The 230,686-nt window shown below is 38.7% G+C and carries 186 protein-coding genes, 1 tRNA gene and 1 pseudogene (1 of these 188 cut by a window edge); 76 read left to right on the top strand and 112 right to left on the bottom strand.

All coding sequences use genetic code 11. The features are described 5' to 3' along the window. Positions 1-143: 143 nt before the first annotated feature. The 9 genes from ACY2A0_RS08530 (at position 144) to ACY2A0_RS08490 (ending at position 11,674) form a co-directional block, all read left to right on the top strand. On the top strand, positions 144-2,549 hold the full coding sequence (locus tag ACY2A0_RS08530; RefSeq protein ID WP_461789133.1) for a TonB-dependent siderophore receptor: 2,406 nt from the start codon (positions 144-146) through the stop codon (positions 2,547-2,549). Between the two features lie 80 nt (positions 2,550-2,629). Further along, the gene (locus ACY2A0_RS08525) at positions 2,630-3,781 is read left to right on the top strand and encodes a PepSY-associated TM helix domain-containing protein (protein WP_461789132.1); all 1,152 of its coding nucleotides are present in this window, start codon (positions 2,630-2,632) and stop codon (positions 3,779-3,781) included. 699 nt (positions 3,782-4,480) lie between these two features. Then, complete coding sequence (locus ACY2A0_RS08520; protein ID WP_461789131.1) at positions 4,481-5,632, top strand: M28 family metallopeptidase; 1,152 nt, start codon at positions 4,481-4,483, stop codon at positions 5,630-5,632. Between the two features lie 63 nt (positions 5,633-5,695). Next, positions 5,696-6,451 carry a hypothetical protein gene (locus ACY2A0_RS08515; RefSeq protein WP_461789130.1) on the top strand — a complete coding sequence of 252 codons (756 nt, stop codon included), beginning with the start codon at positions 5,696-5,698 and terminating at the stop codon, positions 6,449-6,451. A 7-nt stretch (positions 6,452-6,458) separates the two neighbouring features. Continuing rightward, positions 6,459-8,135 (top strand): IPT/TIG domain-containing protein, encoded by a 1,677-nt coding sequence (locus tag ACY2A0_RS08510; protein ID WP_461789129.1) that lies wholly within the window; start codon positions 6,459-6,461, stop codon positions 8,133-8,135. A 373-nt stretch (positions 8,136-8,508) separates the two neighbouring features. Continuing rightward, on the top strand, positions 8,509-9,540 hold the full coding sequence (locus tag ACY2A0_RS08505; RefSeq protein WP_461789128.1) for an acyltransferase family protein: 1,032 nt from the start codon (positions 8,509-8,511) through the stop codon (positions 9,538-9,540). Between the two features lie 110 nt (positions 9,541-9,650). Further along, positions 9,651-10,289: a hypothetical protein gene (locus ACY2A0_RS08500; RefSeq protein WP_461789127.1), complete on the top strand. Its 639-nt coding sequence runs from the start codon at positions 9,651-9,653 to the stop codon at positions 10,287-10,289. Between the two features lie 39 nt (positions 10,290-10,328). Continuing rightward, on the top strand, positions 10,329-10,949 hold the full coding sequence (locus ACY2A0_RS08495) for a hypothetical protein (RefSeq protein ID WP_461789126.1): 621 nt from the start codon (positions 10,329-10,331) through the stop codon (positions 10,947-10,949). Positions 10,950-11,197: 248 nt separating this feature from the next. Continuing rightward, positions 11,198-11,674 carry a hypothetical protein gene (locus ACY2A0_RS08490; protein WP_461789125.1) on the top strand — a complete coding sequence of 159 codons (477 nt, stop codon included), beginning with the start codon at positions 11,198-11,200 and terminating at the stop codon, positions 11,672-11,674. 637 nt (positions 11,675-12,311) lie between these two features. On the opposite strand, the gene ACY2A0_RS08485 is transcribed toward ACY2A0_RS08490, so the two are convergent. Both ACY2A0_RS08485 and ACY2A0_RS08480 read right to left on the bottom strand, forming a co-directional pair. Further along, complete coding sequence (locus tag ACY2A0_RS08485) at positions 12,312-14,282, bottom strand: DUF2075 domain-containing protein (protein ID WP_461791333.1); 1,971 nt, start codon at positions 14,280-14,282, stop codon at positions 12,312-12,314. Positions 14,283-14,420: 138 nt separating this feature from the next. Continuing rightward, positions 14,421-14,492, bottom strand: a tRNA-Arg gene (locus ACY2A0_RS08480). Positions 14,493-14,649: 157 nt separating this feature from the next. Here ACY2A0_RS08480 and ACY2A0_RS08475 point away from each other — a divergent pair. Beyond that, positions 14,650-14,847, top strand: coding sequence for a hypothetical protein (locus tag ACY2A0_RS08475; RefSeq protein ID WP_461789122.1), 198 nt, complete (start codon positions 14,650-14,652; stop codon positions 14,845-14,847). Here ACY2A0_RS08475 and ACY2A0_RS08470 read toward each other — a convergent pair. Both ACY2A0_RS08470 and metG read right to left on the bottom strand, forming a co-directional pair. Continuing rightward, positions 14,844-16,133: a mechanosensitive ion channel family protein gene (locus ACY2A0_RS08470; RefSeq protein ID WP_461789121.1), complete on the bottom strand. Its 1,290-nt coding sequence runs from the start codon at positions 16,131-16,133 to the stop codon at positions 14,844-14,846. The genes ACY2A0_RS08475 and ACY2A0_RS08470 overlap by 4 nt on opposite strands. A 215-nt stretch (positions 16,134-16,348) precedes the next feature. Continuing rightward, positions 16,349-18,457, bottom strand: coding sequence for a methionine--tRNA ligase (gene metG / locus ACY2A0_RS08465; protein ID WP_461789120.1), 2,109 nt, complete (start codon positions 18,455-18,457; stop codon positions 16,349-16,351). Positions 18,458-18,496: 39 nt separating this feature from the next. On the opposite strand from metG, the gene ACY2A0_RS08460 reads away from it, so the two are divergent. The 4 genes from ACY2A0_RS08460 (at position 18,497) to ACY2A0_RS08445 (ending at position 20,559) form a co-directional block, all read left to right on the top strand. Then, positions 18,497-19,396, top strand: coding sequence for a S66 peptidase family protein (locus ACY2A0_RS08460; protein ID WP_461789119.1), 900 nt, complete (start codon positions 18,497-18,499; stop codon positions 19,394-19,396). 47 nt (positions 19,397-19,443) lie between these two features. Next, positions 19,444-19,734, top strand: coding sequence for a nucleotidyltransferase family protein (locus tag ACY2A0_RS08455; RefSeq protein ID WP_461789118.1), 291 nt, complete (start codon positions 19,444-19,446; stop codon positions 19,732-19,734). Continuing rightward, complete coding sequence (locus ACY2A0_RS08450; RefSeq protein WP_461789117.1) at positions 19,727-20,068, top strand: HepT-like ribonuclease domain-containing protein; 342 nt, start codon at positions 19,727-19,729, stop codon at positions 20,066-20,068. Before ACY2A0_RS08455 ends, ACY2A0_RS08450 begins: the two co-directional genes overlap by 8 nt. An 83-nt stretch (positions 20,069-20,151) precedes the next feature. After that, entirely contained in the window at positions 20,152-20,559 is a 408-nt protein-coding gene (locus ACY2A0_RS08445) for a DoxX family protein (RefSeq protein ID WP_461789116.1), read from the top strand. Between the two features lie 303 nt (positions 20,560-20,862). Here ACY2A0_RS08445 and ACY2A0_RS08440 read toward each other — a convergent pair whose 3' ends face one another. Both ACY2A0_RS08440 and ACY2A0_RS08435 read right to left on the bottom strand, forming a co-directional pair. Further along, positions 20,863-22,299: a SusD/RagB family nutrient-binding outer membrane lipoprotein gene (locus ACY2A0_RS08440; protein WP_461789115.1), complete on the bottom strand. Its 1,437-nt coding sequence runs from the start codon at positions 22,297-22,299 to the stop codon at positions 20,863-20,865. A 25-nt stretch (positions 22,300-22,324) separates the two neighbouring features. Next, positions 22,325-25,564: a SusC/RagA family TonB-linked outer membrane protein gene (locus ACY2A0_RS08435; RefSeq protein ID WP_461791332.1), complete on the bottom strand. Its 3,240-nt coding sequence runs from the start codon at positions 25,562-25,564 to the stop codon at positions 22,325-22,327. Positions 25,565-25,665: 101 nt separating this feature from the next. Here ACY2A0_RS08435 and ACY2A0_RS08430 point away from each other — a divergent pair, with 101 nt between their 5' ends. Further along, positions 25,666-25,836 carry a hypothetical protein gene (locus ACY2A0_RS08430; protein ID WP_461789113.1) on the top strand — a complete coding sequence of 57 codons (171 nt, stop codon included), beginning with the start codon at positions 25,666-25,668 and terminating at the stop codon, positions 25,834-25,836. Between the two features lie 181 nt (positions 25,837-26,017). Here ACY2A0_RS08430 and ACY2A0_RS08425 read toward each other — a convergent pair whose 3' ends face one another. The 12 genes from ACY2A0_RS08425 to ACY2A0_RS08370 all read right to left on the bottom strand — a co-directional run bounded on the left by ACY2A0_RS08425 (position 26,018) and on the right by ACY2A0_RS08370 (position 51,514). Further along, a complete protein-coding gene (locus ACY2A0_RS08425) occupies positions 26,018-27,487 on the bottom strand; it encodes a SusD/RagB family nutrient-binding outer membrane lipoprotein (RefSeq protein ID WP_461789112.1) in 1,470 nt (489 codons plus the stop codon). Positions 27,488-27,491: 4 nt separating this feature from the next. After that, entirely contained in the window at positions 27,492-30,647 is a 3,156-nt protein-coding gene (locus ACY2A0_RS08420; protein ID WP_461791331.1) for a SusC/RagA family TonB-linked outer membrane protein, read from the bottom strand. A gap of 778 nt (positions 30,648-31,425) precedes the next feature. Further along, positions 31,426-33,735 (bottom strand): hypothetical protein, encoded by a 2,310-nt coding sequence (locus tag ACY2A0_RS08415; protein WP_461791330.1) that lies wholly within the window; start codon positions 33,733-33,735, stop codon positions 31,426-31,428. Positions 33,736-33,744: 9 nt separating this feature from the next. Beyond that, on the bottom strand, positions 33,745-34,884 hold the full coding sequence (locus ACY2A0_RS08410) for a DUF4249 domain-containing protein (RefSeq protein ID WP_461791329.1): 1,140 nt from the start codon (positions 34,882-34,884) through the stop codon (positions 33,745-33,747). Between the two features lies 1 nt (position 34,885). Beyond that, positions 34,886-37,633: a TonB-dependent receptor gene (locus ACY2A0_RS08405; RefSeq protein ID WP_461791328.1), complete on the bottom strand. Its 2,748-nt coding sequence runs from the start codon at positions 37,631-37,633 to the stop codon at positions 34,886-34,888. Then, a complete protein-coding gene (locus ACY2A0_RS08400) occupies positions 37,614-38,357 on the bottom strand; it encodes a hypothetical protein (RefSeq protein ID WP_461791327.1) in 744 nt (247 codons plus the stop codon). Before ACY2A0_RS08400 ends, ACY2A0_RS08405 begins: the two co-directional genes overlap by 20 nt. A 65-nt stretch (positions 38,358-38,422) precedes the next feature. Continuing rightward, the gene (locus ACY2A0_RS08395; RefSeq protein WP_214434406.1) at positions 38,423-39,931 is read right to left on the bottom strand and encodes a RagB/SusD family nutrient uptake outer membrane protein; all 1,509 of its coding nucleotides are present in this window, start codon (positions 39,929-39,931) and stop codon (positions 38,423-38,425) included. 18 nt (positions 39,932-39,949) lie between these two features. Further along, positions 39,950-43,108, bottom strand: a complete 3,159-nt coding sequence (locus ACY2A0_RS08390; protein ID WP_461791326.1) for a SusC/RagA family TonB-linked outer membrane protein — start codon at positions 43,106-43,108, stop codon at positions 39,950-39,952. A gap of 243 nt (positions 43,109-43,351) precedes the next feature. After that, a complete protein-coding gene (locus ACY2A0_RS08385) occupies positions 43,352-44,020 on the bottom strand; it encodes a hypothetical protein (protein WP_461789110.1) in 669 nt (222 codons plus the stop codon). 101 nt (positions 44,021-44,121) lie between these two features. Continuing rightward, positions 44,122-45,543, bottom strand: coding sequence for a RagB/SusD family nutrient uptake outer membrane protein (locus tag ACY2A0_RS08380; RefSeq protein ID WP_461789109.1), 1,422 nt, complete (start codon positions 45,541-45,543; stop codon positions 44,122-44,124). A gap of 17 nt (positions 45,544-45,560) precedes the next feature. Continuing rightward, positions 45,561-48,602, bottom strand: a complete 3,042-nt coding sequence (locus ACY2A0_RS08375) for a SusC/RagA family TonB-linked outer membrane protein (RefSeq protein WP_461789108.1) — start codon at positions 48,600-48,602, stop codon at positions 45,561-45,563. A gap of 431 nt (positions 48,603-49,033) precedes the next feature. Beyond that, positions 49,034-51,514, bottom strand: a complete 2,481-nt coding sequence (locus ACY2A0_RS08370; RefSeq protein ID WP_461789107.1) for a M14 family metallopeptidase — start codon at positions 51,512-51,514, stop codon at positions 49,034-49,036. Positions 51,515-51,605: 91 nt separating this feature from the next. On the opposite strand from ACY2A0_RS08370, the gene ACY2A0_RS08365 reads away from it, so the two are divergent. Further along, positions 51,606-52,907 carry a UDP-N-acetylmuramoyl-tripeptide--D-alanyl-D-alanine ligase gene (locus ACY2A0_RS08365; protein ID WP_461789106.1) on the top strand — a complete coding sequence of 434 codons (1,302 nt, stop codon included), beginning with the start codon at positions 51,606-51,608 and terminating at the stop codon, positions 52,905-52,907. Positions 52,908-52,992: 85 nt separating this feature from the next. Here the strand turns inward: ACY2A0_RS08365 and ACY2A0_RS08360 are convergent, their stop codons facing one another. From ACY2A0_RS08360 to ACY2A0_RS08320, 9 genes are all read right to left on the bottom strand, one after another. Next, positions 52,993-54,183, bottom strand: a complete 1,191-nt coding sequence (locus ACY2A0_RS08360; protein ID WP_461789105.1) for a thioredoxin family protein — start codon at positions 54,181-54,183, stop codon at positions 52,993-52,995. Positions 54,184-54,372: 189 nt separating this feature from the next. Next, positions 54,373-54,894, bottom strand: coding sequence for a gliding motility lipoprotein GldH (locus ACY2A0_RS08355; protein ID WP_461789104.1), 522 nt, complete (start codon positions 54,892-54,894; stop codon positions 54,373-54,375). Then, the gene (ricT, locus tag ACY2A0_RS08350; protein ID WP_461789103.1) at positions 54,887-56,380 is read right to left on the bottom strand and encodes a regulatory iron-sulfur-containing complex subunit RicT; all 1,494 of its coding nucleotides are present in this window, start codon (positions 56,378-56,380) and stop codon (positions 54,887-54,889) included. Before ricT ends, ACY2A0_RS08355 begins: the two co-directional genes overlap by 8 nt. A 2-nt stretch (positions 56,381-56,382) precedes the next feature. Continuing rightward, positions 56,383-57,528, bottom strand: coding sequence for a DNA polymerase III subunit (locus tag ACY2A0_RS08345; protein ID WP_461789102.1), 1,146 nt, complete (start codon positions 57,526-57,528; stop codon positions 56,383-56,385). A gap of 83 nt (positions 57,529-57,611) precedes the next feature. Continuing rightward, positions 57,612-58,322 carry a class I SAM-dependent methyltransferase gene (locus ACY2A0_RS08340; RefSeq protein WP_461789101.1) on the bottom strand — a complete coding sequence of 237 codons (711 nt, stop codon included), beginning with the start codon at positions 58,320-58,322 and terminating at the stop codon, positions 57,612-57,614. Between the two features lie 99 nt (positions 58,323-58,421). Further along, the gene (locus tag ACY2A0_RS08335; protein ID WP_461789100.1) at positions 58,422-59,570 is read right to left on the bottom strand and encodes a DUF4932 domain-containing protein; all 1,149 of its coding nucleotides are present in this window, start codon (positions 59,568-59,570) and stop codon (positions 58,422-58,424) included. A gap of 139 nt (positions 59,571-59,709) precedes the next feature. After that, positions 59,710-60,462: a hypothetical protein gene (locus ACY2A0_RS08330; RefSeq protein WP_461789099.1), complete on the bottom strand. Its 753-nt coding sequence runs from the start codon at positions 60,460-60,462 to the stop codon at positions 59,710-59,712. A gap of 444 nt (positions 60,463-60,906) precedes the next feature. Beyond that, entirely contained in the window at positions 60,907-61,221 is a 315-nt protein-coding gene (locus ACY2A0_RS08325; protein WP_461789098.1) for a nuclear transport factor 2 family protein, read from the bottom strand. A gap of 19 nt (positions 61,222-61,240) precedes the next feature. Continuing rightward, positions 61,241-62,035: an SDR family oxidoreductase gene (locus tag ACY2A0_RS08320; RefSeq protein ID WP_461791325.1), complete on the bottom strand. Its 795-nt coding sequence runs from the start codon at positions 62,033-62,035 to the stop codon at positions 61,241-61,243. Between the two features lie 124 nt (positions 62,036-62,159). Between ACY2A0_RS08320 and ACY2A0_RS08315 the strand changes: the two genes are divergently transcribed. Both ACY2A0_RS08315 and aspS read left to right on the top strand, forming a co-directional pair. Beyond that, the gene (locus tag ACY2A0_RS08315; RefSeq protein ID WP_461789096.1) at positions 62,160-62,552 is read left to right on the top strand and encodes a winged helix-turn-helix transcriptional regulator; all 393 of its coding nucleotides are present in this window, start codon (positions 62,160-62,162) and stop codon (positions 62,550-62,552) included. Between the two features lie 53 nt (positions 62,553-62,605). After that, positions 62,606-64,354 carry an aspartate--tRNA ligase gene (gene aspS, locus ACY2A0_RS08310; protein WP_461789095.1) on the top strand — a complete coding sequence of 583 codons (1,749 nt, stop codon included), beginning with the start codon at positions 62,606-62,608 and terminating at the stop codon, positions 64,352-64,354. Between the two features lie 115 nt (positions 64,355-64,469). On the opposite strand, the gene ACY2A0_RS08305 is transcribed toward aspS, so the two are convergent. The 3 genes from ACY2A0_RS08305 to ACY2A0_RS08295 form a co-directional block, all read right to left on the bottom strand. Further along, positions 64,470-66,932 (bottom strand): TonB-dependent receptor domain-containing protein, encoded by a 2,463-nt coding sequence (locus ACY2A0_RS08305; RefSeq protein WP_461789094.1) that lies wholly within the window; start codon positions 66,930-66,932, stop codon positions 64,470-64,472. Positions 66,933-67,673: 741 nt separating this feature from the next. Then, a complete protein-coding gene (locus tag ACY2A0_RS08300; protein WP_461789093.1) occupies positions 67,674-68,129 on the bottom strand; it encodes a GNAT family N-acetyltransferase in 456 nt (151 codons plus the stop codon). 168 nt (positions 68,130-68,297) lie between these two features. Beyond that, entirely contained in the window at positions 68,298-70,880 is a 2,583-nt protein-coding gene (locus ACY2A0_RS08295; protein WP_461789092.1) for a phosphoenolpyruvate carboxylase, read from the bottom strand. Between the two features lie 329 nt (positions 70,881-71,209). Between ACY2A0_RS08295 and ACY2A0_RS08290 the strand changes: the two genes are divergently transcribed. From ACY2A0_RS08290 to ACY2A0_RS08270, 5 genes are all read left to right on the top strand, one after another. Beyond that, complete coding sequence (locus ACY2A0_RS08290) at positions 71,210-73,717, top strand: glycoside hydrolase family 9 protein (protein WP_461791324.1); 2,508 nt, start codon at positions 71,210-71,212, stop codon at positions 73,715-73,717. Positions 73,718-73,777: 60 nt separating this feature from the next. Next, positions 73,778-74,038 (top strand): type II toxin-antitoxin system Phd/YefM family antitoxin, encoded by a 261-nt coding sequence (locus tag ACY2A0_RS08285; RefSeq protein WP_461789090.1) that lies wholly within the window; start codon positions 73,778-73,780, stop codon positions 74,036-74,038. Beyond that, the gene (locus ACY2A0_RS08280) at positions 74,038-74,304 is read left to right on the top strand and encodes a Txe/YoeB family addiction module toxin (RefSeq protein WP_461789089.1); all 267 of its coding nucleotides are present in this window, start codon (positions 74,038-74,040) and stop codon (positions 74,302-74,304) included. The genes ACY2A0_RS08285 and ACY2A0_RS08280 overlap by 1 nt, the downstream gene beginning before the upstream one ends. 100 nt (positions 74,305-74,404) lie before the next feature. Further along, positions 74,405-74,587 carry a hypothetical protein gene (locus ACY2A0_RS08275; protein ID WP_461789088.1) on the top strand — a complete coding sequence of 61 codons (183 nt, stop codon included), beginning with the start codon at positions 74,405-74,407 and terminating at the stop codon, positions 74,585-74,587. A 59-nt stretch (positions 74,588-74,646) separates the two neighbouring features. Beyond that, positions 74,647-75,222, top strand: coding sequence for a DUF2911 domain-containing protein (locus ACY2A0_RS08270; protein WP_461789087.1), 576 nt, complete (start codon positions 74,647-74,649; stop codon positions 75,220-75,222). A gap of 29 nt (positions 75,223-75,251) precedes the next feature. Here ACY2A0_RS08270 and ACY2A0_RS08265 read toward each other — a convergent pair whose 3' ends face one another. The 3 genes from ACY2A0_RS08265 to ACY2A0_RS08255 all read right to left on the bottom strand — a co-directional run bounded on the left by ACY2A0_RS08265 (position 75,252) and on the right by ACY2A0_RS08255 (position 76,834). Continuing rightward, positions 75,252-75,743: an anti-sigma factor family protein gene (locus tag ACY2A0_RS08265; protein ID WP_461791323.1), complete on the bottom strand. Its 492-nt coding sequence runs from the start codon at positions 75,741-75,743 to the stop codon at positions 75,252-75,254. Between the two features lie 2 nt (positions 75,744-75,745). After that, entirely contained in the window at positions 75,746-76,327 is a 582-nt protein-coding gene (locus tag ACY2A0_RS08260; RefSeq protein ID WP_461789085.1) for an RNA polymerase sigma factor, read from the bottom strand. 180 nt (positions 76,328-76,507) lie between these two features. Then, on the bottom strand, positions 76,508-76,834 hold the full coding sequence (locus tag ACY2A0_RS08255; protein WP_461789084.1) for a DMT family transporter: 327 nt from the start codon (positions 76,832-76,834) through the stop codon (positions 76,508-76,510). 139 nt (positions 76,835-76,973) lie between these two features. Here ACY2A0_RS08255 and ACY2A0_RS08250 point away from each other — a divergent pair, with 139 nt between their 5' ends. After that, positions 76,974-77,336: a DUF6249 domain-containing protein gene (locus tag ACY2A0_RS08250; protein ID WP_113638124.1), complete on the top strand. Its 363-nt coding sequence runs from the start codon at positions 76,974-76,976 to the stop codon at positions 77,334-77,336. A 157-nt stretch (positions 77,337-77,493) separates the two neighbouring features. Here ACY2A0_RS08250 and ACY2A0_RS08245 read toward each other — a convergent pair whose 3' ends face one another. From ACY2A0_RS08245 to ACY2A0_RS08230, 4 genes are all read right to left on the bottom strand, one after another. Continuing rightward, positions 77,494-78,543, bottom strand: coding sequence for a DNA topoisomerase IB (locus tag ACY2A0_RS08245; RefSeq protein ID WP_461789083.1), 1,050 nt, complete (start codon positions 78,541-78,543; stop codon positions 77,494-77,496). Positions 78,544-78,646: 103 nt separating this feature from the next. Continuing rightward, positions 78,647-79,075 (bottom strand): hotdog fold thioesterase, encoded by a 429-nt coding sequence (locus ACY2A0_RS08240; protein ID WP_461789082.1) that lies wholly within the window; start codon positions 79,073-79,075, stop codon positions 78,647-78,649. 63 nt (positions 79,076-79,138) lie between these two features. Next, entirely contained in the window at positions 79,139-79,642 is a 504-nt protein-coding gene (locus ACY2A0_RS08235) for a DinB family protein (protein ID WP_461789081.1), read from the bottom strand. Next, complete coding sequence (locus ACY2A0_RS08230; RefSeq protein ID WP_461789080.1) at positions 79,602-80,831, bottom strand: sensor histidine kinase; 1,230 nt, start codon at positions 80,829-80,831, stop codon at positions 79,602-79,604. The genes ACY2A0_RS08235 and ACY2A0_RS08230 overlap by 41 nt, the downstream gene beginning before the upstream one ends. 166 nt (positions 80,832-80,997) lie before the next feature. Here ACY2A0_RS08230 and ACY2A0_RS08225 point away from each other — a divergent pair, with 166 nt between their 5' ends. The 9 genes from ACY2A0_RS08225 to ACY2A0_RS08185 all read left to right on the top strand — a co-directional run bounded on the left by ACY2A0_RS08225 (position 80,998) and on the right by ACY2A0_RS08185 (position 91,304). Further along, on the top strand, positions 80,998-81,816 hold the full coding sequence (locus ACY2A0_RS08225; RefSeq protein WP_461789079.1) for a KilA-N domain-containing protein: 819 nt from the start codon (positions 80,998-81,000) through the stop codon (positions 81,814-81,816). Between the two features lie 66 nt (positions 81,817-81,882). After that, the gene (gltX, locus tag ACY2A0_RS08220) at positions 81,883-83,394 is read left to right on the top strand and encodes a glutamate--tRNA ligase (RefSeq protein ID WP_461789078.1); all 1,512 of its coding nucleotides are present in this window, start codon (positions 81,883-81,885) and stop codon (positions 83,392-83,394) included. A 30-nt stretch (positions 83,395-83,424) separates the two neighbouring features. After that, positions 83,425-84,267, top strand: coding sequence for a KPN_02809 family neutral zinc metallopeptidase (ypfJ, locus tag ACY2A0_RS08215; protein WP_461789077.1), 843 nt, complete (start codon positions 83,425-83,427; stop codon positions 84,265-84,267). A gap of 80 nt (positions 84,268-84,347) precedes the next feature. Then, the gene (locus ACY2A0_RS08210) at positions 84,348-85,478 is read left to right on the top strand and encodes an ATP-binding response regulator (RefSeq protein ID WP_461789076.1); all 1,131 of its coding nucleotides are present in this window, start codon (positions 84,348-84,350) and stop codon (positions 85,476-85,478) included. Between the two features lie 84 nt (positions 85,479-85,562). Beyond that, positions 85,563-89,159 (top strand): response regulator, encoded by a 3,597-nt coding sequence (locus ACY2A0_RS08205; protein ID WP_461789075.1) that lies wholly within the window; start codon positions 85,563-85,565, stop codon positions 89,157-89,159. A 10-nt stretch (positions 89,160-89,169) separates the two neighbouring features. Then, on the top strand, positions 89,170-89,544 hold the full coding sequence (locus ACY2A0_RS08200) for a response regulator (protein ID WP_461789074.1): 375 nt from the start codon (positions 89,170-89,172) through the stop codon (positions 89,542-89,544). After that, on the top strand, positions 89,544-90,371 hold the full coding sequence (locus ACY2A0_RS08195) for a CheR family methyltransferase (protein WP_461789073.1): 828 nt from the start codon (positions 89,544-89,546) through the stop codon (positions 90,369-90,371). The genes ACY2A0_RS08200 and ACY2A0_RS08195 overlap by 1 nt, the downstream gene beginning before the upstream one ends. Next, complete coding sequence (locus ACY2A0_RS08190; RefSeq protein WP_461789072.1) at positions 90,368-90,949, top strand: chemotaxis protein CheB; 582 nt, start codon at positions 90,368-90,370, stop codon at positions 90,947-90,949. The genes ACY2A0_RS08195 and ACY2A0_RS08190 overlap by 4 nt, the downstream gene beginning before the upstream one ends. After that, positions 90,942-91,304, top strand: a complete 363-nt coding sequence (locus ACY2A0_RS08185; protein ID WP_461789071.1) for a response regulator — start codon at positions 90,942-90,944, stop codon at positions 91,302-91,304. The genes ACY2A0_RS08190 and ACY2A0_RS08185 overlap by 8 nt, the downstream gene beginning before the upstream one ends. Before the next feature lie 115 nt (positions 91,305-91,419). On the opposite strand, the gene ACY2A0_RS08180 is transcribed toward ACY2A0_RS08185, so the two are convergent. Next, positions 91,420-93,852 (bottom strand): TonB-dependent receptor domain-containing protein, encoded by a 2,433-nt coding sequence (locus ACY2A0_RS08180; protein ID WP_461789070.1) that lies wholly within the window; start codon positions 93,850-93,852, stop codon positions 91,420-91,422. A gap of 244 nt (positions 93,853-94,096) precedes the next feature. Further along, the gene (locus ACY2A0_RS08175) at positions 94,097-95,776 is read right to left on the bottom strand and encodes a dipeptidyl-peptidase 3 family protein (RefSeq protein WP_461789069.1); all 1,680 of its coding nucleotides are present in this window, start codon (positions 95,774-95,776) and stop codon (positions 94,097-94,099) included. A 200-nt stretch (positions 95,777-95,976) separates the two neighbouring features. Between ACY2A0_RS08175 and ACY2A0_RS08170 the strand changes: the two genes are divergently transcribed. Then, a complete protein-coding gene (locus tag ACY2A0_RS08170; RefSeq protein WP_461789068.1) occupies positions 95,977-96,804 on the top strand; it encodes an N-acetylmuramoyl-L-alanine amidase in 828 nt (275 codons plus the stop codon). A 65-nt stretch (positions 96,805-96,869) separates the two neighbouring features. Here ACY2A0_RS08170 and ACY2A0_RS08165 read toward each other — a convergent pair whose 3' ends face one another. Continuing rightward, positions 96,870-97,307 (bottom strand): hypothetical protein, encoded by a 438-nt coding sequence (locus ACY2A0_RS08165; RefSeq protein ID WP_461789067.1) that lies wholly within the window; start codon positions 97,305-97,307, stop codon positions 96,870-96,872. 183 nt (positions 97,308-97,490) lie between these two features. Continuing rightward, a complete protein-coding gene (locus ACY2A0_RS08160) occupies positions 97,491-100,970 on the bottom strand; it encodes a T9SS type A sorting domain-containing protein (protein ID WP_461789066.1) in 3,480 nt (1,159 codons plus the stop codon). Positions 100,971-101,203: 233 nt separating this feature from the next. Between ACY2A0_RS08160 and ACY2A0_RS08155 the strand changes: the two genes are divergently transcribed. Continuing rightward, positions 101,204-101,977 (top strand): LuxR C-terminal-related transcriptional regulator, encoded by a 774-nt coding sequence (locus ACY2A0_RS08155; protein WP_461789065.1) that lies wholly within the window; start codon positions 101,204-101,206, stop codon positions 101,975-101,977. A 48-nt stretch (positions 101,978-102,025) separates the two neighbouring features. Here the strand turns inward: ACY2A0_RS08155 and ACY2A0_RS08150 are convergent, their stop codons facing one another. From ACY2A0_RS08150 to ACY2A0_RS08120, 7 genes are all read right to left on the bottom strand, one after another. After that, the gene (locus tag ACY2A0_RS08150) at positions 102,026-102,274 is read right to left on the bottom strand and encodes a DUF6952 family protein (protein WP_461789064.1); all 249 of its coding nucleotides are present in this window, start codon (positions 102,272-102,274) and stop codon (positions 102,026-102,028) included. Between the two features lie 2 nt (positions 102,275-102,276). After that, positions 102,277-102,585, bottom strand: coding sequence for a thioredoxin family protein (locus tag ACY2A0_RS08145; RefSeq protein WP_461789063.1), 309 nt, complete (start codon positions 102,583-102,585; stop codon positions 102,277-102,279). A gap of 128 nt (positions 102,586-102,713) precedes the next feature. Continuing rightward, complete coding sequence (locus ACY2A0_RS08140) at positions 102,714-103,346, bottom strand: redoxin domain-containing protein (RefSeq protein WP_113638430.1); 633 nt, start codon at positions 103,344-103,346, stop codon at positions 102,714-102,716. 203 nt (positions 103,347-103,549) lie between these two features. Continuing rightward, positions 103,550-105,160, bottom strand: a complete 1,611-nt coding sequence (locus tag ACY2A0_RS08135) for a T9SS type A sorting domain-containing protein (protein ID WP_461789062.1) — start codon at positions 105,158-105,160, stop codon at positions 103,550-103,552. Between the two features lie 225 nt (positions 105,161-105,385). Then, on the bottom strand, positions 105,386-106,285 hold the full coding sequence (locus ACY2A0_RS08130; protein WP_461789061.1) for a DUF4886 domain-containing protein: 900 nt from the start codon (positions 106,283-106,285) through the stop codon (positions 105,386-105,388). 108 nt (positions 106,286-106,393) lie between these two features. Beyond that, positions 106,394-108,793, bottom strand: coding sequence for a S9 family peptidase (locus ACY2A0_RS08125; protein ID WP_461789060.1), 2,400 nt, complete (start codon positions 108,791-108,793; stop codon positions 106,394-106,396). A 110-nt stretch (positions 108,794-108,903) separates the two neighbouring features. Next, positions 108,904-110,100: a hypothetical protein gene (locus ACY2A0_RS08120; RefSeq protein ID WP_461791322.1), complete on the bottom strand. Its 1,197-nt coding sequence runs from the start codon at positions 110,098-110,100 to the stop codon at positions 108,904-108,906. Between the two features lie 113 nt (positions 110,101-110,213). Here ACY2A0_RS08120 and ACY2A0_RS08115 point away from each other — a divergent pair, with 113 nt between their 5' ends. Together ACY2A0_RS08115 and ACY2A0_RS08110 are read left to right on the top strand one after the other, a co-directional pair. After that, complete coding sequence (locus tag ACY2A0_RS08115) at positions 110,214-111,611, top strand: aldehyde dehydrogenase family protein (protein WP_461789058.1); 1,398 nt, start codon at positions 110,214-110,216, stop codon at positions 111,609-111,611. Positions 111,612-111,922: 311 nt separating this feature from the next. Further along, complete coding sequence (locus ACY2A0_RS08110) at positions 111,923-112,396, top strand: DUF6265 family protein (protein ID WP_461789057.1); 474 nt, start codon at positions 111,923-111,925, stop codon at positions 112,394-112,396. Between the two features lie 11 nt (positions 112,397-112,407). Here the strand turns inward: ACY2A0_RS08110 and ygiD are convergent, their stop codons facing one another. The 3 genes from ygiD to ACY2A0_RS08095 all read right to left on the bottom strand — a co-directional run bounded on the left by ygiD (position 112,408) and on the right by ACY2A0_RS08095 (position 114,517). Further along, positions 112,408-113,232 carry a 4,5-DOPA-extradiol-dioxygenase gene (gene ygiD, locus ACY2A0_RS08105; RefSeq protein ID WP_461789056.1) on the bottom strand — a complete coding sequence of 275 codons (825 nt, stop codon included), beginning with the start codon at positions 113,230-113,232 and terminating at the stop codon, positions 112,408-112,410. 78 nt (positions 113,233-113,310) lie between these two features. Next, positions 113,311-113,883, bottom strand: coding sequence for a YceI family protein (locus ACY2A0_RS08100; RefSeq protein WP_461789055.1), 573 nt, complete (start codon positions 113,881-113,883; stop codon positions 113,311-113,313). A 76-nt stretch (positions 113,884-113,959) separates the two neighbouring features. Then, positions 113,960-114,517 (bottom strand): helix-turn-helix domain-containing protein, encoded by a 558-nt coding sequence (locus tag ACY2A0_RS08095; RefSeq protein ID WP_461789054.1) that lies wholly within the window; start codon positions 114,515-114,517, stop codon positions 113,960-113,962. A gap of 139 nt (positions 114,518-114,656) precedes the next feature. Here ACY2A0_RS08095 and ACY2A0_RS08090 point away from each other — a divergent pair, with 139 nt between their 5' ends. The 4 genes from ACY2A0_RS08090 to ACY2A0_RS08075 all read left to right on the top strand — a co-directional run bounded on the left by ACY2A0_RS08090 (position 114,657) and on the right by ACY2A0_RS08075 (position 118,521). Then, positions 114,657-115,361: a peptidylprolyl isomerase gene (locus ACY2A0_RS08090; RefSeq protein ID WP_461789053.1), complete on the top strand. Its 705-nt coding sequence runs from the start codon at positions 114,657-114,659 to the stop codon at positions 115,359-115,361. Between the two features lie 50 nt (positions 115,362-115,411). Further along, positions 115,412-116,179 (top strand): exodeoxyribonuclease III, encoded by a 768-nt coding sequence (locus tag ACY2A0_RS08085; protein WP_461789052.1) that lies wholly within the window; start codon positions 115,412-115,414, stop codon positions 116,177-116,179. Between the two features lie 79 nt (positions 116,180-116,258). Next, a complete protein-coding gene (gene hutI, locus ACY2A0_RS08080) occupies positions 116,259-117,497 on the top strand; it encodes an imidazolonepropionase (RefSeq protein WP_461789051.1) in 1,239 nt (412 codons plus the stop codon). Then, entirely contained in the window at positions 117,490-118,521 is a 1,032-nt protein-coding gene (locus tag ACY2A0_RS08075) for a formimidoylglutamase (RefSeq protein WP_461789050.1), read from the top strand. The genes hutI and ACY2A0_RS08075 overlap by 8 nt, the downstream gene beginning before the upstream one ends. Here the strand turns inward: ACY2A0_RS08075 and ACY2A0_RS08070 are convergent. The 8 genes from ACY2A0_RS08070 to ACY2A0_RS08035 all read right to left on the bottom strand — a co-directional run bounded on the left by ACY2A0_RS08070 (position 118,518) and on the right by ACY2A0_RS08035 (position 125,379). Next, positions 118,518-118,679 carry a hypothetical protein gene (locus ACY2A0_RS08070; protein ID WP_461789049.1) on the bottom strand — a complete coding sequence of 54 codons (162 nt, stop codon included), beginning with the start codon at positions 118,677-118,679 and terminating at the stop codon, positions 118,518-118,520. The genes ACY2A0_RS08075 and ACY2A0_RS08070 overlap by 4 nt on opposite strands. Positions 118,680-118,717: 38 nt before the next feature. After that, positions 118,718-119,284 (bottom strand): 5-formyltetrahydrofolate cyclo-ligase, encoded by a 567-nt coding sequence (locus ACY2A0_RS08065; protein WP_461789048.1) that lies wholly within the window; start codon positions 119,282-119,284, stop codon positions 118,718-118,720. A gap of 155 nt (positions 119,285-119,439) precedes the next feature. After that, positions 119,440-120,000, bottom strand: a complete 561-nt coding sequence (efp, locus tag ACY2A0_RS08060; protein WP_461789047.1) for an elongation factor P — start codon at positions 119,998-120,000, stop codon at positions 119,440-119,442. A 153-nt stretch (positions 120,001-120,153) separates the two neighbouring features. Continuing rightward, positions 120,154-120,771: an ABC transporter ATP-binding protein gene (locus tag ACY2A0_RS08055; RefSeq protein ID WP_461789046.1), complete on the bottom strand. Its 618-nt coding sequence runs from the start codon at positions 120,769-120,771 to the stop codon at positions 120,154-120,156. 6 nt (positions 120,772-120,777) lie between these two features. Continuing rightward, positions 120,778-121,563: an acyl-ACP--UDP-N-acetylglucosamine O-acyltransferase gene (gene lpxA / locus ACY2A0_RS08050; protein ID WP_113638158.1), complete on the bottom strand. Its 786-nt coding sequence runs from the start codon at positions 121,561-121,563 to the stop codon at positions 120,778-120,780. Then, positions 121,560-122,978 (bottom strand): bifunctional UDP-3-O-[3-hydroxymyristoyl] N-acetylglucosamine deacetylase/3-hydroxyacyl-ACP dehydratase, encoded by a 1,419-nt coding sequence (locus ACY2A0_RS08045; RefSeq protein ID WP_461789045.1) that lies wholly within the window; start codon positions 122,976-122,978, stop codon positions 121,560-121,562. Before ACY2A0_RS08045 ends, lpxA begins: the two co-directional genes overlap by 4 nt. Then, complete coding sequence (gene lpxD, locus ACY2A0_RS08040) at positions 122,978-124,051, bottom strand: UDP-3-O-(3-hydroxymyristoyl)glucosamine N-acyltransferase (RefSeq protein WP_461789044.1); 1,074 nt, start codon at positions 124,049-124,051, stop codon at positions 122,978-122,980. The genes ACY2A0_RS08045 and lpxD overlap by 1 nt, the downstream gene beginning before the upstream one ends. Before the next feature lie 104 nt (positions 124,052-124,155). Further along, a complete protein-coding gene (locus ACY2A0_RS08035; RefSeq protein WP_461789043.1) occupies positions 124,156-125,379 on the bottom strand; it encodes an HD domain-containing protein in 1,224 nt (407 codons plus the stop codon). A 165-nt stretch (positions 125,380-125,544) separates the two neighbouring features. On the opposite strand from ACY2A0_RS08035, the gene porX reads away from it, so the two are divergent. Both porX and tsaE read left to right on the top strand, forming a co-directional pair. Further along, entirely contained in the window at positions 125,545-127,095 is a 1,551-nt protein-coding gene (gene porX, locus ACY2A0_RS08030; protein ID WP_461789042.1) for a T9SS response regulator signal transducer PorX, read from the top strand. A 96-nt stretch (positions 127,096-127,191) separates the two neighbouring features. Next, positions 127,192-127,608: a tRNA (adenosine(37)-N6)-threonylcarbamoyltransferase complex ATPase subunit type 1 TsaE gene (gene tsaE / locus ACY2A0_RS08025; protein ID WP_461789041.1), complete on the top strand. Its 417-nt coding sequence runs from the start codon at positions 127,192-127,194 to the stop codon at positions 127,606-127,608. On the opposite strand, the gene ACY2A0_RS08020 is transcribed toward tsaE, so the two are convergent. Continuing rightward, positions 127,585-128,496: a peptidase associated/transthyretin-like domain-containing protein gene (locus ACY2A0_RS08020; protein ID WP_461789040.1), complete on the bottom strand. Its 912-nt coding sequence runs from the start codon at positions 128,494-128,496 to the stop codon at positions 127,585-127,587. The genes tsaE and ACY2A0_RS08020 overlap by 24 nt on opposite strands. A gap of 121 nt (positions 128,497-128,617) precedes the next feature. Here ACY2A0_RS08020 and ACY2A0_RS08015 point away from each other — a divergent pair, with 121 nt between their 5' ends. Together ACY2A0_RS08015 and ACY2A0_RS08010 are read left to right on the top strand one after the other, a co-directional pair. Then, entirely contained in the window at positions 128,618-129,844 is a 1,227-nt protein-coding gene (locus ACY2A0_RS08015) for an alanine dehydrogenase (RefSeq protein WP_461789039.1), read from the top strand. Between the two features lies 1 nt (position 129,845). Next, positions 129,846-130,532 carry a M15 family metallopeptidase gene (locus tag ACY2A0_RS08010; protein WP_461789038.1) on the top strand — a complete coding sequence of 229 codons (687 nt, stop codon included), beginning with the start codon at positions 129,846-129,848 and terminating at the stop codon, positions 130,530-130,532. Here the strand turns inward: ACY2A0_RS08010 and ACY2A0_RS08005 are convergent. The 5 genes from ACY2A0_RS08005 to ACY2A0_RS07985 form a co-directional block, all read right to left on the bottom strand. Continuing rightward, positions 130,527-131,054, bottom strand: coding sequence for a phosphoglycerate mutase family protein (locus ACY2A0_RS08005; RefSeq protein WP_461789037.1), 528 nt, complete (start codon positions 131,052-131,054; stop codon positions 130,527-130,529). The two genes, ACY2A0_RS08010 and ACY2A0_RS08005, sit on opposite strands and share 6 nt — an antisense overlap. Before the next feature lie 24 nt (positions 131,055-131,078). Then, positions 131,079-132,131: an aminotransferase class I/II-fold pyridoxal phosphate-dependent enzyme gene (locus ACY2A0_RS08000; RefSeq protein WP_461789036.1), complete on the bottom strand. Its 1,053-nt coding sequence runs from the start codon at positions 132,129-132,131 to the stop codon at positions 131,079-131,081. Further along, positions 132,131-133,195, bottom strand: a complete 1,065-nt coding sequence (locus ACY2A0_RS07995) for a glycosyl hydrolase family 18 protein (RefSeq protein WP_461789035.1) — start codon at positions 133,193-133,195, stop codon at positions 132,131-132,133. Before ACY2A0_RS07995 ends, ACY2A0_RS08000 begins: the two co-directional genes overlap by 1 nt. Before the next feature lie 21 nt (positions 133,196-133,216). Beyond that, positions 133,217-134,014 carry an alpha/beta hydrolase gene (locus tag ACY2A0_RS07990; RefSeq protein WP_461789034.1) on the bottom strand — a complete coding sequence of 266 codons (798 nt, stop codon included), beginning with the start codon at positions 134,012-134,014 and terminating at the stop codon, positions 133,217-133,219. Between the two features lie 123 nt (positions 134,015-134,137). Continuing rightward, a complete protein-coding gene (locus ACY2A0_RS07985; protein ID WP_461789033.1) occupies positions 134,138-135,463 on the bottom strand; it encodes a D-alanyl-D-alanine carboxypeptidase/D-alanyl-D-alanine-endopeptidase in 1,326 nt (441 codons plus the stop codon). 173 nt (positions 135,464-135,636) lie between these two features. On the opposite strand from ACY2A0_RS07985, the gene ACY2A0_RS07980 reads away from it, so the two are divergent. The 4 genes from ACY2A0_RS07980 to ACY2A0_RS07965 all read left to right on the top strand — a co-directional run bounded on the left by ACY2A0_RS07980 (position 135,637) and on the right by ACY2A0_RS07965 (position 138,898). Next, positions 135,637-136,791, top strand: coding sequence for an aspartyl protease family protein (locus ACY2A0_RS07980; protein WP_461789032.1), 1,155 nt, complete (start codon positions 135,637-135,639; stop codon positions 136,789-136,791). A gap of 5 nt (positions 136,792-136,796) precedes the next feature. Next, positions 136,797-137,663 carry a phosphodiester glycosidase family protein gene (locus ACY2A0_RS07975; RefSeq protein ID WP_461789031.1) on the top strand — a complete coding sequence of 289 codons (867 nt, stop codon included), beginning with the start codon at positions 136,797-136,799 and terminating at the stop codon, positions 137,661-137,663. After that, complete coding sequence (locus ACY2A0_RS07970) at positions 137,603-138,619, top strand: hypothetical protein (protein ID WP_461789030.1); 1,017 nt, start codon at positions 137,603-137,605, stop codon at positions 138,617-138,619. Before ACY2A0_RS07975 ends, ACY2A0_RS07970 begins: the two co-directional genes overlap by 61 nt. 87 nt (positions 138,620-138,706) lie before the next feature. Continuing rightward, entirely contained in the window at positions 138,707-138,898 is a 192-nt protein-coding gene (locus ACY2A0_RS07965; RefSeq protein ID WP_113638175.1) for a cold-shock protein, read from the top strand. 79 nt (positions 138,899-138,977) lie between these two features. On the opposite strand, the gene ACY2A0_RS07960 is transcribed toward ACY2A0_RS07965, so the two are convergent. The 6 genes from ACY2A0_RS07960 to ACY2A0_RS07935 all read right to left on the bottom strand — a co-directional run bounded on the left by ACY2A0_RS07960 (position 138,978) and on the right by ACY2A0_RS07935 (position 149,579). Next, on the bottom strand, positions 138,978-139,799 hold the full coding sequence (locus ACY2A0_RS07960; protein ID WP_461789029.1) for an alpha/beta fold hydrolase: 822 nt from the start codon (positions 139,797-139,799) through the stop codon (positions 138,978-138,980). 147 nt (positions 139,800-139,946) lie between these two features. Then, complete coding sequence (locus ACY2A0_RS07955; RefSeq protein ID WP_461789028.1) at positions 139,947-140,354, bottom strand: hypothetical protein; 408 nt, start codon at positions 140,352-140,354, stop codon at positions 139,947-139,949. A gap of 190 nt (positions 140,355-140,544) precedes the next feature. After that, entirely contained in the window at positions 140,545-141,021 is a 477-nt protein-coding gene (locus ACY2A0_RS07950) for a hypothetical protein (RefSeq protein WP_461789027.1), read from the bottom strand. Beyond that, the gene (locus ACY2A0_RS07945) at positions 141,018-144,455 is read right to left on the bottom strand and encodes a DUF6443 domain-containing protein (RefSeq protein ID WP_461789026.1); all 3,438 of its coding nucleotides are present in this window, start codon (positions 144,453-144,455) and stop codon (positions 141,018-141,020) included. Before ACY2A0_RS07945 ends, ACY2A0_RS07950 begins: the two co-directional genes overlap by 4 nt. A gap of 3 nt (positions 144,456-144,458) precedes the next feature. Continuing rightward, positions 144,459-148,226, bottom strand: a complete 3,768-nt coding sequence (locus ACY2A0_RS07940) for a hypothetical protein (protein WP_461789025.1) — start codon at positions 148,224-148,226, stop codon at positions 144,459-144,461. Between the two features lie 567 nt (positions 148,227-148,793). Continuing rightward, complete coding sequence (locus ACY2A0_RS07935; protein ID WP_461791321.1) at positions 148,794-149,579, bottom strand: glycerophosphodiester phosphodiesterase; 786 nt, start codon at positions 149,577-149,579, stop codon at positions 148,794-148,796. A gap of 188 nt (positions 149,580-149,767) precedes the next feature. Between ACY2A0_RS07935 and ACY2A0_RS07930 the strand changes: the two genes are divergently transcribed. The 8 genes from ACY2A0_RS07930 to ACY2A0_RS07895 all read left to right on the top strand — a co-directional run bounded on the left by ACY2A0_RS07930 (position 149,768) and on the right by ACY2A0_RS07895 (position 162,824). Beyond that, positions 149,768-153,082, top strand: coding sequence for a DUF4175 family protein (locus tag ACY2A0_RS07930; RefSeq protein ID WP_461789023.1), 3,315 nt, complete (start codon positions 149,768-149,770; stop codon positions 153,080-153,082). A gap of 81 nt (positions 153,083-153,163) precedes the next feature. Next, complete coding sequence (ybeY, locus tag ACY2A0_RS07925; RefSeq protein ID WP_461789022.1) at positions 153,164-153,586, top strand: rRNA maturation RNase YbeY; 423 nt, start codon at positions 153,164-153,166, stop codon at positions 153,584-153,586. A 190-nt stretch (positions 153,587-153,776) separates the two neighbouring features. Then, a complete protein-coding gene (locus tag ACY2A0_RS07920; protein WP_461789021.1) occupies positions 153,777-155,219 on the top strand; it encodes a serine hydrolase domain-containing protein in 1,443 nt (480 codons plus the stop codon). Positions 155,220-155,453: 234 nt separating this feature from the next. After that, complete coding sequence (locus tag ACY2A0_RS07915; RefSeq protein WP_461789020.1) at positions 155,454-156,086, top strand: GIN domain-containing protein; 633 nt, start codon at positions 155,454-155,456, stop codon at positions 156,084-156,086. Positions 156,087-156,243: 157 nt separating this feature from the next. Continuing rightward, on the top strand, positions 156,244-156,930 hold the full coding sequence (locus ACY2A0_RS07910; protein ID WP_461789019.1) for an MCP four helix bundle domain-containing protein: 687 nt from the start codon (positions 156,244-156,246) through the stop codon (positions 156,928-156,930). A 178-nt stretch (positions 156,931-157,108) separates the two neighbouring features. Then, positions 157,109-159,028 carry an ABC-F family ATP-binding cassette domain-containing protein gene (locus tag ACY2A0_RS07905; protein ID WP_461791320.1) on the top strand — a complete coding sequence of 640 codons (1,920 nt, stop codon included), beginning with the start codon at positions 157,109-157,111 and terminating at the stop codon, positions 159,026-159,028. Positions 159,029-159,109: 81 nt separating this feature from the next. Continuing rightward, positions 159,110-160,972, top strand: a complete 1,863-nt coding sequence (gene mnmG / locus ACY2A0_RS07900) for a tRNA uridine-5-carboxymethylaminomethyl(34) synthesis enzyme MnmG (protein ID WP_461789017.1) — start codon at positions 159,110-159,112, stop codon at positions 160,970-160,972. 121 nt (positions 160,973-161,093) lie between these two features. Continuing rightward, positions 161,094-162,824 carry an Ig-like domain-containing domain gene (locus tag ACY2A0_RS07895; protein ID WP_461789016.1) on the top strand — a complete coding sequence of 577 codons (1,731 nt, stop codon included), beginning with the start codon at positions 161,094-161,096 and terminating at the stop codon, positions 162,822-162,824. A 3-nt stretch (positions 162,825-162,827) separates the two neighbouring features. On the opposite strand, the gene ACY2A0_RS07890 is transcribed toward ACY2A0_RS07895, so the two are convergent. Continuing rightward, positions 162,828-163,337: a gamma carbonic anhydrase family protein gene (locus tag ACY2A0_RS07890; RefSeq protein WP_461789015.1), complete on the bottom strand. Its 510-nt coding sequence runs from the start codon at positions 163,335-163,337 to the stop codon at positions 162,828-162,830. Between the two features lie 41 nt (positions 163,338-163,378). After that, entirely contained in the window at positions 163,379-164,965 is a 1,587-nt protein-coding gene (gene nadB / locus ACY2A0_RS07885; protein WP_461789014.1) for an L-aspartate oxidase, read from the bottom strand. Positions 164,966-165,473: 508 nt separating this feature from the next. Here nadB and nadA point away from each other — a divergent pair. The 4 genes from nadA (at position 165,474) to ACY2A0_RS07865 (ending at position 170,402) form a co-directional block, all read left to right on the top strand. After that, positions 165,474-166,466, top strand: a complete 993-nt coding sequence (gene nadA / locus ACY2A0_RS07880; protein WP_461789013.1) for a quinolinate synthase NadA — start codon at positions 165,474-165,476, stop codon at positions 166,464-166,466. A gap of 1 nt (position 166,467) precedes the next feature. Next, positions 166,468-168,021, top strand: coding sequence for a S41 family peptidase (locus ACY2A0_RS07875; RefSeq protein WP_461789012.1), 1,554 nt, complete (start codon positions 166,468-166,470; stop codon positions 168,019-168,021). Beyond that, entirely contained in the window at positions 168,021-169,064 is a 1,044-nt protein-coding gene (gene thiL / locus ACY2A0_RS07870; RefSeq protein ID WP_461789011.1) for a thiamine-phosphate kinase, read from the top strand. The genes ACY2A0_RS07875 and thiL overlap by 1 nt, the downstream gene beginning before the upstream one ends. 90 nt (positions 169,065-169,154) lie before the next feature. Next, positions 169,155-170,402 (top strand): glycosyltransferase family protein, encoded by a 1,248-nt coding sequence (locus tag ACY2A0_RS07865; RefSeq protein ID WP_461789010.1) that lies wholly within the window; start codon positions 169,155-169,157, stop codon positions 170,400-170,402. Here the strand turns inward: ACY2A0_RS07865 and ACY2A0_RS07860 are convergent. Further along, complete coding sequence (locus tag ACY2A0_RS07860; RefSeq protein ID WP_461789009.1) at positions 170,397-171,680, bottom strand: DNA recombination protein RmuC; 1,284 nt, start codon at positions 171,678-171,680, stop codon at positions 170,397-170,399. The genes ACY2A0_RS07865 and ACY2A0_RS07860 overlap by 6 nt on opposite strands. A gap of 84 nt (positions 171,681-171,764) precedes the next feature. Here ACY2A0_RS07860 and purU point away from each other — a divergent pair, with 84 nt between their 5' ends. After that, the gene (gene purU, locus ACY2A0_RS07855) at positions 171,765-172,604 is read left to right on the top strand and encodes a formyltetrahydrofolate deformylase (protein WP_461789008.1); all 840 of its coding nucleotides are present in this window, start codon (positions 171,765-171,767) and stop codon (positions 172,602-172,604) included. A 2-nt stretch (positions 172,605-172,606) separates the two neighbouring features. Further along, positions 172,607-173,230: a hypothetical protein gene (locus tag ACY2A0_RS07850; RefSeq protein WP_461789007.1), complete on the top strand. Its 624-nt coding sequence runs from the start codon at positions 172,607-172,609 to the stop codon at positions 173,228-173,230. Here the strand turns inward: ACY2A0_RS07850 and ACY2A0_RS07845 are convergent. After that, complete coding sequence (locus ACY2A0_RS07845) at positions 173,227-174,369, bottom strand: NAD(P)/FAD-dependent oxidoreductase (protein WP_461789006.1); 1,143 nt, start codon at positions 174,367-174,369, stop codon at positions 173,227-173,229. The genes ACY2A0_RS07850 and ACY2A0_RS07845 overlap by 4 nt on opposite strands. Positions 174,370-174,453: 84 nt before the next feature. On the opposite strand from ACY2A0_RS07845, the gene ACY2A0_RS07840 reads away from it, so the two are divergent. After that, positions 174,454-175,149: a zinc metallopeptidase gene (locus tag ACY2A0_RS07840; protein ID WP_461789005.1), complete on the top strand. Its 696-nt coding sequence runs from the start codon at positions 174,454-174,456 to the stop codon at positions 175,147-175,149. A gap of 478 nt (positions 175,150-175,627) precedes the next feature. Here the strand turns inward: ACY2A0_RS07840 and apaG are convergent. Both apaG and dusB read right to left on the bottom strand, forming a co-directional pair. Further along, positions 175,628-176,015 (bottom strand): annotated as a pseudogene (gene apaG / locus ACY2A0_RS07835) (Co2+/Mg2+ efflux protein ApaG). A 33-nt stretch (positions 176,016-176,048) separates the two neighbouring features. Further along, on the bottom strand, positions 176,049-177,056 hold the full coding sequence (dusB, locus tag ACY2A0_RS07830; RefSeq protein WP_461789003.1) for a tRNA dihydrouridine synthase DusB: 1,008 nt from the start codon (positions 177,054-177,056) through the stop codon (positions 176,049-176,051). A gap of 54 nt (positions 177,057-177,110) precedes the next feature. Between dusB and ACY2A0_RS07825 the strand changes: the two genes are divergently transcribed. Next, positions 177,111-178,037 carry a CPBP family glutamic-type intramembrane protease gene (locus ACY2A0_RS07825; RefSeq protein WP_461791319.1) on the top strand — a complete coding sequence of 309 codons (927 nt, stop codon included), beginning with the start codon at positions 177,111-177,113 and terminating at the stop codon, positions 178,035-178,037. A gap of 46 nt (positions 178,038-178,083) precedes the next feature. Continuing rightward, a complete protein-coding gene (locus ACY2A0_RS07820) occupies positions 178,084-178,893 on the top strand; it encodes a phosphatidate cytidylyltransferase (RefSeq protein WP_461789001.1) in 810 nt (269 codons plus the stop codon). Between the two features lie 13 nt (positions 178,894-178,906). Here ACY2A0_RS07820 and ACY2A0_RS07815 read toward each other — a convergent pair whose 3' ends face one another. Both ACY2A0_RS07815 and ACY2A0_RS07810 read right to left on the bottom strand, forming a co-directional pair. Continuing rightward, the gene (locus ACY2A0_RS07815) at positions 178,907-179,155 is read right to left on the bottom strand and encodes a redox-active disulfide protein 2 (protein WP_461789000.1); all 249 of its coding nucleotides are present in this window, start codon (positions 179,153-179,155) and stop codon (positions 178,907-178,909) included. Positions 179,156-179,215: 60 nt separating this feature from the next. Next, on the bottom strand, positions 179,216-179,647 hold the full coding sequence (locus tag ACY2A0_RS07810) for a zinc ribbon domain-containing protein (protein WP_461788999.1): 432 nt from the start codon (positions 179,645-179,647) through the stop codon (positions 179,216-179,218). A gap of 219 nt (positions 179,648-179,866) precedes the next feature. Between ACY2A0_RS07810 and ACY2A0_RS07805 the strand changes: the two genes are divergently transcribed. The 4 genes from ACY2A0_RS07805 (at position 179,867) to ACY2A0_RS07790 (ending at position 184,002) form a co-directional block, all read left to right on the top strand. Beyond that, positions 179,867-182,548, top strand: a complete 2,682-nt coding sequence (locus tag ACY2A0_RS07805) for a M14 family metallopeptidase (RefSeq protein ID WP_461791318.1) — start codon at positions 179,867-179,869, stop codon at positions 182,546-182,548. Positions 182,549-182,698: 150 nt separating this feature from the next. Further along, complete coding sequence (locus ACY2A0_RS07800) at positions 182,699-183,055, top strand: hypothetical protein (protein WP_461788997.1); 357 nt, start codon at positions 182,699-182,701, stop codon at positions 183,053-183,055. A gap of 187 nt (positions 183,056-183,242) precedes the next feature. Beyond that, positions 183,243-183,443 carry a hypothetical protein gene (locus ACY2A0_RS07795; RefSeq protein WP_461788996.1) on the top strand — a complete coding sequence of 67 codons (201 nt, stop codon included), beginning with the start codon at positions 183,243-183,245 and terminating at the stop codon, positions 183,441-183,443. 4 nt (positions 183,444-183,447) lie between these two features. After that, positions 183,448-184,002, top strand: a complete 555-nt coding sequence (locus ACY2A0_RS07790; protein WP_461788995.1) for a hypothetical protein — start codon at positions 183,448-183,450, stop codon at positions 184,000-184,002. Positions 184,003-184,201: 199 nt separating this feature from the next. Here the strand turns inward: ACY2A0_RS07790 and ACY2A0_RS07785 are convergent, their stop codons facing one another. From ACY2A0_RS07785 to ACY2A0_RS07775, 3 genes are all read right to left on the bottom strand, one after another. Beyond that, positions 184,202-184,879: a hypothetical protein gene (locus ACY2A0_RS07785; protein WP_461791317.1), complete on the bottom strand. Its 678-nt coding sequence runs from the start codon at positions 184,877-184,879 to the stop codon at positions 184,202-184,204. Positions 184,880-184,973: 94 nt separating this feature from the next. Beyond that, positions 184,974-186,512: a hypothetical protein gene (locus tag ACY2A0_RS07780; protein WP_461788993.1), complete on the bottom strand. Its 1,539-nt coding sequence runs from the start codon at positions 186,510-186,512 to the stop codon at positions 184,974-184,976. A gap of 23 nt (positions 186,513-186,535) precedes the next feature. Next, positions 186,536-187,396 (bottom strand): hypothetical protein, encoded by an 861-nt coding sequence (locus ACY2A0_RS07775; RefSeq protein WP_461788992.1) that lies wholly within the window; start codon positions 187,394-187,396, stop codon positions 186,536-186,538. A 283-nt stretch (positions 187,397-187,679) separates the two neighbouring features. On the opposite strand from ACY2A0_RS07775, the gene ACY2A0_RS07770 reads away from it, so the two are divergent. Next, positions 187,680-188,396: a DsbA family oxidoreductase gene (locus tag ACY2A0_RS07770; protein WP_461788991.1), complete on the top strand. Its 717-nt coding sequence runs from the start codon at positions 187,680-187,682 to the stop codon at positions 188,394-188,396. A gap of 74 nt (positions 188,397-188,470) precedes the next feature. Here ACY2A0_RS07770 and ACY2A0_RS07765 read toward each other — a convergent pair whose 3' ends face one another. From ACY2A0_RS07765 to ACY2A0_RS07755, 3 genes are all read right to left on the bottom strand, one after another. After that, a complete protein-coding gene (locus ACY2A0_RS07765) occupies positions 188,471-190,678 on the bottom strand; it encodes a carboxy terminal-processing peptidase (protein WP_461791316.1) in 2,208 nt (735 codons plus the stop codon). Positions 190,679-190,807: 129 nt separating this feature from the next. Next, complete coding sequence (locus ACY2A0_RS07760) at positions 190,808-191,026, bottom strand: response regulator transcription factor (protein ID WP_461788989.1); 219 nt, start codon at positions 191,024-191,026, stop codon at positions 190,808-190,810. Positions 191,027-191,101: 75 nt separating this feature from the next. After that, positions 191,102-191,788, bottom strand: coding sequence for a tetratricopeptide repeat protein (locus ACY2A0_RS07755; RefSeq protein WP_461788988.1), 687 nt, complete (start codon positions 191,786-191,788; stop codon positions 191,102-191,104). Positions 191,789-191,949: 161 nt separating this feature from the next. Between ACY2A0_RS07755 and ACY2A0_RS07750 the strand changes: the two genes are divergently transcribed. Further along, positions 191,950-192,273, top strand: a complete 324-nt coding sequence (locus ACY2A0_RS07750; RefSeq protein WP_113638211.1) for a heavy metal-binding domain-containing protein — start codon at positions 191,950-191,952, stop codon at positions 192,271-192,273. Positions 192,274-192,371: 98 nt separating this feature from the next. Here the strand turns inward: ACY2A0_RS07750 and ffh are convergent, their stop codons facing one another. From ffh to ruvX, 8 genes are all read right to left on the bottom strand, one after another. Next, positions 192,372-193,706, bottom strand: a complete 1,335-nt coding sequence (ffh, locus tag ACY2A0_RS07745) for a signal recognition particle protein (RefSeq protein ID WP_461788987.1) — start codon at positions 193,704-193,706, stop codon at positions 192,372-192,374. A gap of 909 nt (positions 193,707-194,615) precedes the next feature. After that, a complete protein-coding gene (locus ACY2A0_RS07740) occupies positions 194,616-195,593 on the bottom strand; it encodes a DUF3078 domain-containing protein (protein WP_461788986.1) in 978 nt (325 codons plus the stop codon). Between the two features lie 74 nt (positions 195,594-195,667). Further along, the gene (locus ACY2A0_RS07735; protein WP_461788985.1) at positions 195,668-195,988 is read right to left on the bottom strand and encodes a hypothetical protein; all 321 of its coding nucleotides are present in this window, start codon (positions 195,986-195,988) and stop codon (positions 195,668-195,670) included. Continuing rightward, complete coding sequence (locus ACY2A0_RS07730; protein ID WP_461788984.1) at positions 195,988-196,737, bottom strand: hypothetical protein; 750 nt, start codon at positions 196,735-196,737, stop codon at positions 195,988-195,990. The genes ACY2A0_RS07735 and ACY2A0_RS07730 overlap by 1 nt, the downstream gene beginning before the upstream one ends. 48 nt (positions 196,738-196,785) lie before the next feature. After that, positions 196,786-197,631, bottom strand: a complete 846-nt coding sequence (locus ACY2A0_RS07725) for a glucosaminidase domain-containing protein (protein WP_461791315.1) — start codon at positions 197,629-197,631, stop codon at positions 196,786-196,788. Positions 197,632-197,638: 7 nt separating this feature from the next. Beyond that, the gene (locus ACY2A0_RS07720) at positions 197,639-198,307 is read right to left on the bottom strand and encodes a glucosaminidase domain and LysM peptidoglycan-binding domain-containing protein (protein ID WP_461788982.1); all 669 of its coding nucleotides are present in this window, start codon (positions 198,305-198,307) and stop codon (positions 197,639-197,641) included. 103 nt (positions 198,308-198,410) lie between these two features. Beyond that, complete coding sequence (locus tag ACY2A0_RS07715; RefSeq protein WP_461788981.1) at positions 198,411-199,040, bottom strand: O-methyltransferase; 630 nt, start codon at positions 199,038-199,040, stop codon at positions 198,411-198,413. A 5-nt stretch (positions 199,041-199,045) separates the two neighbouring features. Continuing rightward, positions 199,046-199,462 carry a Holliday junction resolvase RuvX gene (gene ruvX, locus ACY2A0_RS07710; RefSeq protein WP_461788980.1) on the bottom strand — a complete coding sequence of 139 codons (417 nt, stop codon included), beginning with the start codon at positions 199,460-199,462 and terminating at the stop codon, positions 199,046-199,048. Between the two features lie 379 nt (positions 199,463-199,841). On the opposite strand from ruvX, the gene ACY2A0_RS07705 reads away from it, so the two are divergent. The 3 genes from ACY2A0_RS07705 (at position 199,842) to ACY2A0_RS07695 (ending at position 202,358) form a co-directional block, all read left to right on the top strand. Continuing rightward, positions 199,842-200,393, top strand: a complete 552-nt coding sequence (locus tag ACY2A0_RS07705) for an RNA polymerase sigma factor (RefSeq protein WP_461788979.1) — start codon at positions 199,842-199,844, stop codon at positions 200,391-200,393. Next, on the top strand, positions 200,390-200,920 hold the full coding sequence (locus tag ACY2A0_RS07700; RefSeq protein WP_461788978.1) for a hypothetical protein: 531 nt from the start codon (positions 200,390-200,392) through the stop codon (positions 200,918-200,920). Before ACY2A0_RS07705 ends, ACY2A0_RS07700 begins: the two co-directional genes overlap by 4 nt. 70 nt (positions 200,921-200,990) lie before the next feature. Beyond that, positions 200,991-202,358: a hypothetical protein gene (locus ACY2A0_RS07695; RefSeq protein ID WP_461788977.1), complete on the top strand. Its 1,368-nt coding sequence runs from the start codon at positions 200,991-200,993 to the stop codon at positions 202,356-202,358. A 143-nt stretch (positions 202,359-202,501) separates the two neighbouring features. Here ACY2A0_RS07695 and ACY2A0_RS07690 read toward each other — a convergent pair whose 3' ends face one another. The 15 genes from ACY2A0_RS07690 to ACY2A0_RS07620 all read right to left on the bottom strand — a co-directional run bounded on the left by ACY2A0_RS07690 (position 202,502) and on the right by ACY2A0_RS07620 (position 224,211). Beyond that, a complete protein-coding gene (locus ACY2A0_RS07690; protein WP_461788976.1) occupies positions 202,502-203,677 on the bottom strand; it encodes a glycoside hydrolase family 10 protein in 1,176 nt (391 codons plus the stop codon). Positions 203,678-203,698: 21 nt separating this feature from the next. After that, positions 203,699-204,850 (bottom strand): glycoside hydrolase family 10 protein, encoded by a 1,152-nt coding sequence (locus tag ACY2A0_RS07685; protein ID WP_461788975.1) that lies wholly within the window; start codon positions 204,848-204,850, stop codon positions 203,699-203,701. Further along, entirely contained in the window at positions 204,840-205,727 is an 888-nt protein-coding gene (locus ACY2A0_RS07680) for a hypothetical protein (RefSeq protein ID WP_461788974.1), read from the bottom strand. The genes ACY2A0_RS07685 and ACY2A0_RS07680 overlap by 11 nt, the downstream gene beginning before the upstream one ends. Before the next feature lie 53 nt (positions 205,728-205,780). Next, entirely contained in the window at positions 205,781-207,583 is a 1,803-nt protein-coding gene (locus tag ACY2A0_RS07675; protein ID WP_461788973.1) for a DUF5018 domain-containing protein, read from the bottom strand. Between the two features lie 31 nt (positions 207,584-207,614). Further along, positions 207,615-209,489, bottom strand: a complete 1,875-nt coding sequence (locus ACY2A0_RS07670) for a RagB/SusD family nutrient uptake outer membrane protein (protein ID WP_461788972.1) — start codon at positions 209,487-209,489, stop codon at positions 207,615-207,617. Positions 209,490-209,507: 18 nt separating this feature from the next. Further along, positions 209,508-212,537 carry a SusC/RagA family TonB-linked outer membrane protein gene (locus ACY2A0_RS07665; RefSeq protein WP_461788971.1) on the bottom strand — a complete coding sequence of 1,010 codons (3,030 nt, stop codon included), beginning with the start codon at positions 212,535-212,537 and terminating at the stop codon, positions 209,508-209,510. A gap of 72 nt (positions 212,538-212,609) precedes the next feature. Further along, entirely contained in the window at positions 212,610-214,910 is a 2,301-nt protein-coding gene (locus ACY2A0_RS07660; RefSeq protein WP_461788970.1) for a GH92 family glycosyl hydrolase, read from the bottom strand. Positions 214,911-215,081: 171 nt separating this feature from the next. After that, entirely contained in the window at positions 215,082-216,254 is a 1,173-nt protein-coding gene (locus ACY2A0_RS07655) for a n-acyl-d-glucosamine 2-epimerase (RefSeq protein WP_461791314.1), read from the bottom strand. Position 216,255: 1 nt separating this feature from the next. Next, entirely contained in the window at positions 216,256-217,188 is a 933-nt protein-coding gene (locus ACY2A0_RS07650; RefSeq protein ID WP_461788968.1) for a DUF4434 domain-containing protein, read from the bottom strand. Positions 217,189-217,231: 43 nt separating this feature from the next. Continuing rightward, positions 217,232-217,957 (bottom strand): GDSL-type esterase/lipase family protein, encoded by a 726-nt coding sequence (locus tag ACY2A0_RS07645; RefSeq protein ID WP_461788967.1) that lies wholly within the window; start codon positions 217,955-217,957, stop codon positions 217,232-217,234. Positions 217,958-217,959: 2 nt separating this feature from the next. Next, a complete protein-coding gene (locus ACY2A0_RS07640; RefSeq protein ID WP_461788966.1) occupies positions 217,960-218,643 on the bottom strand; it encodes a GDSL-type esterase/lipase family protein in 684 nt (227 codons plus the stop codon). Further along, positions 218,630-219,934, bottom strand: a complete 1,305-nt coding sequence (locus ACY2A0_RS07635) for an MFS transporter (protein WP_461788965.1) — start codon at positions 219,932-219,934, stop codon at positions 218,630-218,632. Before ACY2A0_RS07635 ends, ACY2A0_RS07640 begins: the two co-directional genes overlap by 14 nt. A 15-nt stretch (positions 219,935-219,949) precedes the next feature. Beyond that, positions 219,950-221,335 carry a DUF5009 domain-containing protein gene (locus tag ACY2A0_RS07630; RefSeq protein WP_461788964.1) on the bottom strand — a complete coding sequence of 462 codons (1,386 nt, stop codon included), beginning with the start codon at positions 221,333-221,335 and terminating at the stop codon, positions 219,950-219,952. Next, a complete protein-coding gene (locus tag ACY2A0_RS07625) occupies positions 221,335-223,203 on the bottom strand; it encodes an FAD-dependent oxidoreductase (protein WP_461788963.1) in 1,869 nt (622 codons plus the stop codon). Before ACY2A0_RS07625 ends, ACY2A0_RS07630 begins: the two co-directional genes overlap by 1 nt. Positions 223,204-223,209: 6 nt before the next feature. Then, on the bottom strand, positions 223,210-224,211 hold the full coding sequence (locus ACY2A0_RS07620) for a phosphodiester glycosidase family protein (protein ID WP_461788962.1): 1,002 nt from the start codon (positions 224,209-224,211) through the stop codon (positions 223,210-223,212). Between the two features lie 170 nt (positions 224,212-224,381). Between ACY2A0_RS07620 and ACY2A0_RS07615 the strand changes: the two genes are divergently transcribed. Then, the gene (locus ACY2A0_RS07615) at positions 224,382-225,596 is read left to right on the top strand and encodes an ROK family transcriptional regulator (RefSeq protein WP_461788961.1); all 1,215 of its coding nucleotides are present in this window, start codon (positions 224,382-224,384) and stop codon (positions 225,594-225,596) included. A gap of 99 nt (positions 225,597-225,695) precedes the next feature. On the opposite strand, the gene ACY2A0_RS07610 is transcribed toward ACY2A0_RS07615, so the two are convergent. The 4 genes from ACY2A0_RS07610 to radA all read right to left on the bottom strand — a co-directional run. Continuing rightward, positions 225,696-226,880 (bottom strand): copper amine oxidase, encoded by a 1,185-nt coding sequence (locus tag ACY2A0_RS07610; RefSeq protein WP_461788960.1) that lies wholly within the window; start codon positions 226,878-226,880, stop codon positions 225,696-225,698. A gap of 178 nt (positions 226,881-227,058) precedes the next feature. Beyond that, positions 227,059-227,529: a DUF4920 domain-containing protein gene (locus ACY2A0_RS07605; protein ID WP_113638237.1), complete on the bottom strand. Its 471-nt coding sequence runs from the start codon at positions 227,527-227,529 to the stop codon at positions 227,059-227,061. Between the two features lie 67 nt (positions 227,530-227,596). Beyond that, positions 227,597-229,414 (bottom strand): LVIVD repeat-containing protein, encoded by a 1,818-nt coding sequence (locus ACY2A0_RS07600; protein ID WP_461791313.1) that lies wholly within the window; start codon positions 229,412-229,414, stop codon positions 227,597-227,599. Positions 229,415-229,500: 86 nt separating this feature from the next. Beyond that, positions 229,501-230,686: the 3' portion of a DNA repair protein RadA gene (radA, locus tag ACY2A0_RS07595; protein WP_461788958.1), read on the bottom strand. Its footprint extends 197 nt past the window's final position; 1,186 of the gene's 1,383 nt are visible here — the last part of the coding sequence; the start codon falls outside the window, past its right edge; its stop codon occupies positions 229,501-229,503.

Below are 230,686 nucleotides of genomic sequence, written 5' to 3'. Positions count from 1 at the left end.
AAGCTAGGTCTTATTACTATGCGTCACTCATTAAGGTAATTCTTTCTCTCAATCTTTATTTAGAATAATTAAAAATAATTTGCATTTAAAAGAAAGCTATTGTTTCTTTGCATCTGTTTAGAATTAATCCAAATAATAATTAGATGAAAATAAGATTATACTTTTTAACTGCGTTTACCCTACTGAGCTACATTGCCTATGCACAACACAGCGGATCCATTAAGGGCCGAATAACCACCTCCGATGGACTACCGGCTGCTTTTATCACCGTAGTAGTAAAAGAAAATAATCAAAATACTGTAACAGACGATAACGGAAATTACTCGCTTGGGAGATTAAAGCCCGGCAATTACACCATTAAAGCAAGCGCAATCGGTGTTGTGGCTCAAGAAAAAAGTATCATTATCAGCAACAACGAAACGATAAGCGCTAATTTCATCTTAAAAGAAAACAATCAAGCTTTACAGGAGGTTACCATTGCGGGCAAAAAGAACAAATATAAAATTAGTTTACCCTCTGCTTCGTTGCGCCTTAACGAACCCTTACTAGAAGCACCGCAAAACATCCAAACTATTAGCGATCAAATCATTAAAGATCAGCAAATCATTAGCATGAGCGATGGCTTGCTACGAAATGTGAGTGGCGCTGCCAGATCCGAACATTGGGGCGACTTGTACACCAACGTTAAAATGCGTGGATCGCAAGTGCAAGCTATGCGTAATGGCTTCAACTTCGTAAACTCTTACTGGGGACCATTAACTGAGGATATGAGTTTTGTTGATCACATCGAATTTGTAAAAGGTCCGGCTGGCTTTATGCTGAGCAACGGCGACCCTAGCGGACTTTACAACGTAGTCACCAAGAAGCCAACAGGCATCAATAAAGGTGAAGTATCATTTACTTTGGGAAGCTTTGATTTATACCGCACAGCCGTGGATTTTGACCACAAAATCACTGCTGATGGTAAGCTGCTTTTCAGGTTAAACGCCGCGGCACAAACCAAAGGCTCTTTTAGGCCTTTCGAGAAAAATGACAGATACACTTTCGCTCCATCTTTAAGTTATCAGTTAACGAGAAAAACCAAAATTACTGCGGAGTACGCCCTACAAAATGCTAAAATGACTGAAGTAGGTTCTTACTACATCTTTAGTCCGAATGGCTATGCCACTTTGCCTAGAGATTTTACATTCACGCAGCCTGGACTGCCCGATACAAAAATTAACGACCACAGTGCTTTTATAAATTTACAGCACAACTTCAGCGATACTTGGAAAGCCACTGCACAAGTAGCTTACTCCAAATATTTACAAGTTGGCTACAGCTCTTGGCCTTCAGCGGTGTATACCAACAATACCATCGTCAGGAATGTAGGTATTTGGGATGCAGAAAGCACCATGAAATTGGCTCAGTTTTTTATCAACGGAAAAGCGAATACCGGCGGCATCGTACACCGAATTTTGGCAGGTTTTGATGGCGGCAAAAAAGATTATCTAGCAGACTGGGGACAATCACATGATTTAGATTTAGTATCAGCTCCATTCAATGTCTACAACCCGAATTATGGTTTCCCGGCTAATGGATACCCGAACTTCGATAGAACCAAAAGCTTAAAAGAAAGAGCCACCGCAGCTGGAGGTTTGATAGATCAAAAGTACTTAAGCGCCTACATACAAGACGAGTTGGGTTTCTTCGATAATAGGTTAAGATTAACTTTAGCTGGTAGATACACCTACGTTAACCAATCTACCTACGGCGGTAAGCCCAACATAGGCAGAAAGGTAACACCTAGATTTGGATTGAGTTACTCAGTAGACCAATCAACCTCTATTTATGCTGTTTATGATCAATCTTTTGTACCTCAAACTGGTATTTTAAGAAGTGGCAAAGAAAACACTCCGCTTACAGGAACCAACTATGAATTTGGCTTTAAAAAGGATTGGTTTGATGGCAAATGGAACACTACGGTATCGGTTTACCGTATCTTGAAGCAAAATGAATTGGCAGCAGATCCATTCAACAAGCCTGGTGAGAATTTCAGCATAGTGATTGGCGAAAAAAGAGCCCAAGGTATTGAATTTGACTTACGAGGAGAAATTACCGCAGGCTTAAAACTAATTGCCAACTACGCCTATACAGATGGAAAAATTACCGAAGCGGTAGATGGTTTTGGCGTAGTGGGACAAGTAGTTCCAGGTTTTTCAAAACACACTTCAAACGCTTGGTTAAGCTATACGCTACAAAACGGCGCACTTAAAGGCACTGGGATTAGCGCTGGCTTTAGCCACTTGGCAGGCCGTGCTATGGGAACTTTTAGCGGCACAAACGAAGAAAGAAATCTGCCAGATTACTTCAAACTGGACGGAGGCCTTTTCTGGGAAAACAAAAGCATCCGAATTAATGCCAATGTACTTAATGTGTTAGACAAATATCTCTACACAGGAGCTTACTATACCGGCTATTGGAATGCACCTAATTATGATTTAGGTGTATACTCTTGGCAAGCCGAAGCCCCAAGAAATTACAGACTAAGCATCTCCTATAAGTTTTAAGTTAAAATACCAATACTAGGAGCTGTCCCAAGGTTGAATAGGCTTTTGAACTTTGGGACGCCCCCTTTCCATTAAAAAACATGGGTGTAAAGCAACCAACAAAAAAGAAAAAGACGTTAAAATACTGGGTGGGACGACTACATTTGTGGCTGGGTCTAGCCTCTGGCATATTTGTGGTATTTTTAGGCCTCACCGGATGTATTTTAGCCTTCCAACGCGAAATAGAAGACGCTACACAAGCTTACAGGTTTACTGAAAAACAGGATAAGCCACTTTTAGCACCAACACAACTCAAAGCTATTGCCGATAAAGCTTTACCTAATAAACATGCACATAGCGTAACCTATCAACCTGGTCGCACCACACAAGTAGTTTACTACGATTTAGTTGCTGATTACTATTACATCGTTTTTGTAAACCAGTACACAGGCGAAATTTTAAAGGTGAAAAATATGGATGAAGATTTTTTCCGAATCATCATCATGGGGCATTACTATTTATGGTTACCGCCAGCTATTGGTCAGCCTATTTTAACCACCGCCACTATGCTGTTTGTATTTCTACTCATTTCGGGTTTGATATTATGGTGGCCTAAAAGCAAAGCTGCCCGCAAACAGCGTTTCACGGTTAAACTCAAATCAAAATGGCGCAGGCTTAATTACGATTTGCATAATGTGCTGGGCTTTTACGTCACTGTTATTGCATTGTTTATTGGCCTAACGGGGATGATTATGGGATTTCAATGGTTTGCCAAAACGGTGTATTGGACTAGTTCTGGCGGCAAAACCATGAATATGTTCGAAGAAACTTACTCCAACACCAGCGGAAAGACGAAGCTTAGCACTAACGCCGCAGCGGCCGATCAGCTTTGGGCCAAATTTTTGAACGAAGATCCTCACTTTAAAGGAAGCATAGATGTACACTTTCCCGAAGACGAAAAAGGCGCTATAGAAATTGCTAAAAATCCTGACCCCAGCACTTACTGGAAGGCAGATTACCGTTACTTTGATCAACATACATTACAAGAGATTGAGGTGAAACACGTGTTTGGAAAATTTGCCAATGCCTCAGTAGCGGATAAAATCATGCGGATGAATTACGACATCCATATCGGTGCCATCGGCGGATTGCCGGGAAAAATCCTTGCTTTTATTGCGAGTTTAATTGCTGCTAGTTTGCCAATTACAGGCGTTATTATATGGGTAGGTCGAAAAAAGAAAAGTCGGCGATAAATTGGGAAAGGGTAATTGCAATGAATAGCCCTCTCTCCCGATAAATCGGGATCTCTCCCTGAGGGAGAGAGTAGCAGAGTTGTTTAACCCAACATCTCCATTTTAGAAACGCCGTTATTGAAATTGTATATCCCTTCCGCTAAAAACACTACAACCCTTTCAATAGTACTATTCTCTCCCTCAGGGAGAGATCCGATTTATCGGAGAGAGGGTAATTAGTAAATAAGCATAAATACACAAACAATGCCCTCTCTGGCTACGCCATCTCTCCCTGAGGGAGAGAATAGCAGAGTTGTTTAACCCAACATCTCCATTTTAGAAACGCCGTTATTGAAATTGTATATCCCTTCCGCTAAAAACACTACAATCCTTTCAATAGTGCTATTCTCTCCCTCAGGGAGAGATCCGATTTATCGGAGAGAGGGTAATTAGTAAATAAGCATAAATACACAAACAATGCCCTCTCTGGCTACGCCATCTCTCCCAAAGGGAGAGAGTAGCATAGTTGTTTAAACCACCAACTTCCATTCTTGTTATTAAATTTGTATATCCCATCCGCTGAAAAAACTACAATCCTTTCAATAGTGCTATTCTCTCCCTCATAGGGAGAGAGATAGCATAGTTGTTTAAACCATTTTAGAAACGTGGACATCGTTAAGTTTATTCACTAATTCATTATATTGCCGTATAAAATCAACTATGTGCCGTATCTTCTTTTACTTACTCACTTTTTTATTTGTTAGCACGGAGGTTTTCTCGCAGGACCTCAACTATGCGAAGAAAACCATTAACACATTAACTTCTTCTACTTATTGGGGTCGTGGCTATACCAATAATGGAATGGCTAAAGCGGCAGACTTTATCGAAAGCGAATTTAAAAGCTTTGGCTTAATACCTCTTGACACAAAAGGATTCAAACAGTCATTTAGCTTTCCAGTAAACACTTTCCCTAAAGACATGAAGTTGGAAATAAATGGCAAAGCACTAAAGCCCGGAAGGGATTTTATTGTTCACCAAGCTAGCAAGGGAGTGAACACCACTACTAATTTAATCCCAAAGGACAGCGCCACCTATTTAAATGCGCAGGCCGGTATTGTGCTCAGCATACAACCTAAGCTCACTTGGTCGGTAGCGCAACAGCCAATGGATTATACACTTATCGAGGTTACAAACAAATCCTTGCCGGGCATTCCAAAAACAATTAAAGCCGAAATCACCAACCAGTTCATCCCCAATTTTACCGCAGCAAATGTAATTGGCATGGTTAAGGGAACGACTAAGCCAGATTCCATATTGGTTTTTACGGCACATTACGATCATTTAGGTGGCATGGGCAATAGCACCTTCTTCCCAGGAGCAAACGATAATGCCAGCGGCATAGCTTTACTACTTGACCTAGCACGGTACTACGCCAAAAACCCTTCGAAATACAGTATTGTCTTTATCGCCTTTGCGGCAGAAGAAGCCGGTTTATTAGGCTCAAAATACTTTACTGAAAACCCATTGTTTCCACTGAGCCAAATTCGGTTTTTATGGAATTTAGATTTAATGGGCAACGGTGATGCTGGCGCTACGGTTGTAAATGCCACGCTACATACAAAAGAATTCGCCTTACTGCATAAAATTAACGATGCGAACCAGTACTTGGTAAAAATCAACCCACGAGGAAAGGCCGCCAATAGCGATCATTATTACTTCACGGAAAAAGGTGTTCCAGCGTTTTTTATGTACACCCAAGGTGGTGTAAGCGCTTACCACGATATAGACGATATTGCAGCAACACTCCCCCTTACTTCTTACCAGCAAATTTTTAAGTTGCTGGTAACCTTTAATCAACAGCTAATCAACTAAAAGTTTAATTATTTATACCTTTACATTCTTAATCAACTATATTCGCTCAAAAAAACCCATCTAATGAAGAAAATGCTTTTTCTGGCTGCTTTTGCGGCTGCATCGCTCTTTGCCAATGCGCAAGATTCAAAAACCAATGAAAACAACGATTTTAAACCAAGCAAAGGAAGTTTCGCTACAGAGTTAAACTTTAATCCTTTCAAAGGAAACCTTAGTTTTAACAATGTATTAAACCAAGTTAAGGGTCGTTACTTTGTTAGCGCTAACTTAGCGTTAAGACTTGGCTTTAATGTAAACACCCTTGATTCGAATTTAAACTACGGCAATCCCTATGGTGCGCAATCAAACTTTTCCTCTGACGAGAGAAAAAGTACGAGCTTCGGTTTAAACATTGGGATTGAGAAACATTTTAAAGGAACCAAAAGGCTATCGCCTTATATTGGCGCCGATGCTTTTTGGGGCACACGAAGTGCTAAACAAACCATCTCTAACAATGGCTCTACCACCAATGTTAAAAACGGCTGGCTAGACGTAACCTACGTACAAAGCGGCTCAGGATTGGTCTATACGTATCGCATTAGCGAAGGTGCTTACAGTCGATTTGGCATTTCAGCAGTAGCAGGTTTCGACTTCTATATGGCTAAGAATTTCTTTCTAGGCTACGAATTCAATTTAGGTTACTCCAAAACAGACTTCAAATCTCCAGATGTTACTATTACCGGACAGAGCACTAGCTTTACCAACTATTACAGTAACAATTCCACAAGTAAATTTGGCACCTCACTAGTAAACGGTATTCGTATCGGCTACATTTTCTAATATTTTCATGAAAAAACTAGCGCTTCTTAGTGCATTATACCTTTTGGTAGCACTAACATTCAACTCGTGTAAAAAAGACAACTTTACACCACCCGAAGTCCAGAGCTTATCAATTAAAGCTAACTCGCTCAGCAGCATTACTTTTACGGGCAACGTCCTTAATGTAGGCAATCAAAACACCAAGGATTACGGATTTATTTACAGCACTACCAATAGTCTGCTTAGCGAAACTAGCGGCACAAAAGTTTCATTAGGAAGTAATCCAACTAAAGGGGAGTTCAGCAAAACTATCGACATTGCACCTCCTAGTGTCTACTATTCGAATGCCGTTTATGCCCGTGCTTATATTACTGATGAAAATGGAACCGTTTTTGGAACTACCTTGATCACCCAGCTTCCTCAACCCTATACGAACAACATTAACCCAAGTGCAGGGAAAGTGGGCGACATCATTAAATTTTACGGAAAATTCCATAGCCCAACTTTAAACAATGTAAGTGTTACCTTCAATGCGATTAAAGGACGTGTTGTTTCGGTAAGTGACGCTGAAATTGCTGTAGAAGTTCCATCAGGAATAGTAGCAAGCCACGGACAATATGTAACGTTAAATTTGGTAATTAGCGGAGTAACGGCATTTAACGCTCCATCCTTTACTATGCTAGCCAATATTAAAGATTTCAGTCCTAAAACCGGTACTGTAGGCTCAAATGTTTCTTTAATTGGCGATAACCTGCCTAGTAGTTACAGCGGAAACTACCCTTTAAATATTTATTTTGGTGATGCACTGGCCAATAACGGTTATTATTATGGCAGTCAGGTGACGGTTCCTTTTACAGCCAGTGCCAAATCTCAAGTGAGTGTTGTGGTTAATGGGCAAAAAGTGACCTTGCCCGGCGACTTCACCGTAATTGCTCCACAAGTTACTGCGGTTAATCCGGCTTCTGGAATATTACCTGGCCAAACCCTTTACATTTCGGGAACCAATTTCCCTACACAATCTGACGCTAGTGCAGGAAGGCCAATGGTAAAATTGGGCAATGGCGATTATCAGAATGTTTATTTACAAAGCACCAACGTTTATTATTTGAACACTTCAAGTGCACTTGCTGATGGAGACTACACCCTATCTTTGAGAATTGGCCCTCATGAGGTGCAAGCGCCAGATAAGGTAAAAATATTGCCATATACGGCTACAAGCTTTTCGCCGGCCACCGGCGGACCAGGCAAAGAAGTTAACATTAGTGGTAATTTTATACAGGGCAGTAGCTATTATGTATATTTTGGTACAGCTACCACTTATGCCACCGCCACGTCGGCAACCAATTTACGTACTTTCGTACCTTCGGGAACAAATGCTGGAACAGTAAAAATTAGCGTTGACCTACCTAACAAAAAAATTGTTTTACCAGGAAATTTTGAAGTAGTAGGCCCTACCTTCACTTCATTTTTACCTACGTCTGGAGTGGCTGGCACTCAAATCACCATTAAGGGAACCAACTTTTCTCCAGGCACCTATAATACTTCTGTGAAATTTGGTACGGTTGCCGTAACGCCTATAAGTGTAACTGAAAACACCATTGTGGTGGCCGTTCCTTCCAACGTAAATCCGGGCGCCATGAAACTGAGTGTGGTAACTGGAGGCCAAACAGTGGTACACAACGATAACTTTACCATCACCAACTAATATCACCTACAGGTTGTTTACTTAGCTTAAACGCGGGTAAACAACCTTTGGTTAGTCAAGTTCCTCCTAGTTTTTTGTAGTTCTTCACAAAAACAATCCCCTAGTTCTAGGTGTTACGCATATATCCGCATTGATTGAAATGATATGATTACTGCAATTAACCAATATAACGCCTGCTTCAATAACACAAGCTAATCTGGTGATTGGTTCACCCATCCATCAATCCTGACTCTCAAAATTAATTCGCCCTTTTAACGCTTAAATCAACCCCCAAACATCGCTACCTGTAAAATAATGCATTTACCTTAATCATCTACCTGCTTAGATTTACGCCGTTACCTTAGGGCGCTAACGTAAAAAATTAGACGCTTTCATGGAAACAACAACACAATCATTAGCAAGAAAAGAATTTAAAGGCATTGACGTTACCAAATTTGTCTTAGCACTGCTCGTAGTAGCGGGGCACACCCATCCGTTTAAGGATATCAACAACCCCACGTTCCTCTACATCTGGAAAAACACACTATTGTTGGTAGTCCCCTATTTTTTCATGGCAGCTGGCTTTTTTCTATTCCAAAAGGTAGCACACAAACCCAATAAAGCTCAAAAGCTAGCCGTTATTTGGCCATATATTAAGCGTATTGCCAAAATGTACATTTACTGGACCATCATCTTTATTCCAATCACTTTATGGGATTATGCTACCGACGGGATCGTTTTCCATAAAGACATTATTTTATTTTTTAGGGGAACCTTGTTTTTTGGCGAAAACTATTACTCTTGGCCACTGTGGTTTTTACTATCCATGACCTATTCTTTGGCCTTCATTTACCTGCTTTTACTGCTTGACTTTAAACGCAATACTATTTTCCTGATTTCTATTCTGTTTTTTGTGGTGGCCACCATATTTAATGAACTCGTGAAACAGGAAAGCAACAACAATATCCTACTCGAAATTGGCAAAACCGTAAAATACCTGTTTTTAACTGGCCGGTTATTTACCGGCATGTTTTACTTGATGATTGGAGGCTTGATTGCCAATAACAAGTTCCGATTACCTCACTTAGCAACGATTACGCTGATAGGTATTGCCATGTATTTCCAATATCATCAGGTAAAAATTGTTTCGCCCCTATTTTTCGGTTTATTTCCTATTGCGCTGTTCTTACTGACCTTTAACCTTAGCCTAAGAGGGGTAAGCAACAATGAATTTTACAGAAAAAGCAGCACCGTATTGTACTTTACGCACATGATCGTGTTTTTCATTTATTCGCTCCTATTCCAAACCTTGGGTTATTTTGGTTGGGACGCTTTTTTAGTCTCGGTAATGATCCCTATACTGCTCACCCCACTTATCAACAAGTACGAAAACCGATTTACTTTTTTAAAGGAATTGTTTGGCTAACTATAGGCATTGGGGGAGGATAAGATGCATGTCGGTTGTTTAATTTGATTTCAAAAAATTTGATTTCATAACAATTTGTTTATTTTTAGAGCATCTAAATCAAACTTTTAATGAAAAAAATCTATTTAACTCTCGCGTTCTTGTCCGCGTTCTGTTTTTTTGCCAATGCCCAGTTTAATATCGGCGCTGGCGCAACCTACACCAACTATGCCGGTGAAATTAAACAAGGAGCTCCAGGTGTACACCTTCGTGGCAACTTTTACATTCGTGAAAAATACGGACTGGGCTTAGGCTTTTCGTATAGCATGCCGATGAAAGCTACCGAAACCGAAGAAGGCTTAACTTTAGAGCGAACCAGCCAGTTTATGGGATTTAGTTTGCTGACTAGCCTGCATCTTATTGGCGGTTACGAATCGGATTTTAGCTTGTACTTCCCTTTGGGTGCCACCTATCAAGTGGGCAAAAACAAATATAAGTTAAGCGGCAGTCCATCATCGGGCATTACCAGTATTGATGTGGAGGATGGAAACTTAAATGGCTTTGTGGTGAACCTAAACATTGGCCTACAGTACCGCATTGGTAACCCTTTTGTTTTTGCTGAAGCTGGCGTGGCTTTAAAAGCAGGCGCTAACGGTTATAACACTCGTGATGGCTATACCGCTAATAATAACCCTACGCCCGGCTCAACTATATTACAGTTAGGCATCCGTATTCCTTTTGGCTCGGGAGTAGGCGGTGGAGTTTATTAATTTTTGATAGTTACTTTCCACTGTACGAGCCCACTAGTCATGAACAATTTCAAACAGCTGCTTGCATGTATTTTATTGGCAGGTATTGCTTTATTAACCTCAAGTTTTGACCAACCTCAGGTCAAGCCTGCCATGCCTCCCGGACTTTATGCCTTTTCCTATACATCAACGGTAGGTTTGTTAGGCGAAGCAACACCTATGCACTGGGAAAAGCCTAGGGCATTTGACATCTATAAGGGTGTTAGGTTCGAGGTGGTGAACGATAGTTTGATCTATAAGCATAGCTATGACATCGATGGCAAAAAAATAGAAGGAAAATCTTCAGTAGCCCGAAGAACGAGTTCAAAAATTATGGCAATGTTCAAACCCGTACCCAAAAATTATTTGGATTATGAATTGGTTGGTGTTTATAATTTTGGCCATATGCCACCAGATATGTGGCAAGTATTTTATTATTCCAAAAAACGCAAATCGTTATTGAGTGTAAGCCATTCGTTTGAACTTAACAGGATAGATCATGTGATGCTCTTTTTAGATCAACCTAAACATCCTTTTAAAGATTTCACTAAATTTTTTAGGGTTTTAGCCGGTGACGAAGCTTCCTACAATTACCCCGTTGTTAAACAAACCGTTATCATAAATGGTGGCAATAAACAATAGAACTTGTAATTAAATTTAAAGTATTTGCCCTAGCCATCGTGCTGGGGCATCTTTTTTAAGGCGAGTGCGGTTACGCGAATGAATTGAGTAGATCTGTAGCCATTGATCAGCAACATTTTTATTCTTATTAGCTATACGAAAGCCATTTGCAGCTATTTACCTTGCCAACTAAACCATGTACATTTATAAAGCAATGAGCGGTTTCAAACCTTTTTGTTAACCACTAACCTATATAAAAACATGTACTTATGGCACTAAGCAATTTAAACAACACCCACCTCTCGGCGGCCGAGGAAACCGCCGCCAAAACTGCACTAAGCCAATTAGAAACTGTATTAACCGCAGTAAGCATTAACGTAAAAGCCTCCGATAGACAAAAATACGGTCGTATCAACGAACAAAATAAGCTCTTCGTCAACAAGGTTTTTGACTTCCACAACAGCCAGCCCGACCTGCAAACATCACAAGTGGAATGGGATGAGTTTGATAGGGACTACAACAGCCGTTTATTAATGGAAAATCTGATTTTAAGGCTTGAGGCTTTAGTTACCAAGCTAAAAGGCGCTAAAATTTTGCATGATTACGATAACTACAACGCCGCTTTAATGGACTATGGCTATACCAACTACATGGCCGGCGCCGGTGGCGAACGCTATGAAAACAAACTGAAGGAACTGAAACAATTTTTTCAGCGCAAAGCTGATTCAGCTCCTAAAGGACAATAAAATTAACTGCTACCACTTATTGCTGATGGTCTGTTGGATTAACTTAATCTGGCAGACCATTATTTTTATCCTCCGGCGGGTTAAGTTAATGCAACGACGAGTTACTTTAACGCAGCCGCGAATTAATTTAATGCTCCTTACCTTTAGTGCAATGCAACGACGGGTTAATTTAATGCTCCGTTGCGCTTCGGAAGCGGAAGCGAGCGCTTAATAAGCAGAACGGAGCGCTTCGGAAGCAGAAATTTGCAGTCCAAAAGCGGAAATTTGCGCTTCTGGATGCCAACGGCGCAGTCTGGAAGCGCAACGACGGGTTAAAAGACCGCGACGGCGGCTTAAATAAGTATTCCTGATACCTACAAGGCCGTTTTATTTCTTTGATTTCGTATCAGACTTGATGCAGTTAGGTACCGTTTTGCCGTTTTTCTTCTTCGTGCCCGCTTGCTCGTAACCGCTCCAACAAGGGTCTTTTTCTTTTTTCTTTGCCATGAGATTGTGTTTAAAGGTTAACGCATGGCAGGGCGGGTTTGTTTGTTGGGGGGGTAATAGAAAAATTCGCTGGTTCGCGAAAAGACACCCCCCGGTTGTCGCTGCTGCTACGATGCGGATCAAAACCTAGATTAAGACTCCAGCATTAATGCTATATTACCGTCAACCCACATCTTCTAAAATACTCGAAAGTGCTATCATATAAGTCCTTTGGTCGTGTCTCATCTGTTCCATCAACATCGGGTACTAACACTATCATTCCTTGCCTAGCTCTTGTCAGTAGAACGCGGTATGAATTCAATAGATAGTTCTTTGCAGTATTTTGACTAATATTTTGCCATTTTGAACCTTTAAAACTCTGGTAATTCCACTTGCCGTTACTATGATATAAATTGATATCCCACGCTACACAGGTGAAATCAATTTCTAGGCCTTGTACGTCAAATTCCGTAGCTACATTTTCTAAGTAAAATGATGAACGAACATCATACTTATCATTCAGAAACCATTTTGCAGGTTCAATTTCGTTTTTAACGTCTAATCCAAGTGCACGCAATCTTTTTCCTCCTGAACTTGCTACAATACCAGTCCTTTCTGTTCCCTTAGCTTTATGCTTTAGCCAACTTCTTGCTAAATTTAAGTCTCTGGTTAAAAAAATTGGATAGTTCTCTTTGAATGAATTGTACAAATATTTAGCGTCTTCACTTTTATTTTCTAAAACATATTGTACGAATAGAGCAACTTTTTCACTTCTAAATGAACGCACAGAAACAGCTAAATGCAAATCACTGACTTTAGTTCCATTATTTTGAAGCCAGTTCAAGAGCTCTGCGTCATTCAAATACATGGCTCTCTCATCAAGAATTTTTTCTGAATAGTAAATTTCCCAATCCGAATAACTTTGCTTTAACGATTCAATCCACTCTGATGTCCCCGCTTCTCCAGTATTGATTTCCTGTCCGCCACCAATCAAACAAACAATCGTGCACCAGTCTTCATGACGATCCATCACACTAATCAAATATTCAGGCTCGGACATTTCAAAATCTTCAATACCTTTCTTGGTTTTCATAAATTTTGAAACCTGTTCTTTTTGCCAAGCCCTTTGAGCTTCATCAAAAACTACAACTTTTTCTATAGGCGCTTTATGTGTCCTTAAGTTATCATCTCTGAAGTGATGGATATTTTGAATAAATGCTTTTGATTTCCGCTCGGCGTCTGTTCGCTTAAGTCTATCACCAGTTTGTTTTGCTGTTAAAACGGAGTCTCGTGTTAAAGCTTCCCGCATAACTTCAACCAATGGCCCATTTCCCGAAAGAAAAACAGAATGTTCTGATTCATCTGCTTTTAGTCTTTCATTTGCAATATTCAAACCCGCAAGTGTTTTTCCTGCTCCTGGCACTCCAGTCAGCAAACAAATTGACTTTTGCCTTTTCGCTTTAGTGATCTCAATAATACTATTGATTGCTTCTGTCGTTCGTGAAAGATTTATTGCGCCGGAATCACTTCTAGAAATATCTTGAACATTGTGGCCTTTGTATAGTGCTTGCGCTGCTTCAATAATTGTAGGCGTGGGTTTGTATGCACTAGTCGCCCACTCTGCGGCATTAATGTTCTGAGTAGGATTATACGTCGTTAAAATATCTCTAAGAGTACTTCCAAAAGTATTTACATTGCAAAGAATACAACTATCTAATCCTATTGCTTTTGGAATGTCGTTAATTACATCTGGTCCTTTTGTCGAGATTAAAATTGGAACGATTACCTTATTGTGGCTACCTTCATGGAAATTCAGTAAGTCCAAGCAGTAATCTATCGTTTGGTGCTGGGCTTCTTTCGTATACAGAATTTCCCCTATTTTAAACTCAACTACCAAAATAAAATTTCCGACTATTAAAATGTTGTCTACCCGCTTTCCGATTCTCGGAATAGAAAATTCAAAATAAATATTTCCTTGAATATCTGTGAGACTATATTTTAAAATTTCAATTTGTTTTAACCAAGCTTTTTTTTGCTGGTCTTCAAGTTCATGCTGATGATTCTTTGCTAGTTTTCCAAAAACGGAATTTACATCGTCTATTCTAAATGCATCTATCGCATTTTGATAATAACTTCTTTTCATCGTTTACGATGTTATTTAGTTTAGTTGTACTTAACTGACTAAGCTAAAACATTCCATCGGTATCTACAAATAACTTCACCTTCTTCTTATAAGCAAACAAAAAAGCACCAACCATTAACTGATTGATGCTTTGTAAAGTAGCCCAGAGCAGAATCGAACTGCTATCTAGTGTTTAGGAAACACCTATTCTATCCGTTGAACTACCGGGCCTGCTTGTAGGCGCAAATATAATTTATGTTTCCTTAAAAACGTAAATAATGTATATTTAAGATATGAGAAAATATTTGGTGTGCGATTGCTCATTTTATCTTTGATTTTGACGGTACCACTCGTCATATTAATAATAAGGATTGTTAGCACAGCTATCATGATTGCCAATGATACCGACAGGTTTTCCAAGAGTTTAATCATAGCCCTGCTCATCGTAGCATTTATACTAGTGATATCGGCATGCGCCTTTGGTTTTTTAGGTATTAACCTGATTAGGAAATCAAAACCTACAGTAGTTCATATTTCCGCTGATGAAGATTTCCCAAGCAGATTATCGCCCATTAAAGAGGATTAACTGTTTTCAGCACTTCGCATTTGCACACTTTTTAAATCGCCCACACCTTCGGCTTCGTAAATTTGCAAGCCAAAATAGGGTGCCGCAGCAATTAAATGGTCAAAAATATCGGCCATGATGTGCTCATACTCTGCCCAAACAATGGTATTGGCAAATACATACACCTCAATAGGCAAGCCTTGCGCCGTGGGAGCCAACTGCCTTACCATAATGTTCATGTTTTTATTGGTGCCCGAGTGGCTAGAGATATAACTGTCAATGTACTTGCGAAACAAACCAGCATTGGTAAGGTTTCGACCGTTAATGAGCAGGCTTTTATCCGCATTGGTTCGGAGGTTGTGCCTCTCAATATCTTTTTGGCGGTGTTGGATGTACGAGCTGATCAATTGGATTTGCTCAAATTGCGGCAATTCCTCGTCTTTTAAGAAACGAATGCTTGATTGCTTGATGTTGATTGCCCTTTTGATCCTTCGTCCGCCAGACTGCCGCATTCCACGCCAGTTTTGGAACGAGTCAGAAATGAGCGAATACGTAGGAATGGTTGTTATGGTTTTGTCGAAGTTTTGCACCTTCACCGTGGTAAGGTTGATCTCCAAAATATCACCATCTGCACCATATTTGGGCATGGTAATCCAATCGCCAATGCGCACAATATCGTTGGTAGTTACTTGGATACTTGCCACAAAGCCCATAATAGTATCCTTAAACATTAACAACAATACAGCTGATATAGCACCCATAGCCGTAAAAAAGGCTACTGGAGATTTTCCGGTAAGGTTGGAAAACAGCACTACCGTACCAAACAGATACAATAATATCCGGATCACCTGCAAATAACTATCGATGGGCTTACCTCTAAAGCCAGGTCGTTCCTTGAGCAAATCGCCACCAGCTTTGATAATGGCCATCACTACCCAAATGACTACCAACACCAAATAGATATCACAAAGGCCTAACAGCAGTTTATGGATTTGGGGATAATCGTGAAAAACGATCGGGATGGTGATATAAAGTACAATTAGTGGCGCTATTAGCGACAAATAGTGCGGCGCTTTATGTTCTAGTAGAAATTTGAAAAATTGGATATCCGTTTTACGGATGGTTTGCAGCATGAGCAGCCTGAGGATTCGCCTTACCACATAGTAAATGATGTAAGTAACACTAACAGCCAAAACGAGTAACACCAGCGCATTAACCACTTCAGCCGTATCGGCCGACATGCCCAAATTTTTAAAGAACTGTAAACTGGCACGACTGAAATCTCGCAAGTGATTGTTTAATTCCATATGGTGGCAATATAACACTTTTGAGAGTAATTAGTGAAAGACTTGCCAACACATGCGTGAAGAACCCTCTCTGGCTACGCCATCTCTCCCAAGGGGAGAGTAAGTAAAGTCGCTAATTCTCTCCCTTTGGGAGAGATATCCAACGGGCAGAGAGGGCTATTAAAAAAACAGCCGACTGCATAAGCAATGGGCTGTTTCTATATTGCGGTGCATATTTACCTCACTACCCCACCGTTGGTACTAGCCTGCGTAGGACTCACAAAACTTAGCTTCCCTTGCGCATCCTCTGCCATTAAAATCATTCCCTGCGAAACAATCCCTTTGATTTCCCTTGGCGCCAAGTTAGCCAACAAACTTACTTGCTGTCCAATAATATCTTCCGGTTTATAGTGTTCCGCAATTCCAGAAACTACGGTACGTTGATCCAACCCGGTATCTAAAGTAAGCTTCAATAGCTTCTTCGTTTTCTCCACTTTTTCGGCGGCAATAATCGTAGCCACGCGAATATCCATAGCGCCGAACTGCTCAAAAGTTACATTTTCTTTTGCTGGAGCGATGGTTGCGTTTGCAGCTTCGTTTAATGCCTTGCTATTGTTCAATTTATCAACTTGTGCCTGCACTTCTGCATCTTCAATTTTAGCGAACAACAACACTGGCTCGTTCAATTCGTGACCACGTTTTAAGAGGTTGGTGTTTCCCGCATCTTCCCAAGTATGCCCACCATAATTCAACATTTGTTGTAATTTATCTGCGGTAAATGGTAAAAACGGTTCAATTAATATTTTAAGATTAGCGGCAATTTGTAAAGCCAAATGCAAAATGGTACGTACCCTATCTTCATCGGTTTTAATCAGTTTCCAAGGCTCCGTGTCGGCCAAATACTTGTTACCTAGCCTTGCAACATTCATCACCTCGGTTAAAGCCTCCCTAAATCGGTAATTTTCTATAGATGCGCTGATTTTAGCTGGATAAGCCTTCAGCTCTTCCATTACCGCTTTATCTACATCAGTTAGTTCCATACAAGTGGGTACTTTACCATCGAAATATTTATGGGTAAGTACGGTAACCCTATTTACAAAGTTTCCTAATATGGCTACTAGCTCGTTGTTATTTCTAGCCTGAAAATCTTTCCAAGTAAAGTCGTTATCTTTAGTTTCGGGTGCAGTTGCGGTTAACACATAACGCAGTACATCTTGCTTGTCTTTAAAATCCTCCAAGTATTCGTTTAACCATACCGCCCAGTTTTTAGAGGTCGATATTTTTTGCCCCTCCAAATTCAAAAACTCATTTGCGGGAACATTTTCAGCTAGGATAAAATCGCCATGCGCCATTAACATTGCTGGGAAAATGATACAATGAAACACAATGTTATCCTTCCCGATGAAGTGAACCAGTTTCGCTTCTTCGTTTTTCCAGTAATCCTCGTAATCAAATTTATCTACTTTATTTTGGCTGATGTAGTACTCCTCCGCTTTGGGATTCCATACGTCTAACCTAGCATAATTAGCCAATTCTTTTGTTGCCGAGATATAACCAATGGGTGCATCGAACCAAACATAAAGCACCTTGCCATCTGCTCCTTTCACAGGGACTTTAACGCCCCAATCCAAATCTCTGGTCATTGCTCTTGGCTGCAAACCGGCATTTAGCCAGCTTTGGCATTGCCCGTACACATTAGGTCGCCATTCTTTGTGGCTTTCGATATAAGCCCTTAATTTGTCTTCATACTGATCCAGCGGCAAAAACCAGTTCTTGGTTTCACGCATTACTGGAGGCTCACCAGAAAGTGTTGATTTTGGATTGATCAAATCAGTAGCATTTAACGTACTGCCGCAGCTTTCACACTGATCGCCGTAGGCATTTTCGTTACCACACTTAGGGCAAGTACCAGTGATGTACCTATCCGCCAAAAAAGTTTGTGCTTTTTCGTCGTAATATTGCTCGGTTACCTCTTCGGTAAAAACACCGTCTTTATATAATTTCTCAAAAAAATCTTCGGCAGTTTGATGGTGCGTTAAAGATGACGTACGATGGTAAATGTCAAAAGAAATCCCAAAGTCCCTGAAAGAATCGCCAATAATTTTATGGTATTTATCTACCACTTGTTGCGGAGTAATCCCCTCTTTTTTAGCCTTTAAAGTTATCGGAACACCGTTCTCATCTGATCCGCAAATAAATTTAACTTCTCTTTTGTTAGATCGCAGATAACGTACATAAGTATCAGCAGGCAAATATACGCCAGCTAAGTGGCCAATATGCACGGGACCATTGGTGTACGGCAAAGCAGCCGTTACGGTATATCTTTTAAATTTACTATTATCCAAAACTATTTATTTATTTTGGCAAAGATAAGTGTTTTCAAAATGATTAAGCAGCCACCATATTTAAAAAAGGGAGATAAAATAGCAATTGTTTGTCCGGCGAAGAAACTTCCAAAACCCATTGACAGAGGAATTGAGATTTTAGAAAGTTGGGGACTTGAAGTAGTATCTGGAGAAACCGTGACAGCCTCTTACCACCAGTTTTCGGGATCAGATGAATTAAGGGCTAAGGACATCCAACAATTTTTGGACGATCCTTCCATCAAAGCCATTATCGCTGGTCGTGGCGGTTATGGCACCATCCGAATTATTGACGAACTGGATTTCTCTGCATTTAATGCCAATCCTAAATGGCTGGTTGGCTTTAGTGACATTACTATTTTGTTATCTCACGTTTTTGCACAGTTTGAAACACAAAGCATTCACGGGCAAATGCCATATACCTTTGAGGATAGCACGCCACAAGCTTTGGAGAGCTTGAGAAAAGCACTTTTTGGCGAGAATGACACCTACAGTTACGAAAGCGAAGTAAGCGGGAGGGATGGCGCTGTTGAAGGCGTATTGGTGGGCGGCAATTTAACCTTGTTGTTGGCTGTGGAGGGTTCGGTTTCGGAAATGGATTTTGACGGTAAGATCTTGTTCATCGAGGATGTGGGAGAGCATGAATATGCCATTGATAGAATGCTAAGAACCTTGCAGCGTAAAGGTAAATTAGCTAATTTAAAAGGCTTAATCGTTGGTGCTTTCAACGAATTAGGGGAAGAAAGCATTTATTTTGGGCAAACGCCAGAAGAGGTAATTTGGGAGCAGGTAAAGCAATACGATTATCCGGTTTGCTTTGGCTTTCCATCGGGCCATATCGACGATAACAGAGCGATGGTTTTGGGTAAATCCGTATTATTAACAGCAAAAAACAAACAGATTGAGCTAAAATATTTGTAATTTTATAATATAGCTATTTCTAATAGTAAAAATTTGCTAAAGCTAAGATGAGAACACTGCAAGAAATAAAAAGCACTTTAAACATCCATAAAAACAGGCTATTTCGCAAGTACCCTCTTAAATCAATGGCTATTTTTGGATCTTATTCCCGTGCAGAACAAAACACCTCTAGTGATTTAGATCTCCTTGTTGAATTTTCTGATAATATTGGTATAAGATTTATTGATTTAGCAGAAGAATTGGAGGATATTGTGGGGATGAAAGTCGAAATCGTTTCAAAGCAAGGTATTAAAGAAAAATATCTAGAATCTATTGCTCCAGATTTAATTTATGTCTAAAAGAGATACGTTACTACTATTGGACGATATGTTGCAATCTGCACAAAAAATTAAGCAATATACCGCTGGCCTCAATTATGATTCGTTTATCGCGGACAACAAAACTGTTGATGCTGTGGTTAGGAATTTTGAAATAATTGGCGAAGCAGCCAACCGTATAGATGACGATTTTAGAAGTAGCAATCCCGAAATCGAATGGAAAAGAATTAGAGGGTTTCGCAACAGAATTGTGCATGATTATTTTGGGATTGATTACGCTATTGTTTGGAATATCATCACGACGTACATAGACGACCTAATGGAATCGCTTGAAACAATGATTAAAGCAAAATAGCTTAGTATAACAAAGTAATGGTTTTGGGTAAATCCGTATTATTAACAGTTGAAAAAAAAGTAACATTTAAATACATTTAGCATATGGCAATCCTCGATAACTTAGGCAAATACAGGAATACCGGCTTATTAATTTTAAGAGTTGGCGTAGGTGCCATGATGATGTTCCACGGACTTCCTAAAATCATGGGCGGCCCAGATAACTGGGCTGGACTAGGCGGAAGTATGGGCGTAATTGGTATTAATTTCTTGCCAGCCTTTTGGGGCTTTATGGCTGCCATTGCCGAAGGTTTAGGCGGTTTCCTACTTTTATTGGGGCTATTTTTCCGCCCAGTTAATATGCTGCTTACGTTTACTATGATTATTGCCGCTCTTGTGCATATCAATAAGGGCGAAGGCATTATGGGCGCTTCTCACGCAATTGAATTGGGCATTGTATTTTTTAGTTTGATCTTTATTGGCCCAGGCAAGTATAGCGTGGATGGGAAGTAGGGTGACACTTTTAGCAAAGTGCTCGGCAAAGTGTATGAACCCTACTTCACGTCTAAAAAAAGGCCTTCAGTTATTTTGTAGATAAAGACGCCAAGATGGTAAGCTACACGTTTCTTAATTGTAATCGAGAGAAAGGATGAATTTCTACTAAATTGCAGGGAGCTAAAACATTCGCTTAAATGGCATCGTTACTCTCAAGAACGGATTTTTATCGAGTGAAAACCATAAATTAATTTTCGATACTAATCAACATAATACGATTGTTACGACAATAAATATCTACATGTATTGTTTAATTAAATTTTATTGATCCCACCAAACTCTAGCATCTTGTGTATCGCCACCAGCTAGGCGGGCGACTGCCGCGTTTACATTTGCTTTGTTGTTCCTATATTCTAGCAAAGTGTAGGTGTGCCTTCTAGGTATTTGCCCCGATGTATTAGCAGCCGCGGGTGCAGGTATTAAGATCGGGAAACCAGTTTTTCGCCATATGTTCCAGCCTTGCAATCCATCTGGATAGCTCGCTATGTAACGTTGTAAAGCAATATTTTTTGTATTAACGGCCGTTCCAACGGCATCAAGCATAACATCAGCCTGACTTAGATACGCCGACGACGGCATGCCTACACCCCACTGTTCATGAGAAAGTATAATGCCTTCCTGATACGTATCTGCTAAATTTTCAGACGTCCATCCTAAATTTGCAGCCTCAGCTCTAGCTAACGTAACTTGTGCAGCTGTTACTATATACACTGGAGACGATATGGTACGTAAATCACCCCTTAATACCCTAGCCCAAGTTAAATTTTCGTTGGTAAAAGTGATAGCATCAAAGCTAGATACGCCGTAAGGAACACCTAAATCTGAAGATGCAGTACTTCCGCTCTCTTCTGAGGCTCCACCAAATGCATTTTGTCTTAAATCATTACCTAAAGTATTAACTAAAAGATCTGTCATTGTTTTACTTTCTGCAAAATCTAAATGGCTATCATAAATGGCGAAGTACTTACTTTTAAAACCTGGGGCGGCTGTCAACTTAAAGTTTTGTTCGTTGGTTGAAATATAGCCATTTGGATCATTTAAAGCTAATTTAAATTGCGTTGCGGCATACTCAGAAGCTCCAGGATATCGCTTAGATAGTTGAAGCGACATCAACATTCTCATAGCGTTGGCTAATCTTTTCCAAGATGCAACATTGCCATTGTAGATGATATCACCCGTTATCGTAGAGTTATCAAAACTCGAAACAGCTTTTGTTAAAGCATTGATCATCCCTTTATAAATATCTTCTTGCTTATCGTAGGGAGGGGAAGTTACAGCAATGCCTTTAAGCGCTTGGCTATATGGGACATCTCCCCAACGGTCAGTAATTATCCAGAAAACATATTGTTGAACAATTATCGCAACGTTGTTTTGGTTATTGCTCTTGTTTTCTGTGATGATACTTTGTAGATCCCGCAACGCACCCATATAGTCTTCATAAAAATCTAGTTGTTGCAAAGCGTATATTGAAGCGCTTGGGCTTTGCGTTTCTGAAAAATACTGTGCATAACATCCCCCTTTAACGTCGAAAGCATACTCTCCTAACTGTGAAAGGCTATTAGCCAATAATGCCCCCACGTTTGCCTGGGTAGTAGCGTTAGGATTTCGATTGGTATCCCCAAAATCCTCAAGTTTACTGCACCCAAAACCGCCAGTTAACAATAAACTTATAAACGTGTATAAATATATCTTTTTCATATCACCTTGTATTAAATAATTGTTGTTAAAAACCCACTTTTAAGTTAAAACCGAAGCCACGTGTTCCAGGTAATTGCGCAATTTCTCCAATGGTATCTGAAATTTCCGACGGATCAAAATCTTTTGTTTTAGCATAGATTAATAATGGGTTTCTAGCTACCAAGGAGATTGTAGCACTTTGGATCCACTTATCTTTATTTAATTTCTTAACAGGAATTCGATATCCTAATGAGAGCTCACGCAATTTGATAAAGGTTAAATCATAGATATAATCATCGTAAATCATAGAGTTGTAAAGGCTTTGATAATAATCTTTCGCCTCTACATAATATTCAACTGGCAAACCTGTTGTTGCATCGACTCCTGTTACCTTAACCCCTCCACCATTAGCCACAGCATCTCTAACAGAGAATCCTTTATCATTAACGGCTGCTGTGCGAGCTGTTATACCACTATTAGACCCAAACATGCTGGATAATGAAAAGAATTTACCTCCAATTTGCCAATCAATGTTCGCATTTAGCTCAAAGTCTTTAAAAATCACGATTGAGTTCTGTACACCACCGGTATGCCGTGGGAGAACACTACCAAAGGAAACATTTGGATCATTAATAAAATGGCCATTAGCGTCTAATAACGGAATCCCATCTGCATTCCTTTTCTTTCCACTGCCATAAATTTGGCCCCACGGCTTACCTTCTTCATGAAACACACCTATACCAATTGAACCAGCCCCTGAAAATGTGCTGGTAACGTTATATTTTTTACTAATTTCCACTACCCTGTTATCTAACAAATTTCCATAAGTAGCAGAGATGTTCCACATAACGCTTGGTAGTTCTAGCGGTTGTGCTGCTATCTGCAACTCTAATCCTTTTTTGTTAATCTGCCCAATGTTTGTCAATATCGAGTTAAATCCAGATGCCGGGTTAACAGGAATGGTGGTGGGGAAGTTACGCTCAGTTGCATCCCAATAAGTAGCAGAAACTCCAAATTTATAGTTGAAGAATTTCAAATCTAATCCTATCTCTTTTCTTGTAGCAACGGCACCTCTAATGTCTGGATCTACCAACTCTTGAGGGCTAGTCATTAACAAGTTCCCGTTCCACTTCAATGGCAAAGCCTTATAGACCGAGCCTGGGTACTGATAAGTACCTATCGATTGTGGAACCTCTCCCCACGATACTCTCAACTTACCTAACGATAACCATGAGAAACTTTTCTTTGGTAATAAATCGCTAAACACGACTGAAGCTCCAATTGATTTCGATGTTACTCTATTATGGTCAATTGGTAAAGTTGAGAACAAGTCATTGCGCACAGAGCTTTCTATGAACAAATAGTTTTTGAATCCAAAAGCAGCTCTGGCAAAAAAAGCCCTATATTTGTTTAAAAACCTTTCGTAATCATTTATAGGTGTATCCTTAGAATTGTCAACTGTAAATAAATCAGGAACGATTAAACCATCTTTTGTCCGTACATTAAAATTTTTCGATTCTTGTTTAAATATATCAGTGCCTACGGTTGCGTCAACGTTAAAATCTTCTATTTTCTTAGCATAGTTTCCTAAAAACTCATAGTTTTCTCGGATTTCGTAAGCATTATTACTAGCGTAATATCCTTTGGTCCTTTCATTGAAATCAATTGTTTGTATTCCACTGTCGTATAATTTCGAACTATATTTATCTTCGCCATAGGAAGTATTTTGCTGTTTCCGATACGTTCCGGTAAGTTGAAAATCTTTACTTATCTTATAGGTTAATGCGATATTTCCGTACAAACGATCTTGTCGGGTAACTTTATCAACCAAATCGACATAAGTATAAGGGTTGTACCAATAGTTTGCAGCATAAAATCCTTTCGGATCTGCGGCATCAAAGGCGGTTGGGTCTTTATGATTCCAGCTTGCATAAATCATTGAATTATCAACTCCTGGTATCGTTAAGCCTCTAAGCTCTTTCATAATTCGCATATCCAAATCTCTATGAAACCATTGGTTAAATAAGCCAGTGTTTTGATTGTTATAGCTATCATTGATCTCACCTTTTAATATTGTCTTAATGTAATTGACATTAGCATTTAAGGTTAATTTTTTCGAAATATCATACGTTGCATTCAGGTTTAAAGTATTTTTCTTCAAGCTGGTACGTGGGGATACACCTTTAGTGTACTGATCGCCGTATGATAATGCGAAGTTATATCTATCGCCTCCGGTACGATAAGAAACGGTATTATTTAATACTATACTTGTTTGGTAATAGTCCTTAATATTATTTGGCTGGGGAGTTAACAGCGCTGTTTTATAAGAATACTTCGTTCCTCCATACCATGCATACCAAGGAATATATTCTTGACCAACCATGCGAGGGCCCCAACTGACATCATCACTATAATTGTGGTAATACTTTCCATCCAAAGCTTTCCACTCTACAGGATCTGTTGATTGCCAGCTATATTTTATCAAATCTGCACTGCTACCGCCGGCATATTCATTTTGATAGCTTGGAAGCAGGTAAACATTATCAATAGTAGCTCCTAAATTGAGGAAAACTCCAGCGCCATCGCTTTTTTTACCTTTTTTGGTAGTGATTAAAATTGCTCCATCTAAAGCCTGAGGCCCCAATAATGCGACAGCTGATGGAGCCTGTAATACCGAAACATCTTCAATATCATCTAAGTTGATGTCATCTGCATTTGGCAAAATAGTTCCGTCCACCACATATATTGGATTGTTTCCTGTACTGAATCCACTGGCGCCTCTAATTCTGAGATTAGTATTTCGACCCAATGCAGCGGCTGACTGGCTTCTAACTTGGATACCTGCCACTTTTCCCGCCAATGCGTTGTTTAAGTTTGTAGCCCTTATCACATTTAACTTTTCTCCAGATATCGATTGATTATTTGCTACGGTCGATCTAGTTGTTTGTTTTGTACCATAGGCCCCATAAATGGTCACCTCATCTAATATTTCCGAATCTAGAGCCAATGCAACGTTAACGGTAGTTCCATCAAGTTTTATTTCTTTTGTGCCAAAGCCGCTGTAAGAAATTACCAACGACTTCCCATTTGAAGGTACTTTAATGGAAAATTTGCCATTTACATCTGTTGTTGTAGTGGCTGACCCATCTTTTACTCTTACGACGGCACCAGCTATAGGCAAGTTATCTTCACTTGATGTTACTGTTCCTATTACTGTATGCTCTTGAGCAAAAGCAGTAGTTATTACAGCACAAAAAATGAGCAAAGTTTGTAGAATTTTTTTCATAGGTGTTTTGATAGTTGTTATTATTTTTTTGCGCAAGATATGTACAAGATTTTTGTTACACTAGTTTTTTGTGCACTTTTAAACAACTTATAGTTGTGTTAATGAGACGTTTACAACAAACAACTAAACAATCCATTTCTATGAACCTCTTCGTATCATTAAGTTATGACCACTCTCTGCAACAGCGTACTTCGCAGGCAATTGAATTGGGCATTGTGTTTTTTAGTTTGATCTTTATTGGCCTAGGTAAGTATAGCGTGGGTGGGAAGTAGGGTTATTACAGCACTAACATCAATCCTTTTCTATATCAAATTTGTCTAACTTATCGTCACCGTCATTTATGTTTATATTTTAAATAAAAGTGTTTGAAGATGGGTTTAGTGTAAGCTCAAAAAGCAAAACGGGGTGAATTGAATTAATTCACCCCGTTTTGCTTTCTTTTATGGTCTACACCTATGGCCTTGTATCCCAAAATGTTCTAACACCCAACGATGCTTTTTGCTTACCACCTGGTATGTTAGGGTTAGCATCAACTTCAGATTGAGGATAATAGATCGTCCTAGGAGTAAATGTTATAACTGCATTACTAGGAATACTAATCGCTGGATAGCCCGTTCTTCTCCAATCGCTCCAAGATTCCATTACCACACCATAGTTGGCGATATACTTTTGCTCAATGATTTGCTGTAATTGTTGTGCAGTTGTACCAGTTAAGATACCGTTCGCAGCCAAATAAGTTGCCTGATCTGTCGCAGACACGCCTGCATCCGTCAAAGCAGCAGTAATACCAGCAGTAAAGAAGGTCTGCGCTACACCGGTGACACCGAAACGTAATGCCGCTTCAGCTCTAATGAAATTATATTCTGCATAAGTCAACATTCTAACAGGAGCAGCACCAGTATAAACAGTTCCAGTAACTGCGCCTCTTAAATACGTATGTAATTTCGAGTATAAGGTAGAGTTATTGGCAGCGCCAACAACTGCCCCCCTATAAAATGGCGCTGCTGTAAATGGAGAAAAATAGCTAGCTCTTCTAGGATCGTTTTTGCTATCCATCAATGTAACTAAAAAATTTCCAGCCACCAAGTAACCTGCTCTAGCTGTTTCAAACTGATCAATTGGGTTTCTACCCCCAGCAATATCTGTAAATGTCATCTGAAAATTATCCGCATTACTTGTCATAAATTGAGCTCCTGAACCAATTAGCGTATTCATGTTAGAAGTCAAAAAAGTCGAATTTTTTTCAGAATAATGAAGATATAATCTCAGTTTTAAAGTATTGGCAAACTTAATCCAGTTAGTACGAGTGGTTGTAAAACTTCCTGGAAATATAGTTGAATTTGTGCCAGGAACTTGTTTTGACGTGGTCGCATTCACCTCGCTTATACCTTGATCAATTAAACTGATCAAAGCCGTATAAATCTGTTCATCATCATCATATTTTGGCGCTACGTTAGCTGTTAGCTTCATTGCTTCAGAATAAGGCAAATCCCCGTAGGCGTCAACTAACACTTGGTACATATAGGCCTTTAACAATTTAGCCACACCAGAATAATTGGGGCTTCCCTCCTCTGTAGCTATTTTAATTATACTTTCGATATCACTTAAGATTCCTGCATAAGCTGTACTGAAAAGGTTATTTGAATCCTGACCTGTAATTAGATATTTATCAAACTCTTGAGTCTGGTTTAAAGTACCATTACTTTGACCCGAGTACTGCTGCATGAGCAATGAACTATACCTATTAAGATCACTTCCCATAAAATAACCAATATTCGCAGTTACGGAAGTGAGGATGGTAGGCATTGGAGCCTGAATAATGGAATCAGGGTCCTTATTAATGTCGTAGAACTTCTCACATGAGCTCGTGGTTAAAACTAAAGCCGTGATGATAGTCATGTATGTATATTTGAACTTTTTCATTTTCTTATAAGGTTAGTCTAAGGTTAATACCGTAAGTTCTAGTATTTGGAAGCGAATTGAATTCTAAACCTTGTGCATTAGAAACACCTAACGCATTTTGCTCAGGATCAAAATGAGGGTAATTAGGAGCATGCAGAAATAAGTTTCTACCAAATACTCCAACTTCAACATTTCCGAATGGAGTTCTTGCCAGCGCTGACTTAGGTAATTTATATGATAGCGCCGCCTCTCTGATCCTAAACCAAGTTGTATCGTAAATGAACCCTTCTGCAGCTACATACTTCCCTGTATTTCCATAATAAAGCTGTGAAGATATCATAGTTGTGTTAGGCTGACCATTTGACGCATAAACTCCATCAAAAATGCGATTATTTTGTAGCACGCCAGCACCATCGTATCTCGGCAGATCAGCCGTTTCGGCAGCAACTCCATTTCTTTGAACATCGGCTATATTTCTAGAATATTGATCTCCGCCTTGTCTCTTATCTAATAAAACGCTTAAGCTGAAATTTTTGTAATTGATATTACTTTGCACTCCCGCTGTCCAGTCTGGATTTGGATTTCCAATCTTTTGTACTCCCGATGTGGCTTGAGGCAGACCTGCGGCAGTTAATAGTAATTGTCCTTGAGCGTTTCTTTGGTAAGCGTTACCATATAGCGATCCGTACTCTTCTCCAGCTACTAACCGCACATTAGGAGTAACAAAACCTCCCAAAGTTATCACTGATACGCCTGGTGCCAATTCGTCAACCATTGACTTATACTTTGTAAAGTTTACACTAATGTCCCAAGAAAAATCTTTTGCTTTAAGCGGGGTACCGCCAACTAACAGCTCAACACCTTTAGTAGACAGCTTACCCGCATTCATCACAACTGATGAAATACCAGATGTTACAGAAACGGGTACAGAAAGAATTACATTTCTAGTTTTCTTGTTGTAATACGAGCCGTCAATAGTTAAGCGATTATTAAAAAATGCTAGCTCACCACCGAATTCGATTTCTCTTGTAAACTCTGGTGTGATATTAGGTTGACCAGCCCCATTATTTAATGTAAATGCTGTTAAGCCATTATAAGGAAATATGATCCCAGTCGTGAAACCGTCTCCAGCTGAACTTTTGCTATAATATGTATCAGTAGAGTAAACCGGTGCTCCTTTTCCTACTTCACCAATATTTGCTCTTATTTTAATTAAATTAACGTAACTACTTTTGATTGATGGAAAAGCTTCCGTAACTTGAAAGCTAAGGGCTGCCGCTGGATAAAAAATAGACCTGTTTTCTTTAGTTAGTGTCGAAGCATAATCGTTACGTGCTTTGATGTTCAAGGTTAAATAATTTTTATAATCGACAACTAAGTCTCCGAAATATCCGACTAAACGCGACATAGAACTGCCTTTAGAGGGGAAAAAGGTTGTTGCGTTCTGAAGATTATCGTAGCCTGCAACAGCAAGTTGATAAGCGGTTACAGAAGAGCTATATGAGTAGTTTTGCACAATCTCATTACCTAATGTCGCTGAAACATTAAAATCGCCATATTTTTTAGATCCGGTAATTGTTGCGTAAGTGTTTAAGTTTCTGACACCGTTCTCAGCATCAAGAATACCGCCTACCAAACGGCCTGTAGATCCCGTAAAACCGCCACCTCGATTTCCTATTTCGTCGAAACTTTTACTTCTTCTATTGTAAAAATCTGAACCTATTTTAACATCTGCATGTAGCCAATCTAGGATATCATATCTTGCGTTGATGTTACCATAGAAACGATTTAAATCTTCTTTGTATTTATTATACTTTATAGTCCAATAAGGATGATCTTCTGCACCATACCATAATTGCTGACCGGTTGCATTTTCAAAAGGTATATTAGTTAAATCGTAACTCCTTGGCGTGAAATAAGCTCTAAAAAGCGGATTTGACAATTGATTGCCTTGACCAGTACGCTTTGAGTTGTTTGTAGTAAAAGTAAATGAAGTACCTACTGTTAATTTATCAGTTATTTTGGTTGAGCCATTAAAAGTAACGTTATTCCTGTTAAGCCTGTTATTTGCCAAAACATACGTCTCATTTAGATTACCATAAGACAAACGGAATGTAGATTTATCTCCACCACCGGAAAAACTTATATTATTTTGTGCATTATGAGCTGTTTTGAAAATATCAGCAACATTATCCGGATAAGCAGTTAAAACTTCTGGCTGTCCGAAAAAATTAGTAACAGTTTGACCTGTAATCTTAGGACCCCAAGATGTTGTGGCCCCAGTACCTCCACCCAAAGCTAAACCTCCAGCTGTAGAATTTATATTACCTGGATTATAAACTCCACTGTTGCCTTGTGCATATTCATTCTGATATTCTGGCAGTCTATTAACCTCTCCAACATTATAGCTGGAACTGATAGTTATATTATTTTTAGTTCCTTTTGTGCCTTTTTTAGTAGTAATTAAAATTACACCAGAAGCTGCTCGAGAACCATACAACACGGTAGCCGCTGCACCTTTTAAAACAGAAATAGACTCGATATCTTCCGCATTGACATCTGAAGCTCTATTAGATGATGAAGCGCCTGTTTGTAGATTCTGTCCTCCGCCACCATTGTCAATTGGCACACCATCGATAACATAAAGAGGTTGATTACTTCCCGTGAAAGTTGTAAATCCCCTTATAATAACACTAGATCCTGTAAAAGCTCCGCCGGCTCCGTTTACCCTCACACCAGCAACTTTAGCTCCTAAAGCATTAGTTATGTTTGAAGCCTTGGCGGTAGTTAGCTCGCTGGCCGTCACTGTACCGGTTCCATAACCAAGCGATTGTTTGCTCCTTTCAACGCCAAAGGAGGTCACTACAACTTCACTTAATGCATTTGCATTATCTAATAACGAAACATTTAGAACGTTGGACGAGCCGATAGTAATTGACTGTGTCGCAAATCCAATTGAACTAAATTCAAGTGTTGTAGCCGAGGCAGGTACTGATAAAGAGAACTTTCCATTTGCGCCTGTAGACACGCCAACATTAGTTCCCTTGACTTTTACGCTCACTCCTGGTATTGGAAGGCCGTCTTCTTTAGACGTAACCGTACCAGTAATTGTTCTATTCTGCGCCATTACCGATGTGGCAATAAATAGCAAAATGAACAAACTTTGTAGAAGTTTTTTCATAAGTTTTTAAAAAATTAGGTTAGTTAATAATTAATTATGAACGCAAGATAGACACAAGCTAACGGCTCAAACAAGTTTTCAAATGACTTTCAAACAACCTAAAGTTTTAAAAAACAGATAGTTACATTTCATAAAAATCGATTCAATAGTCGTTTTTACCGCATAGAAGCCGCTTTAATTGACAGACAGAAAAGCGAAAGATTATTCATTATTGGAATAAATACCTTTTCCGCAAAAATGTATTAAGTAGCCGCCTAAACATTTAAATTATACAGAACCAAAGTAGCGTCCACCAAAAACTGGCTAAATTAAACCTAGCAATACTCTAGCAACAAATTACGTGCTGTAACTAGTTGCCGCTGAACATCTCTTTTGAAGGCGCAACTGTTCCGTATCACCTGAAATAAAAAATGGGAAAGATAACTGACTTGGCAACTTGACACCTACACAAATGCAAACCATAAAATGCCATCTATCGAGTTGGAACTTCCGAGGTATTAACTCTTTTTGCGATTTTCCGATTGTTAAAGTGACTGTGGCGGTCAACTCTCCAATCCAATTGCTTCGACGTTGTAGGCGGTGTGCATCTGTTATTAAGCTTCATCTTTAAGCAGCTTCGAAAAGATGTAGGCACATCCTGCCCCGAAAGTTAAGAGTGCCGAAGTATTTAACTAATGAATTAGAAAATCGCTTATGTTTGGCCACTATTGCCACACTTAACGCTTCTCTTGCAATTGAATTGCTTGATCTTTATAGGTCTGAAAGTAGCTTCTACTTACTACTTGACCACATCTAGTTCTAAAATTTTAGAAAACGTAGCGCCGCTTTTTGAAACCGCTTGTATTACCACTTTATACTTTCCGACTAAATCTGGAGCAAAAAAACTGGTGGTAAAGATATTATCCGGTTTAACAACCAAGTCGGGGTTCCAATATAATGCGCTTCTGTAATTTGGAATTGGATTTAAACGACTGTCTTCACTCTCGTACCTAACCTCTTGAAATTTAACCTCGTCCTGCAGTCCTTCATAATCAACTACCATGGCATTCCGGCTCAAATAATAATCAGAAATATTGGCCTTTTTACTTCTAAAATGAAGTATGCCGTCATAGGTTTCTCCGTTATAGTGATACTTACTTTTAACTATATCTAATTTAAATATATCATCTGGATTGGTAAGCAACATTTTATCGAGGTCGAAATAAGGTATGCCATCATAAAGAACTAAAGGATTGTCTTTTAAGTACTCATCGCCGCCTACTATCTTTAAACTAAATCCCTTTTGTCTTTTTATTAGCGTTATTTCTGAAACATATTCCCTTAAAACATCTTCCAATGTATTAAACTTAGTATAGTCTGATAATACATAAGTTTTATCTGGACTCCCGTAGAACATATTAGTATCAATTTGATTTGGAACAAATAAGTACGGGGTTTGTCCATAAGCTTTTTCAACCTGATTTGCGAAAACGGAAGCCTGCAACTGATCGCCCGGTTTTGTAAAAGTGAGTGGAGCAGCTACACGCGATTTACTTTGACTATTTCCCTCGTAAAATGGGTTGTTTATCGAAATTTGGGTTGTGGAATCTTTACTATAGTCAGTCTGTATGATCAATTCATGTTTTCCAAATAATTTTCCGGGATTAAATATAAAATTACCCGAAGAATCTGTTTTAGTTTGGTAGAATGTTGCTGGGTTTTTCGTGGAACTTAAATAAAGTGTTCTACCTCTATCCAGACCTGAACTTATTTTCCCTTGTATCAAGTTACCATTGTGTTCTGGCAAAAATTTCATTGTCACCGAGTTTTCACTCCAAGTATAGGTTTTCCAATCTTGAGTCAATAAAAAATCATCCATAGTAGCTGCATCTGTTTCCGCTAGATCTATTGTTCCGTTTCCGAAACTCTTTAGGGCTAACCATGAAAGATTTGGATCATTTATTTCGTTATAAAATTGATCTATTTTGTACACCGAAATCGAACCATACAGGGGTTCATTTAGGTCTTTTTTCACAACATCAATAGAAGAAGTGGAAATCGTTAAATCAATTTTTTGACGTTGTTTATACACCGGTTTAGATACCGTTGCGTTTAAAGCTAAACCTTTACCAAATGGCTTAAAAAATATTCTCTTCGCTAAAGTTTTCCCACTGTTATCTAAAATTACCAAATTGTGTAAACCACTTTCTACGCTATTTTTCTCAAAATTAAAGTCGAGCTTCCCGTTCGCAGCGTGGAATTCAGATACATTTTCAATTTTATTTTCGTTGTGGATAACCACGAAAACTTTTCCGTCTGATTTATTCGCAGAAACTGAAATATCCCAATAACGTTCGCTTTCTGAAAGTTTTATAGCATAACCAGCTGTTTGAGCTGGGGGTAAATTCTTTACGATTATGTCCTTTGATATTCCTGCTACGAACTTGTAATTCTCATTACTTTTAGGCTGTAACTCAAATGTTCCTATGCCACTTTCCGAAGTCTTAACTACGGCTACAGTATCATTTTTTGAGTTAACTATAGCGCCTTTTATACGCAAGCCCATCCCATTATTCGTTACCCTAACTGCAATCTTACTTTTCAGATTTTCAATCAAGTGTCCACCTTCAGGGTAGAAATCAACCTTATTTTCGCTTAATGCCCACTTTAAGTTGTTAGGGTTAGTAATATCTAGCGACTGCTGAAAAAAACCACTTTCTCCAGCATTTTTCATCAAATTAGTATAGGCTCTGATGCTATACCTGCCAGTTTCCAAACTGCTTGGCAATACCAGCATCCCCTTGCCTAGTCCGTTTTCTAAAGAAACCATCACCTGCACTTTTGGCTGTTGGTGATCATCTAAGATTTCTACGTAAGCCACCTTACTAAGATTGCTTAATTGTTTTGTAAGGTTACTAAAGTTATAAATTTTAAACCAAACGGTTTCCCCTACCCAATAGGCAGATTTATTTACATGAGCGTAAATTTTGTCATTAATAATTACTTTTTCTTTTTCAAATTTATCAACCAATTTAGTTGGTAACTGCGCTTTGACCGATAATGTCAAAACAGATAAAAGTAAACTCAGACTAACGATTTTTTTCAACATTTCTTTTAGTTATGGCCAAAAAGATGGTTTCCTATTAGTTCCTCTCGTGGTACAATCGCCACATTTTCTAACTGTGCCTGTATAGCCCAGTAATGCTCCAGATTGGCTAAAAACTTCTTCAATTGCGATATAATTTCCATTTGCGAATATGCTCGCTGCTCTATTGACAGGAATCGTATCTGGCACATTACAGTCCTCAGACTGTTCAACTCGCCAATTAGGGAGCTCAGATTTAGAAATAAAAATGCGCTTTGTTTTTAACTCCCCAGCGCTTATGAATCCAATAACCGGTTCAGAAGGATTTTTGACATTTCTTATATTACCAGTTAATTGAGAAGGAAGTGCATCAAATATCGTCCCTAAGCTTTCTGTATTTCGTCTTAAGTTTTCCCAAAATTCAAATGCCTCCTTGGTAAGTACACTCTGCTTCACGAGTATACTATACTTGTCGGTAAATTTTTCGGAAGTTGAAGGAATAAAGACAAGAGGTTGTTTATTAATTACATCGCTCTCGAGTTTTACGGAAGAGCCTAAGAAGATTTCACTAGCAATTCCAGTGGCCCAACACCTGTATATATCCTCTGTATCTCTATTACGTAACCTTAAGCCATTTGCCCCCCATATTAAGGAAGAATTATACCTAGCATTAAAAATCCACGTTTCTTCAAAATCCCATTTGTAATACCTTGAACTATTGGTATTATCCCTAGTATTTAGATAAATTTGAACGCCGTTAGGTTTTGCTTCCCAATTTATCGACTCAATTGCGGGAGACAACTTCGCTTCAGTGAAATCACTTACATATTCATTCCCTTTAGACTTAATTCTAACTCTATACTTCTTACCTGAAATTAAATTAAGTACTGCGGATTCATACACGCCTAAACCCTTTTCTGCCAAAGAGTATATCTGATTAGCGTTATCTTCTATTGTTACTGAAGCGCCATTTTCTGGTATACTAGTAACATTTTGTGACAAAGAAACTGTTCGGCTGAGCTTAATCTGTGTTCTTTCACTACCCAATGTAATTAAACCCTCTACTACTAGCAGATTTTGATTGTTTTCCTTTAAATCGGGTGAGAATTTTTCCTTACAACCAATGAAAAAAATCAATATCAAAAACCAAGGATATTTGTTAACCACTCCCATATTAAAATCTAATATTATAATTGACAAAAGGTATTGCTGTTGCAAATATTGAAAGATTGTAGCCGTTAATTACACCAGAATCTTGCGTGAAAAAAGTTGAAAAAACATTTCTTCTTCCGGTAACATTGTAAACTCCAAAAGTCCAAGAGTTGTGCAGTAACTGTTTCACTTTGTGATTTCCCTCAATATTTAATGATACGTCCATCCTTAAATAATCCGGAACCCTATAAGAATTTCTATCTGAATAATAAACACGTTCACTGCCTGCATAGTAATACTTTGCAATTGGCAATGTGATAGGTCTACCAGTACTATAGGTAAAATTCAGCGAAAAATGATAGCGTTGTTTGATTTTATAATTACCTGTAAAGTTAAAGGAGTGTGGCTTATCATAGTTAGCTGGGTAATACTGGCCGCCATTTACTAAAGGCCCTTCAGTAATATCATCCATTTTAAGAAGAACTTTGGAATAAGCGTAGCTTACCCAGCCATTTAATTTGCCCGTGGTTTTCTTCACGAAAAACTCTACTCCGTAGGCCTTACCGTTAGTTTTGATTACGTCCTGCTCAATTGCCTGGTTCATAATCAACGTAGCACCGCTTTTATAATCTAGAAAATCTCTTAAACGTTTAAAATATGTTTCCACAGATGTCTCAATAGTTTTAGACGCAAACGTTCTGTAGATACCCAGTGAAACTTGAGATCCTTTTTGCGGGCTAATATTGGGATCGCTTAGTTTCCAAACATCTGTAGGCGCTACAGCGGTTGTATTGGAAAGTAAGTGTATATATTGGATTAGCGTATTATAGGATGCCTTTAGAGAAAGATCATCAGTAAAGCTATATCTACCTGCTAAACGAATTTCTGGACTTTGATAAGTTTTAATTATTCGATTATTCGAATAGCTCTCCGTGCTTAAAATATTTACATCGGTTTTCGGTTGCCCTTCTGCGTAGACATTTAATACACGTGGCCCAAGCATGTTGTAAATAGAGTATCTCAAACCTAGGTTAACTGTCAAACGCTCGTTTACCTTAAATTCATCTCCAAAATATAATGCAGTTTCTAATGCTTTCTCTTCTTGTAATGTTTCTTTTTGAACTAACGAAGTACCTCCTAACGGGTCGAACTTACCTGGCTGTATGTTATATCCAATACTCGATATACCGAAGTTAAGTATATGGTTATCATTAAAGATATATTTAAAATCTGCTTTAACGTTGGCTTGACCAACATTGAATTTCAGTGTATAAGCGTTAACAAGATTAGCATCGCTTTCTATTTTATAGGCGTAATTATCCAAGGCGGCTTTAAAACTAGCTCTTAACCTAGGATTAATCCTTTTTCGCCACTCGAAGGATAAGTTGCGATTGGTATAGTTGTAACTTGTATCAGAGTTTAACTTGAAGTTATCTCGGCTAGTGTAAGCGGTAAGATTTAAATCATTGCGGTCATCAAGTTTATGACTAATTCCAAAATTCAAATCATAAAATGAGGCACGGCTATTCTTATATTCTGCCGGCAATAAATCCAAGAGCCAATTAGAGTAAGTTCCCCTACCTGCCAAAATAAACGATGTTCTACCGCTATCAATTGGAGCCTCTACACTAAACCTGCTCGTAATCATTCCAATACCGGCAGATCCTTTTAACTTTGTCTTATCTCCTTCTCTATTTTGCACCTCTAAAACCGATGCCAACCTTCCACCAAATCTCTCTGGAATTGTACTTTTATAAAGCTGCACCTCTTTAACAACATCTGGGTTGAATGCTGAAAAAAAGCCAAAAAAATGAGAAGGATTATAAATAGTGGAGTTATCTAATAGGATCAAGTTATTATCTACAGATCCTCCCCTAACATTAAAACCTGTACTTGCTTCGCCTACCGACTGCACGCCAGGTAGCGTAAGTACCACCCGCAGGATATCTGGTTCACCAAATACTGCAGGCACCTGCTTGATACTGGCAATGGTGAGTTTATTTACGCCCATTTCCAAATTTTTTAATGCCGAACTTCGTTGGGATAAAATATTTATCTCTCTCAGCATCTCCACATTTTGCTTAATCTCCAGGTTTAGCTTTCCGTCACCGTAAATCATTACCTGTCGCTTAGCCATTTTATATTCTACAGCAGTAATTGTTAAATAATTTAAGCCTAATGGAAGTGTAATGATATATAGTCCAGCACTATCACTGGTAACGTTTATCTTATTGTCCGCGGAACTTATTTTAGCTCCAGGGATGGGATTTTTCGTAGCTTCATCCAACACGTAGCCTACAACTGCGGCGGTGCCTACTTTGGTGTTATTATTTCTTATTCCAACTTCGTACAACTTGTTAAAAACCTTTGCGCCATCAACGGTATTAGTGCTAGGTAGCTGACGATTTGCGATGTCATTTTCTTGTTTAAGATTTGAAATATCGAGCCTAATTCCTTTTGTTAAGAAAAAACTCTCATCGTAAACAAAAAAATTAATAGCAGTATTACTTAATACCTCTTTAACAACATTATTTAAGGTTGAATTTGAGATACTTTTCGAAACAAAAACCCCATCTAAATCGGATGGTTGGTAGTAAAACTTAACGCTGGACACTTTTTCTACTTGTTCAAATACCTTTACAAGTGGGGTATTATTAAAGTTAAAACTATAAGTTTTCTCACGCTCTTGTGAAAAAAGAAGAAAGGGAATTGCAATAAGAATGTATGTTAAAAATAACTTACAATTGACTTTAATTAGATGAGCGGTCATAAAATTTGCCTAGTTCAACGAGAGTTTCTACTGGATTTTTTTTGAATTTGAGTTGATTTTTTTTGATATATATCTTCATTTCATTCCTAAGAGAAGGAAATAAATTAATGAAAGATTTTTCACTATTAATTTTTATTAAATCATCATTAGCCAGCAAAACAAAGTACTCAGACTTAAGCGGAAAATCCTTTCGAGCTCCATAGGTGTCAACAATGTCTTTTACTTGCTTGTCATGCTTAATCAAAACTTTGATTTTGCCATTATAAGCTTGCTCAAAGAAGCCTGTATTTGAAACAGTCCCTTTGTTATCTTTTCTAGGTAAATTGATAAACTGGCGATCCAGCAATTTAAAATAAGAAACTCGATCATTAATGAACGTAAACTCACTAACGCTATCTGCAGCTAAACTAATCAACTTTTGTTTAACTAGATCGTACATTAACGGCACTTTTTTAAAAAGGTAACCGTCATAAACAACATCTCCTTCATCAAATTTAATCTCCTTACTAAAATACGGGCTGCTAAGTAGCTTACCTCCGTAACCTAAGTAAGATGGACCATTAAATAAACGTATTTGAGGAGATAATTTGTGATTAAAGTGATCAACTAAAATTTGCTCCGTAACAAGATCTGCACGTTGCGCATGAGTGGTCATGCTTAAGCCTAACATTATAAAAAAGAGGCTCAACTGGTTAACTAATTTTCTCATATCTGCAACTAGCATATGAAGACAATAAAAATCCCGGCAACAAAGTCGCCGGGATTTCTACTATTCTTTAGCCTTAAGTATTAAGGGTTTTGCGGTCCAATATTTGGATTTGCATTTATTTCGTCTCTAGGGATTAAGAATAAAAACCTACTGTCGCCTGCAGGAATCAACATTACGTTGTTTACTGAAGTTGCAGTGTAGTTAGGCACTACTGTACGGTCTAATGGAAGATTTAGCCTTTTTAAATCTAAGTATCTAAATCCTTCGCCCCATAGTTCAACCCTACGATTTACCATAATCTCATCAATTAATGCCTGCCCTGTGTTAGTAGATTTAACTGCAGTTAAATCTCTTCTTGACACTAAAGCGAATAATGCATTTTGAGCAGCTAAATCTTGTCCACCGCTTCTTGCGTAAGCTTCTGCCAAGATAAGGTGCATTTCAGCACTTCTCATCCAAGGAAAATCTCCCAATGATGGATCACCAACAGCTTTAACAGAGAATTTTCTGCTCATGTAAGGTACTCTTACGAATGCCGTTGTAGGAAGAGGGAAGTTAGCAGTAGTTGGCGCTGGCTCCCACATTTTCTTTCTCACATCATTTGCACCAATTAAGTTGTATAATGCTGAGTTGATTCTTTTAGGCGTACCACGTTGATAAGTTGTGTTAGCATTATATGCAATTTGAGCATAATAAGAACCAAAGGTATCACCTTGCTCAGTTGTTGGGTTACTACCCCACATGTACTCAGATAAAGCAAGGTTATTAAATCCTGTTTGGTAATCTGCTTGACTCATTAATGGATAAGCATTACCATCAACAACTTCTTTTGCATATTTAATTGCATTAGGATAATCCTGCATTGTTAAGGCAACTCTTGCTCTTAAGCCCTTAGAAACCCAAACATTGATGTGTGTTTTGTTAGGTACAGTGGTTACGTTCAAAGCAATTGCATCGTCAAGATCTTTTACGATTTGTGCATAAACTGTTTCAACGCTCACTCTAGGCATTCTAGAATCTGAAGGAGATAAAGGCATTGGAACTGCTAACTGGTTATTTGGTTTTGCAGCTGCGTTGTATCTAGTTCCGTAAAATTGAACTAGATAAGAATAAGAATATGCCCTTAGCGTTAATGCTTCAGCTTTAACTCTATTTCTTTCCGCTTGTGTACCCTCAGCCTTGTCAATGTTAGCAATAATATAATTTGCATTACCAATCATACGGAAGAAAGTACGATAGTAGTATAAATTACTTGCCGCATTATCTGTACGGGCAGCTACGTAGTTACCTTCACCAGTAGAAGTAAACCATGTAGCGTTCGCTTGATGGAGATCTTCGCCCATGTGATCAATACCTAATAGTATTCCTGCTACACCTGGCTTTCCTTGAGCATTACTTGATGTTGTTGTTGTTCTTTCGAACATATATCTATAAATACCGTTCAATGCTACACTAGCATTTGCGGTAGTAGTAAAAATTGAAACATTATCAACTTTATCTGTAGGCTTGGTTTCTAGGTAATCCTTTTTACAACCAGAAATAGTCATAAACGAACTAACAACCAAAGCGCCAAAAACTATCTTTTTCATATAAATTTAAATTAAAAATTAAAATGAAGCATTAACGCCTACGCTTAAAATTCTCGCTTGAGGGAATACGTTGGCATTAGTACCATCAAATGATTCTGTAGGATTTAGACCTTTTCTAGATGAAAACAAGTGTAAGTTTTCTGCTGTAACAAATATTTTAGCAGTTTTTAAGTCCACTTTGCTTAACATCGATTTTGGTAAGCTATATGAAAGATTGATATTACGTAATGCTAAATATGAAGCGTCTACCAACCAACGTGTTGAAGCCGCATTAATGTTATTAGTATTACCAACATCATATCTAGGGATGCTAGCACTAGTATTACTTGGAGTCCAAGCGTTTAATAAGTCTTTATGTAATGCACCACCATAAGATGCTCCACCCATTAAACCTGCATAAACACCATCATAAAATTTACCACCGATTTGATAATTTAATAAAATCGATAAACCGAAATTTTTATAAGTGAAGTTATTGTTCAATGATCCGATCATATCTGGAATTGCACTTCCCGATCTTGCGAACAATGCATTTGATTGTACTGTTACATACTCAATACCATTAACGGTTCTTTTTGCAGTAGCTGCAATTGTTGTGTTATAGTCAGGAACGTAAAGAGCAGCACCATCTGTAGGATCTACTCCTGCATATTGTCTCAACCAAAACTGATAGTAATCATAGCCTACTTCTCTTCTCTTAGTACCGCTAACAATAGTAGGTGTTTCTACTGGTAATTTGGTAACTCTATTTTTCAAGAATGTTGCATTTGTAACTACGTTCCATTTGAAATCTGCAGATCTAAATACATCTCCACTTAACATAATCTCAAAACCTTGATTATACATCGAACCAACATTTTGTTGGATAGTTGTAACAGGATCTGATAATGGTTGTGGTACGCTGAATAATAAGTCATTTACATTTTTTCTGAAAAACTCCACTTCACCTGAAAGTCTGTTTTTAAACAATGAAAAACTTACACCAGCATTTAAAGTGTTTTGAGACTCCCATTTTAGATTTGGATTAGCTGCACTAACTAGTAATGCTCCTGGCTCTGTACCGTTATTCCATCCTAATTCATAAAATGCTCTATCTAAATAATATCCGTCCAAAGCATTATTACCTACCTCACCATATGAAGCTTTCAGCCTCAAATCATCTAACCAATTAGCTCCTTTAAAGAAATCTTTATTAACTGCCCATGAAGCACCTAATGAATAAAACACACCCCATCTCACATCTTTTGCGAATCTTGAAGTACCATCTGTTCTTAACGATGCATCAAAGAAATATTTTTCCTTGAAGTTATAGGCAAATTTAGAGAAATAAGACTCTATTCTATCATTATCTGCTTGTCCGCCAGACGAGTTATTATTTACGAAATTTGGAAATTCAGTGTTTCCTTCTAGCGTCAACTGTGTACGGCTAGCACTGAAAGTTCTATAGTTATAATCGTAATTTTCGTGTCCAACAAGGGCAGAAATCGTATGATCTTTAATTTGTTTATCGTATGTTAAGATTTGATTAAATGTATAACTACGAGTTACAGCATTACTTTGGAACTTATAGCCTTTCTGAGTTTGTCCATCTCCAACAATTGGATTCCAGTAAGTGTTACCATTGCTGTTTCTGATATCAATACTTATCGAAGGCGTGAATTTGAAATCTTTCAAGAATTTAACCTCTACGTAAGATCTTGCTCCTAATTGATTTCTTCTTGAGATGTTTTCATTTAACAAAGTCTCATACAGAACATGTCTACCTGGAGAAGCTCCCTGTGGACGTGTAAGTGCTCCTGGATGAAGACCATAATCATACCACTGCTCGCCAGTTAACGGGTTGATGATCGGTTGTCCAGCTGCATCAAAAGCACGTACTGGATAAATTGGGCCCATACCTCTAGCAAAGCTAAATGCATTCACAAAGCTACTTCCGTTTCCAGTTGCTGCATCACTTGCGTTATTAACGGTTGTTAAAATTCCGGATAAATTCAATCCTGTTTTTAACCACGGTTTAACTTGCGAGTTTACATTCATTCGGGCATTAAACCTTTTGAAATCAGAACCAATGATGAAACCTTGATCGTTTAGATAGCCTAAAGAAACATAGTAATCAGATTTATCATTACGGCCAGACAAGCTCATGTTCGCATCAGTACGTACACCAGATCTTGTCATTGGTTTATACCAATCAAAATCATTGTATAGTAAACTAGCATTAGGATTTAACTTGCCATCAGTACCTACAACTTGACCGCCCGGTACATTAAATGGATTATAAACCAAGTTAGTGAACACGTCTGCAGATGCCTTAGTAGCAGCTGCCGCTTCAGCAAGCGCTGGAGAAGCCGTATACATTAAGTTGTTTTTAATTCCTTGCCATACTAATGGATAGTACTGATAAGCATCAACTCTGTCATACTCAGGGATACCTCTTTCTGAATAACCTTGAACTACGCTAGCTGAAAGCTGTGGCTGTGCTGACTTTCCTCTCTTAGTTGTGATGATTACAACACCATTTGCACCTCTAGATCCATACAATGCAGAAGATGATGCATCTTTTAAAACTGACACACTTTCAATGTCATTTTGATTGATATCACCAATACTTCCATCATACACTGATCCGTCTAAAACGTATAGTGGGCTGTTAGAAGCTGAAAAGGATCCGAATCCTCTAATCCTAACACCAGCAGAAGCTCCTGGCTGACCATTAGACGCTAGTACGTTAATACCTGGTGCCGCACCCTGAAGTGCCGCGGTTACGTTAGTAATAGGTCTATTTTCTAGATCAGCTGCAGATAAAGATGATACTGAACCAGTGATTGCTTGTTTTTTTGCAGTTCCATAGGCTACTACAACAACTTCACTAAGGCTTTTTGAATCAGCACTAAGAGATACATTAACTGTGCTTCCAGCTCCTATAGCTATATCCACAGTTGTAAAACCTATAGAGCTAAACTCTAAAGTTTTTGCAGTTGACGAAACAGATAAGGAAAATTTACCAGTAGCACTAGTAGACACACCTACGTTAGTTCCTTTTACTTTTACACTCACTCCCGGGAGAGGCATGCCATCTTCCTTAGAAGTAACTGTACCCGTGATTGTTCTATTTTGCGCAATTGCTGTTGATGCAATAAATAGCAAAATGAACAAACTTCGTAGAAGTTTTTTCATAAATTTTTTTAATTAGGTTAGTTAATAATTATTTAGCTACGAATATAGATATAACACATTCGTTACACAAACTTTTATTTAACATTTTTTAACATGCAAACTGATTTATCCGAATTTTAAAAAATAATACCACCTTTTGGTGTGCTTCCCGCGGGTTCGGAGAACAAAAAAGTCGCCCTTGAGGGGCGACCATATTTTCAATTGACGCATTGATAAACGCCAATAATAACTGTTAAGCTTACATTACAAAGTGTTATAGTAATCCAGGATTTTAGCTAAATCCTCATCTTTTTTAACGTTAAGCTTATTTTTGGAAATAAATTCTTTAACCTGAGCTTCTTTCTCGTTGAATTGAGATAATATGCTGTTGTCTTTTTTCACTTTCATTGGCATTTTTGAATCATTTACCAGGTAATAGCCAAAATTCTCTTTGAATACCTTTTTGTTAGGAGCATTGTATTCTGTAACCTCCATAATGGTTTTATTTACTTTTTTCAGCAATTTAACCTTGTTATCTGCACTGCCCAAAACTTCGTAGAAAGTTACTTTCGAGTTTCCGTCAACTGGTTCGAAACCCGCCTGAAAAGTTCTGCCATTAACAGTAAAGCTTCTTACGGCATCAGAAAACAGCATTTCATTTCCACTTTGAGGGCTTTTAAAATAAATTTCCCCAGATTCTAAATTAAATTTCAACGGTATTGACTTAACTACCCTGTTGGAAGCAAATATTACACTGCCATTCATCCAATCTTTAAACAAAAACGGTGTCCCTTCCACTTCAGCATATTTCGAATCTTTTCTTAGCGCCGTTCCTGAGACATCACTCATATACAACTCTTGCGCATTCAAGTTGTAAGCGTAGCTAATAAAAAACAACGCACCAACCACCAATTTTAAACCAAAAATTTTCATACTTATATCTTTTGTCCTATTCAAATATAACGTTTTGTTTCCAAAAAAAACCCCATTTCACAATGCGAAATGGGGTTTTTTTAGAAAAATCTTGTATATTCTTATTGAATATAACCTGGATTTTGAACAATAGTTTTATTCACATCTCGTTCAGCTTGTGGGATAGGACCAATCCTGAAGTTATTACTATAAGGAATACTTGTTAAATTGTAAGTTCCACCAACTCTAGTAATATCTCTTTTCAATCTGGTTAGGTCATATGATCTATCTCCTTCAAACGCCAACTCTTTTCTTCTTTCAGTGATAATATCCTCTATTAACTGAGTTCCAGTAGAAATATATACCAATGAAGGATCTCTTTGAGCGATTAGTGTATTTAATAGCGTAAGTGCTCTAGGCTCGGTTGCTACACCTAATCTAGCCGAAGCCTCAGCTGCGATCAAATAAACTTCAGATAGTCTAATCACTTTTTTATCGTCCCTATCTGCAGCTACAGATTTATATTTATTAACGATATAAGCAACAGCCTCTCCGCCTGCACGAGAACCAACTGTAACTAGCGCTTTTCTCACATCCGTAGCATTATATAAGTTATATAAAGTTGGATTAACTAACAAATCTCCGTAACCTGCTTGTAAGTACATATAAGCAAGCTCATCGGTACCAGCATTTAAAGTTGCATCTGCAGATACTTCGAATAAGGTTTCAACTTTATTTGTTGCTCCATTACCTGCCAAGTTATTCCAATATCCTGGAAAATTAGCTGCTGTAACCAAAGTAAAACCGCCGTTAGTGATAACATCGTTTGCAAAGTCGTAAGCCTGCTGGTTTAGTCCCTGATATAAAGAAACTTTAGCTGCTAACGCTCTAGCTGCAAACTTCGAAAACCTGTTAGAGCCAGTATACTGAGTCATCAGCGTGTAGGCTTGCTGTAGATCATTCTGAATGAATGTATAAACTTCAGCAACTGTATTTCTATCTGGCTTTAACGCTGGATCATATTTTGTAACGATAGGAACGCCTGGACCACCAGGGTTATCTGTAAAAGGTCTAGCGAATGTTCTAACTAAGTTGAAGTACATCAACGCCCTTAAAGCATAAGCCTCTCCTTTATATTGATTAACGGCAGCGTTAGAAGGCAAAGCTGAGTTGATGATATTGTTAGCCCTTAAAATAGCAGTATATGACTCAGTCCACATTGCTGTGTACTCTGCATTTGCAGCGGTAATCACATATTGGTCCCAAGCAAAAAAGCGTCCAGAGTTTTTAGTAGAAATGAATACATTGTCAGCAGATAAATCTCCGATTACCTGTATATTTCTTCCAAAAAGATTCGCACTTCTTAAACTTGCATATGTTCCCCTTAGTGCAGCTAACATATCTGATTCACTCGCTAACGCGGCCTCAGGAGTAATTTGAGTATAAGGTTCTTGATTTAAAAAATCTTTTGAACAAGAACCTAAAAGCCCTATTGCAACAATTCCGGACAGTAGAACTTTATTTAATTGTAATTTCATTTTCATTTTTCAAGAAGTTTTAATTAAAAACCAATGTTTACACCAACTGTAAACGTTTTAGGGATATAAACATCAAAATTCGATCCACCGCCGATGCCTCCAGCTTCAGGATCCCATGGAAGATCTTTGTCTTTAACCCAAGTTAACAAATTAACACCTCTAACATAAATTTTCGCACTTGCTACATTAAGACGTGAGATAAATTGCTTAGGAACTGAATATCCTAAAGTAACCTCTCTTAGTCTCATGTAATCGCCTTTATATAAGAAGCGATCAGACAAACTATTAGAGCTTAAAGCACCGCCATAAACGTATTTAGGAACATCTGTTTGCGTATTTTGAGGAGTCCATCTATTTAACTGATAAGCAGTTCTATTAAATGTTGCGTTATAACCATCTGATTGAGTATAATTAGCCCAACCATCACGTACAAGGTTACCAAAGTTATAGTACAACAATGCATCTAAACTAAAGCCTTTATAAGTAAATGTTGAACCAACGCTACCAAAATAAGTAGGCGATGCCGAACCAGCGATACCTCTCTTAGCTGAAGCATAAGTTGAAGTAGTTGCTGTTTTTGTATCATCAGTATACCAAAGTGGAGCTCCATTTGCTGGATTTACACCTGCCCATAATGGCACATAAAATGTTTGATAATCCAACCCTACACGTCTAATGAATGGACTAGCTAATTGCTCTTGGTTATTAACAAGTGCTAGGATTTCATTTTTATTGTGTGAGATATTGAAAGAAGCCTCCCATTTAAAGTCTCCAGCGATAACAGGTGTACCGCTTAAAGAAACCTCATATCCTTTATTTCTTAAAGCACCTACGTTATTTACGAAACTTGAGAAACCTGAAGTTCTTGATAAAGGCTCATTAAGTAAAAGACTGCTGGTTTTACGAGTATACCATTCCAAAGTAACATTTAATCTGCCTTTGAACATGCTGGCATCTAAACCGATATCTAAAGGTCTGTTTTCTTCCCAAGTTAATGGTAAATTACCTACAGTTACAGGCGCACTACCAGTTAAACCTTGATAGTTATATGCCGCACCGTAACCATAAAGTGGTCTCCAGTCGTAGTTACCAATATCGGCATTACCATTTTTACCATAAGATCCTCTAAGTTTTAATTGGCTTAACCAAGAAACACCTTTTAAGAAATCTTCTTGATCGATATTCCAAGATGCACCAACTGACCAAAAGTTACCATAGCGGTTATCAGCACCAAATCTTGAAGAACCATCTCTCCTGAATGATCCAGATAACACATATTTACCTTTATATGAAACATCTCCCAATGCTAACATAGACGCAAAGGTGTAATCACTGTTAGATCCTGTTGCAGTGTTATAAACTGAACCTGCAGAAGGCACAATGATATTTGTATTTAAAGGTAATGTGTAAGCAACTGTATTAGAGAAATAAGTTGATGATTTTTGAGCTTCGTAACCTGCTTTAACGTTGAAAGCTAAAGACTCATCAGAAAGAAGCTTGAACGAGTAATCTGCAAGGTTTGTCCAAACCCAGTTGAAATAACGCGTATAATATCTACCAGCTCTTCCCGAGTCGTTTCTACCATCTCCATGATAAGGGTTATTATAAGTATCCTCTTCATTTACGTTATAATCTATACCATATTTAGTGGTAAATTTTAAATTAGGTAAAATTTGATAAGATGCTGATACTGTACTTAAGCCTTTAAAGAAGTTAGAGTTTCTTTTATCATATTGAGCTACATATAACGGGTTAAATAATGAACCCGGTGCAAAGTATGACGATGAAATATTTGGATTAACTCCATCAGCTTCGTAAGGATTGAAACTTGGCAATAAAAAGTAAGCAGTTAACACTGGGTTGGCAAACAATCCGCCGTTACCAGGACCTTTTTGGTTAGAATTAGATCCTACCAAGTTAGCAGTAATAGTTAACTTATCAGTAGCCTTGTGAGTCAAGTTAACATTACCTGAATATCTGCTAAATTCTGATGCGATAACAGTTCCTTGTTGTTGGAAATATCCAGCCGACACGTTGAATTGAGTTTTCTCATTTCCACCATTTGCAGAGATATTATACTGCGCTTGCTTACCTTCTCTAGTAACTTGATCAATCCAGTTGGTATTAATTCCAGCTCCAGTATTAAAGTTAGCATCAACAAATGCACCAACGTTTGCTGGAGTAAGACCGTAAGCACTTACATAAGCAGGAGCATTCAACAACCCTTCAGCTGTCAAAGTTCTCCACTCATCGTTAGTCAAAGGTCTGTTTCTCTCATTAAGATATCCAACTTTTGCAGTTCCGTATTCAGCATCTGCTCTAAACTTAGTTGCGCCAGCCTTACCTTTTTTGGTAGTTACAACGATAACGCCGTTAGCTGCTCTTGCTCCATAAATTGAAGCCGCAGAAGCATCTTTTAAAACTGTAATTGTCTCAATGTCGTTCGGGTTGATACCTGCTAAAGCATTGGCGGTTGTAGTAGCTCTAGATAAGTCTCCGCTATTGATTGGAATACCATCAATAACGTACAAAGGCGCCGCACCTGCGGTGAATGAACCAATACCCCTAATCCTAACCTGCTGAATTGCACCTGGCTGTCCAGATCCTCCGATAGATTGCAAACCAGGAACCCTACCCTGCAAAGCTTTATCAAACGATGTTAACGGCTGGTTTTCAAGAGTTTCTCCGCTAACCTGCGCAACAGCACCTGTTTGATTTAGTTTTGTTGTTGTACCATAGCCAGTAACAACAACCTCTGTCAAGGCTTTAGAATCTGCCGACAATGCCACATTAACTGTGTTTGATGAACCGATACTAACAGACTGGGCTACGTACCCTAATGACGAAAATTCTAAAGTGGTAGCATTAGCAGCAACAGATAATGAAAATTTTCCATTTGCTCCTGTAGATGCACCTACATTGGATCCCTTCACTTTTACACTCACTCCTGGCAACGGCAGTCCATCTTCCTTAGAAGTAACCGTACCAGTAATTGTTCTATTTTGCGCCATTGCCGATGAGGCAACAAAAAGCAAAATGAACAAACTTTGTAGAAGTTTTTTCATAAACTTTTTAAAAATTTAGGTTAGTTAATAATTAATTTAGACCTAAATATATACACCTTTTAAGTGTAACGCAAATTTTGTTTAACATTTTTTAACAATTTAACATAATTTTCGGATATGTAACTAAAAAGTGATATCAAAAGATATTTTCAACAATCTGTTTCATCACAAATTGATCTTACAATGATAACGCACAACATCTTGCATGAGAAACTCAAACTAAAAAGGAATATTTTTAAGATGATATGGCAACCTAATTATGCTTTTCGTTAGTGAAATTGAGGGATTTTGAAACAACAACAATACGCTATAAAAAACGAAAGGGCCATTCGATTTCGAATGGCCCTTGTTGTAAGTAACGTTTAGAACATCATTTCTTACCAACGCGTAGTTAGCATGATAGCTGTGAAGTATGATTGAATAAAATCGACCTACAAAAACACCGCATTTACCATCATCTTTTTCCCCGCTTCCCAGAAATTTCTAAAAATAATACCTGTTGATATGTAGTATACTTGCCCCTTTCCGATTTCTTGTTGAGCATATAAAGTTCCTTCAGCAATTTTTCGCTTTACCTTTTCTCCCACCAAGCCCGCAACGTAGCTGTCGGGTTTTAAGTGGCCAACGTTATAACCATTTTCCAAAGGTTCATAAATGTTGCCATCGGTTTTTAGCGTATAATAAAACTTGCCAAGACCAAAAGTTAATGGATGTGATTGGTCCAAGTACACCTTGTAAATAGCACCAGGAATGGATGCACTAAAATCATCGTGGTCACGAGCTGCGTAAGGATTCGAATTTTTGTTGTCATTATTTTTTGGTTCTTCCTTACGTTTAATCGAAAATGGCTTCTTGCCAACAAACGATCCAATGGCATCTTCCATTAAGATAAGTTTACCGCCAGCACTTACCCAAGCAGCCAATTGTTCTGCCAGCTTATCTGAGTAATATCCATCTGGAACTATTAAAGTATTAATTTTATTAACGTCCAAATTTCCAGCCGAGCCAACATTAATAGTGGTAATCTGCATTGACAAATCTTGTTCAAAAAAGTGCCAAACCTCGCCAAGCGATTGTGACGATACTTCATTGCCTGCCAGAACGGCAACTTTAGGCTCAGCTAAAACACGATAGACGTTGGATCCAAAATCTTTACCCTTTTCTACAAAGCCAGTACTCAAGGTTTTAACATCTACGTTTAAATTTGCAAGCAACTTCTCCAACTGCCCTTGAAAATTTGGATTCTTTCTCTCATTTTCTGCACGATAAACCAATAAAGTTCCAGCTCTATACACTACACCGCCGATGGTGAATGCTTGTTCTGCCATCCTAACTTTAATGCCCTTCTGTTGCAAAGCTAATAAAGCCTTCGCGTCTTCCATTCCATCCCATGCTAAAACCCATGCATAAGGTTTTGTATTATTTGAAGTAGTTCTTTTTGGCGCTTCGATAAATGGATAAGCCCCCGTTAAACTCTCTTTTACGCCATAAGCTTTTAAGCCATAAGCATAGGGTAATGCCCAAGCGGTAATATCGTAAGTGTTAGAATCAGAAACAGCAGTTTGTGGCTCGAAAAGAATATTGGCAATGACACCGTGTTTTTGGGCTAAATTGATTACCATATCATTCCGTTCCAACTTAAAAGCTTCGTTTTTTAAGGTCTCGTAATTGTAACCGTTCAAAGTTCTCTCTACCTTATCTGCCCCGAAGGTATAGCTGATGTTGTTTTTAGTAAGCAAATCGGCTAAGCTTCTTAACCGCGATAAGCTTTGTGCCTTTACTACATAACTTTTATACGTGCTGGTAGGCTGCAGACTTTTTTCGAAATATTTCCTAAACTCGGTTAATAGTTGTTCGGTATTGGCGGAGGTAGCCTCTAAAGTTGACATAGAAGTAGCAAAATGATGGGCTATACGATCTTTTAAAGTAAGCGTATCGCCACTTGCAGTTACAACGGCCAAACCTGCCCTAATTCCGCCCTGCTCATAAGTCATTCCAATAGCGCCATTATACATTGGATAAGTATCTCCATAAGAAGGATATAATAAGTCAAATCTTTCTTTGGTAAAATATTGCCAGCCATTTTCATCGAAGTACTTGGCGTTATTTTTACCAACTATTACTTGGAATTCGCGTTGCCAAGGTGTTACTGCTTGGTGTACGGGCTCAGCCGCTGGAGCAAAGTAATAAGGTTCGTTATAACTTTGTTCATGAAAATCAACATGTACCTGCGGCAGCCACTGATGGTATTGTTTGATACGTTGTTCTGTTTCAATTTGGGTTTGCCAAGCCCAGTCGCGGTTAAGATCGAAATAATAATGGTTGTACCTCCCTCCAGGCCAAGGCTCATAATGCTCTCTAGCGCTAGGATCTGGATTGGGCACATTACCTACTACACTATTATAATAATTTACATATCTATCTCTTCCGTCCGGATTTAAACATGGATCAATGATAACCACCGTATTCTTCAACCAAGCCTTCACTTTTTCATCTTTTGACTCCACTAAAGTATAAAGTACTTTCATTGCCGTTTCGGTTGAATTGGCTTCATTACCGTGTACATTGTAACTTAACCATAAAATAGCTGGTTGGTTGTTCAATTTAATTGTCCTATCATTATTAGATAGCGCAATGTTATTTTGCCTGATTTTCTCTAATCGTTCTATATTAGCTGCATCAGAAATTACCGCAAGCAGGAGCTCACGACCTTCATACGTTTTGCCATAAGTTTGCAGCTTAACCTTTGAAGTGGATTTTGCCGCTACCTCTTTGAAATAATCAACCACTTTTTGATGTGGCGTAAAATGCGTACCTAATTCATAACCCAAAAAGTTATCTGGGGTTTGAACTTGGGCATGCAGGGCGGGATATATCAATACACACCAAAATGAAAGTAGTATTCTTTTCATATTTCGAATTGTTTACTCAATTATACTAAAAGAATATTTGATTTCATGGAAGCATTCGTAATTTTACATTATACTTTTTTGAATTTATAACATGGTTAATATTGAGCAACTTTATCAGCATTACACAAAACATCCGGTTATTTGTACAGATACCCGTTCAATAACCCAAGGTTGCCTTTTTTTTGCTTTAAAAGGTGACAAGTTTGATGCTAATGAGTTCGCAGCAAAAGCCATTGATGCAGGCGCCGCCTTTGCCATTATTGATAATCCAAAATTTAAACAAAGCGAGCAGTTCATTTTAGTAGATGATGTGTTGAGTACCTTGCAAGCACTAGCAAGGCATCATCGCCAACAGCTACACATTCCAGTAATTGGTTTAACGGGCAGTAACGGAAAAACCACCACAAAAGAGCTGATTAGAGCGGTGCTTGCTGAACATTTTGAAGTGTTTGCCACTAAAGGAAATCTAAACAACCATATCGGCGTTCCAATTTCTATTTTGAGTATTACATCTGATATTGAAATCGCAGTAATTGAAATGGGCGCAAACCATCAGAAAGAAATCGAGTTTTTATGCAGCATTTCCCGACCTACTCACGGCCTGATTAGTAACGTTGGCATGGCGCATTTGGAAGGATTTGGAGGTTTTGAGGGCGTTAAAAAAGGCAAGGCAGAACTTTACGGCTATTTAAGCCATAGCAATGGTTACGCTTTTGTTAACGCAGCAAATCAAGATTTGATGGAAATGCTTGCCAAAGCGGGCGTTAAAAATGTGGTGCGTTATAATATTGACGAAGCTGGAACGGTAAAAGGTTTGCTAAAGCACAGCGATCCTTTAATTGAATTTGATTGGAGTTACAACGGCCAAACCCACCAAGCAAAGGCCAACTTAACTGGCACTTACAATTTTGAAAACATATTGGCCGCTATTGCCATTGGGTGCTTTTTTAAACTCAGCCCGGCTCAAATTAATAAAGGATTGGCTGATTATTTCCCAACTAACAACCGCTCACAGCTCACAAAAACTGATAAAAACACGGTGATTTGTGATTTCTACAATGCCAACCCGAGCAGTATGGCGGCGGCTATAGTGAACCTGAACAGCCTAACATCAAACCATAAAGTGGCTATTTTAGGAGATATGTTTGAGCTTGGAGACGAATCGGTAACGCAACATCAAAACATTGTAGAATTGGCTGCACAAAACGCTATAGCAACATTGATTTTTGTTGGACGTCACTTTTACAACGTTAAAGAAAAATATAACGGCAACTTTTTCGAAACACCTGCGGAAGCTGCCGATTTTATCAAAACACAGCAATGGGAAAATTCGTTGATCTTGTTAAAAGGTAGTCGCGGTATGGCGTTAGAACAGTTGCTGCCGCTTTTATAGGCTGAAACATTGAACTTACTTAAATGGATTTGGCATCGCTAAAGACAACTGATTAATCACTTAACCAAATTGTCTATCCTTTGATCTATTTTGTCCCCATATTCTGCAAGGCCTGCCTCAAATCTTTCTTCACATCTTCTGGTGTTTCGGTGCTGGCTAACATCGAATTTGCAGTTTCCTTAAACTTATCAGTTTGTTTGGTTTTGATGTAGATAATCGCCTTCACAAAATCTTTCAAATAGCTCAAGTTTGCCTCTTTTGCTGGAACTGGTATGGCATTGAATTTCTCTAAATAGGTGTCCAATTTGCCCGCCTCAAACAGCGTTGGACCGAAACCCATCATGGCATTACAAACCTGCTGATAATCGACCTTAGTTGGGTTGTTCAAGATCTCATCAAAAGCAGCTAAAGCAGGCTCCATTTCCTTATTTTCCAAATGATATTGAATTTTGAAATAATTGAATACAAAGAAAGAGCGTTGAGGGATATACTTATCCAATACAGCTTTAATGGCATCAAAATCCATTTCTTGAGTTACCTGCACCTCTTCGGATAGCGCAAATTGAATCGCTAAGCTCACCAATCGCTCATCAAAATCATCTTCAGTATACTTGCCTTCTCGCAGTATTTTACTTTTGCTGGTGGAGAAATAACTTAAGTCTTTTTCTTTAGGCAAAACAAACGCATAGTTCATTACTAGATCGACCAAGTCAGAGTTACCCAAGATATCAGGTTTTGAAGCTAGGAAGTCCTTGCTGATGTAACCAAAATCTTCATCTTGCAGCTCAACAGCTTGTTTGGCAAACTGCAAAAACTGCGCATCAGTCAGCTTCTGAGCATTCTTTTTAAGTGTATAATACTGCGTTTCTGGATTTTTTGCTGCTTTGGCCAACTTCAGAAAATCATTAGCTGCCAAAAAACCTACGCCTTTATGCAGCATCACTCCCTCAGGATTGATAAACACCAGATTGGGATAGGCAGAAACATAGTAGCGATCGGCAAGCATAGCGCCCTCGCCTTTTTCCATGTCGTACTTTACATTAACAAAATTCGCATTAAAGTAATCAGCAACAGCTTGATTGGTATACGTTTCTGCATCCATTTGCTTACATGGACCGCACCAAGTGGCAAAAGCATCTAAAAAGATGATTTTGTTTTCCTTTTTGGCTTGTGCTAATACATCAGTCCAAACAGGATTTTCTAGGAATTTAATTTCAGCCGCTTTCGTTGTTAACGTTGCCAATAGCAAACACAGGGCAAATAATACCTTTTTCATATAAACAATGACTAAGTGAATGATTTTTGAATGATCAAATTATCGCTAGACCTTCTCACATTATAAACCTTTCACAATTTAATAATTTAACCACAAACACACGAAGTGCACAAAGATTTATTTATATAGCGTTTTCAAGAATAAACACATGTAAGCTTCAATTCAACAGTTAAACTATTAAAATAAATACTACTTTACTTCGATACCAATATCACTAACGCCCAAAAGCGGGTTATCTCTCATATTCTGCGCTATTTCAATGCTGTACTTGCCAGTATCCGCAAATGAATGATTCTTTAACAAAGGAAAAGAGTAAGTATATAAATCTCCAGAACCTTTTCCCGTCCACTGGCCATCAGCTTTTGCCAATTTAAACTGGTATCGCACTTTTTTATTGCTCTTCGGCTGTTTAAAAGTAGCTAGCACGTACATATTTGAGTACCGATAATCGTTACTTATGCGCAATTTAAAATTCACCTGATAGGGCCTAGAAACATCTTTAATCTCGAATTCAGCTTTAGAGGTGTTAGTATACAGCCACTTATTATTTTCAATGCTTTGGTTGGTATCAATTACGGCATTGAAATTACAAGCCGAAAAAACACACAGGAGGCATAGGGCTAGCAGAATGTTTTTACCAATTAAAGGAAAAGCGGTGCGGCTGCCATGTTTGAAAAGTTCTTCAGCTGTATTTCTAACTAATTTATTCATTAGGCTTTGGTCCTTGTTCTTTGTTTTTGCCCTGTTCCCTATTTCTATTCCTATTCTTATTTCTGTTCCTGTTGTTACGTTTTTGTTCCGTATTTGCGCCGTCTTGCTGCGTTTTTGGCGCATTATCATTTGGCTTCGTCTCTATTGGCCTTTGTTGAGGCTTTTGGTTTTGCTGAGGCCTATTGTCTTGCCGCGGTTGATTTCTAGGGCCCTGCTCTTGTTTTGGTCTATCTTGAGATTTTTGCTGCTGTGATTTATCTCTATTTTTAGCGGCTGACTGTCCATTTCTATTAGTCATGTTATCGCTACCGCTAGCTTGATTAGGCTGAGGCCTATTTCTATCTCTATCGTTCTTATTTCTGTTACGATTGTTTTTACCTCGATTTTTATCGTCTAAGCGTGTTAAACTATCTTGACCAACAACATTTTCGTAATCATGAACTTTCTCCACTACGGTGGTAGTTTTTAGCTCAATAGCTTCATCCTTAAGGTTAGTTGGTTTTTCACCACGCTTATTCATTGCCATGATCTCTTTAACACGGTCAACTTTTAACGGAATCCAGTCTTCCTGATTGGCATAACTGAACCACATCAATTTTTTGAAGATGTCCGTTTTTTGGTGACGAGCAATACCAACCTCCGTTTGCAGGGCATCAATACGATCCGGAATATCCTTTAAAGCATCCAAGTAAGTGTCTAGCTCGTAATTTAAACAGCATTTCAACTTACCACACTGTCCGGCAAGTTTTAGTGTATTTAAAGATAAGTTTTGGTAACGTGCTGCAGCGGTAGAAACCGTTTTAAAGTTAGTTAACCAAGTGGAGCAGCATAACTCACGACCGCAAGAACCAATACCGCCCAAACGGCCAGCTTCTTGGCGCATGCCTATCTGGCGCATTTCGATACGTATACGGAAGGCTTCTGCCATTTTTTTGATGAGCTCCCTAAAATCAACCCTACCTTCTGCGGTGTAAAAAAAAGTCGCCTTAGTTCTATCACCTTGATAATCCACATCACTAATTTTCATGGAAAGTTTCAAATCCAGCGCCAACGTTCTGGCTTTGTGCATGGTTTCCCATTCCAACCCTTTGGCTTGCTTCCATTTTTCCACATCAGCTTCTGTAGCTTTACGGTAAACTTTACGAGTTACCTGATCAATATGCGTTTTACGGCGTTTCAATTGTGTACGCACCAATTCGCCAGTTAGCGAAACGTGGCCAATATCATAGCCGCCCGTAGCGCCTTCAACGGCAACTAACTCGCCAATTTCCAGGTAAATATCATCGTGATTTACAAAAAACTCTTTACGTGAGCCTTTAAATTTAACTTCGATGATTTGAAAAGGTTTATAATTAGATGGCATATCTAAATTAGACAGCCAGTCGTGTACTTCCATTTTTTGGCAACCTCCAGTAAGGCAAGAGCCGTTACTTTTGCAGCCAGCAGGGGCGCAACCGCCTCCCGTTGAGCAACTTCCACATCCCATAGTTATGTATATATATATTGAGTCCCTTTCGGGAGCGTTTTAAACTTAATAATTTTTACCAGTTGTAAAGATACATCTAAAAACAGAATTTTTGGATTTGCATTACGTTCAATATGATAATGTGCTTTCTCCAGCTCATTAATTAAGGCCTCCACCATCGACATGTTAAGCACACCCGAAAGCTTTTTTGCCACTTCAAAATGTTGCGGGGGCAGTTTTACCAACATTTCTGCACCGCTTAAAATTAAACCGCACTCTCTCAAAAAATTAATTCCGTACTTGATAAAATTCTTCTGATTTTCGCGTCCCCAGCTTGCAGCGGTTTCTGTAAACGCCATCATATCAGGCACTCTATTGCCGTAGGCCATGCGCAACCACTCGGCAAAATAGCTGGCGTTATTGTTTACTTCATCGTTTAGTAAGGCGTTAGCTTCTATCAAATTGCCATCCGCTAAAAAACTATACTCTGCAGCCTGACTTTCCGATAAATTAGCCTTATCCATCAGGTATTTCTGTACCACATCATCTGGTAGTTTTGGAATTTTAACCAGTTGCGTACGCGATAGAATGGTGGATAAAATTTGTTCCTGATTTTGCGCCACTAAAATGAACAAGGTGTTAGCAGGCGGTTCCTCAATAATTTTAAGCAGTGCATTACCTTCTTTATCGAGGTACTCGGGCAGCCACATAATTAGCACCTTGGTTTGTGCTTCAAATGCTTTGTAGCTTAATTTCTTGATGATATCATGCGCCTCGGCAATATTGATGTTGGGTTGTTTGTTGCCCGCTTCCAAATTGGCACGCCAAATATCCAGATCAAAGTAGATGCTTTTTTGGATCATTCCACGCCACTCTTCCAAGTAATTTTTGGCCACATCATCCTTCCCGTTGGCAAAAAAAGGATACGAAAAGTGCAAATCAGGGTGGATAAGTCGCTCGTATTTGCGACAAGAACTACACTCGCCGCAGCTGTCATTTGCAGTTTGTTGTTCGCAGTTGATGTATTGGGCATAAGCGATGGCCAAAGGCAAAGCTCCACTACCTTGCGGCGAAAGGAACAATTGCGCATGACTCACCCTATTTTCGGCAACGGTTTGTAAAAGATGTTGCTTTACACTTTCCTGTCCAATAATCTCTTTAAACTGCATTGGTGCAAAATAAGAAATTTTTATTTAGCGGCTATGGCGATGTGATAATTCGCGGATTTGGATCAAGATCAATGCCCCGCCAACTACGCCCTTTTTATCGCTCTAATACACATAAAAGCGGGAAAAGCTTGAAGTTCTTTATAATGCTTGGGATCCAGTTTTTTGAATTCTTCGGTAGGCTTGGGTTCAACTAATTGGTCAATAAAAAATCCATTGGAGGTTAAAGGAGTAATGCACTCACTCAATGATCTTCTAAAGCTATTCACTTCGATGGCGCTGCCGAAACCTTTCCACGTACAGCTCACCGGTTCAACTTCGAAGTATTTTTTAGATTTAAAGAACTCGTATTCGTAAAAGGGGTGTTCAATGGATATCACTAGAACCCCATCAGCTCTTAGTACCCGATGAAACTCTTTCATGGTTGAAGTCCAATCTTCCACATAATGCAGCGCTAAAGCACAAAGCACTACATCGCAGGAAGCATCTTCCATCTCGGCAAATGGTGTAGCTAAATCATGTACAAAAAAATCACCTTTACCTTGATTCCTTTTTTTAGCCAGTTCCACCATTTTGGGGCTAATGTCAAACCCTACAACGTTGGCGCCTTTAGCCAATAATATTTCAGCATACTTTCCCGGACCACAAGCCGCATCCAAAATCATTTTTCCCTCCACATCTGGAAGTAATTGTAACGTATTTGGTCGGTCGTAGTACGCATTATGTGGCTTATGGTCAATCAGTTCGTTGTACTTTTCAGCCATTTGTTCATAGGCGGCAGTGATTTTTTCCTTCATTTTAATATCGTTAAAGTTGATAGGCTTGAAGATTATAGAAATAACGCTGTGTCACAGACTTGCGAAGTTTTCAAAAACTTCGCAAGTTTTGTAAGCTCATTACTGCTGGGCACACCAACTGATCAAGTCTGGATATATCAGATCTATTTTTTTGCCCTTATTTTTTGCGTGAAGACGTTTCAATTCCGCTGTGAACTCATTCATTTTGACAAAACCACGAGCAATCATGGTGGCGTTTACTTCTTTCTCAATCTCGTCCACCAATTTCGGATCTTTTTTCCAATTCTCTTGCGCATAAAGGATGAACACGCCGAAGGTCATGTATTCGTTAAAAACCTTTTCTCCAGTTGGATAGTATGCTGTGCCGTATACTTTTTTGTCGACCCATTTATCTCGATTTTTAAGCGCTTCTTCAACCTCTTTCTTGTTTTTCTTAGTTGGAATATCAACATAATTATGGTCGATTTCCGTAAACATCACCCTCGTATTAAATGCCTCCGATTGCTTTTGGGTTTTGCCGGGCTCATCAGAAACTGCAGGTAAAACCATCTCAATCAGTTTAAAACCATCTTGGTTATAACCTGTGGTGTAATTTAACCCATTGATGAGTTTGGAAGTATAGATGACATAGCTATCATTTTTCGTTTCGAAATTTTTTTCTAACCATTTCCATTGCTTATGTAAGTTCACCTTCTGTTCATAATCCTTGTAAAGTCGCTCGTAAAAAGGCTGGTGATCTTTGTAAAACTTCCTGAAATTGGATTTCTTGGCAAATTCTTCTATTTCTTTTTTATAGGTGGTTATCGGATTTACCTCAATTTTAGCCTTTGCCACTTCTTGTGCCGGAAAAAGATAAAATTGGTCTGGCAATAAACTATCTCCATCAAAATTATAGGTTTTAGAGTTGCCTGTAAAAAAGATATAACTTAACGGACTTGCCTTTAGCAACGAATCCATTTTGATAATGATTGGCTCCGTTTTAAACGGCTTGAAGTGCGCTAATGCTTCTTGATAGTATTGGCTACTTTGATCGAACATATCGTCGTTACCTATACCGTAATCAGTAATGGCCTGCATGATAATGAGCAATTCTTTCAGCTCGTTTACTTCGATGTGGTATTTGCCTTTGTTCGTTTTTGCAAATGCCTTGGTGAATTTTACTTTTGGTTGCTGTGCGAATGAAGACAGCGCAGCAACGGTTAAAAACAATGCTATAAAAGCAGTGCGAGCGATAGTGAATCTTCTCATTGAACTAATTGATTTCGTATGAATATTGTAAGTGATTTCGAACAGCCAGTTAAAATTTTACTAAATTAATGGCTGCTGGTGTGGTAGTCTTACGGGAGTACTTGTGGGCAAAGATAAGAAGATTAATGACTACGACGTTTTATTTCCAAAAACTGTATTGGTATTCATCTGCTATTTCAAAACCGCCTAGGTCTTCTGGCACTTTCTGTTTCCGAGATTTAAGCAAGCCTTTTTGATCAAATGTGATTAGATATGTAGGATCTTCTTCACGCTTGATATATTGTAACTTACCCTCATTATTGTAAATAAATAACTCTTTACGTTTCGAATTAATGTGACCGTAGTTATCTACGAATTTAGTGGTTATACTTTTTAACTTACCTCTTTGGTCATAATCGTAATCCGAAATCATTTTACCTGCCAAAGCTGTGTCTAAACCAAGTATTTTTTTAACACTTGTCTTTTGCCCCTTTAAATTGTAGGCAAACTTTGTAATAGAAAACAACTCTTTCGACTGTTGAGAAATCAGTACAGAGCCCTCGTAAATATTGGTAAAATGCATCGTTTGCTTCTCACCGATTTCATGATCAATATGAGTATATTCCTTTTTATTGCCGTATTGATAGTATTCAAAGAGATAGGTATTGGTATTCTTCCCTATACTGTCAGTTACTTTACAGCTTCTCAATATTCCTTTGTTATCAAACTCGAAAAACTGAATTAACGTTTTTTTGTCTTTGATGAAGAAGTTAACCGATATAGTCTTTATTTTTTTGGTACGGATATAATCTTTATCATAATCCCCCTCGAAAAATGCTTCCAAGTCCACCAATTGAGCGCAAGCTGCTAACCTAACTACCAGCAATAAACTAAAGGATAATAAGTACTTCATAAATATGGCTTAATAGAAACCTATCTTCAGGTAGTCTTCAAAAATATTCTTCCGCTTTAACAGTTTTCTTAACTTCAATTAAGCTTAAGTAAGGTTTAAAATTTATTGCTTTATTTTTAAAAACGTTAGCTTTTCCAACTGCAAAATCGAAAAATTTTTTAATATATCACCAACCATTTTTTTCTTTTAATGCTGTAATAATTTAAACAGCCAGCGTAGTTTCTAAGATTTAAGTTGCTATTTGTTGGGTTAGTCTGCATGGAAGTATTAGGAGATAAAAGCAGGAAAAGAGCTGGCCCATGCAGTATGCTGATCTGTTGACGAAGGTCAGGGATCAAAGCTCTTGCAACTATTCCAAGGAATTCGTCACGATAAAAAAAGACTTACGAACTTTCTGAAAATCCGTAAGTCGATGGTAAATTGGTATGATGTGATCGTCTCAATTTACACGATCTGCAGCGATTGGATCAAGCCTTCTTCAAACTCATAGCGGTAAGTTAATACAGCGGGACTACCAGGAAAGTTGCCCGACACTTCTGCTTTCAAAGTTCGCTCCGTTTCTGAATATTCAATAGGTTTCATTGTTGCCTGATATTCTTCGTTGGCTTTACTTATCCAATTTTCTATCTCTTTTCTTCCGTTATGCGTTTTGCCTTCGTCAAAAACGACGGCTGTTTCTGTAAAACACTGTGCGTAAGCAACACTATCGAAGTTGTTTTGTGCGCTAACTAATGCTACTACTACTGCTGGTAAGTTCATATTCTTTTTTTTTAAGTTGTTAAATTGTAGGCACCGTGCCTCCATCTATCATAAATTCTGTTCCGGTTAAATAGCTGGCTCTTGGTGAGACAAGAAAACCTACTAATTCCGCTACTTCTTCAGGTTCGGCAGGTCTTCCAAAAGGTATACCACCCAATGCATCCATTACACTTTGCTTAGCTTGGTCAACAGTACTATTTGCATTTCTTGCAATTTCACCTAACCAGGCTTTCGATGCTGTCGTATTGATCCATCCCGGTGAAACCGTGAGTACGCGTACCCCCTTTGGCGCAACTTCATTCGACAAGCTCTTACTGTAGTTTCTTAAAGCTGCTTTTGCTGCTGCGTACGGCAAAGTTGAATCATACAAAGGAAGCTTACCCTGAATTGAAGCGATGTGAATGATAATCCCACTTTTTCGCTCAATCATTTGCGGCAAGAAAGCTTTATCTAAACGAACCGGAGCAAGCAAATTAGCTTGTAAAGTTGATTCCCAATCTTGATCAGTTAATGCAGCAAAACCACCAGCTGGAGTGGATGAACCTCCTAAGTTGTTAACCAAAATATCTAGTTTTCCGTATCTCGAAATTACTTCGCTTACTACTTTTTGTGTGCCATCCGCCGTACTGAAATCAGCAGAAATGAAATGCAGGTTGGCATTCTTTTCTTCAGGTGCATTTCTTGCGGTAATGATAACCGTTGCACCGGCTTGTAGCAGGCGTTCTGCAATCGCTTTTCCCGTACCTTTAGTGCCGCCAGTTACCAAGGCAATTTTGCCAGATAACTCATTATCGAAATTAAAATTTTGTTCCATTGCTTAATTGTTTAGGACAAAGTTCTTACATATGTACGCGGCTCACAAGTACGGAGTTACGATTCGCATAGGGACAAATTTTTCCCCTATTGCACAATTTAGAACATAGCCTTATTTTTGATTGATGTACGAAAGAAAGATTTTACCGAACCTGAATTGTGGGTTGGATTTGATTGGCGAAGTGCTGTACGGCAAATGGAAAGTGCGCCTGTTGTGGTTTATTGATCAAGGGCACCAAAGGCCTAGCGAGTTGCAGCGGAAAATACCCGATGCCACTAGAAGGGTGTTAAATATTCAGTTGAATGAATTAGAAGCCCACGAGCTAATTACCAAAACTATTTATCCCGTGGTGCCACCAAAAGTAGAATATCATCTAACAGAATTTGGAAAAACGCTTATACCCGTAATTGCGGCTTTAGGCAATTGGGGCGATGAGCATGAAGAGCGTTTAAGATCGGTGATCTTAAAGCGTTTAAGTGCTAACGAACCAGTGTTACAGCAAAATCTCAAATCGTAAATCGTAAATCGTAAATCAATTCGTACTTTTGCCGCTTAAACATTTCAATAAATATGTTAAGAACAACTACTTGCGGTGCATTGACGCTACAAAATTTAGGCGAAAATGTAACCTTGTGCGGCTGGATGCAAAATTCTAGGGATTTAGGCGGAATGACATTTATCGACGTCCGCGATCGTTATGGTATTACCCAATTGGTATTTAACATGAACGATAATGCCGATTTGTGCCAGCAAGCTCGTGAACTTGGTCGTGAATTTGTGATCAAAGTGAGCGGTATAGTGGTTGAGCGTACCAATAAAAACAAAGACATCCCGACAGGAGATATCGAAATTAAAGTAACTGCCTTAGAAATTTTGAATGCAGCTAAACTCCCTCCGTTTTTAATTGCTGATGAAACCGATGGTGGTGATGACTTGCGCATGAAATACCGTTACTTGGATCTGCGCCGTAACCCTGTCCGCAATAACATGGTTTTACGTCATAAAATGGCGCAAACCGTACGTAGATATTTAGACGAATTGGATTTTATCGAAGTGGAAACTCCTGTTTTGATCAAATCTACACCAGAGGGTGCCCGCGATTTCGTGGTGCCTAGCCGCATGAACCCGGGCGAGTTTTACGCTTTGCCACAATCGCCACAAACCTTTAAGCAATTGCTGATGGTTTCTGGTTTTGATAGGTATTTCCAAATTGTGAAGTGCTTTAGAGATGAGGATTTACGTGCCGATAGACAACCAGAGTTTACACAAATCGACTGCGAAATGTCATTTGTGGAGCAAGAAGATATCTTGAATGTTTTCGAAGGTTTGATCAGACGTTTGTTTAAGGATATCAAAGGATACGATTTGCCAGAAGTGCCTCGTATGCAATACGCTGATGCCATGCGTTTGTATGGATCGGATAAACCAGATACCCGCTTCGAAATGTTGTTTGTTGAAATGAACGACATTGTGAAAGGGAAAGATTTTGCTGTTTTTGATAATGCAGAATTGGTTGTAGCTATCAATGCTAAAGGTTGTGCTCATTACACCCGTAAACAGTTGGATGAATTGACGGATTTCGTTAAGAAACCTCAAATTGGTGCTACCGGATTAATCTACATGCGTCATAACGAAGATGGTTCATTAAAATCATCAGTAGATAAATTTTACAACGAAGAAGAACTGCAAAAATGGTCGGCTGCTTTACAAACTGAGCCAGGCGATTTAGTGCTTGTTTTAGCAGGTGCAGTGAAAGAAAAAGTACAGAAGCAGATGAACGAGTTGCGCCTAGAAATGGGTTCTCGTTTAGGTTTGCGTGATAAAAATAAGTTCTCGGCACTTTGGGTGTTAGATTTTCCTTTGCTAGAGTGGGATGAAGAAAGTGAGCGCTACCATGCCATGCACCATCCGTTTACTTCGCCAAAACCAGAGGATATTCCTTTGCTAGATACCAAACCGGGTGAAGTGAGAGCAAACGCTTACGATATGGTATTGAACGGTACCGAAATTGGCGGCGGTTCTATTCGTATCCACGATAAAGAAACCCAAGCTTTAATGTTCAAGCACTTAGGCTTCAGTGACGAAGAAGCGCAAAAACAATTTGGTTTCTTGTTAGATGCTTTTGAATATGGCGCTCCTCCGCATGGTGGTTTGGCCTTTGGTTTCGACCGTCTAGTGTCGTTATTTGCTGGCCTGGATACTATTAGAGATGTGATTGCGTTTCCTAAAAATAACTCAGGCAGAGATGTGATGATTGATAGTCCTAGCACTATCGACGATAAACAGCTGAAAGAATTGAAGATTAGCACTGTTGGCTAGTTAACTGGTTGATACACCTGTGATCAGCGCACAGCGAAGAATTAAACTAAACTAAAAACCCCGAAAGTTAATGCTCTCGGGGTTTTTAGTTTCAAGTCTGAATGAGTTTTTTCTATTAAAATTTATAAGCAACCGTAGTTAAAAACTGACGTGGCGCAATAGGATTTACACTGTAATTTTCGTGTACAAAATAATTCAATTCATTGGTAAGGTTAGATATTTTAGCTAAAAGTGAAATTTTTCGCAATGTATATCCTGCAGAAAGATCGACTGTGGTGAAAGCTTTAAGCGGAATTAACCTCAAGGTAGTTGCCGCCTTGTTATCGTTCCAACCTCCATTACGACTACCGGTATAAAAAGCTGATGCTCCAAGCTTTAGGCCTTTAACTTTACCGCTTTGTACGGTATAAAAAACCGTCGCATTTGCAGTATTTTTAGTCGTGCCTACTAGCCTTACATCTTCAATCATACCTGCCAACGTAACTACTTTTGTAGCATTAGGATTGCTGCTTGTAGGTGCCGGCACAGTATAGGTAGTAACGGGTGCCGTGTTAGTATATCGCATAAAGTTATAACTATATCCTGCAATCAAATTAAGCCCTGGCAAAATATTACCTGAAAGGTCAAATTCAAATCCATCACTGGTAGTTTGGCCGTTCAATTGTTTAATATTGGTATCGCTATTGGGATTCCCGTTGACATCCAACTCAGCGGTTTGCGCAATATTATTGTTTATAATTTTGTAGTATGTTACATTGGCTGAAAGTCTGCCTTTGAAGAAATCATTTTTAATACCTGCTTCGAATTGATCTACAACAGATGGGGGTAAAGCTTGCAAGTATATATCGGTACCGGTGTTTACTATAAAATTGTTTGCATAGCTAACGTACGCAGAGGTTTGCTTAAATGGCTGATAAACCATGCCTAACTTCGGAGAAAAAGCATCATCAAACTTCGCATTGGTTTGAGTAGTTTTGCCATTTGCCAACACAGTTGTGGAAGCGCTAGCATTTTTCTGATCCGTATAACGAATACCCGCCAACACTTTAAAATTATTAGTGATCTCGAATAAGTTCTGTACAAATGCTCCATACCTGTACACCGGCGTAAGGGTGCGTGAAATGGCTATGCTTTCTGGTGTAAACCCATTTCCTTCGTAAGTGGACGGATCAAATACATTCACATCTCCATAATTAAGCGTGCTAACTAATTGTCCGGCCTGGTTACGGTAATTAAAAGCATTGCTGGTAACCCTCGACTGATCAGCATCAAGTCCCACCAATAACGTATTTTTAATGCCAAACACATCGAATTTTCCTGTTAAGTTAACTTGCTGATTGTAGGTGTACTCCTGAGTTTTAGCCCTCGATAAATTTCTTGTAGCAATCCCTTGTGTATTTGCCTGAATCCGCTCTGCGCCATAATAATCTCTACCATACGATTGATATGATCCTATTACATTCATGCTCCAATCTGTACTAAATTCGTGTTTGGCGTTTAACTGCATGGTAGCCGTATTAGTGTGGTTATAGGCCCAAGGTGTGTTTAAAAACTTCTCCCTACCAAAATCTACGATTTGACTATTTACAGAACCCACACCAAAATCTGGCGTAAAATTACTCTTCAGGTAATCTGCCTGAAACAACACTTCTGTATGTTGTCCTGCTTTGTATAAAATAGATGGATTGATGTAAAAACGATTTGAGCTTACGTTATCTCTGAAACTGCCGGCTTTTTCGGTAGTTCCAATTAACCTAAACGCAACTTTGTCATCTACTGGGCCATAAACATCCACAATGCCTTTGTACTGATCGTAACTTCCTGTACGGAAAGCGACCTCGCCACCTGTGGTAAACTTTGGTTTTTTGGTAACCATATTCACCACAGCACCGCCAGTTACACCGCCGTATAGTAACGCAGCGCTTCCTTTTAGCACCTCTACAGACTCCAAAGTACTTGCCTCTGGACTGCCGCCAATAGAAGTACGAGCACCATTTTTGAAAACGTTATTGCTACCTAAGCTATAACCACGGGCATAAAAGTTTTCGCCTACGCTTCCTCTGTTTGCACCAAGCGCAACGCCATTTACATTTTTCATAATGTCACCTAGCCTATCCGCTTGCTGGTCTTGAATTACTTGCGTAGGAATTACTTGAACCGCCTGTGGCAAATCTCTAGGCGCAATGGCAACCTTACCTAGCACTACTGGCTTTTTATTAGTGGATTTATAACCACTTACCGTTACTTCTGCTAGCTGCGAAGCGGACTCGGCGATGGTAATTGTTGCCATACGATACTCGGTTGTGGAAAGCGTTATTGGTACTTCAACCGCTTTAATTCCGATTGCGGAAACCCTTACAACGTAACTTCCAGCAGACACATTTTTTAACACAAAATTGCCTTGTTCATCAGTTTGGGTATGCTTGTTTGCCCCTTTCAAAGTAATGGTAACAAATGGCGCTGGCGTACCATCTGCCGTTTTAACAGTCCCTTGGATATTTGAGGTAGCCTGTTGCGCAATACTAGCATTGCCGAATAACAACATGGCCATAAAAAACGAAAGTATAAATCTTCTCATGTTTATTTAGATTAAATCTTAATTGCGACAAAAGTATAACAAATCATAACACTTGTCAACAACTATTTAAAATTAATCTAAATAAAATTTATAGCCGATTAGACGGTTTAGATGGTTCAAAATTTATTACCTCATAAGAACGTATATTTTTAACATCATTAACCTTTTAGATGATTTTTTGCGTTTTAAGTATCTTATTGACCATATAAGACATTTAAGAACATGTAAGTTTTAGATTGTGCCTTTGCAGCTTAGTGTGCTTAGGTGGCTTAGGTGGTTTAAGATTTGTTATCTAATAAGAACGGTGAACCCTTAACATCATTAACTTTTTAATCATTTTATGCATTTTAAATTACTTATTGACCATATAAGGCATATAAGAACATGTAAGTTTTAGATTGTGCCCTTGCAGCTTAGCGTGCTTAGGTGGCTTAGGTGGTTCAAAAATTGATTACCTCATAAGAACGTGTAAGTCTTTAACATCATTAACCTTTTAAATCATTTTAGGCGTTTAAGTATCTTATTGACCATATAAGGCATATAAGAATATGTAAGTTTTTAGATTGTGCTTTTGCAGCTTAGTGTGCTTAGGTGGCTTAGTGGTTTAAAAATTGATTACCTCATTGAACGTGTAAGTTAGTTGATGATAACGTATGCCATAAAAAAGGCCAGGTAATTCCCCAGCCAAGCCTGTATTAATTGATTTAATGTTAATTTCGGCATTTAAGCCACTACATTGCGCTAAGACAGCACCATTTCTATATGAGGAATTTCGTCCTCCAGATACACGTCGCTATCCTTTACAAAACCAAAGCTTTCATAAAACTTTTGAAGATACAACTGTGCTCCAATACGGATCGCCTGCTTTCCATGTGTTTCATGTGCTTTTTCAATGCTTTTTTCCATCAAAGTGATGCCGGCGCCAATACCCCTATACTGTGAATTAGTAAGTACACGTCCAATACTTGTTTCCTTAAAAGAAACCCCTGGTGGAACAATACGCGTATATGCCACAAGTACATCACCGTCCCAAGCCATTAAGTGATGACATTTTAAATCCTTTCCATCCACATCTTGATAATTGCAATGTTGTTCGATGATAAAGACCTCACTTCTAAGCCTCAAAATTGTGTATAACTCCAACTTTGTGAGCTCCTCGAAAGATTTATATGTCCAGTTTAATATCGGCGCTGCCATAATGTTGAATGATTGAATGAGTAAATGACTGAATTATTAAATGATTAAAGGAATAATTGCTTTAAATGAGTAGCGCAGATTTTCGCCGAATCGTCTCTGCAAAAATCTGCGCAAATCTAAATAATTATTGTACTTATTAGGCTTCCTGACTTCCAGACTTCCTAACTTCTACGCCAAATTCCTTCCTGCATTTACAATTCCATAAACGGTTCTGATGGCTAACTTCTCGTACGCTTGTTGCGTTTCTTCAGTTAAATCGCCCTGTAGTTGATCCAATGCAAAATGTTGAATTAACACCAAAGGAAGGATGATTTTTTCTCGCACCGCAATTGATTTCTTCTCTACCGGATAATTCTCCATCAAGGTTTCGTGACCAGTTAACTTTAGCAACATGCCCTTAGACAGCTCAAATTCAGCATGTAATTGTTTCCAAAATCCACCAAATTGCTTGTCGTTAGCTAAGTAAGCGGTAATTTCAAAGTCCGATTTACTCATTGACATGATACAGTTATCAACGATAGTTTTAAAATAACCTGATTGCTGATAAGTTTTTTGCACCTGCGCCCAATTTCCAGCGTTCTCTTGTGCTTTTAAAGCAGTTCCAACGCCATAAAAACCTGGAACATTTTGTTTCAACTGGCTCCAAGAGGTTACGAAACCAATGGCACGTAAATCGTCTAATTTCAGTTTAGTGCCTGCATTTCTTTTTACCGGGCGGCTGCTGATGGTGATTTTAGAAAGTAAGCTCAGCGGCGATAATTTCTCCAGATATTCTAAAAACAAAGGATCGTTACGCAAAGCGATGTAAGCATCATAGCTATCTTTCGCCATTTTGTTAAGGATGTCGAAATTTTCCTGATCCAACAGTACGTTGTGCTTTCCTTTTACCCCTGAAGAAATACCTGCATTAATTAACTGTTCAATGTTGAACGCCGCACTATCTACCGAACCATACTGTGAGCTAATAGTTTGCCCTTGTACGGTAAGCTGGATATTCTTGTTGGCAATTTCTTTACCCATTGAAGCATAAAAACGGTGTGTTTTACCACCTCCACGGGCAGGTGGACCGCCCCTACCATCAAAAAATGCCAGCTGAATATTGTGCTCTTCGGCCACTTTGGTTAACGCAACTTTTGCCGTAAAAATCGACCAGTTCGCCATTAAATAACCACCGTCTTTTGTACTATCAGAGAAGCCTAGCATGATATGCTGTTTGTTGCCCCTGCGCTCCAAATGTTTTTTGTAAAACGGATGAGTGTACAAACGTTGCATAATTTCGCCGGCACCAGTAAGATCATTTACGGTTTCAAAAAGCGGCACAAAATCAATGGTTAAATTTTCAGGCTCCCAGCCATTCCATAAAAACAGCTCCATCAGCTGCAAAATATCACTGGCTTGCTGGCAGTTGCTGATAATAAAACGGTGACAAGCTTCCTCGCCATTTTTTTGCTGAATGTCTTTAATTTCTGCGATGGTTTGTAGCGCATCTTTAATGAGTTCATCCTGCTCATCAGCGTAAATTACCTTGGCACTTCTAAAAGAAAGTGTTTTCAGCTTTTCTTCTTCTGATAAATCGGCATAACCAGCATCGTATAATGAGTTAATTGGCTTTTGATTTCGGCAATACTCATGCACTTTTCTCAATACCCTACTATCCTGTCTGATATCCAAAGACGCAAAGTAACAACGGTAAAGCTCCACCTTACGAAGTAAATCTTGCACAATATTCACAAACAGTCCATCATGATATTCGTTAAGTGTAGCAATAATGCCGTTTAACTTCTCTATGATTAGATTTGAAATATCCTTTTCTTCCAGTGATGCATTAAAAGCGTTTTCATAAAACAGCTCTTGCAAAGCGTTGATATCCTCTTCAACTCCCCTGAAAGTGATCCTGCGTTTAATGTTCCTAAAATCACGATAGTAACAACGGAAAAGGATTTGGCGCAACATTTTGGAAACTTCCAAGGTAGTTTGTGCCTTCACATTTGGATTTCCATCCCTATCGCCGCCTGGCCAAAAACCTAACTCAATTACTTTTTTAGGGTCGATATGATACTCGCTCAGTAACTGATTTAAGCCGGTTTGGATATTTGCCGCAGCAAAGTAGAACACATTTTCCAAGTACCAAGCCAAACTCAAAGCCTCATCAACTGGTGTTGGCGATTTTTTATTGAAAAATGGCGTTTTACCTAGTTGTTGTAGCAACTGGTTAATAGCGGTGATGTCGTTCGTTTTAATGGCTGCGGTTAAATCGTTGATGATTCCTAGCACCGGACCCGGATAAAACTGCGTAGGGTGAGCGGTTAACACCAAACGTAGCGAAAACTCTTCCACCAAACGATCTATTTTCTCATGTAAAGTGGCATCATCATTCGCTTTTAAGAATAACGCCCTTAGCGAGCTTTGTTCATCACTTACATTTAATTTAGTAAAAGAAGCATCCTCCACTGCATCAAACAAAACTACTTGCCGCTCAATGTATTGTATAAACCTAAAAAGTAAATCAATTACACTTTTTTCATCCTTGTCCTGAACGTACTTATCAAAAAACTTCTCAATTAATTGCTTCGGTTTTTCGTGGTTACTTATTCCATCTTCGCAGCTTTTAAAAAATAGGGGCAGTAAAGTTCCTGTATCCTTAATTTTATAAAATGGTAGCGTAAGAAATAAACTGTTGTACAATTCGAAACGAGAAACTACCTCGTTGTTAAAATAATATTCGCGTTGACTTGGTTGATTTAATTGCATGCCGAAAAATAAGTTATATTTTTTTGTTACAAAAATAAAATCGAAATTATCCACTAGTTTAGTAGATTATTTGATTTGATATTTTGATAAATAATTACTAACTTGTGCCTATGAAAGGTTAAAACAAAAATCTTTTAAAAGCATTACAAACCTTAATTTAAGTTTTGTAAAAATTGTTAATTTTTTGGGATAAACGTCCCGACTTATAGTCGGGACGTTTTATTTTTTATCCCCTATCCAGTTCTCTAAACCGTAACAATTGCGCTTTGTTTGTCTATAAAAAGCTTTGCGGTTTATTTTTCATTAACTTAGCCATAAATGCTTTTTTAATGAAGAAATCTCTTTACATCTTTATAAGTTTATCGCTTTGCGTGATAGCCCTAATGGCGTTAAAAAACAAAAATGAGCAAAGCTGGATCAGGATCAACTTGTTAGGCTACCAGCCAAACGCTATTAAAGTGGCTGTTTGGGCAAGCAAAAACAATGAGCTCCCAAGCAGTTTCGAAATTGTAGAAAAAGTTAGCGGAAAAACCGTTTACACTTCTAGCAACATCAAGAATTTTGGCGCCTATGGTCCTTTTAATACAAGCGCAAGGTTAAATTTTTCAGCATTTAAAAAGCCTGGCACTTACCTTATTAAAGCCAATGGCGTTACCTCGCCAGAAGTAATTATTGGCCAACAAGTGTATAAAGGAAGTGCGGATTTCGCTTTGCGTTATTTACAACAACAACGCTGTGGCTACAACCCTATTTTGAAAGATAGCTGCCATACCCATGATGGATTTGTGGTTTACGGAAAAGATGGAGGTATTAAAGACAGCACTCATTTTGATGCCGTTGGTGGTTGGCATGATGCCAGCGACTATTTGCAATATTCCACCACTACCGCAAATGCTGCTTATCACTTGCTAATGGCCTATCGGGATTATCCGAAAGCCTTTGCTGATGCGAAGCAAGCTAATGGTTTAAACGGTAAAAACGGTATTCCTGATGTATTGGACGAAGCTCGGTGGGGTTTGGACTGGTTATTGAAAATGCATCCGCAGCCCAATATCATGTTTAATCAGCTGGCGGATGACAGAGACCATATCAGCATGCGCTTGCCTAAAGAAGATAGTCAGTACGGCAAAGGATTTGAACGCCCTTTGTACTTTATTGACGGCAAGCCGCAGCAAAGAGGGAAGTTCATGAACGACACGAAGGGCACCAGCTCCACGGCAGCCAAATTTGCCAGTGCGTTTGCGCTATCCAGCGATATTTACAAATCCGACAAAGCGTATTCGCAAAAATTGTTAGCAAAGTCGAAATCGGCCTATCAATATGCACTTAAACTAAAAGGGGTGACGCAAACCGCCTCTGTAAAATCGCCCTATATTTATGCTGAAGATAATTGGGTGGATGATATGGAGCTGGCATTGGCCAATGCAAAGTTTGGTGACGATAAGCTCAAAGCAAAATCTGCACTTGATTCAGCTTTTTTTTATGCGCTACAGGAACCAGTAACACCTTGGCTAATTGCTGATACCGCCAAACATTACCAATGGTACCCTTTTATTAACATCGGACATTATGAACTGGCCAAAAAAAGTAGCGGCGATACAAAACGAGAACTCGTTAATTATTACAAACAAGGCATTGAGCAAGTGTGGAGCAGAGCAAAAAATAATGCTTTTTATCGTGGCGTTCCCTTTATTTGGTGCAGCAATAACTTAACGGTTGCCTTTGCCATGCAGTGCATGTGGTACAAGCAATTAAGCGGCGATGGCACTTTCTCTGAACTGGAACAGGCAAATTTCGACTGGATTTTTGGTTGCAACCCTTGGGGCACTAGCATGGTTTACGGTTTGCCTAGTTGGGGCGATACTCCTACAGATCCGCACTCCGCATTTACGCATTTGGGCAAATTTCCTATTGATGGAGGTTTGGTTGATGGCCCTGTTTATACAAGCATTTACAAAGGTTTAATAGGCATTCAGTTAACCAAACCGGATGACTACGCCGAATTCCAAAGTGATTTAGCAGTGTATCATGATGATTATGGTGACTACAGCACCAATGAACCTACCATGGACGGAACTGCCTCACTGGTGTATCTGCTAGCAGCTTATGAAAGCAGAACTAATAAAGAATTCTCGAGTTATACGAAGCAATTAGGCGCCATCACAAGGGGCGATGTGAATAGCAAGGAGATGGCCATTGTATTTACTGGAGATGAATATGCGGATGGCGGACAAAAAATACTTGCCGCTCTTGAGAAGGAAAACCTAAAAGCTTCCTTCTTTTTTACGGGCACCTTTTACCGAAATCCCGTTTTCGGTTCGTTCATTAAAGCTGCAAAAGCTAAGGGGCATTATTTGGGAGCACACTCTGATCAGCATTTGCTTTACGCCGACTGGAATAAAAGAGATTCGCTGCTGGTAAGTAAAGAGCAGTTTACAAAAGACCTAAGCGCAAATTATAAGGAGATGGAAAAATTCGGCATTGCCAAAAAAGCAGCTCCGTACTTTTTGCCACCTTATGAATGGTATAACCAAACCGTAGCCAACTGGACGGAAGATGCCGGACTAAAACTGATTAATTTTACTTCTGGAACCCGTTCCAATGCTGACTATACTTATCCTGAATTGGGCAAATCTTACCGGAGCACTACAGAAATTTACAACTCCATATTGGATTACGAAAAGCAACAATCGTTAAATGGGTTTATTTTGTTGTTGCATGTAGGCACCGATCCACGTAGGAAAGATAAATTTTACGACAAGCTCCCAGAATTGCTACAATACTTGAAACAGCAAGGCTATAAGCCAGTTAAAATAAATGAGCTTCTGAAAAATTGAGATTGACGATTTTCATATACGTACTTTATTGCGTACATTTGAACGTACATATTCAAAATTATGAAAGCAGTCACTATTACATCATTACGAAATAATATGAAGTCTTATTTCGACGAAGTAAGCTCATCTGAAGATATTTTGGTTATCCCAAGAAATAATAACGAGGATGATGCGGTTGTAGTAATTTCAATTAAAGAATACAATGCCTTAACAGAAACAGCTCATCTATTGTCTTCTGAAAACAACAGGAATAGGCTTCAAGCATCAATAGAAAGCTTGAAAAATAAAAACATGAGAGAATTCAAGCTAACCGAAAAGTAATGAATATCTTATTTACCGTTGAGGCTTGGGAAGATTTCGAGTACTGGATGGATAACGATCAAGAAGTAGAACATAAAATCAGGTCATTGATCAAAGAAATACAAAGAACACCTTTCCACGGCTCCGGAAAGCCAGAGCCATTGCGCTATAATCTGAAAGGGTTTTGGTCAAGAAGAATAACTGGAGAACACAGGATAGTCTACCAAGTTTCTGGCAAAGGAAAAGATCAACAGTGTTCAATTATTCAATGCAGATTTCACTACTAGTTGAGTTTGATTGCTTATAACAACTTCCTCTAGAAAATCTTATCAAACAAATGCCTTATTTTGTATTGAAATAACTAAATTTGCCACAAAAGTTAAAAAAATGAGCACTTCAGAAAATAAAAACAATTTTGACTGGGTTTGGTACGTAATAGGCATGGTTGCTTTTGTATTAGCATTTTCGGCTGTTACTTTGCACATCGGCTACCTATTTTTAGCGGCTATTATCGGACTAATTTTTGGCGGCGTATTTTTAAACAAAGTAGTTAAAGGCAGACAATACTAGTTGCCTAGCTTTAATTTATCCAAAATTAACTGGACAATAACCTAGCACAGTCATATTTAATGAAAAAGATATACTTATTGGTGCTGCTATTGGCTAGCATTGGAGCCGTAAAAGCCCAAAATACACCTAATGATGCTGCGATAGTTTTCCCAAAGGTAGACGCAAGTCCGCTTGATGTGGTGTACTATCCCTTAAACACTTCAAAAGCTAAGGAAGCAATTGCTCCCGTAATTCGAGTTCTATATTCTCGTCCGCAGAAAAAAGGCAGAGAAATTTTTGGTGTGTTGGAGCAATTTGATAAAGTTTGGCGCCTAGGTGCTAACGAAAATACAGAGATTGAGTTTTACAAAGCTGTTACTATTGATGGCAAAAAAGTAAAAGCCGGCAGGTACAGCATGTTCGCCATTCCAAATAAGGATAAGTGGACCATCATCATCAATAAGCAAACTGATAAATGGGGCGCTTTTACCTATGATGAAAAGAAAGATATATTGAGAGTGGATATCCCTGTGGGTAAACCAGAAAAAACCGTGGATGCTTTCTCTATGACTTTTGTAGAAACGGCTGAAGGTGCTAATTTGGTAATGGCTTGGGACAATACGCAAACCATATTACCCATCCAGTTTAAGAAATAAAGAAAATCAACAAATAAAAAAGGGAGAAATTATTCTCCCTTTTTTTGTGCCTTTTTCAATCCCTTTCGGAGATAAAAATCTAAATAAATCAATAGCAAACCTGCGTTCACAAACACGAAAACCATCATTACCGTTGGATTAATTAGTTTGTCTATGTCGGCATCTAAATCAATTTGAATTAGTTTGCCAACCGTAAACTTTGCGGTAGCGAAGGCATAAACCAAAATCCCTAGCAATGTAACGGAGAAAAATCCTCCGATGGCATAAATAATACGGGAATCAACTCGAGTTTTAAGCTGGACAGGAGCAATTTCATGCTGTACCTTGTCCATTACATTTCGTGTAAATGACATGGAAGGTTCATCAATCTCCGTTTCTGCAGCAATGATTTGATTTAGTTCCAGCAATTGCTGATAAAGATTGCTGAACGCAGCATCAGTTGATAGCTTAGCTTCGATAGCTAGTTTCTCCGCATCGGAGCAATTGCCATCAATATAGTTCCAAAGTTGTTCTTCTTGCATTGTCATATTAACTCCTTTGTTTCATCTTTTAACAAAAATTGTAATTTATCTTTCAAACGATGTCTCGCTCTATGCAGCTTCACCTTCACCGTGTTAGGATCCATGGCAAGTGCAATGCCAATCTCTTCTAAACTTTGCTCCGCTTTATAAAAAAGTGTGATAATAGCAGCGTCATCCGGCAAAAGCATCGCTATGGCTTCGTTTAAATATTTATAGTTAGATTTTCTTTCCACTAAATCAGCATCAAAAGCACTATTGGTATTCGCCAACTGCAGCACTTGTTCTTCATCATCAATAGAAGTCGAATTTAACTTCTTTTTGCGCAAATAAGTCATTGCCGTTGTATAGGTGATGGTGTACAACCATGTAGAAAACTTAGAAGTTTGCTTGAAAGTTCCCAATGCTTTGTAAGCCTTAATGAAACAATCTTGAGCAATTTCTTCGGCATCTTCCCTATTTTTTGCAAAGCGCAAGGCCAGTGTGAACACAAACCGCTGATGACGGCCCACCAACAGGGCATAATTAGCCGTATTCCCAGCTAAAATGGAGTTGATGAGTTCTAAATCTGTGGCTATTTGCTGCATTACTTACTATGACGCAAAGTATTTAATTCGGGTTACAGCAATTTACGAAATTAGTTTAAAGAGGCTTCTAAAGGTTAATTGTCTAACCGTTTAATTGTTGCAGGTTAGTCTACTAGATGAATGCTCTCCGCAATGCCTAATCATCTAAACCCGCAACCACAAATCATAAAAAACATTACGTTAATGCGAAACGGCCTTTAAGCCCACAATGGAACCTATTAAGGTAATGATGAAAAACACCCGCCAAAAGCTTACCGGATCTTTAAAAAAGAAAATGCCCATTAGTACGGTGCCCACTGCGCCAACGCCAGTCCAAACGGCGTAAGCTGTACCTATGGGCAAAGTTTGTGTTGCTTTAATAAGCAGAAGCATGCTAATAGTTAGCGATATTAAAAAGCCAGCAAACCACCAAGCGGCCTCGGCGCCAGATGTTTCTTTTACTTTTCCTAAGCAAGAAGCGAAGGCCACTTCAAATAAGCCTGCAATTATTAATATCACCCAATTCATCTTATTATTTATTTAGTATAGCAGCAAAATTAACTTTTTTAATGGCAGGGTGTAACCTATTTTTTTTTGAGGTTGTCATAGCTATCAGAACACGATTCAGAGAAATTAAAAAGAACATTTAACAAAAAATTATAAAGTTATGGGAGGCAAAGAATTAATACCAATTGTGCTATTTATAGGCTCATTCTCCTTGGTTTTTGGCATCAGATATTTGATTAATAAAGAGAAGATGGCCATGATTGAAAGAGGAATTGATCCGGGACTTAGAAAAGCAACACCAAAACCATTTATCAGTTTAAAATTTGGGCTATTACTGGTTGGACTAGGCTTAGGTTTATTGGTGGCATTATTTACAGTTAGAGGAGTTTTTGGAAGCGAAATGAAGGATGCAGAACAAGGACAAGCAGTAGCTATCTATTTCGGAAGTATTTTCATCTTCGGCGGTTTAGGCTTAATTACATCTTATGTGATAGAGAAGAAATGGCTTGACCAACAACCATAGTAATGACCTTTTATTTAGGAAACCACGACGCTAAAGCATCGTGGTTTTTTGTTTTAGTCAAAAATGCTAGGCTCACCGTTGCCAAGTATAAGCTTAATGCTTTATTTTCTGTAAGATTTGCGAAGTTTCGAAAACTTCGCAAATCTCCAAGCTATCGCTAAGCTTTACTTCCTTTCATCGCTTTGAGGAACTTGATCAGTACCGCTTCGTCATTTCTTAAGGCCTTACGTTCGTCGACTTCGCTTATGGCTATTTTATTAAGGTAACGTTTCAACTCACCTTTCTCAAACGCTTCCAACACCAATGGATAAACGTAGGAACTTTTACAAACAGCACGAGTATTTCCCAATTTGGCCGCTACGCAATCCAAGGCGGCAACCACGTGTTTCTTCGCAGAAATGTCTGGGTTTTCGTTACTACAAATGGCTAGCTGTCTTAACGCTTCCAAAGTGCCACCCCAAGTCCTAAAATCTTTTGCGGTAAAGTCATCGCCAGTAATTTCTTTAATGTATTGATTGATCATCCCAGAATCTACCGCTCTCCGTTGGTTGTTTGCGTCGTAGTATTGAAACAAATCTTGTCCGGGGATATCCCGACTTTTTTTAACTAATGCAGCCAAGCGCTTATCGGTAAGCTTCACTTCTTGGCTCACTCCTTTTTTTCCAACAAAACATAAAAATGTGCCGTTAGATTTTTGCTTCAAATGTTTGTCCTTCAACGTGCTTAATCCGTAGCTATTATAGCTTTTTTCATAAGCCGCCGTACCAATTCTGATCAAAGTTTCCTGTAAAACTTTTACGCAAAGCGCCAGCACTTTACGTTCATCGAAATTGCGTCGGCGTAAATCTTTTTCCACTTGCAGCCTGGCTTTGGGTAGTGCCTTTCCAAATTCTAGCAGTCTGAAATATTTATGGTTTGATCGTCTGTTAACCCACTCTTGATGATAACGATATTGCTTGCGACCAGCGGCATCAACCCCAATAGCTTGCAGGTAACCATTTTTCTTGGGCGATATCCAAACGTTAGTCCAAGCTGGAGGCAAAACCAGTTTCTGTATGCGCTCTAAAGCATTGGAATCGGTAACCGTATTCCCTTTATGATCTTCATATTTGAACTTGCCAGGAACTCCTTTACGGTAAATCCCGCCCTTTTCGGGACTAACAAAAACTAATTGACTATTATTAATGATATCAGCTGTGCTTACCATGATGCTATTTATGGCAAAAACAACAATTAAGCGCAAATAGTTTTGTTGCTGGCTACGCGAAATTTTAAGGAGCTAAATATTGATGTAAGGTGGTAATGCGCCGCTACCCTTGTGGTTTAGGCAAAATCGCCACCGTTAGTCGGCTCACGCAATTCATTTTACCTTTATCAGTATATAATTTGATTTCCCAAAGATGCGTTTTTGCCCCAATGTGAAGCGGCTTACATACACCTTTTACGAAACCACTGCTTACCGGCCTAATGTGATTGGCATTTACTTCTAAGCCAACGGCAATGTGCTTATCAGGATTAATACACATATAAGATGCAATGCTCCCCAATGTTTCGGCCAAAACTACCGAAGCGCCGCCATGCAAAATTCCTGCGGGCTGGTGCGTACGCTCGTCTACCGGCATGGTAGCCACCAAGTAATCTTCACCAACTTCCGTGAACTCAATACCAAGTAACGCTCCAATATGGTTTTTAGGGCGATTATTCAACTGCTCAGGCGTAAATTCTTTGAACCAAATCATATGTTAAATTTAAAGTCAAAAATAAAAAGTCAAAATGTAACCGTACAAACTTTATCAATTCGACTATAAATATCTTTCCTCAATAATTTTTTGATGATGGATGACGTGCCCCGCTAACACAAAAACAACCGCCCTTACACTAATTTCTAAATCATTTGCCACGCCTTTTCTATTCAATTCTTCTTCATTTAAAGATTTAATCAAAAATAAATTGGCTTTTCTAAGCAATCCAAATTCTTCTGCCAAGTCGGACAATTCACTTTGCGCAAAGTGTGCATGAGCTACATAGCTATCCTCATCAAAGCCTGGCAACGAAGCTTTTTCACCACGGGCAATACACATTAAGCGGTAAACCAACACCCTTTCGGTATCGATCATGTGTCCGAGTAATTCTTTAATGGTCCATTTTCCAGGTGCGTAGGCAAAATCTGCCTTTGCTTGTAAGCCTTGCATAAAGGCGGGAAATTCAGTTGCCTGTGCTGACAAAGTTGACACTACATCAGTTCCTACTAAACTGATATATTTCTCAGCCCAACGGGGATATTCTGGTGTTTGTGGTTGGTTCATAAGTGATACTGCTTTTTAAAATGATGCGGAAGGTTGTTCCCTTTCCTATTTCTGATTCTTTCACGAAAATCTGGCCTCGGTGGTAATTCTCAACGATACGCTTGGTTAGCGATAAGCCCAAGCCCCATCCTCTTTTTCTGGTAGTGTAGCCTGGTTGAAAAACCGTATCAAACTTCGATCGATGAATGCCCCTTCCAGTATCTGTTACATCAATAAATACTTCTTCTTTGGTGAGGTTTTCAATGATATTTACAGTAATGGTACCGTCGTTATCAATGGCATTTACCGCATTTTTTAATAAGTTTTCAATTACCCAATCAAATAATGGTATCGATAACATAGCCCTCACTTGGGTATCGCCTGTAATTTGGAAATTAATCTTTTCTGAAGCCCTTACTTTAAAATAATCTACAAAGTTGTTGATGACCACATAAACGACATGATCTTCCAAAAGTGGCTTAGACCCTATTTTAGAGAAACGATCGGCTATAATTTCCAGCCGTTGAATGTCGTTTTCCATTTCTGCCACTAAAGGATCTTCCTGGGCATCGAATCGGGTTTTGATGAGCTCTGTCCATGCCATTAAAGAAGATATTGGTGTGCCTAGCTGATGCGCAGTTTCCTTGGCCATTCCTACCCAAACTTGATCTTGCTCAGCCCGCCGAGCTGCACTAAATCCAACGTAAGCAGTAAGTAAAAATAAAGCAATTACACCTAACTGAATGTATGGGAAAAATCGTAGCTGTGTCAGCATGCTCGAATCTTTGTAATAAGCAATGAGTGGTTCATCATCAATCCCCTTCATTTTAGCTGGCTTGTGCTGCTCTTTCATTTTATGCAACTGCTTCACAAAGTAAAGCGAATCGTATTGCTTGGCTTTATTGTCTGGATAAAATGTTTTGGTGGTATCTAAGCCATCCCACAAATAAATGGAGCCATCGGTCTTAGTGATGATTACATCCATTTTATTGTTCTTTTTAATGGTTTCGAAAACGTCTGTCAGCTGCTCGTTATCGTACATTAACATCCGTTGCTCGGCCACTTTAACCCAAAGTAAAAACTGGGTGGCTTCCTCCCTTTCCATCTTTTTAACAAAAAAATTGGTGTACACCACCGATGCCGCCCCAATAACGATGGCAAATATCAGCAGGAAAAGTTTCCAACGTCGCTTCTTTTGATAGGGATTCATTTGAGTTGCAAAATACAATATCAGAACGGAAAAACGATAAAAGCATTGTGCTTTTTAAAAAGTGTAATCGCTTCCCCACCCATCAAAAAGACATAAAACCGAAGAAAAACATATCTTTGCGTTCTACTTAGTGCGACGAAGTTTTATATCGCACAACTGTAATTATATGTCAAAAGGAAGAATTTTAAAGGTTAAGGAATCAGCAATTGCCGTTATCACTCAAAACGAAACCGATTTTATTAGCCTTACCGATATGACTAGTAGTTTTAACGAAAGTAGTGGATTAATAGGCAAGTGGATTACCAACAAAAATACTTTGGAGTATTTGGGCGCTTGGGAAAAAATTAACAATTCAAGTTTTAATTACCCCGAATTCGGGGTAATTGGACAGGAAGCCGGAGTAAACCGTTTCATTATGTCTGTAGGACAGTGGATACAAAGAACAAAAGCAATTGGCTTAGTAGTAAAAGCAGGCCGTTATGGCGGCACATATGCACATAAAGACATTGCGTTTCACTTTGCTATGTGGCTAAGCCCCGAGTTTCAAATTTATCTTATCAACGAATTTCAACGTCTTAAAGAAGATGAAAATAATAGGTTGAAATTAGGATGGGATTTACAACGCACCTTATCGAAAGTAAATTACCATATACATACGGATGCCATAAAAGAAAACCTTATCCCTCTAGAAATTACCAGACAGCAGGCAAATATCGTATATGCTAATGAGGCCGATTTGCTAAATGTTGCCATATTTGGAATTACAGCAAAAGAATGGAAAGATACTAATCCAGATAAGAAAGGGAATATTAGAGATTATGCTACGTTAGAGCAGTTGGTGGTACTAAGTAATATGGAAAGCATAAACGCTTTACTTATTCGACAAAGTTTAACACAAAGCGAACGATTAAAACAACTCAACAAAGTTGCCATTACTCAAATGAAATCACTATTAGAGAGCAAAGCTTTAAAAAAATTGAAATAAAAAAGATTTGGCCAAGCATTATGGTATTTACCTGTCCTAAGCCAACATTACATGCTTAACATAACCATGAACAAAGAAGTTAGAGTAAGATTTGCGCCAAGCCCAACTGGAGGCTTACATTTAGGGGGTGTTAGAACCGCCCTTTTCAATTACTTATTTGCTAAAAAACATAACGGAACGTTTATTTTAAGGGTTGAAGATACCGACCAAACCCGTTTTGTGGCGGGAGCAGAAGAGTATATTGTAGATTGTTTAGCATGGTGCGGCATCGCACCTGATGAAAGCCCACAAAAACCTGGTGCTTTTGGTCCGTACAGACAAAGCGAGCGCAAACCAAGTTACCGACAGTATGCCGAGCAATTAGTTAATAGCGGCTATGCTTACTACGCCTTTGATACAGCCGAAGAGCTAACGGAAAAAAGAGCGCAAGAACCAAATTTCTTGTACGGTCAAAAAAGCCGTATGCAAATGCGCAACTCATTAACACTTACTCAAAGTGAAGTTAGTGAGTTGTTAGCACAAAATGCACCGCATGTAATTCGCATTAAAATGCCTTCAAATGAGCAAGTAACTTTTACCGATATGATTAGGGGCGAAGTGACTTTTGACACCAATTTGGTTGATGATAAAGTACTACTTAAAGCAGACGGAATGCCTACTTATCACCTAGCGGTAGTGGTTGACGATCGTGCCATGCAAATTTCGCATATTTTTAGAGGAGAAGAATGGTTACCATCAGCACCTATACATTTGTTACTTTGGGAATATTTGGGCTGGGGCGATGAGATGCCAGCTTGGGCGCACTTGCCACTAATTTTAAAGCCTGATGGCAACGGAAAGTTAAGCAAACGCGATGGCGATAGGCTGGGTTTCCCGGTTTATGCCATGAACTGGACTGATCCCAAAACTGGTGATTTGACCAAAGGATTTAAGGAACTAGGTTTCATGCCTGAAGCTTTCGTGAACCTTCTGGCTTTATTAGGTTGGAATGATGGAACCGATAAAGAAATCTTTACGCTAAACGAATTAATTGATAGCTTCAGTGTTGAACGCATCAGTAAAGCGGGAGCCAAATTCGATTTTGAAAAAGCAAAATGGTTCAACCACGAGTGGATTAAAAACTCACCTGTTGAGCAGCTACTTACAAACGTACAAACGGAACTTAGTGGAGCTGGTATAAGCATTACAGATGGTGAAAAACTGGCGACTGCTATTAGTTTGGTAAAAGATAGATGCACCTTACTGTCGGATTTTGTGAGCCAGTTGGGCTATTTCTTTGTAGCACCTCAGGATTACGATATATCAGCCATTGCCCCTAAATGGACTGCCGAAAAAACTGATTTCTTTGAAGCTTTTGCACAAACTTTAAATATTGAGACAACCGCAGCAGAACTGGAAAGTGCATTTAAAGCCCTAGCCGAAAGCAAATCCTTAAAAGCTGGTGAAGTGATGTTGCCTTTGCGTATGATGTTAGTTGGCGGCAAGTTTGGCCCAGGCGTGTTTGATATCGTTAAGTTTCTAGGAAAAGAAGAAACACAAAATAGAATTGCCTACGGTTTGTCAAAACTTAATGCCTAGTTTGGTGTTTGATTTCAAATATATCAAGCTATGCAATGGTTCGGAAAAGGTAGCGACAACGTAGAGGACGGTCGCGGAGGTGGCGGCAAACTCGCCCTTGGAGGTGGTTTGGGCGTTATTGTAGTAATATTAGGTTTGTTTTTTGGTCAAGATTTAACGGGTTTGGTAAGTCAATTGCCGGGTGCGTCAGACCAAGCTAATGTTACCACTGGAAGCTCACCAAACGATGATCCCCAGAAAAAATTTGTAAGCGGTGTGTTGGAATCAACTGAACAAGTTTGGGATGCCCAATTTGAACAGATGGGCTTACAGTACCAGCATCCACGTTTGCGCATGTTTACCGATGGTGTACAAACCGCATGTGGCGGCGCTTCATCTGCAGTTGGCCCTTTTTATTGCCCTGCCGATAGCAAAGTATACATCGACCTTTCATTTTTTGAAGAACTGAAAAACAGGTTTGGTGCTGCCGGCGATTTTGCCCAAGCCTATGTAATTGCTCACGAAGTTGGCCACCACGTACAAAACTTGTTAGGAACATCTGAAAAAGTACAGCAAGCTCGTGGCAGGTTAAGCGAAAAAGAATACAATAAGCTTTCGGTGATGTTGGAGCTGCAAGCAGATTTTTACGCTGGCTTGTGGGCGCATCATGCACAAAATCTAAAGGATTTTAGGCTTGATCCCGGAGATTTGGAAGAAGCCTTAACCGCAGCAAACGCCATTGGAGATGATAAACTGCAAAAGCAGGCTACAGGCCAGGTAGTTCCCGACTCATTCACGCATGGTACCTCTGCCCAGCGCATGCAATGGTTTAAAAAAGGATTTGACACAGGCAACATCAATCAAGGCAACACTTTCAGCTCTGAAAGCTTTTGAAAGTTTTCGAAAACCAATTGGAATACTGCGGTAAGTTTTAAATAAAATTTTTATCCAATCATTTTTATTTACATTTGAGGATGATCTTACTTGTTGACGATACTCCAGAGAACCTCATTTCTTTGAAAAACGTTCTCGAAAAACATGGTTTTGAAGTAGATACAGCTGGTTCGGGAGAAGAAGCACTCAAAAAAGTGCTTAAAAATTCGTACGTACTCATCATTTTGGATGTACAAATGCCCGAAATGGATGGTTTTGAAGTAGCGGAAGTGATTTCCGGTTACAGCAAAGCTAAAGAAACAGCAATTATTTTCTTATCGGCTGCAAATACCGAATTTAGGTTCATCGCAAAAGGATACTCTTCTGGCGGGCTCGATTATATTACCAAACCGGTAGACATTAACATTCTCCTGCTGAAAATTAAAACCTTTTACCGTATTTACGAACAAAGCCGAAAGCTAAACGAAATACAGAAAGCACTTTTAGAGGAAATTGAATTTAGAAAAGCCGCCGAAAGCAAAAAAGACGAGTTCATTAGCATTGCCAGCCACGAACTTAAAACGCCACTTACGAGTGTGAAAGGCTATATCCAATTATTGGAACGCGGCTTAGCCAAAGGCGATATCGAACTGGTAAAAAGTCACCTCTCCAAAGCGCAAATACAGCTTGAAAAATTGAACGGCCTTATTGCCGATCTTCTTGATATTTCAAAGATTGAAAGCGGCAAGCTTAAATTTAATAAACAATACTTTGACCTCGACCAGTTGTTAGATGGCATTGTGGAAGTTTTACACCAATCCAACCCAGATTTTAAAATTATAAAGGAAGGAAAAGTAAGCACTCCAATTTTCGCCGATGAAATGCGTATTGAACAAGTTGTGGTCAACTTTTTAACTAATGCAATCAAATACTCGCCAGGCACCAACGAAGCTAAGCTAACGGTAAGCTTGAAAAACAAAGAACTGTTTGTAGGGGTGAAAGATTATGGCATTGGCATGCGCCCAGAACAAGTAAAAAGAGTTTTTGAAAAATTTTATCGCGTGGAGGAAACATCTCAACGTTTTCAGGGTTTAGGAATTGGACTTTATATCTCTTCCGAAATCATCAAAAGACACGGTGGGCAAATCAATGTAAAATCGAACTATGGCGAAGGCTCTGAATTTTATTTTACCATACCTATTGAACCACTGGTTGCCGAGATAGATGCTTAATTGATGAGCGACGATATGGCAAGTCAGAAATTTATTTAATTTCATTAAAAGTCCTCCCGAAAGGGAAACGCTAAATATTAACGGATGAAACTAACTTTAAAAAGTAACCTTCGCATAGGCTTGGGTATCTCTCTACTCTTACTCATTATTAGCTCAACGGCTTCGTTCATCAGTATCAAAAACTTGATTAAAAGTGCTGATTTAGTAGTGGAAAGCAATGGCATTATTAATGACGTGGATAATATCGTATCGATGTTAAAAGATGCTGAAACAGGACAAAGAGGTTATCTTTTGACTGGTAATGAAGTATTTTTAGATCCCTACGAAAGAAGTATCAGCCGTACAGACTCCCTGTTCAACCGTGTTTTTTTAGCAACGCAGGACAATGCCTATGAGCAACAAAAACTTTCGGAGCTTAAAACGGTAATCGACAAGCGAATGCAAATTTTGGTTAGCACCATTGAGCTCAAACGAAAAAAAGGACAAGTATTGGAACAAACCTTACTGCAGGGTAAAGTTTACATGGATAGCGCACGTAAATTAATTAGGGAAATTAGGATAGAGGAGCGCCGTTCTTTAGCCGAAAAAACCAAAGAAATGACTTCGCTAGCGGGCTTTTCTCCATTCTTAATCATACTTGCTGCCCTATTATCGATTCTGAGTACTGTTTTCTTTTATAGAAAAGTGAGTGGCGAGTTCAATGAAAGGGTCTCTTTATTTAACCAGCTGCAGCAGGTGAATGAAGATACAGCAAAGCGAATAGAAACGATTAAAAGCATTGCGCATCAAATATCTACCGGCAATTACAAGGTTAGGATCCACGAAACTTCTAAAGATGGCTTGGGAATTTTGTCATCGTCATTAAACACTATGGCCGAAGCTTTACAAAGCTCTTTCAATGCCTTGGAGGATAAAGACTGGATGCAAACTGGCGTTGCAATTCTTAACGAAAAAATGGTGGGCGAGAAAGACACCGCCTCTTTAGCAAGCGATATTTTAACGGCGGTGGTTGAACACACCAAAAGTTTTGTGGGTGCATTTTACCTGCTTGAGGATGATGACCAATTACACTTAACCAGCGGATTTGCATTAAATATTAAAGAACAACAAAGAAAAATCGCTATTGGCGAAGGGCTAGTTGGACAGGCTTTCCAATCAGAAAAATTAATTCTACTTGAGAAAGTGCCAAACCACGAAGCCACCATAAGCTACGCCACCGGACAAACGAAGCCAAGCTGCGTAATGGCTTTTCCTATTGTAAGAAACGGACTGGTAATGGGAGTTATTGAACTGGCTACGGTACATTCCTATCCGCAACGTAAATTAGATTTCGTTCAAAATATCTCTACCAACATTGGTATTGCTATTAACGCAGCTCAAAACAGGAAAAAATTGCAAGATTTCTTAGAGGAAACGCAATCTCAAGCGGAAGAGTTACAAGCGCAGCACAGTGAACTAGAAGCATTAAATGCAGAATTAGAAGCTCAAACGCAAAAAATACAAGCCTCAGAAGAGGAACTAAGGGTACAACAGGAAGAGCTGCTTCAAAGCAATCAGGAACTGGAAGAAAGAAGTGCCCTTTTAGAAGAGCGCAACCAATTGATTCTCGAACGTAATTTAGAGATCAAACAAAAAGCGGAACAATTAGAGCAAAGCACCAAGTATAAGTCAGAATTTTTAGCGAACATGTCGCATGAACTGCGAACCCCTTTAAATTCTATTTTGCTGCTTTCTAAATTGATGTCGGATAGCGAAGAACTGGCTAAGGAATACACCGAGTATGCTTCTGTAATACAAAGTTCTGGACAAGGTTTATTGAGCTTAATTGATGAGATTTTAGACCTTTCAAAAATTGAAGCCGGTAAAATGGAATTGGAAATTAGCGAAGTCCGTGTAGAGGAAATCACAACAGATATCCGCTCGTTATTTATGCCAATTGCTAAAGATAAACACCTAGATTTGGTGATTGGAGTTTCAGGCGATACACCAAATGCCTTCCAAACCGATAAAATGCGTTTATCACAAATCCTGAAAAACTTGCTTTCTAATGCTTTCAAATTCACTTCTCAAGGAAAGGTAAGTTTATCTATTGGCTACCAAGAAAAAAATGGCATGTTGAGTTTTGCCGTTTCTGATACCGGCATTGGAATTCCTAAAAATAAACAATCATTGGTATTCGAAGCGTTTCAACAAGCAGATGGTTCGACTCGCCGTAAGTTTGGTGGTACTGGGCTTGGGCTTTCCATCAGTAAACAGCTCGCTAAATTGTTGGGTGGCACCATTACGCTGGAAAGCAAGGAAAACGAAGGAAGTACATTTACGTTATATATCCCACATAATTTCAATGAGCGCAGCGACGATATTTTTGCCGAACTTAAGGAGGAAGAAGAGGCTAGCGCAAGCCATGTTGCACTGAACGAAAAGGAAGAAGAACGATTTGTGGTTAATAAAATTCCTGAAGATGTAGCTGATGACAGGGATCAAATTCAGGCTGATGACAAGGTAATTCTTATAATTGAGGATGACACCTACTTTGCGAAAACGTTATTAGATTTCACCCGCAAAAGAAACTACAAAGGCTTAGTGGCTGTACGCGGAGACATCGGCATAGAAATGGCCCAAAAATATAACCCAAGGGCAATCCTATTAGATATTCAGTTGCCAATTAAAGATGGGTGGCAGGTAATGGACGAGCTGAAAGGTAATCCTGCTACCAGACATATTCCGGTGCATATCATGTCGTCTTTATCTGCCAAAAAGCAGAGCTTGCAAAAGGGAGCGGTAGATTTCATCGATAAGCCTTTTGCTTTGGAACACATGAAACAGGTGTTCGAAAAGCTGGAACATGCATTAAGCAAAAACCCTAAAAAAGTACTGATTGTTGAAGAAAACAAGCAACATGCACAGGCTTTAAGCCACTTTTTAAGTAACTCGAATTTGCAAACTACGGTAGCTTCTAATATTTCTGATAGTATTGATGCACTGCAAACCAAAGAAGTTGATTGCGTGATCTTAGATATGGGTATTCCTGATAAAAATGCTTACGAAACCTTAGAAGTGATTAAAAAGAGCGAAGGTTTGGAAAACTTGCCCATCATCATCTTTACTGGTAAGAATTTATCTAAAGGCGAAGAAAACAGAATTAAGCAATATGCAGATTCAATTGTGGTAAAAACAGCACATTCTTATCAACGTATTTTGGATGAGGCAGCGGTATTTTTACACTTGGTGGAAGAAAAGCGTGGAAACAAAAAAATTGAACCTAAAGCTGCCACACTACAAAACCTTAACGACGTACTGAAAGATAAAGTGGTGCTTATTGCAGATGACGATGTACGCAACATCTTTTCGTTAACCAAAGCCTTAGAGCCTCATAAAATGAAGGTGATTCCAGCAACAGATGGCCGCGAAGCTTTAGAAGCCATTAAAGCTAATCCTAAAATAGACGTGGTATTAATGGATATGATGATGCCTGAACTGGATGGCTACGAAACCACCAAGCAAATCAGGGCAATGGCAGCGTACAAAAACCTACCTATTTTAGCTGTTACTGCAAAAGCCATGCTTGGCGACCGTGAAAAATGTATCGCCGCAGGTGCGTCTGATTATATCTCCAAACCTGTGGATATCGATCAGCTGATTTCGTTACTTAGAGTTTGGCTTTACGACAAAATTAACTAGCTACTTTTTTATGCAAAACCAATTAAAAAAAATTTTAATCATTGATGATGACAGCAGAAACATTTTTGCGCTCAAAGCTGTTTTAACTGCTAAAAAGTATGCTTGTTTAGCTGCCAATAGTGCTGCCGAGGGTTTCAATATCATTAAAAATGAGGGAGATGTTGGCGTGGTGCTTTTAGACATGATGATGCCAGAGATGGACGGCTATCAAGCACTAGCTAAAATGAAAGAGAATGATGACTTAAAAGAGATTCCCGTAATTGCTGTAACTGCACAAGCTATGGTTGGCGATAGAGAAAGATGTCTTGATGCAGGCGCAGACGGCTATATATCAAAGCCCGTTAATGTGGAAGAACTTGTTAAACTTTTAAACCAATATTTATAGTGCCATACGCTGGAATAATAACTGACGAGCAAGTTGAAATCTTGATCAATGATGTTTTAGAACATCATGGTTATGATTTTACTGGCTACTCACGGGCTTCGTTAAAAAGACGCCTTTCCAGATTATACACCCTCGATAAGCATGTTAGTTTTGCTGAATTTAGGTACAAAACTTTAAACGATGATGTTTATTTCAAGCATTTTGTAGAAGGCGTTACGGTTAACGTAACCGAAATGTTTAGAGATCCATCTTTCTACCGGACTTTACGAAGCAAAATATTGCCTAATTTAAATACTTATCCATTCATTAGAATTTGGCTGGCAGGCTGCTCCACAGGCGAAGAAGCTTATTCCGTAGCCATTATTTTGAAAGAACTTAACTTATTACACAAATCGCTTATTTACGCTACCGATATTAACCCTACGGTATTAGAAAAAGCAAATGCGGGTATGTTCCCTTTAAGCCAAATGAAAGGCTACTCCGAAAATTATATTGCTGCAGGAGGAACAAAAGAATTTTCTTCTTATTATACTGCTAATTATAGCTTAGCTAAGTTTGACGAAGAGTTGAACCGCAAAATGATTTTTTCTACCCATAATTTAGTTTCCGACCGATCATTTAACGAGTTTCAACTAATTTTATGCCGTAATGTGCTTATTTATTTTGACCGACAGCTGCAATTTCGTGTGTTGCAATTGTTTGATCAAAGTTTAGAAAATTTAGGATATTTAGCGTTGGGCACAAAAGAAACGATTGATTTTTCACCCATTTCACCGATGTACAAACGAATGGAATCAGAGAAAATTTGGAGGAAAGTAAATACATGAAAAAGTGTGGAGCATTGGTTATTGGCGGATCTGCTGGAAGCCTAGATGTACTACTCAAAGTGCTCCCAGAAGTTGACGCCTCGATTGATTTTACAATCATTATCGTAGTACACCGTAAGCAAGGCACCGACTCGTTGCTTACAGACTTGCTAGCTTACCGAACTGACCTAAAAGTAAAAGAAGCAGACGAAAAGGAAAAAATTTTAGAGGGACATATTTACATTGCCCCATCCGATTATCATCTGCTTGTGGAAAAAGACTTTACATTTTCACTAGATTATTCGGAGAAGGTAAATTATTCCCGCCCAGCCATTGATGTCACTTTTCAAACTGCTTCCGATGCCTACGGCGATAGCCTAGTAAGCCTATTGCTTTCAGGATCAAATGCCGACGGGGCCAACGGTACGGTAACCGTGCTGAAAAATGGCGGCATTGCCTTAGTTCAAGATCCAGAAACAGCGCAGGTTAGTTACATGCCGGAGCAAGCAATTTTAAAAGCAAACGTGTCAAAAGTGTTAAAAATAGAAGAAATGGCAAATTATATCAATTCACTATCTTCAAAGACAAAAAATGGGTAAACGGATTTTCATTTTCGATGATAATAAAGATATTTTGGAGCTGTGCACCTTAATATTGGAGGGTGCTGGTTATGAAACAAAAACCTCTTCGACATCCAACGATATTATTGACCAAATTGCGGCCTTCGTTCCAGATTTAATATTGATGGACAATTGGCTGCCCGATGTTGGCGGAATTGCTGCTACGCAGGAACTTAAAAAGCACCCAGCCTATCAATCGATACCTGTGGTTTATTTTTCGGCCAATAACGATATTAAAGCCTTGGCCCAAACTGCAGGAGCCGAAAGCTATTTACCAAAGCCTTTTGATATTGATGAGCTAGAAAACAAAGTAATTGAATTGATAGGAAGATAGTTTTTATGAAGCCTTACGAAGTTTTCGAAACTTCGTAAGGCTGTTAATCTATATTATTGATGGATATCTCTTAAACTCTTTAGGACAGTTAAATGCTACGTCATAGCGGTTCAAATCAATTCTTCATACGTCCTTGTTCTGACTCCGTTCCTGTAGAACGTCTTCTGGCAGGTTTAATTTCATTTTTACCAAAGCGATAGCTGAAATTCACACGAAACAACTGTGTTTCATTTTTTTGGTACAAGCTATAACTTAAGCCCGGATAAGCACTGCTCAATCTTGTTCTGTTGGTGTCAAAAACATCAGAAACAGCCAATTTCAAACTTGCTTTTTTCTTCAGCATCGCTTTGCTAATACCAAAATCCACAAAAGTTCTTTCCTGTAAAGCTAACGTACCGTAAGTTAGTGGCGATTCGTAATTGGCATTAAGCTCGGCAGTTAGTCCATCCATAATGATGAAGTTTTGCTGTATGCGAACCTGAAATGAAGTTTGACCGGTTTTTAGCGACTGACCTTGCAAATTTGGCGTTTCAAATGCCATGTGGAACACATTAAAGTTATTGCTCATTGTCCACCACTTTTTAATTTTAACGGGCACAGTTAAATTAGCCGAAAGTACTTTTTGAGTTGCTAAGTTTTCATTGGTTTGGAATAACGCTTTACGCTCTTCGTTAGGTAAAATCACTTCCGTGATCGCATCATTGGTTACGCTGTAGCCTAAATTTAAAAAGTATTTCTGCATCAGCGTATAATTTATCTCGTAATTGTTAGTATACTGCGGTTTTAAGAAAGGATTTCCTTTGTTATAGGTATATTCATCCAAATAAAAAATAAACGGGTTTAAAGCGTCGTAACTAGGTCGATCAATCCTACGGCCGTAAGAAGCACCAACCTGATGGTTTTTAGCTAAAGCATGTTGTACGTAAACGGTTGGAAAAAAATCCCAGTAGCTGCGCTCCACCACATCGCCGGTATTAATCAAATGTCCTTTTGAGTTGGTTTGCTCCATCCTTAATCCCAGTTGTACGCTTGTTTTTTTAAACTGCTTACTCAAATTAGAATAAAGTGCATTTACGTTTTCATCATAAACAAAGTGATTGCTTCTTCTCACATCATTTTGCCAAATGTTATTTTTCCATTCCTCGGCCTGCAAATCATTATCGGTTTCTACCCAACTACTTTTTGCGCCAGCTTCAAACTTGGTAGTTTTATTAATAGGCAACACGTAATCTACTTTAACTGCTTTAATATCGATAATGCTTGGACTATTGTTGCGCAAGCGGCCAATTGGTTTTACCAGCGTTCCATTAGGAAAAGTCAACGTGTTCTCCAAATTAGATCTGTCCCTACCATTGTATCTCGAATAATCTACATCCGCGGAAATTTCCTGTCCTGTGGTATCCAAAACCGATTTATAGTTTAAGTTGTAAGCGAAATTTCTGTAGGTAGATTGGTTTAGATTGGTCGTATTTAAAGTAGAATCAATTTGTGTAAATGATTTTCCGATATTGGTTTTATTGAAAGCATTTTCTTCACCACTATTAAGATAGCCCGTAGCTAATACTCCTAAAGTGTTGTTTTTGTTAAGGAAAAAATCAACCCCCGCTTTAAAGTTGTTATTTTCGAAATCACGGTCATCCCCTCCCTTTTGTGAGAAATAAGTATTCGGACTTCCGTTAGCAATACGGTCAATATCTATTACATTGCTGCGGGCGCCTTTATTGAAATTGTAGCTTCCAAATACGTTAACCCCCTTATTGCGATAGTTTAAGTTTAAGCCTGCGTTGCCTCTTAAATTTTTACCGTAGGCTAAACCTGCGTTAAAGCTTCCATTTGTGCCGCCATTTTTTGAACGTTTAGTTTTAATATTGATAATTCCCGAATTTCCAGAAGCATCATATTTTGACGAAGGATTGGTAATCAGCTCAATGGTTTCAATTTCGGAGCTCTGCATGTTTCGCAATAGGTTAGCAACGTCCGCTTGGCTCATGTAAGTCTGTTTGCCATCTAACATGATCAAAACACCCTGTTTGCCCTGCATGGAAATTCTATCGTTTTGATCTACCGTAACCCCTGGCGCCCTTTGAAGTACTTCCAAAGCAGATGAACCCACGGCAACGCTGCTGTTCTCCACATTCATCACCATCTTATCCGCTTTGCGCTCCAACAAAGGCTTAACTGCAGTAATACTTACCGCATTTAAAGTTTTGCTATTGGCTATCAAAAGTACCTCTGGTAAGTTTACATTAAGCTCTGCTACCAAAAACGCTTTACCTTTGTGTACTTGGTAGCCCATCATGTTGATTTTGATGAAGTAGTTTCCTGCGGTAATATTTGGAAAGCTGAACTTTCCTTCGGGGGTAGTCATTGCGGTTTTCACCAAAGATGAATCAGATACTTTAAACAAGCCCACTGTTGCATAATCAACCGGCTTGCGTTGCTCATCCAGCACTACTCCGTTTATTTCAACCTGCTTCCCTTTTTTGGTGGCCGCCGTAGCCGCCGTAAGCGTAAAAAATGCGATTAAGAGTACGTATAGTTTCTTCATTTTGTGTGTGTTTTAATTTTAAAATTTAGGGCAAAAAAATCCCTGCGGCTCCAAAAGCCGATTTTGTTTAAACCGTTAAAATTTTAGCTTAGTTAATTAAGGCAGAGCCTCTGTTAATAGTTTGTATAAAGTAGACGATAAAGGGTTGCGAAAGGTTACAAGAAATTTTCATTTTTTTCCGCAAATACGAAAAAAGCGGCCTAAAAACTAATTAAGACCGCTTTTTTATATTTGGTTATGGAACTTACTTCATCCCTAATACATCAACACCTTGTTCAAAAATGATATCTACCGGAATACCTTTTTGTGCTAGCATATCTAAATCCGTTTGTAATTCAGGTTTAATAATTCCTCTTTCCTTCTGTGCTTTTTCTACCGCAGCTTTATCGCCATTTCCTTGCAAGGTTAAAATCAGTGCGCTCAGCTCATTCATCGCGGTAGCAAATTTTTCGTAGTTTACTTTGTAGGTGCCTTGTGCGGTGCGCTCAAAAGCCCCTTTTTCTTGAAAGTAATTGAAACATTGCATATTGGCTTTGCCATGTGCGCTTGCCGCACCAAAACGCACCGAACGTAAGATACCTGCCATGTAAGTGGTATAGTAGTCTTTAATATCCCCTTGCAGCTCGCCTTTTTTAAGCAAACCCGTTACCATGTACAGGCCTAAAACATCGGCTTTGCCCTCTTCTAACCACGAATATTGTTCTTGTAAAGCACTGCGAACCATTCCTTTTCCGGTAACGGTATTTTTAATGCCCAAACCGTGTGCAACCTCATGAAACATCACGTTAGCGAAAAAAGCATCAAACTTGATGTATTGTTGTTGTGATGGATCAATAAGCACATTAGCAATTGGCACCAAAATTTTGTCAAACTTAGCCTTCATAGCATTTTTTAACTGCGAACGACGTGTGCCTTTTTCCTGTTGTATCTTTTCATCGTTAGGTAGGTTTACTGCAATGGTTTTTGATCCTGCGTTGCAATCTCCAGCATAATAAACCACGTCGTAAGCGTTAAGCTCCGAATCCGTTCCAGGAACTTCTTTTTTATATTTATCGGCTACCGGCAAACCTTTCTGTAGCTCAGGCAATAAGGTTACATATTTAGCTAGGCGTTTGCTCCATTCTTTATCTTTTACCAACACATAGCTTTCAAAAGAAGCACGAGCGTTAAAAAGTTTATCCTCGTAGTTTTCAATTGGCCCAATAATGATATCCAAACCATTGGTTTTCATATCTAGCCAAGCATAATCACTAGCAGTATAGTTATCTGTAATTAAGGCATCAGCTCTTAAGTTGAGGTATTTTTTTAGGCCTTCATTATCTGTTATTAAAGCCGCTTGTTTAAGTAGGCTGCTGGCTTTTTGTAGTTCCGTTGCAAAGTAAATGTGGTAAGGAATGGCTACCAATTTTCCGTTCTCTCTACGAATAACCGAATACAATCCGTTTTTATCCTTTACGTCAGATTTTTCCAATTCCTCTTTGGTCATATCTGCAGGGTAAAAATTAACGCCTAATGGCTTAGGACCGATACCTGCAACAAAAGGTTTATCGCCGTTTAGCCTATCCCATGGCCCGTAATTGATTCTTAAGAAGTCCTTTGTTTTTTCATCTTTTATCGTCGCTAATAAACTATCACGCTGTGGATAGGCTTGCTTCCAAAAGAGCTCGTCCATAATCTGTGCAGCTTCAATCAACAACGGCAGCACCTGACGCTCATTAGGTGTAAGCAAATTTAAGTCGGTACTTAAGCGCACTTTTTCATAAATCGGCAAGCGCTGAGCAACATATTCCTGAAGAGAATCTAAATTTTTGTTAGCACTCCCCTCTTGGGTATTTTTTTGACCTCCTCCACAGGCTGCCAAAAACGTTGCAATAGTACTGCAAAAAAGAAGTCCTTTAAATAGCTTAAAATTATGTATGCGCATATTCGATTGTTTTTTCGGGTTTTTGCGTTAATTTATTAATTTAGTTGAAAATTACTCGCCAAATTTAATTACAAAGGCACAAAGTAAACAAAAGAGTTGGCGGTTTTTAACAATGTAGCGAAAGAATTTTTATATCAGCCATCAACCTACCTAATTTTTTATTACAACAATTTGAACTTTAACTGAAAACAAACTAGCAAATGAAAACACACAGACTTTCTGTTACTTTATTGGCCTCCTTAACTGTATTGATAACTGCCTGTAGCACCTACAAATACAAGGCTACCGATAAAGTATATAAAAATAATGCGAAGGCATTTTCCAAAATTATAAAGGCTACACCGCCCGAGAATCAGCAAATTGATTCGCTGTTTAATGAGCAGTATTTCGTTGGCACTACCAACATGGGTATCAGGAAACCAAACTTTGTAATTATCCACCATACGGCTCAAGACTCACTTGGACAAACGTTGAGAACCTTCACTATTCCGCGTACAGGCACAAGCTCTCACTATGTGGTAAGCAGAGACGGCAAAGTGGTGCAAATGGTGAATGATTACTTAAGGGCGCAACATGCTGGCGCTGGAAAATGGGGCACTGTTACTGATATGAACTCCTGCTCAATAGGTATTGAAATGGACAATAACGGCACAACCGATCCTTGGACTGATGCTCAAATTAGCAGTTTGTGTGCCTTGCTAAAAACACTGAAGAAAAGATATAGCATCCCCACCGCTAACTTTATTGGCCATGCCGACTTTGCTCCAGGCCGTAAAAACGATCCTAAAAATTTCCCTTGGAAAACTTTAGCTCAGCAAGGCTACGGATTATGGTACGATAATGTATTGGACAGTGTACCAGAAAACTTTGATCCAATGATAGGCTTAAAAGTAATTGGCTATAACATTGCCCGCCCTAATTATGCCATTGAAGCGTTTAAAATCCATTTTATTCAAACAGATATTACCCAGGTGTTAACCGATTTTGATAAGCAGGTAATTTACAATCTGTATAAAAAGAGTTTATAAGAAACTTAACACAAAAAGGTCGATTCATGTTATAAATCGACCTTTTTTTTATGAATGGTTGTTATTTATTTTACCACAATGTTGTAAGCTCCATTTGTTTTTAAATCGGCAGATAATACCAAGTTTTTCTCTCCAGCACCATCATCCAACGAAACGGCACAAGTATTAGGAGGTAACGATCCTTCATTATGTGCATAAAGCAAAATGTAGTTATAGCCTTTGTTATCTAAAGTAACTGGCAATCTTTTTTTGGATGCGGTAAGGGTGTAGTTAGCGATGATTTCCTTACCATTCACGTACAACGAAACGATATCGCCATCGATCTGGCCTGAATCCCAAATTAAAACATCTACCTTTTTATTGCCAACTTCTACGGTTCCTTGTACTTGTACGTTTCGACCCATAAACGAGTTAGGTATAATGGAAGATTCTTGTGTTTTCTCTTCCTTTTTGCAAGAAGCAAAAAGCAGCGCCAAAGCTAAAATGGCCATTAGTTTTTTCATGTCTTTGTTTGTTTAATATCTTTAATGAGTTATCATCACAAATTTAAGACACAGTTTAAAGTCGCTTGGCGGGACTTTTACCCTAAACTTAACCGTATTTTTACGGTGCGTATGAGAGCCATATAAAAACCATGCCCAAAAAGTTTCTACTTTTTGGGCACTAAAAAATAAAGGTATTTATGTTTATTGCTTAATGACTTTCTCTGTGAAAGTACCCTTGTCATCTTTGCTTTGTACCAGATAGGTACCTTTAGGCAGTTGTGTTAAGTTAAACTCTAGCTGTCTACCTGTAGTAGTTTTCGACTCTAAGACTCTCCCTGTTAAGTCCATCAGCTTTGCTGTTAAGCCGTTTTTAGCTTCATTTGATTTCACAAACACGCTTGCTGCTGTTGGATTTGGATAAACAGCTACTTTCTCTGCTTCTCCTAAAGTTTTAACATATTTAATCAAATCCTGATAAACAATCTTCGTTCCATTTAAATCCTCTTGAGTTAAGCGATAATAGGCTGATTGGAAAAAATTCACATCAGTAAATTGGTAGCTAGATTTCTCCTGAGTGTTACCTTTGCCGTTAACTGTGGCAATTGTGCTAAAGGAAATACCATCAGTGCTTTTTTCTACCAAAAAGTGTTTGTTGTTTAATTCTACTGCCGTAGACCATGTTACAAGCACACCGCTGCTCTTGAGCGTTGCATTGAAATCAATTAATGACACCGGAAGTGTTCCACCCGGAATGAGCACTTTACCTGCGGTTACATTAGTGGCAATATCGCCATCAAAAATACGGGCTTTAACAGCATTTCTTAAAGTTAAATCCATCGTAGCAGATGGCTTGTAGTTATTAAAGGTTTGACCATCAACAGTACCATCGTAAGTTACGTCTTTACCATCAACCGTTAAACCATTCATTGGCGCATTACCAGATGTAGATCTGAAAGAAATAAAGTTTTTGTTGGCCCCGCTAATTTTGGTATCATTCAACTCGTTTAGTTGTGCGTTAGTGCCAAAAATTGAAATTGCGTTTTCGTAAGTTGCCGTTGGCGCATTATGTAGCACCTGCACTCCATTACGCAACACCATTTCAGATTTGAAAGCGCCTGAACTTTCATTCAAAAGCCCTAATAGCTCGTTATTAACCATTTTTACACCATCTAAAACCACCCTCGTATCGTAGGTTAAATTTCCGTCGTTATATGAATCAAAGCCAATGTAATTAGACTGGTAAAGCCCGCCTTGTACTACAAACCTATTTAAATCAACAGTTGATTTTTCAATTCTGTAAGCTTCAAAAGCCCAGCGCATATTAGACACGGTATCTCTAGCTGTCATGATTTTTGAGTCGCCGGGTAGCGTTAGCAACCATATTCCACGAGGGAAAATATTAGCAGTATTTAACCCATCGGCGGTCCAAGTAGCGGCGTTAGCTGCTGTAATGAAGTTATCATTTACATTAATTGGTGGTGTGTCTGAACTTACACTTCCGGTTACTACAATGCCACTTTTATAAAGGGTAATGTTATTTTTGAGGATATTTAAACTTCCAACCATACCAAAGCTTTGAAATTGGCTTTGTATACCGGTATTTGCTCTTGTAATTTTATTATTCGAAATTTCGCCAATATAATTTGAAGTTAAAATCCCTAAAGCATTTCCAGCTGACGAGGTTACGTTGATGGCACTGATATTATCCATCATATTATTGGTGATTACCAAACCTGTTTGAACCGATCCAACTGAAAACAATGAAATTGCCCTGTCTGTAAAATCTGTGAACTTGTTATTGCTCACCAGCAAATTACCAAACGCCGTATTGATTACAGTGCTAATCGCCCTCGGGATACGGTTTGCTTTTCCGTTAATATTACGAGGTGCGGCATCACTCAGCGCATCGTTTGTGCCTTCAAATTGTATCCCGTCTACGGCAACATTATTTGCGCCAAGCAAAACTAAACTTACATTAGTCACAAAATCTGTAGACGGCGTTTTAATGATGGTAGCCTGTTTTGTCCAAAGCCATGGCTCAATACCCGCATTATTTCCATAAATCCCTAGCTCTTTGGTTACGTTAAGTCTTTCCGTAAAAACTCCTGCTGCAATTCGAAGTTCATCGCCATTTTTAGTGTCGGCATCATCAATAGCGGCTTGTATGGTATTAAAACCTTCCAAGGTTCGGGTATTGATTACCGAAAACCCATTGAAATTAACTTGTGCGAGCTCACCATTATTAAATACACTCTGGACAAACACATTGTACTTCGCAGTTGGTTCGTCATAGCTGTTCCAAACTGCTACAATCTTGTCCGAAAATACCAATTGCTCTATATCATATTTATCAGCAGTTCTGGATGATATCAAAATTCCTTGCGTTGCATAAACCAAAGCTCCCGCTGCCGAAATTTTTTGGAGATAAATTGGTCCATTTCCGGCACCGAAATTCTTCTGTAAAACGAAACTAAAGTTATTACTGGCATCAACCTTAATATTACTTCCATAAAACCCATTAATAGGACCACGAATTAGCTCTATATCGCTTACATTCCAAAGCTTTGTACCGCTGCTGTTATATCGTTGTGCATATAATCCCGCTTTACCATTTCGTGTATCGCCCCAGCCCAGTACAACACCTCCGCTGCCATCTAAAACCATTGAAATTGGTGCATTCCAATAACTAGATGCACCTTCGCCAACTAAGGCCCCGGCAGTTGCATCTATTTCTAAACCCCAATTTGTGGTATTAAACTGCTTGGCTCCATTACCTGCAATGTGCTGTAAGTATAGCTTAACTTTGCTATCATCGTTTTGGTTAGTAGCTACTATGGTGTAATACAATCCGCCGTTACCATCAGCTATTACCTGTGCCCCATAATATTCAATCCCTGCAACTGGCAGTAGATCTTCAAGCAGTACATTGCCGCCATTTTTTGTACCGTTTGCATTTAGTTTCTGCCAATAAAAGCGATTTCCTTCATCATTGGCATTTATTTCATACTCTTCGCCAAACACTACGGTGTAACCGACTCCGTCTTTGAAGATAAGTCCGCTTTCATATTCACCTGCGGCATCATTTAACTTTAAATCTGCGCCCCACTGTTTTGCGCCGCTCAAATCTATTTTTTGGATATAGCTATCTGTTTTTACGCCATCATAGTTGCTGTAGGCGTAAATCAAGTTATTGCTATCCATAATTACCGCCGAAATCCAATAACCGCTGGCAGTAGTGGTTAGGGCCAAACCGTTGGTAGCCCACAATTTTGTTCCACTTGAATTTAAGCGCTGGGCATAAAGCTGATTGGGTTGGTTGGCGCCGTTAGTGGTCTTCTGGCTCCAAAAAACAACTACTCCTCCACTCCCATCGGCAATAATCTGCTTTTCTGTATAATCAGGTGCAGTCGCGATCAACGTTGGGCTACTCCAAAGAGCGACACCTGCAGCCGATAATCGCTGGGCGAAAATTTGTGTATATCCAACTGAGTTAATGGCGTCCCAGACATTTTCTTCAAAGACCACAATAACTCCCCCGGCGCCATCATCAATACTGGCGTTACTTCGTTGAGAATTCCCAGAACCTACAACCGCTGTATTTACCTTAGGATTAATGCTCCATTGCGCAAAGCCAACAGCAGTAATCAAGGTAAATAAAAAGGAAAGTAAAGTTTTTTTCATATACTACATTTTTGGTTACAATTTATCCGATAAATTCGAGTGTTTATAAACAGAGCGATTGTGTTTTTACACCCTAAAACAAAAGGTATTTTTACGGTATACCTGCCCTATTAAGTCCTATTAATCATCAAATTAATTTTTCAAAGATGATTTGATTTTGAGATGAAAAAAATACCACATTTGTTGTATTTTACAACCTGTATTGCTAATTTCAACCTAAGAAAAATGTAGCTATGAACGCTGAAAAACATGCATTGAATGTGGTGTGGGATGACTATAAGAGGGAGATGGGGCCTGCACTTAAGGAAGTAAATAAAGTTCCATATGAGCGTATTATTGCCGACTTGCTATCTGTAGGAGAATTTTATTACTATACATTGAATATTGGCGATAGCAGCATCAATAATTTCCATGAGAACATTTTACGACTACATAGAATAAAAAATTATCCCAGGCATTTGAGCGAAATTATTTCCTTAATTCACCCTGATGATATCCCTTTTGTAATTGAAGCAGAGCGTTTAGCCATTAATAAACTACGAGAAATTGGTTGGCAACACAAAATGAACCTGAAATCAAGCTATTGCTTCAGAATGAGGACCGACGATGGTACTTATCAGTTGTTCCACCATCAAGCGCTTACTATCAAAGAAGATGAAAGTGGTAAAATGGTTGAAGCGATCAATATTCACACTAATATTCAACACATTACTGCCATAAACAGTTACACAGTTTTAATCTCGGGCATTAGTCCACGCACTGATTTTTATCAGATTGGCCTTAAGCCTGAGCTGCTGTTGAAGCCTAGCTTACCGCAAAGCTTAACAAAACGAGAGCTTGAAATTTTAAAGCTTATTGCACAGGGTCATTCGAGCAATGAAATTGCTGATTTACTATTCCTATCTAGCCTGACAGTGCGCACCCACAGAAAGAATATATTAAGGAAAACGGAAGCAAAAAATGGTTCAGATTTGGTGAAAAGATGTATAGAGTGGGGATTGATTTAACTAAAAAAGCCAACTGTTAAGGTTGGCTTTAATCGTATTTTGTTTTAATTACCTATCAATGGAACCCATTACCTTTTGGGAGAAAGCATTTAAGGCCTCTCTAGGTTCGGCACCATTCTTTACGCTTTCATGTACCTCTAAGGCACCACAAATATTAGTAATCATTTCTCCTGCCACGTCAATTTCAGCCTCGCTAACCCCTCTAAATTCACAAAAAGCCTCCAACACTTCAAGCGTTGCATTGAGTTGCTCGGGACTTGAATTTTCAAAAAACTGTCTAATTACCGGAACCTTCATCACTATTTGATTTTAGTAAATAAATCAGTTAAACTTTCTGCTTTGTTGGTTTGCACCTGATCTACCAATTCGCCATTTTTAAAAGCGGCGAACGTAGGCAAGTTGTCTACCTTTGCAAATTTTCTAGATTCGGGGAATTTTTCAGCATCAACAATCAAAAACGCCACATCCTCATTTTCTGCTGCCAATTTCTTGAACTTCGGTTTCATGATTCGGCAATTGCCACACCATGAAGCTGCGTACTGCACCATCACTTTCGGGTTTTCCGAAAGGTATTGACTTAAACTATCTTCTGTTAATTCTAAAAACATATTTTTAAGATTATTAAAGTGTTGGAAGGTTGAAAAGTTGGAATGTTAAACCGCCAAAGATAGCGCTCATGCCAATCGTCACCCCTGCCAACACTAGAGAACTGCAAGCTGTGAATTGAAAACTGTTATTAGTTAGCACTTAAGTACTCAGCAACGCCAGTTCTTGTAGCGTTCATAGCTGATTTACCTTCTTCCCAGTTTGCAGGGCAAACCTCGCCATGTTTTTGTACGTGAGCATAAGCATCAATTAAGCGCAAGTACTCTTTTACATTTCTACCTAATGGCATATCGTTTACACTTTCGTGGAAAACCTTACCTGTTTCATCAATTAAGTAAGTAGCACGATAAGATACATTTGAACCTGAGAAGATTTCTTCGCCCTCTTCAGTATACTCAACTTCTTGATCTAAAATACCCAAAGTACCAGCTAGTTGTCTGTGCGTATCAGCAATCAAAGGATAAGTTACGCCTTCGATACCGCCGTTATCTTTTGCTGTATTTAACCAAGCAAAGTGAACTTCGTTTGTATCGCAAGAAGCGCCAATAACCACTGTATTTCTTTGTTTGAAATCTTCTAAAGCTGCTTGAAAAGCATGTAATTCTGTTGGGCAAACAAAAGTGAAATCTTTTGGATACCAGAATAACAATACTTTAGAGTTATTTTTCACAGCCTCTTCAAAAACGTTGATCTTTAAATCATCGCCCATTTCAGACATTGCATCTACCGTAATACTTGGAAATTTTTTACCTACGTAGCTCATAATTTTCTTAATTTTTTTGTTGCTGCAAAGGTAGTGTAATTTGTACGTTAAGGCAACCCAAAAGCTATCACAAATGCTGATAGCTACATAGACAAAATTGATAGGCTAGCAGTTGGGTGTAATTGTATTTTATCGCTATGCTAGAAAAAAGAAAAGCCCCGAATTTCTCCGGGACTTTCAATTAACCAATATTAACTATACACCTATTGCTTGATAATTTTAGCGGTTTTAATTTCCGCTCCATTTTTTGTCACTTTCAAATAATATACTCCAGCAGCAAGTGATGCTATCGTAAGATCCTGCTGCTGTGCTTTTGCTACTTCGCTTAGCACTTTTTTGCCAGTTAAATCAAATATATCATACCTCACGTTCTTGTAATCACTATCTCCTGAGCTCACGCTTACATAAGATGTTGCTGGATTTGGGAAAACCGTTAGGTTAAACGCCGAAAGCTTTACGTCTACGCTAACCTCTTTTTCGAAGGTTTCCGATTTGCCGTCTAAGTCTACCTGCTTAAGTTTATAGTAATTCATGCCAGCCTTTGCATTTTTGTCCACGTAGGTGTAACTAAGTGCCGTTGTGGAGTTGCCATTTTGTGACTTTGCAGCAACAAAATCAATTTTTTTAAAATCAGTTCCTTCGGTAGCACGGTAAATTTCAAAGCCTTTGTTATTGGTTTCGGCCGCAGTACCCCAAGTTAGGGTACTTTGACCTTTTACCAGAGACGCATCAAAAGAGGTAAGGGATACAGGAAGGGGAACGCTTGTTTTAACCGCCCCCATATAATTTTGAGAAGTTACGACATAAAATGTGGTCGTATTATCAGCATTTCTTTTAACTGCCATATCTGCATAACCACTGTTAGTAGTATAGGTGGTTTTTCCAAAATTGAAAGATGAAACACTTTGCATTGTAACGGTTGCATCGCCAACATTTCCAGTTCTCGAAAGCTGAACTAAGTTTTGATTTGCAATTGTCTTTCCACTAGTTACTGCATAGTAACCTTTTCCGTTTTCATTAACATACTCACCAACCATAGCATTAAAACTAGCATAGGTGCTGTTTATTACTTCGTGAGAAACGTAGGTGTTGGTTGTTAGGTTGATTTTAACTCTTCTGAACGTTACACCAGCATCTGTTGAACCTAACCAAAGTACATCGGCAGCTTCGGCGCTAATGCTTCCTTTTGCAACATCCCTAAAAGTCGTATTGTATTGGGCCGCATCTAAATCAACTGCACCATGATAAGCTGGCACACCGCCTGTTACATCAAACACGTAGATTTTAGACCCTGTAGAAGACCCCGAAACACTGTTACCAGCTACATACAATTTTGTATTATCACCAGTGCCAAATAAACCAAACGAATCTCCTACTCTGCTTGTAATGCTTGCGTCAGTAAAGGTATATCGCAAAGGTGTAGCTGTTTCGCTAGCCCATCTATAAATGTAAATAATACCATTAGTTTGCATGGCGGTTGCATATATTACGCCATTGTCATCTACTCGTACTTTAGAAAAGCAATATGTTTCTGCAATTGAACCTTTGTTTAAAGCGGTTAGTGAGCTTTTTGGAATTGAGCTGATATTGCCCGTATAGGTATCTGGATCTACGATATAAATCTGGTCACCTCTGTTAGCTACGTATAGCTTGTTGGTAACCTTGTTGTAAGCCAAAGAATAGGTTGCGCTAGTTGTGGTCAGCAACTCTGTTGGCGTAGTGGTAGCTTCATAATACCAAAGTTGGCTTAGTGATTGCCCCTTGGCGATGACAACTGAGATTGATAGCGAAAAAAATAGTAAAAGTTTTTTCATGCGTTTTTTGATTATGGTTTATGATTAGTTTGGTTAAAAACCGCAAAACAACGTCAAAAAGCAGAAAATGTTGCGCTAAAGCGCAGGTTCCGACCTTCCGTGTTGTTAAACGGCTAGTTTTCAAGATATAATACTACCAAATAAATAACAAAAACGCAAGAAAACGCATTAAAAAAATTAAAGCCGCACAAAATGCGGCTTTAAATCATTAAATAAGTTAGTCAGCTATTTTAGTTTGGAAACAGCATACGGTTTTTTGACGGCTTTATGAGCTGCTTCTTGAGCGGTTAGCGCATCAGCCCCACTAACCTTATCAGGCTTGTATAAGTTACCAATTACATTCTTCTTAAAAATAGCTTCGTACCAAGCACATGAAGCGGTGTATCTGCCCACATTTAAATCTAAATGATAACCATCCCTACACAGCACATCCCCAAGTTTAGTGCGAGCATTTTGAATAGCGGTACCAGAAGGCACCAACAGGTCGAAAGGCACCAATTTCATTACTCGTTTAGAGGCATCAATAATGCTGTCGTACATCCGCATTTGGTCTTTGTTATAACTTGCAAAGCCATTGTGAGTAGAGTTTTGTGCATATGCCCATGTTTGATGCCACACGTATTTAACTTTAGGATTAGTAGCTCTCGCTTTTACGTACTCAAACAAAGGGGGAAGCGGCTCCACATAAGTATCGAAAAGTCCTGATTTCGGACTTGCTTGTTGAAAACTGATATAATCCCAATTCTCGTCCGCTAGCGCTTTTGCTATACTAGTTTTTGGATAGCGATCTTTTTTCCCATCCACTCCTACTTTTCGGTATTCGTACACTTCTTTATCTTCTTGCGCATTTTTTAAGTGAAGATCTAATGGAGCGCCGCCGATGTAGAGGTTTCCAATGATTACCTTGTATCCTCCCGCTTTTGCTAAACCATACAAATAATGCTCTACTGCATCCTCAGAAAAGCTATTTCCTATAGCCAATATCCTAATTACGCTATCCTTATTTGGCCTATCAAAAGGAACAAATTTTACCCCTTCAGCTTTTAGGGCAAAGGCCCCAACCGAAAAAATGCTTAAAACTAGGCTAAGCCTTAAAAAAAATCCTCTAAAAACTCTGCTATTCATATCTATTCAATTTAGCTCTAACTTATTAATAAAATTAGGCAACGCAAATATTTTATCGTTTAGAAGTGGCTTTCTGGAAAAAAAGCACTTCAATCGGATAAAAAAGTATTATTTCTTCAATGTACTCTCGAAAAGTTTAAAAATTCGTTTGTACTCATCTGTCCAGCTACTAGGCTCTACAAATCCGTGATCCTCTACTGGATAAACGGCTAATTCCCAATTATCTTTCCCCAACTCGATAAAACGCTGTGTCAATCGTACGATATCTTGAAAGTGTACATTAACGTCAACCATACCATGCAACATTACTAAATCGCCTTTCAGCTTATCAGCATAGTAAATTGGCGAACTTAATTTATACGCGTTTGGATCATTGAAAGGCTCGTTTAAGATATTAGACGTATAACCATGATTATAATGCGCCCAGTCGGTTACCGACCTTAACGCTGCGCCAGCTTTGAATACCTCTGGCTCCTTAAACAATCCCATTAGTGTAATGAAACCGCCATACGAACCGCCATATAAACCAACATTTTTAGGATTGACACCGTATTTATCCACCAACATTTTCACGCCGTCAACTTGGTCTGTTAAATCTTTACCTCCCATATGGCGATAAATTCCTGTACGGTGATTTCTACCGTAACCCGAGCTAGCTGTGTAATCAATGTCAATTACAGTATAGCCATTATCGGCCAGCAAATTATTAAACATGTATTCACGGAAGTATTGGCTCCACCAATAATGTACGTTTTGTAGATATCCGGCACCGTGTACAAAAACAACAGCGGGCTTATTAGGATGTGGATTTTTGGGCGAATAAACCCTTGCATATACATCATCTCCGTAGCGATTTTTAAACGATACCAAATCAGGTTGGCGCCATTGATAGCTATCGAATTCGGCAGTGGTAGATTTAGTAATTTTAACTGCTTTGGCATTAGGTTGGTTTGCTTGTATATACAATTCCCAAGGCTTATCCATGTATGAATAGTTAATTGCCAACCATTTTTCATCGGGAGATAAAGTCACTTCATTTCCTCCCTTCATGGAAGTAATTTGCACTAAATTACCACCATTTACACTAAGTTTATAAAAATGAGTGATACCGGGATGCTCCTTATTGGCGCTGATGTAGAAAGTCTTCTTATCCTTTGATAACTGCACTTGTTGCACTTCCCACTTCCCTGAAGTAAGTTGCTTTTTCTCGCCAGTTTGTACGTTGTAGGTATACAAATGCGAGTAACCTGTAGCTTCACTTTGGAAATAAAACGTTTGGTTGTCAATCCACTTCACGTCGCGAGCAATACCCGGGCCGCCAATCCAGGCTTCATCCCTCTGCCTATCAATTAGGCTCAATACGCCCGAAGCAGGATCAAGCTTTAAAATCCAAAAATCTTTATTGTCTTGTGATCTTCCTGTAACCACTGCAAAAGATCCATTCTCGTTCCAATTAACTACATTTAGATTAACCTTACGATCCTCATTTCTTTTAGTGCGCTCTTCCAGTTGCTTTGGGTAATCCTTAACGTAGTCTGGCAAATCCTTAATTCCTGGAATTTGGCTTACGTTAACGGCGTATAACGAATCTTTATCAATGTTGAAAACATAGGTAATGCTGGTAGATAAATTTTCCCCAACTTTTGTTCTTCCATTAATATCTTCCGTATAACCTGAAGCGGTTATATAATTGGGTACAATAGTATTTTTGTTGCCCGTAGCTTGTTTAATTAGCCTATAACTTAGGTATTTCCCGTCTGGACTAACTGTAAGTCCAGCCATAAAATCCTCTTCTAAATAGATAGGCTTGATGATTCTTGCAGGACCGCCACCTCCTGCTTGCATGCCAAATCGCCTAGTGCCAACCATTCGGCTTCCACCTTCGGCATTTCTTTTTTTAATGATATCGAACAAGACCGTTTGATCATTTTTGAGCCAAGCGTCCTGAACAGATGTACCACTTTGAGCTCTGGGCCCAACTGGTCTTGTACTGTTGCCCGCATCTGGCTTGCCTTTTATGAAATTGGTGAGCTGCTTTAATTCTCCAGTAGACAGGTTTAGCTGAAAAACGTTATCTGCTCGTTGATACACCACGTCATTGTTATACAAGAACTTGGCATTGCTTTCTCGTTCTAAAGTATTTGTTAACCTGATTTCTTTTTTCGACTTAAAATTGGTGAGGTAGATATCTCCGCCTTTTTCCAGCAATCCCATCGATTTATCGGTATTGTAAGCGTAATTGATAGCTGCATTTTTTTCAGCCTCATCATTTTCAGCTTTGCTTACTTTGTTTAGCGCTACAGCGAGCTTATAGGGTTCAGGCTTGTCTTTACCCTCAGGATTCCAATTAAAATAAACTGTTTTGCTATCAGCTGACCATCGGTAACCTTCAGGGGAGGCTCCCATCCATTTGGGATCTCTCATTATTTTTTGAACTGTTAGCGGGGCTAGCTGCTGAGCACTTGCGGTTGCCCCACAAAGGAGCAACAGAAAAGATAACTTCTTCATTTTGTTGTTAGGTTATGCTTGCAATTTATGTAAAAAAGTAATTCACTTTGAGCAAGGCAAAACAAATGTTACAGATGAAGCGGGCTACCTCAACCGGAGCCAGAAGAAAACTATCTTAAAATTTTTCCCGTTTTATCAATGGTGACATTAAACGGAGGCATGTAATCTTGCAGCAGCACAGCCAGTTCTCGGCGAGTAATTTGCTGCTCTTTATTAAACTTAGAGCTAAAATTGTAGGAGGTGTTCCATTTCTTTTCCACTTCCTTAGGCAAAGTTTCCGGAGCTTTATTTCCTACATAACAAATAAGATCCAAAGCGGCGCCAATGGTAATGCTATCATTTTTATAGTCATCAAACCAAATTTGTGCTTTATAATAATGATCTTTCATAGGTTGTTTAATCTCTTCAGTACTTACCAACTGCTCGGAGTTAAAAAGAAGTTTTCCATTTACTATTGTTGCCTTTAACATTCCCGTTACGCCAACCATCTGGATCGCTTTCCAATTGGAATCTTTAATTCCCACATCTGTGAAAGGCATTAAGTTGGTGTTAAACGCAATCAGTTCTCCTTGTACCTTTTTCAAATCAGTTTGAGAGGTTCTTAAATCAAAAAATCCGGCGTAGGCAGCAATAGCTCCAGCAGCTTGCCCCATCAACATGCTGTTGGGATCGCTTACATAAACTAAGTTTTCCTGATTTGGAATGAAATACTGATGAAAAGAGTAGGTATGGTTGGTGGTACCATCCAATCGCTTGCCAACCGCTACATTGGTTTTGTATTGGGTGTTGTCGTAGCTAAATTTGTTCCAAGAGGTCGAGGCTGACGCATCTATCTTCAAAGCGTCATTGAGTTTCCTATCAGCAATATCCACCAATACTTCTGGCCTTACAGTTCTACCATCACTTAATTTAAATACCCAACCTTTGCCAGATCTATCGGCTTTTACCAGCTGTACATTTTTAACTACAGTGAGTGCTTTTAACGTATTTGCCCAATATTCTAGCGCCAAATTTGCCGACTGTTTATCAAAAACGGGATCGGCAATAGTGTCCGCTAAATTCATTTGTTCCTTTAGTTTTTGCAAAAATTTAGCTTGTACCCCCGAATGTAAATCCGCATCTATTGGTTCAATGTTAAACCCACCGGCCTGCAACAAAATAACTGTTTTCGCATTTGACTGTGCCGATTGAATTGCGGCGGCCGCGGCGGCATTTCCATTTCCGACAATAAAAACATCTGGCTTAAGGGTTTGTGCTACACTACTAAGAGACGATAAACAGAAGAAGTAAAACAGAAATCTTTTCATAAAGTTTATTACTACGGCATGTACAAAATTCATCGCTAATTTGCTGATAATTATCAACATTATTATTGCTGTTTAACTATCTTTAACAATTAAACTATCAGTTTGTGGCACCTATGAATAGAATTAATAACATTTTCAAAGATCAACAGCAATATCAGCTAATCCTTAGGCAAAGTAATGCTGCGCAACGCATTGAGCTATTACGGAAATTAAAAAACGCTATCCTCGAAAAAGAAGATGCCATATTTCATGCTCTTTATAAAGATTTGCGCAAAAGTAGATTTGAGGCCGCAGTTACTGAATTATACTTCACTTATGCTGAGATCGACTTTGCGATCAAAAATCTTCGCAATTGGATGTCACCAAAGCGGGTGGGTAAAACTTTTAGCAACCTATTTGCTAAAAACCGAATTTTTTATGAGCCTAAGGGCGTTTGCCTTATTATTGCCCCATGGAACTACCCGTTTCAACTGGTAATGTCGCCATTAGTTTCGGCAATAGCGGCAGGCAACTGTGTAATTGTTAAGCCGTCCGAAATCAGTTCAAATACGAGCAAAATTATTTCGTCCATTTTACTTGATACTTTTGAAGAGCAGCATATTGCTTGTTTTGAAGGCAATTCAGATGTTTCACAAAAATTATTGGCACTGCCTTTTGACCATATTTTTTTTACGGGAAGTACCGAAATTGGCAAAAGTGTAATGGCCGCGGCAGCAAAAAATCTTACTTCGGTAACTTTGGAACTTGGCGGCAAATCACCAGCGATCATTGATCAGCACGTTGATTTGGCTAAAGCAGCTCAAAAAATAGCTTGGGGCAAACTGGTAAATGCCGGTCAAACCTGTATCGCCCCTGATTATGTGCTAATTCATGAAGCACAGGCAGACGAATTTATTGGACTTTACAAGCAATTCGCCAGTGAAATGTACTTCAAAGATAAAGAAACGATTAACCAGGCAGCATACGGAAAAATTGTTAGCAGAAAGCATTTTGAAAGACTAAGCGACTTGATTACCGATGCGATAGACAAGGGAGCAAGAATTAACTGGGGCGGAAAAATGGATGACCAAGCGCAAACAATTTATCCAGCTATTTTAACAAAGGTGCCAGCAACTGCTAGGATAATGGAGGAAGAAATTTTTGGCCCCATTTTACCGATTGTTACTTACGCTAATTTAGAAGAAGCGATAGCCTTTGTTAACGGAAAGTCCAAGCCGTTGGCGCTGTACATTTTCAGTAAAAGTGATAGAAACACCAAGTCCATCATTAAACTCACTAGCGCAGGTGGCACGTGTGTAAACGATGTTTTGGTTCATATCGCCAATCCGAAATTACCTTTTGGCGGTGTAAATCATAGCGGAATGGGCAGCAGTCATGGCGTTTTTGGATTTAAGAACTTCTCCCACGAACGCAGCGTAGTAACCCAGCGAAGTCTAGATTTTAACAAATTAGTGTATCCTCCTTACGATACTAAAAATTGGGTACTCAACCTTTTAAAAAGAATAATGTAGTTAGTCAAGTTAAAATAAGTTCGGGTTAAGTATTTTACATTTCTTGAAAAATTTGAATTACACCTATTTTTTTAGCTCGCCGCCGCCGGGCTCTTACTTTTTGACCGCAAAAAGTAACAAAAACTCTCGGTTGCTTATTTTTCTTTCAAAGAAAGGGCTTTGGCTTATTAGTGCAGCCCGAAAAATAAGAGACCGAAAATTAGCTGAACGAAGATTTGAAGCGCTATCGCTAGCGAATTAAATAATTCTCCTATCCCGAACTTAAGTTAAATTTGTAATCCTTAAAACAACCATCTTTAATCGATCATAAAATGATGAAAAATTTTTTACTCTCTACAGCGTTTCTCATTACACTTTCGTTCTGTTCCTTTGCACAAAACCAAAATATCAACAATTTTAACTTCCTACTTGGAAAATGGGAAATGAAGACCAAAAATGGAAAGGTAGTTGAACGCTGGACAAAACATCGCGATAGCTTAACAGCAACATCACATAAGTTTGATGCGAAAGGAGATAGCATTTTAACGGAGGCGGTGGTGTTAAAGAAAATCGATGGCGTTTGGCATTATTGCGTTACCGGATTTGAAAAGGGAAACGAAGGCAAAACGAATTTTAAATTAGTTGCTTGGACAAGCAACATCTTCACTTTCGAAAATAAACAGCACGATTTTCCCCAAAAAATCAGTTATCAAAACAAAGGCAAAGAAGAGCTTTTAGCTTGGATTGAAGGAAATATCAATGGAAAAACCAGAAAAATTAGTTTCCCCTATGTTAAGCAGAAATAAACTGCTGGGCATTAACCAATCTTTACAGAAGTCATAGTTAAGGAGCCGCCTACCGCTTTATCGTTAAACAAATTAACCTCTTCGGTAGCCGTTTGCAAACCTAAAACATACATCAAAGGCAAATAATGTTCTGGCGTTGGGATAGCTAATTTTACCTCCGAACCCATTTGCTCATATTGAATCAAACTTCGGTGATCTTTATTCAGAATAGCCGATTTGAATTTTTCATTCGCTTCTACTGCCCAATCGTAACCACCGCCATTGATCATTTCCCAACTTAGCATCCGCAGGTTATGCACCATATTGCCACTACCTAAAATCAATACACCTTTTTTTCGCAAAGCGGATATCTCTTTAGCCAATTCGTAATGATAAGCGGGGCCCTTGGTATAATCAATACTCAGTTGTAGTACTGGAATATCAGCCTGTGGATACATGTGACGAATTACCGTCCATGCGCCATGGTCTAAGCCCCAATCGTGGTTCAACTCCACATGTGTCGATTTGATCAGTTGAACTGTTTCCTGCGCTAAGGCTGGGTTTCCGGGTGCGGGATATTGCACATCAAAAAGTGCCTGCGGAAAACCTCCAAAATCATGTATGGTTGGAGGAAAATCCATTGCAGTTATTTTAGTTCCGTTGGTAAACCAATGCGCCGAAACTACCAAAATTGCTTTAGGCACCGGAATAGCTTTAGCCACATTTGCCCAACCCGTACTAAATTCATTCAATTCAATCCCGTTCATTGGCGAGCCATGCCCCATAAATATGGTCGGCATCACATCGCTTTGCGGCAAGTTAGCTGTAAATTGATTGAATTGTTTAAGTGTATCCATTTTAGTCGAATGATAAGCTACAAATGCACAAATTGATTTAAATATTTCATCTAAAAGCTGTGCATTTGTAGCACAGCCCTACTTGGCTTGAGCAAATTGCAAGTTCAAAGTGATGTTCACGTCTTTACCTATACCTGCACCAGTTGGATCGTACTTTACGTTATAGTCTAAACGGTTAATAGTAGTAGTGGCTAAAAAGCCTGCTTTAGTGTTTCCTTGCTGATCTTTTGCCGTACCACCGTAAACTACCGCAAAAGTTACATCTTTAGTTACATCTCTGATGGTAAGTTTTCCTGTTAAGCTATATTTGTTTCCGCTTATCTTTTTGAAAGAAGTGCTTACAAATTTTAAGGTTGGAAATTTCTCGGCATTAAAGAAATCATCAGATTTCAAGTGATTATCTCTCATATCAACGCCGGTATAAATGCTAGATGCCTCCACGGTAAAATTGATTTTCGCATCAGTTAAATCTGGTTTCGAAGCTACAATTTCGCCACTAAATTTTTTAAATGATCCATCTACAAAAGAAATACCCGAATGTTTAACCGAAAAGTTAACGAAGGAATGCGCTGGGTCGGTTGTCCACTTAGTTTGTGCAAAAGTTGCCAAGCTCAAACTAGTGGCTACTAAAAATAAAAATAATCTTTTCATCGCTATTGTCTTTAAATTTGAATACAAAATTACAACAGCAGTTTTCCTTAAAGGTTGATGTATGTTAAGAAAGCACTTAGAGGCTGTCCAGCGTTTTTCGTTTCAAATCGTTTTTAAACTGCGATGGTGTTAAGCCTGTTTCTTTTTTAAACTGAGCTGATAAATGGGCTACACTACTGTAATTCAGTTGAAACGCAATTTCACTTAGCGTAAGCTCTCCATAGCTCAACAATTCTTTGGCTCGTTCTATTTTTTGTTGGATATAATAATGCTCAATCGTATTGCCTTCCTCGGCCGAAAATAAATTACTTAACGAAGTGTAATCTGTATTGAGCTGCTTGCTCAAATAAGCAGACAGATTTGTTTTCAAAGGCGCTTGATTGTAGTGCGCTAATTGTACAATGCAAGCTTTAATTTGATTTACAAGCGCTTTTTTTTTGTCTTCCAAAAGTTCGAAGCCCAAATGCTCTAGCCCTTGTTTTAATTGCAAATATGCTTGTTCATCCAAGCTTTGCTGCTGAAGCTCTACTTCGCCCAATTGCACATTAACTGCCTGTAAGTGCTGATCTACCAATAGTTTTTCTACGGCCATTTTACAGCGATCACAAACCATATTTTTAATGTATAGCTTCATAAACACTAAAATAGGGATTTATTTTCTCCTCATTATCAATTGGCAAATATTTCAACTTTAACCCGACAAACTACAGATAAGAGATGAGCTAGTTTCATTTTATCGCTTTTCTGAATAACTTAGCGCAAAACAAATTATCATGAATAAACTTTTACTTCTTTTTGCCATGTTGCTTTGCGGTTTTACCCATGCGGCAAAGCCGAAATATCAATACGTTAAAATTAGTACTACCAAAGGCGAGTGCATCATTAAACTCTACAACGAAACACCGCTGCACCGCGACAATTTTATAAAATTAGCCAAAGAGGGCTACTATAATGGTACTATTTTTCACAGAGTGATTAAGGATTTTATGATCCAAGGTGGTGATCCCGATTCTAAAAATGCTACCCCGGAGGCGATGTTAGGCAATGGCGGCCCAACATATACTGTACCAGCTGAGTTTAGGGACAGTCTATTTCACAAAAAGGGAGTTTTAGCAGCAGCAAGAGACAATAATCCTGAAAAGGCATCAAGCGGGAGCCAGTTCTATTTGGTGCAAGGCAAAGTTTTTACCGACGAACAATTGGATAACGTAGAAAAAAACAGACTAAAACATAAAATCCCGGAGGATCAACGAGCCGTTTACAAAACTTTGGGCGGAACGCCTCATTTGGATAGAAATTATACCGTTTACGGCGAAGTGGTAAAAGGAATAGCTATGATTGACAACATTGCGTCCTTGGAAACTGGAAATGCAAACCGACCAAAGGAAGATGTAAAGATGACTGTAACAGTGCTGAAAAAAAGAGAAGCAAAACGCCTTGAAAAAGAATTGAATAAAATGGCCAAAGCCGTTAAATAGCATGCATACTGCCTTTGATTTAAAACGATGGCAATGAGTAAAGTATAAAAATGAAAATTATATCATATAACGTAAATGGCATACGTGCCGCAGCAACCAAAGGCTTGTTTACTTGGCTACAAGCTACCGATGCCGATATGGTTTGCCTACAGGAAGTAAAAGCTTTAAAAGAACAAATTCCAGATATCATATCGCTGATAGAACATTTGGGTTATCATCATTACTGGTTCCCTGCTGAAAAAAAAGGATACAGTGGCGTAGCTATACTTACAAAAGTACTTCCCAACCACGTGGAGTTTGGTTGTGGAGAGCCTTGGATAGATGCTGAAGGAAGAATTTTAAGAGCAGATTTTGACGGATTTTCTTTGATGAGCGTGTACCTGCCTTCTGGCTCCAGCGGCGATGAAAGGCAAGCGAAAAAATACGAATTCATGAAGTTTTTTGAAGGCTATATTGCCGAATTGAGAGTGCATTATCCCAACTTGATCATTTCAGGGGATTACAACATTTGCCATAAAGCAATCGACATTCATAATCCAAAATCCAACGCAAATTCTTCTGGGTTTTTACCCGAAGAGCGTGAGTGGATGGAGCTTTTCATCAACAGTGGTTTTATCGATTCGTTCAGACATTTCAACCAAGATCCGCATCATTACACCTGGTGGAGCTACCGTGCAGGCGCTCGCGGCAAAAACTTGGGCTGGCGTATTGATTACCACCTCACTACACGAGAAATGGAGCATCGCCTAAAGAATGTACGCATTTTACCTGATGCCCTACATAGCGACCATTGCCCTATTTTATTGGAACTACAATAAAGTTAAATTAGTTAATTGTTGAAACTGTTTAACCGCAGCCAAGCAATTAACCGATAAGCGATTAAACCGTTAACCAAATATGCTGATAACCAATATTAAAGCCCTAGTTGGCGTTCATCCAAAGGAACAACTTTTTCTTCGCGGCAGCGAATTAAACCAACTTCCCGTGTTGGAAAATGCTTGGCTGCTGCTAAAGGACGGTTTGATTAAGGATTTTGGATTGATGAGCAATCTACGTACACCCGAGGGCAACTTAGAGGTGGTAAATGCCGAAGGGCGTTTCGTATTCCCATCATGGTGCGATAGCCACACCCATATTGTTTTTGCCGCACCCAGGGAAGAAGAATTTGCACTTAAAATTGCTGGAAAAACCTACGAAGAAATCGCAGCTGCCGGCGGTGGAATTTTAAACTCTGCGGCAAAATTGAAAAAAGCTACGGAGGAAGAACTTTTCGAAAGTGCAAGCATCAGGCTAATCGATATGATCAAGCAAGGCACTGGGGCGGTAGAAATCAAAAGTGGTTATGGACTAACCTTAGAAAGCGAGCTGAAAATGCTGAGGGTCATCAAAAGGCTTAAAGCGGCTTTTCCTATTCCCATTAAAGCTACTTTGCTTGCGGCACACGCTTATCCTTCAGTATTTAGAGACAACCATCAAGGGTACATTGATCTTATCATTAATGAATTATTGCCACAAGTAGCTGCCGAAAATTTAGCAGATTATATTGATGTTTTTTGCGAAAAAGGGTTTTTTAATCTGCAGGAAACCGCTCAAATTTTAACTGCGGCGTCGCAATACGGTTTGCCCCAAAAAATCCACGCAAATCAGTTATCCGTTTCTGGAGCTGCAGAACTTGGCGTGGCACATCAAGCGGTAACCGTTGACCATCTAGAAGAAACAGACGATAAAGTACTTACAACGTTGAGCAAAAGCAGCACCATCGCTACGCTACTCCCTTCCTGTTCCTTTTACATCAACATCCCTTTTGCCAACGCTAAAGGACTGATTGAAAACAACGCCATTGTTGCTTTAGCAAGTGATTATAATCCAGGATCGACTCCATCAGGTAATATGAATTTTGTAGTGTCGTTAGGTTGTATTAAACTTAAAATGACCCCGCAGCAAGCTATTAATGCTGCCACCTTAAACGGAGCGGCAGCCATGCAAATCAGCCATGAAGTAGGGAGTATCGCCATTGGCAAGAAAGCCAACCTTTTTATTACCCGACCAATGACTTCGTTAGCTTATTTACCTTATAGTTTTGGACAAAGTCAAATAGAAAATGTAATTTTAAATGGGGAGCTTTATCATGCCTAGTTTTCGTATTTTTTCGCAAAGCGATATTTTAAGTCTGGTTAATAAACGTACTGGTGAAACCAAAATCGGTGAAAAAGTAGCCATATATCAACCTACAGATGAAAAAATAGACAATCAATGCCTGCCACTTGGCAAAGCAATTTCCATAAATGAGCTCAAAAGGTACAGTGCAAAATTTGTGCTTTTAGGTATTCCAGAAGACATCGGGGTTAGAGCTAACCATGGCATTGGAGGAGCGCAAACTGCGTGGCGCCCTGCACTGCAATCCCTACTTAATATGCAGCAAAATGCTTTTTTTAAAGGCGAAAACATCCTTGTTTTAGGCGAATTCAACATTCCCGAAAATAGCGCTAAGGATACAGAAAACCTGCACAAAAGCGTAAACCAACTAGACGATTTAGTTTATCCAATGATCCACGCCATTGTGGCTGCCGGCAAAGTCCCTGTGGTAATTGGCGGGGGCCACAATAACTGTTACCCCATTATCAAAGGCGTTTCATTAGCGATAAATGCCAAAATAGATGTGCTCAATATTGATGCTCACGCTGATTTGCGAAATCCTGACGAAGGCAGACATAGTGGAAACGGATTCAGCACCGCCATTAAACATCACTTTTTAGATCAATACCGAATATTGGGTCTAAATCAAAACTATATTTCCCAAGCACAACTTGATTTCATTGCACAAAGCGACAACGTAAAAGCGTTTTATTTAGAAGATATATTGGCGTACCAGCAAGACCTAAGGGTAACCGCAGAAATCCTCTTAAATCGGACTAAATTAGCGCTAGGGCTAGAAATTGATTTAGACAGCATCACAGGTACGCTATCCAGTGCAAGCACACCCAGCGGTTTTACATTGAACGAAGTGCGACAACTGTTGCTACAACTACAAAGAAAGTTTAAATATTTGCATATCTGCGAAGGCGCCTATCAGTTAGCTAACGGGCAGACAGACTACAGCATTGGTAAAAAAATTTCGCTCTTAGTTAGTGACTTTATCAGAAGCCACCAGCTAACCTAAAGCTCTTCATCTTCGTAACGTTGCGCCGCTTTGGCCATAATTTCCATATCGGCCAACTGTTTTGCGGTTAAGGGCTCTTCCTGCTCCTGCATCTCAAAAATAGCAATCATAGTGTCCTCGTATTGCTTTGCGGTAGTAATTCTAAAGTCCTTTTCCATTTTTGAAAGTATTGAGATTTGAGTATCAAGTATCGAGATTATATTTCAATTTTTATAATTCCACTAGGTGTAATGCACAAATCCAAACGAATGTCATTATCGTGCACATCCGAAATCTCTTCCTGCAAAACATCAAATAAGGAAACGCCTACTTTAACGGTTTCAATCTCTGACAGAAACCTATCGTAAAATCCTTTGCCATAGCCAACCCTGTAGCCACGAAGATCAAATGCCAGTAAGGGTACCAAAACCATGTCTATTTTCCCATCAAATGGTTTGGTGGTTTGTGGCTCAGATATCTGATAAGCATTCGTTTTCAAATCATCTTTTTGGAATAAATGATGGCTCATAGAATGATCATCAAAATTGGCTTTTGGCACTACAACATGTATTTGCGGATGATTTTGCTGCAACCAATTGATCATAAGAAAGGTATCTGGCTCTCTTTTCTCAACAATAGGTAAAAAAACGTGAACCGCATTAACACCGTCAAAATTCAAAGTCTTAAACTGGGCCAGCAAAAGCTGATTGAGGGCTAAGAAATCATCCTCACTAAGCGCTTTTCGTTGCTGTAAGCTTTGTTTCCTCAGTGTTGATTTTAGCATCGCTATTAAATAATTAGAAGCTACAAAGATGGGCTGGCAAGGCTATAGAAATAGACTAGGCTCAGCGGTAGTTTCTCGAAGGTATAAAAAAAGATGGCTTCGGGAACCACTCCGAAGCCACAATCAACCTAAACCTAAAACTAAACTATGAAAATTTATTTTACTCTTTCTATGTAATCCCCTGTTTTGGTGTCAACCTTAACTTTATCGCCTTGGTTAATAAACATTGGTACACGTATTTCAACTCCAGTTTCAACAGTTGCATATTTTTGCGCATTTGTTGAAGTATTGCCTTTTACTGCAGGCTCAGTGTAGGTAATTTCCAACTCTACGTTTTGAGGCAACTGAGCCATAATTGGTTCTTCACTTTCGAAAGCAACAATTACGTTCATTCCTTCTTTCAAGAACTTTACACCTTCACCAAATAAAAACTTTGGCACATTGTATTGTTCGTAACTAGTGTTGTCCATAATTACCAAGAAAGTACCATCTTCGTACAAATATTGATAATCGTTGGTCTCTACACGGCAAATTTCTACCTCTTCGTCAACACGGAAACGATATTCAACCAATTTACCGGTTTTTACGTTACGCATTTTTGCTTGATAGAAAGCTCTTAAATTTCCTGGCGTACGGTGAATAAACTCTTCTACCTGTATCAATTCTCCGTTAAAGCGAAGAATATTTCCATTTTTAATATCAGATGCTTTTGCCATTTTCTTTGAAATTTACGCCTATAATCTCGGCCTCATTTCGTGCCGCAAAGGTATAGACTATTTTTTAATTAAACAATAGTGATTTTAAAATATTTTTTTGTCGTGCTTCTAAATGATTTAAACTCATATTTTAACACATTTATCATTATTTTTTTACGTTTTGTAATCTAGTATATTCAGCCTGTGTTCACAAAACTCATACTCATAAGGCTGATTAGATCCCACCAAAACTAATCTATTTTTGGCAAATTTCTCCACTAATTCCAAATACCATTGATTACCTTGAGCATCTAAATTAGAAGTGGGTTCGTCTAAAACCAAAATTGGCGTATCGGAACAAAATGCCAACACCAGCTTGGTGCGCTGCTTCATTCCGGAAGAGAAATACTTCAGCGGCTTGTCCTCTGCCTTGTTTAATGCCAATAAATCAAGTACGCTGGAAGCATTAAGCCCCATCTGGTATTTTTTAAATTGAAAATGGAAGTCGATGGTTTCCTGTAAGGTAAATTCTTCCACCAAATCCAAGTATGGCGCTGCTAAGCTTACGTGGTTAAATATCTGTTCTGCTGTTAGCGCTTTGTCGTGTGCATAGCTAATTTTTCCTTCCGAGGGTGTCAAGCTGCCCAACAATACACTTAGCAAAGTAGACTTTCCCGAACCATTTGGCCCCAAAATAGCATATTTATTTTCTGAAGAAAAAGTATAGTCGATCCCTTTAAAGATCCACTCCCTATTGAATCGCCTACCTAAATTCTCTAGCGTTATTTGCATGTTGAATTATCCGCCTGTGCCAAAACCTCTCATTACGCCCCTATTAGAGTTGCGTATAAAGTCAACGATTTCATCTCTGATTTCTGTGGGTTGGAATTCGGCTTCAATCATATCCAGTGCCTTGGTTACATTGTTGTTCTTCACAAAAAGTACACGGTAAATTTCCTGTATCTCGTTGATTTGATTAGAAGAAAATCCTCTACGACGTAGACCTACGGAATTGATCCCGACATAAGACAGTGGCTCACGAGCAGCTTTCACGTAAGGAGGAACATCTTTACGCACTAATGAACCGCCTGTAACGAACGCATGCGAACCTACTTTTACAAACTGGTGAATCGCTACCAAACCCGCTAAAACCACATAATCACCAATGGTAATATGACCTGCCAAAGTGGTACTGTTTGAAAAGATGCAGTTGTTGCCCACCTGGCAATCATGTGCGATGTGTGAATAAGCCTGGATTAAGCAATTGCTTCCAATTACCGTTTTCCACTTATCCTTTGTGCCGCGGTTAACGGTTACACACTCTCGGATTGTAGTGTTATCACCAATTTCAGCGGTGGTGATTTCTCCGGCAAACTTTAAATCCTGCGGCACCCCTGAGATTACCGAACCTGGAAAAATCCTACAATTTTTACCAATGCGGGCGCCATCCATGATCACCACGTTAGATCCAATCCATGTGCCTTCGCCAATTTCTACATCTTTGTGTATTACTGCAAAAGGTTCAACTACTACGTTATCGGCAATTTTTGCTTGCGGATGTATATATGCTAATGGTTGTATCATTTAATAGTGGTGGTTTCGTTATCTTTAACTTTTACAATTTGCGCCATCATTTCAGCCTCTACAACAACCTTTTCACCAACCATTCCTACACCTTTCATTTGCGCAATCCCTCTTCTAATTGGCTCCATCAAATCGCACCTAAACACAATAGTATCACCAGGCATTACCTGAGATCTAAAACGTACATTGTCGATTTTCAAAAAGTAAGTAAGGTAATTTTCAGGATCGGGAACGGTGCTAAGCACTAAAATTCCGCCAGTTTGCGCCATTGCTTCAATCTGTATCACACCTGGAAAAACGGGAGCTCCCGGGAAATGTCCTTTAAAAAACTCCTCGTTCATGGACACATTTTTTAGTCCCACTACGTGTGTTTTGGTAAGCTCTAGTACTTTGTCCACAAATAAAAATGGTTGCCTGTGGGGCAAAATTTTCATGATATCTACCACATCAAAAAGTGGCTTGGCATTGATATCGTAGGCATTAAGTTTTTTCTTGCCTTTATCTTTTTTGATAGCTGCCTTAATTTTTTTTGCGAAAGCAACATTTGCCGCGTGACCTGGCCTTGCCGCCATGATATGGCCTTTCAAGTGCATCCCAACCAAGGCTAAATCGCCAATCATATCTAGCAATTTATGGCGGGCAGGCTCATTTTGATAACGCAGCTCCATGTTATTTAAAATCCCTTGGGGAGCTACATCAATTTCTTCTCTATTAAAGATTTTAGCTAAGTGGCTCAACTCATCTTTAGTCACCTCCTTATCCACAATCACAATAGCGTTGTTTAAATCGCCGCCTTTAATGAGATTATTTTGAAGTTGATATTCTAGCTCATGCAAAAAGCAAAAAGTCCTGCAGGAGGCAATTTCCTTTTTAAACTCACTGATGGTTGAAATCCCGGCATGCTGACTTCCCAAAACCGGAGAATTATAGTCAATCATACAAGTGAAGCGATAGTCGTCCAAAGGCATTGCTACAATTTCAACACTTCTATCAGGCTCAGTGTAAGTAATATTGTGAGGAATGGTATAGTATTCTCTATCAGCATGTTGAACAGAAACACCAACTTGCTCAAGCGCTTCAATGAACTTAATTGAACTACCATCCATAATTGGCGTTTCAGGACCATTTAGCTTCACCAACACATTATCCAAATCCATTCCAACTAAAGCAGCCATAACGTGTTCAACGGTACTTACGCTGGCACCATTCTGGGTAATAGTAGTGCCTCTTGCCGTATCCGTTACATTATCGCAATCGGCGTCAACAATTGGCTCACCAGGCAAATCAATTCTCTGAAATTTAAATCCATGATTTTCTGGTGCTGGACAAAATGTTAAAGTTACATTAGCTCCTGTATGTAGTCCTACCCCTTTAACTGATATCTCGCCTTTTATAGTTCTTTGTTTAACGTTCATTATGGTGTTTGTGTTGTTGTCATTTTCTCTACAAGAGTTTTGAGCGCTGCAATTTGGGCTTCTAACTCTCTTACTCTTTTATCAACCTCTGGCAACTTTTTAAAAATCACGGTTGAGCGCATCCATTCTTTCAAAGGCTGTGCCGGGCTACCGTGCCATTGTTTATTTTCTTCGGTATCAAAATTTATTCCTGCCTGAGCGCCAATTTGAGTTTTGTTACCTAAATTTAAATGTCCTGCGATGCCCACTTGGCCTCCAATTACAGAATTGGAACCTAACTTAGTACTTCCAGAAATACCCGTTTGAGCGGCAACAACAGTATGTGCGCCAACTTCTACGTTATGCGCAATTTGTATCAAGTTATCTAATTTCACGCCTTTACGCACAAATGTAGAACCCATTGTTGCCCTATCAATTGCTGTATTAGCGCCAATTTCTACATCATCCTCAATCACAACATTGCCAATCTGAGCAATTTTATTGTAAGAGCCGTCCGCTTGTGGTGCAAATCCAAAACCATCGCTACCAATAACAGTATTAGAATGGATAATTACGCTATTGCCCAATACAGAACGTTTGTAGATTTTTACTCCAGGATATAACACGCAGTTTTTTCCCAAAGTGCTATTGGCACCTATAAAAGTTTGTGCGTTTAGCTTACAGCCGTCGCCAATTTCTACATTTTCCTCAATGCAACAAAACGGGCCAATGTACACGTTTTTACCAATTTTTGCCGATGGATGAACGTAAGAAGAACTGTGGATACCCACCTCGTTTTCAGAGGCATTGGCAAATTCATTGTATTTATCCAGCAAAACAGAAAAAGCACTGTAAGGATCCTTAACCTTTACCAATGTGCTTTTAACAGGTTGCGTTGCAACAAAATCTTGCGAAACTATCACTACAGAGGCAGCTGTAGTATATAAATAGTTTTCATATTTAGGATTTGATAAAAAACAGAGCGAGCCAGCAGCACCATCCTCTATTTTAGAAAGCGTACTTACTTTAGCGTTCTCGTCGCCTTCTACCGTTCCATTTAAAAATTCGCCTATCTGCTTGGCAGTAAATTGCATGTTACAAAGTTAAATGTTAAATTGATATGAACAAATTATCAATAATCACTAATGTTGTGAGACGAATTAACGGGTTTTTTGGCTCATTATTTTGTTAAAAATTGCTAAATCCCTCTAACGTAACAGAGTATGTGCTTCTTAACGGTTTTGTCAAGCGACTCTAGATTGGATAAATCCGACGCTTTTGCGATATCTAACAAAGTGCCATTTTTCATTAAAATATTGATGTTACTGCTCTCAGCATTGTAAGCTCGGTTGGTTATTGTGTCGGTAAAAACGAAATACGACACATCCTCTTCAGAAATATCTAGGGCAACCGAAGTTTGAAATGCCAACCGCTGCAAGCGCTGTGGATCTGGCGCTTCATTGCTGATCTCTACTTTATACAATTTTCTGGCATTTAACATCTTGCAAAGCTTCGAAAGAATTACGTCGTCACTATCCGCCCATACTTTCACTGACGCATAAATATCCTGATCATCAAGCTTTGAGAACTGCTGTAAGTGAATTTCTTCCTCAAAAAAATTTGCGGCATTTACGTCGTTTTGCAAGAAGTGTTGTAGCGCTGGCGTAGCAAACAAGGTTATTCCCGCAGCCGCTAACTCTTTGGCACGTTCTAAAATCTTCACTAAAAGCTGCTCGCCAGCTACCACAGTTTTATGCAAATACACCTGCCAGTACATCAAACGGCGGGCTATTAAAAACTTTTCTACAGAGTAGATGCCTTTTTCTTCCACCACCAACTGATCATCAACAATATTGAACATTTTGATGATGCGGTCGAAACTGATTACGCCCTCGCTAACCCCGGTATAAAAACTATCTCGGTTAAGGTAGTCCATTCTATCCAAATCAACCTGTCCTGAAATTAATTGGCAGAAAAACTTGCGGTGGTACTTGCCTCTAAAAATCTGAATAGCGGTGTTTAGCCTACCTCCAAACTCATCGTTGAGCTTGTCCATCATTAATAAGGAAATATCTTCGTGTCTAATTCCGTGGGCCAAAGTATGCTCCAAAGCATGTGAAAATGGCCCGTGGCCAATGTCGTGAAGTAAGATGGCAATGGTTGCCGCTTCCTCTTCCTCTGGACTTATTTCATGACCTTTGTTTTTAAGCACTTCTAAGGCTAAGCTCATTAAGTGCATCGCCCCTAAAGCATGATGAAACCTGGTATTTAGCGCTCCTGGATAAACAATGTGGGTCATCGCCAACTGCTTGATATACCTCAAACGTTGGAAATAACGGTGAGAGATCAAATCGAAAACGAGCTCTGACGGTATAGTGATGAACCCATAAACCGGGTCGTTAATTATTTTCTTTTTGTTCATTCTCTAATTTGTTGGCACGTTGCAAGGTTAAAATGTTGGATCGTTGCCAACTGTAAACTAAAAACTGCCAACTATGATTATTGCGGTACAAAAATTGCTAATTTTATCGACAGTAGAAAAGCTGAACGCTTTTTAATCTTTCAAATTACATAAAAAGAACATAAAATGCAGGAAACAAAGATATTATGGGCCGATGATGAAATAAACTTACTAAAACCTCATATTTTATTACTGAACGAAAAAGGCTACGCGGTTAGCACTTTTACCAACGGAAATGATGCATTAGAGGCTTTTGGTAAGGAACATTTTGATTTGGTTTTCCTCGATGAGAATATGCCGGGCCTTACAGGCTTGGAAACACTTTCTGCTATCAAAAATATACGAGACGTGCCCGTTGTGCTGATTACCAAAAGTGAAGAGGAAAATTTGATGGAAGATGCCATTGGCTCTAAAATCGATGACTACTTGATTAAGCCGGTTAATCCAAAGCAGGTATTGCTTACCATCAAAAAACTAATTGACAATAAACGTTTGGTAAGTGAGAAAACTTCTTCGGCCTATCAACAAGATTTCAGGAATATTGGAATGACGCTCAATGATAAATTGAGTTACGAGGAGTGGGTTGATGTGTATAAAAAGCTGATTTTTTGGGAACTGGAGTTAGAAAAATTGGACGATCCGCAGATGCATGAAATTTTGACCATGCAAAAAGCGGAAGCCAATATGCAGTACTCTAAATTTGTGGAAAATAACTACATCGATTGGATTAACGGAAGCGCAGATGCGCCGCTATTTTCCCACGAACTATTGAAGAAAAAGGTTTTTCCGTTGATCAACAGCAACACGCCAGTATTTTTTATTTTGATAGATAACCTGCGTTATGATCAGTGGAAAATCATCAACCCTTTAATTAGCGAACATTTCCGATTAGAAGAAGAAGATACCTATTCGAGTATTTTGCCAACAGCAACACAGTATGCTCGGAATGCAATTTTTTCGGGACTTACGCCTTTGGACATGGAAAAGCGCTTCCCCTCATTGTGGCAAAATGACGATGACGAAGGTGGCAAAAACTTGCATGAAGAAACTTTTTTAGATGATCAGATTAAACGCAGCCTACGAAAAGACTGTAAGTTTAGTTATCATAAAATATTGACTTTTGATCAGGGCAAGGATTTGCTTGACCAAGTGAACAACTTAATGCACAACGAGTTTAATGCCATTGTGTTTAACTTCGTGGATATGCTTTCGCATGCCCGTACAGATATGCAGATGATTAGGGAGCTAGCTAATGATGATGCGGCCTACAGATCATTGACTTTATCTTGGTTTGAACACTCGCCATTATTGGAGCTGATTAAAAAATTGTCGCAGCATCGCATCAAACTAATCATAACTACAGATCACGGTACGATTAGGGTTAAAACGCCGAGTAAAGTAATTGGAGATAGAAGTACCAACACCAATTTACGTTACAAACAGGGCAAAAACCTAAATTACAATCCTAAGGAAGTATTTCTGATTAAAGATCCGCATCAAGCAAAACTGCCAAAAGTGAACATTAGCTCTAATTACATTTTTGCTAAGGAAGATCAATATTTCGTTTATCAGAACAACTATAACCAGTTTGTGAACTATTACAACGAAACTTTCCAGCATGGAGGTATATCAATGGAGGAGATGATTATTCCAATTGTGACTTACACCTCAAAATAAACCCCTCTCTGCCCGTTGGGCATCTCTCCCCAAAAGGGAGAGAACTGTGAAGAGAACTTACTTTGAGCTTAAATTATATTTGAATTTTATATTAAAATGCAGATTACTATCAATAGTCCGGCTGAATTGCATCAAGTCGCCAAAGCATTAATGGAATTTGCTGGCGAGCAAAAATTCTTCATTTTCGATGGCGATATGGGTGCTGGCAAAACCACTTTCATCAAATCGCTTTGCGAAACCTTAGGTGTGGAAGATGTGGTAAGCAGCCCAACATTTTCTATCGTCAATGAATATGAAAGTGAATTTGGCCCTATCTATCACTTTGATTTTTATAGACTAAAAAGCCTCCGCGAAGCTTACGATATTGGCTACGAAGAATATTTTTACAGCGGCAACTACTGCTTAATTGAATGGCCTTCAAAAGTGGAGGAATTAATGCCAGACGAGTATATCAAAGTTCAAATAACCGTTACTGGCAATGAGCAACGGTTATTCGAGTTCATCAAATATTAACTCGTTATTTTGGTTCGCAATCATTGCCCTAATACCAAAATGCGACCTGTCATCTTTTTGCCATCTGCTATTTCTGATCAAGTTTCGTCGCCAAGAGTCGTCGCTTTTTCTTAAGTAGGTTTTAATCGCTAGCTTTGGCGTAACCATATTTTCATACTTAACAAATCCATTTTTTTGGCCATAAAATGAAGCTGGGAAAATTTTAAATCCAACCACAAAACCATACTCTGGTACGGGAAGTTGATATTGCTCTAAGTTTACAACTACCCATTCAGCATGTTTTTCCGCTTTTACCAAAATCTCTTCTGTTAACACTGGTTTTCCTGGGCTTCCATCGGCATTGGCTTCATAAACAGCTACACCAAAAACATTATTCAAATCAACATTAGTTTTTTTTTGAAATGGCTGTTTTGCGACAACAAAATACTGAACTGCAATAATTTTACTGCCTTTATCATAATCGTTTGGAAAAAACCTAGCCTCTTCATATGCATAACTTCCATAATGATTATCGCCGTGGAACAAGGTCATTCCACCACCAACTAAATGCTTGCGGTACTTTTTTGATGTTATGCTAACTTCTCTCAGGTCATAAACTGCCGGCGTTAAATATATGCTGTCGATATTTTTTAGACTACCAATATCAACGTTACGCTTTTGATAGCCTATGGAAGTAATTATTAGTTTTTTAGGCTGCGATATTTTGACCTCAGCCAAATCAAAAGCCCCTCTTTCATCTGTTATTTTAAGGACATTTTGATCCCCGTCTGAAATAGTTGCATTTACAATGGGCAGCTTGGAGGCGGCATCAAGCACAAAGATTTGCGCAAAGGAGCTGAATGGAAATAAAAAAAAGCCCAAACAGCCTATTAAATAGATTTGTTTCATAAAGTAGCGGTATTTGATAACTGCAATAATAACGATTAGAATTTTTAATTGCTGTGATTTTCAGCATATCAATTAGAAGTTATTTTTCGTATCTTCAATTTTTCAAACTACACCATAAATAATGGCTACAGGATTACGCGACGAAATGGCTGCCATTGCTAAAAGAGGGTTGATGCAAACCCAAGAAGCAATGCTAGAAACCGGAAAGAAAAGCAATAGCTTATTTATTGGCATCCCAAAAGAAACTTCATATCAAGAATGCAGGATAGCTTTAACACCGCTTTCTGTGGCACTTTTGGTAAATAATGGACATAAAGTTTTGCTAGAAAGCGGTGCTGGGAATGGTGCAAACTTTAGCGACAAAGATTATAGCGAACAAGGAGCGCAAATCATTTTCAACAAAAAAGATGTTTGGGCTGCCGATATCATCGTAAAAATAGCTCCACCCACACTAGAAGAAATTGAGTTGATGCACAAAGGCCAAACCTTAATTTCGGCCTTACAAGTTGGAACCTTAAAAGCAGAAGTGTTGAAAGCCTTGTTGGGCAAAAAAATCAATGCGCTTTGTTTTGAAAATATCCGTGATGAAGGTAATGTGCTGACCGTAGTACGTGCCATGGGCGAAATAGTAGGCGCTACGTCAATATTTATCGCTGCAGAATATCTGAGCAGTGCCTTTGGAGGGAAAGGTTTGATGTTGGGAGGATTTACTGGTGTACCACCAACAGAAATTGTGATTTTGGGCGCTGGTACAGTAGGTGAATACGCCGCAAGAACTGCATTATCTTTAGGCGCTGAAGTAAAGGTTTTCGATAGTTCGATTTTCAAGCTACGCCGTTTACAAAACAACTTAGGCAACCGCGTCTTTACCTCGGTAATGCAGCCAGTGGTTCTCAAAAAAGCCATCACTACTTGCGATGTAGTAATTGGAGCCATACGCTCTGAACACGGCCGCAGTCCTTGTTTGGTAATGGAAGATACCGTTGCTAAAATGAAACCACACTCGGTAGTGGTTGATGTGAGCATTGACCAAGGTGGATGTTTTGAAACTTCGGAAGTAACTAACCATAAAGCACCTGTTTTTGTAAAACATGATGTGATTCATTATTGCGTACCAAATATTGCTTCGAGAGTACCACGTACCGCTTCTTATGCTTTAACCAATATTTTTGCTCCAATTTTAGTAGACATTGGTGATATGGGTGGCTTGATGAATATGGTATGGAACAGGCCTGGAATTAGGGATGGATTGTACTGCTATCAAGGTCATATTACCAATAAGGATTTGGCTACGATGTACAATTTGCCCTATAAAGATTTAGAGCTTCTCGTACTTTCTAATCAGTAATATGAAAACAAATGTTTTACTGCTTTTTTTAGCTTGTCTTAGCTTTAGTTCATGTGCGCAAAAGAACGCACAAAACCCTTATGGTTTAAATGTGGTTAACGACTACAAAATTTATAAAGCCGCTGTAGCCAAAAATACAAATTTGGAACTTATAGAGATTAAAAAAGCAATTCCTTCCGTAGTGCTTGATATCAGATATGCCACCAGAAACAATTTTATGGGGCAAATAATGTACAAGCAAGCAAGAGCGTTTGCCCGGAGGCCAGTGGTAGAAAAGCTGAAGCTAATCCAAGCGGAGTTGAAGAAAAAAGGCTACGGACTTAAAATTTTTGATGCTTACCGCCCGTATGCTGTAACCGTATCGTTTTACGAAAAGGCCAGTGATAAGAATTTCGTTGCTAACCCGGCTAAAGGATCAAAGCACAACAGAGGCTGTGCCGTTGATTTAAGCATTATTGATTTAAAAACAGGCAAAGATGTGCCAATGCCAACACCTTATGATAGTTTTGAGGCTGCAGCGGCATCAAAATTTACTGATCTGCCACCCAATATTATTAAAAATCGCGATTTCTTGATCTCCACCATGGAGGCACACGGCTTCAAGGTAATCTACAACGAATGGTGGCACTTTGACTTTTTAGGTTGGCAAGATTACGACCTGATGGATATTCCCTTCGAAAAACTATAGCTCCCGTACAGGTTCTTTGTCGCCATATTTTTCTGTCTTTACATCAACTTTATTCCCTTTTATGGTCAGGGAAAACAAATAGCTATAATCATTATCTGTAAGTTTATCCAAAGGTCTTTTACCGCCAAAAGCTTCTATTATTTCTAAAACGGTATTAGAATGACCGATAATTAGAATCTTCTTGCCTTGGGCATTCATTTTTAAGGACTTGATCAGTACATCTACTTTTGAAGGATCGTACGTTTTTATGTTGATCCCAGTAATGTCGGCTAATGGAAAACCTGTGAGTTTGGTTCGTTTATAGTCAGTAGAAAAAATGGAGTCTATCCTTTGTCCTTTTAGCTCCTTTTTAAGCGCTTCTGCACGCTTTGCTCCTATTTCAGACAAATCAGGGTCTTGATCTTTAGGGTTTTTGGTATCCTTTTCAGCATGCCTCACTACCCAAACTTTTAACACTTTTTGCGCATATATAGTTTGCTGCAAACCTACAGCCAACACCAATAACACTAATACTTTTTTCATCTTTTCGTTTTTGAGTTAACATTCCTACTTGTTTGCCAATGCCTCCACTAGTTTCAATATGTCGGCATCATCATGCCAACTAGAAATTACAACGCGGTTTAATGGCGCTCCATCTTTATCAGGATACGGAAAAGACGAAATTAAAATTTTTTCTTGCATTAAGTGTTTTTCTATGCCCGCTTGCGGACTTAAAAAAACAGGAAAGTGTTCGACAGCTCTCCAATCACTCGAATTTTTGACATTTTCGACAAATGTTCCAATGTTTTGTTGGAGCTTTAAATAAGCTGATTTGTAAATTGGCGCTGCTTGCATAAAAGCATACAATCCCGCAGCAGAAGGCGGCGATGCGCCATAAAATTCATTTCCTAATTTTAGCGTATTTATGGATTTAGATGAACCTAATACGATTCCTGCATCCAATCCCAAGGCTTTAGCCATCGATGCCACTACCACCACATCTACATTTCCTTGGCTCGAAATAGCGCTTAATACGCCAGTACCGCCGTTAATCATCCCGATGCCATGAGAATCATCGATGATTAAAATAACATCTTTATCGGGGCTGATATTGCTTATGAAGTCGAAACTGTAAATCTCGGGAAATAAGTTATTCACCGAGTTACTCAGCAACAGCCAACTCGTTGCTGAATTTCCATTAATTTCTTTTACAATTTCGCTACTCCATTGCTCAAAAGTTTGTTGTTGAGCTGGCTTTTCGTCAATCCAAAGTGCTGGGTGCGTATCTGGAGCATACCTTACCTCTCTTTTTTTCGCAAATGTGGTAACGGTGAGCTGTGCGGCGAGATATCCGCTAGATGTGATCAGTGCTGCTTCGGCGCCAAACTTATGTGCCGCAAAGGCTTCTGCTTCGTTGTAAATTCCTAATTGAACATTGTTGCCCCTGCTAGTTCCATTATTTAGGCCAAAAAGTTCAATTCCCTTAAGGTACAAGTTTATAAATTCCTTATTTTGAGGGATGCCCAAGTATGCAGTTCCCCCAAAATAAAGATATTTTTGCCCATTTAAATTCAGGCTAGATGATAGCGGTTGATTTAATTTATCGAATCCGTTTTGCATTAGTATGCTCGTCCCAACTGATCATTTGCAGCTTTAATTAACGAAGTGTCGTCAACGGTATCTTGAGCAAACTCCCAAAACATTATACCATTACATCTGTCTTTAGCCATTTGGGTTTTTTGCTTCACCATTGGAATTCCATTATACCCATAATCAGTAACACCCACCCTTGCCGAGTTAACATTTGCATTGGCTTTAGATGAAGCTATGATGGAAGTATAACTGATAGCGGCACCGCTACCGTCCCTTCCATAGCACGGCATTCCTAAAATTGCTTTTTCCTTAGGCATGCCTTTGGTAGTAAGCCAAAAAGTCAAACTGGCTTCGGTCATTTTCATTGAAGCGTGATTAAGGGGCTCGGCCGAATCATAACCTACGCCGCCATCATATTGCATGATATTAAAAAAGTCCACATATGGATAAACTTCGGGCGAAATAGCATGCCTATTACTTGAAACATAAACTCCTGGAGTAATAGAAGCGCTTAAAAACTTATTATTTTTATGTAGTTCTGCACTTAACTCCTTCATTAACAAAGTGTAGCTTGCATTAGGGTTTACATCTGTAGTACTGGTTGTTCGAGGATATTCCCAATCCATATCTATGCCATCTATGTTATTATTTTTAGCAAAGTTTACTACATTTTTAATAAAATTTGCTCGAGCAGTAGTTGATTGGGCAATAGCAGCAAAGGTTTCCTGTTTTGATTCAGCCCCACCAATTGAAACGCCAAATTTAACATTAAATGCTTTGGCCTTCGCCCTAACGGTAGAAAATCTTGCAGCTTCGGGCAAGGCATTTAGCGAACCGTCTGCAGCAACATTTGGACTTAAAAAAGAGTAAAGCAGATGGGTAACCATTTTATATTTCGCATCTGTTACCTTTGCGGGATCCTGATAACTTGGCATATAAGCTACTATTTTAAAACTGTTATCGGGCTCGTAAGGTGTTACGGGTGTAACTGGAGTAGGTGTGGGTTCTGGCGTAGGTTCCGGATCACTTTTTTTGCTACATGACGCCAGAAAAGCTGCTGCTGTCAATAAATAAAGTAATGGTTTCTTCATTGTTTACTTGTTTAGTTTAAGTTACTTAGGTTCTATGAGTAGCCGATTAAAATAGTCGAATTGTTGTTTGATAGATTTAGCCCAATAAGCCTTGTTATGTGCTCCTGGCTGAGAAATATAGGTAGCCTTAAGTTTCAATTGATCACATTTCTGCTTAAGTTCATTGTTTGATTGGTAAAAAAAATCCGCGGCACCGCAATCGAATATGAAAGGTTTGTTAACCGCTGCTAGCTTATCAATGTTATTGATCACCGCGTATCTCTTCCAAAGCTCATCTTCTTTGGGCGGATTGCCCAACAAATCACCTAGGCCATATTTTCCAAAAGCATCTGTAAGCTGTACGCCTCCACTAGTACTACCAGCACTCATAAAAAGATCGGGGCGTTTAATAAAGAAATATAAAGCTCCATGTCCTCCCATGCTCAGTCCAGATATCATGATCTTTTTTTCGTCTGGCTTAAACCGTTTCAACATATCAGGAAAAAGCTCATCGAAAAAAAATGACTCGTATTGCCAATCTTTTTTAACCGGACTGTTAATGTACCAGCTTTGATATAACCCGTCGGGGCATACAATTATAAACCCGTACTCGTTGGCATATTTCTGCGCATCCATAATGGTATGCCATTGCTTATAACTGCCACCGTAGCCATGTAATAGGAAAATCATTGGTAGTGTTTCCGTTTGTGGCCTGTTTTGAGGTTTAAATACCCAAACCGTATCTGGCTTCGACAAAAACTTACTATTGTAAATCAATTGCTCTTGAGCGTTTGCCTTTAAACATAAAAATACTAACAATGCGCAAAGCGTTGATTTCATAGTTTTAGCTAATTTAAAGGTAATATTAACAATATTTTTTTAAAAACGCAATAACCCGCAAATACACTTCGTTAAAAAACAAGGTTTTACAGCAAAAATCGCTTCATGTTGCATAAAGCAGCATTAAAAGTTGTCGTGTATATAAGTGACCATGTTAACCATCTGTTTTCTCACATCTGCAGTTGACTCAACGTAGTTGTTATTCATAAATGAGTAAAGCAACAGCTTCCCTTTACCAGTAATGATATAACCACTTTGATTATGAACGCCAGAAAGCGTACCTGTTTTAGCAAATACGAAAGGGTTATCTGTTTTTGGATAAGCATTTCGTAAAGTTCCGGCCTTGCCCCCTGCCGGCATCATACTAAACAAACGTTCCTGATTATTTACTTCCTTGTATATCATTTCCAGCAATTTGATGATTGACCGCGGCGTGAATAGATTTACTCTAGAAAGACCCGAACCATCAACCCATCTTGGTTTGTCTGGCAAATCTTTCAAGTACTTTTCTTGTAATGTCGTAATGATTTTGGCACTATTCATCTCTAATCCCAATTGGTCTCCATAAGTCAATAATAACTGCTCGGCAATAAAGTTATCTGACGGGAGCATCAACTGTTTAAAAACGTCGTCACTTTTAGAACTATAAATCCTTTTTGCTTGTTGAGGCATAGGATAACTGGTTAAACGCACTTCTTTTTTAAGCGTATCGGACAGCAGGGCCAGCGTAAGCGCAGTAGACGTTTTATATGGCACTTGCTGTTCGTAACCTGTTTCTGGTTTAATAGCAGGATAATAAAATTTATTTGTGAGAAACTCTCGTCGCACCTCAAATCTCTTTGTCTTGCTATTTGAATCTATTGCAAAGCAAGATTTAAGTGTTTTAGGCAAAATGTTTAACTCACCTCCCTTATTGTCAATTGAAACGACATTATCAAACAACGGTAGTTCCGAAATTTCTGGCTGGTAATATTCATTGTAATCATCCCAACTCCAACCACGCCCGAAAAAGTTGCCGGTAAATCTGTTATTAGCAAAAAACAGTTTCTTATTACTTTGTTTTAACAGTTCGATAGCTTTGGTGCCTTTTAAAACAGTATGTAGTAAAGATGGATCTCCGGTGCCCCAAAATATCAACGAGTCGCCGGTTTCTATATAACGTAACGATGGGATAGAATCTGGACAGGTTTTAAGTCCAGCGTAAAAAGTAAACAATTTCGTATTGGAAGCAGGCACGAAATACTTTTCGGCATCTTTTTGGAATAACATCTGTCCTTTTTCCATATCATACAAAGCAAAACCTACCTGATATTTTTTCAACGTATCATTATGTTTAAATTGCTTTGCTACTTTACGAGAAATTACCTGATTTGTTTTGCAAGACTGTAAGGCGGCAAACGAAATAGCTATTACAATTAACAGCATATTTTTAAGGCTAACTTTGTTCATAATTTAGGGAGTAAATGTTGCAGTATTTCGCAAACCTTAACTTTGAAATTTCTTGGACTTTAATGTTTGTGCCCCTAATTTATTAATTTAGTTTGATGAACGGCTTGAAAAACCAAATATTATTTAAAAATACCTGCTGTTTTTTGCTGCTTTTATTACTTATGCCAAGCTATATGCAAGCACAGCAGTTTAAGTTTAATAATGGTAGAAAGCAGCAAATTTTGTACTTTAATTTGGTTAAAAACCTAATTATTATTCCAATATACATCAACAATAAGGGGCCCTTTGATTTTATTTTAGATACTGGTGTAAACCCCATGATTATTACCGATCCAAGCCTGAAAGAAAGTTTGAAAGTGCCATACGCTAGGGCAATCAAAATTAGTGGCTATGGAGATTTTGATGGTGTAGATGCTTTTTTAGGCACCACGAGCGTAAATGTGGGAGACGCAAGCGCAGATCATATTCCAACCATTTTTTTAAAAGATGACATTTTACCGCTTTCTGGATACGTTGGCCGAAAGATTTACGGACTAATTGGCTATAATTTTTTTAATAGCTTCACGGTGAAGGTGAGTTACACTAACAAATCTTTGAAAATGATCGCTCCCGAAAAAAAAGTAAAGCTAAAAGGAGAAAAAATTCCATTTACACTAATCGATAATAAGCCATATGTTACTGTAGAAGTTGACCAAGAAGGTTTAGGAAAAACTAAATTGCAGGCTTTACTGGATTGCGGTGCAGGACACTCCATTTCGCTTGAAACCCTAAATGGAACTTTGTTCCCTAAGCCAAACTTTACGCTGAAAGCAAACTTAGGAAATGGTTTAACCGGAAGTGTAACCGGACAAATCGGTCGCATTAACGCTTTAAAGCTAGGGCCCTTCGATTTTAAAAACGTTATAGCCAACTACCCGAATTACAATATCGACTCGTTGAAAAAGGGAAGAAATGCCAATTTAGGAGCAGAAATAATGAGCCGATTTAATGCAATTTACGATTACGCCAACGGAGCTATCTACATTAAAAAAAACGAAAATTTCAACAAGCCTTTTGAACATGATATGGCTGGTATCGAAATTTATTCGGAACATGGGCCTCCATCAAGAACAGTTATAACTCGAATAGAGCCTCAATCGCCGGCGGATTTAGTAGGACTTAAGGAAGGTGACGAATTAACCCGCATTAATTTTAAAAGTGTAGACGATTATTCGTTAGATGAAATTGCGTCTATTTTAAAAGCTAAAAATGGCTATAGCGTAATTGTAGAAGTATGGAGGGATAAAACATTTCAAATCAAATTATTAAAACTTAAAAAACGCATATAGCATTCATGAAACCTTTCCTACGCCTTCTTTTTCTTTCGCTTCTTAGCATCCCTTCGTTTGCGCAACAAACAGATTCTATAACATTCATAAAAACCAGATGGAACAAAACATCTGTAGCTGCAAAAACCACACTTTATACCCATCAATTTGCTGATAGCAGTTTATTTAAAGCCAATCAATATGTCAGTTATTTGGAGGTAGAGAACGGGCGCAAAGCTCCTGCATTCTTTATTGGATATGATAAAAAAGACCTCATCATCACCTCCGAGTTTGCTAAAAAACATAGCGCAATTGCCAGCATAAACGGAACTTTCTTTGATATCAAAAACGGTGGATCTGTTGACTTTTTAAAAGTAAACGACACGTTAATTAACCAAAGTAGATTGGATAAAAACAATAAAAGAACTTTTCATCAAGAAGCTGCAGTAGTAATTAACCAACAAAAAGTGGGGATTAAAAAGTGGGATGGCACAAGCACTTGGGAAAATAACCTAAAGGATGAAAACATAATGGTCAGCGGGCCATTGCTGATTTTGGAGAATGTTGCCGAAAAGTTAGATTCAATTTCCTTTAACAAAACTAGGCATCCTCGAACTGCGCTGGGCATTAAACCCAATGGAAATGTAATTTTACTTACGGTAGATGGCCGGCAAGAAAATTCTTCTGGAATGAGCCTATTTGAACTTACAAAAGTTATGAAATGGCTGGGCTGCACTAGTGCGATCAATCTAGACGGTGGAGGTTCAACCACTTTATGGGTAAATTCCTACGGCGACAATGGCGTGGTCAATCATCCATCTGATAATAAAAAATGGGATCACGAAGGGCAAAGAAAAGTGGCCAACATCATTTATATCAAAAGCAAACCTTAAATTTGGAATTTATCAATCACATGAGTTTTAAGCAGCTAACGTTTTTACTATTTATTTCCGTTGCCATTTATGCGTGCACCAGCAATTCTAACAAAGCCGAAAAAAGCAATAATGCGGAAGAAGAGGGACTTACTTTTAGAGATGTAAACGGAGTAAGATTTTACGAAGTGAAAAGAAGGTTCAGTAATGGCTTATCCTTCAATAAAGACGGGTTTATGCTTGCTCCAACATGGATTATCGAGTATAAAGCGCCAGACACCATGTTGGCTTACAGTCCGGAAAAGCAAGGAATGGAAGCTTTTTACCTCCAGTTTGACCACGGCCGTGTGTACAACTTTGCACGTGAATTTTTTAGGGTAAAAACTATCGCTAGAGATAGCTTGGTACTACAGCGCTTACAGGTAGATGCCCGAGTAATTACCAAAGGAGAAGTTTCAGACGTGAACTGTACTTACTATACTAAAGATTATATCGAAAAAGTACTTAAAACCACCGTTGGAGAACTACAACGCCCAACCAAAGCAGATACTGCTTTCATAAAAAAACTTTCGGAAGCTACTTATCGAAATCCATCCAATCCAGATACTGCTTTTGCGGCTACTGAGATTGTACAATTGAAACCAAACAGTAAAAATGTTTCTGTAAAATTAATTGGCTATGCTGATAGCGGCGCACACCGAAAATCTTTTGCTTATATGTACCCAGAGTACAGGGTAGAAATTAATAAGTCGTACCGCGATTTTAGATATCGTTTTTCGGTTATTGTAGACGTGAAGGGCAATTTATATGTAAACAGAATACAAGGCGTTTTGAAGGAAGACATGCCGTACAGAAAAAAGCTTCTACAAGGCATAGCCGATGTATATTTGAAAAACCTGCTATACGTTAAGCCAGGCACCACGTTAGGTATACCGCACTCTAGCGAAATCACCATTAGCTTGGCAGGCAATAAGTAACACTTGTTGATTTATTGTCCAAAAAAGATAACTTTTGCTTGTATTTAGATTTTAATCTGTACCTTGCAAACTTTAATACATAATACAATGCAAGAAGGAACAGTAAAATTCTTTAATGTTACTAAAGGTTTCGGATTTATCATCCCTGCTAATGGCGATGCTGAAATCTTTGTACATTCAACAGGCCTTATCGACGAAATTCGTGAAAACGATAAAGTTCAGTACGATGTTGAAAACGGTAGAAAAGGCTTGAACGCCGTTAATGTGAAAGTAATCTAATTATTATCATATTTTACCAAAAAAGTCCCGCACAGTGTACGGGACTTTTTTATTTTCAGCTAATTGGATTTCGGCACAATTAGCTTTCAAAAAATGCCAATAAATCTTTATTGATGGTATCCGCCTCGGTAGTGGGCATGCCATGGGGGAAGCCAGGATACGAAATTAATTTACCGTTTTGCAATAAAGTTACGGCTACTTTTCCCGTAGTTTCAAACGGCACAATTTGATCATCCTCGCCGTGCAATACCAACACAGGAACGGTCACGCTTTTTAAATCTTCCGTAAAATCAGTTTCTGAAAATGCCTTGATACAATCGTAATGTGCTTTGATGGAGCCGTTCATTCCCTGTCTCCACCAATTTCTTTGTATTCCTTCTGATACTTTTGCACCTTCTCTGTTATAACCGTAAAACGGCAGCGTTAAGTCGATATAAAACTGCTGTCTGTGATGGGCAGTATTATTTCTAATGTCATCAAAAACCGACATAGGAACACCGTCAGGATTACTCTCAGTTTTTACCATAATCGGTGTAACCGCACTTACTAAAACTGCTTTAGCCACGTTATCTTTGCCATGCTTGGCCACGTATCTGATCACTTCGCCTCCTCCGGTGGAGTGCCCAACGTGGATTACATCTTTTAAATCCAAAGCGGCTACAATTTCAGCTACATCGGCGGCGTAAGTATCCATGTCATGGCCGTAAGGGGTTTGTTCCGAGCGTCCATGACCTCTCCTATCGTGAGCTATGACGCGGTAACCTTTCTCTAAAAAGAATAACATTTGGGCATCCCAATCATCGCTAGATAATGGCCAGCCATGATGAAAAAATACCGGTTGGCCTTTTCCCCAATCTTTATAATAGATTTCAGTTCCGTCTTTTAATTTAAGTGTGCTCATAATTTTAGTGTTTTAGGTGTATAAATATGTATGATTGATTTATATAACAAACGTATGGCACATTTTTGTTTGCTTTGTTGATGTAAGTTAAGAAATATAGCTGCGGAACAGGCGAAAAATCAGCCAAAAGGCAATGAAACTATCTATTTACTTAATTCTAATATTTACGGTATCTAGTTCGTTTTTAAAATTAGTCCCTGTGTCAGTCAGTACCATTTGAAGAGCGGTATCATTTATCAACTTTGAATCTTTCAAGTAATTATATTTATCCTCCGCCCAAACAACACTATCTTTATTTGACTTTCTTACTTGTATCACATCATTAGTTGTCGCTCCTAAACTAACATAATAAATATTTATTTTTTCACCGTTCTTTCTTAAGTGTTCGGCTAACAACCTTTCATCCTTTTCAAAAAGGTTACAACCATACAATATAAGCAAAGCAAAAGCTATCGTGTATCTATTCATAATATTCCTTTGTACTTTTTTTTCTTTTTTATCATATCTAATCCAAGCCTTTATCATTAACTGATCATCGGGACGGACTTTCAGCAAGTAGTGCCGCTGGTAGTGCACCTTTATGAGCTTGCCGCCAGTGGCGTATTAGGTGAGACACCTCATCTCCTTTATCGGATTGCAAATCCGTTGATAGGAATTTCGAGATGCGCTGCGCTTAACATCTCGAACAGCGGGAAAGCCGTAGATTCTATTTAAGGGCTAGTGGCTTCTAGGATTAGGAGCCCCTTTATTTGATTTTGTAATAAATCTGATTATTAAACTTGACTTTAGTTCTGGAGATAACGGTGATTATACAAGGATCTGGTATTTCTTTGGGGCTAAACTCCTTTACTTCTTTTTGTTTAGCATCTGAGCTAAATTGAAACAGACTAGAAGTTAATCCCGGATCTCCCAATGTAATCTTTCCATCGACTAATATCCTTGAAATGATAGTAAAATAAAGTTCGTCGTTAACCAAACGATATCTTCCTTTTAACGCAGTTAGGTACCTAGCATCGTCTCCTTCACTATACAAATTCAAGACGAAAGTGCCGTCAATCATGAATCTAAAGTTCTGGTTAAGTCCGCTACCAGTTGTGCCGCTACCTAACTGCCAAACACCAATCAGTTCTGTATTAGTGATGCAAGCAATATTTTTCTTCTGCTGGGCAAAAGCATTGTAAAAAAAAACAGTCAGCGAGAAGAAAATAAATATCTTTTTCATAATCCATGTATTTTAAATTTTCCAATAATCGGCGATTTAGTTTCTATCGATTTTGGCGTAACAGCCGGGCTTAATGTATAAAATTTTACTTTATCCATGGTTGACTTATAGTAAAATACGCTTCCTTTCGTTTCTGGTCCGATTGGCAAGAAGCCATTCCTTTTACCCACGTTTGCTAGTTCGCCCTTATCTACATTTTCACCAACAGATAAAGAGACAACATGGCCGTGTCCTTCGGAATTATTATAAGCTGCTAGAGAGAGTCCTCCCTTATTTGCGTTTACTAATGCCCCAGTTTTGTCGGTACTTTGAAATAATGGACTTTCAGCAAACTGACCAAACATGCTATTTGCTACACCAGTCATCAACAAGCCTGATGATTTATCTGTAGCGGAAGCAACTGCATTCATAACATTCTGTGTGGCATAATTACAATATGTAGCTTTGGTTTTTCCGTTCGCATAAAAGATAGGCTCCAACGCAGGGTTTTCTAAATTCAAATTTTGCTGTTCTTGTATTACCGTAGTCACATTAACCGTATTGGTTGCTACAAATGGAATCCCAGATTGAGAAGTATCAAAGCCAGTAAATTCATAATGAAGAGTTATTCCATCACCAACCTGTCGATATTGAGCCGTAGATTTATCATTCACATGTTTGACCAGATTGCCATCTTTGTCATAAAAATCCGAAAAAGGCGCCGCATACATTCCGTCAACATCGATGAAACGTATAGGGTTATTCAATGCATAACTATATAGACTAAACCTCCTTGATACCTCACTCAATGGGTCAACAGTATTGAAACGCCCAGTCACCGGGTCATAGAACCTCGCACCGTAGTCGTACTGCCCCAGTTCGTCCTGCAGTTCCTTGCCGTTGTAGAGGTACTTGTTCGTCCCGCCAACCGCCGCCTTCCTCAGCCCAAAGGCATAGTAGTCGTCACGCTGCAATATCCGCACAGCACCGTTGTAAATATCGAAAGTTGTGCGCACATTTCCAAGGTGGTCCGAAAGATTATATCTATAGCTGTAGCTGCCGCCGCTGTTCAGCGCAACGCCCTCGGGCATCTGGATGAAGTCGATCACCCCATTGACATACTGGATCCCGTCCACATAGTCCGTGGTTGTCGCAATACCGGCACTGGACACCTTCCGGAGCTTGCGCCCCGTGGCATCGTAGGTGTAGGACATGCTGAGTCCCGACCTGCTTGCCGCCTGCGGAAGGTTAAGGTGGTTGTAGGACAGCGTTGTGCCCGTGCGGCCATCGGTGGTGGCGTTGCCGTTGGCATCGTAGCCGTAGCTGCCCGTAAGCCCCGCTACCGACTGTAGCCTGTTGCCCACATAACTGTACGCCCTTGCCCCCGTGTTGTCCCTGTTGAGGCTGGAGATGTTGCCCATCACATCGTAGACCAGCTGCTCGGCCATGCCAGTGGCCGTAGCGTTCAGCAGCCTGTTCAGCCTGTCGTAGCTGTAGGCGAAGCTGTTGGACGTGCCGCCGTTGGTGTACGCCTGCCCCGAGATGTTGCCGTTGTACTGCGGCAGCGTGCCGTTATCGTACTTCAGCTCCATGGAGAATTCGCTACTGGTACTGTTCCGCAGCCAGCCCCGCTCGTTGTAGCTGTAGGCCGTAGACTGTATGCCGTTATGTAGCTTCTTCTGCCCCAGCTGCCCGATCTCGTTGTACACGTTATCGCTGATCGTGGTAGGGGCGGCCCCGTTGATGCTGTGGGCGGTCGTCGTTGCCCGGCCCATGTGGTCGTAGCCGTAGGTAGTGGCAATGGTGGTGGCGGACGTCCCCTTGGTATGCACCCGGGTGCTGCCATTCAGGCTGCCGTCGAAGTTGTAGGTGTTGTCGGTAACGTCGGTGCCCTCCAAGTGGTGCTGCGACCAGCTGCGCACCACCCTGCCGTAGTCGTCGTAGCACTGCACCGTCCACAGCCACTTATCGGCGCTGCCCAGCACCTTCACCCTGCTGGCCGTGGGAAGCCCATTCAGCATCTGGCTGTAGCCAACAGGCTGGTAGGGGATCCCCGGTATGGCATAGTCGTCAAAGTAATGGATGGTATGGTACTCCACGATGGAGAAGGGGACCGGCTGGCAGGCCGAGGTGTAGCCCGTGCCAGAGGGGCCATCATCGCTCCTGCTCTCCCACAGCACCGTCTGCACGTCCAACGTGGACTGCAGCTGCTCACGGGTGTTGTAGCCCCCGTAGAGACCGGTGATGATGGTACGCCCGAAGGCGTCGTACTTGCTGAAAAGCCAGCGCCCCTGGCCGGCGAGCACCGCATCGCGGCTGTACACCACCTGGTCAAGCCTGTTGTACACCATCTCCTCCCTCCCCTTGCCCGGCACCTTCTTCTCGATCAGCCGTTTCCTTGCATCGTAATGGTAGCCGTAGATGAACTGGTCGAACACCGCCTGCGACTCGTCGAAGCTACCGATGTCCTGGCCGTTCCCGTTGACCGCAGGGGGAAGCACGTAGCGCAGGTTGCCAAGGTCGTCGTAAACGTAGTACGTGCTGAGGCTCTTTGTGCTGGTCTCCCAGGTCCGCTTCAGCACCACCCTGCCATCAAAGTCCCTGTACTCTTCGGTAGTGCCGACATTCCCATCGGCGGCCTTCCAGTTCTCGTCCCCGATGGTCGTTTTATAGAGCCTGCCGGGCTGGTAGTAGCTGGAAGTGGCGCCGTTGCCGGCGCTGTTGATGCTCCACAGCTTCACCTCGTTCGCCGAATTGGTGCCGTAGGCCGTACGGACCGTATGATCGTCGGCAGCCCCGGCCGAGGGCTGCCATGCCGTGCCCGGGAAGCCCTGCTTCACCACACGGTTCAGCGGGCTGGCCTCGAACACCGTAACGCTGAAGGGGCTCACGTTCTGCACGACCCCCTGCGGCGCAGAGGCATAAAAGGACAGCTGGTCGGCTATCGCCGTGGGCCTGTAGCTCCCGCTGGAACCGCTGCCGGCAGCATAGGGAAGGTACTTCACCGGCTCCCTGCCCAGCGCATCGTAGGAAACGGGGGTAACGATGTCCGTATACGAGGGGCTGGCCCCGACCTCGACGGTCTGAAGAGGACGGCCCAGGCCATCAAAATACTGGATAGTCCGGTTCTCCTGGCACAGCGTCCGGGCATCGTTCAGGTTCTGTGCACTTACACCGGCGACCCTGAACGTGCGGGAAAGGATGTAGTTCTGGCCGGAACTGGGAACCGATACCAACGGACCGCATGTTTGGGGAACTATAAAGACACGTAGGCTGCTCCCCGACGGGGCATGGAAACCGTCAGTGAGCGTTACGCTGCCAGTTGCCGATAGCTCGGACTGGCCACTATATACAGAATAGTTCATGGCGCCCTGCGTGATGGGGCCCTGGGCCCGCGACAGCTGTCCACACAGCAGCAGCGCCAAGGTCGTGATTTGTAGATGAAATGTCTTCATGGCCTATGGTTTATAGTGGTAGTCAAATTTCTTGATGATATGCCCGTAATGGTCGCTGACCGTATCGAGCCTCCCAAAACTGTCGTAACCGTAATAGGTCGTCATACCCTTGGCATCGGTCATGCTAGTTATACCAACTAAAGGCTTATAGGTATAGCTGGTGACCTGGGTATTAGGTAATCCTATAACAAGCTTTCCGAGTTCCCTTCGAAGTTGAGCGTCGTCAGTAGGGTTATCCAAAATATTTTGGTCAACTAAAGCCTTCGCGTTTTGATAGCTGCTATTCGATATTCTGGCTACCGGAAACTTTTGCTGATAGCCCCACAAATAAACATCTCTTGGTTGGCCAACCTTACTCTCCTCTACTACTCTGCCGTCAACAGAAAGAAAAGTGTAATCTTTCGAGTACCTTGTATCCATCGTCAACGTAGTATTTGAGTTAATTGACGCTAAAAAATTTGACGATAGTGGTGTTCTTAACTTAATGCTGTTAACCGAATGTAAGTACACGGTTGAAACATTCGGTTGAAGGGCAAATCGTGAGAAAGTTGCTGCCTCAAGCTTACCATCCGTCCACGAGGACGCTTCAATTACAGGGTTCATAAACCGATCTTGCATTTCCAATATCGGCTTAAATATAGTGTCGGCCATAATCTTTGCTTCTAGGTGCGCTCGCCAGTAACTACTCGTTCCTCTATCCGTAAAATTTTCCCTCCTATATTGCACGTAGCTTCTACGTGCCAAAAGCAGGCACTTTCTTCGGTTCATCCAAGCAATCTTCCTACCCCCGGTGGTTACTCCTGGGGTCGTTATCCTATTGAAATATATATCATCGCATGTAGTGCAATTATTTTGGTATGCATCCCATCCATCGCGAATGGATTTCGCATCTGTTGGAACAAAGTCGAGAGCGTATTTATAGGTAGTTACAGCTAAACTCCCATCACTTTTTCTGGAAACTTTCTTGGTTAGTGACCTATGGTAGGGGCTATCGTAATATAACGTATCGCTTGTATTTACTTCTTTCATGCTGAGTTTATCGATAGTCGTTTCGCTACGTATAGTGCGTTTTTTCCAATAGCCTCTAAGCACATATTCAGTCATTGAGATTGGACCTCCGGAAGGTAGTGGTTGACCACCTGAACTTGGGAAACGAGTATATTTCTTAGATCCATCTGCGTATGTATATACAATTGTAACTCCTCCCGATATCGTGTTTTCAATTTGATTATTAAAAATCTGATTAGGTTCTAAATTTTTAATTATAAGCCCCGGAGTAAAAACCTTTGTACTATCGTAAGAATATTTATACGTTACACTTCTTATCAAAGCATTATCGTTATCAAAATGATATTCGCTTTGTAGCTCTCCCCTTTCCAGCGTAAACGGAATTGGGGCACCTGGATAATTCGGTATCTTCGGATCGCAATAGGAAGATGATGAAACGTTCCTATAAGCGACATCATCCGTATTGCTTTCAAATAAGCTTGTTCCGTAGTAGCGGTAAACACTACTTCCTCCATTTTCGCTCCTTTTTATGGAAACCGTATGGTATCCTACGTGATTTCCCTGCACTTTCTGCATCGGCAAGCTACTCATAGGGGAAATAATCACGTTAACTGGAGGGGCAGAAATACCAAGTACGCCAATGTTTAGACAGCCACTTGAATAAACATTCGGCGTATTATCGCTTTCACTAGGGTTGCCCATAATGCCTAAAAGCGCAAGTAAAGAATTTCTTATTGGTGACACATAGTAAGGCCGTTCGAACAAAACGCCAGATGATCTGTTAGCTTCCTCATAGCTATAGCTCTCTGTGATAGGCCGAGTTACGTTTTCGGGATTCTTTATAAGGATCTTAATCCTAAGCCCACCTACAATCGGATCGATCATGTCATAGTTTTTAAATTTACTAATGGTAAGTACAGCGCCTTTCGTAGTGACGCTGTTATCCCTGTTCATCCTGATGTTATAGATTCCAGGAGGTATTTGCACAGCCTTAGTCGTGGTCTCATTTGCTGAAGCACCGGCCGTGGCTATTACTTTTCCCTGTTGATCAACGATGTAATAACTTGCAAAACAAGAACCAACACTACTGTTCCCACAGTCTGAATTAGAAAACTTTAGTTCATAAGTCTCATTCCCGGTAAAAGTTACATTTGGCCAATTAATAGTGGAACTTCCATCATATCCAGTCCAATAACTGGTTATGTACTCAAGCTTGAAACGTGACGCCGTTACTTTCGCCCTATTAGGCTCGAATTCAAAAATTGCAGAGCCTCCCGTAGGATAATTGATTTTAGTCAGCGCTCCGTTTTGCATAGCTGGCCAAGCCGAATCTCTATCTGCACCGTTCTTATTTAACATGGTGTATTTATCTTGAGTTATAATAGGCAAGATATTCTCATTACTAACGCCGTTATAAAATCCCCAATGATCTATTGCAAAGGATAGCCGTCTAGGCAAGGAATTACTAAAATACTCGAATTTAAATGGCCGCAAAGTTGTTCCATTTTCTCCTACTTCCTCTATTGAATCCAGCTTCAATCGTTTCTTATCGGTGCCGTATGGCACCCAGCTTGCATACATTGAGGGAAGTTCGCTGCCAACGACCCCCTGATCTGTGAAATAGCTGGTATTAATTCGGTACTTCTTTAACACTTTTTGACTATCAGATATAATAATCTCCGCTAGAGCCTTTGCTTCTTTATTCGGCAACTCCAGACTAGGGTCTGGTCCTAACTCACCACTTGCCAAGTCTAGACGAGCATCCTTGGATAAGGAAAAAACTATATTGCCCTGAGAACTAACAATTTTTGACAGTCTTACACCCTTCTGATATAATCTCGATAAACGATAGGATTTTGCAGCATCAATACCTATTTCGGGTAAATGCGGTGGAAAAAAAGACCAATAGAAAGTACTGAAGGACTCATAATCATAGAACAATTTGATGGCATCGGACTGATCCGCAGATTCAACTCTGCAAAGATACCAGCTAGAGTATACCCCATCAAAATCAATGCGGCTTCCGTTGGTCGGAAATGCCATTTCCACAGGGCTGACGCCTTGTTCTATTACACCAGAAGGTAAATTTCCGAAAAAATACTTGGTACCGTCGTTTGTGGTAATGCAAAAGCCTTGGATGTTGTTCTGCTCAAGAGAACCAATGTTTCGTTTTACCGACACATAATCAATTTTCAAATCGTCATTTCCCGAAACAAGTACGGGCGTCCGATCGTCATTAAAATAGAATTGCCCAACACGTCCGTTGAAGTTGAAGAAAAACAAATCCGGTTCAGCATCTTCTTGTCCATTATATACTCCCTGATCATGGTCACGAAAAGCGTCAATAGTACTGTTGGCATAGTCGTTATATAAACCATAATTTGAAAAGTATCCATGCCTTCCACCAGCATTTACACCCTCATCAGGAATTCCTCTTACAGTTCTGGTGATAACTCCTCCTGCATTTAAAGCCCAGCCGATTCCAACCCAACTAGCCACTTCGGCCACTTTTACTCCGCCAGCATGATAGCTTAGGGAAATAGGCAGTTCGATTGAACCTTCTTTTAAAATATAAAGGGGGATGTTAACTTGAGGTATACCGGTATGATAGTTAACAGGTATATCAACAAATTTACCTAAAGCCGCTGCATTGGGTGATGCAATATTTACTTTTGGATATTCAACTTGTGCATTTAGCTCCTTATCGGAGAAAAAAAGCATGGCCGTAAAAATTCCTATTGCATAAAGATTTACTCGTTTCATAGTTTATAGTTAGATGTGGGGTTTTTACAGAAAATTTTCTAATTCTTTTCTTGCCAACAAGCTTCGGTTATTTAAAATAAACCAATGCCAAAAAAGGCGCTGCCTTAAATCAGAAGCATCTAGATAGCAAGCAAAAGAAACTTAACGATTATTTAAGCTTTGGCGTAGCCTGAAGAATGATTTTGAGAGGAGTACGCCGAAATGCTCGGCAATTGGAATAAGATGATTTTTCATAGCGTAAGTTTTTTGTTGTCTATTCTGCCAACAAACGTAGATTTTTTGAAGACAGATATAAGAACAAGTTTAATTGAAATTATATTAGCGTGCAAATTATTCTTACATCTGTTTTGAGTAAATAATCTATTTTGTACTGGCCAACGGTGATATATTTCTATTTATTTTCTCTCTTTAACGTCAAAAACAGCACCTGCCTAGCAAAAATAAAGTGTAATTTTTGAACCAAATCCTGAGCTATTTTTATCTCCTACTAGCGAATGCTCAAACCATCAATAACAAAAACCCCCTTACTCATTAAAGCAAGGGGGCTAAATAGCTGTCAATACGCTACTACTTTTTAATCTTAGCGAGTAACAATTCCGGCTCGTTGGTCGTAATGTAATCTACTTTTTGGTTCAACAGCCTGTCCATATCCTGTTCCGTATTTACCGTCCAAACGTTAATTATTAAGCCCAAATCTTTTGATTGTTGAATCCAATCAGGGTTCTTTTTGTAAACATTCTGATTGTAATCGAGTCCATAAAAACCTTCAGCCTTCAATTTTGCTGGCTCAATTTCTCCATTTAAATAAGAAACCATTGCTCCCGGCACATTATCAATTACATATTTGCTGATATAGTGGCTAAAGCTAATGTATTCAATCCAAGGAGCAGCCTTTAATTGATTCACTATCTCAAGCACCTTTTTTACCAAAGCTGTTTCCTGCTCTTGAGTTTTCTGCGGCTTAATTTCTAAGATTAACTTAGTTTTTTTCTGTTTCATTCCAGTTTTTAGATATTCTTCCAAAGTAGGAATGCTCTCGCCGTTGCTCAGTTTTTTATAATCAACCAATTCCTGATAAGTACTGGTGGCAATATCTTTCCCCAAAAAATCTGCATTATGGTTTACTACCGCTACGCCGTCTGACGTTAAATGAACATCAAACTCGCTACCGTAGCAGCCCAAGCTAATCGCTTCTTTCAAAGATGCAATAGAATTTTCCGGTAAATTTTGTGTTTTCCAAGCCCCTCGGTGTGCAATCACCAAATTTTTATTCCACGATTTAATCGCTTTTTGCGCCATTATTGTGCCTGTAATCATTAAAGCTAATATGCTTAAAAAAATTCTCTTCGTCATTGTGTTCAATTAATTTCGAATGCGAGCATCCAGATTTACAATTTCTTTTGGTTTTTATTGATTATATTTTGTTTCTAAATTAAATCATATAACACTTGTTTCAAAACAAATCGAAACTTTTTGATCTAAAAATAAACTGCTTTACAATTACACGCACATTTTTTACCTTTATTGTCGTTTAATTGGTAATGGGTAACAACTACAATTTATTGATCGATAAAATCAACGAGTTCACTCGCAAGTTTTATCTAAACAAACTATTACGGGGTAGCATTTATGCTGCAGCGCTAATATTGAGTATGTATTTGTGCCTTTTTGTTTATGTTTTTTACAGCTATCCTGGCGTATCTACCAAAACACTTTTATTCTACTCGTTTTTTACAATTTCGCTTGCAGCTGTTATTTTTTGGATTGTTAAACCTGCGCTTTCCTACTTCAATTTAAGCAAAACTATCAGCATTGAAACTGCTTCAAACTTAATTGGCAACCATTTCTTTAACGTTAAGGATAGGTTATTAAATACTTTGCAGCTAAAGCAACTTGCCGATAGCTCTCCACAAAATAGCGCTCTTATTTTAGCTGGAATTGATCAGAAAATTGCCGAGCTAAGACCCATCCCATTTAGCACTGCCGTTAATCTTGGCGAGAACAAGAAATACATCAAGTATATTGCCTTTCCGCTATTAGTAATTTTAATTATTGGAATTATTTCGCCGGCGATATTAAAAGAAGGCACAAGTAATTTTGTACGCTACAACGAAGAAGTTTTACCGAAAGCGCCCTTTCAATTTGTGATCGAAAACAGCAATTTAAACATTACGCAGGGCGATGATTTGCCTATTAAACTAAAGTTGACTGGTGATGAATTTCCGCAAGATATTTATTTGGAAGACGGAGTAAATAGCTACCGTTTGGAAAAGCAGGACATCAGCCACTTTAGCCACACATTCAAGAACATTCAAAAGGATAAAGTGATTCGATTTAACGGTGGAGGTTTCAATTCTACGAGCCATACGATACACGTAAAACCTCGACCGTCACTGCTAAATATCAGCGCAAATTTAATTTACCCTGCTTATCTAAAACGCAAGGCGGAAGCCATTGCCAACGTGGGCGATTTGCTATTACCCGAAGGAACCAAGGTTAACTGGTTGCTGAAAACAGAAAATAGCGATGCGATCACTTTCATCCTGCAGCAAAAGACTTACCAGCTCAAAGTAACCGAAGATGCTGCACAGTTTAACGCTGTTATAAAGCAAAATGGGATTTATCAAATTGTACCAAAAAATCAATTTGTAAGCCTTAGGGATTCATTGAATCACCAAATCACCGTAATTAAGGATCAGTTTCCATCTATCAACATCACCGAAACGCCAGACAGCATAAGTATCAAAAGTTTGTACTTCACTGGTGTAATTAATGATGATTATGGCTTTTCTTCCCTAAGGTTTAAATATCAGATCAAGGAAAATAAAAAGCTGGTAGCACAAGGTGCGAAATCCATTCCCATTAAACCTCAGCAAACAGAAAACAAATTTTTCTATCTGTGGAATATGGAACAGATTGGCGCAAAACCGGGCCAAACGATCGAGTATTTCTTTGAAGTAGCTGATAACGATGGCGTAAACGGCGCAAAAGTTAGTCGCTCGGAAATTAAAACTTATCAAGCTCCAACGCAGCGTGAAATCGCAAAAAAATTGGATGAGGGAAGCCAGTCGCTAAAGAAAAAAATGGAGGAAACCATGAAATTGGCCAATACCATTGAAAAAGATAGTAAAAAACTGAGCGAAAACCTACTTAACAAAAAACAGCTCGACTTTGAGGACAAAAAGCAAATTGAGCAATTGTTAGATAAGCAAAAACAGTTGGAAGATGCCGTAAAGGACATCAAAGATCAAAACAAAAAGAATAACTTCAACAAAGAAGAAAATGCAGTGCTGAATGAAGAGCTTAAAGAAAAGCAGCAAAAAATTGATGAGCTATTCAATAACGTACTGGATGAAAAAACCAAAGAGCTGTTACAAAAACTACAGCAGTTGATGGATCAAAATAATAAAGAACAGACCCGCAACGAACTGCAGAAAATGCAGATGGATAATAAATCCTTGAAAAATGAGCTGGACCGGATTCTAGAACTTTATAAGCAGCTGGAATTTGAACAAAATTTACAAAATAAAATCGATCGACTAAATGAGCTGTCCAAACAGCAGAAAGATTTATCGCAACAAAGCAAAGACAAAAATACTTCGCAGCAAGAGTTAAAGGAAAAGCAAGATCAGCTGAACAAAGATTTTCAGGATTTAAAAAAGGAATTACAGGAGTTAGATAAAAAAAATCAATCGTTAGAAAGGTCAAATGATTATAAGAATCCTGAACAGGAAACGAAGGAGATAGAAAAGACACAGCAGGAAAGTAAAGAGCAACTTAACCAAAACTCTCGACAAAAAGCGGCAGAAAAGCAGCAACAGGCAGGCCAGCAAATGCAACAATTAGCGCAACAAATGCAGCAACAACAGCAGCAAGGAGCGGAAGAAGAGACCAAAGTGAGTGCTCAGGAACTGCGTAAACTGCTTGAGAATTTGTTGAGCACGTCGTTTGAGCAAGAAAAAGTAATGTTGGCACTGCGTAAAATGAGCGCTTCTGATCCTGGCTATGTGGCACAGGCGCAAAAGCAAAACCTCATTAAGGAAAACATGAAAACTATTGCCGACAGCTTATTTTCGCTAAGTAAGCGTGTGCCGCAAATAGAAAGTGTGGTTAATACCGAAGTGGAAAAAATCAACTTCAACATTGGAAAAGCCATCGACTTTTTAGGAGATAGACGTACTGGGGAAGCGAGCCGTTCGCAACAGTTTGCCATGACATCCCTCAACAATTTAGCATTGATGCTTAATGAAGCACTGGAGCAGCTGCAAAATGCCATGAAAAATGCAAAAAGCGGGAAAGGAAAACAAAAGCAGAGCATGCAACAGCTACAACAAATGCAGGAGCAGCTGAATAAAAACATGCAGCAAGCTAAAGAAAAAATGGAACGCGAAGGAAATATGGGTACCGTGCCTAAAGGACAAATGAGTCAGGAATTTGCGAAGATGGCCCAACAACAGCAAATGTTAAGAGAAGCGCTGGAAAAAGTAAATAAAGAAGACAACAAAAATGGCAAGGGTACGCTGGGCAACCTCAACCAAGCCATTCAAGAAATGAAGCAATCGGAACTGGATTTAGTGAATAAACGCATTACACAAGAAACCATTAACCGACAAAAAAATCTAATGGTAAAATTATTAGATGCAGAAAAAGCGCAGCGTGAACAAGAACAGGATGAAAAGCGGGAAAGCAATGCCGCCAAACAATTTCCGCCCTCCTACCAGCAAATGCTTGACAAATTTAATAAGAGCATGCAGAGCGAAACTGAATTGATTAAAAAACTTCCGCCCAACCTTAACTATTACTACAAAAATAAAGTAGCGGAATATTTTAGGTTGCTAAATGCCGATAAAAAGTAAGTCCAATTTCTGAAGATCTCCCGGCATTCTTGGTGCCTTTGTAGTCAATCTTATTACTTTTGTGTTTCAATTTTTATATCGATGCCAAAAATTAATTTCTTCAACGAAGACACTAACTATACGCTTAAAGGTAAAACTTCCATTAAAAAATGGATCAGCGAAACCATATCAGCCGAAGGCTACAAACTATCGGAATTGAATTTCATTTTCTGTTCAGACGATTATTTACTGCGTATAAACCAAGATTTTTTGCAACATGACTACTATACCGATGTAATCACTTTTGATAACTCAGAGGAGCTTAAAACTATTTTAGGGGATATTTTTATTAGCATCGATAGAGTTAAAGATAACGCTAAGCAAAACAACGCCAAAACTATCGATGAACTTTGCCGCATCATCATTCATGGTACACTTCATCTATTAGGTTATAAAGATAAGTCCAAGAACGACAAAATCGCTATGACCGCAAAAGAGGATTTCTATTTGGCAAAAAGAAGCTGACTTTAAACAATATAGTTTTGCGACCATCGTACGTAAGCTAGAAATAGTCGGTCCAATCAAGTCATCGGTTATGCATTAAAATTATGTTTTTTGCGGTTTTATTCTTAAAATAGCTTGATTTTCAAAATATTAGTTGCGATTTAATGCGGCTTTTAATAGAAATCATTAACCTAAAACCACTATTTTAAGAATGAAGAAACTTATTACGAAACATGAAATTGCCAAAACTTATTTGGTTTTTATGCTTTTCATTGCCTTGCTGGCATCTTGTTCTAAAAAAGATGATCCAACTCCAGGTAATAATCCGCCCCCTACAACTAACGGCACTATTTCAAGTGCGAAGGAAATCACGAGTATTACCATTCTCAAGTCTGAAAATTCAAATATCAACGGTGATGGGTATATCTATAAATCGACTTCTAAAATTTATATCACGCTACCATTGGGATCTACCTTAACGGGGGTTAAAGTCAATTTTAACTTATCTGCGAAAGCTTCTATCAAAGTAGATGGAAACACCCTTTCCAACAATTCGGGAACGTTAGATTTAAGCAAAACACTACCTGTAATTGTAACTGCAGAAGATGGCACCACAGCAAATTTTACCATTTTAGCCCAAACAGGAATTAAGGATATTGATGCGATGATTTATCCGGTCATTGAAAAATATAATATCCCAGCTGCATCTTACGCCATTGGAAAGAATAGTACCGAAAACGTAGTATATAAGAATGCTTGCGGTTTTGCTAGCGTAGAAGGTAATGAACGTGCCTCGGCTGATTACGAGTTCAGGCTTGCATCAATGAGTAAGCAGCACACGGCTATCGCTATCATGTCGCTAATACAAGCTGGCAAAATAGGCCTTAACGATTTGGTTTTTGGCGCAACGGGCATACTTAAAGCTTCTTTCCCAACGGTAGGTCCCAAATCGTCGAAAGTAACCGTAAGGCATCTATTGGAGCACACTGCTGGATATTCAGGAGATCCTATGTTTAGCAGCAGTGCCGGAACCACCTTGGATCAAAAAATACAGACCATGCTCAACTCCAGCCAATCAGAACCTGGAACCACTTACTCCTATTACAACATGGGGTATGGTGTTTTAGGAAAGATTATAGAAGTGGTATCAGGAAAGGATTACATCACCTACATCAAGGAAATTTATGGTGCTGGCGGAATTACGGTAAATCTGGCTTCGTCTTCTGCCTCCTCCCGTCGAGCTAAAGAGGCCGTTTGCTATCCACAAGGAAGTTCCACAGCATATGGCAATGATATCGAAGTTTACAAGGCGGCGGGTGGTATTTCCATCAATACCGACAACCTATTTAAAGTATTGTATTCCGTTGATGGTGGTACCATAAGGCCAGATATTCTTGATTATGCCACCAGAACAATGATGTTTACTAAGTCAACAATTGCAAATTACACACTAGGTTGGCGCACCGGGCATTCACTTTTCGAAGGATTTTATCATGGAGGCAATTTAATCGGCACAGCCACTTTCTGGATTTATGGAACAGAATATAGTGCCGCAATTTTATTGAACTCGCGAAGCGAGAATAGCAACTTTGATACGGAATTGATTGTACTTACCAATAACGTAATGGCCAAAGCAAAAGAACTTCGACTCTAAAAAGAGCACTATAACTAATTGCATAAAAAGGGTGAGATTTAATATTTCACCCTTTTTATGATTTAGGAGAAAAAATAGAAGACCTGTTGGTCGAAAAATAAAAGGCGTTGGTCGAAGCGCAACTGTTGATGGTATAATACGCCGGCAAGGCATGCAACCTTTTTACTGTTCTTCAGTCTTATAGATGTAACAAGTTCAAAAACAAAAATAACACGGACATAAAAAACACACAATATGAAAACTTCTATTAAAACTTTATTCGCTGCTTTACTAACTTTAGGTTTAGGAATCAACGGACCTTCTTTCGCAAATGCTAAAGAGAATCAAAAAGTAACGGTACTTAGCCAAATCAATAATTTTAGCAAACTTAACGTTGCAGGAAATGTCGAAGTAATACTGGTTCAAAGCAGCAACCAAAGCGTTCAAGTTTATGATAATTACTATGCGAAAAACGCATTAGTACAAGAGAAAAACGGTGAACTTAGAATCAGTTCATTCAACAAAGAAACTTTAACCGTTGTAGTTTACGCAAGTCAATTAAATGAAATCAACGTTAGCGATAACTCAACAGTTAAAACTGCTGGAAAATTTAACACGTTGAGCCTAGTTGTTAATTTAAAAGATGAAGCGAAAGCTTCCCTAAACACCAACACTGTAGATTTATTCGCAAACGTAAACGGACGTTCCGCTTTAAATTTAACAGGAAATACGAACGAATATAATGCTACCATCGGCACAGTTGCAGCAATCAACATGAACAATTTCACCTCAGAAATTAGCAATATCCAATCTAAAAATGTAGGCGTTGCTAAACAACAAGAAAACAAAAATCAGCTACCAGAAAACGACATCTTAACCATATTTTAAAATTCATATTCACATATAAATTTAGTTTAGTTTTAGTTAATCAAGCGGGTGGATGCCCGCTTTTTTTATTTTCAAATGATCCGTTATTACGCAGTAAAGCTGTAAAACTTATTCATTTAAAAATAATGGCTATATTGGAAATTTATAAATTGTAGATATGAAATTCGCTTATTCACTAAAGCAAAAAACCAAAATTGCTATCCTCCTATTTATGATTATGGTTTGTATCATTCTCATCAGATTACTTGAAGACAGAAGTATCAAAAATATGGAGACAGCTTTTACATCTTTATACAATGACAGACTGGTACCGGCAACCGACTTGTTTTATATCGCCGAAAAGATCTACGCCAAACGATACCTGCTGGAAGGTTACGTATATAACGAACGAAATCACTTAAATGCTAATCAACTTCGCCTTAAACTAAATGATTACAATAATGATATTGATACATTATTGGCCAAATATGAAAAGACATTTTTAGTAGGAAATGAACGCAATCATTTAGATGAATTAAAATATAAGATAAAAATAAATAAGACCTTAGAAAAAAGTATATTATCAAATCCCACACCTACCGATAAAACTGGAATACGAATTCTATACAATAGTGAAATGGAAGCATCTTTTCTAGACATTTCGGACCGGTTATCACAGCTCACGAGAGTACAAACTACCGTAGGAGAACAACTGAAAGATGAATCTCAAAAAATTGTAAAAGGAACTAGTCTGTATTCAACTTTGCAACTATTAATTGCCATCGTTATAGGCGCACTGATTGTGTCTATTTTAGCTGCTTCAAATGTTATGAATATCCGCAACGACAATTACAATCTTAATTGAGGACCTTCGCAATGACATGTGATATTCGGCAATATTCCGCCATACATGCTTTTATTTAAACATAGTTTGGTAATTATTTTCCTCGCTTTTTAATAATGTACTGCATGTAAATGCTTAAACAGCTAATAATCCGTACTTTTGCATCAATTTTCATCTTAATTGAGTAAATCAGTTATGCATGAGAATACCATTTCGATGGACTATAACATATAATTTATCATACATCTTGAGTACATTAATTGCAGCCGAAGGGCTTGGCCATGCCTATCATGACGAATGGCTATTTAAAAATTTAACATTAGGTATTAATGCTGGACAACGAGTAGCCTTAGTTGGCGTAAATGGCGCCGGAAAAAGTACCCTAATGAAGTTATTGGCGGAACGTTTTGCTCCTTTAGAAGGTAAAATAGTAAAAAATAAATCAGTTAAGATCGGTTTTCTCAATCAGGAACCAAGTTTCCCGAGCGACTCGACCATAAGCGACTTCATATTTTCGTCTGAAAATAAGCAACAGCAACTAATAAAAGAATATGAAGAATTAATTGAGCAAGAGCATCCTGACGAAAAGAAGCTCAATAGATTATATGAAGAATTGAGCGAGCATAATGCTTGGGAATATGAACATCAAATTAAAACTATTTTGAGCCGAATGGGCATTACACAGCTTCAGCAAAAAATAGATACATTATCTGGTGGTCAACGAAAAAGACTGGCTTTAGCTAAACTACTAATTGAAGATCCAGAGATATATGTTTTAGACGAGCCTACCAACCATTTAGATATAGATACCATTGAATGGTTGGAGAAATTACTTACCACGGGAGCTAAAACATTATTGCTTGTAACTCACGACAGATATTTTTTAGATAACGTTTGCAATACTATTGTAGAGTTAGACCGAGGAAAAACGTTCACTTATAATGGCAACTATGCTTATTTCCTAGAAAAAAAGGCGGAACGTGAAGCTCAGGATGATGCGACATTTCAAAAGAATAAGAATTTACTTAAGAAAGAGTTGGAGTGGATGCGTAGGATGCCTCAGGCTAGAACTACAAAGTCACAGGCTAGAATAGATGCGTTTTATGATCTGGAAGATAAAACAAAACAAAGAGTGGACCACCAAAAGGTAACTCTTAATGTGAAGATGTCTAGACAAGGAAATAAAATCCTGGAACTAGATCATATCCACCAACAATTTCAAGATAAAATTATTATAGATGACTTCAGTTACGTTTTTAAGAAAGGTGACAGAATAGGTTTAGCTGGAAAAAATGGCACAGGAAAATCAACACTCCTAAATATCATCACTGGTAATTTATCACCATTAAAAGGTGTTGTAGATTTAGGTGAGACCACTAAGTTCGGCTATTATCGACAAGGAGGTCTTTCTTTCAATGAAAAAGAAAGAGTAATAGATATTGTAAAAGCAGATGCTGAATACATCAAAATGGCAGATGGTCAAACTATTTCCGCTTCTGCACTATTAACTTTATTTTTATTTCCTCCAAAGAAACAACATGGTCTGGTAGAAAAACTGAGTGGTGGTGAGAAAAAACGTTTGCATTTAATGAAAGTGTTGATGCAAAATCCAAATTTCTTAATTCTAGATGAACCTACTAATGATTTAGATATTGACACATTAAATGTATTGGAAGAATTTTTAGAAAATTTTCCGGGGGTGTTAATGCTTGTATCACATGATAGATATCTTTTGGATAAAATGAGTGAACAGCTTTTTATCATGGAGGGCAATGGAAACGTTAAAATTTTCAATGGCAACTATTCCGAACATAGAAATAGTTTGGAAGTGGAAAAAGAACTAGCTCTAAAAAAACAAAAACAAGAGTCCACAAACGACATACCTCCAAGTAAAAGCGCAGTAAGTAAGCTTAGCTTCAAAGAGCAACAGGAATTTAAAAATCTTGAGGAATCATTGGCAGAACATGAAGAGGAGCTAAAAATTTCCACCAATGAATTTAATAACATCGACCCATCAGATTACGTTAAAATAAAAGAATTGTCGGATAAAATTGAAAAATTAAATCAATCCATTGAAATTAAAATGGAAAGATGGATGGAACTTTCAGAAAAACAATAGATGTTTCACGTGAAACAAATAAATAACAGATAAAATAAACTCATGTTTCACGTGAAACATGAGTTAAATATAATACTAATTATGTTTAAAGAGTACGACGTTATAGTAGTGGGTGCAGGACACGCTGGTTGCGAAGCTGCTGCTGCTGCTGCTAATCTAGGTTCATCGGTATTACTAATTACCATGAATATGGAAACTATTGCACAAATGAGTTGCAACCCAGCTATGGGCGGTGTAGCTAAAGGTCAAATTGTAAGAGAAATTGACGCAATGGGTGGTTATTCTGGCATTATTGCAGATAAGACAACTATCCAATTTCGTATGCTAAATAAATCCAAAGGACCAGCGATGTGGAGTCCAAGAACTCAAAACGATAGAAAAAGATTTGCAGAAGAATGGAGACTAGCATTGGAAAGAACTCCAAATATTGATTTTTGGCAAGAAATGGTAAGTTCCCTAATTGTAAAAAATAATACAGTTATTGGTGTCAAAACTAATCTCGGTGTAGAGATAAAAGCCAAATCCGTAGTCTTAACTAACGGCACTTTTCTTAATGGGGTAATACACATTGGCGAGAAAAGAATGGGCGGTGGACGTACTGGAGAAAAATCGGCAACTGGACTAACAGAGCAACTTACTGAGTTAGGCTTTGAAGCTGGAAGAATGAAAACCGGAACTCCTCCACGAATAGATGGCAGATCACTCAATTATGACTTAATGGAAGAGCAATGGGGAGATCAAGATAGAGGTAGATTTTCGTATACCAATGTAGAACTTCCAACCGATCAACGCTGCTGTTGGATTACCTATACTAATGATAAAGTTCATGAAACTTTAAAAGAAGGTTTTGAAAAATCTCCAATGTTTACCGGAAGGATCAAAGGTTTAGGTCCACGTTATTGTCCATCGATAGAAGACAAAATCAACAGATTTGCAGAACGCGAAAGGCACCAAATTTTTGTAGAACCAGAAGGTTGGAACACCTGCGAAATATATGTTAACGGATTCTCTACCTCTTTGCCGGAAGATGTGCAATACAAAGCGTTAACTCAAATTCCCGGATTTGAAAATGCCAAAATGTTTAGGCCAGGATATGCCATCGAATACGATTACTTCCCTCCTACCCAACTCTCATTAACGTTGGAAACTAAGTTAATTAGTAATTTGTTCTTTGCTGGCCAAATTAATGGTACTACAGGTTATGAAGAAGCTGCTAGTCAAGGTTTTATCGCTGGAATCAATGCTCATCAAAAGGTAAATGATCAACATGAATTGATCATGAAACGATCTGAATCATATATAGGTGTTTTAATTGATGACTTAGTTACCAAAGGAACTGAAGAACCGTATAGAATGTTTACATCAAGAGCTGAACACAGGTTACTGTTGAGACAAGACAATGCAGATATTCGTTTAACTCCAATAGCGCATGAGTTAGGCTTGGTAAGCGATGAAAGACTTGCAATTGTAAATGAAAAAATTAAGAATTCAGATGATATAGTTGCCTTTACTAAAAAGCAAGGAATTGAAATGGTAGACGCCAATCCGCTGATGGAAGAATTAGGAACTTCTCCCCTTACCCAAAATGTTAAGCTTTTCAATGTGCTAAGTAGACCACAAGTAAATATCTCGGACTTAAGAAAAGTAAGCGATCCATTAAATGAATTACTGAACAGTTTTGATCAAGAAACTGTTGAACAAGCGGAAATAAAAATTAAATACGAAAGCTACTTCGAGAAAGAACAAGAGATTGTTGCTAAGATGCAAAAGATGGAAGACAAGTCAATTAATCCGGATTTCGATTATAATACTTTAGTATCTTTATCAAAAGAAGCAAGGGAAAAATTATTGAAAATTAAACCGCGTACTTTAGGTCAAGCATCAAGAATTTCTGGCGTTTCACCATCTGATATATCAGTTTTAATGATTCATATTGCTAAATAATTAAATATCAATAAGTTACCTTAAAAAAATATAGAGTTAAAATAAAGCGATATAAGCTAATAACTCTAATTTTTAATATTATTAATCCAAAAACAATTAAAATTGATTAAATCGCTTATAAATGACTAAAAAAGGCAAATTCAATTTTATCGCAGTTTTTTATGCGATTTTAGTAGGAATTTTGATATTACATGGCTGTGCAGCGATGAAGTCACCTGAGGGCGGCCCTCGTGACACCACACCGCCAAAAGTTTTAAAAATGATACCCGAAAATTTAAGTACCAATTTTAAAGCTAAAAAAATTGTGATTGAATTTGATGAGTATATCAAACTCAATAATGAGTACAAGGAATTTTCAATTTCTCCTGAATTAGAAAAAGTGCCAGAACTTAAAGCTAAATTAAAAAGATTGGAAATTACGCTTCCCGATTCTTTGGAAGCAAATACTACGTACACCTTAAATTTTGGAAAGTCAATTGTAGATTTGAATGAAAATAACGAGCTAAAAAATTTCAGTTACGTATTCTCTACCGGACCAACTTTGGATTCTTTAAGTATCAGCGGTAATTTAACCAACTCCCTAACCGGAGAAGCAGAAATTGAAAGTACAGTATTTATCATTCCACTATCCAGAGACAGCTTGTTTGGAAAGAAACGTCCCGCCATTTTCACATTGACTGACAGTAGTGGAAATTTCAAATTGAATAACCTTCGAAAAGATACTTATAAAATTTACGCATTAAAAGAACAAAAAGGTGGTGGAGATAAAATCTACCAACAAGCAACTGACGAAATCGCCTTCTTGAAAAATCCTTTGGTGGTAGAGAAAAATATAGATAGCATTCATTTATCTGTATTTAAAGAAAATGCATCCACGTTCAGAACTTTGGACAAAAGACTTAACCCTGATGGTAGCATTTTTATGAGCTTCAATCAACCTCTAAAAACTGGAGAATTAAATGTGATCTTCCCTCCTAGCGTTGACCAAGGAAAGCAATTCCAATTCTCGAAAAACAAAGATAGTGTTACATTATGGCTTAACGATCTGAGTTTTGACTCGGTTAAAGTTGCGGTAAAAAATAATGGAATACCATTGGATACCGTGAAATTTAGCAGGTCTAAGCGAGAAACCTATAACAGAACAGTAAGTTTCAACGACAATCTAGAAGGTGGCAGTCTAAATCCTTACAAAGATTTAAGTTTAACATTTAACTTTCCTATTAAAAATATAGATGAAAGTAAATTCATTTTGCTTGAAGATAGCATTCCTAGAAAGTTCAGTTTAGTAAAAGATAGCACAAATATCACTAGATACTTTATTAAATATAAGTGGAGAGCCAAAGAAGAATACATTTTATTGCTTAGGGAAAATGCAGTAACAGCAATTTTTGATGCTAAAAATAAAGAAATTAAAAGAACCTTTACATTAGCTGATGCAAATGATTACGGCTCACTCACATTAGCTGTTGAACCGACAGACAGTACAAAAAGATATGTTCTGGAAATTGTAAATAAAGACAAAAATGTATTAGTTTCTTTTCCAATTACGAAAAAAACACAAGTAAAATTAGCCAATTATAAACAAGGTATCTATTATGGCAGAATTGTTTATGACGAAAATAAAAATGGTGTTTGGGACACCGGAGATGTAAAACAAGGTACTCAACCAGAAGCCATTTGGTATTACCCGAAAGAGTTATCAATTAGGGCAAATTGGGATAGAAACGAAGCTATTCAAATACCCAGTGTTGCTCCACTCCCAACACCAAAACCTAAAGAAAAAGTTGAAATAAGAAAGCCTCCGCTACAAAATAATAGAGCAACAGGAGGTTTAGGAATGGGTAGAAACTAGTACTTACTTAAACCAATCCGAATACATGATATAATTATCCGGCAATTTATTTAATAAAGCCCTTTGCTCTTCCGTAATGGGCTTTATTTTTTTTGCAGGTGTACCAGCATAAATATAGCCGCCTTCGCAAATGGTATTTTCTAGCACCACTGATCCAGCTGCGATAATACAATATTCATTAATTTCCGCATGATCCATCACAATGGCGCCCATGCCAATAAGTACGTTATCCTTAACGGTACAGCCATGCACAATTGCATTGTGACCTACATTCACTCTATTCCCAATTGTTGTAGCCGCTTTTAAGTAAGTAGCGTGAATAACAGCACCATCTTGAATATTGCTTTCGTTACCAATGGTAATGCTATTCACATCTCCCCTAACCACAGCATTAAACCAAATAGAACATTTATCTCCAATTTTTACATCGCCAACTATAGTGGCATTAGGTGCTATAAAACAATCGTTTCCAAATTCGGGATTAATCCCTTTTACCGGTAATATAATAGACATGAGATTATGAGTATTGAGATGTAAAACTTATGATTTAGAACCTAAATTATAGTATCAACTAATTCATTTGCGTGCTTTGGATAATCTGTTGTGTAATGTAATCCCCTACTTTCTTTACGCTGCATGGCAGATTTTATGACCAAATATGCTACCTGAATTACGTTTCTTAATTCGCAAAGCTTAACAGAAACTTTATTTTTTTTGTAGAATTCCTCCGTCTCTTCGTATAATAAATAAAGTCTACGCATTGCCCTATCCAATCTAAAATCAGATCTAACAATCCCAACATAATCACTCATTATTTTCTGAGTTTCCCTTAAATTGTGGGTAACCAAAATGTCTTCATTAGATTGAATTACACCTAAATCATTCCATTCTGGAATATGATCTGGAATAGTGTTATGTTGATAACTCTCAATGGCCGATAGGAATATGCGATGCGCAAAAACAGTAGCTTCTAGTAACGAATTAGAAGCCAACCTATTAGCACCGTGTAATCCTGTTGATGAAACCTCACCACAAGCATATAAATTGTTGATAGATGATTTTCCATATTCGTCAACCAATATTCCACCACACATGTAGTGACAAGCAGGCGTAACTGGAATATAATCCTTGGTCATATCAATACCAATAGAAAGGCATTTGGCGTAAATGTTTGGAAAATGCTTCAAAATATCAGCTTTCTTACGCATGGTGATATCTAAATAAACAAAATCATCTCCCGATTTTTTCATTTCATTATCAATGGCACGGGCTACGATATCTCTTGGTGCCAAAGAGCCGCGTTCATCGTATTCGTACATGAACTCCTCTCCTGTTCTTCTGCGCAAAACTCCGCCAAAACCTCTAACCGCCTCCGATATTAAAAATGATGGATACTCACCTGGATGATATAGCGCCGTTGGATGAAATTGAATAAATTCCATGTTTCTAATTTTGCCCTTAGCACGATACACCATTGCCATACCGTCGCCAGTAGCTATTACAGGATTAGTGGTGTTAGCATATATGTGTCCTGCACCGCCGCTAGCCATCACGGTAACGTTGGCCAATATCTTCTCCACATTGTTATCCTCTGTGTTAAAGGCATATATCCCATAGCAGTTGATATCTTTACTACTCTTATCCACATGTTTTCCCAGGTGATGCTGGGTAATCAGTTCTAAACAGAAGTAATGTGTTAATATCTCGATGTTATCATTTTGATGGATTTGCTTCAACAAAACACTTTCTATCTCGTAGCCAGTAACATCTTTATAATGTAGTACTCTATGCTCCGAATGACCTCCTTCCTTTGCCAAATCAAACACTCCAGCTGGATTTTTATCGAAGTTGATACCATAATCTATGATCTCCTGAATTCTTTCAGGACCTTCTTTCACCACGATTTCCACAATTTCCTCATCGCATAAACCATCCCCCGCAATCAATGTATCCTTGATGTGTTTTTCAAAGGAATCTTCTTTATCAACAACTACCGCCACTCCTCCTTGCGCATACTTCGTATTTGATTCGTCTTCGTTAGATTTAGTGACTATCAACACTTTACCAAATTTAGCAGCCTTAAGTGCAAAACTAAGTCCAGCTATCCCCGATCCTATTACTAAAAAATCGACCTTTTTCATTAAATTAAGCTATATATAACAAGTATGTTGATAACCTTAACAACCGTGTGAATTGAATGTACAAATTATCCTAACAAATATATTTGAATGTTTAAAGCTAAGCTAAAAAGGCAAATTCGTAACAATCTTTTACATAATTTTTAAGCACCTTTACCTAGGTTATCAACTTTTAACAACATAATTAACAATAAACATTTAGCTATTGATAATTTAATCGTCAAAAAAATATCTCATTGATTTTCAATGAAAGAATAAAATAAAAACTCAACAAAAATGTTGGTAAGTATAGGAAAACTCACTTCACAAAATTTTTAAGCAATACTTTTTTCACACTTTCAACACACTAATAAAGAATAAGATTTTATTTAAATAATTAAATTATATTTTTTTGAGATGTTGATAGCGTTGTAGGAGCGTTCAAAGCTGTGTATCTTTACAAAAAATTAAAGCCCATTTTAAAAACGCTTCAATGTCTTTCTAAAAGCATTTGTTGCTAAAAATGATATTAATGGAAATTTTAGAAGAATTAAATAGAAAAGGTTACTTAGAGGAGAAAATAGATCCAACGTTAGATTTATTTGCGGAAATTGAGCGATTAAAGAAGGAAAAAAATGCGATTATTTTAGCGCACTACTACCAAGAACCTGACATTCAAGATATTGCAGATTATATTGGCGATAGTTTGGGCCTCTCACAAGAAGCAGCAAAAACAGACGCTGATGTGATTGTATTTGCTGGTGTGCATTTTATGGCCGAAACAGCAAAAATTTTATCGCCGCAAAAAAAAGTTTTACTGCCAGATTTAAAAGCTGGATGTTCGTTAGCCGACAGTTGTCCACCACATTTGTTTAAAAAGTTCAAGGAAAAATATCCAGATCATTTGGTGATTACTTACGTGAACTGTACTGCAGAGCTAAAAGCGCTAAGCGATATTGTTTGCACATCAACAAATGCAGTACAAATTGTGGAAAGTTTACCTAAAGATCAGAAAATCATTTTCGGGCCGGATAAAAACCTAGGTGCCTACGTCGCAAAAAAAACAGGAAGAGATTTAGTGTTGTGGAACGGGGCGTGTATGGTACACGAAATTTTTTCGAGGGAGAAAATTACCAAGCTGAAAGAACGCCATCCAAATGCAAAGTTTATTGCACATCCAGAATGTGAAGAAGCAGTATTGCAAATGGCAGATTACATTGGATCTACCACTGGTTTACTGAAATACACCATCAATAGCGAAGCAAAAGAGTTCATTGTAGCTACTGAAAGTGGCATTATCCACCAAATGGAGAAGGCTTGTCCGGATAAAACCTTTATCCCTGCGCCACCAACCAATGCTTGTGCTTGCAACGATTGTCCGTACATGAAACGAAATACACTAGAAAAGCTTTACTTATGCATTAAAAATGGAATGCCTGAGGTTACTGTACCAGCTCACATTATTGACGATGCAAGAAAACCTATCGAAAGAATGTTAGAAATTTCGGCAAAATTGGGTTTGTAAGATGATGAGGATGCTTTTTTATAGAAATTTGGTGTTGATAATTGTCGTTTTTTTAACGTCTTGTTCTTCCATAAAAGAACAGAACTTCACCATTACTGAAAAGAAGCATAGTGTTGCCGCATTGCAACAGGATGTTGATTTAACTTATCAAATTTTAAAAGATGGACATCCTGGATTGTATTGGTACATTACTAAGAAGCAATTAGATGGTAAATTCGATAGTTTAAAAAAGGCGATAAATGAACCACTTACCACTGTACAGTTTTATCAAAAATTAGCTCCAGTGGTAGCAGCCATAAGGTGCGGTCACACTGCTTTACGCATTCCTTCAACAAATCCCTTGGATAAGTTAGAAAAGGAAGCGATAAAAAATAAAATTTATCCCTTAAGGCAATTTAGTTATGCAGTTGCTGATGATAAATTGATAGTGATTAACAATAAGAGTAAAAATAAAAGCATTAAAACAGGCACTGAAATTTTAGAGATAGATGGTAAGCCTGTTAGAGATATATTCAACACAGTTTCAACTGGATTTAGTTATGATGGCTACAATGTACAGCCAAAAGATAAACGCATTGAACGATCTTTCCCACAACTTTATAAAATTTATTTCGACGAGAAGGACAGTGTATTAATCAAGTACAAAACAGATACAAATACGGTAGAAACTTTTATTTCTTTTTACGACAAAAAGAAAGATGACGTAGAGAAAAAGAAGCTAGATACTGCAAAAAAAGTTGCTAAAACGAACTTTAAAAATCCTGTAAAAAGCTTAAAATATAGAGGAAATAAGGTTAATAATGAGTACCAACTCGATTTTAAATTTCTAGATCAAGGCAAGGATGTAGCGTATATTAAAATCAAAAGTTTTTCGGTACCTACCGCAAATTTTCCGGCATTTTATAAACAGTGTTTTGATAGCATTGCGTTAGCAAAAAGTAAAAATTTAGTAATCGATATTAGAAATAATCCCGGCGGAACATTAAGCGCTAGCTTAGCACTTTTTGCCTATCTTACCGATAAGGAGTTTGTTTACTTAGCTAAGCCAATTAATAATGGAAATTTTAATGCTAACAAATACGAAACTGGCTTAAAGAAGTTGAGCTATTACCTAACCGGGTTTAATGACAATGGTAACTTATATGAGGATAAGGACGGAAATTTCTTTTCTTTTATGAAAGGTTATACCGCTCAAAAACCTAATAAAAATAACTATAAAGGCAAGGTATATGTGCTAATTAATGAGTTTAGTTTTTCAGCATCTTCATTGCTAAGTGCAAATTTAAAAGGTAGTAAACGTGCTACATTTGTAGGTACAGAAACTGGCGGAGGAGCAAACCAATGTACAGCTGGCAGGATTCCGGTGGTGACTTTAAAAAACACCAAATTAGGGCTAAGATTAGGATTAAATAGAATGGCTCCGGTTTATCAACAAGAGCTTTATGGCAGAGGTGTTTTTCCAGACATAGAAATACAATCGAGCTTACAAGATAGAATAAGCAATTACGATAGAGAATTGCAGTGGATTTTAACAGATATTAAAGGAAAAGGATAATGTTTGAAAATAAAGAGCGTACTTCATTAGAAGAATTAGGTGAATTTGGGTTAATTAAACACTTAACGGATAATTTCAAAATTAAACATGAAAGTTCCGTTAAAGGTGTTGGAGACGATGCTGCAGTGTTGGATTTTAAGGATAAGCAAACTTTAATTTCAACTGATCTATTGTTAGAGGGAGTTCATTTTGATTTATCTTATGTTCCCTTAATGCACTTAGGATATAAAGCAGTACAAGTAAATTTAAGTGATATTTATGCTATGAATGGTGTCGCTTCACAAATTACGGTATCATTGGGTGTATCATCTAAATTTCCTTTAGAAGCCATAGAAGAAATATATAAGGGCATTGAGCTAGCTTGCAATAAGTTTAATATTGATCTAATTGGTGGAGATACATCTTCGAGCAGACAAGGTTTAGTAATTAGTATCACTAGTATAGGATATGCAGATAAAGCAGATGTAACTTATCGAAATGGGGCGCAAGAGGGCGACTTATTGTGTGTATCTGGTGATTTGGGTGGCGCTTATGTTGGTTTACAAATTTTAGAAAGAGAGAAACAAATCTTCTTGGAAAATCCGCAAATACAACCAGATTTGGAAGGAAAAGATTATGTGATAGAACGTCAACTAAAACCTGAAGGTAGGAGAGATGTAGTAGATCTTTTATCGCAGATTGGGGTAAAACCAACAGCTATGATTGATGTTTCCGATGGATTAGCATCAGAAATTTTACATATCACTACGCAAAGCGATAAAGGTTGTACAATTTATGAAGAAAAACTGCCGATAGATCCAGTAACTTACGAAACAGCTAGAGAAATTGGTTTGGATCCAACGGTTTGCGCATTAAATGGAGGCGAAGATTATGAACTGCTTTTCACTATAAAACAAGCTGATTATGAGAAGATTAAGAACGATGTGGATATCAGTATAATTGGTCATATCACGGATAAGAACTCAGGAGTTAAAATGATTTCCAAATCGGATGTAGTGCATGAACTTAAAGCCCAAGGTTGGAATGCATTTAAAAAAAATTAACTCATTGGCGTAAGAGAATTGCATTAGTATAATTTCATTAAATTATTTAAAGCTTATTATATATATTGGCGTTCTTAAACACAAACGCTATTGAAGAGAATATTTGTATTTTCTTATCATGGTAGGGAAACTTATCAAACTGGTTTTAATAGGCTTTTAAGTATGGCCGAATATCTTTCCAATACCTATGAAGTACATTTTGTGTACGGAAATAGGAACAAAGTGGAAAGACCTATTAAAATTAAGGGCAACCTGATAGAAATACCTATGAGCTATGCTCCAGGCTTTTTTCATAATCTTTACAAAGGATTAATTGAAAGTGGTAGAAGGGTAGTTGCTAAATTTTTATTGGCTTGCTATTATTCTATCACAGGAAAGGAAATATTTGATCTCGGAAGAGAGTTCAACAAATACAAAAAGAAAACAAACATCAACCTCACCAAGGAGGATATCATTTTAGTTTCTTTCCCTTCACTGGCCATTCATAATTTAGGTTATGCTTTAAAACAGGAGTTTGGCTGTAAGTTGATACTCGATTACAGAGATCCAGGGGTATTTGGTTATAAGCAGATAGAAGACAATAAAATTCTCTCTTTTTTAAGGAAGAGGTTCCTCAAGCGAAATGAATTAAGAAATTTAAAAGCAGCAGACTTAATCATTACCATTTCCGAATCTATTCGGAATCTATTTCCAGAGAAATATAGGAGCCAAATCGAAGTAGTGAGAAATGGCTATGACTTTAAAAAGGTTAATTTTAATTTGATCAATCATCATCCATATACTTTTAAGTTAATTTATTTGGGCACCGTGTACAATGATCAATTAGAAGATATTACATTTTTTAAAGCGATTAGAAAACTCATTGACTTGTATTTAGTTCAGCCTCAGTATTTTCAAATTAGATTTATCGGTACCGGAGAGTCTTTAAGGCTAAAAGAAATTATAAAGCATTTTCACCTAGAGCCATACGTTTATATAAGTCAAAAAATGCCTATCGATCAAGTATATACGGAATTATACAGTGCAGCTATGTTTTTCCATTTAAAATATGGAAATAGGAGGGAGATCATCACCACTAAACAATATGAATATTTGGCCTTTCAAAAACCAATTCTTTTGCCTGTTAATGATCATGGTGATTTACAGGAAAGCATTAACAAATATCAGGCTGGCTATATATGTAAAGATGAACATGATCTCATTAGCTTTTTAAAACAAAGCTTAGATAACCATTTTAATAATCAACCGGTTAGAGTTGATAGAACTCAGGAAGAACTTTATCATTTAAGCAGACAGGGACAAGAAGAAAAGTTATTAAAACTCATTGAAAAACTATAACTCTTCGTTATCTAAAAATCTGCTATCAATTTGCTTATTTGCCTTTGTTTTTGCTCCTAGTTTTTTAATTTTCTCTACTTTGCCAATTAAATTTCCGGAGCCGTACTGTAATTTTTTAAAAGCATCATCATGCGCTTTTTGAGTTTGTTCAATGTGCTTTCCTATTTTCATCATATCATCTAAAAAGCCAACAAATTTATCATACAAAGCACCAGCTTCTTCAGCTATTTCAAAAACGTTCTTGTTTTGTCTATCAATTTTCCAAATGCTTGCAATAGTCCTTAGTGTAGCTAAAAGCGTAGTTGGACTAACTAATACGACCTTTTTGTTCCAAGCATAATTAAAAAGTTCTGTGTCTGCTTGTATGGTTACACTAAACGAAGCTTCAATAGGTACAAACAGTAAAACAAAATCGGGCGAGTTAATTGAATATAAATGCTGATAGTTTTTAGCAGACAATCCGTCGATATGGCTTTTAATTGAGAGTAGATGCTGCTTTAAGAAAATTGTTTTTTCTTCTTCTGTCTCTGCACTCACCCATCGCTCATAAGCTATCAACGAAATTTTAGCATCTATAATCAAGTTTTTTTCGTCGGGCAGGTTAATTACTACATCTGGCTGTAATCGTTCGCCCTCGGCGCTATTATGGCTTTTCTGAATGCTATATTCTCTGCCTTTAACTAATCCAGATGTTTCTAATACACGTTCTAGGATAATTTCGCCCCAGCTTCCTTGCTTTTTGTTATCACCTTTAAGCGCCTTGGTAAGGTTATTTGCATCCGTTTGTATTTGCTTACTTTGGTCCATTAGTTGAAAAATAACACCTTTTAACTGACTTCTTTCAGCGGCTTCAGTTTGGTAAACCTTTTCTACTTTCTCTTCAAAGGACTTAATGTTTTCTTTCAGCGGATTAATAATTTGATCTAAATTACTTTGATTCTGTGCAGTAAATTTTGCAGATTTTTCCTCTAATATTTTGTTGGCAATATTGGTAAATTCCAGATTAAACTTTTGTTGTAATTCTTCCAGATTTTGTTGTTGCCTCAAAGCTACTTCACGCTGTGCTTTCAAATTTTCTTCAGCTCTAGTTGCTCTATTGTTTTCGTTAATGAAGTTCGCTCTTATTTGGGTAATTTCTTGTTGTAAGCGTTGGTTTTCTTCCCTTAAAATAACAACAGCGGGCAACTCTTGCTCATTTGGCTTACTCGATTTTTTGATAACTAACATCAGTAAAAAAACCAGAATGACAATAAGTAACGCAACAATAGCAATTTCCATATCTAAAAATTTTTAAGCAATACAAAATAACGAAATAAATGATGCTAGCTATATTCATTTACAAGTAAACATTATATTTAGCACATGGATAAACTTTTGGTTTTAATACAATGTAAGGATGAAGTAGGCTTGGTGGCTAACATCACCAGAATTTTGGCAACTCACCAGCTCAATATTATCGCCATGCGGGAATTTGTTGATGAAGAAGAGCAACGGTTTTTCGCAAGAATTTCTTGTAGTGCCAGTAATACAAATATTGATCAATTAAAACTGGAACTAGAAAAAGCATTACCTGAAAATGCATTCGTAAACGTAGTTCCAAAGGCAGATAAGCGAGTTGCTGTTTTGGTGACTAAAGAATTCCATTGTCTATCGGATATTTTGATTAGAAACTATTTTAGAACGCTGGGAGCAGAAGTTAAATGTGTAATTGGTAATTACGAAAATTTGAAGGCATTATCGGAAAAGTTGGAAGTGCCATTTCATTACGTTTCCCATGAAGGTTTACCTAAAGAAAAATTCGAAGAGTTGATCATTGAAGAGTTAGGTCAATATCAGTTGGATTATATCGTATTAGCGAAGTTTATGAGAATCATTTCGCCCGCTTTTGTGGCTAAATACCAGCATAAAATCATCAATATACACCACTCCTTTTTACCAGCCTTTATCGGGGCTAGTCCATATCAGCAAGCATTTAAAAGGGGCGTTAAAATTATTGGTGCTACCGCTCATTTCGTAACAGATGATTTGGATGAGGGTCCAATCATTACGCAGCAAACTATCCATGTGAACCATACTTATGATGCTAAACAAATGGCTATTGCAGGAAGGGAAATTGAAAAATCAGTGTTAAGCAAGGCGCTGGAACTTGTTTTTGATGATAGAGTTTTTGTAGTAGGTAACAAAACAGTAGTTTTTGAGTAAAAATGAAAGCAATTATATTAAACCTGTTATTGTTAATTACTTCGTTCGTTTCAATGGGCCAGAAAAAAATAGTCCCAGGAAGTGTAGAATTTAAAGAAGATTTTGGTCTTTTTGGAAAAAAATCAAACATTAGTTTCTTAAATAGACTTAAGCTATATCCATTTAATAAAGCAGCGCAAATAAAACTGGTTTCTTTTAACTATGATGACAGAGAAATAGAGGATACAACTTATTATAATCCTGTGATGCCGAAACTGCAATATGCTATTTGTAGATTACCATTTACAGAAGTTAAATCATTAAACTATTTGCTAGTAGATAATCTAACCGACATTTTATTTAATTACGGATATATAAGAAAACCAAACATCATAGAGTTGACAAAATGTTACGAACCAAGGAATGGCATACTTTTTTTAGATGAAGAAGGAAAAGTATTTGAGTTTATAGAAGTATGTTTTGGCTGCAAAAAACTAGTGTACAGTTATCAAGAAGAGGCAAAAACCGATGATTTTGAAAGGCCTAAATTTAAAATGTTAAGAGAACTTTTCTTGAAATCAAAGATAGAATATGGAATAACGAAAACATTTGAAGGTCAAACTATGAATAATTGGACTACAAATTAAATACTCATTAACACCATTTCACCAGCATCATAACCAGTTTGGCTTCCAATAGCTATGCCCATCCCGTTGCACCTTACTGCACAAAAAATATTTGGCTCCACTTCTTCAATTATTGGGGAGAGTTGAGCGCCGAAAGCCATAATTCCACTCCATTTTTGCTCAATCTCGAAAGAAGTATTTGGTAAAATTATCTCCTTCAGTAATCGTAACAATGTGTTTTGTACCAAGGGAGTTTCACCAAACTGATGAGTTTGTTCTGTAAAGAAATCTAAATTTCTTCCACCGCCTAACAAAACCCTGTTACCCACATTTCTAAAATAATAGTAACCTTTGTCATAGTGGAAGGTGCCTCTAAATTGAAGATTATCGATATGTTTGGTAATGATTACTTGCCCTCTTCCGGGTTTTATATCTAATTTTGGCATAAGTTGACTAGCAAAAGCATTAGTACAGCACAAAAGTTTTTTAGATTTAAAAATGCCTTGTTGGGTTTCAACAAATACCGCAGATTCTTCTGTTTTAAAACTTTTTACTTCACAATTATTCAAAATTAATACGTCTAAGGAAACGGCTAGAGCAATCAACGCTTTGATCATTTTACCTGGATCAAGCTGGGCTTCCAAACGATTTTCAATAATCGTATCTATTTGATGGAAGCCAAACTGATTTAATCGATTTTCAGCCATTTTAAAAGTATCAACTTCGCCAGTGATATCCTTTAAAAGCTGATTGTAATGCCCAATTTTTGATACACATTCCTCTGAAAGTGCTAGTTGAGCAGTGGTGAAAAGTTCAAAACCACCATTATTTTCAAGCGCCAACTGTTGATCGCTAACGATAGAACGCAACTTTTGTAAACCTTTCCACCTTTTCTCCACCAGTTGATGTAGTCCGTCGGTTCCTGCTATTTTTTCTTGCTCAATTAACTCTGAAATACTCCCAAAGCAGGCAAATCCTGCATTTTTCGTACTTGCTCCAGATGGTAAAAAACCACGTTCTAGTATTGTTACGTTAAGTTTAGGGGCTATTTTTTTAATGGTGATAGCAGCATTTAATCCTACTATGCCACTTCCAACAATTAATACATCTGTGTTGTAAAAGTTTGCCTTTTCCCAATATGATAAGTTGTTGACTTCCATTAAAATAATGTAAAAAATTTATTGATGTTAAAGATGGGAACACTTTTTGATTTATAAAAGGTGGATACACAAACATTATTTAAAATGGAAACTTATTTAATATTAATTGTTCCGATACTTCTGCTTAGCATGTTTGTACAGTGGCGTTTCAGAAACAAGTTCTCAAAATATGCCGAAATGCAACTCAACTCAGGGTTTTCGGGAAAAGAGGTAGCTGAAAAAATGCTACATGACAATGGAATTTACAATGTAAAAGTTTTAAGCTCGGAAGGTCAGCTGACGGATCATTATAATCCATCAGATATGACAGTAAATTTAAGCACCGACGTATATTATGGTAGAAGCGTAGCTGCTGCTGCAGTTGCGGCTCATGAATGCGGTCACGCAATTCAACACGCCAAAAGTTATGGCTGGCTACAATTTCGATCAAGCATGGTTCCTATCGTAAGCATTTCATCAAACTTACTGCAGTGGGTGCTGTTAATTGGTGTATTACTTATCGCTTTTAATGGACCGCCTATTGTGCTAGCTATTGGTGTTGCTGGTTTAGCAGTAATCACTCTTTTTAGTATAGTTACACTACCAGTAGAGTTCGATGCTAGTAACAGAGCGTTGATTTGGCTAAAGAACAATAGAGGGGTAATGCAAACAGCTGAAGAAAATACACAAGCTAAAGATGCGTTATGGTGGGCAGCTATGACCTACGTAGTTGCGGCATTAGGTGCATTGGCTAACTTGCTATATTATGCTTCAATGTTATTTGGAAGAAGCAGAGAGTAGTAACTAATAAAAAATTTTAAAGAGGCTGTATCTGAATTGGATTCGTTTTAATTAAGAATCAATTTGATACAGCCTATTTTTTACAACGCATTAAAGTATTCAACGGTCAACTATCTTTTATAGATTCTTATTATTGTGACACCCAAATGATTTGATATAAAGGCGGTAGATCGCAATTGGTATATCTCGTCTTTCCTGCTAATTAGCTTAAATTGAAAGAGAAATTCTCAAAATATAAAAAGGAATTAGCTAAATAATCTAAAAGAATATAAATATCAGGAAAGGGGCGATCGTAAACGGCTTGAGATACGATGTTAAAGCAAAATGAAGAGGAATAGTAATACAACAACCAAAAGTTGTAGAAAATTTTCCACTATACTTTAACGCATTTTTTCGAAAACAAATCAATTGTGGTAGCGCTGCTTAAGCGAAATACTATACTTTTATAAGTAACTATTTATAGAATTAGCAAGTAAAGTTAATTTAAGCGATATGGAGTAATCAGTTCAAATTTGGGAATATCTACCAAAAATTCTCCATCGTCAACGCTTCTGCGCATCAAAAACCGGCCACTCATAGTGCCAAATATCTGATTTTAAATTACATCCAGATACATAGGTATAACTATCACCAGGAGTTAATACAGGCTGTACACCCACAACGCCTTCGCCCTCTACTTCTCTTATTGTACCATTAGAATCGAAAATAAACCATTGCCTGCGCATAAGTTGTATTTCGTACTCCGTTAAGTTTTGAATATGAATACGATAGGCAAACATAAAATGTCCATTGGCTGGATTAGAATGCTCATCTTGATAAATAGTATCAACCGAGATTTTCACGCCTTGTGTAATTGTAGTAACCATCGTTGTAAGTTTATTGGAAAACACGCACAATAATTAAGCCAATTCTGTAAGCGGTTGTACATTGATATATTTATCAGCAATTTCTTCTAACAAAGAATAAATCGTTTCTATATTTTCTTCTTGCACAAGTTGTGTACGATAAGGTTTGAAATCCGGAAGGCCTTTAAAGTAATTACTGTAGTGTCTACGCATCTCAAACACCCCAACTTTAGGCCCTTTCCACTCAATAGATTTAATGAAATGTGTTCTGCAGGCTTCCACACGTTCTTGTATTGTTGGGCCAGCTAAATGTTCGCCAGTTTCAAAAAAATGCTTTATTTCCCTAAAAATCCAAGGATAACCAATAGCAGCCCTACCAATCATCATCCCATCAACACCATATTCTAAGCGCCAGTTTGCAGCTTTTTGAGGGCTATCAATATCACCATTACCAAAAATAGGAATTTTAATTCGAGGGTTACGTTTTACCTCCCTGATCAGTGTCCAATCGGCCTCTCCTTTATACAGTTGTGCCCTAGTTCGGCCATGTATGGTTAAAGCCTGTATGCCGATATCTTGTAAACGTTCAGCAACTTCTTCTATGTTTTTTGTGCTATCATCCCAACCTAAGCGAGTCTTCACGGTAACAGGCAAGTGTGTAGCTTTTACCACAGCTTGGGTCATTTTTACCATCTTATCAATATCCTGCAGTAAAGCAGATCCCGCACCTCTACACGCTACGTTTTTAACCGGACATCCGTAGTTGATGTCCATCAAATCGGGACCGGCCATGGTAGCTATTTCCGTAGCTTCACGCATGCTTTCAATATCACTACCGAATATTTGGATGCCTATCGGTCGCTCATACTCAAAAATGTCCAACTTTTGCCTGCTTTTCGCAGCCGACCTAATCAAACCTTCCGAGGAAATGAACTCGGTATACATCATGTCTGCCCCCCCCTGTTTACATACATAACGGAAAGGAGGATCGCTCACATCTTCCATTGGAGCCAACAATAAAGGGAACTCTCCTAAATCAATATTTCCTATCTTTACAGACATTTTTCTATCTTCAAAGCCAATTAAAACTTCGCAAAGTTACGCATAAAAATAAAAATGTATCAAAATGCCAACGTTAAGCCCGAGAATAGCCCATTTTTACAAATGCTATTTCTCCTATTGTTCGCCTTTGGAGGGGTGATTTTATTTATGGTCATAGGCCTTGCCATTGTCTATTTAAAAAGCGGTTTAAAAGGAGTAAGTGCGGTAACTACAAATGACCTAAGATTTATTAGCGAGTTTAAAATTGTATTGGTAGCACAACAATTAGGTTTATTTCTAGCGCCGGCAGTTTTATTATCGGTTATAGAGCGGAAGAGCGTGAATGGCTTTTACGGTTTGCAAGCTCCTAAGCCAGGCTTACTTATATTGGTCGCTATTTTATCTATATGTTGGATGCCTGTAATGGGCTTGGCTATGGAATGGAACCAAAAAATGGTATTTCCACAATTTTTAAAAGGCTTAGAAAATTGGATGAGATTTTTGGAAGATGCTGGAGCTAAAACTACGGAAGCCATACTGAAGATGAAAAATGCCGGGGATTTAATCGTTAATTTATTTGTGATTGCAGTAACGCCTGCAATATGTGAAGAATTTATTTTTAGAGGGGCGGTGCAGCGAACCATATTCCGCATTAAAACCAATCCGCACATTGCTATTTGGATTTCTGCCATCATATTTTCGGCGATACACTTGCAATTTTTCGGCTTTATACCAAGGTTACTGTTGGGAGCAGCATTTGGCTATGTTTATTATTGGACTGGAAGCATTTGGTATGCCGTTTTTGCGCACTTTTTAAATAATGCGTATGCCGTTTGTGTAGCCTATTATTTGCAAATGCATAATCAACCTTATACAGATGTAGATGATGTGAACTTGCCTTTTTACGGCTATATAATTAGCGCAGTACTAACTCTTGCATTATTTAGGTTGGTACAACGAGTAAGCTTAGCTAAACAACAAACAGCAATAGATAACAATTAATCAACACCCATAATGTAGCTACAAACGCTACTACTAAAAACTAAATATGAAGACAAGAGCAATTACCGCTTTCTTTTTCACCATTGTAATGCTAGGTTCTATTTTACTAGGTGCCTACACATTTACCGCATTTTACTTATTATTAAGTTTGATAGCGTTATTGGAGTTTTATAAAATGGTAAAAATAGGAGGGATTCGCCCACATCGAAATATAGGAGTTGGCGTGGCAGCACTTATTTTTTTAACTACCGCTGCTTTTCACTTTTTTAGGTTTGAACTAAAATATTTGCTGTTGGTAATTCCGTTAGTTTTTGCGGTATTTATAGCAGAATTATACAAGAAAAATAAGATACCTTTTGCCAATATCTCCTACACTTTTGTAGGCTTCATTTATATTACCATTCCATTTTGTTTTTTCTATTCTTTGGGATTTCTCATTAATTTTGAGCATTACAGCTATCATTTTCCTTTAGCATTTTTATTGATGCTGTGGGCCAATGATACTGGAGCTTACTTATTTGGAATGAAATTAGGTAAGCGTAAGCTATTCGAAAGACATTCACCCAAAAAATCTTGGGAAGGTTTCTTTGGTGGAGTATTTACTAGCCTAGTAGTTGCACTTGTGATTTCGTATGCCTTTACCGATGTACAGCCAGTTGTTTGGGCAGGTATGGCAGCAATAATTTCCTGCTTCGGAACTTTGGGCGATTTAGTGGAATCTATGCTTAAACGTAGTTTAGACGTTAAAGATTCAGGCAGCTTTTTACCAGGGCACGGTGGATTTTTAGACCGGTTCGACGGACTACTTATCGCAGCACCAATTGTTTATGTTTACTTGTATTTGCTAATTTACTAGTGTTAGCATCTGATTAAGCATTTCGCTTTTTCAACTCCTCATTTACTTTTTTTAACTGCGCTGAAAAAATAATAACTAGCGGCAAAAAGCTAACAGGGGTTACTGTCAATGCACTAAAGCCTTTTTTTGCAGTTAAAATAATTCCAGAGATCAGCATAAGCAACATTGAAACAAATAGCAAAGTAGTAGCTAATTTAAGTGATTTGGCTTTTTTCTGCAGATCTTCGGTAGAGAGTTTTGTAAGGTTTTCTTCTTTCATCATAACGAAGATAGCAAAAAAATAAAGCACCGAAATCAATTCGGTGCTTCAATAATTCAAGCTTTACTGTTTGTTCAGATCTACAAACTCAATTTGCTTGTTGAGCTTTCCAATCTTGTCATCCAATTTCTCAATATCCTTTTGAAGATTTTTGATTTTTTTATCGCTTTTTTCTAATTTATTATTCGCTTTTTCAACGTCATTTAATAAACGAGCTGTTGATTTTGCGTCACTAGCTGTAGATGAAGGGTCGGAAGCAGAAAACTTAGAAGTGTTTTTATCTGCTTTTTTATTCAAATCAGCAACGTCCTTTTGTAACTTTTCATTAGTTATACGTTCTTTTTCCAATTCAATTTTTAACTTATTCCTATCTGTATTAAGTTCTAATACCTGTTGCCTCGCCTCATATTTCTGTAATTCTGGGCTTTTAGTAGCGGAACAGGCTCCTAAAATGCTAGCCAAAATAAAGCCTGCTAAGATGATTTGTCTGTTCATAATCGTTTTCTATTTAACCAAGTTTTGCAAAAACTAGACCATCGGTTAGTTCCTATATAATGCTAATGTCATATTGCCCGTATTTCGCTCCCAAATATACCGTATAAATACTTAAGCTCATAAATCGTCTCTCTACAACTTCTTGTAACAAATTTAATGAGGTCCTATAATCCAATTTATCTGTCCTATATTTGGTTTAACCATCAAACATAAAACAAGATGATAAAAAGATACTTGAGAAAAAGTACTTTGGTAATTAGCTTTTTTTTGTCAGCAAGCAGTTTTAATGCTATTGCGCAGGAAATCCCATCGCCAAAGTCACATTTTGGGTTTGACATAGGCGATAATTATCAATTAGCCAATTATTCCCAAACCGAAGCTTATTTTAAGAAACTAGCTGCAAGCTCAAAACGCGTAAAATTAGTTGATATTGGCAAAACCGAAGAGGGCAGAAGCCAATACATGCTAATTGTAACGTCGCCAGAGAACCACAAAAATCTAGAGAAGTACAAATCAATCTCGCAAAAGTTGGCTAGGGCCGAAGGTTTAACTGACCAAGAGGCTAGAGCTTTGGCACAACAAGGCAAAGCAATTGTTTGGATTGACGGGGGCCTACATGCAAACGAAACGGTTGGTGCGCATCAACTAATTCAAACGGCTTATAACTTGGTGAGCAGGAATGATGCTGAAACAACCAAGATTTTGGACGATGTGATTATATTGATGACGCATGCTAATCCGGATGGCCAAGAGTTACAAAGCGATTGGTATATGAGGGAGAAATCTCCGGAGAAGAGATCTTTAGCTGGATTGCCAAGGTTATATCAAAAATACGCAGGGCACGACAATAACCGCGATTTCTTTATGCTGAACCTTAAAGAAACTCAAAACATGGGGCGCCAGTTATTCATTGAATGGAATCCTCAAATTATGTACAACCATCACCAAGCGGGTCCTGCGGGTACCGTGGTTGCCGGCCCGCCATTCCGTGATCCACATAATTATGTTTTTGATCCAATTATCCTTACCAGCTTAGACGCTGTAGGTGCTGCAATGCATAATAGACTGAATATTGAAGATAAACCAGGTTATACCCAACGTGGAGGGTCAGTATTTTCTACTTGGTATAACGGAGGTTTGCGAACTACTACCTATTTCCACAACATGGTGGGATTGTTAACGGAAATTGTTGGAAGCCCAACGCCAATGGAAATTCCTTTGGTACCATCGCGTTTATTGCCAAATAGTGACTCACCAAATCCGGTAACGCCAAGGAAGTGGTACTTCAAAAATGCCATAGATTACTCCATCTCTTTAAACTATGCGGTTTTAAATTACGCTCAGCGTTATCACGATGAGTTGTTGTTTAATATGTTTAAAATGGGTAAAAACTCTATCGATAGAGGAACTAAAGATACTTGGTCGTTCTCGCCACAAAAAATTGAGGCAATAAATGCTGCGGCAAAAGCAAGCAAAACCGATAACGACAGGCGAGGAATGGATCCGAAATACTTCGATGAAGTAATGAAAGATCCTAAAAATCGAGATGCAAGAGGTTATATCCTTTCTGCTGATCAACCAGATTTCACAACCGCCATCCGTTTTTTAAATGCGTTGATTAGAACTGGAGTTGTGGTGCAAAAGGCAACGGCAGCTTTTACTGTTGAGGGTAAAAAGTATCCGGCGGGCTCTTACGTTGTTAAAACTGATCAAGCTTTTAGGCCACATGTGTTGGATATGTTCGAACCACAAGATCATCCTAATGATTTTAAATACGAAGGTGGACCACCGGTGGCGCCTTACGATGCTGCGGGTTGGACTTTAGCCTATTTAATGAACGTAAAGTTTGACCGTGTTTTAAATGCTTTTGACGGACCTTTCCAGAAAATGCCATTGGGAGAGCTGCTGAAAGCTACACCACAAACACTACCAAGCGCAAGCGGATATGCGTTAAGCGCACAAGCTAATGAAAGTTATTTGGCGGTAAATGAGTTGCTAAAAGCAGGTGTGGAAGTTTTGAGAAACCCTAATGATGGATCTTTTTACGTTCCGGCATCGGCCAGTGCTAAGGCGGCGTTGAATAAAGCAGAGCATAACTTCGGGATGAAAGTTGCCGCTGCTAGTAAACCGAAGTCTGCAATTAAGGTAAAACAATCTCGTATTGCGCTTTGGGATACCTACGGAGGCTCAATGCCTTCAGGATGGATTAGATTCATCATGGAGCAATACCATTATGATGTTACGGTGGTTTATCCGCCAGATATTGATGCTGGCAAATTGAAAGATAAATACGATGTACTGATTATGGTTGGCGGCTCGGTGCCTGCGTTTGGTAACGAGGGGGGAAGAGGTTTCAATCCTCCGGCAGTTGAGAATATTCCTGATGAATTTAAAGCTCGTGTAGGAAGAATGACTGCCGAAAAATCAATTCCTCAATTGAAAGCATTTTTGGAAGATGGGGGAAATATCGTAACCATTGGATCGGCAACTAACTTAGCAGCTCATTTGGGCTTGCCAGTAAAAAATGCACTTTTAACAGCAGATGGTAAGCGTTTATCTAACGAGAAATTTTATGTTCCAGGTAGTGTTTTAAGTGTTAAAACCGATGCTAAATTAGCCGCTAATTGGGGTTTAGATGAAAATACCGATGTGTATTTTGATAACAGTCCAGTTTTTAAAATTACCTCCACAGATGGAAAAGTGAAACCTTTGGCCTGGTTTGATAGCGATAAGCCACTACGTAGCGGTTGGGCTTGGGGACAAGCCTACCTTAAAGATGGCGTAGCAGCTTTCGAAGCAGATTATGGCAAAGGTAAGCTATATGCCTTCGGTCCCGAAATTACTTTTAGGGCACAAACTCATGGCACGTTTAAATGGTTATTTAACCAATTGTACAAATAAGGTCAACATTTGATTTTTTAACGGGCAGTTCAATTTGGACTGCCCGTTTTTTTTACTGAAACTAATATCAGCAGTATACAACTTAATGGAATATGTTATATTTGGTTTAGCGTTTCATAAATCTAAATTAATAACTCAAACAAATCTAACGTGAAATCTAAATTTAACTTTAAGAAGCCAACACCATGGCTGCTGGCGACATTCATTGCCTTACTTGTAATCCTTTCATGTAAAAAGGAATTTAATGCGCAAGGCCAGCCCGACGGAAAGGAAGTGGGTAAACTAATACAGTGGTATGAGTCCAACCTCAAAATATCGGATGACAATCCCTTCAGCAAGCTTGAGCCAAACTGGGATAATGTATATGTAGGTAAAAAAGAAGGTCGACTGGTTTATGAGGTGGGACTGTTGAATAAGGAGGTGCTGCTTGTAACTGGGGATAGGAAAAATTGGGGCGTCCGGAAGAAGAGTCGGAGCGTCACTCCATTAAGTTGCTGCTGTTCTTAGATAGCAATACAGGCAAAGTGTTCTATGGATCTTATATGTCCACTTCAGGCACGGGGCAGGATTTTCTAGCCCTTCATTACAAGTCTGTAGGAGACTTTAGCGGTAAGCTGAAAACTTGGTCTGGAGACTTTGTTTTTCAAGAGAAATTTATGGCGCTTTCCGGAAGACTTACACCAAAGGGAGGCCAATGGCATATAGTAATTTTGTTAATGGATTAAGAGATATAATTTTGGAATTTAATCCAAGTTATGACCCTGTTAGAGCTTTGGCACTGGCAAAAGGAGGTCTAATAATATTAAATAGTACTGAAAGTAATATAAACAAACAGGAAAGGAATACAAACGATCCTATTAATAATCCGGGATACACCGGTACTAAATGTCCTTAATCAAATGAGAAAATTATTAATAATATTACTTGTTTTTATTTTGCATAATGCAAATGCGCAACAAAATTCCTCTGCGGAGGACAAGATATGGAAACAGGTACATAACGTACTTTCAGATTTTAATTACCCCAAAGATAGTTTGTTAATATATTCTCTAAATTTCATGTTAAAAATCGAAAAAAAAGGGAATAGGTTTATATCATCTAAGGTTATAGCTAATGACAGTTTAGCATACGTACTGTTTCCAAATTACAACAAGTTAACCGGAATTGATTTTTCTTCCATTTTAGGAGCAAATACAAAATATGATGTGGTGATACCTATTTTAATATATGGGGGTTCACCCGAAAGTGTGAAACACAGAGATGAGAGCGGACAGCCGCTAATTAGCTTTAATGCTGCGGTTAATTCAGCCATAGCGTTGGTGTCAGAGAAACAATATGACAACTCCAGCTCTTATGAGCTACCGGGATTTCATAATACAGGTAAAAAGTCTAAAAGATTTAGAAGTGTAATAATCATGGAACCCTATATTGTGTATATTGCCAATATCAAGTAAATTTTTTTGGTTGCTTCACCTCTAGTTTAAAACTTGGCCTGTATATAAGCGGAAGATATAGGGTGCTCTACTTTGGTCTGGAAATTATCACCGTTTTTATTTTAACCAATTGTACAAATAAGGTAACGCTTAATATAAAAAGGTCAACTTCCTCTTTGATTTTGTTAAAGAGGAAGTTGACCTTACCACCATTATCTGGCTAATTTTTTTGACAGTTATTGTATTCTTCAATAATTCTGAACCAAACAAATTCCGACGAATTTTTATTTATTTCTTTGTTTAATTCAGCGGGACCTTCCGGCGTTACGCTTTTTTTCATCAAATCTTTTAATCCTCCTTTTTTCCCAAGACCCAGTCCTTTAAGTTGATTTAACGGATTTAGGTCAACGGCATAGCCTTCTTGTTTATCTGATATTTTTTTTGCAAGTTCTGGGCAATCAGCAACTAAAGAACTTACCTTTTTTGAAAAATTGGGAATGAATTTTATTCCAGTTACACTAAAAACTTCCTGAGTGTCCTCCGCAGTTTCAATAAAATAATCGGTTACTATTTTTGGATCATTATATACAATAAAAGAGGCAAGGCCAGGCTCGTCTTCAACTATCTTTCTCTCAAATAGCTTTAATCGGCCATTTTGGCTTGTTTTTAACAACATAAACGTTTGCTTTTTACTAAACGAAACTTCAGCTCCTTTAGTTTGTTTCGCATAAAAAATAGAGTCCCCAATACTAAAGCTGTGCACGTCTTTAATTTTATACATTTGTTCAACATCACCAAACTCTTTGAAAAAATGGACATAGTCATTTAACACCCTGTATCTTGCAACACCATTATATTTTTCGCCAGATTTTAGCATCAGAAAGCCTTTTCCTTTCAATTGAAAAGGATCGTAGTTTTCCTGTGCTTTTAATGAGGAGTTTAAAAAAAGGAGGAATAGGAGGAAATAATTAATGTTTTTCATAAGAAGATAATTAAAGGTTACAATTGTTAATATAGTCGTTAATTGCGCTCATCAATCCTTGTTCATTGGTTTGTTTTTTATAAGATCCAGCTTCTAGCTGAGCTTTTATATAGTCGCAATCGTTGAATGTTTTTGACAGAAACTTGTTAAGTGATTCAGATCCGGGGAAAAATTTATTGATCTGTGTGGAATTTTTTTTAATGAAAACTTGGTAGGCACTACTTGGAGTTTTCGTCAGCCTAATTTTGGCATGATCAAACAGTACCTTTGAAAATACATTGCTGGTTGCAATAAACTTATCTGTCGCTACTTCAATGCTATCCGTCGTCATTGCTGATATTGATTTTACTGCATTATCATCATCTGCTTTAAATCGGATGAGCGCATAATCAAAAGGTTTAGCTGGATCTGCAATAAATACTCCTGAAGTCTTTTTTCCTGACTTATAAACATACCCTGCAATACCAGAAACATTTTCAACAGCCATTTTGATTGGGGCTTCCAACGACTTTGGCTTAAAGGAGCGACTAGTTGAAATTTCGATATTTTTATTTTTTATTGATGGATTGAACGCCATCTGCTTAATTCGCTCATCGGCAGATTTAAAATTTTCTAGATTGCCTTCTTGTAACGAAATAAAATTTTCTAGTGCTAATGTGCTTTCGTATGCGTTATACACCTTTTTAACCTCATCTGATTTAACAATGTTGATCCATTTTTTTGCCGAATCAATGCTTCCATTTATAGCGTAAGCAAGTGCAAGGTTATAAGACGTTAAGAATTTAGTTCTTCTAAGCTTTTTGTCCTCAGAGGAAACGGAATAAAATTTTGTTCTCCAAAATGAAATCGCTTCTTGAACGTTATTATTGTTCCCAATAAAATCGTAAGTATAACTATAGGATAGAGGAAACGATTTAAAATAGATTTTAACTTTTTCAGACATCTCAATAAACTCGGTAAGTTCTACTTCCTTTGGATTGATATAAAAGTATGCTAAACCTTTAATGGGCTTGGCGCTAATGTCAACCTTCGATTTGACTTCTTGAGCGATGTTGTTTAGTAGTGAGGTGTAAAATGCTTTATACAGCTGCTTTAAGAGCAGGGCATCAGTAGAAGGCTCAAAATTGAAAATAAACCTGGGGTCATCTTTATCAATGGATAATAAGACCAACCCGCCAGCGGTTTTTATTTTCAGCGATAATGGGGTGGCGCCTTTAAAGTTATACACTTTCTTACCGCTATCAAAAACGGGGCTTTCCATACCGGTATGCCTAAACAGCTTTAATTCTATAATAATGGATGGGTTTAATTCTGTTAAACTGAGGGATTCTAAACATAAAACATTTTTAACCACCCAATTTTCATTAATTCCACCCCAGTAAGCAGCTGCGCCGTTTTCTAATTCGACGGTGGCGTTGTACGTACGCGGATAAACTAAGCTTGTGGGATACGCGAAAATATTGCCGTTAAGGTTATCGTACTGCAACCTTTGTCCTCTCGAATTTGTAATAAATAGAAAAACAAATCCGAGTATAAATGTGAATTTCATAAGATAGATAAATTGATTATAGTTTAAAGAGCATTCTTAGAAATGAAAAATTTCGCAACAGAAATTAAAATTTGTTCTGGAGAAGGATTGGTTTTAGTATCAAGATCTAAATTGTTTTTAGAGGTCGTTAGTCCTATAGCATAAATTTTAAGGTTGCCAAACGTATGCGTGCCCAATCTACCTATGGGAATTCTGTTTATGTTGTAAATCACTAATTTATCATCTTTTGCAGCAAAAGTTCCAAATTCAAGGCTTTTGTAAAAACTGGCGTGTCCTATGAGTACCTTATCTTGGTATATATCATAGTTTTTCCGCGAAAATCTTTTACTGAACACGACAACTTCGTCAGGTTTGTTTGAAAATACTTCAACGGACTTCTGACGGTCTCTTTCTACAATTATGCCCATTTCCTCCAGTTGCTTTCGTTCAGTTTCTAAATGTTTCACGATGTAACTTGGGATGGTATCCTTATGTTCAAGTAAGAACGCGTCTACTACTTTGTGGTTAAGTCCTTCGGATGTGATAAACTTTCTATCTATAAAATGCTTTGCGAAATAAGTGTCACTATTTATCGCCAAAATTTCATCTGAAGATATTGCGGCCTTCGCATTGTTTTTTGTAGGAAACGAAACCAATAGATAATCAAAAACCAGATCCTTTTGTTCAATGATGGAATTAACCCTTTTTTCTTGTACGGATAATAGCACCGAATCGCTTAAGGATTTAAGCAGATAAGTATTGCCATTAAGCAAGTCTTTGATTTTTTCGAAGCGACCGAAGGGGACTTCGTCGACTAGAATTTCTCCGTTTTTGACCTTAATTTTTTGAGCATATAAGGAAAAGGAAAGCACAGTTAAAACTGTGAAGCAAAATAATTTATTCATAGGTGATGTAGGTAATTGAAACTAATTTATTAAAAAAAACCGGAGCTCAAAAAAATTTATCACCTGAAGAATATAAAAAATTAAAATTTCAAAGAGCCATAGGTTTTAGGCATAAGGAAAGGATGACCGTTTCTCTAATGGACAGCAATTTTCAGATTAAATGATTAGTGGTACAAACCAGAAATCTTTAAATGGTTAATATCAGCTTAAGCTGATTATTTGACTGTAAATCAACTTAGATTTTTTATTAACGGATTACTTTTGTAGCGTAAAAGAAATACAAATGAAAATAGAAATATGGTCGGATGTGATGTGCCCGTTTTGCTACATTGGTAAACGACATTTAGAACAAGCATTAGATGCGCTTGATTTTAAACAAGAAATAGAGATTGACTGGAAAAGCTATCAGCTTAATCCGGATTATAAAAATGAAGAGGGGGAAAATCTGTACGAATATCTTTCCAGAAATAAAGGAATGAGCTTAGCGCAGGCTAAACAGTTGACGCAACAAGTGGCCGAAATGGCTGGAAACGTGGGATTAAAGTTAGACTTTGAAACGAGTATTCCCGCCAATTCTTTCAATGCTCATCGGTTGATTCATTTTGCGGCGAAAAATGGAAAGCAAGATTTAGCGGAGGAACTTTTATTTAAAGCGCATTTTGAAGAAGCAAAAAACATTGACGATTTAAGCACCTTATTGACAATTGCCGAAGCGTTGGGCTTAGATGCTGCTGAAGCAAAAAGTATGTTAGAAAGTAATGCTTTTGAAGAAGAAGTAAGATACGATATCTACGAAAGCCAACAATTGGGCGTTAGGGGCGTTCCTTTTTTCGTAATGGATAGAAAGTACGCTTTATCTGGAGCACAACCTGTGGAGGCATTTAAAGAAGCTATTACGCAAAGCTATAATGAGTGGAAGGCAGCGCAGAAAAACTCATCCTTAAAAAACTTAAACACAACTGATACTAATAGTTGTGATGAGAATGGTTGTGAAGTTTAATTTTAACGCAGTTTTACACAAATAAAAAAAGCGATAGAAATTTCTATCGCTTTTTGATGAACCGGCAACAATAGTTACTTAGTTCCGGCTCTATTTAAGTTTTTACTCAATTTCATGCTTTCGGTTTGCTTCATGAAGTCAATCATGATGTTCATACTTTCATCTTCAATAAAATCAGAAGCTTCTTGCTTAGGTGTTTTTTCACCTTTTTTAATTGGAGGCAAACCTTTCTCAGCACGAGCTTGATTCATTCTAGCTAAAGATTTTGCTTCTAGTGCGTCACGTTCAGCTTTTAATTTCGCCTCGTTTAAGGTAACGGAAGTCTCGTTTTCTCTTTTCTTTCCTTCAGCGATATCTTCCTTCAGCATTTTGTAATCCAACGATTTTTCCATACGTTTTTGGTGTAGCTTCAATAAGTTAGCTTTTACGGTATTCAAATCGTAAACTACACTGTAAGTAGATGGATTTACCATATCGAAAGGCAAGGCAGATGGTTCAGTATCTTCACCTATTTTATCTAAAGGATAGATAGAAGGGAAGTTGATATCAGGAATTACACCTTTATGTTGCGTACTACTGCCGCTAACCCGATAAAACTTAGCCATAGTTAGGTTAATTTGACCTAATTGTGGAACACCATTTTTATCAACGATGGTTACCGTTGGCGAATTGATATCGGTTTTAACATTTACTGCTTTTTTCTCTCCTTCTTTCTTCTTGAATAAAGCCGCCAATTGTTGCAACATTGAGGAATTCATTAAAGAATTTAAGTCGATAGATGATTGAACGGTCCCTTTACCATAAGATTGTGTTCCCATTACAATTCCACGACCATAATCTTGTATAGCACCAGCAAAAATTTCAGAAGCCGAAGCACTTAAACGATCAATCATCACACCCATTGGGCCGTCCCAAGTAATGTTGCTATCCTCGTCTTTATAAACTTTAACGCTATTTCTGTAATCTTTAACCTGCACCACCGGGCCTTTACCAATAAATAATCCAGAAAGATCAATAGCTTCATTTAGCGAACCACCACCATTTGCTCTTAAATCTACTACAATCGCATCTACTTTATCCTTGTTTTTTAAAGTGTCGATCAATAAACGTACATCTCTCGTTGTGCTTTTATAATTAGGATCTCCAGCATTAGCAGCTTTAAAATCAGCATAAAAAGCAGGAATTTTAATGATACCAATTTTGTATGGTTTTCCATCGCTTTCCACAGTTTTAACTACTTTTTTAGCCGATTGCTCTTCTAAAATGATTTTCTCTCTAACCAAGGTGATAATTTGTGGTTTAGAAGAAAGTTCTTGCCCAACCGGGATAATTTTCAATCGAACCGTAGTACCTTTTGGGCCTTTAATTTTTGAAACGGCATTGTCAATTCTCCAGCCAACAATATCCTCAAATTCGCCATCAACACCTTGCGCAACTGCAATGATTTTATCACCAGCATTTAACTTTTTACTTTTAAAAGCAGGGCCACCAGGCATAATCGAAGCGATTTTAGTTACTTCATTTTCCGATTGTAATACTGCACCAATACCTTCTAATGAACGAGACATTTCTTGATTGAAAGCTTCGGCATTACGCGGATTGAAATAATTGGTATGTGGATCAACAGCTTCGGTAAAAGAGTCCATCAAAATTTGGAATACGTCTTGATTATTGAATTTTGCCGCCTGCGATTTTAAATTTGCATATCGCTTAGTTAACGTTTCTACGTTTTTAGCTTCGTCGGTACCTGCAATTTTAAGGTTCACCAATTCATACTTTACACGCTTTTTCCACAAATCGTCTAGTTCGGCGGTAGTTTTTGCCCAAGGCAATTTACTTCTATCGTAAACATAGGTATCGTTCTGATTAAAATCGAACTTGCTTTTGATTTGCGAAATAGAATAATTCACACGCTCATTATATCTTTTTAAATACACATTGAAAATGTAGAACGGTGTACTAAGATCTCCTATTCTAAAATCATCATCCAAGGAATATCTATTGGCTTCAAAATCTTTAATATCACTTTCTAAGAAGTAATATTTTGACGGATCCAATGCCTTAATGTACCTATCAAAAATGATTGATGATAAAGAATCGTTCAGTTTTGGTTTCTTATAATTGTAATTTTCAAGCAGGCCAACCACCTCTTTAGTTACCAAACTTTGCTGTTCGTCTGGTTTTATGTTGGGAATACCTTCCACAGGCTTTTGTGCCTTTGGCTCCGCTGTGCAGGCTAAAACTGCTGCGGTAAAGGTAATGGCAAATATTTTTTTCAGCATTTCTCTAACTGTTTTAAAGTCCATTCTTATCAAATCATTATCCAATATGATACCAATTTCTTAATTAAACAAAAAAGATACAGGTTTAGTCTGTATCTTTTTTGTAAAGATTATAAAAAGAACGCATAATCAGGTAATTAAATTGTTTTTAACAGCAAGCATTACCAAGCCAACAACGCTCTTTACTTTAGTCTTTTTAAAGATATTTTTTCGATGTGTTTCTACAGTTCGTTTACTGATGGCTAACTTTTTAGCAATTTCTTCATTGCTGTATTCTTCTGTAATCAATTGTATAATTTCTAGTTCCCTAGTGCTTAACACATAAACTGGGTTGAGCTTTGTTTTCATGAGTGGAGGTTATTTAGATAAAATTAAGAGACGAGAGGAGTTGGAGTATACCCATAAACAGGTATTCGTTAGAAACTACACTTTGCGTTTGGTAGTTTTTTCGGCAATAATGGCTCTGTTGCTTTTAATAGCTTGGTTGTACTTTACGATGTTAGCATTTTTCGAAAGTAGTTCCGCATTATTTAGGTCTTTTGTAGCTAACTGATAATCTTTTTTCTTAATCTTCACAGAAGCAATACCAATAACAGATTCGATGTAGGCGCTTTTATCATTCAGTTGCAGTGCCAATATACCTTGTTGCGTATAAAACCAAAGTGATTGAGGAAGTTTGTTGGCGGCTAAGTAAATTTTTCCTAATTGCTGGTAAGCTGCCATTTGTCCAGATCTGCTTCCTATTCGGGTATAATTTTTAAGTACTTGTTTCAATACTATTTTTTCAGCTTCGGCATAGTTGGAAAGCACTAAATGTGTATTGCTTAACTTAATTAAGGTAGCGCCGTACCTAGCGTATTTTTTATCCTCTTGATATTCTTTTGCAGCACGATTATAAAGCGCAACAGCATTATCATAGTCGCCGGAACGTTCATATTTTTCGGCCTCATCAAAGAAACTATCGGCTACGGTAAATGCGGGACTGCCCACAACAGAAATATTAACGGAAAGATGGTTATTGCCTGTTTCTGCACCTTGGAAATTAGGGTTTTGTGCAAAGGAATAAAATCCTGCAGTAAAAAAAACCAAAGTGAGGCACGTCCATTTCATAACACAAATATAGATTTTTTTAAATCAAAAATGTAATTAGCTGTTTTTCTTGAACTTATTATTAAGTAAAAAGTAAAAAGTAAAGTTGCTTCGTAAATGCGTTAGTAGTGGCTTTGTAACATTAAGTGTATTTTTTCATCAAAATATAAAAAACGAAAACTATGTTAGTAACCACAACAAATACAGTAGAAGGCAAAAAAGTAGTGAAATACATTGGCCTTGTAACAGGAGAAACCATTATAGGTGCAAACCTTTTTAAAGATATTTTTGCAGGAATTAGAGATATCGTAGGTGGTCGGTCGGGTTCATACGAGCAAGTACTACGCGAAGCCAAAAATACAGCTGTTAGCGAAATGCAGCAATATGCAGCCGCAATGGGTGCCAACGCCGTAATTGGTGTTGATTTAGATTACGAAACCGTAGGTAGCGGCGGCAGCATGCTCATGGTAACTGCAAGTGGCACCGCAGTTGTGCTGGAAGATTAAACACCCAACCCCCAAAGGGGCTCCACTACCGAACACAAAAAAGCCCGAGATTCTTATAAATATCTCAGGCTTTTAACTTTTTATTTTTGACTTTTAACTTATCTCTGTGGCATTTTAGGCATGTTACGCATCATTTTTGCTGCCGCAGCAGGATTCGAGAATTGTTTCATCACTTTTCTCATATCCTCAAATTGCTTCAATAATTTAGTAACATCCTCTAGTTTATTGCCAGATCCTTTAGCGATACGTAATTTGCGGCTTTGCTGAATAGCATCCGGGTTTTCACGCTCATAAGGCGTCATTGATTGGATGATAGATTCCACTCCTTTGAAGGCATCATCATCGATATCAATGTTTTTCATCATTTTACCAACGCCAGGAATCATGCCCATCAAATCTTTCATGTTACCCATTTTTTTGATTTGTTGGATTTGGCTGTAAAAATCGTTGAAGTCGAATTTATTCTTACGGATTTTCTTTTGAAGCTCGGCTGCTTGCTTTTCGTCAAACTGCTGCTGGGCACGCTCTACCAAGGAAACCACGTCGCCCATGCCCAAAATACGCGATGCCATCCTATCTGGGTAGAAAACATCTAACGCTTCCATTTTCTCTCCAGTACCAATAAACTTAATTGGTTTATCCACTACCGATTTAATAGAAAGCGCCGCACCACCACGGGTATCACCATCTAACTTGGTTAACACTACGCCGGTAAAATCAAGCCTATCGTTAAATACTTTCGCTGTATTTACCGCATCCTGACCCGTCATCGAATCCACTACAAATAAAATTTCGTGAGGTTTAGTTTGTGCCTTCACTTCCGAAATCTCGTTCATCAACGCCTCATCTATCGATAAACGCCCCGCGGTATCAACAATAATTACATTGTTGTTATTCTTTTTACCTTCGGCAATACCTTCTAAGGCAATCGCTACAGGATCTTTGCTTTCCTTATTGGCGTACACCGGTACACCCACTTGCTCGCCTAAAACCTGCAGCTGGTCAACCGCCGCCGGACGATAAACGTCGCCAGCAACCATTAGAGGTTTTTTGCCTTTGCTTTTTAAGTAAAGTGCCAATTTACCGGTGAAAGTAGTTTTACCCGCACCATTTAAACCAGCAATTAATATCACCGTCGGATTATTTTTCAAATCCAACTCGGTTGCTTCACCGCCCATTAAGGCAGCAAGCTCATCGTTCATAATTTTGGTAAGCAACTGACCCGGCGAAATGCTGGTCAATACGTTTGAGCCCAAAGCTTTTTCCTTTACCTGATCGGTAAAAGTTTTGGCGGTTTTATAATTTACGTCCGCATCCAATAAAGCCTTCCTGATTTCTTTCATGGTCTCTGCCACGTTAATTTCAGTAATGCTTCCTTGTCCCTTAAGAACTTTAAACGCCCTGTCTAACTTATCCTGTAAATTTTCAAACATTGCTTGATAGTTAAATTTTTATGAAAGGCAAAGGTATTAATAATTTACGATTTTGAATTTACGAATTACGATTGTAGTGTAACGATTTTTACAAACTACCGTAGGGTTGATGAGTTAAATTTTTAGAAAAGCACAACCTGTGTTTCATCGCTTACAGCAGTCCCGCTTTTCATTACAAGTCCGTTCCCTCTTTGCAATCGGGATCCGGGCTTTCCATTTCAATCGGGTTTAGAGCGCAAAACCCTTACTGCTGTCGTCATTGCGAGGCACGAAGCAATCTTACAACATCAGAAAACCGATTGCATTAGGATTGCTTCGTGCCTCGCAATGACGAGAACATGTATAAACGCCGCTATTGCTGCTATTCCAGATTTGCAATTCCAAAGTATTATCGCTGGAGCTGTGATCCAAATTATTTAAAAGGGACGGAAATGCTACTACACATTACAAATGTTGAACAGTAACAACTTCAATCGGGTTTAGAGCGCAAAACCCTTACAGCTGTCGTCATTGCGAGACACGAAGCAATCTTACAGCATCAGAAAACCGATTGCATTAGGATTGCTTCGTGCCTCGCAATGACGAGAACATGTATAAATGCCGCTATCGCTGCTATTCCAGACTTGCTATTCCAAAGTGTTATCGCTAAATCTGTGATCCAAATTGTTTAAAAGGAATTTAAAGCCCTATGAGTATACAAATGTTGAACAATAACAACTAGCTGGAGAAAATGTGAATGCGATTTGTAAAAGGAACGGTTTTAAGTAAGCCTAAGTTAAATAGCCCCGACAGCCGTGAAAATACTTTTTGATGCACTCCATTAAGTGTTTACGGCAACTTTCACAAAAAGATTGTAACAAATGGCGGGAGTGAAGATAATAGGAGTACGGCTACTGCGCTTCAAATAAATTACCTCGGGAAAGTAAAGCTAAAACCTAAAGCAAGTGCCTGACTTTTCTGTACTTTCAAGTCCATATCCCTATCATACAGGATTACCCCGGTTAATGACACGTTCATGAAACGGTTTACTTTTGCGGTAGCTACCATATCCAAACGATGATCGATATGACCAAAATTATCATAAGGAATGAACATGTTGTATTTGGCTTTCAGTATCGTGTTTTTAACCACCTCTTTTTCGAAGTTGCTCACAATTTGGAAAGCCAGTTCGTTTCTTACTTTTTTTCCAGGGTCAACCCCAAACCTGTTGGTATTTTCGTTGAGTACAAAAGTTTGGCGTGCGGTACCGGTACCTATACGGGTAGCGAAAACTTTGCTCGGTTTGTACTCAAAACCTAGTGATTCGGTCAAGTAGCCTGGCGACATGAACATTGAAATCAGCTTCGCTTGTTCGTTGCCTTGTGCATCTTTAGAATAAGAAAAACCTTTGTCAAATTGCGATTCAAAACTTAATGAGGCAAAGAAATACCAATTTTTAGATAATTGTACCGCAGCTTTATTATCCCAATAAATACGGTCGTTGGTTTTCTTTTGCAGCTGACCTTTGTTTTTTACCTTGCCATACTGCATAATTACTTCGGTAGTATAGCTATAGCTTTCTTTGCTGTACTCGGCCTTATAATTTAACAAGCCGCCAATAGCGATTGAATTAACACCGCCACCCTTCCAATTGTCGCTAAATGAAGCCTGATTTGCATTAATACCAATAGTAGCTTTAGTTTTCCAATAGTTAATTTTTGCCTGCACCAATGCAGGTTTCAGATCAGCCCGTTCGAAGTTGACTATGCCAATTCTAGAAGGAAGGGGATTTCGTTTTAGCTTAATCTCCAGATCCTTTAACACAAAAGGAACAGTATCTATCTCTTGAGCTGAAGAAGGAATATAAAATGCCGTAAAAACAAAAAAAGTGAGTAATAATCGCTTCATTTTCATACAAAATAACGTAAAAAAATATGAAATGTTAAGTGCGGATTTGATTTTCTCGAAAACCAAGTGTTGTATTATCTCATCTTTAGCCAAGCAAACGGTTTCCTGTTATTAAGGTAGTTAAAGTCGTTTTCATTAGCGTAGGCCTCTTTTTCAAACACAATTTGTTGATAGGCTTTTTGATGAGAATCGTATTTTACCAAATTAAACAAGTAGTTAGCTACGTAAATTAAGTAGAATGGAACGATTAATAATTCCAACTGCTGCTTGTGGTGTATTTTTTCGTGATTAACCAAAATAACATTATCCTGGTACGCCTTTTTCTTAACTAAAATAAAAGGATAAATGGCCATTGCGGCCGCAGGCAATTTGGGCACTACAATAAATAAAGCCATTACAATTGATCAATGCTTAACTTAGGGAGCGTAGGCAGCCTAAACATACTTGGGTTACGCTTGTAGGAAGCATAACTATTTTTAACAAATTGAATAAATTGATATTCTGAAGCGCTTAGTACAAATTGGTAAGTGGGACGATATTGAGCCATGAAATCTTGCAGGTTTTCGTCTTTGATATTGACTAATGCCCGAACATAATCTGGTCGGAAACGATAATCAATAACCTGTTCTTTATAATCTTTTTCGAGTATTTTTTGCAACTGTCGGGCGTTTTTGCCTTCTCTACTTAACAAATTATAAATGGCGTCAATCCCTAATCCAACACCGCCCGGACCTAAGTTGAGCAAATCTTTACTGCTACCTTTGTCTAGTTTGTATTTGTATTCATCCAGTTTGGACTTGTAAAGCTCTTGCGGCGTTTTGGCTTTGCCGTAAATGCTCACTTCCTTTAAGCGGATGCCTAAGGAGCGTAACTGGAAAACAATGGCGCTCTGCCCCCGGTAAACAACCGTATCCATTGCATGCCCACTTAATGCGGCAAATAGAGTATCGCCCTGCTTTACATTGGCCAAAAACTCACCTTTAGTGTTATTGTAAAAACCTTCGTCGATAGAAGAGTTGTAGATGTAAACTTTTGCTAAGCGTAGTTTGGTGTCTTTATCAACAACAAAGCCTGGCACTGCTTTTTGCTGTGCAAAACCTATCATTGCGTTAAAAACCAATATACTTAACAGTAAAAATCTCATTGCCAACAAAGCTACAATATAAAATATTTTGCGCTTAAGCCCTTAACATTATTTAACTACCAATAGTTTTTGCCCAATTTTAATGTTGTTGTCGCTAAGCTGGTTTAGGGCTTTAAGATCATCAACCATTATTTTGTAGAGCTGACTGATTTTATAAAGTGTATCGCCCTGTTGTACAGTATAATATTTTCCATTTTCTAAGTCCTTTGGAGGATCTTTTGGCGCTACCGGAACGGGTGTGTACAATTTTTTCTCGTTAGGGATATTGGCGTTGATTTCCTTGAAAACTTTGTCTTCCCTTGCTAGTTTTTCACGTTCACTTTCTGTTTGATCGTACTGGTGTAGTTGATATTTTTCGATGAGGTTGATGAGCAGGTCTGGGTACTTTGGATTAGTAGCGTAGCCTGCATTTTTTAGTCCAAGCGCCCAATTACGATAGTCGTTTTTGTCCAGTTCAAAAAGAGAAGCATAGCGCTTGCGTTTTAAAAATTCCGAATGGTCTTTGTAAGATTCTCGAGGATCTTTGTACACCCGAAAGCAGTCGTTTTTCTGATCATCATCCTTATAATAAGCCTTGCCTTTCCAATCTGATGTACATTTAATGCCAAAATGGTTATTAGCGTACTGTGCCAAATCGCTGCTGCCGCTACCCGATTCCAAGATGCCTTGCGCTAAGGTAATGCTGGCGGGGATGCCGTATTTGTTCATTTCCTCGATAGCGATTCCCTTGAAAGCTTCTATGTAAGAAAGTGTGGTGTAAGATATTGGATTAGGGTTGTCTTTTTTTGCCGTTTTTTCAATTTGTTTATTGTTTTTGGCATACTGCCGAGTTTTACAAGAGCTAAAAAATGCAATTGAAATTACGAAACAAAGAAGTGATTTGTATTTACTCATATTGGCACTACAGTTTTAATTTTTGCCCCGGCTTAATGGCATCAGATTTAAGGCTATTCTTACTTTTTATGGCTTTAACCGTTGTATGATTTTTTTTGGCAATGATACCTAAATTATCTCCATTTTTAACGGTATAAGTTTTACTGGTTTTCTTTTTGCCCCGGTAAACTGGTGCAGGCTCGGCAGGTTCTATGTAATCTTCTGGGCGGTTATCGTATTGGAACAGTTCGTATTTACGTATAAGTGCAATAATTTGCGACGACCAAGTTCTGCTATGGGCATATCCTCCTCTTTGTATTCCCCTAGCCCAGTTTTTAAAGTCGTATTGGTCGTATTTTTCGAAGAGTGAATTGAAATGGTCACGACTTTTTAAGAAGCTGATGAAATGTGCATAGGACGAATCAACTGTTGGAAAATCTTTGTAGGCCGAGCGAATTTCGGTATTAGAGTTTTTGCCCTTAATGCCAAAATGATTATTGAGATAACGAGCAATTTTGCTTTGGCCGGCAGCAGATTCGTGTATGGCTACTCCTAAAATTATGCTTGCCGGAATATGATGTTCGTCTGCCAGGCGTTGCGCAACATCGGCATAAGTTTCAATGTACTCCTCGGTGCTTTGCGCTACAACACAAAAATAGTTGGTTACAAGAACAAGGATGAGCAAAAGTTTTTTCATGCTATGAAATTTAATTCGGGCCCCACTGCAATTCCCAGAACGCAAAATTAATTAAGGTTGCTAATGGTTTTCACCTGAAGAAAAACCCCAGGCAGCGTGGACGTTATTTCTTCCTAATTACAAACAGACCGTCCCTTACAGGTAAAATCAATTTTTCTACCCTTTGGTCTGCATTTATTTTATCGTTAAATGAACTGATATTTTTCGTGTCTTTATCTTGAGCGTTTTTTACAATTTTACCGCTCCAAAGTACATTGTCTACAATGATTAAGCCTCCTGGGCGCACCTGATCGAAAATCAAATCATAGTAGGTGCCATTGTTCTTTTTGTCGGCATCAATAAAAACGAGATCGAAAGTTTCTTTAATGTTTTTAATGCTTTCTTGAGCATCGCCAATAATGTAGTTGATTTTTGAATTTAAGGGAGATTTGGCGAAATTTTTTCTTACCATATCTTCCAGTTCAGCATTGATATCCAAGGTATAAATGATACCGTTGGCACTTAGTCCCTCGGCCAAGCATAAGGTTGCGTAACCGGTAAAGGTGCCAATTTCTAAAATATTTTGAGGCGAAATCATTTTGCTAAGCATACTCAATACACGTCCCTGATAGTGTCCGCTTAGCATACGAGGCATCAATACCTTCAAATTCGTTTCCCTATCAATATGTTGTAAAAGTTCGTCTTCAGGTTCGCAATATTGCAAGAGAAGTTGTTGTAATTCTTCGCTAATCATTGTGCTTATAAACGGTTTTGTTCCATAAAATATTGCAGAATTATTGTGGCCGATATGGTGTCGACTCTTTCCTTGTCTCGTCTGTCGCTTTTTTTGAGCCCACTTTGCATAATGGTAGCATGTGCCATTTTAGAGGTGAACCGCTCATCCACCCAATGCTGCGGAACGCCGGGGAAGTTTTTTTTCAAAAGGGTAGAAAATCCCTTTACGTGTTGGTAGCTGTCGGAAGGTGTGCCATCCATTTGTTTAGGTTCACCTAGCACAAATGCGTCAACGGTTTCAGTTGATACATATTTTTTGATGAAATCGATAATGTCCTTAGGGTGGATGGTGTCCAATCCAGTTGCAATGATTTGCAAAGGATCAGTAACGGCAATACCAATTCTTTTGGTGCCATAATCGAAAGCCATGATACGTGCCATGTGGCAAAGATAGGGTTTTTAAAATTGGTGGGTTAGCGCCCTCTTTGCTCGTTGGGCATATTTCCCCGAGGGAGATAACGCAGTACCGTAACTTGAAACTTGCTTTTTATTGCATTGCCTTTTGTTAGTTAAACCCGATTGAAGCGGAAATACTTTTTTTATTGAAGCCGACAATTATGTGCTATGCTTCGAGATGAAATATCCTTCGGCAAATACAGCATGACAAGAAGTTTAAAAAGATTTTAGCGGAAAGCGGGATTGACAGAAATAGTAGCCGTTTAACTGCTTTTCCAAAATGAAAAAATATTTTTGTGTCAAGATGCAACGTTTTAAAAATCTCGTTGTCTTTTGATTAGAACGCTTAGAAGACGTTACAAATTTGGAAACTGTTTACATAGACAAGCATGCTGATTTAGTGGCCGAATGCCGTAAGGGAAGCCGCAAAGCACAATTTGAGATTTACAAGTTGTATGCCACTGCTATGTACAACGTGGCACTGAGGATTGTTAACGATGATGCCGAAGCAGAAGATGTATTGCAGGAGGCATTTTTGGATGCATTTAACAGGATAGCCGATTTTAGACAGGAAACAAGTTTTGGGCTGTGGTTAAAACAAATCGTAATTAATAGGTCTATCAATTATTTGCGCAAACGTAAAATGGAAACCGTTAGTGTAGACGAGGTTGATGTTGCCGATGAGCAGGAGCCAGATGTGGAAGAGGCGCATTTAAAAGTAGAAGCCATTAGAAGTGCAATGGCAGAATTGCCAGATGGTTACCGAGTGGTGCTGAGCTTATATCTTTTTGAGGGCTATGACCACGAAGAAATTGCACATATATTGAAAATTACAGAAAATACATCGCGAACGCAGTATATGAGAGCGAAAAGAAAGTTAAATAGTTTATTGGTAATGAAAGGAGTAGCAAGATGAAAAATAAATTAGAGGGGTTTGTAAAAGATCACAAAAAAGAATTTGAAGCTAAAGGCCCATCAGATTTGTTATGGGGCAAAATAGCAGCAGAATTAGATAAGAAACAACAAAAAAAAACGATTAGCATGTATCAATGGATGAGTATTGCCGCCATGTTGATTTTAACTATGGGCATTTATTTTGGCTACCAGTACAAAAAAACAAGTGCTGAAATTATGGTAGCGGATATTAATCCGAAGCTGGGTAAAACAGAAGTGAAGTTTACCAGCTTAATTGAAGAGAAACGAGATAGCTTACAGGTACTTTCGCAAACAAATCCGGAGCTGTATAAAAAGTTTATGGACGATTTATCGAAGTTGGACCAGGATTACCAAGAGCTCAAAAAACAGCTGCAAACTAGTCCGAACAAAGCATTGGTAGGCAAAGCGATGATGAAAAATTTGGAAATTCAATTTCAAATGATTAGCCAACAATTAAGTATTATCAATCAAGTCAATCAATATAAAAAAGAGGAGAACTCTATTTAATCGCCTTATTTCTTTCGACGTCGGTAATAACGGAATTGAAGCGAGTGGCTCCGCCAATTAATTAAACAAAATGAAAACAATTATATGCAGCATTTCAGCCTTGTTTGGGCTAGTTATGCAAGTAAACGCACAAGTGGGCAATTTGCCTTCGCCACCACAACCTGCTGTGCCGCAAGTACAGGCTTACAGCAATACGAGTACTACCGTAACTACACACAGTAAACAAACCACCGATGGTAAAACGGTGTATGATACCCGTAGTTATAGCACTTCTGGAACACAGCAAGATCAATATGACGATCCGCAGAAGACCAAATCGTTCTCTAAATCCTATGCTTTGGGAAGAGGAGATAAAGTGAATGTTTCGAACATCTACGGAAATATCATTGTTAAAACCTGGGAAAAGAACGAAGTAAAACTAGACGCAGATATTAGAGCATTTGCCAATACGGAAGATGAAGCGCAAAAACTCATCGACAATGTGACCATCACATCGACAAAAAATGATGATGAAGCGGTTTTCAAAACGCAAATGGAAGATCGCAATGGTAACTGGGGAAATGGGAGCAGAAATGGAAGAAGATGGCGCAGGGAAGTAAAAATTTTTATGACGCTTTACCTTCCAGCAAACGTGGCGCTTACGGCTACTCAACAGTATGGCAACCTAGAAATCCCCGATTTTTCGGGACCAACTGCGCTTAAGGTGCAATACGGTAAGCTCATTACTGGAGATTTAAAAAATGTAAACAACTTTATTTCGGCACAGTACACCAGTGTTGATTTAAAAGATGTGAATAAAGCAACCATCAAACAACAATACGGCAGTGGTTTAAGTATTGCGTCTATAGGAGATTTAAATCTTAACGCTCAATATGCTACGGTGCGTATTGGAAACATTAGGGGCAACGCTAACATTAAACAACAATATGGCAGCGGTTTAAGCATTTCATCGGTGGATAATTTAGACTTAGACGCTCAATATGCTTCTGTTAAAATTGGAACTATTAAAGGCGATGCCGGAATTAAAGTACAATATGGTAGTGGTTTAACTATTGAACAGGCGGGAAATTTAAGCTTGACGTCGCAATATGTTGCTGTTAGAGTAGGTAAATTGATGGGCAATTTTACCGCCAAATCACAGTACGGCGGACGGTTAACCGTTGATCAGGTTGCTGCTAGTAGTAAAATTGTGAATTTAGACACAGAATATATCACCGTAACCTTGGGTTTTGCTGCTAACTACGGAGGGAATTTTAATACAAACGTGAGTTATTCTAGCTTTAAAGCTGGTGAAAATATCACGGCTAGGAAAGTGGGAGATGATGATGACCGTAATTATAGTTCGACCAAAGAATACACGGGAAGTGTTGGCAGAGGCGGAGCATCAAATGTGAGGGTTAATGCCAGGTACGGCTCTGTAACTTTCAGGGTGATTTAGAAGCTGCTTGCGTTTAAAATGAAGTTTAAAAGCGCATTACTTACAAGTAATTAGAACCAAAACTTTATATTAATTCATGAATGGTGCAAGCAAAGAAATCAAACTTGTGTACCATTCATGAATTTTGTTTTTATCAAACCCAATTAATTCTTTGGAAAAGAGGCTTTTTGAGGATAGATCTCTTTAAAAGCAGTTTTAATAGTGTCGTTTTCTAATGCCTGATTGTAGAAATACACTTCGTTATTGATGCCCAAACTCCGATTGATTTGTACTTGCTGCTTTAACAGCTCCGGCGTCATCTTGATATTTCCGCCCTCCATCAAAATGATACCTGTTGCAAATAGTTGGTTCGGATTGTTCTGCTTTACGATGGTATTGGCTTCAGTTACCGTCGCTTTATAGGCATCGGCACTGTACCTGTAGCATTGTACCACTAACAAATCACAATACTTGTTTTTAATCCAATTAGGCCAATCTTGCATCAGGTTGTCCTTGCTCCACGGAAATGGGTTAGGCGCAAAACTTACCATCACATTTTTGTTCTGTGCTTTTACACTTTTATATAATTTACCGGCAAAGTCATTCAGGATATCCAATCTCCAGTTCACCCAAGCGGTATCGTTGAAATCATTTGGTGGAGCAGAGCCGGCATGTTCTTTTTTGTATTTGGCAACGGTAAACTCATCGTAGCCGGAGTTTTTAGGCATTGCAGGTAACCGATCATCTCCTTGTATCCCATCCACTTCAGGGTACAGGCTGATGCCCTCTTTTATGAGTTCCAACAAATACTGTTGCACCTCAGGATGGTAAGCGTTAAAGTAATAATCTTTTTGGTGATAATTGGCAGGCTTTCCATCGTTGCCGAGGGCTAAAAATTTTGGATTGTTAGCTAACAGCGGATGGTTTGAGGTCATTTCCTTGATATCTCCCATAAAACCATATTCGTACCAAAAAAATACCTTTATTCCTTTTTGATGAGCCAAAACAATCAAATCTTTTACAGGATCGTTTGTTGGCGAATTGTACTTGCCAATGTAAGGCTGTAGGAGCGAAGTAGAATCTAGCACTTGTTTGCCGGTATATTTTTGAAGTACCTTGCTTTTGTAAATCGTCTTCGACTCGGCATAAGACACCAAATAAATGGCGTTAAAGTTGAGTTCATCCAACAAGCCCACAAAATTTTTAATTTGCTGATAACTGTGCATTACTTTGGTATACTTAGGGGCGGGCACCCAAACTCCCCTTATGGCTTGAGGAGTTTCTGAGGCAATGCAACAGGAATGGGCAAAAATAAAAAAGGAAATTACAAAAAATCTCATGCAAATAATTGAGCTAAACCACTACTTATTATAAGTTTCAAAAAAGGTAGGGAACTTTTTAACACCTTCAAAAAACCAAAAACTTTCTCCAACAATTCCCTCGGCCCGGTTGGCATCTATCATTTGTTTAAAGAAATCATCCGTTGGATTGTAAGTGCCATTTTGTATCAATACTCCCGGATAAAATTTAGATTTATGCTGCGGTTTAACGTAGGTTAATTGTTGCTTTAGCGTTGATTTGTAAGACGCAATATCATAACGATAGTGCTGAGGGATTACCAAATCGGCGTAGCCTTTATCCAACCAGTTTGGCCAATCTTGCAGGTATTCATCTTTTGCCCAAGGGTGTACGCTTGGCGCAACTGTAACCATTACTTTAGGTTTTTTGGCTTTAACTTGTTGATAAAGCTTGCCTAAAAAAGTGGTCAATAAATCTGCTCGCCAATTTACCCATTCCGTGTTTTTATAGTCGCTCGGTGGGTTAGCTCCCGAGTGTTGCGCCTTATACAAATTCACAGTATAATCATCGTATCCGCCAGTTGAAGGTAATGCTGGCAAACGATCATCTCCTTGCACCCCATCAACATCGTATTTTTCAACTACTTCTAGCACCAACGATGAAATAAAATCCTGTACTTCTGGCATAAAGGCGTTCATCCATTCGAAGCCATTTTTGGTCAGTAAATTACCATTGCTATCTTTTGCCGCCCATTGTGGTTTAGTTTGGAGGATAAGACCGCCGTTTTGATTGTTAGAAGCAGCAAAGCCATACTCGAACCAAGCGTGTACTTTTATGCCAGCCTTATGTCCCTCTTCAATCATTTCTTGAAGCGGATCTCTGCCCTGAAATTTTGAAGCTATCTTCGCGCTTTCACCAAATAAATTGGCCATTACTGTACTTGGATAAAGCGTACGTCCTTGGTTCCAAACTACCACAAAAATATTATTGATGCCGCTTTTTTTGCAGGTGGCAACAGCTTCCTGAATGTTTGCTCTTGAATCAAGCGCTGTACTAGCCACATTGGTAATCCAAGTTCCGGCAAAATGCGGATCTGATTTTGTTTTAGTAGGAGGTAAGGAGGCTTCGTTTTTTTTACAAGCACAACTTACCAAAGTTATAATTGCCACTAGGGCGATAGTTGATTTCTTTAACATCTTTTTCTTAATATCCATTCCCGTTGATATTTACCGTTTCGCCGCCTTTCAATAATTCTGCTTCCGATGCTACAATGCTGAAATAATTAGTTGCAGGGCATCTCATATCCGTTAAGCGGCCACTATGCGCTGGAACTTTAATGGTTTTACCCTCGTAGCTTCTCAGCAGATACGTTTCCAACCACTTTGAATTTTCTACTTTAGCTTTAGTTACTTGTGCAGGTTTACCTTCGTTGCTTACCTGATCTATTGCATTTACTCGTTTAAACTCGCCCATGGATCCTGGTCGGTAACCATCTGCGTCAAACTCTTTTTCAAACTTTTTGCCTGCGCCTTCTACCGTAAACTTTAATTTTCCGTTAGCTACAATTTCAACCGACATGGTTACCTCTTCCTCTGGATACCAGTAATACGCCGGTTGTGCTGGAGCATTTTCGTAAGCAGCAGCTTGTCCGCCAGAATGCGAAGTGCGTCTTAAAAAAGGTCTGAAAGCTTTACGCTCAGTACTTACCGCACCGTTCTCTATCACTACTTCCCAAGTTAAGCCGATGTCTGTTTCTTGTCCGCCCATGCTGCCTCCCATATAAACCGACGGATTATCCAAATATTGGCCCGGTTTAGCGGGATTATTGCGTGTTGGGTCAAAAGTAATTTTTGGTAATGTTACCCTACCTCCAATGCCCAACCAAACATCTTTACTTGATACCATTTTGCGGTAATAGGCACCGTTGAAACAAGGTTTGGTTTTGTCGGGTCTAATTTCGCTTTTAAAAAAAGTGTTAATTGGGTCGGTTTCTGTTTCGCTTTTTTCGGGCGTTTTATCCTCTTTTCCACAAGCCAACAGTGCTAAAACTAGGCAAGCATTAACAAATTTAAACATGGTTAACTTTTTCATTTTAAAAATATTAGTAGAATGGGGACAAAGCGCTAACCTTGTCCCCATTAGTTTTATTGTTCCAACTTATAAAGCTGCATGCCAATGTTGGTACATGCAAAAACAGCATGTAACTTTCCATTCACTTTAGCAATATCCACGTCCATTGTAACGTTTGCATTTGCTGCGGTAGAAGGCATTAATACATTCATAATTGGATTTTGTACCGCAGTAGTTTTGTTATCGGTAATATCTGCCAAGCGGAAGTAAGCGCCTTTTCCTGATGAATACACTACAAAACCTAAGTAAATTCTGTTATCTAGTTTATAAACTTTACAATCGGAAGCCGATAGTCCAGAGGTTTTTCCTAGTTCATCCATAGTGCTGCCTAAAGCAATGATGCCGTTGAAATTTGTTCCAGTTGCGGCACCAATGAAGCCCGGCGTTCCAATTGGCATTGGCTCAATGCTGTAGTAAAAGCCAGTTGCAGCATAAGGGAAGGCATATTTGGTAGGTGTTGGATTTAACACACCAGCAGTTACCGTCCAAACGAAAACATCTGTGCTTTGCGCCCTGGCTACCGTGATGATCGCATTTCCATCTAAGCTACCTGTTACGTTAATACCAGCTGCTCTAAATGCCGTAGTACCTAAACCTAAACTCGCTGAAGAGTAAGTAATGTATGGTACCGGGGCCGCTGTTACGTTGTCCCATTTATAGATGGTTTGATCAACGGTAGTTAAACCTAAAGAAACCGCTAGTATTACTCCTTTACTGTCCGTAGCTACTTTACGTAAGCTATTAGCTATTACCACTCCGGTTTTGTTTAGTACGCCAACTTGGTTACCTGCTAAGTCGTAATAATTTGGACCTATTACGGTTGGCGCCGTCGCTTGATAATTGGCTACCACAATATTACTTCCGCTAAGAGCTATACCTGCTAAGTCGTTTGCAGGGTATCCAAAGGCAGCATAATCTTTAGAAAACACAGGTTTTAACGAAAGCTGAGGTACGCCAATGGTGAATTGTTTTTCAATACCATCAGAGCCGGTAATTTTTACTTTCTCAGATGAGGTCAATAAATTCAGGTTGGTACCTGTAAAGCTAGGATCTATCCTGTTTCCAAAACCAGCTGCAATGGTTACGGTAGCCTTTGAAAAATCGGTAATTCCTTTTACGTAAGGAATGATGGTGCTTGGTGCTACAAACACAACCGAATCAGTAGAGATGCCGTTGATAGTCATAGAGCGTACCGAAGCCGGGCCAACTTGCTCAGTAGTGATGATAAAATCGTAACTGTAAATGGTTTCGCCATCAGCCCCTCTAACTTTGAAGGTTTTTTGGGTACTGTAATCGGCAGCCTGGCCATTGGTAAAATCAACCAAAGTACCGTTTACAAAATCCATTGTTACTTTTAAATTAGTAAGGTTGGTGTTTTTTGGCACCTGTACAATCAAGGAGGTACTGCTAAAGTGTACATCAGCTTTTGGAATGTTTAACCCTTCGATGATAAATGTAGATAGCAATGGAGGAGATTGTATTTTTAGTACGGTTCCTACATCTGCGCCATCCGCTCCTTTTAAGTTAAGGTTAAGCGGTTTGCGTACATCTCTAATTTGATTGTTTTCAAAGTCGATAACTTCACCATTGGCTACTAAAACCTGCAATTTAACTTTTGACAAGTCTCTGCCTGCAGGCACCACCACACTAGCTACGTTAGCATTATAGCTTGGAGTGAAAAGCTCGTTGTTGATTTTTACGCCAACAATTTTTGCCGCTTCGTAACTTCTGTCAAGTTCGTCTTTCTTTTTACAGCTGGCAAAAATTACCACCAGTAACAGTATAAACTGGATGGTTTTAAATTTCATATTCTTCATACTTTCAATTCTAGATTTGAATAATACCATCTTATTGGCCATAGCCTGGATTTTGTCCTAGCCAAGGCGCTTTATTGAGTTCGGTTTGAGGGATAGGCCACACATAGAACCTATCTTCCCATTTACGGTTTCTATCTCTGGTACGTAATTTTGCCGCGTAAGCTTGGTAGCTGGCAACGTCGTTTAAATCACGCTCTGAGCCTGCGCCACCAAAGGAAGGAACCATATCTGGGGTTACTTGGTCGTATCCGTTAGGATAAACTTTAGTGGTGGTATTTACACCTGTTGCTAAAGGATAGCCGTAAGTTGGTTCCGCATTTTGGATCGCTCCCAATCTCCAACGACGCATATCAAAAAAGTACAACTGTTCTTTTGCCAATTCTACTTTACGCTCCCTGCGTACAATTTGACGCATTTTGTCTTGGTTTCCAGCTCTTGATGGATCGGCCACTAAAATTGAAGGCATGCCCACCCTTGCTCTAACTTGATCAATTGCATTAACTACAGTAGCATCCAATTCGCCCAATTCAATTTTAGCTTCGGCGTAAGTCAGTAAAATTTCTGCATAACGCATTAACAAAATGTTATAGGTAGGCAAGGCCGTACTTTCATCATCAAAATGATTGTATTTTCTCCAAGCAAAGCCAACACCGCTTTGTACGTATCCAAATTGTGCAACTGAGCCTGCATAGTCTAAGTTGTCTACCAACCTTGCATTTCCTTGCGCATCAAACGATTTAGTTTGTGGATTGTAGATTTCCATCAAAAACTTCAGCTTGTTACTTCCAGTGTTGCCAATAATGGTATCGCCTTGCGTATAAATGGTGTATTTTAAACGAGGGTCGCGGTTAATGAACGGCGTTTTAGGATTGTAACCAGATCCTGCTTCATCAATACGTTTTCCGTTGCTGGTTTCGTAGGTATCTACCAATTGCTGTGTAGGGAACCTGCCGCTTTGGCCAATCATACGTACTTGCTCACCTAACGACATATAGTGCGAGTTTTTATCGCCAAAATCAGAGAACATCATAAACATCATGGTTTCTCTTTTGGTATCGGCTTTAAGCTGCCCTGCTCTGGTAAACAGGTCATTGTAGTTGGTGGCTAAACCTCTGCCGCTTTCGTCCATAATCCTTTTGGCTGCGGTAGCGGCAATTCTGAAAAACTCCGTCGCTTTTTGAGGATCTTTAACGGCATCTTTACCAAAACCAAATTTGCTCCAAGATGCTGCGTATAAGGCAATACGAGCTTTTAGGCCTAAGGCAACCGATTTATCTACACGGCCCCATTCAGTAGCAATCCAAGGTAGATTGGTGGCGGCATCATCCAAATCAGCAATGATGGATGTAACAGCAGTTTGCCAAGGCGTACGCCCAACGTTTTGTAGTTGTGCTTCAGTTACCGGATCGGTAAAGTAAGGGATATCTCCAAAAAGACTGACTAACTGGATATTGTAGTGCGCTCTAAGCACCCTAACTTCTGATACGTATTGTTTTGCTTTATCGTTAAGCTCGCTATAGTAAGGCTGCGCACCGCTAATTACCGAGTTACAACGAGCCACTGAAGTGTAAAGGTTGGCCCAAGTAAGCTCTTGTGCGTAGTTGGTTCTTAGGTCAACACTGCCCACGCCAATACTTGCGTTATCGGCCCTTTCGATACCAAAAGGCGTGTACATATCCCAGAGTATTGACAATGGGATGTTGCTACTGCCACCATGGTTCATTTTTAATAATTGATAACAGCCGTTAGCTCCTTGTTTAATGGCGCCTTCGTTATTATAAAAGTTGGATGATAAGTAGTCGCTTAGCGGTTCTCTATCCAAATAATCTTTTTTACAACCAGATGCCGATACTAACGCGGCTACTCCTAAAATGGCGAAACTGGTTTTCATGATCTTATTTTTCATTTTTAATTAGGTCTAAGATTAAAAGCTAAGGTTAAGTCCGAAAGTATAGGTTTGCATGATAGGGTAGAACTCTCCACCAACTGATCCGCCATAGCTTACCTCAGGATCGTATCCATCGTAGAAATTGCTTATTGTGAATAGATTTTGTGCACTAACATATAATCTTAAACTCGATAATTTGAGTTTTTGAGCAGTAGCTTTAGGAAGCGTATAGCCTAAAACTACGTTCTTTAATCTGGTGTAGTTGGCATTTCTCACCCATTTGTCTGATTTAACGAAGTTATCGTTTGCATTAGCCTCGGGTACTAAAATAGGATAAGCCGCATTAGGATTTTCTGGAGTCCAGTAATCCAATTGGTGCCTAAATAAGTTAGCGCCGTTAGCAAATGGTTTTAAACCTACCCCGCTTAAAAAGGCAGAACGTTGTCCAATACCTTGGATGAAAGCGGTAAAATCGAAGTTTTTCCATCCGGCGGTTAAGGTAACGCCGTATTCGTAATGAGGGAAAGGATCGCCTAGATAAACGATATCTCTAGAATCGAGCAATAAAGGGTCAACACCCGGTCCGCTGTAGATTTTTTTGTATTTAACGAAGCCCGGACGAGCTGAACCACTCAATTTTGGCGAGTTGGCCACATCTTCCCAGCTTTGGAAATAACCATCTGATAAATAACCCCAAACACCTCCATTTGGATAACCCTCTACCTGCGTACGGTCTTGAGAGTTTTGTCCTCTTAGGTCGGTAATTTTATTGCGGTTATCGTTAAGAGAAACGGTTATGCCGTAATTGAATTCGTTGATTTTGTTTTTGTAGCCTAAGGCAATTTCCCAGCCTTTATTTTCCATGCTGCCTGCATTAGAAAATGCTGGTTGCATCCCTGCATAGTACGGAAGCGGGAATCTCAACAACATGTCTTCAATTCGTTTTACGTAATAATCTGCAGTTAAAGTCAATTTATCTTTAAACATCGCTACGTCAATACCTACGTCAAACTGTTTTGATGTTTCCCAGCTGATGTTGCTGTTTGATAAAGCCACCTGTGCCACCCCTGTAGCCAGTTCTTTGCCATCGCCTAAGTAATAGCCATAGCCGGTATTAACAGTAGCGGCATAAGGGTAGTTACCGATATCTTGGTTACCCAATAAGCCATAAGAAACTCTCAATTTTAATTGGTCGATGAACTTTTGGGTTTTAGCCATAAAGCTTTCTTGAGATACTACCCAACCTGCAGATACTGAAGGGAAGAAGCCCCAACGGTTATCTCTGGTAAATCTCGATGAGCCATCATACCTTCCGTTTACCTCTAGCAAATATTTTTGAGCGTAGTTGTAGTTAAGCCTTGCATAGCCCGACATCATTGCCCACTCGGTAGCGCCACCGCCTGAAGTTGCTGATGCGCCATCGCCATTGCTTAAGTAATAACGGCCTAGTTCAAAACCGTTTTTCGAACCAAAAAATGAGGTGAAGGTATTGTCTTCTGCCTGATAACCAACCAATAATTTAGCAAAATGCTTGTTAATGGTTTTTTCGTATGAGGTTTGTAAACGGTAGAAATTTCTGATCGTTTGGTTCCAGCTTTCAGTTAAATCATCCTGAGCAGGATAATTACCTAACACATTACCTTTTAATGAAACAGTATATGGTTTGATCAGGCTTCTGCCTCTACCGGTTACTGTTCGGTAAGAGTACTGGCCTAAAACTTCAAAACCAGCAATTGGTGTTAAGGTTAACGTTCCATTAACAATGGTTTCGGTACCTTTTGACTTTTGCTCACCGCTATCATAAGCTTGTGCGGTTGGATTGTCACCATTTTTTCCGTAGCCCCAATTTCCATCAAGCTCACGAGCTGCGGATAACGTTGGCAACATGTAAAGTGCTTTGTTGATAATGCTTTTTGGCGTATTAACCCCTGGCGCAAGTGTGTTCGATTCTCTCAAGCTAGTGTTTAATGAAAACTTAGCCCAGCTTAACAAATTGGCATCTGCATTAAGCAAAAGGTTGGTTCTTCTGTAGTTGTTGTTTACAATTAAACCATCCTGACCAAGGAAAGATCCCGAACCAAAGAAAGAGATTTTTTCTCCGCCGCCACTTACAGTAACATTATGGTTGTGCATAAAGGCGTTGTCTTTGATGGTCTCGGCCTTCCAATCTGTATCATAACGATTCCAGTTGTCCGGTTTCAAAGTGCGTTGTTGCTCAATTAACCTCAATTGCTGTTCTCTTTGTGTAGGCGATACCGAGACGCCTGCGTTATCCAATGAATTTAGCTCCGCTTGAAGATATTCCCAGGCAGAAACTGGATCGGGCATATTGGTTGGTCTTTGTAGGGTGGTGTAACCTGCATAAGTGGTTTTTACATCGCCTTTCTTACCTCTTTTAGTGGTAATTAAAATCACACCATTTGAGGCTCTTGAACCATAAATAGAAGCAGAGGCCGCATCTTTCAATACGGATACTGACTCCACTACGTTCATGTCCACTTGGTTGATATCCGTCTCAATTCCATCAACTAAAACCAATGGAAAGGTAGTGGAGTTGATAGATCCAATACCGCGGATACGGATGTTTGATCCATCAGCACCTGGCTGCCCAGAAGTTTGTTGAATGGTAACGCCCGCCATCTTTCCTTGCAATGCGGTTGACAAAGAAGCTACGGCACGTTGGCCTATTTCCTCGCCGCTTAATGCAGAAACAGAACCTGTTAGCGTTGCTTTTTTCTGTTTTGCGTAACCTACAACCACCATTTCATCCAACGAGGTTGAGGCTGCATCCAATACAAGATTAAGGCTAGTTTGGTTGCTGTAGCTAATAGTTTTGCTTACATACCCGATGTAAGAAAATGTAATGGTGTTTCCCTGTGATACAGGAATTTGAAACTGTCCATTCTGATCGGTAATTACAACTTGCTTAGTGTTGTTGTTGATTACGCTAACGCCCGGTAAGGGGCTAGCATTGTCAGAAACCTTTCCTTTTAAGGTGGTTTGTGCATATAAGCATGTTGAACTTACCGCAATTAGAAATAAAATTAAGGTCAAAGCTCTTTTCATACGGTACTACATTTTGGTTTGTTTTGGTTAGATAATTTTAAGTGCTTCATTTTGTTATTGATTCAGTTCTGTTTAAGGATTTGAGACAGGCCAGTCGGCTTTTTCTTTGCCGTAGTTGTAATTAGGTTTGCTCCCCATCACATAGCTCAGTTCACCACCTTCCATAATTTGTTGGTATTTGATATAGGTTTTGGTATAAGCTTTTCCGTTCAGTTTTACTGATTGGATAAATTTGTTTTCAGCGCTGTTATATTGAGCAGTTATTTTAAACTTTTTACCATTGTTAAGGTTAATTTCTACCTCATCCGCCAAAGGCGATCCAAAAACAAACAGCCCGTTAACCGGATTTACTGGATAAAAACCCAATGCCGAAAAAATGTACCAAGCAGACATTTGCCCACAATCTTCATTGCCAATTAGGCCATCAGGAGAAGCCTTGTAAAACTGATTGCAAACTTGGCGCACCTTTTCTGCGGTTTTCCACTGTTGGCCAACAAAAGGGTATAAATACGAAATGTGGTGACTTGGTTCGTTGCCGTGGGCAAATTGACCAATCATGCCGGTAATATCTATGGATGCTCCTTCGTTTAAAGCAGAGCTCACCGTAAATAAGCTATCAAGTTTTTTAGTGAAAGGTGCTTTCCCGCCAAATAAACCCACCAATCCTTCTACATCCTGAGGCACCAACCAGGTGTATTGCCAAGCATTGCCTTCTACATAATCATCCTCTAGGTGTAAGCTGTGGTAAGGGTTAAAGTTTGCACGCCACCGACCGTTAGCTAATTTTCCTCTCATGAAACCACTTTGCTTATCAAAATATTGTTGGTAGCTTTTAGCAAGCTTCGCATATTTTTCCGCTTCGGCTTTGTAGCCTAAATGTTTGGCTAATTTTGCAATGGCATCATAGTCTATGGCGTACTCTAATCCCTTTGCCACCGACCAAACTTCTTCGTCTGCAGGAATGTAGCCACGCTCCCGTATGGCTTTTAAACCATTTTGATCGTATTTGTCGAAATCCTTAACGGCATTCCACAATTTTTCTTTATCGATGTTGAAGCCTTTCAGGTAGGCATCTATTACGACTGGAATGCTGTGCACACCAACCATACAATCAGTTTCGTTGCCTGCTAGGTGCCATACTGGCATGCGTTTTTGCTGACTGTTAATTTGCAGTAAGGTATTGGCATAACTGGAAACAGCGGTATCCGTTAAGGTGTATAATGGGTGTACGGCCCTGTAGGTGTCCCATAAAGAAAATACGCTGTAAGTGTCGGCACTTGATGGATATATTTTTCCGTCGGCACCTCTGTATTTCCCATCAGCATCACTAAATAATGAAGGGGAGATTTGCGTGTGATAAAGAGCCGTGTAGAATTTCACTTTCGTAAGTGAATCTTTCGACTTGAAGTTGAAGCTCGCTAAAGACGAATTCCAGCGTGAGATAGCTTCTTCTTTGATTGCGGCAAAATCCCAGCTTTTAATTTCCGATTTCAAATTTAAGGCAGCACCATCTGTAGAGGTATAAGAAATACCCGTTTTGATCATCAATGGCTTCCCATCATTTTCGAAGGATAAAAGGCTGATCACACCTTCAGTGCTAGTAGCCGTTTTGCCGCCATCAGCAGTCTGGCCTTTCAGTAGGCTTTTGCTAACAATTGGCTTAGAAAAAACACTAACAAAATACACTTTATGGTCGCGGGCCCATTCATCGGAACTCCTAAAACCCGCAACGGTTGTGTCGTTAATAATAGTTAATGACGAGCCTGTAGTTCCTTTGCGAGCCATTAACGATTGTACACTCTCGGCCAGGTTGATCACTACGTTTGCGGCACTGTCTTTAGGGTAGCTGTATGTTTGAAAACTGCATCTTTCAGTAGCAGTTAATTCTACTTTGATGTTATACCTATTTAAGTTAACTGAATAATAACCCGGGCTAACTTTTTGATTTTTTTTATTAAAGATGCTATAGTAAAAATTTGCAGTGCGGTTTGTGTCGGCGGCATCTGGCTGTTCGAAATTTCCTGTTGGCATAAATAACACATCACCCAAATCAGCAATGCCAGTACCGCTTAAATGAGTTTGCGCAAAGCCTATAATTGTCGAGTCAGAGTCGTGATATCCAGAACACCAATCCCAACCTTTGCTAAGGTTGTTTGGCCCTACTTGAGCCATGCCATGTGGTACGGAAGCACCAACGAAAACATGACCATGGCCTCCAGAACCAATTAATGGATCTACAAAGCGCACATAATTTTCTACGCCAGAATCTGATTGGTTTTTACATCCCAAAAGACTAATCATAAGCGTAAACGACAGCAAAAAATACATGCTGCTTTTGGTGCTTCGTCGAATATTTAAGTACGAACACTTCATAGTTTTGCTTTTGGTTATGTAATACTCAATTGACCCGAGAGCACAGAGAAAGGTAAATTGGCAGGTTCTAATTTTAAGCAAGATATTATTTTTTTTTAATAAAAATCTATACTTTTTTATTTTTTTTAAAAATAGGACAAGACACACGAATTCTTTTTAATTTCTGTAATCTTAAATAACAGATACTAACGATTTCTCTAATGTGCAATATACTTGGTAAAGCGCTCTTGGAATGTGAAAGCATCCTTTCCATTTTCCGCCTTTGGCAGCCAATGAAACTTCGCCCCTACGATTTAGGTAACCATACCACTCTCCACCATTTTCTGCGTCTCTAAAGTTGTTCCAAGTATAATAGTGTAGTTTTTCAAACCAAGTGGCACACTTTTCATTTTGCGTAAGCGCATAGCCCTTAGCCATGGTAACTAGGGCCTCCACGTGTACCCACCACAATTTTTGGTCCCACTCTAATTGTTGCACAGGGTGCCCTTTAATGTCTTTAAAGTATAAGATGCCTTCGTATTGATTGTCCCACCCAAACTCAAGCGCATTAAATGCAATGTCAAGCGCTTTGTTAATCAGTGCGGTATCATTTTTTCGAACTGCCAAATCCATGATAAACCACATAGCCTCAATAATATGCCCCGGATTTACCACACGGCCTTCAAATGAATCGGAAAAGCTACCATCGTGGTGTACGTTCTCTAAAATCAATCCCGACTGTGGCTGATAAAATACAGACATCACTTCGTGTAGTACTTCATCAATTAAACCGTTGATGGTTGATTTATCTAGTAAGTGCTCTAACTCTAAAGAAAGGTTGCACAAAATCATCGGTAAAGAGAAGTTTTTTAATTCTCTAGTGCCCGGAAAACCTTTGGTGTATTTGCCTTTTGGATTGTTTCTTCTCTCCAAAATTCGGTTGAAGGTAGTTAACGCAATATCCGCATCTTCATTACTATTGTTGATTTTGCAAAGCGCACCAAATCCCATGGCGGCAAAACAGTCGGAGAAAATGTTGTAAGGCTGCACTAGCGGTTTGCCTCTTTTGGTGAACGAGAAGTACCAATCTCCATTGGCATCTCTGCCGTGTTTTCTCATAAATGAAGCACCTAACTCAGCAATATCTTTCCACTCTTGCTTGGCATCTACTTTATCAAAAAGCATGGAGTAGGTCCAAATTTGACGACCTTGCAGCCAAGCAAATTTATCGGTATCGTAAACGTTTCCTTGGGCATCCAAGCAGGTAAAGTAACCTCCAGCATCGTGGTCTAAAGAGTTTTTGCTCCAAAATGGTACAATCTCATTTAAGAGTTCATTTTTGTATATATCTATGTACTTGTTCATGTTATAAATTCTTAGCGTATTCTTGGTATCTATTGTAAAGATGGTGAGCTTGTATGTAGGCAGATTGAGGACTCATGAAATGAGAAAACTCAAACGTGATTGCTTTATCGTAGCCCGCTTTTCTTGCTGCTTCTAGCTTAAGGCGTAGTTTCTCAAACTTGATGGGCAAAAATTTGATCGGCATATCACGATCGAAACTTTCAGCGTTGGTCCAGCATTGCAAACCAAATCTATCAGCCATTTTTTTGTTGATTTCGAAAAAGTCCTGCAATTCGTGATAGTCTACATGGCCATCTTGGAAAGCCACAGCATCAATAGATCCTTTTAAGCCTGAGAAAATCTCCGACCACTCGTCTTCATGCTCTTTTAACGATACTGCATTTTCTTTAGTCAAGCTCGCTTCGGCAGCCATTACCGCTTTTTTCCCATCGATCCATGGGGAAATAAACGTTGGTAAACCATTGCTTACGCCCTTGCATTGCAAGCCAAGCGTATTAAATGCTTCGGTAGCGCCCTTGGTTCTCCTGCTGATCTCCATGCTGAGGTACCAACCGCCAAAACTTTTGTAATAGCCGTATTTAGCCCACACTTCGTCAATCACATATCGGTTAGCATCAATTTCATGCTGTAAATTTCCTGTATCCCAGTAATGGCCACTATCATACAGGCCAAAATAGAATTTCATGTCATGTTCATCAGCTAGTTGCAGATACAGCTCCACCAAATCAATCGGCGGCTCGTAACAACCAAATTTGTTTTGTAGGTAAACCGATGGGTAAGTGATGAACCTGCGGTAGCCACTTCTGATCAGGATTACCGTGTCAATTCCCATGGCTTTCATGTGTGCGAAGTCTTTGGCCCACTCTTCTCTTCCCCAGTTTTGGTGCGGAATATCATGAGAAATCTCATCAATAAAAGTTCCCGTTATTCTCATTCTTTCTTTTTATTTATGTTGATGAAGGTTATCGAACCCCGTTTTACAAATACTTTTTATCCTTTAAAAAATTAATCCAATCAATGTAAGCCGAAGCTTTGAGGTGGATACCGTCCATGGTAAATGCTGGTTTCAGCACTCCGTTTTCATCTTGAAAAAGCGGACAAATATCAACATAGGTAATACCCTCTTCCTGAGCCAGTTTTTGCAGCTTTTGATTCAAGGTTGGCACACGTAAGTTTTTACCTTTGGTGTAGGGTTCTGTTGTTAGTGCTTCGTTAATGGGCAGTGCACTCTCTAAGTAAATCTTAGTTTTTGGCGATTCCCGCTTTATCTTTTTAATGATGCGGCGATAATTGTAGATACTCACATCGTGTGGTAAGTTCCTGAACTGATCATTGATGCCGTCCATCAAATAAATGGCTTTGGGCTTGGCTTGCACCAATTCATCCATGCGGGCTAAAATCCCAAAGGAGTTATCGCCGCCTATACCTCTGTTAATGATGGGATACTTACTATCAGCTAAAATTTCTTGCCATTCGCCCCGTTCGGTAATGCTGTTGCCTAAAAAAATGATAGCGTTTTTTGGAATGGGCGTTTTAGCAAAATATTCCATGCGTTGTAGGTAATACCAATTGGCATAATTGCTATCTACTTTCACGCTTTGCGCTTGGGCTGCGCTAAAAAAAGCAGTTACTATGAAAACGAAGCTTAAGCCCCTTGCCACGCAATAACGCGTTGATTTTTTTTCCTGTGAATTCTGTTTCATGCCTACATCACCTTTTTTCGTTTCAATTCCTTGGCCCAAAGCACATAGCTGGCCTGGCGCAAGTGCAGCCCATCAATACTTAATTCTTTTTTAAGGCTTCCTTTTTCATCTGCCAAAGCTGGATGAATGTTTAGGTAGCTCACATTCATAGTTTTACAAAGAGCTTCCAGTTGCTGGTTCAGCGCATTGATTTTGGCATTTTTAACCTTGGCGTAAATGTCTGGCAACATGGCTTCGTTTACAGGAAGCAAACTTTGCATGTAAAGTTTCGTTTTTGGCGACTGCGTTTTTACGATCAGGATCATTCGCTTCAAATTGGCCAAAATCACCTCATTGGGCGTACCTCGTTTCATATCGTTAATCCCCGCTAGGATAAAAATCTTGGCAGGTTTAGAAGCCAAAACCTCATCCAAACGAGCTAAAATGCCATAAGTAACATCGCCACTAATCCCTCTGTTAATTACATGTGGATTTTGAAAGATTTCCTGCCATTTGCCGCCCTCTGTTAAACTATTGCCAACAAAGACAATCTCTCCCTTTCGGTTAGGCATCTTTCTGAAAAAATCCAGTCGCTGTGTATAATGTCCGTTTAAGTAGCTGCTATCTACAGCATTAGTTTCCTGCGCATTCAAAAGCTGCGTAGCAAGGAGTAAGTGGAGGACAAATAAAAATTTAAGCTTCTCCATTAATTTCTTCTGTTAGATTTTCGTCCTCTGCTTTTTTCAAAGGCACAATCCAAGTAGCAATGAACGCTGGAACAGTAGCAATAAGTACCCAAACGAAAAAGTCTTTGTAACCTAAATGATCACTGATGGGGCCACTAATCATACTCGCCAAAGTGTAGCCAAAATAGGTGATAGCGCTGCCGAAAGCATAATGCGCCATTTGATATTTGCCAGGCGCTATTTGCTGCATAATAAATAGGATTATGCCAATAAAGCCAAATCCGTAACCGAAATGCTCTATGGCCACTGCGCTACCGATGATAAACAAATTGCTGGTTTGCGTAAATGCTAGGTATGCGTAAGTGATAAACGGTAAGTTGAAAAAAGCGCAGAGCATTAATAAAGTACCTCTATTTAAGCCTTTGTTGGAAACGAAGTAACCGGCAGCTAAGGAACCTAAAACAAAAGCAATGGTGCCGTAAATTCCGGTGAGCATGCCTAAGGTGGCCTCGCTTAATCCTAAACCGCCAACGGCTTTGTCTGCTTTGAAAAACAGGGGCATAATTTTAATGGCTTGTCCTTCCGCAAAGCGATACAAAACGATGAACAGTATGCCGAGCCAAATGTGCTTTTTCTTAAAAAAGGAAGTAATTACATCGCTTAACGTTTGCCAAACCTGTGCGCTAGTTTGTACTTGTACTTGCGTTTGAGTTTGTGGCAAGAACTTTTTGTTGTACAGACCAAGCAAGAACATTACTGCGGCATAAATCAATAAGATAGTAGCCCAAGCTTTCGTATTTCCGTAAAGCGGAATAAGCACGCCAACCAAAAACACCATGCCTCCGTTGGAAAATAGCTTCGCAAAGTTGTAAAAAGTGCCTTGCCAACCTACGTATTGTGCTTGCTGTTTATTACTTAACGATTGTAGGTACAGACCATCTGCGGCGATATCTTGCGTAGCACCTAAAAATGCGATGAGCAAAAAAACTACAACCGAAGCAGCAAAGAAATTGCTTAGAAACAGCAATCCAGCGGCAATGGCAAATAACACACCGCAAAGTATTTGTGAACCATAAATGTAAAACTTCTTGGTTTTGTAAAGTTCCATAAATGGTCCCCAAAGCGGTTTAAAACTCCATGGTAAAATAATAATACCCGTATAAACCGTAATTTCGGTATCCGAAAAGCCCATGTTTTTATAAAGAAGCGACAGTAGTGTGCCTCCTAAAACCAAGTTGGGCAAACCCATGGCAAACCAAGTGCTTGGAATCCAAAAAATAGGGTTAAGAGATTTGTTTGTTGTTTGGCTCACAGTATGTTGATTGATTTAGGTTTTCCAGAAAAATTTGATTCGGGTAAAAAGTACGGTGATGAGTGCTACAATTCCTGTAAAAATTACGCCTCTACCGAAGCCTAACAAAGCGTTGGTGTTCAAGGTATCCAGCCAAGTAGATAAGGTGGTAATTTTGAGTAGAGGAATAAGCAACAAGTTCCCTGCAGTGTAGGCAATCATGGGGTTTTTGCCATTATTGGCTAGGAAGGTGGTCACTGATTTAAAGTAGCCCATTTTTTCAATCAAGCTAAATGCAAGTAGTATCAGAAAAGCAAGTCCTGAGCAAACGAAGTAATAGCTATAGGTTGAAAAATCTTTTTTGATACCGCCCTCGTAAGCTTCAAAAAATAGACCCAGCAGTAATAAGTAAGTGCCCGCTTTAACCATATTATTAACTATTTCATTTTGTTTAATGTCTTTAGCTAATAGCATTAAACATACACTTCCGAGCAAATTAATGATCAAATTGATTTCTAACTGCCTGCTAAATAATCCCCAAAGATTGACTACTAGCAAGGCGATGCATAAAAAGCAAATGGCCAACATGGTTTTTTTAGTTCCATCAGCTGAAACCTCATTTTTGCCTTCTTTCAAAAACCACTCTCCAGCAAATGTGCCGGGAATAATGATAAAAAGGTATTTCAGGTAGTAAAATTTATAAAACCAATCTGCGGGGGATAAATTGAAGATGAATTGATTGATGCTGCCTTCTTCTTTTGAAGCTAAAAATACTGCCATTACAAAAGGTAGGATTGCAATACGCCAAATCGTCTTATTTCTGGTCAAGTACCAAATCAGCCCGCCGAAAAATGCCATGTTTGCCAATACAATAATGATGATATCGCTTTTTGAAAGAGAAAAATCGCCGTAGGCAAAAGGATAAAATACTAAAAATGAAATGGCTAAGGCAATGCCGATTACTTTTAGTGCAATAGCAAGTTGACTGTTAACAAAGGCTTTCCAATTTCCATACATCAGAAATAAGCAAGCAAAAGCAGCAATAGAAATAGCGTATGTGCCTAGATGAGGCTCTTTGTCGATTACCCAAGCCCTAGCATGAAAAGTAAAAATAGCAAACAGTACTAAAAGGACTAACCTCGAAAATAGTTGGATAAATATTTGATGAAAAGGGAGTGTTTCTACTTTTTTGCTCAATGCCAAGGGAATCGCAGCTCCCATCGAAAATAAGAAGAATGGAAATACTAAATCAACCCAGGTAATGCCTGGCAAATTAGGGTTGAATACATGGTTTGGCGGAGGTACTTGTGCATGGAACATCCAAGCGGGCATTATTTCGCCATAGGCGATACTCCCAGAAAGTACCATTCCCAAAATGGCCAAGCCTCTAAGGGCATCTAAGCTATTTAAGCGATTACTCATTATTTACTTGCAATTGGAATACCGTTAAAATCAATACCTTGTTGGAAAGGATTCAAGAAATGATCAATCGCATAAGCAATCATTTTTCTGCTTAATTTACTTTCTGCGGTTAGGTTGTCAAAGCTTTGTTGCTTCAAAAAGTCGATAATTTGCGATGCGTTCACGTCCTTTTTGCCAATTTCTTTAATTGCTGTGGCGAGAAATGCTGCATTTACTAAATTTCCCGAAGGATTCAGTTCTGCAAAAGCGGGATAAAATGATTTTAGCCCATTTACCAAGTCCCACTCGCTCACGGGAAGTTCCGGATAAAACCAAGTTTGATTTGCCCATTTATAAGATAAACCTGTGCCTTTTAAAATTCCGGTAGCACCAATGCGTTGTATCACTTTAAACGATGCATCATTAGGTTTTACATCAATGAAAGGCATGAGGTACGCATTGCTTTCCAATAAAGCGTTTTGTACCAATCTGATATTGATTTGCGTTGGATCGGTATTGCTCAACGCTGCAGTTGCCGCCAATGCGCCGGCTGCCTGACCAACACCTAAAACCACTGGCTGTAAGCGACTAGCGCCTGCCACAATATTGGTAACGCTGATACTTTTTTCTGCTACAATTAAACCTTCAGTGTTTTTTGGTACTAAAGCTCCCAACGGAATGTTGTACGAAGGCACTTTAATTTTTACAAAGTCGATTTTCGGCGCATCGGGATTTTTCAAATGATGATGGTCGATGGTGTAGTCGCCAACAGCCACGCCAGTTCTGTACAAAGCGGTTTTTTGAGTGTAAGGCGAGGCTACATCATTAACGGTTAATGTTACTTTACCATCTAACCTACGCGACTCTCTATAATAAGCGATCATTGGCAAACCATCTGCAGTAGGAAATTCATCATCGGCTATGCCTAAATTTTTAAAGCCAAGCTTGGTTTGTAAATGGTAGATGAAACGCAAGCTATGCAGTTTTGCTTTTTTTAAGGCTTCCTTGCGTTCCGCTTCATTCATCTCCACAATGTTCAAGTAAATATCGTTACCACATTTTGGCCAGTTGATCATGTACTTACCATTTGGCAATTTGCCATAGGTAATCATTTGGTTGCAGTCAATTTTTGGTGTATTGTCATGAGATGCTGGATCTTGTACGTCGCAGCAACAGTCAAATTCTTTAGGGTCGTAGCCTTCTGGTTTCTTAATGGTTTTGTTAGCTTTCGGGCCAAAATCCTTCAAGATCACTACGTAAGTTAAATCTTGAATAATGTCGTTGGCTTTCTCCGGAGCGAAGCTTTCCCCCGTGTCATATCTACTGTCCATCCCTAAACGGTAAGGTACTTTCAGCTTAGCCATCACATCGCCTAATTCAGTGGCATCAATTAAAATTTTAGCTTCAACAGCTTGGGGTTTTCCTTTAACATTAATGGTGGCAGTCCATAATTTGCCCGCTCTGCTAACATTGTTGAGCTGGCTTTTGTACCAAACGGTTAAGTTGGGGAGCTGAGCCATTTTTTGCAATGTTTTGTTACCGAAAGAAGGCTCAAATAAAGTGTTGCTTACCCAACCGGTTTCAACTGCTTTAGGCCCGCCATAGTAATCGTACAGATGCTGTCTAAATTCGCCCCACAAGCCCGAGGGCATGTTATGATTGCCATCTATTGCAGATACCCCAGCAGAAGTAAGCATACCGCCAAGCCATTCTGTTTCTTCAATTACCAAAACCTTTACCCCCATTTTTGCGGCCTGTATAGCTGCTGTAGTGCCGCTGGCTCCGCCGCCAATAATCAGTACATCAGTTTTGTAACTGTTTTGTGCAAAGCCTTGGAAAAAGGCAAGTAATGAGCTAAGAAAAATGAAGAAAGGGAACTTGATACGCATATTTGATTATTTACTTTTTAATATTAGTGCTGTAATAACGGGTCTTTCACCGCCACTATCGGATGGTTTTACCGTTGCCGTTCCATTCACAATAAGCGAGGTAGAACCACCGCCGTCCAAGTTAATAGCACCAGCACAGCCCATATCTTTCATTACCTGCGCAACTTCTGCTAAGGTCAAACCTGTGCCGCCATTTGTATTGTTGCCTTCTACAGCTAGTAGGATTACTTTGTTGCTATTGGTGTATCCGATAGCTGATCTGGCTCTCGAAGAATTGTTGTCGATAACGATAAGCTCTTCTTCATCAGTAATGTTGATGTTGTTGTTTTTTATGAGCATTGGTGATCCTCCAATCGCCGAGTTAACGTTCCACACGGTAGCACCAGAGGGAAAAGTGGCGCTAGGCACAGCTTGTGGTGCTGAGTTTAAAAAGTTGGGCGATACCGTTGGATAGCTGTAAATAGTTCCATTGCCAGTGCCTACATGGTAAATCCACGCTACTTCCGGTGTGCCATCGGATTTTAAACCAAACGCTGCTCTAGTTGGGTAATATGATGTGTTGGTGCTGTTGTAACTTCTTGTAAGTGATTTAATATTTACTGCCGAAATTATGCCGTTGTACATGCTCAAGCTATATGAAGTGTTCGTGCCGAAAAAACCGCCGTTGATACAGGCAAATTTTCTAGAGCCTTCTTCGTTGTAGAAATCGCTTACTTTCTTATTCGTTACTGCCGTTACTGGTTTTAGCTCAATAAGTTTAGGATCAAATACTACGGCATACATTACTGTAGCTTTATTATTAATGGTTTTTTTATTAAGGAAAACTTGTATGCCGGTTGGAAAATCTTTCATCAAATGAATTGCTTTTTTCCAGTCTTGCGTCAACGGAGTTAATGCTACAGAGTCTGTGTTGGTTGTTGGAGGATTGGAGGAATCATCTACATTTTTACTGCAAGCGACTAAAAGCGCAGGAATGATAATCAACAATTTAACTAAAGGCTGTTTCATCAGTTTGGTTTGCATACCGATAAATATAGGAACTTTTTTAAAAAAATTAATAAGTAATGATATTTTTTTAACTTTTTTAAATTCAAGAAGGTTTTATAGTATAAAAGAATGGCATTTGTTAGTTTCAATCAGATATTGTTTTATTTTTGATTTTTAAAATTATTATAAACATGACGTTTTTTAACGAACTCGGAGATGAAAGTATCTCGGGTGTAGCCTATAAAAATATCACTATTAAAAAAGCGATTGTAGCTTATTTCAGTAAAAATGGCAATGCTACTATTGCCGATTTATGTGCCGAGCTAGGCTTAAGTGCGCCAAAAATAAACAATGTGCTTACCGATTTAATTGCGGAAGGATTGGTTAAGGATTTCGGAAAATTGCAGTCCAGAGGGGGCAGAAAGCCTAATATCTATGGCTTAGTAATGGAATCAGGATATTTTTTAGGGGTGGATGTAAAGCGTTCTCATATCAATATTGGACTCACCGATTTGCAGAAAAACCTGGTGCATCTGAAGTCCAACATTCCTTATAGTTTAAATAACAGCGAGGAGTCATTGGATTCGCTTTGTGAGTTAATTAATAATTTTATTAAAGAAGCTCCAATAAAGAAGGAGAAGATTTTAGGTGCAGGGCTTAACCTATCGGGTAGGATCAATTACGCTACCGGATACAGCTACAGTTTTTTCCATTTTAACGAGGAACCTTTAAGTAGGGTGATAGAAAGAAGCATCGGTTTGCGCATCTTCTTGGAAAACGATTCTAGGGCAATGGCCTTCGGAGAATTTTCGGCAGGAGTGGTTCACGAAGAAAAGAACGTTCTCTTCCTCAACATGGATTACGGCATGGGCGTTGGGATCATGATCAACAGCCAACTTTATTATGGAAAATCTGGTTTCGCCGGGGAGTTTGGGCATATTCCTTTTTTCAATAACGAGATCATCTGCAGCTGCGGCAAAAAAGGCTGTTTGGAAACGGAAGTTTCTGGATGGGCGTTGGTGAGAAAATTCAAGGAGAAATTGTCTGAAGGCTCCACTTCTATTTTGTCGGGCATGCCTATAGATGATATTAAGCTGAGCCACATTATCGATGCCGCTATAAAAGATGATGTTTTAGCAATTGAACTGGTAGCCGAAGTTGGAGAAAAGCTTGGAAAGGGGATAGCGGTTCTAATCAATATTTTTAATCCCGAAATGGTGATTTTGGGCGGAAGCTTGGCGGAAACAGGAGAATATATTCGCCTACCTATTAAGAGTTCACTAAACAAATATTCACTAAGCTTGGTGAACAACGACACTCAACTCAAAATGTCAAAATTGGGTGAACAGGCCGGTGTGGTTGGTGCCTGCCTACTTGTGCGCAACCGCTTACTTGGTCTAGCTTAGTCTGCAATCTATGTAAAGCCTTTTCAAAGGGTTGAATATTTCGCTAGTTATACATCGCTTTATGACTAGGAATTAACGACTTTGAAAAGGCTTTTTTTGTTACGGATTAACGTCTACCGGAACAAGAATTAACGGTGTTGGTAAACAAGATGCGCCTGGTGGCGAGTAAGTAAGTTTAATGGTCTGCTCTTCACCGTTTGCCTTTGGCTTAAAAACCTGGATCAATACCGCTTCTGGCGCTGCTTTGGTCACTAACTGGTCCTTTGGTAGCTGAATAATACCTTCTTTAAACTTTCCCTCGCTTACTCTCATTGCGGCCGCCATCCCACTGCACCATTGGTTATCTGCAGAGCGAGAGTTCCAAGTAATCAGTGCCAAGCCTTTTCCATCGGTGCTTTTCCATTTCAGCTCTACGTCATACATCACCCCGTAATTGCCGGCCAATTTCGCTTGTTGACCAGTAGTGCCTTCTTTCCCAATAATCCAAGGATCAGTTGAACCGTCCGCTACAATTAAAGCCGAAGTGCCATTTTTTGTATCTATTACCTCAGTATTGTTCACATGATAATTGCTAACACCGTAAATACCGCGTCCAGCGCCGCTTTTTGTTTTGGGCGGCAATATATTTGTAATTCGCTTTAATGCCTCTTTGCCGCTCGTCTTTAAGTCGGTTTGTAGCACCGTTATTTCAGCAGGTTGATCCACCAAAAACTCATAAAAACCATGTACTAGTTCATCATATTTTACAACATAGCTTTCCAGTTTATTGTCCAATGGAACAGCTTCTCCTGGCTTTACAATCACTACATCTTCTGACGGCTGAGCTGCTAAAAATGACGCTAATCCTTCTTTGCCCAGTTTAAAATAGTTTGTGCTAGGCGCCTGACTAACATATTTTAACATTTTTATGCGCATCGGAGCCTTGCCAGTATTTTTAATCATGGCGATGATTTTCCTGTCCATTTTTTGTGGTTCTTTAACACCGTTCACATTGTACAGATAAAACCTTACAGTGCCAGGTACTACATTTTCTCGCAAAGCGATGGCTTCTGGGACACGAATATACTCGGGGTCATCTGAAATGATGTATTGAGGCCCTGGCGTAGGGTACTTCTGATAAGCAATTTGCGGATATTTTTCATTTAGGAAATTATCCAATCGCACGATGGCGCCTTGCTGCGCTTTGAGCAAATCTTGACTTTGTTGTTTGGTAAGTTGCTGTGCCGAGCTACTTAAACCGAAAGATAATAAGGTGACTGCAATTAAATTTCTCTTCAGTTTCATTTTAGGCTTTCATTTGTTAAAATGTGAAGATAACAGAAATCCATTAATTAAAAAATTTTAATAAGTAAATATTGGTTTGTTAAATTTATACTTAATTAAAACCATTATCTAAAAATAAAGCCCCGATTCTCATCGAGGCTTTTCAATCAATCAATATTAAAAAGGAGAACCTTTCTAATTATTTTACAATTACAACGCCTTTGGCTTCAAAAACGATTTCCTTCTTAGGTTTTGTAATTTTTGCTATTTCTTCTTCCGATTTCTTTGCATCTCTTGCGTAGTGCTGTAAATCTTCAACCGAAGTTTCTTTCTTCTGCGCAAAGCCATCAATCACTACTTTAGTGCCAGCAGGCATATCTTTAGGCATAAAAAAGCCGTAGTCTTTGAAGTTCACGAACATGGTTTCTGTATCAGAAATTTTAACATTCATAAAGCAGCCTTTCTTTTTGCAAACAGAAACAACTTCCCCCATCAATTTCATATCTGCTTTTTCTTGTTTGCCCAATTTAGCTTTAACTTCTGTAGCTGGAACAATGTTGCCTTTTTTAACGCCTTCGCCAAATGATTGGCCTTCAACGGCATCAGTACTTTGAGCAAAGCCAATGCTGGTTAAGGCACAAAGTACTAAGCTTAGGAATAATTTTTTCATACAAATTGTATTTATAATGATCTGTGCAAAGATATTTAAATTTTCTAATTAAGTTAAACAGCAATAACTACAGTTGTTTCCCGGTATTGGTTCCTATAACGCTGCCGTTAGCGTTTTTCGTATACCGGCCATTAACAATTACATTGCAAGTTCCAACAAATTCAATAGTTCCGTTCAGGTCGAAATCGCCATTTACGATCAAATTTGTGTTTATTAGTCGTAAGCGGCCGTTGCTATTGATGCTCAGTCGGTTGCTGATCTGTAACGTGGCATTGTTAACTTCTGCTAATCCATTTACATGAAAATCTCCAGTAATTGGATAAAGTTCGCCACTAACTTTGGGCAATAACTTCAACTTGCCATTACTGTTTACCGTTAAGCTGCCTTTAAAGTTAGCGCTTCCTACTACTTCGGCAAAGGCATTAATGTTTAATTGTTGGTTGGCTAAAAGTGCGCCGTTAACCAAAAAAGCACCGTTGCTATTAATATTGGAGGTTGTGTTTAAAGTTAAGCTGCCACAAAAATCGAAAATAGCATTGGAGTTTACGTTTAAGCCGCCAAGCGTAGTAGTGCCCGAGAAGTATTCTTTTACGTTAGAGTTAAGATTTCTGTTGCCATTCACATCCGACGCTAAAGTGCTTCTATTTTCGCAAGGTACGGTTGAACTGCTGGTAGTTACTGCGGTCATCTTCAAAATTTTCAAGCCGCCAGTTCCCGTAGCCACAAAAATGAGGTTGCCGCTAGCTTTTACGTAATTGGTAGAAGCGCCTAAGCTCGCTTTTCCCAGTAACACTAAGGTATTACCATCTAATTTAGCTACGTATAAACCAGCAGCGCCATTAGCGATATATATTAAGTTGTTATTGATCGATACGTTGTTGCACACTACGTCTGCAGGATCAGCATTAGGTACATCCGTAGGAACAGCGATGTCATCTAACAAAGCACCTGTACTACTCAAATAATTTAATCCAGCTCTTCCGGCTGCATGTAAAAAATTGTCGTTTACCATTTCAATATGCGATTCAGTTTCTGGCAAGTTTGCCCCGAGTGCAATGGTTTTCGCTGTAGTTAGGTCACTAGCATTTAGCCCGATAATTTGCCCAGGCTTATCTTTTAGTACAAAAATGGTACTGCCACTAGCATTGCTGCTTAAGGCCACTGATTCAGTAAAAGGTGTATATCTTTCTTCTTTAAAATCACTTGGATTCACCACACTCAAACCGCCTTGCGCTGCCGAAACTACATAAATGCGATTGTTTTTAGCGATGATGTTTTTACCTACAAAACCTTTCAACTGTACCCTGCCTGTTGAGTTACTTAATAGTCCATTGCTCAATGCAATTCTGTCTAAAACAGCAGGAGCAGTAAGCGTAAGATCTTTATCCGCATCCGTAGCAGAAGCCAAATAAACGTAATTGTTGTTGTAAACTACTGACGATATGTCCGTGTTCGGCATAATTGCTTGCGAAACCAAAGCAGGTCTGGACTCGTTACTGACATCAAAAACATCAACGCCGCCTAAATACGTTTCTCCACGGGTATTGTAGGATACGTAAACTTTATTTCCCGCAAAGTCGATGTGCGTTGCCTGTAGTGTTTTGCCTTGGTAGGTTGGTGCAGCCACTTCGGCAATAAGCTGTAAATTATATTGGCTAAAGTCTTCTCTTGACTCAACGGCTTTATCGCCAACACTCATTAATGATACCGCGTCGTTTAGATAGCTAACTCGAGTACTTAGCGAAGAAGCATTGTTATTAAGTATAACTTCTGGTCCCTTTTTCTCTTCTGATGTTGGATCTTCTACCTCTTTAGATCTTTTACAGGCATTTATTCCCACTACAAAGAAAAGTAGTACAAGTGCGATAATTGGTTTTCTGTTCATTGTATTACATCTTTTAAGAATACACACAAATGTAGTGAAAAGATGTAAGTTATTTAGTTATAACACAATGATTTATTTATGTTTAGCTATCCAAACAAGGCAGAAAAAACCTCTTCTATTTTTGCTACGGTTACCAATTCGATTTTAAATTTATCTTTATTGAAGCCCTTTAGGTTGTAGCTTGAAATAAAGATCTTTTCAAACCCTAGTTTTTCTGCTTCAGAAATTCGCTGTTCGATTCTGTTGACTGCTCTAATCTCTCCCGAAAGGCCAACTTCTGCAGCAAAGCAAATTTTTGACGAAACTGGAATGTCTTCATGAGAGGAAATGATAGCTGCAACGATAGACAGGTCGATGGCAGGATCTTCCACTTTGATACCACCAGCGATGTTAAGAAACACGTCTTTCGCACTTAGCCTAAATCCACAGCGTTTCTCTAAAACGGCCAGCAGCATGTTCATTCGTTTGGTATCAAATCCTGTTGCCGAACGTTGTGGTGTACCGTAGGCAGAAATACTCACCAAAGCTTGTGTTTCAATAAGCATTGGCCTGGCACCTTCAATAGTGGCGCCAATAGTAATGCCGCTAAGTTCCTCGTCACGTTGCGAAAGCAGCACTTCCGATGGATTAGAAACTTCCCTAAGGCCGTTACCATGCATGGCGTAAATCCCTAGCTCGGCAGCTGCGCCAAACCTATTTTTAATGGATCTCAAGATGCGATAGATATGGTGTCTGTCGCCTTCAAACTGTAAAACGGTGTCTACCATGTGCTCCAAAATTTTAGGACCCGCAATTGCTCCATCCTTCGTAATGTGGCCAATTAAAAACACGGGCGTATCAGTCTCTTTCGCAAAGCGAAGTAGTTCAGCAGTACATTCACGCACTTGCGAAACGCTGCCCGGAGTGGAGTCGATATGAGCTGAATGTAGTGTTTGAATAGAATCTACCACTAGAATTTCAGGTTCCAACTGCTCTAGCTGCTTAAATATATTTTGGGTTGAGGTTTCTGTTAAAATAAAGCAATCTGCGCTTGGACTTTTAGTAATTCGCTCAGCTCTCATCTTGATCTGTTGTTCGCTTTCCTCCCCAGAAACATAAAGTACACGCTTTTGACGAATGTTTAGTGCCAACTGAAGCATTAAGGTTGATTTACCAATGCCGGGCTCACCACCAATCAAAGTTACCGATCCAGGTACCAGTCCGCCGCCAAGCACTCTGTCTAGTTCTGCATCTCCGGTTGGCATCCTGTCTTCGCTTACACTTTGTATCTCC

The sequence above is a fragment of the Pedobacter sp. genome (assembly GCF_965249885.1).
Classification (GTDB): domain Bacteria; phylum Bacteroidota; class Bacteroidia; order Sphingobacteriales; family Sphingobacteriaceae; genus Pedobacter.
The sequence above is the reverse complement of the archived record's forward strand: the minus strand, read 5'-3'. Positions and strand labels throughout refer to the sequence as shown.

Bases quoted from the DNA above. Each gene is read 5' to 3' on its own strand.
- ACY2A0_RS07915 (WP_461789020.1), top strand. From the start codon at position 155,454: ATGAAAACTTCTATTAAAACTTTATTCGCTGCTTTACTAACTTTAGGT.
- ACY2A0_RS07665 (WP_461788971.1), bottom strand. From the start codon at position 212,537: ATGAAAAGAGCTTTGACCTTAATTTTATTTCTAATTGCGGTAAGTTCA.
- ACY2A0_RS08335 (WP_461789100.1), bottom strand. From the start codon at position 59,570: ATGAGAAGATTCACTATCGCTCGCACTGCTTTTATAGCATTGTTTTTA.
- ACY2A0_RS07650 (WP_461788968.1), bottom strand. From the start codon at position 217,188: ATGAGAATAACGGGAACTTTTATTGATGAGATTTCTCATGATATTCCG.
- mnmG (WP_461789017.1), top strand. From the start codon at position 159,110: ATGTTTAAAGAGTACGACGTTATAGTAGTGGGTGCAGGACACGCTGGT.
- ACY2A0_RS08270 (WP_461789087.1), top strand. From the start codon at position 74,647: ATGAAAAAGATATACTTATTGGTGCTGCTATTGGCTAGCATTGGAGCC.
- ACY2A0_RS08230 (WP_461789080.1), bottom strand. From the start codon at position 80,831: ATGAATCCCTATCAAAAGAAGCGACGTTGGAAACTTTTCCTGCTGATA.
- ACY2A0_RS08000 (WP_461789036.1), bottom strand. From the start codon at position 132,131: ATGCAAAACGGATTCGATAAATTAAATCAACCGCTATCATCTAGCCTG.
- ACY2A0_RS08155 (WP_461789065.1), top strand. From the start codon at position 101,204: ATGAACGCTGAAAAACATGCATTGAATGTGGTGTGGGATGACTATAAG.
- ACY2A0_RS07960 (WP_461789029.1), bottom strand. From the start codon at position 139,799: ATGAGCACACTTAAATTAAAAGACGGAACTGAAATCTATTATAAAGAT.
- ACY2A0_RS08240 (WP_461789082.1), bottom strand. From the start codon at position 79,075: ATGATTTGGTTCAAAGAATTTACGCCTGAGCAGTTGAATAATCGCCCT.
- ACY2A0_RS08185 (WP_461789071.1), top strand. From the start codon at position 90,942: ATGGGTAAACGGATTTTCATTTTCGATGATAATAAAGATATTTTGGAG.
- ACY2A0_RS07755 (WP_461788988.1), bottom strand. From the start codon at position 191,788: ATGAAATGGACGTGCCTCACTTTGGTTTTTTTTACTGCAGGATTTTAT.
- ACY2A0_RS08070 (WP_461789049.1), bottom strand. From the start codon at position 118,679: ATGGAAAAGGACTTTAGAATTACTACCGCAAAGCAATACGAGGACACT.
- ACY2A0_RS08035 (WP_461789043.1), bottom strand. From the start codon at position 125,379: ATGAACAAAAAGAAAATAATTAACGACCCGGTTTATGGGTTCATCACT.
- ACY2A0_RS08405 (WP_461791328.1), bottom strand. From the start codon at position 37,633: ATGACCGCTCATCTAATTAAAGTCAATTGTAAGTTATTTTTAACATAC.
- ACY2A0_RS08175 (WP_461789069.1), bottom strand. From the start codon at position 95,776: ATGCGCATACATAATTTTAAGCTATTTAAAGGACTTCTTTTTTGCAGT.
- ACY2A0_RS08360 (WP_461789105.1), bottom strand. From the start codon at position 54,183: ATGAAAAAGGTATTATTTGCCCTGTGTTTGCTATTGGCAACGTTAACA.
- ACY2A0_RS07875 (WP_461789012.1), top strand. From the start codon at position 166,468: ATGATGAGGATGCTTTTTTATAGAAATTTGGTGTTGATAATTGTCGTT.
- ACY2A0_RS08305 (WP_461789094.1), bottom strand. From the start codon at position 66,932: ATGAGAAGATTTATACTTTCGTTTTTTATGGCCATGTTGTTATTCGGC.
- ACY2A0_RS07675 (WP_461788973.1), bottom strand. From the start codon at position 207,583: ATGAAGAATATGAAATTTAAAACCATCCAGTTTATACTGTTACTGGTG.
- ACY2A0_RS08285 (WP_461789090.1), top strand. From the start codon at position 73,778: ATGAAAGCAGTCACTATTACATCATTACGAAATAATATGAAGTCTTAT.
- ACY2A0_RS08450 (WP_461789117.1), top strand. From the start codon at position 19,727: ATGTCTAAAAGAGATACGTTACTACTATTGGACGATATGTTGCAATCT.
- ACY2A0_RS07990 (WP_461789034.1), bottom strand. From the start codon at position 134,014: ATGAAATCAACGCTTTGCGCATTGTTAGTATTTTTATGTTTAAAGGCA.
- ACY2A0_RS08385 (WP_461789110.1), bottom strand. From the start codon at position 44,020: ATGAAAATTTTTGGTTTAAAATTGGTGGTTGGTGCGTTGTTTTTTATT.
- ACY2A0_RS07965 (WP_113638175.1), top strand. From the start codon at position 138,707: ATGCAAGAAGGAACAGTAAAATTCTTTAATGTTACTAAAGGTTTCGGA.
- ACY2A0_RS08235 (WP_461789081.1), bottom strand. From the start codon at position 79,642: ATGAACCAACCACAAACACCAGAATATCCCCGTTGGGCTGAGAAATAT.
- ACY2A0_RS07815 (WP_461789000.1), bottom strand. From the start codon at position 179,155: ATGATGAAAGAAGAAAACCTTACAAAACTCTCTACCGAAGATCTGCAG.
- ACY2A0_RS08495 (WP_461789126.1), top strand. From the start codon at position 10,329: ATGAACAATTTCAAACAGCTGCTTGCATGTATTTTATTGGCAGGTATT.
- lpxD (WP_461789044.1), bottom strand. From the start codon at position 124,051: ATGCAATTTACTGCCAAGCAGATAGGCGAATTTTTAAATGGAACGGTA.
- ACY2A0_RS08005 (WP_461789037.1), bottom strand. From the start codon at position 131,054: ATGAAAAAAGTATTAGTGTTATTGGTGTTGGCTGTAGGTTTGCAGCAA.
- ACY2A0_RS08125 (WP_461789060.1), bottom strand. From the start codon at position 108,793: ATGAAGAAGTTATCTTTTCTGTTGCTCCTTTGTGGGGCAACCGCAAGT.
- ACY2A0_RS08225 (WP_461789079.1), top strand. From the start codon at position 80,998: ATGTCAAAAGGAAGAATTTTAAAGGTTAAGGAATCAGCAATTGCCGTT.
- ACY2A0_RS08325 (WP_461789098.1), bottom strand. From the start codon at position 61,221: ATGAACTTACCAGCAGTAGTAGTAGCATTAGTTAGCGCACAAAACAAC.
- ACY2A0_RS08205 (WP_461789075.1), top strand. From the start codon at position 85,563: ATGAAACTAACTTTAAAAAGTAACCTTCGCATAGGCTTGGGTATCTCT.
- ACY2A0_RS08010 (WP_461789038.1), top strand. From the start codon at position 129,846: ATGAAAACAAATGTTTTACTGCTTTTTTTAGCTTGTCTTAGCTTTAGT.
- ffh (WP_461788987.1), bottom strand. From the start codon at position 193,706: ATGTTTGAAAATTTACAGGATAAGTTAGACAGGGCGTTTAAAGTTCTT.
- ACY2A0_RS08130 (WP_461789061.1), bottom strand. From the start codon at position 106,285: ATGAATAGCAGAGTTTTTAGAGGATTTTTTTTAAGGCTTAGCCTAGTT.
- aspS (WP_461789095.1), top strand. From the start codon at position 62,606: ATGTTAAGAACAACTACTTGCGGTGCATTGACGCTACAAAATTTAGGC.
- ACY2A0_RS07655 (WP_461791314.1), bottom strand. From the start codon at position 216,254: ATGAACAAGTACATAGATATATACAAAAATGAACTCTTAAATGAGATT.
- ACY2A0_RS07645 (WP_461788967.1), bottom strand. From the start codon at position 217,957: ATGAAACAGAATTCACAGGAAAAAAAATCAACGCGTTATTGCGTGGCA.
- ACY2A0_RS08380 (WP_461789109.1), bottom strand. From the start codon at position 45,543: ATGAAAATGAAATTACAATTAAATAAAGTTCTACTGTCCGGAATTGTT.
- ACY2A0_RS07845 (WP_461789006.1), bottom strand. From the start codon at position 174,369: ATGGAAGTCAACAACTTATCATATTGGGAAAAGGCAAACTTTTACAAC.
- nadA (WP_461789013.1), top strand. From the start codon at position 165,474: ATGGAAATTTTAGAAGAATTAAATAGAAAAGGTTACTTAGAGGAGAAA.
- ACY2A0_RS08280 (WP_461789089.1), top strand. From the start codon at position 74,038: ATGAATATCTTATTTACCGTTGAGGCTTGGGAAGATTTCGAGTACTGG.
- ACY2A0_RS07615 (WP_461788961.1), top strand. From the start codon at position 224,382: ATGACGTTTTTTAACGAACTCGGAGATGAAAGTATCTCGGGTGTAGCC.
- ygiD (WP_461789056.1), bottom strand. From the start codon at position 113,232: ATGGATACACTTAAACAATTCAATCAATTTACAGCTAACTTGCCGCAA.
- ACY2A0_RS08045 (WP_461789045.1), bottom strand. From the start codon at position 122,978: ATGAACGTTAAACAAAGAACTATAAAAGGCGAGATATCAGTTAAAGGG.
- ACY2A0_RS07795 (WP_461788996.1), top strand. From the start codon at position 183,243: ATGGCATATAGTAATTTTGTTAATGGATTAAGAGATATAATTTTGGAA.
- ACY2A0_RS07920 (WP_461789021.1), top strand. From the start codon at position 153,777: ATGAAGAAACTTATTACGAAACATGAAATTGCCAAAACTTATTTGGTT.
- nadB (WP_461789014.1), bottom strand. From the start codon at position 164,965: ATGAAAAAGGTCGATTTTTTAGTAATAGGATCGGGGATAGCTGGACTT.
- ACY2A0_RS07985 (WP_461789033.1), bottom strand. From the start codon at position 135,463: ATGAACAAAGTTAGCCTTAAAAATATGCTGTTAATTGTAATAGCTATT.
- tsaE (WP_461789041.1), top strand. From the start codon at position 127,192: ATGCAGATTACTATCAATAGTCCGGCTGAATTGCATCAAGTCGCCAAA.
- ACY2A0_RS08470 (WP_461789121.1), bottom strand. From the start codon at position 16,133: ATGGAATTAAACAATCACTTGCGAGATTTCAGTCGTGCCAGTTTACAG.
- ricT (WP_461789103.1), bottom strand. From the start codon at position 56,380: ATGGGATGTGGAAGTTGCTCAACGGGAGGCGGTTGCGCCCCTGCTGGC.
- ACY2A0_RS08255 (WP_461789084.1), bottom strand. From the start codon at position 76,834: ATGAATTGGGTGATATTAATAATTGCAGGCTTATTTGAAGTGGCCTTC.
- ACY2A0_RS07970 (WP_461789030.1), top strand. From the start codon at position 137,603: ATGGGATCACGAAGGGCAAAGAAAAGTGGCCAACATCATTTATATCAA.
- ACY2A0_RS08320 (WP_461791325.1), bottom strand. From the start codon at position 62,035: ATGGAACAAAATTTTAATTTCGATAATGAGTTATCTGGCAAAATTGCC.
- ACY2A0_RS08420 (WP_461791331.1), bottom strand. From the start codon at position 30,647: ATGAAAAAACTTCTACAAAGTTTGTTCATTTTGCTATTTATTGCCACA.
- ACY2A0_RS07670 (WP_461788972.1), bottom strand. From the start codon at position 209,489: ATGAAAAATAAGATCATGAAAACCAGTTTCGCCATTTTAGGAGTAGCC.
- ACY2A0_RS08275 (WP_461789088.1), top strand. From the start codon at position 74,405: ATGAGCACTTCAGAAAATAAAAACAATTTTGACTGGGTTTGGTACGTA.
- efp (WP_461789047.1), bottom strand. From the start codon at position 120,000: ATGGCAAAAGCATCTGATATTAAAAATGGAAATATTCTTCGCTTTAAC.
- ACY2A0_RS08200 (WP_461789074.1), top strand. From the start codon at position 89,170: ATGCAAAACCAATTAAAAAAAATTTTAATCATTGATGATGACAGCAGA.
- ACY2A0_RS08500 (WP_461789127.1), top strand. From the start codon at position 9,651: ATGAAAAAAATCTATTTAACTCTCGCGTTCTTGTCCGCGTTCTGTTTT.
- ACY2A0_RS07910 (WP_461789019.1), top strand. From the start codon at position 156,244: ATGAAATTCGCTTATTCACTAAAGCAAAAAACCAAAATTGCTATCCTC.
- ypfJ (WP_461789077.1), top strand. From the start codon at position 83,425: ATGCAATGGTTCGGAAAAGGTAGCGACAACGTAGAGGACGGTCGCGGA.
- ACY2A0_RS08425 (WP_461789112.1), bottom strand. From the start codon at position 27,487: ATGAAAAAGTTCAAATATACATACATGACTATCATCACGGCTTTAGTT.
- ACY2A0_RS08095 (WP_461789054.1), bottom strand. From the start codon at position 114,517: ATGAAGCTATACATTAAAAATATGGTTTGTGATCGCTGTAAAATGGCC.
- ACY2A0_RS07700 (WP_461788978.1), top strand. From the start codon at position 200,390: ATGAAAAATAAATTAGAGGGGTTTGTAAAAGATCACAAAAAAGAATTT.
- ACY2A0_RS08090 (WP_461789053.1), top strand. From the start codon at position 114,657: ATGAATAAACTTTTACTTCTTTTTGCCATGTTGCTTTGCGGTTTTACC.
- ACY2A0_RS08065 (WP_461789048.1), bottom strand. From the start codon at position 119,284: ATGCTAAAATCAACACTGAGGAAACAAAGCTTACAGCAACGAAAAGCG.
- ACY2A0_RS08145 (WP_461789063.1), bottom strand. From the start codon at position 102,585: ATGTTTTTAGAATTAACAGAAGATAGTTTAAGTCAATACCTTTCGGAA.
- ACY2A0_RS08430 (WP_461789113.1), top strand. From the start codon at position 25,666: ATGAGACGTTTACAACAAACAACTAAACAATCCATTTCTATGAACCTC.
- ACY2A0_RS07630 (WP_461788964.1), bottom strand. From the start codon at position 221,335: ATGAGTAATCGCTTAAATAGCTTAGATGCCCTTAGAGGCTTGGCCATT.
- ACY2A0_RS07840 (WP_461789005.1), top strand. From the start codon at position 174,454: ATGGAAACTTATTTAATATTAATTGTTCCGATACTTCTGCTTAGCATG.
- ACY2A0_RS07715 (WP_461788981.1), bottom strand. From the start codon at position 199,040: ATGATTAGCGAAGAATTACAACAACTTCTCTTGCAATATTGCGAACCT.
- ACY2A0_RS07760 (WP_461788989.1), bottom strand. From the start codon at position 191,026: ATGAAAACAAAGCTCAACCCAGTTTATGTGTTAAGCACTAGGGAACTA.
- ACY2A0_RS07750 (WP_113638211.1), top strand. From the start codon at position 191,950: ATGTTAGTAACCACAACAAATACAGTAGAAGGCAAAAAAGTAGTGAAA.
- ACY2A0_RS07810 (WP_461788999.1), bottom strand. From the start codon at position 179,647: ATGAACAGACAAATCATCTTAGCAGGCTTTATTTTGGCTAGCATTTTA.
- porX (WP_461789042.1), top strand. From the start codon at position 125,545: ATGCAGGAAACAAAGATATTATGGGCCGATGATGAAATAAACTTACTA.
- ACY2A0_RS08100 (WP_461789055.1), bottom strand. From the start codon at position 113,883: ATGAAAAGATTATTTTTATTTTTAGTAGCCACTAGTTTGAGCTTGGCA.
- ACY2A0_RS08400 (WP_461791327.1), bottom strand. From the start codon at position 38,357: ATGCTAGTTGCAGATATGAGAAAATTAGTTAACCAGTTGAGCCTCTTT.
- ACY2A0_RS08020 (WP_461789040.1), bottom strand. From the start codon at position 128,496: ATGAAACAAATCTATTTAATAGGCTGTTTGGGCTTTTTTTTATTTCCA.
- ACY2A0_RS08490 (WP_461789125.1), top strand. From the start codon at position 11,198: ATGGCACTAAGCAATTTAAACAACACCCACCTCTCGGCGGCCGAGGAA.
- ACY2A0_RS07790 (WP_461788995.1), top strand. From the start codon at position 183,448: ATGAGAAAATTATTAATAATATTACTTGTTTTTATTTTGCATAATGCA.
- ACY2A0_RS07935 (WP_461791321.1), bottom strand. From the start codon at position 149,579: ATGACGAAGAGAATTTTTTTAAGCATATTAGCTTTAATGATTACAGGC.
- ACY2A0_RS08085 (WP_461789052.1), top strand. From the start codon at position 115,412: ATGAAAATTATATCATATAACGTAAATGGCATACGTGCCGCAGCAACC.
- ACY2A0_RS08330 (WP_461789099.1), bottom strand. From the start codon at position 60,462: ATGAAGTACTTATTATCCTTTAGTTTATTGCTGGTAGTTAGGTTAGCA.
- ACY2A0_RS08375 (WP_461789108.1), bottom strand. From the start codon at position 48,602: ATGAAAAAACTTCTACAAAGTTTGTTCATTTTGCTTTTTGTTGCCTCA.
- ACY2A0_RS08180 (WP_461789070.1), bottom strand. From the start codon at position 93,852: ATGAAGAAACTATACGTACTCTTAATCGCATTTTTTACGCTTACGGCG.
- ACY2A0_RS07895 (WP_461789016.1), top strand. From the start codon at position 161,094: ATGACTAAAAAAGGCAAATTCAATTTTATCGCAGTTTTTTATGCGATT.
- ruvX (WP_461788980.1), bottom strand. From the start codon at position 199,462: ATGGCACGTATCATGGCTTTCGATTATGGCACCAAAAGAATTGGTATT.
- ACY2A0_RS07695 (WP_461788977.1), top strand. From the start codon at position 200,991: ATGAAAACAATTATATGCAGCATTTCAGCCTTGTTTGGGCTAGTTATG.
- ACY2A0_RS08210 (WP_461789076.1), top strand. From the start codon at position 84,348: ATGATCTTACTTGTTGACGATACTCCAGAGAACCTCATTTCTTTGAAA.
- ACY2A0_RS07730 (WP_461788984.1), bottom strand. From the start codon at position 196,737: ATGAGATTTTTACTGTTAAGTATATTGGTTTTTAACGCAATGATAGGT.
- ACY2A0_RS07720 (WP_461788982.1), bottom strand. From the start codon at position 198,307: ATGAAAAAACTTTTGCTCATCCTTGTTCTTGTAACCAACTATTTTTGT.
- ACY2A0_RS08160 (WP_461789066.1), bottom strand. From the start codon at position 100,970: ATGAAAAAAACTTTACTTTCCTTTTTATTTACCTTGATTACTGCTGTT.
- ACY2A0_RS08530 (WP_461789133.1), top strand. From the start codon at position 144: ATGAAAATAAGATTATACTTTTTAACTGCGTTTACCCTACTGAGCTAC.
- ACY2A0_RS08455 (WP_461789118.1), top strand. From the start codon at position 19,444: ATGAGAACACTGCAAGAAATAAAAAGCACTTTAAACATCCATAAAAAC.
- ACY2A0_RS07975 (WP_461789031.1), top strand. From the start codon at position 136,797: ATGAAACCTTTCCTACGCCTTCTTTTTCTTTCGCTTCTTAGCATCCCT.
- ACY2A0_RS07685 (WP_461788975.1), bottom strand. From the start codon at position 204,850: ATGGATATTAAGAAAAAGATGTTAAAGAAATCAACTATCGCCCTAGTG.
- ACY2A0_RS08520 (WP_461789131.1), top strand. From the start codon at position 4,481: ATGTGCCGTATCTTCTTTTACTTACTCACTTTTTTATTTGTTAGCACG.
- ACY2A0_RS08115 (WP_461789058.1), top strand. From the start codon at position 110,214: ATGAATAGAATTAATAACATTTTCAAAGATCAACAGCAATATCAGCTA.
- ACY2A0_RS07770 (WP_461788991.1), top strand. From the start codon at position 187,680: ATGAAAATAGAAATATGGTCGGATGTGATGTGCCCGTTTTGCTACATT.
- ACY2A0_RS07600 (WP_461791313.1), bottom strand. From the start codon at position 229,414: ATGAACAGAAAACCAATTATCGCACTTGTACTACTTTTCTTTGTAGTG.
- ACY2A0_RS08365 (WP_461789106.1), top strand. From the start codon at position 51,606: ATGGTTAATATTGAGCAACTTTATCAGCATTACACAAAACATCCGGTT.
- ACY2A0_RS07780 (WP_461788993.1), bottom strand. From the start codon at position 186,512: ATGAAATTCACATTTATACTCGGATTTGTTTTTCTATTTATTACAAAT.
- ACY2A0_RS08395 (WP_214434406.1), bottom strand. From the start codon at position 39,931: ATGAAAAAGATAGTTTTTGGCGCTTTGGTTGTTAGTTCGTTTATGACT.
- ACY2A0_RS08295 (WP_461789092.1), bottom strand. From the start codon at position 70,880: ATGCAATTAAATCAACCAAGTCAACGCGAATATTATTTTAACAACGAG.
- ACY2A0_RS08510 (WP_461789129.1), top strand. From the start codon at position 6,459: ATGAAAAAACTAGCGCTTCTTAGTGCATTATACCTTTTGGTAGCACTA.
- ACY2A0_RS07850 (WP_461789007.1), top strand. From the start codon at position 172,607: ATGAAAGCAATTATATTAAACCTGTTATTGTTAATTACTTCGTTCGTT.
- ACY2A0_RS07620 (WP_461788962.1), bottom strand. From the start codon at position 224,211: ATGAAACAGCCTTTAGTTAAATTGTTGATTATCATTCCTGCGCTTTTA.
- ACY2A0_RS08460 (WP_461789119.1), top strand. From the start codon at position 18,497: ATGATTAAGCAGCCACCATATTTAAAAAAGGGAGATAAAATAGCAATT.
- ACY2A0_RS07940 (WP_461789025.1), bottom strand. From the start codon at position 148,226: ATGAAACGAGTAAATCTTTATGCAATAGGAATTTTTACGGCCATGCTT.
- ACY2A0_RS08110 (WP_461789057.1), top strand. From the start codon at position 111,923: ATGATGAAAAATTTTTTACTCTCTACAGCGTTTCTCATTACACTTTCG.
- ACY2A0_RS08140 (WP_113638430.1), bottom strand. From the start codon at position 103,346: ATGAGCTACGTAGGTAAAAAATTTCCAAGTATTACGGTAGATGCAATG.
- ACY2A0_RS08415 (WP_461791330.1), bottom strand. From the start codon at position 33,735: ATGTTGAAAAAAATCGTTAGTCTGAGTTTACTTTTATCTGTTTTGACA.
- ACY2A0_RS08435 (WP_461791332.1), bottom strand. From the start codon at position 25,564: ATGAAAAAAATTCTACAAACTTTGCTCATTTTTTGTGCTGTAATAACT.
- ACY2A0_RS07980 (WP_461789032.1), top strand. From the start codon at position 135,637: ATGCAAGCACAGCAGTTTAAGTTTAATAATGGTAGAAAGCAGCAAATT.
- ACY2A0_RS07995 (WP_461789035.1), bottom strand. From the start codon at position 133,195: ATGAAGAAACCATTACTTTATTTATTGACAGCAGCAGCTTTTCTGGCG.
- ACY2A0_RS08165 (WP_461789067.1), bottom strand. From the start codon at position 97,307: ATGAAAAAACTAATGGCCATTTTAGCTTTGGCGCTGCTTTTTGCTTCT.
- ACY2A0_RS07775 (WP_461788992.1), bottom strand. From the start codon at position 187,396: ATGAATAAATTATTTTGCTTCACAGTTTTAACTGTGCTTTCCTTTTCC.
- ACY2A0_RS08515 (WP_461789130.1), top strand. From the start codon at position 5,696: ATGAAGAAAATGCTTTTTCTGGCTGCTTTTGCGGCTGCATCGCTCTTT.
- ACY2A0_RS08245 (WP_461789083.1), bottom strand. From the start codon at position 78,543: ATGGTAAGCACAGCTGATATCATTAATAATAGTCAATTAGTTTTTGTT.
- ACY2A0_RS07640 (WP_461788966.1), bottom strand. From the start codon at position 218,643: ATGGAGAAGCTTAAATTTTTATTTGTCCTCCACTTACTCCTTGCTACG.
- ACY2A0_RS07740 (WP_461788986.1), bottom strand. From the start codon at position 195,593: ATGAAGCGATTATTACTCACTTTTTTTGTTTTTACGGCATTTTATATT.
- ACY2A0_RS08410 (WP_461791329.1), bottom strand. From the start codon at position 34,884: ATGGGAGTGGTTAACAAATATCCTTGGTTTTTGATATTGATTTTTTTC.
- ACY2A0_RS07945 (WP_461789026.1), bottom strand. From the start codon at position 144,455: ATGAAGACATTTCATCTACAAATCACGACCTTGGCGCTGCTGCTGTGT.
- ACY2A0_RS07625 (WP_461788963.1), bottom strand. From the start codon at position 223,203: ATGCGTATCAAGTTCCCTTTCTTCATTTTTCTTAGCTCATTACTTGCC.
- ACY2A0_RS08445 (WP_461789116.1), top strand. From the start codon at position 20,152: ATGGCAATCCTCGATAACTTAGGCAAATACAGGAATACCGGCTTATTA.
- ACY2A0_RS07605 (WP_113638237.1), bottom strand. From the start codon at position 227,529: ATGAAAAAATTATTCCTAAGCTTAGTACTTTGTGCCTTAACCAGCATT.
- ACY2A0_RS07905 (WP_461791320.1), top strand. From the start codon at position 157,109: ATGAGAATACCATTTCGATGGACTATAACATATAATTTATCATACATC.
- purU (WP_461789008.1), top strand. From the start codon at position 171,765: ATGGATAAACTTTTGGTTTTAATACAATGTAAGGATGAAGTAGGCTTG.
- ACY2A0_RS07680 (WP_461788974.1), bottom strand. From the start codon at position 205,727: ATGAAAAAGTTAACCATGTTTAAATTTGTTAATGCTTGCCTAGTTTTA.
- ACY2A0_RS07725 (WP_461791315.1), bottom strand. From the start codon at position 197,631: ATGAGTAAATACAAATCACTTCTTTGTTTCGTAATTTCAATTGCATTT.
- ACY2A0_RS08315 (WP_461789096.1), top strand. From the start codon at position 62,160: ATGTACGAAAGAAAGATTTTACCGAACCTGAATTGTGGGTTGGATTTG.
- thiL (WP_461789011.1), top strand. From the start codon at position 168,021: ATGTTTGAAAATAAAGAGCGTACTTCATTAGAAGAATTAGGTGAATTT.
- ybeY (WP_461789022.1), top strand. From the start codon at position 153,164: ATGCCAAAAATTAATTTCTTCAACGAAGACACTAACTATACGCTTAAA.
- ACY2A0_RS07930 (WP_461789023.1), top strand. From the start codon at position 149,768: ATGGGTAACAACTACAATTTATTGATCGATAAAATCAACGAGTTCACT.
- ACY2A0_RS08345 (WP_461789102.1), bottom strand. From the start codon at position 57,528: ATGCAGTTTAAAGAGATTATTGGACAGGAAAGTGTAAAGCAACATCTT.
- ACY2A0_RS08260 (WP_461789085.1), bottom strand. From the start codon at position 76,327: ATGCAGCAAATAGCCACAGATTTAGAACTCATCAACTCCATTTTAGCT.
- ACY2A0_RS08290 (WP_461791324.1), top strand. From the start codon at position 71,210: ATGAAGAAATCTCTTTACATCTTTATAAGTTTATCGCTTTGCGTGATA.
- ACY2A0_RS07805 (WP_461791318.1), top strand. From the start codon at position 179,867: ATGATAAAAAGATACTTGAGAAAAAGTACTTTGGTAATTAGCTTTTTT.
- ACY2A0_RS07735 (WP_461788985.1), bottom strand. From the start codon at position 195,988: ATGGCTTTATTTATTGTAGTGCCCAAATTGCCTGCGGCCGCAATGGCC.
- ACY2A0_RS07825 (WP_461791319.1), top strand. From the start codon at position 177,111: ATGTATCAAAATGCCAACGTTAAGCCCGAGAATAGCCCATTTTTACAA.
- dusB (WP_461789003.1), bottom strand. From the start codon at position 177,056: ATGTCTGTAAAGATAGGAAATATTGATTTAGGAGAGTTCCCTTTATTG.
- ACY2A0_RS08120 (WP_461791322.1), bottom strand. From the start codon at position 110,100: ATGAAAAGATTTCTGTTTTACTTCTTCTGTTTATCGTCTCTTAGTAGT.
- ACY2A0_RS08525 (WP_461789132.1), top strand. From the start codon at position 2,630: ATGGGTGTAAAGCAACCAACAAAAAAGAAAAAGACGTTAAAATACTGG.
- ACY2A0_RS08190 (WP_461789072.1), top strand. From the start codon at position 90,368: ATGAAAAAGTGTGGAGCATTGGTTATTGGCGGATCTGCTGGAAGCCTA.
- ACY2A0_RS08300 (WP_461789093.1), bottom strand. From the start codon at position 68,129: ATGGCAGCGCCGATATTAAACTGGACATATAAATCTTTCGAGGAGCTC.
- hutI (WP_461789051.1), top strand. From the start codon at position 116,259: ATGCTGATAACCAATATTAAAGCCCTAGTTGGCGTTCATCCAAAGGAA.
- ACY2A0_RS08390 (WP_461791326.1), bottom strand. From the start codon at position 43,108: ATGAAAAAACTTCTACGAAGTTTGTTCATTTTGCTATTTATTGCATCA.
- ACY2A0_RS08075 (WP_461789050.1), top strand. From the start codon at position 117,490: ATGCCTAGTTTTCGTATTTTTTCGCAAAGCGATATTTTAAGTCTGGTT.
- ACY2A0_RS07690 (WP_461788976.1), bottom strand. From the start codon at position 203,677: ATGAGATTTTTTGTAATTTCCTTTTTTATTTTTGCCCATTCCTGTTGC.
- ACY2A0_RS08505 (WP_461789128.1), top strand. From the start codon at position 8,509: ATGGAAACAACAACACAATCATTAGCAAGAAAAGAATTTAAAGGCATT.
- ACY2A0_RS07765 (WP_461791316.1), bottom strand. From the start codon at position 190,678: ATGCTGAAAAAAATATTTGCCATTACCTTTACCGCAGCAGTTTTAGCC.
- ACY2A0_RS08370 (WP_461789107.1), bottom strand. From the start codon at position 51,514: ATGAAAAGAATACTACTTTCATTTTGGTGTGTATTGATATATCCCGCC.
- ACY2A0_RS08150 (WP_461789064.1), bottom strand. From the start codon at position 102,274: ATGAAGGTTCCGGTAATTAGACAGTTTTTTGAAAATTCAAGTCCCGAG.
- ACY2A0_RS07610 (WP_461788960.1), bottom strand. From the start codon at position 226,880: ATGAAACTGAAGAGAAATTTAATTGCAGTCACCTTATTATCTTTCGGT.
- ACY2A0_RS07660 (WP_461788970.1), bottom strand. From the start codon at position 214,910: ATGAAGTGTTCGTACTTAAATATTCGACGAAGCACCAAAAGCAGCATG.
- ACY2A0_RS08250 (WP_113638124.1), top strand. From the start codon at position 76,974: ATGGGAGGCAAAGAATTAATACCAATTGTGCTATTTATAGGCTCATTC.
- gltX (WP_461789078.1), top strand. From the start codon at position 81,883: ATGAACAAAGAAGTTAGAGTAAGATTTGCGCCAAGCCCAACTGGAGGC.
- ACY2A0_RS08015 (WP_461789039.1), top strand. From the start codon at position 128,618: ATGGCTACAGGATTACGCGACGAAATGGCTGCCATTGCTAAAAGAGGG.
- ACY2A0_RS08265 (WP_461791323.1), bottom strand. From the start codon at position 75,743: ATGCAAGAAGAACAACTTTGGAACTATATTGATGGCAATTGCTCCGAT.
- ACY2A0_RS08055 (WP_461789046.1), bottom strand. From the start codon at position 120,771: ATGCAAATAACGCTAGAGAATTTAGGTAGGCGATTCAATAGGGAGTGG.
- ACY2A0_RS08340 (WP_461789101.1), bottom strand. From the start codon at position 58,322: ATGAAGGAAAAAATCACTGCCGCCTATGAACAAATGGCTGAAAAGTAC.
- ACY2A0_RS08485 (WP_461791333.1), bottom strand. From the start codon at position 14,282: ATGAAAAGAAGTTATTATCAAAATGCGATAGATGCATTTAGAATAGAC.
- ACY2A0_RS08475 (WP_461789122.1), top strand. From the start codon at position 14,650: ATGATTGCCAATGATACCGACAGGTTTTCCAAGAGTTTAATCATAGCC.
- ACY2A0_RS08170 (WP_461789068.1), top strand. From the start codon at position 95,977: ATGAAAACACACAGACTTTCTGTTACTTTATTGGCCTCCTTAACTGTA.
- ACY2A0_RS07890 (WP_461789015.1), bottom strand. From the start codon at position 163,337: ATGTCTATTATATTACCGGTAAAAGGGATTAATCCCGAATTTGGAAAC.
- lpxA (WP_113638158.1), bottom strand. From the start codon at position 121,563: ATGATACAACCATTAGCATATATACATCCGCAAGCAAAAATTGCCGAT.
- ACY2A0_RS07950 (WP_461789027.1), bottom strand. From the start codon at position 141,021: ATGAAAAAGATATTTATTTTCTTCTCGCTGACTGTTTTTTTTTACAAT.
- ACY2A0_RS07820 (WP_461789001.1), top strand. From the start codon at position 178,084: ATGAAGACAAGAGCAATTACCGCTTTCTTTTTCACCATTGTAATGCTA.
- ACY2A0_RS08355 (WP_461789104.1), bottom strand. From the start codon at position 54,894: ATGAATAAATTAGTTAGAAATACAGCTGAAGAACTTTTCAAACATGGC.
- ACY2A0_RS07860 (WP_461789009.1), bottom strand. From the start codon at position 171,680: ATGGAAATTGCTATTGTTGCGTTACTTATTGTCATTCTGGTTTTTTTA.
- ACY2A0_RS08440 (WP_461789115.1), bottom strand. From the start codon at position 22,299: ATGAAAAAGATATATTTATACACGTTTATAAGTTTATTGTTAACTGGC.
- ACY2A0_RS08135 (WP_461789062.1), bottom strand. From the start codon at position 105,160: ATGAAAAAACTTTTACTATTTTTTTCGCTATCAATCTCAGTTGTCATC.